The sequence below is a fragment of the Paraclostridium bifermentans genome, from assembly GCF_019916025.1.
Lineage (GTDB): Bacteria > Bacillota > Clostridia > Peptostreptococcales > Peptostreptococcaceae > Paraclostridium > Paraclostridium bifermentans.
Genome location: NZ_CP079737.1, coordinates 1,557,128 through 1,787,813 on the forward strand (window position 1 = coordinate 1,557,128; position 230,686 = coordinate 1,787,813).

Annotated in this window: 265 protein-coding genes, 3 riboswitches and 1 other annotated feature (1 of these 269 only partly in view); of the genes, 116 read left to right on the forward strand and 149 right to left on the reverse strand. The window is 27.3% G+C overall.

The window, feature by feature from the left end:
- The 7 genes from KXZ80_RS07330 to KXZ80_RS17745 form a co-directional block, all read left to right on the forward strand.
- A protein-coding gene (locus tag KXZ80_RS07330) for a pyridoxal-phosphate-dependent aminotransferase family protein (protein ID WP_021432827.1) crosses the window boundary here: on the forward strand, window positions 1–10 show its 3' end. Its footprint begins 1,133 nt before the window's first position; 10 of the gene's 1,143 nt are visible here — the last part of the coding sequence; the start codon falls outside the window, past its left edge; its stop codon occupies window positions 8–10.
- 13 nt (window positions 11–23) lie between these two features.
- A complete protein-coding gene (locus tag KXZ80_RS07335) occupies window positions 24–557 on the forward strand; it encodes an ECF transporter S component (RefSeq protein ID WP_021432828.1) in 534 nt (177 codons plus the stop codon).
- Window positions 558–693: 136 nt separating this feature from the next.
- The gene (locus KXZ80_RS07340) at window positions 694–1,449 is read left to right on the forward strand and encodes an alpha/beta hydrolase (protein ID WP_021432829.1); all 756 of its coding nucleotides are present in this window, start codon (window positions 694–696) and stop codon (window positions 1,447–1,449) included.
- Window positions 1,450–1,606: 157 nt separating this feature from the next.
- The gene (locus tag KXZ80_RS07345) at window positions 1,607–4,837 is read left to right on the forward strand and encodes an SNF2-related protein (RefSeq protein ID WP_021432830.1); all 3,231 of its coding nucleotides are present in this window, start codon (window positions 1,607–1,609) and stop codon (window positions 4,835–4,837) included.
- A 122-nt stretch (window positions 4,838–4,959) separates the two neighbouring features.
- The gene (gene cspD, locus KXZ80_RS07350; RefSeq protein WP_021430592.1) at window positions 4,960–5,160 is read left to right on the forward strand and encodes a cold-shock protein CspD; all 201 of its coding nucleotides are present in this window, start codon (window positions 4,960–4,962) and stop codon (window positions 5,158–5,160) included.
- A gap of 118 nt (window positions 5,161–5,278) precedes the next feature.
- Window positions 5,279–7,714: a DNA helicase RecQ gene (gene recQ / locus KXZ80_RS07355; protein WP_021432831.1), complete on the forward strand. Its 2,436-nt coding sequence runs from the start codon at window positions 5,279–5,281 to the stop codon at window positions 7,712–7,714.
- A gap of 136 nt (window positions 7,715–7,850) precedes the next feature.
- Window positions 7,851–7,982, forward strand: coding sequence for a hypothetical protein (locus KXZ80_RS17745; protein ID WP_021430567.1), 132 nt, complete (start codon window positions 7,851–7,853; stop codon window positions 7,980–7,982).
- 80 nt (window positions 7,983–8,062) lie between these two features.
- On the opposite strand, the gene KXZ80_RS07360 is transcribed toward KXZ80_RS17745, so the two are convergent.
- The gene (locus tag KXZ80_RS07360) at window positions 8,063–8,671 is read right to left on the reverse strand and encodes a YitT family protein (protein ID WP_021432832.1); all 609 of its coding nucleotides are present in this window, start codon (window positions 8,669–8,671) and stop codon (window positions 8,063–8,065) included.
- 348 nt (window positions 8,672–9,019) lie between these two features.
- Window positions 9,020–9,120: riboswitch (purine riboswitch) on the forward strand.
- A gap of 92 nt (window positions 9,121–9,212) precedes the next feature.
- Between KXZ80_RS07360 and add the strand changes: the two genes are divergently transcribed.
- From add to KXZ80_RS07410, 10 genes are all read left to right on the forward strand, one after another.
- Window positions 9,213–10,208, forward strand: a complete 996-nt coding sequence (gene add, locus KXZ80_RS07365) for an adenosine deaminase (protein ID WP_021432833.1) — start codon at window positions 9,213–9,215, stop codon at window positions 10,206–10,208.
- A 92-nt stretch (window positions 10,209–10,300) separates the two neighbouring features.
- Entirely contained in the window at window positions 10,301–11,167 is an 867-nt protein-coding gene (locus KXZ80_RS07370) for a YihY/virulence factor BrkB family protein (protein ID WP_021432834.1), read from the forward strand.
- Between the two features lie 2 nt (window positions 11,168–11,169).
- Window positions 11,170–11,811: a lactate utilization protein gene (locus tag KXZ80_RS07375; RefSeq protein ID WP_021432835.1), complete on the forward strand. Its 642-nt coding sequence runs from the start codon at window positions 11,170–11,172 to the stop codon at window positions 11,809–11,811.
- Window positions 11,812–12,057: 246 nt separating this feature from the next.
- Complete coding sequence (locus tag KXZ80_RS07380; protein ID WP_021432836.1) at window positions 12,058–13,248, forward strand: pentapeptide repeat-containing protein; 1,191 nt, start codon at window positions 12,058–12,060, stop codon at window positions 13,246–13,248.
- A gap of 93 nt (window positions 13,249–13,341) precedes the next feature.
- A riboswitch (Lysine riboswitch) is annotated at window positions 13,342–13,516 on the forward strand.
- Between the two features lie 132 nt (window positions 13,517–13,648).
- Window positions 13,649–15,388, forward strand: coding sequence for a Na+/H+ antiporter NhaC family protein (locus KXZ80_RS07385; RefSeq protein WP_021432837.1), 1,740 nt, complete (start codon window positions 13,649–13,651; stop codon window positions 15,386–15,388).
- Between the two features lie 149 nt (window positions 15,389–15,537).
- On the forward strand, window positions 15,538–15,738 hold the full coding sequence (locus tag KXZ80_RS07390; protein ID WP_021430992.1) for a hypothetical protein: 201 nt from the start codon (window positions 15,538–15,540) through the stop codon (window positions 15,736–15,738).
- A 66-nt stretch (window positions 15,739–15,804) separates the two neighbouring features.
- Window positions 15,805–16,509 (forward strand): ABC transporter ATP-binding protein, encoded by a 705-nt coding sequence (locus KXZ80_RS07395; protein ID WP_021432838.1) that lies wholly within the window; start codon window positions 15,805–15,807, stop codon window positions 16,507–16,509.
- A 2-nt stretch (window positions 16,510–16,511) separates the two neighbouring features.
- On the forward strand, window positions 16,512–19,733 hold the full coding sequence (locus tag KXZ80_RS07400; RefSeq protein WP_021432839.1) for an ABC transporter permease: 3,222 nt from the start codon (window positions 16,512–16,514) through the stop codon (window positions 19,731–19,733).
- Between the two features lie 18 nt (window positions 19,734–19,751).
- Window positions 19,752–20,447: a DNA/RNA nuclease SfsA gene (sfsA, locus tag KXZ80_RS07405; RefSeq protein ID WP_021432840.1), complete on the forward strand. Its 696-nt coding sequence runs from the start codon at window positions 19,752–19,754 to the stop codon at window positions 20,445–20,447.
- Window positions 20,448–20,587: 140 nt separating this feature from the next.
- Window positions 20,588–21,604, forward strand: a complete 1,017-nt coding sequence (locus KXZ80_RS07410) for a M42 family metallopeptidase (protein ID WP_021432841.1) — start codon at window positions 20,588–20,590, stop codon at window positions 21,602–21,604.
- 163 nt (window positions 21,605–21,767) lie between these two features.
- On the opposite strand, the gene KXZ80_RS07415 is transcribed toward KXZ80_RS07410, so the two are convergent.
- The 3 genes from KXZ80_RS07415 to KXZ80_RS07425 all read right to left on the reverse strand — a co-directional run bounded on the left by KXZ80_RS07415 (window position 21,768) and on the right by KXZ80_RS07425 (window position 23,845).
- The gene (locus tag KXZ80_RS07415) at window positions 21,768–22,895 is read right to left on the reverse strand and encodes a site-specific integrase (protein ID WP_021432842.1); all 1,128 of its coding nucleotides are present in this window, start codon (window positions 22,893–22,895) and stop codon (window positions 21,768–21,770) included.
- A gap of 14 nt (window positions 22,896–22,909) precedes the next feature.
- Window positions 22,910–23,326: an ImmA/IrrE family metallo-endopeptidase gene (locus KXZ80_RS07420; RefSeq protein ID WP_021432843.1), complete on the reverse strand. Its 417-nt coding sequence runs from the start codon at window positions 23,324–23,326 to the stop codon at window positions 22,910–22,912.
- 66 nt (window positions 23,327–23,392) lie between these two features.
- The gene (locus KXZ80_RS07425) at window positions 23,393–23,845 is read right to left on the reverse strand and encodes a helix-turn-helix domain-containing protein (RefSeq protein WP_021432844.1); all 453 of its coding nucleotides are present in this window, start codon (window positions 23,843–23,845) and stop codon (window positions 23,393–23,395) included.
- Window positions 23,846–24,030: 185 nt separating this feature from the next.
- On the opposite strand from KXZ80_RS07425, the gene KXZ80_RS07430 reads away from it, so the two are divergent.
- From KXZ80_RS07430 to KXZ80_RS07505, 18 genes are all read left to right on the forward strand, one after another.
- A complete protein-coding gene (locus tag KXZ80_RS07430; RefSeq protein WP_021432845.1) occupies window positions 24,031–24,228 on the forward strand; it encodes a helix-turn-helix transcriptional regulator in 198 nt (65 codons plus the stop codon).
- A 75-nt stretch (window positions 24,229–24,303) separates the two neighbouring features.
- Window positions 24,304–25,038 carry an ORF6C domain-containing protein gene (locus tag KXZ80_RS07435; protein WP_021432846.1) on the forward strand — a complete coding sequence of 245 codons (735 nt, stop codon included), beginning with the start codon at window positions 24,304–24,306 and terminating at the stop codon, window positions 25,036–25,038.
- A 13-nt stretch (window positions 25,039–25,051) separates the two neighbouring features.
- Window positions 25,052–25,240 carry a helix-turn-helix domain-containing protein gene (locus tag KXZ80_RS07440; RefSeq protein ID WP_021432847.1) on the forward strand — a complete coding sequence of 63 codons (189 nt, stop codon included), beginning with the start codon at window positions 25,052–25,054 and terminating at the stop codon, window positions 25,238–25,240.
- Window positions 25,241–25,255: 15 nt separating this feature from the next.
- Entirely contained in the window at window positions 25,256–25,381 is a 126-nt protein-coding gene (locus tag KXZ80_RS17750; RefSeq protein WP_021432848.1) for a hypothetical protein, read from the forward strand.
- A 10-nt stretch (window positions 25,382–25,391) separates the two neighbouring features.
- Complete coding sequence (locus tag KXZ80_RS07445; protein WP_021432849.1) at window positions 25,392–25,616, forward strand: hypothetical protein; 225 nt, start codon at window positions 25,392–25,394, stop codon at window positions 25,614–25,616.
- A 49-nt stretch (window positions 25,617–25,665) separates the two neighbouring features.
- Window positions 25,666–27,627, forward strand: coding sequence for an AAA family ATPase (locus tag KXZ80_RS07450; protein WP_021432850.1), 1,962 nt, complete (start codon window positions 25,666–25,668; stop codon window positions 27,625–27,627).
- Window position 27,628: 1 nt separating this feature from the next.
- Entirely contained in the window at window positions 27,629–27,898 is a 270-nt protein-coding gene (locus KXZ80_RS07455) for a hypothetical protein (protein WP_021432851.1), read from the forward strand.
- A gap of 26 nt (window positions 27,899–27,924) precedes the next feature.
- The gene (locus KXZ80_RS07460; RefSeq protein WP_021432852.1) at window positions 27,925–28,800 is read left to right on the forward strand and encodes a recombinase RecT; all 876 of its coding nucleotides are present in this window, start codon (window positions 27,925–27,927) and stop codon (window positions 28,798–28,800) included.
- Window positions 28,801–28,802: 2 nt separating this feature from the next.
- Entirely contained in the window at window positions 28,803–29,525 is a 723-nt protein-coding gene (locus tag KXZ80_RS07465) for an MBL fold metallo-hydrolase (RefSeq protein WP_021432853.1), read from the forward strand.
- 22 nt (window positions 29,526–29,547) lie between these two features.
- Complete coding sequence (locus KXZ80_RS07470; RefSeq protein WP_021432854.1) at window positions 29,548–30,420, forward strand: hypothetical protein; 873 nt, start codon at window positions 29,548–29,550, stop codon at window positions 30,418–30,420.
- A gap of 38 nt (window positions 30,421–30,458) precedes the next feature.
- Complete coding sequence (locus KXZ80_RS07475; RefSeq protein WP_021432855.1) at window positions 30,459–30,974, forward strand: dUTP diphosphatase; 516 nt, start codon at window positions 30,459–30,461, stop codon at window positions 30,972–30,974.
- A gap of 16 nt (window positions 30,975–30,990) precedes the next feature.
- Window positions 30,991–31,125, forward strand: a complete 135-nt coding sequence (locus KXZ80_RS17755) for a hypothetical protein (RefSeq protein ID WP_021429033.1) — start codon at window positions 30,991–30,993, stop codon at window positions 31,123–31,125.
- Window positions 31,126–31,128: 3 nt separating this feature from the next.
- Window positions 31,129–31,704 carry a sigma-70 family RNA polymerase sigma factor gene (locus KXZ80_RS07480; RefSeq protein WP_021432856.1) on the forward strand — a complete coding sequence of 192 codons (576 nt, stop codon included), beginning with the start codon at window positions 31,129–31,131 and terminating at the stop codon, window positions 31,702–31,704.
- Window positions 31,705–31,722: 18 nt separating this feature from the next.
- Complete coding sequence (locus KXZ80_RS07485; protein WP_021432857.1) at window positions 31,723–31,986, forward strand: hypothetical protein; 264 nt, start codon at window positions 31,723–31,725, stop codon at window positions 31,984–31,986.
- Window positions 31,987–32,007: 21 nt separating this feature from the next.
- Window positions 32,008–32,508, forward strand: coding sequence for a hypothetical protein (locus KXZ80_RS07490; RefSeq protein WP_021432858.1), 501 nt, complete (start codon window positions 32,008–32,010; stop codon window positions 32,506–32,508).
- 13 nt (window positions 32,509–32,521) lie between these two features.
- Window positions 32,522–32,674, forward strand: coding sequence for a hypothetical protein (locus KXZ80_RS07495; protein WP_021432859.1), 153 nt, complete (start codon window positions 32,522–32,524; stop codon window positions 32,672–32,674).
- Window positions 32,675–32,683: 9 nt separating this feature from the next.
- A complete protein-coding gene (locus KXZ80_RS07500; RefSeq protein ID WP_021432860.1) occupies window positions 32,684–33,148 on the forward strand; it encodes a YopX family protein in 465 nt (154 codons plus the stop codon).
- Window positions 33,149–33,224: 76 nt separating this feature from the next.
- Complete coding sequence (locus tag KXZ80_RS07505; protein WP_021432861.1) at window positions 33,225–34,088, forward strand: hypothetical protein; 864 nt, start codon at window positions 33,225–33,227, stop codon at window positions 34,086–34,088.
- A 119-nt stretch (window positions 34,089–34,207) separates the two neighbouring features.
- On the opposite strand, the gene KXZ80_RS07510 is transcribed toward KXZ80_RS07505, so the two are convergent.
- From KXZ80_RS07510 to KXZ80_RS07530, 5 genes are all read right to left on the reverse strand, one after another.
- Window positions 34,208–34,531 carry a hypothetical protein gene (locus KXZ80_RS07510; protein WP_021432862.1) on the reverse strand — a complete coding sequence of 108 codons (324 nt, stop codon included), beginning with the start codon at window positions 34,529–34,531 and terminating at the stop codon, window positions 34,208–34,210.
- Window positions 34,532–34,828: 297 nt separating this feature from the next.
- Window positions 34,829–35,284 carry a hypothetical protein gene (locus KXZ80_RS07515; protein WP_021432863.1) on the reverse strand — a complete coding sequence of 152 codons (456 nt, stop codon included), beginning with the start codon at window positions 35,282–35,284 and terminating at the stop codon, window positions 34,829–34,831.
- Between the two features lie 218 nt (window positions 35,285–35,502).
- Complete coding sequence (locus KXZ80_RS07520) at window positions 35,503–35,958, reverse strand: hypothetical protein (RefSeq protein ID WP_021432864.1); 456 nt, start codon at window positions 35,956–35,958, stop codon at window positions 35,503–35,505.
- A 65-nt stretch (window positions 35,959–36,023) separates the two neighbouring features.
- A complete protein-coding gene (locus KXZ80_RS07525; protein WP_021432865.1) occupies window positions 36,024–36,476 on the reverse strand; it encodes a hypothetical protein in 453 nt (150 codons plus the stop codon).
- Between the two features lie 92 nt (window positions 36,477–36,568).
- On the reverse strand, window positions 36,569–36,787 hold the full coding sequence (locus tag KXZ80_RS07530; RefSeq protein WP_021432866.1) for a hypothetical protein: 219 nt from the start codon (window positions 36,785–36,787) through the stop codon (window positions 36,569–36,571).
- 94 nt (window positions 36,788–36,881) lie between these two features.
- On the opposite strand from KXZ80_RS07530, the gene KXZ80_RS07535 reads away from it, so the two are divergent.
- From KXZ80_RS07535 to KXZ80_RS07710, 36 genes are all read left to right on the forward strand, one after another.
- Complete coding sequence (locus KXZ80_RS07535) at window positions 36,882–37,289, forward strand: RusA family crossover junction endodeoxyribonuclease (protein ID WP_021432867.1); 408 nt, start codon at window positions 36,882–36,884, stop codon at window positions 37,287–37,289.
- An 18-nt stretch (window positions 37,290–37,307) separates the two neighbouring features.
- Window positions 37,308–37,775, forward strand: coding sequence for a sigma factor (locus tag KXZ80_RS07540; protein ID WP_021432868.1), 468 nt, complete (start codon window positions 37,308–37,310; stop codon window positions 37,773–37,775).
- Between the two features lie 389 nt (window positions 37,776–38,164).
- Window positions 38,165–39,460, forward strand: a complete 1,296-nt coding sequence (locus KXZ80_RS07545) for a PIN domain-containing protein (protein ID WP_021432869.1) — start codon at window positions 38,165–38,167, stop codon at window positions 39,458–39,460.
- A 230-nt stretch (window positions 39,461–39,690) separates the two neighbouring features.
- Window positions 39,691–40,149 (forward strand): hypothetical protein, encoded by a 459-nt coding sequence (locus KXZ80_RS07550; RefSeq protein WP_021432870.1) that lies wholly within the window; start codon window positions 39,691–39,693, stop codon window positions 40,147–40,149.
- A 69-nt stretch (window positions 40,150–40,218) separates the two neighbouring features.
- Window positions 40,219–40,956, forward strand: coding sequence for a phage terminase small subunit (gene terS / locus KXZ80_RS07555; protein WP_021432871.1), 738 nt, complete (start codon window positions 40,219–40,221; stop codon window positions 40,954–40,956).
- On the forward strand, window positions 40,949–42,250 hold the full coding sequence (locus tag KXZ80_RS07560; RefSeq protein WP_021432872.1) for a PBSX family phage terminase large subunit: 1,302 nt from the start codon (window positions 40,949–40,951) through the stop codon (window positions 42,248–42,250). Before terS ends, KXZ80_RS07560 begins: the two co-directional genes overlap by 8 nt.
- A 191-nt stretch (window positions 42,251–42,441) precedes the next feature.
- A complete protein-coding gene (locus tag KXZ80_RS07565) occupies window positions 42,442–43,077 on the forward strand; it encodes an HNH endonuclease signature motif containing protein (RefSeq protein ID WP_021432873.1) in 636 nt (211 codons plus the stop codon).
- 125 nt (window positions 43,078–43,202) lie between these two features.
- Window positions 43,203–44,546, forward strand: coding sequence for a phage portal protein (locus KXZ80_RS07570; RefSeq protein WP_021432874.1), 1,344 nt, complete (start codon window positions 43,203–43,205; stop codon window positions 44,544–44,546).
- A complete protein-coding gene (locus KXZ80_RS07575) occupies window positions 44,539–45,561 on the forward strand; it encodes a minor capsid protein (RefSeq protein ID WP_021432875.1) in 1,023 nt (340 codons plus the stop codon). The genes KXZ80_RS07570 and KXZ80_RS07575 overlap by 8 nt, the downstream gene beginning before the upstream one ends.
- A 27-nt stretch (window positions 45,562–45,588) precedes the next feature.
- Window positions 45,589–45,975: a hypothetical protein gene (locus tag KXZ80_RS07580; RefSeq protein WP_021432876.1), complete on the forward strand. Its 387-nt coding sequence runs from the start codon at window positions 45,589–45,591 to the stop codon at window positions 45,973–45,975.
- A 198-nt stretch (window positions 45,976–46,173) separates the two neighbouring features.
- Window positions 46,174–46,800 (forward strand): phage scaffolding protein, encoded by a 627-nt coding sequence (locus tag KXZ80_RS07585; protein ID WP_021432877.1) that lies wholly within the window; start codon window positions 46,174–46,176, stop codon window positions 46,798–46,800.
- On the forward strand, window positions 46,800–47,111 hold the full coding sequence (locus tag KXZ80_RS07590; protein ID WP_021432878.1) for a hypothetical protein: 312 nt from the start codon (window positions 46,800–46,802) through the stop codon (window positions 47,109–47,111). Before KXZ80_RS07585 ends, KXZ80_RS07590 begins: the two co-directional genes overlap by 1 nt.
- Window positions 47,112–47,131: 20 nt before the next feature.
- Window positions 47,132–48,181: a major capsid protein gene (locus tag KXZ80_RS07595; protein WP_021432879.1), complete on the forward strand. Its 1,050-nt coding sequence runs from the start codon at window positions 47,132–47,134 to the stop codon at window positions 48,179–48,181.
- A gap of 7 nt (window positions 48,182–48,188) precedes the next feature.
- Window positions 48,189–48,344, forward strand: coding sequence for a Rho termination factor N-terminal domain-containing protein (locus KXZ80_RS07600; RefSeq protein WP_021432880.1), 156 nt, complete (start codon window positions 48,189–48,191; stop codon window positions 48,342–48,344).
- Between the two features lie 40 nt (window positions 48,345–48,384).
- A complete protein-coding gene (locus tag KXZ80_RS07605) occupies window positions 48,385–48,735 on the forward strand; it encodes a phage gp6-like head-tail connector family protein (RefSeq protein WP_021432881.1) in 351 nt (116 codons plus the stop codon).
- Window position 48,736: 1 nt separating this feature from the next.
- Window positions 48,737–49,084: a hypothetical protein gene (locus tag KXZ80_RS07610; protein ID WP_021432882.1), complete on the forward strand. Its 348-nt coding sequence runs from the start codon at window positions 48,737–48,739 to the stop codon at window positions 49,082–49,084.
- 1 nt (window position 49,085) lies between these two features.
- Complete coding sequence (locus tag KXZ80_RS07615; RefSeq protein WP_021432883.1) at window positions 49,086–49,508, forward strand: HK97 gp10 family phage protein; 423 nt, start codon at window positions 49,086–49,088, stop codon at window positions 49,506–49,508.
- An 8-nt stretch (window positions 49,509–49,516) separates the two neighbouring features.
- Window positions 49,517–49,966, forward strand: coding sequence for a phage tail terminator family protein (locus KXZ80_RS07620; RefSeq protein ID WP_021432884.1), 450 nt, complete (start codon window positions 49,517–49,519; stop codon window positions 49,964–49,966).
- 8 nt (window positions 49,967–49,974) lie between these two features.
- Window positions 49,975–51,036, forward strand: a complete 1,062-nt coding sequence (locus KXZ80_RS07625; RefSeq protein ID WP_021432885.1) for a phage tail sheath subtilisin-like domain-containing protein — start codon at window positions 49,975–49,977, stop codon at window positions 51,034–51,036.
- A 12-nt stretch (window positions 51,037–51,048) separates the two neighbouring features.
- Window positions 51,049–51,471, forward strand: a complete 423-nt coding sequence (locus KXZ80_RS07630; RefSeq protein ID WP_021432886.1) for a phage tail tube protein — start codon at window positions 51,049–51,051, stop codon at window positions 51,469–51,471.
- Window positions 51,472–51,538: 67 nt separating this feature from the next.
- Complete coding sequence (locus KXZ80_RS07635; protein ID WP_021432887.1) at window positions 51,539–51,790, forward strand: hypothetical protein; 252 nt, start codon at window positions 51,539–51,541, stop codon at window positions 51,788–51,790.
- A complete protein-coding gene (locus tag KXZ80_RS07640) occupies window positions 51,783–52,196 on the forward strand; it encodes a phage tail assembly chaperone (RefSeq protein ID WP_021432888.1) in 414 nt (137 codons plus the stop codon). Before KXZ80_RS07635 ends, KXZ80_RS07640 begins: the two co-directional genes overlap by 8 nt.
- 35 nt (window positions 52,197–52,231) lie before the next feature.
- Window positions 52,232–52,393, forward strand: coding sequence for a hypothetical protein (locus tag KXZ80_RS07645; RefSeq protein ID WP_156344338.1), 162 nt, complete (start codon window positions 52,232–52,234; stop codon window positions 52,391–52,393).
- Between the two features lie 34 nt (window positions 52,394–52,427).
- The gene (locus tag KXZ80_RS07650) at window positions 52,428–54,260 is read left to right on the forward strand and encodes a phage tail protein (protein ID WP_021432890.1); all 1,833 of its coding nucleotides are present in this window, start codon (window positions 52,428–52,430) and stop codon (window positions 54,258–54,260) included.
- Window position 54,261: 1 nt separating this feature from the next.
- The gene (locus tag KXZ80_RS07655) at window positions 54,262–54,882 is read left to right on the forward strand and encodes a LysM peptidoglycan-binding domain-containing protein (protein WP_021432891.1); all 621 of its coding nucleotides are present in this window, start codon (window positions 54,262–54,264) and stop codon (window positions 54,880–54,882) included.
- Between the two features lie 8 nt (window positions 54,883–54,890).
- Window positions 54,891–56,585 (forward strand): C40 family peptidase, encoded by a 1,695-nt coding sequence (locus KXZ80_RS07660; protein ID WP_021432892.1) that lies wholly within the window; start codon window positions 54,891–54,893, stop codon window positions 56,583–56,585.
- Between the two features lies 1 nt (window position 56,586).
- Complete coding sequence (locus KXZ80_RS07665; protein WP_021432893.1) at window positions 56,587–56,892, forward strand: DUF2577 family protein; 306 nt, start codon at window positions 56,587–56,589, stop codon at window positions 56,890–56,892.
- Window positions 56,889–57,317 (forward strand): DUF2634 domain-containing protein, encoded by a 429-nt coding sequence (locus KXZ80_RS07670; RefSeq protein WP_021432894.1) that lies wholly within the window; start codon window positions 56,889–56,891, stop codon window positions 57,315–57,317. The genes KXZ80_RS07665 and KXZ80_RS07670 overlap by 4 nt, the downstream gene beginning before the upstream one ends.
- A complete protein-coding gene (locus tag KXZ80_RS07675) occupies window positions 57,317–58,360 on the forward strand; it encodes a baseplate J/gp47 family protein (RefSeq protein ID WP_021432895.1) in 1,044 nt (347 codons plus the stop codon). The genes KXZ80_RS07670 and KXZ80_RS07675 overlap by 1 nt, the downstream gene beginning before the upstream one ends.
- Window positions 58,357–58,923: a putative phage tail protein gene (locus KXZ80_RS07680; RefSeq protein WP_021432896.1), complete on the forward strand. Its 567-nt coding sequence runs from the start codon at window positions 58,357–58,359 to the stop codon at window positions 58,921–58,923. The genes KXZ80_RS07675 and KXZ80_RS07680 overlap by 4 nt, the downstream gene beginning before the upstream one ends.
- Complete coding sequence (locus tag KXZ80_RS17660; protein ID WP_021432897.1) at window positions 58,907–59,200, forward strand: hypothetical protein; 294 nt, start codon at window positions 58,907–58,909, stop codon at window positions 59,198–59,200. Before KXZ80_RS07680 ends, KXZ80_RS17660 begins: the two co-directional genes overlap by 17 nt.
- Window positions 59,201–59,211: 11 nt before the next feature.
- Window positions 59,212–60,663, forward strand: coding sequence for a hypothetical protein (locus KXZ80_RS07690; protein ID WP_021432898.1), 1,452 nt, complete (start codon window positions 59,212–59,214; stop codon window positions 60,661–60,663).
- Window positions 60,664–60,674: 11 nt separating this feature from the next.
- Window positions 60,675–60,935, forward strand: a complete 261-nt coding sequence (locus KXZ80_RS07695) for a hypothetical protein (protein WP_021432899.1) — start codon at window positions 60,675–60,677, stop codon at window positions 60,933–60,935.
- Window positions 60,935–61,099, forward strand: a complete 165-nt coding sequence (locus KXZ80_RS07700; protein WP_021432900.1) for an XkdX family protein — start codon at window positions 60,935–60,937, stop codon at window positions 61,097–61,099. Before KXZ80_RS07695 ends, KXZ80_RS07700 begins: the two co-directional genes overlap by 1 nt.
- Window positions 61,100–61,171: 72 nt before the next feature.
- Window positions 61,172–61,600 (forward strand): phage holin family protein, encoded by a 429-nt coding sequence (locus KXZ80_RS07705; RefSeq protein WP_021432901.1) that lies wholly within the window; start codon window positions 61,172–61,174, stop codon window positions 61,598–61,600.
- Window positions 61,601–61,654: 54 nt separating this feature from the next.
- Window positions 61,655–62,446, forward strand: a complete 792-nt coding sequence (locus KXZ80_RS07710; protein WP_021432902.1) for an N-acetylmuramoyl-L-alanine amidase family protein — start codon at window positions 61,655–61,657, stop codon at window positions 62,444–62,446.
- Window positions 62,447–62,482: 36 nt separating this feature from the next.
- On the opposite strand, the gene KXZ80_RS07715 is transcribed toward KXZ80_RS07710, so the two are convergent.
- Window positions 62,483–63,694, reverse strand: a complete 1,212-nt coding sequence (locus tag KXZ80_RS07715; RefSeq protein ID WP_021432903.1) for a hypothetical protein — start codon at window positions 63,692–63,694, stop codon at window positions 62,483–62,485.
- A 294-nt stretch (window positions 63,695–63,988) separates the two neighbouring features.
- On the opposite strand from KXZ80_RS07715, the gene KXZ80_RS17760 reads away from it, so the two are divergent.
- Window positions 63,989–64,120, forward strand: a complete 132-nt coding sequence (locus tag KXZ80_RS17760) for a hypothetical protein (protein WP_264317396.1) — start codon at window positions 63,989–63,991, stop codon at window positions 64,118–64,120.
- Window positions 64,121–64,325: 205 nt separating this feature from the next.
- Window positions 64,326–65,924, forward strand: coding sequence for an S-layer homology domain-containing protein (locus KXZ80_RS07720; RefSeq protein ID WP_021432904.1), 1,599 nt, complete (start codon window positions 64,326–64,328; stop codon window positions 65,922–65,924).
- Between the two features lie 27 nt (window positions 65,925–65,951).
- Here the strand turns inward: KXZ80_RS07720 and KXZ80_RS17765 are convergent, their stop codons facing one another.
- Together KXZ80_RS17765 and KXZ80_RS07725 are read right to left on the reverse strand one after the other, a co-directional pair.
- On the reverse strand, window positions 65,952–66,083 hold the full coding sequence (locus tag KXZ80_RS17765) for a hypothetical protein (RefSeq protein WP_021432905.1): 132 nt from the start codon (window positions 66,081–66,083) through the stop codon (window positions 65,952–65,954).
- A 32-nt stretch (window positions 66,084–66,115) separates the two neighbouring features.
- Window positions 66,116–66,301: a hypothetical protein gene (locus tag KXZ80_RS07725; RefSeq protein ID WP_021432906.1), complete on the reverse strand. Its 186-nt coding sequence runs from the start codon at window positions 66,299–66,301 to the stop codon at window positions 66,116–66,118.
- Window positions 66,302–66,458: 157 nt separating this feature from the next.
- On the opposite strand from KXZ80_RS07725, the gene KXZ80_RS07730 reads away from it, so the two are divergent.
- The 6 genes from KXZ80_RS07730 (at window position 66,459) to KXZ80_RS07755 (ending at window position 71,588) form a co-directional block, all read left to right on the forward strand.
- Window positions 66,459–66,992: a hypothetical protein gene (locus KXZ80_RS07730; RefSeq protein WP_021432907.1), complete on the forward strand. Its 534-nt coding sequence runs from the start codon at window positions 66,459–66,461 to the stop codon at window positions 66,990–66,992.
- Window positions 66,993–67,266: 274 nt separating this feature from the next.
- On the forward strand, window positions 67,267–67,425 hold the full coding sequence (locus KXZ80_RS07735) for a hypothetical protein (protein ID WP_021432908.1): 159 nt from the start codon (window positions 67,267–67,269) through the stop codon (window positions 67,423–67,425).
- A gap of 250 nt (window positions 67,426–67,675) precedes the next feature.
- The gene (locus tag KXZ80_RS07740; protein ID WP_021432909.1) at window positions 67,676–68,122 is read left to right on the forward strand and encodes a hypothetical protein; all 447 of its coding nucleotides are present in this window, start codon (window positions 67,676–67,678) and stop codon (window positions 68,120–68,122) included.
- A 1-nt stretch (window position 68,123) separates the two neighbouring features.
- Window positions 68,124–68,474 (forward strand): hypothetical protein, encoded by a 351-nt coding sequence (locus tag KXZ80_RS07745; RefSeq protein WP_021432910.1) that lies wholly within the window; start codon window positions 68,124–68,126, stop codon window positions 68,472–68,474.
- An 11-nt stretch (window positions 68,475–68,485) separates the two neighbouring features.
- On the forward strand, window positions 68,486–69,151 hold the full coding sequence (locus tag KXZ80_RS07750) for a hypothetical protein (protein ID WP_021432911.1): 666 nt from the start codon (window positions 68,486–68,488) through the stop codon (window positions 69,149–69,151).
- A complete protein-coding gene (locus KXZ80_RS07755; RefSeq protein ID WP_147422475.1) occupies window positions 69,129–71,588 on the forward strand; it encodes a type IV secretory system conjugative DNA transfer family protein in 2,460 nt (819 codons plus the stop codon). The genes KXZ80_RS07750 and KXZ80_RS07755 overlap by 23 nt, the downstream gene beginning before the upstream one ends.
- 485 nt (window positions 71,589–72,073) lie before the next feature.
- Here KXZ80_RS07755 and KXZ80_RS07760 read toward each other — a convergent pair whose 3' ends face one another.
- Genes KXZ80_RS07760 through KXZ80_RS07770 form a run of 3 tightly spaced genes read right to left on the reverse strand, consistent with a single transcriptional unit; the run spans window position 72,074 to window position 73,318 of the window.
- Complete coding sequence (locus KXZ80_RS07760) at window positions 72,074–72,283, reverse strand: hypothetical protein (protein WP_021430997.1); 210 nt, start codon at window positions 72,281–72,283, stop codon at window positions 72,074–72,076.
- Between the two features lie 40 nt (window positions 72,284–72,323).
- Window positions 72,324–72,842: a permease gene (locus KXZ80_RS07765; protein WP_021432913.1), complete on the reverse strand. Its 519-nt coding sequence runs from the start codon at window positions 72,840–72,842 to the stop codon at window positions 72,324–72,326.
- Entirely contained in the window at window positions 72,839–73,318 is a 480-nt protein-coding gene (locus KXZ80_RS07770; RefSeq protein WP_021432914.1) for a permease, read from the reverse strand. Before KXZ80_RS07770 ends, KXZ80_RS07765 begins: the two co-directional genes overlap by 4 nt.
- A gap of 143 nt (window positions 73,319–73,461) precedes the next feature.
- On the opposite strand from KXZ80_RS07770, the gene KXZ80_RS07775 reads away from it, so the two are divergent.
- The 4 genes from KXZ80_RS07775 (at window position 73,462) to KXZ80_RS07790 (ending at window position 77,548) form a co-directional block, all read left to right on the forward strand.
- Window positions 73,462–74,853 carry a YfcC family protein gene (locus KXZ80_RS07775; RefSeq protein ID WP_021432915.1) on the forward strand — a complete coding sequence of 464 codons (1,392 nt, stop codon included), beginning with the start codon at window positions 73,462–73,464 and terminating at the stop codon, window positions 74,851–74,853.
- Between the two features lie 216 nt (window positions 74,854–75,069).
- Window positions 75,070–75,879, forward strand: coding sequence for a selenium-dependent molybdenum cofactor biosynthesis protein YqeB (gene yqeB, locus KXZ80_RS07780; RefSeq protein WP_021432916.1), 810 nt, complete (start codon window positions 75,070–75,072; stop codon window positions 75,877–75,879).
- On the forward strand, window positions 75,880–76,680 hold the full coding sequence (locus tag KXZ80_RS07785) for an XdhC family protein (RefSeq protein ID WP_021432917.1): 801 nt from the start codon (window positions 75,880–75,882) through the stop codon (window positions 76,678–76,680).
- A gap of 28 nt (window positions 76,681–76,708) precedes the next feature.
- Window positions 76,709–77,548, forward strand: a complete 840-nt coding sequence (locus KXZ80_RS07790; protein WP_021432918.1) for a radical SAM protein — start codon at window positions 76,709–76,711, stop codon at window positions 77,546–77,548.
- 16 nt (window positions 77,549–77,564) lie between these two features.
- Here the strand turns inward: KXZ80_RS07790 and KXZ80_RS07795 are convergent, their stop codons facing one another.
- Together KXZ80_RS07795 and KXZ80_RS07800 are read right to left on the reverse strand one after the other, a co-directional pair.
- Window positions 77,565–78,329, reverse strand: coding sequence for a lysophospholipid acyltransferase family protein (locus tag KXZ80_RS07795; RefSeq protein WP_038285210.1), 765 nt, complete (start codon window positions 78,327–78,329; stop codon window positions 77,565–77,567).
- 164 nt (window positions 78,330–78,493) lie between these two features.
- Window positions 78,494–79,819: an MFS transporter gene (locus KXZ80_RS07800; RefSeq protein WP_021432920.1), complete on the reverse strand. Its 1,326-nt coding sequence runs from the start codon at window positions 79,817–79,819 to the stop codon at window positions 78,494–78,496.
- Window positions 79,820–80,322: 503 nt separating this feature from the next.
- On the opposite strand from KXZ80_RS07800, the gene KXZ80_RS07805 reads away from it, so the two are divergent.
- From KXZ80_RS07805 to KXZ80_RS07815, 3 genes are all read left to right on the forward strand, one after another.
- Complete coding sequence (locus tag KXZ80_RS07805; RefSeq protein WP_021432921.1) at window positions 80,323–80,598, forward strand: hypothetical protein; 276 nt, start codon at window positions 80,323–80,325, stop codon at window positions 80,596–80,598.
- A 97-nt stretch (window positions 80,599–80,695) separates the two neighbouring features.
- Window positions 80,696–80,929: a hypothetical protein gene (locus KXZ80_RS07810; RefSeq protein WP_021432922.1), complete on the forward strand. Its 234-nt coding sequence runs from the start codon at window positions 80,696–80,698 to the stop codon at window positions 80,927–80,929.
- Window positions 80,930–81,090: 161 nt separating this feature from the next.
- Window positions 81,091–81,756 carry an N-acetylmuramoyl-L-alanine amidase gene (locus tag KXZ80_RS07815; protein ID WP_021432923.1) on the forward strand — a complete coding sequence of 222 codons (666 nt, stop codon included), beginning with the start codon at window positions 81,091–81,093 and terminating at the stop codon, window positions 81,754–81,756.
- A 50-nt stretch (window positions 81,757–81,806) separates the two neighbouring features.
- Here the strand turns inward: KXZ80_RS07815 and KXZ80_RS07820 are convergent, their stop codons facing one another.
- Window positions 81,807–81,959: a hypothetical protein gene (locus tag KXZ80_RS07820; protein WP_021432924.1), complete on the reverse strand. Its 153-nt coding sequence runs from the start codon at window positions 81,957–81,959 to the stop codon at window positions 81,807–81,809.
- Between the two features lie 174 nt (window positions 81,960–82,133).
- Here KXZ80_RS07820 and KXZ80_RS07825 point away from each other — a divergent pair, with 174 nt between their 5' ends.
- A complete protein-coding gene (locus KXZ80_RS07825; RefSeq protein ID WP_021432925.1) occupies window positions 82,134–84,026 on the forward strand; it encodes a tetratricopeptide repeat protein in 1,893 nt (630 codons plus the stop codon).
- Between the two features lie 91 nt (window positions 84,027–84,117).
- Here the strand turns inward: KXZ80_RS07825 and KXZ80_RS07830 are convergent, their stop codons facing one another.
- Window positions 84,118–84,747, reverse strand: coding sequence for a manganese efflux pump MntP (locus tag KXZ80_RS07830; protein WP_021432926.1), 630 nt, complete (start codon window positions 84,745–84,747; stop codon window positions 84,118–84,120).
- Between the two features lie 228 nt (window positions 84,748–84,975).
- A complete protein-coding gene (locus KXZ80_RS07835) occupies window positions 84,976–85,650 on the reverse strand; it encodes a Crp/Fnr family transcriptional regulator (RefSeq protein ID WP_021432927.1) in 675 nt (224 codons plus the stop codon).
- Between the two features lie 576 nt (window positions 85,651–86,226).
- Between KXZ80_RS07835 and KXZ80_RS07840 the strand changes: the two genes are divergently transcribed.
- The 4 genes from KXZ80_RS07840 to KXZ80_RS07855 all read left to right on the forward strand — a co-directional run bounded on the left by KXZ80_RS07840 (window position 86,227) and on the right by KXZ80_RS07855 (window position 89,514).
- The gene (locus tag KXZ80_RS07840) at window positions 86,227–87,609 is read left to right on the forward strand and encodes a MotA/TolQ/ExbB proton channel family protein (protein WP_021432928.1); all 1,383 of its coding nucleotides are present in this window, start codon (window positions 86,227–86,229) and stop codon (window positions 87,607–87,609) included.
- Window positions 87,599–88,222, forward strand: a complete 624-nt coding sequence (locus KXZ80_RS07845) for an OmpA family protein (protein WP_021430580.1) — start codon at window positions 87,599–87,601, stop codon at window positions 88,220–88,222. Before KXZ80_RS07840 ends, KXZ80_RS07845 begins: the two co-directional genes overlap by 11 nt.
- An 89-nt stretch (window positions 88,223–88,311) precedes the next feature.
- Window positions 88,312–88,959 carry a hypothetical protein gene (locus tag KXZ80_RS07850; protein WP_021432929.1) on the forward strand — a complete coding sequence of 216 codons (648 nt, stop codon included), beginning with the start codon at window positions 88,312–88,314 and terminating at the stop codon, window positions 88,957–88,959.
- Window positions 88,960–89,244: 285 nt separating this feature from the next.
- Window positions 89,245–89,514 carry a hypothetical protein gene (locus KXZ80_RS07855; RefSeq protein ID WP_021432930.1) on the forward strand — a complete coding sequence of 90 codons (270 nt, stop codon included), beginning with the start codon at window positions 89,245–89,247 and terminating at the stop codon, window positions 89,512–89,514.
- A gap of 51 nt (window positions 89,515–89,565) precedes the next feature.
- Here KXZ80_RS07855 and lexA read toward each other — a convergent pair whose 3' ends face one another.
- From lexA to KXZ80_RS07905, 10 genes are all read right to left on the reverse strand, one after another.
- The gene (gene lexA, locus KXZ80_RS07860; protein WP_021432931.1) at window positions 89,566–90,201 is read right to left on the reverse strand and encodes a transcriptional repressor LexA; all 636 of its coding nucleotides are present in this window, start codon (window positions 90,199–90,201) and stop codon (window positions 89,566–89,568) included.
- 96 nt (window positions 90,202–90,297) lie between these two features.
- Complete coding sequence (locus KXZ80_RS07865) at window positions 90,298–91,437, reverse strand: tyrosine-type recombinase/integrase (protein WP_021430584.1); 1,140 nt, start codon at window positions 91,435–91,437, stop codon at window positions 90,298–90,300.
- Between the two features lie 784 nt (window positions 91,438–92,221).
- Window positions 92,222–92,410, reverse strand: a complete 189-nt coding sequence (locus KXZ80_RS07870) for a small, acid-soluble spore protein, H family (RefSeq protein ID WP_021431228.1) — start codon at window positions 92,408–92,410, stop codon at window positions 92,222–92,224.
- Between the two features lie 99 nt (window positions 92,411–92,509).
- Window positions 92,510–92,770, reverse strand: a complete 261-nt coding sequence (locus KXZ80_RS07875) for a stage V sporulation protein S (protein ID WP_021432932.1) — start codon at window positions 92,768–92,770, stop codon at window positions 92,510–92,512.
- A gap of 199 nt (window positions 92,771–92,969) precedes the next feature.
- On the reverse strand, window positions 92,970–93,920 hold the full coding sequence (locus tag KXZ80_RS07880) for an acetyl-CoA carboxylase carboxyltransferase subunit alpha (protein ID WP_021432933.1): 951 nt from the start codon (window positions 93,918–93,920) through the stop codon (window positions 92,970–92,972).
- On the reverse strand, window positions 93,901–94,797 hold the full coding sequence (gene accD / locus KXZ80_RS07885) for an acetyl-CoA carboxylase, carboxyltransferase subunit beta (RefSeq protein ID WP_021432934.1): 897 nt from the start codon (window positions 94,795–94,797) through the stop codon (window positions 93,901–93,903). The genes KXZ80_RS07880 and accD overlap by 20 nt, the downstream gene beginning before the upstream one ends.
- An 18-nt stretch (window positions 94,798–94,815) precedes the next feature.
- Window positions 94,816–96,171 (reverse strand): acetyl-CoA carboxylase biotin carboxylase subunit, encoded by a 1,356-nt coding sequence (accC, locus tag KXZ80_RS07890; RefSeq protein WP_021432935.1) that lies wholly within the window; start codon window positions 96,169–96,171, stop codon window positions 94,816–94,818.
- A gap of 13 nt (window positions 96,172–96,184) precedes the next feature.
- Window positions 96,185–96,658, reverse strand: coding sequence for an acetyl-CoA carboxylase biotin carboxyl carrier protein (gene accB, locus KXZ80_RS07895; protein ID WP_021432936.1), 474 nt, complete (start codon window positions 96,656–96,658; stop codon window positions 96,185–96,187).
- A gap of 101 nt (window positions 96,659–96,759) precedes the next feature.
- The gene (locus tag KXZ80_RS07900) at window positions 96,760–97,329 is read right to left on the reverse strand and encodes a hypothetical protein (RefSeq protein WP_038285215.1); all 570 of its coding nucleotides are present in this window, start codon (window positions 97,327–97,329) and stop codon (window positions 96,760–96,762) included.
- A 79-nt stretch (window positions 97,330–97,408) separates the two neighbouring features.
- The gene (locus tag KXZ80_RS07905; protein ID WP_021432938.1) at window positions 97,409–97,612 is read right to left on the reverse strand and encodes a hypothetical protein; all 204 of its coding nucleotides are present in this window, start codon (window positions 97,610–97,612) and stop codon (window positions 97,409–97,411) included.
- A gap of 188 nt (window positions 97,613–97,800) precedes the next feature.
- On the opposite strand from KXZ80_RS07905, the gene KXZ80_RS07910 reads away from it, so the two are divergent.
- Window positions 97,801–98,064, forward strand: coding sequence for a hypothetical protein (locus KXZ80_RS07910; RefSeq protein WP_021431236.1), 264 nt, complete (start codon window positions 97,801–97,803; stop codon window positions 98,062–98,064).
- Between the two features lie 10 nt (window positions 98,065–98,074).
- On the opposite strand, the gene trmB is transcribed toward KXZ80_RS07910, so the two are convergent.
- The 3 genes from trmB to KXZ80_RS07925 all read right to left on the reverse strand — a co-directional run bounded on the left by trmB (window position 98,075) and on the right by KXZ80_RS07925 (window position 100,350).
- On the reverse strand, window positions 98,075–98,716 hold the full coding sequence (gene trmB, locus KXZ80_RS07915) for a tRNA (guanosine(46)-N7)-methyltransferase TrmB (RefSeq protein WP_021432940.1): 642 nt from the start codon (window positions 98,714–98,716) through the stop codon (window positions 98,075–98,077).
- Window positions 98,717–98,787: 71 nt separating this feature from the next.
- Window positions 98,788–98,916 carry a hypothetical protein gene (locus tag KXZ80_RS17770; protein ID WP_021431238.1) on the reverse strand — a complete coding sequence of 43 codons (129 nt, stop codon included), beginning with the start codon at window positions 98,914–98,916 and terminating at the stop codon, window positions 98,788–98,790.
- Window positions 98,917–99,255: 339 nt separating this feature from the next.
- Complete coding sequence (locus KXZ80_RS07925; RefSeq protein ID WP_021432942.1) at window positions 99,256–100,350, reverse strand: hypothetical protein; 1,095 nt, start codon at window positions 100,348–100,350, stop codon at window positions 99,256–99,258.
- Between the two features lie 164 nt (window positions 100,351–100,514).
- Between KXZ80_RS07925 and KXZ80_RS07930 the strand changes: the two genes are divergently transcribed.
- Window positions 100,515–100,820 (forward strand): DUF1540 domain-containing protein, encoded by a 306-nt coding sequence (locus tag KXZ80_RS07930; RefSeq protein WP_021431241.1) that lies wholly within the window; start codon window positions 100,515–100,517, stop codon window positions 100,818–100,820.
- A gap of 31 nt (window positions 100,821–100,851) precedes the next feature.
- On the opposite strand, the gene KXZ80_RS07935 is transcribed toward KXZ80_RS07930, so the two are convergent.
- Window positions 100,852–101,343 (reverse strand): hypothetical protein, encoded by a 492-nt coding sequence (locus tag KXZ80_RS07935; RefSeq protein WP_021432943.1) that lies wholly within the window; start codon window positions 101,341–101,343, stop codon window positions 100,852–100,854.
- A 280-nt stretch (window positions 101,344–101,623) separates the two neighbouring features.
- Here KXZ80_RS07935 and KXZ80_RS07940 point away from each other — a divergent pair, with 280 nt between their 5' ends.
- Window positions 101,624–102,739: a tyrosine-type recombinase/integrase gene (locus tag KXZ80_RS07940; RefSeq protein WP_021432944.1), complete on the forward strand. Its 1,116-nt coding sequence runs from the start codon at window positions 101,624–101,626 to the stop codon at window positions 102,737–102,739.
- A gap of 181 nt (window positions 102,740–102,920) precedes the next feature.
- Here KXZ80_RS07940 and KXZ80_RS07945 read toward each other — a convergent pair whose 3' ends face one another.
- Window positions 102,921–103,754 (reverse strand): alpha/beta fold hydrolase, encoded by an 834-nt coding sequence (locus tag KXZ80_RS07945; protein WP_021432945.1) that lies wholly within the window; start codon window positions 103,752–103,754, stop codon window positions 102,921–102,923.
- 53 nt (window positions 103,755–103,807) lie between these two features.
- Window positions 103,808–104,764: a magnesium transporter CorA family protein gene (locus KXZ80_RS07950; protein WP_021432946.1), complete on the reverse strand. Its 957-nt coding sequence runs from the start codon at window positions 104,762–104,764 to the stop codon at window positions 103,808–103,810.
- 392 nt (window positions 104,765–105,156) lie between these two features.
- On the opposite strand from KXZ80_RS07950, the gene KXZ80_RS07955 reads away from it, so the two are divergent.
- Window positions 105,157–106,383: an aminopeptidase gene (locus KXZ80_RS07955; protein WP_021432947.1), complete on the forward strand. Its 1,227-nt coding sequence runs from the start codon at window positions 105,157–105,159 to the stop codon at window positions 106,381–106,383.
- Window positions 106,384–106,428: 45 nt separating this feature from the next.
- On the opposite strand, the gene KXZ80_RS07960 is transcribed toward KXZ80_RS07955, so the two are convergent.
- Genes KXZ80_RS07960 through KXZ80_RS07985 form a run of 6 tightly spaced genes read right to left on the reverse strand, consistent with a single transcriptional unit; the run spans window position 106,429 to window position 110,787 of the window.
- The gene (locus tag KXZ80_RS07960) at window positions 106,429–107,268 is read right to left on the reverse strand and encodes a 4-hydroxy-3-methylbut-2-enyl diphosphate reductase (RefSeq protein ID WP_021432948.1); all 840 of its coding nucleotides are present in this window, start codon (window positions 107,266–107,268) and stop codon (window positions 106,429–106,431) included.
- 10 nt (window positions 107,269–107,278) lie between these two features.
- Window positions 107,279–107,878, reverse strand: a complete 600-nt coding sequence (locus KXZ80_RS07965) for a lysophospholipid acyltransferase family protein (RefSeq protein WP_021432949.1) — start codon at window positions 107,876–107,878, stop codon at window positions 107,279–107,281.
- Window positions 107,879–107,900: 22 nt separating this feature from the next.
- Window positions 107,901–108,548, reverse strand: a complete 648-nt coding sequence (cmk, locus tag KXZ80_RS07970; protein ID WP_021432950.1) for a (d)CMP kinase — start codon at window positions 108,546–108,548, stop codon at window positions 107,901–107,903.
- Between the two features lie 11 nt (window positions 108,549–108,559).
- On the reverse strand, window positions 108,560–108,925 hold the full coding sequence (aroH, locus tag KXZ80_RS07975) for a chorismate mutase (protein WP_021432951.1): 366 nt from the start codon (window positions 108,923–108,925) through the stop codon (window positions 108,560–108,562).
- A complete protein-coding gene (locus tag KXZ80_RS07980) occupies window positions 108,925–110,130 on the reverse strand; it encodes a BaiN/RdsA family NAD(P)/FAD-dependent oxidoreductase (RefSeq protein WP_021432952.1) in 1,206 nt (401 codons plus the stop codon). The genes aroH and KXZ80_RS07980 overlap by 1 nt, the downstream gene beginning before the upstream one ends.
- Before the next feature lie 12 nt (window positions 110,131–110,142).
- Entirely contained in the window at window positions 110,143–110,787 is a 645-nt protein-coding gene (locus KXZ80_RS07985; RefSeq protein ID WP_021432953.1) for a histidine phosphatase family protein, read from the reverse strand.
- 148 nt (window positions 110,788–110,935) lie between these two features.
- Between KXZ80_RS07985 and KXZ80_RS07990 the strand changes: the two genes are divergently transcribed.
- A complete protein-coding gene (locus KXZ80_RS07990) occupies window positions 110,936–112,162 on the forward strand; it encodes a VanW family protein (protein ID WP_021432954.1) in 1,227 nt (408 codons plus the stop codon).
- 18 nt (window positions 112,163–112,180) lie between these two features.
- On the opposite strand, the gene KXZ80_RS07995 is transcribed toward KXZ80_RS07990, so the two are convergent.
- Entirely contained in the window at window positions 112,181–113,077 is an 897-nt protein-coding gene (locus KXZ80_RS07995) for a glycoside hydrolase family 73 protein (RefSeq protein ID WP_021432955.1), read from the reverse strand.
- Window positions 113,078–113,222: 145 nt separating this feature from the next.
- Between KXZ80_RS07995 and KXZ80_RS08000 the strand changes: the two genes are divergently transcribed.
- Window positions 113,223–113,807, forward strand: a complete 585-nt coding sequence (locus KXZ80_RS08000) for a DUF2284 domain-containing protein (protein ID WP_021432956.1) — start codon at window positions 113,223–113,225, stop codon at window positions 113,805–113,807.
- A 67-nt stretch (window positions 113,808–113,874) separates the two neighbouring features.
- A complete protein-coding gene (locus tag KXZ80_RS08005; RefSeq protein ID WP_021432957.1) occupies window positions 113,875–114,156 on the forward strand; it encodes a hypothetical protein in 282 nt (93 codons plus the stop codon).
- Between the two features lie 47 nt (window positions 114,157–114,203).
- Here KXZ80_RS08005 and KXZ80_RS08010 read toward each other — a convergent pair whose 3' ends face one another.
- Both KXZ80_RS08010 and KXZ80_RS08015 read right to left on the reverse strand, forming a co-directional pair.
- Window positions 114,204–116,039: an FUSC family protein gene (locus tag KXZ80_RS08010; protein ID WP_021432958.1), complete on the reverse strand. Its 1,836-nt coding sequence runs from the start codon at window positions 116,037–116,039 to the stop codon at window positions 114,204–114,206.
- A 254-nt stretch (window positions 116,040–116,293) separates the two neighbouring features.
- On the reverse strand, window positions 116,294–117,463 hold the full coding sequence (locus KXZ80_RS08015; RefSeq protein WP_021432959.1) for an AI-2E family transporter: 1,170 nt from the start codon (window positions 117,461–117,463) through the stop codon (window positions 116,294–116,296).
- A gap of 183 nt (window positions 117,464–117,646) precedes the next feature.
- Between KXZ80_RS08015 and KXZ80_RS08020 the strand changes: the two genes are divergently transcribed.
- Both KXZ80_RS08020 and KXZ80_RS08025 read left to right on the forward strand, forming a co-directional pair.
- Window positions 117,647–117,823, forward strand: coding sequence for a hypothetical protein (locus KXZ80_RS08020; RefSeq protein WP_021432960.1), 177 nt, complete (start codon window positions 117,647–117,649; stop codon window positions 117,821–117,823).
- Window positions 117,824–118,129: 306 nt separating this feature from the next.
- Window positions 118,130–118,630 carry an HdeD family acid-resistance protein gene (locus tag KXZ80_RS08025; protein WP_021432961.1) on the forward strand — a complete coding sequence of 167 codons (501 nt, stop codon included), beginning with the start codon at window positions 118,130–118,132 and terminating at the stop codon, window positions 118,628–118,630.
- A 34-nt stretch (window positions 118,631–118,664) separates the two neighbouring features.
- Here the strand turns inward: KXZ80_RS08025 and KXZ80_RS08030 are convergent, their stop codons facing one another.
- The 19 genes from KXZ80_RS08030 to KXZ80_RS08120 all read right to left on the reverse strand — a co-directional run bounded on the left by KXZ80_RS08030 (window position 118,665) and on the right by KXZ80_RS08120 (window position 135,364).
- On the reverse strand, window positions 118,665–119,225 hold the full coding sequence (locus tag KXZ80_RS08030) for a hypothetical protein (RefSeq protein ID WP_021432962.1): 561 nt from the start codon (window positions 119,223–119,225) through the stop codon (window positions 118,665–118,667).
- A 151-nt stretch (window positions 119,226–119,376) separates the two neighbouring features.
- A complete protein-coding gene (mscL, locus tag KXZ80_RS08035) occupies window positions 119,377–119,799 on the reverse strand; it encodes a large-conductance mechanosensitive channel protein MscL (protein WP_021432963.1) in 423 nt (140 codons plus the stop codon).
- Window positions 119,800–119,945: 146 nt separating this feature from the next.
- Window positions 119,946–121,172 carry an aminopeptidase P family protein gene (locus tag KXZ80_RS08040; RefSeq protein WP_021432964.1) on the reverse strand — a complete coding sequence of 409 codons (1,227 nt, stop codon included), beginning with the start codon at window positions 121,170–121,172 and terminating at the stop codon, window positions 119,946–119,948.
- Between the two features lie 107 nt (window positions 121,173–121,279).
- On the reverse strand, window positions 121,280–123,298 hold the full coding sequence (locus KXZ80_RS08045; RefSeq protein ID WP_021432965.1) for an FtsX-like permease family protein: 2,019 nt from the start codon (window positions 123,296–123,298) through the stop codon (window positions 121,280–121,282).
- The gene (locus KXZ80_RS08050; RefSeq protein WP_021432966.1) at window positions 123,288–124,052 is read right to left on the reverse strand and encodes an ABC transporter ATP-binding protein; all 765 of its coding nucleotides are present in this window, start codon (window positions 124,050–124,052) and stop codon (window positions 123,288–123,290) included. The genes KXZ80_RS08045 and KXZ80_RS08050 overlap by 11 nt, the downstream gene beginning before the upstream one ends.
- A 110-nt stretch (window positions 124,053–124,162) precedes the next feature.
- Entirely contained in the window at window positions 124,163–125,404 is a 1,242-nt protein-coding gene (locus KXZ80_RS08055; RefSeq protein WP_038285219.1) for a sensor histidine kinase, read from the reverse strand.
- Complete coding sequence (locus tag KXZ80_RS08060) at window positions 125,394–126,071, reverse strand: response regulator transcription factor (protein WP_021432968.1); 678 nt, start codon at window positions 126,069–126,071, stop codon at window positions 125,394–125,396. The genes KXZ80_RS08055 and KXZ80_RS08060 overlap by 11 nt, the downstream gene beginning before the upstream one ends.
- 146 nt (window positions 126,072–126,217) lie before the next feature.
- Window positions 126,218–127,330, reverse strand: coding sequence for a DUF1648 domain-containing protein (locus tag KXZ80_RS08065; RefSeq protein ID WP_021432969.1), 1,113 nt, complete (start codon window positions 127,328–127,330; stop codon window positions 126,218–126,220).
- Complete coding sequence (locus tag KXZ80_RS08070; RefSeq protein ID WP_021432970.1) at window positions 127,330–127,713, reverse strand: GntR family transcriptional regulator; 384 nt, start codon at window positions 127,711–127,713, stop codon at window positions 127,330–127,332. Before KXZ80_RS08070 ends, KXZ80_RS08065 begins: the two co-directional genes overlap by 1 nt.
- A gap of 144 nt (window positions 127,714–127,857) precedes the next feature.
- Complete coding sequence (locus KXZ80_RS08075; RefSeq protein WP_021432971.1) at window positions 127,858–128,865, reverse strand: sensor histidine kinase; 1,008 nt, start codon at window positions 128,863–128,865, stop codon at window positions 127,858–127,860.
- Window positions 128,862–129,530 (reverse strand): response regulator transcription factor, encoded by a 669-nt coding sequence (locus KXZ80_RS08080; protein ID WP_021432972.1) that lies wholly within the window; start codon window positions 129,528–129,530, stop codon window positions 128,862–128,864. The genes KXZ80_RS08075 and KXZ80_RS08080 overlap by 4 nt, the downstream gene beginning before the upstream one ends.
- Before the next feature lie 276 nt (window positions 129,531–129,806).
- Complete coding sequence (locus KXZ80_RS08085) at window positions 129,807–129,968, reverse strand: hypothetical protein (RefSeq protein ID WP_021432973.1); 162 nt, start codon at window positions 129,966–129,968, stop codon at window positions 129,807–129,809.
- Window positions 129,969–130,060: 92 nt separating this feature from the next.
- Window positions 130,061–130,606, reverse strand: coding sequence for a GNAT family N-acetyltransferase (locus KXZ80_RS08090; protein ID WP_021432974.1), 546 nt, complete (start codon window positions 130,604–130,606; stop codon window positions 130,061–130,063).
- Between the two features lie 43 nt (window positions 130,607–130,649).
- On the reverse strand, window positions 130,650–131,429 hold the full coding sequence (locus tag KXZ80_RS08095; RefSeq protein WP_021432975.1) for a permease prefix domain 1-containing protein: 780 nt from the start codon (window positions 131,427–131,429) through the stop codon (window positions 130,650–130,652).
- Window positions 131,430–131,432: 3 nt separating this feature from the next.
- Window positions 131,433–131,762, reverse strand: coding sequence for a PadR family transcriptional regulator (locus KXZ80_RS08100; protein WP_021432976.1), 330 nt, complete (start codon window positions 131,760–131,762; stop codon window positions 131,433–131,435).
- 225 nt (window positions 131,763–131,987) lie between these two features.
- Entirely contained in the window at window positions 131,988–132,494 is a 507-nt protein-coding gene (locus KXZ80_RS08105) for a peptidase M50 (RefSeq protein ID WP_021432977.1), read from the reverse strand.
- A 74-nt stretch (window positions 132,495–132,568) separates the two neighbouring features.
- Entirely contained in the window at window positions 132,569–132,757 is a 189-nt protein-coding gene (locus KXZ80_RS08110) for a hypothetical protein (RefSeq protein WP_021432978.1), read from the reverse strand.
- 279 nt (window positions 132,758–133,036) lie between these two features.
- Entirely contained in the window at window positions 133,037–134,917 is a 1,881-nt protein-coding gene (locus tag KXZ80_RS08115; protein WP_021432979.1) for a heavy metal translocating P-type ATPase, read from the reverse strand.
- Window positions 134,918–135,088: 171 nt separating this feature from the next.
- Entirely contained in the window at window positions 135,089–135,364 is a 276-nt protein-coding gene (locus KXZ80_RS08120) for a metal-sensing transcriptional repressor (protein WP_021432980.1), read from the reverse strand.
- Between the two features lie 350 nt (window positions 135,365–135,714).
- Between KXZ80_RS08120 and KXZ80_RS08125 the strand changes: the two genes are divergently transcribed.
- Entirely contained in the window at window positions 135,715–136,041 is a 327-nt protein-coding gene (locus KXZ80_RS08125; RefSeq protein ID WP_021432981.1) for a hypothetical protein, read from the forward strand.
- Window positions 136,042–136,384: 343 nt separating this feature from the next.
- Here the strand turns inward: KXZ80_RS08125 and KXZ80_RS08130 are convergent, their stop codons facing one another.
- From KXZ80_RS08130 to KXZ80_RS08165, 8 genes are all read right to left on the reverse strand, one after another.
- Window positions 136,385–137,002: a hypothetical protein gene (locus tag KXZ80_RS08130; RefSeq protein ID WP_021432982.1), complete on the reverse strand. Its 618-nt coding sequence runs from the start codon at window positions 137,000–137,002 to the stop codon at window positions 136,385–136,387.
- A gap of 132 nt (window positions 137,003–137,134) precedes the next feature.
- A complete protein-coding gene (locus tag KXZ80_RS08135; RefSeq protein WP_021432983.1) occupies window positions 137,135–137,608 on the reverse strand; it encodes an ASCH domain-containing protein in 474 nt (157 codons plus the stop codon).
- Between the two features lie 222 nt (window positions 137,609–137,830).
- Window positions 137,831–138,094: a hypothetical protein gene (locus KXZ80_RS08140; protein ID WP_038285222.1), complete on the reverse strand. Its 264-nt coding sequence runs from the start codon at window positions 138,092–138,094 to the stop codon at window positions 137,831–137,833.
- 259 nt (window positions 138,095–138,353) lie between these two features.
- Window positions 138,354–139,367, reverse strand: a complete 1,014-nt coding sequence (locus KXZ80_RS08145) for a DUF4932 domain-containing protein (protein WP_021432985.1) — start codon at window positions 139,365–139,367, stop codon at window positions 138,354–138,356.
- A gap of 360 nt (window positions 139,368–139,727) precedes the next feature.
- Window positions 139,728–141,056 (reverse strand): S41 family peptidase, encoded by a 1,329-nt coding sequence (locus tag KXZ80_RS08150; protein ID WP_021432986.1) that lies wholly within the window; start codon window positions 141,054–141,056, stop codon window positions 139,728–139,730.
- A 48-nt stretch (window positions 141,057–141,104) separates the two neighbouring features.
- Window positions 141,105–141,815 carry a peptidase MA gene (locus tag KXZ80_RS08155; RefSeq protein WP_021432987.1) on the reverse strand — a complete coding sequence of 237 codons (711 nt, stop codon included), beginning with the start codon at window positions 141,813–141,815 and terminating at the stop codon, window positions 141,105–141,107.
- Between the two features lie 228 nt (window positions 141,816–142,043).
- Window positions 142,044–142,247: a hypothetical protein gene (locus KXZ80_RS08160; protein ID WP_147422476.1), complete on the reverse strand. Its 204-nt coding sequence runs from the start codon at window positions 142,245–142,247 to the stop codon at window positions 142,044–142,046.
- Between the two features lie 69 nt (window positions 142,248–142,316).
- Complete coding sequence (locus KXZ80_RS08165; RefSeq protein ID WP_021432989.1) at window positions 142,317–142,511, reverse strand: hypothetical protein; 195 nt, start codon at window positions 142,509–142,511, stop codon at window positions 142,317–142,319.
- Between the two features lie 203 nt (window positions 142,512–142,714).
- Here KXZ80_RS08165 and KXZ80_RS17775 point away from each other — a divergent pair, with 203 nt between their 5' ends.
- The 3 genes from KXZ80_RS17775 to KXZ80_RS08175 all read left to right on the forward strand — a co-directional run bounded on the left by KXZ80_RS17775 (window position 142,715) and on the right by KXZ80_RS08175 (window position 144,696).
- Window positions 142,715–142,840 (forward strand): hypothetical protein, encoded by a 126-nt coding sequence (locus KXZ80_RS17775; protein WP_021432990.1) that lies wholly within the window; start codon window positions 142,715–142,717, stop codon window positions 142,838–142,840.
- 291 nt (window positions 142,841–143,131) lie between these two features.
- A complete protein-coding gene (locus KXZ80_RS08170) occupies window positions 143,132–144,175 on the forward strand; it encodes an ornithine cyclodeaminase (protein WP_021432991.1) in 1,044 nt (347 codons plus the stop codon).
- Between the two features lie 206 nt (window positions 144,176–144,381).
- A complete protein-coding gene (locus KXZ80_RS08175) occupies window positions 144,382–144,696 on the forward strand; it encodes a sugar phosphate isomerase/epimerase family protein (RefSeq protein WP_332840961.1) in 315 nt (104 codons plus the stop codon).
- Window positions 144,697–144,741: 45 nt separating this feature from the next.
- Here KXZ80_RS08175 and KXZ80_RS08180 read toward each other — a convergent pair whose 3' ends face one another.
- The 11 genes from KXZ80_RS08180 to KXZ80_RS08230 all read right to left on the reverse strand — a co-directional run bounded on the left by KXZ80_RS08180 (window position 144,742) and on the right by KXZ80_RS08230 (window position 153,892).
- Window positions 144,742–145,218 (reverse strand): GNAT family N-acetyltransferase, encoded by a 477-nt coding sequence (locus tag KXZ80_RS08180; RefSeq protein WP_021432993.1) that lies wholly within the window; start codon window positions 145,216–145,218, stop codon window positions 144,742–144,744.
- Window positions 145,219–145,248: 30 nt separating this feature from the next.
- Window positions 145,249–146,019, reverse strand: coding sequence for a class I SAM-dependent methyltransferase (locus KXZ80_RS08185; RefSeq protein WP_021432994.1), 771 nt, complete (start codon window positions 146,017–146,019; stop codon window positions 145,249–145,251).
- Between the two features lie 37 nt (window positions 146,020–146,056).
- Window positions 146,057–146,284 carry a hypothetical protein gene (locus KXZ80_RS08190; RefSeq protein ID WP_021432995.1) on the reverse strand — a complete coding sequence of 76 codons (228 nt, stop codon included), beginning with the start codon at window positions 146,282–146,284 and terminating at the stop codon, window positions 146,057–146,059.
- A gap of 117 nt (window positions 146,285–146,401) precedes the next feature.
- Window positions 146,402–147,208, reverse strand: coding sequence for a nucleoside phosphorylase (locus KXZ80_RS08195; protein ID WP_021432996.1), 807 nt, complete (start codon window positions 147,206–147,208; stop codon window positions 146,402–146,404).
- A gap of 125 nt (window positions 147,209–147,333) precedes the next feature.
- On the reverse strand, window positions 147,334–147,903 hold the full coding sequence (locus KXZ80_RS08200; protein ID WP_021432997.1) for a GNAT family N-acetyltransferase: 570 nt from the start codon (window positions 147,901–147,903) through the stop codon (window positions 147,334–147,336).
- Between the two features lie 152 nt (window positions 147,904–148,055).
- Window positions 148,056–148,517 carry a 6,7-dimethyl-8-ribityllumazine synthase gene (ribH, locus tag KXZ80_RS08205; RefSeq protein ID WP_021432998.1) on the reverse strand — a complete coding sequence of 154 codons (462 nt, stop codon included), beginning with the start codon at window positions 148,515–148,517 and terminating at the stop codon, window positions 148,056–148,058.
- Window positions 148,518–148,555: 38 nt separating this feature from the next.
- On the reverse strand, window positions 148,556–149,752 hold the full coding sequence (locus KXZ80_RS08210) for a bifunctional 3,4-dihydroxy-2-butanone-4-phosphate synthase/GTP cyclohydrolase II (protein ID WP_021432999.1): 1,197 nt from the start codon (window positions 149,750–149,752) through the stop codon (window positions 148,556–148,558).
- Between the two features lie 21 nt (window positions 149,753–149,773).
- Window positions 149,774–150,427 carry a riboflavin synthase gene (locus KXZ80_RS08215; RefSeq protein WP_021433000.1) on the reverse strand — a complete coding sequence of 218 codons (654 nt, stop codon included), beginning with the start codon at window positions 150,425–150,427 and terminating at the stop codon, window positions 149,774–149,776.
- Window positions 150,428–151,525: a bifunctional diaminohydroxyphosphoribosylaminopyrimidine deaminase/5-amino-6-(5-phosphoribosylamino)uracil reductase RibD gene (gene ribD / locus KXZ80_RS08220; RefSeq protein WP_021433001.1), complete on the reverse strand. Its 1,098-nt coding sequence runs from the start codon at window positions 151,523–151,525 to the stop codon at window positions 150,428–150,430.
- A gap of 182 nt (window positions 151,526–151,707) precedes the next feature.
- Window positions 151,708–151,824, reverse strand: a riboswitch (FMN riboswitch).
- A gap of 58 nt (window positions 151,825–151,882) precedes the next feature.
- A complete protein-coding gene (locus KXZ80_RS08225; protein ID WP_021433002.1) occupies window positions 151,883–153,331 on the reverse strand; it encodes a glycosyltransferase family 2 protein in 1,449 nt (482 codons plus the stop codon).
- A gap of 135 nt (window positions 153,332–153,466) precedes the next feature.
- Window positions 153,467–153,892, reverse strand: a complete 426-nt coding sequence (locus KXZ80_RS08230; protein WP_021433003.1) for a hypothetical protein — start codon at window positions 153,890–153,892, stop codon at window positions 153,467–153,469.
- Window positions 153,893–154,055: 163 nt separating this feature from the next.
- Here KXZ80_RS08230 and glsA point away from each other — a divergent pair, with 163 nt between their 5' ends.
- A complete protein-coding gene (glsA, locus tag KXZ80_RS08235) occupies window positions 154,056–154,985 on the forward strand; it encodes a glutaminase A (RefSeq protein WP_021433004.1) in 930 nt (309 codons plus the stop codon).
- Window positions 154,986–155,035: 50 nt separating this feature from the next.
- On the opposite strand, the gene KXZ80_RS08240 is transcribed toward glsA, so the two are convergent.
- Window positions 155,036–155,185 carry a hypothetical protein gene (locus KXZ80_RS08240; protein WP_226883794.1) on the reverse strand — a complete coding sequence of 50 codons (150 nt, stop codon included), beginning with the start codon at window positions 155,183–155,185 and terminating at the stop codon, window positions 155,036–155,038.
- 298 nt (window positions 155,186–155,483) lie between these two features.
- Between KXZ80_RS08240 and KXZ80_RS08245 the strand changes: the two genes are divergently transcribed.
- The 3 genes from KXZ80_RS08245 (at window position 155,484) to KXZ80_RS08255 (ending at window position 157,098) form a co-directional block, all read left to right on the forward strand.
- Window positions 155,484–156,461 (forward strand): replication initiator protein A, encoded by a 978-nt coding sequence (locus KXZ80_RS08245; RefSeq protein ID WP_021433005.1) that lies wholly within the window; start codon window positions 155,484–155,486, stop codon window positions 156,459–156,461.
- Between the two features lie 22 nt (window positions 156,462–156,483).
- The gene (locus tag KXZ80_RS08250; RefSeq protein ID WP_021433006.1) at window positions 156,484–156,693 is read left to right on the forward strand and encodes a hypothetical protein; all 210 of its coding nucleotides are present in this window, start codon (window positions 156,484–156,486) and stop codon (window positions 156,691–156,693) included.
- A gap of 135 nt (window positions 156,694–156,828) precedes the next feature.
- Entirely contained in the window at window positions 156,829–157,098 is a 270-nt protein-coding gene (locus KXZ80_RS08255) for a hypothetical protein (protein ID WP_021433007.1), read from the forward strand.
- Between the two features lie 634 nt (window positions 157,099–157,732).
- Here KXZ80_RS08255 and KXZ80_RS08260 read toward each other — a convergent pair.
- From KXZ80_RS08260 to KXZ80_RS08280, 5 genes are all read right to left on the reverse strand, one after another.
- The gene (locus KXZ80_RS08260; protein WP_021433008.1) at window positions 157,733–160,174 is read right to left on the reverse strand and encodes a type IV secretory system conjugative DNA transfer family protein; all 2,442 of its coding nucleotides are present in this window, start codon (window positions 160,172–160,174) and stop codon (window positions 157,733–157,735) included.
- Window positions 160,171–160,806, reverse strand: coding sequence for a hypothetical protein (locus KXZ80_RS08265; RefSeq protein WP_021433009.1), 636 nt, complete (start codon window positions 160,804–160,806; stop codon window positions 160,171–160,173). Before KXZ80_RS08265 ends, KXZ80_RS08260 begins: the two co-directional genes overlap by 4 nt.
- 12 nt (window positions 160,807–160,818) lie before the next feature.
- Window positions 160,819–161,142 (reverse strand): hypothetical protein, encoded by a 324-nt coding sequence (locus KXZ80_RS08270; RefSeq protein ID WP_021433010.1) that lies wholly within the window; start codon window positions 161,140–161,142, stop codon window positions 160,819–160,821.
- 13 nt (window positions 161,143–161,155) lie between these two features.
- Window positions 161,156–161,554, reverse strand: a complete 399-nt coding sequence (locus tag KXZ80_RS08275) for a hypothetical protein (protein ID WP_021433011.1) — start codon at window positions 161,552–161,554, stop codon at window positions 161,156–161,158.
- Between the two features lie 135 nt (window positions 161,555–161,689).
- Complete coding sequence (locus KXZ80_RS08280) at window positions 161,690–161,863, reverse strand: hypothetical protein (RefSeq protein WP_021433012.1); 174 nt, start codon at window positions 161,861–161,863, stop codon at window positions 161,690–161,692.
- Window positions 161,864–162,016: 153 nt separating this feature from the next.
- Between KXZ80_RS08280 and KXZ80_RS08285 the strand changes: the two genes are divergently transcribed.
- Window positions 162,017–162,946, forward strand: coding sequence for a DUF2971 domain-containing protein (locus KXZ80_RS08285; RefSeq protein WP_021433013.1), 930 nt, complete (start codon window positions 162,017–162,019; stop codon window positions 162,944–162,946).
- Window positions 162,947–163,017: 71 nt separating this feature from the next.
- Here the strand turns inward: KXZ80_RS08285 and KXZ80_RS08290 are convergent, their stop codons facing one another.
- From KXZ80_RS08290 to KXZ80_RS08430, 29 genes are all read right to left on the reverse strand, one after another.
- A complete protein-coding gene (locus KXZ80_RS08290; RefSeq protein WP_021433014.1) occupies window positions 163,018–164,466 on the reverse strand; it encodes a hypothetical protein in 1,449 nt (482 codons plus the stop codon).
- Between the two features lie 61 nt (window positions 164,467–164,527).
- The gene (locus tag KXZ80_RS08295) at window positions 164,528–169,687 is read right to left on the reverse strand and encodes a phage tail tape measure protein (protein WP_021433015.1); all 5,160 of its coding nucleotides are present in this window, start codon (window positions 169,685–169,687) and stop codon (window positions 164,528–164,530) included.
- 84 nt (window positions 169,688–169,771) lie between these two features.
- On the reverse strand, window positions 169,772–169,930 hold the full coding sequence (locus KXZ80_RS08300) for a hypothetical protein (protein ID WP_156344340.1): 159 nt from the start codon (window positions 169,928–169,930) through the stop codon (window positions 169,772–169,774).
- A 41-nt stretch (window positions 169,931–169,971) separates the two neighbouring features.
- On the reverse strand, window positions 169,972–170,304 hold the full coding sequence (locus KXZ80_RS08305; protein ID WP_021433017.1) for a hypothetical protein: 333 nt from the start codon (window positions 170,302–170,304) through the stop codon (window positions 169,972–169,974).
- Complete coding sequence (locus tag KXZ80_RS08310; protein WP_021433018.1) at window positions 170,304–170,849, reverse strand: major tail protein; 546 nt, start codon at window positions 170,847–170,849, stop codon at window positions 170,304–170,306. Before KXZ80_RS08310 ends, KXZ80_RS08305 begins: the two co-directional genes overlap by 1 nt.
- A gap of 78 nt (window positions 170,850–170,927) precedes the next feature.
- Entirely contained in the window at window positions 170,928–171,521 is a 594-nt protein-coding gene (locus tag KXZ80_RS08315) for a major tail protein (RefSeq protein WP_021433019.1), read from the reverse strand.
- 76 nt (window positions 171,522–171,597) lie between these two features.
- Window positions 171,598–171,912, reverse strand: coding sequence for a hypothetical protein (locus KXZ80_RS08320; RefSeq protein ID WP_021433020.1), 315 nt, complete (start codon window positions 171,910–171,912; stop codon window positions 171,598–171,600).
- A gap of 8 nt (window positions 171,913–171,920) precedes the next feature.
- Window positions 171,921–172,301: an HK97-gp10 family putative phage morphogenesis protein gene (locus KXZ80_RS08325; RefSeq protein ID WP_021433021.1), complete on the reverse strand. Its 381-nt coding sequence runs from the start codon at window positions 172,299–172,301 to the stop codon at window positions 171,921–171,923.
- Between the two features lies 1 nt (window position 172,302).
- Window positions 172,303–172,611: a phage head closure protein gene (locus KXZ80_RS08330; protein WP_021433022.1), complete on the reverse strand. Its 309-nt coding sequence runs from the start codon at window positions 172,609–172,611 to the stop codon at window positions 172,303–172,305.
- Complete coding sequence (locus tag KXZ80_RS08335) at window positions 172,604–172,924, reverse strand: head-tail connector protein (RefSeq protein WP_021433023.1); 321 nt, start codon at window positions 172,922–172,924, stop codon at window positions 172,604–172,606. Before KXZ80_RS08335 ends, KXZ80_RS08330 begins: the two co-directional genes overlap by 8 nt.
- A 55-nt stretch (window positions 172,925–172,979) precedes the next feature.
- Window positions 172,980–174,095 carry a phage major capsid protein gene (locus tag KXZ80_RS08340; RefSeq protein WP_021433024.1) on the reverse strand — a complete coding sequence of 372 codons (1,116 nt, stop codon included), beginning with the start codon at window positions 174,093–174,095 and terminating at the stop codon, window positions 172,980–172,982.
- Window positions 174,096–174,142: 47 nt separating this feature from the next.
- Entirely contained in the window at window positions 174,143–174,847 is a 705-nt protein-coding gene (locus tag KXZ80_RS08345) for a head maturation protease, ClpP-related (protein ID WP_021433025.1), read from the reverse strand.
- Entirely contained in the window at window positions 174,828–176,087 is a 1,260-nt protein-coding gene (locus tag KXZ80_RS08350; RefSeq protein WP_021433026.1) for a phage portal protein, read from the reverse strand. Before KXZ80_RS08350 ends, KXZ80_RS08345 begins: the two co-directional genes overlap by 20 nt.
- 11 nt (window positions 176,088–176,098) lie before the next feature.
- Window positions 176,099–177,817, reverse strand: coding sequence for a terminase large subunit (locus tag KXZ80_RS08355; protein ID WP_038285230.1), 1,719 nt, complete (start codon window positions 177,815–177,817; stop codon window positions 176,099–176,101).
- The gene (locus KXZ80_RS08360; protein WP_021433028.1) at window positions 177,807–178,232 is read right to left on the reverse strand and encodes a hypothetical protein; all 426 of its coding nucleotides are present in this window, start codon (window positions 178,230–178,232) and stop codon (window positions 177,807–177,809) included. The genes KXZ80_RS08355 and KXZ80_RS08360 overlap by 11 nt, the downstream gene beginning before the upstream one ends.
- 114 nt (window positions 178,233–178,346) lie before the next feature.
- Complete coding sequence (locus tag KXZ80_RS08365; RefSeq protein ID WP_021433029.1) at window positions 178,347–178,781, reverse strand: HNH endonuclease signature motif containing protein; 435 nt, start codon at window positions 178,779–178,781, stop codon at window positions 178,347–178,349.
- Window positions 178,782–178,785: 4 nt separating this feature from the next.
- Complete coding sequence (locus KXZ80_RS08370; RefSeq protein WP_021433030.1) at window positions 178,786–178,959, reverse strand: hypothetical protein; 174 nt, start codon at window positions 178,957–178,959, stop codon at window positions 178,786–178,788.
- Window positions 178,960–179,676: a hypothetical protein gene (locus KXZ80_RS08375; protein ID WP_021433031.1), complete on the reverse strand. Its 717-nt coding sequence runs from the start codon at window positions 179,674–179,676 to the stop codon at window positions 178,960–178,962.
- 1 nt (window position 179,677) lies between these two features.
- Window positions 179,678–179,971, reverse strand: coding sequence for a hypothetical protein (locus KXZ80_RS08380; protein WP_021433032.1), 294 nt, complete (start codon window positions 179,969–179,971; stop codon window positions 179,678–179,680).
- A gap of 235 nt (window positions 179,972–180,206) precedes the next feature.
- Window positions 180,207–181,049: a phage antirepressor KilAC domain-containing protein gene (locus tag KXZ80_RS08385; protein WP_021433033.1), complete on the reverse strand. Its 843-nt coding sequence runs from the start codon at window positions 181,047–181,049 to the stop codon at window positions 180,207–180,209.
- 430 nt (window positions 181,050–181,479) lie between these two features.
- A complete protein-coding gene (locus tag KXZ80_RS08390) occupies window positions 181,480–181,872 on the reverse strand; it encodes a hypothetical protein (RefSeq protein WP_038285234.1) in 393 nt (130 codons plus the stop codon).
- Window positions 181,850–182,065, reverse strand: a complete 216-nt coding sequence (locus KXZ80_RS08395; protein WP_021433035.1) for a hypothetical protein — start codon at window positions 182,063–182,065, stop codon at window positions 181,850–181,852. The genes KXZ80_RS08390 and KXZ80_RS08395 overlap by 23 nt, the downstream gene beginning before the upstream one ends.
- Before the next feature lie 342 nt (window positions 182,066–182,407).
- Window positions 182,408–184,003, reverse strand: coding sequence for a DEAD/DEAH box helicase (locus KXZ80_RS08400; RefSeq protein WP_021433036.1), 1,596 nt, complete (start codon window positions 184,001–184,003; stop codon window positions 182,408–182,410).
- 33 nt (window positions 184,004–184,036) lie between these two features.
- Entirely contained in the window at window positions 184,037–184,213 is a 177-nt protein-coding gene (locus tag KXZ80_RS08405; protein WP_021433037.1) for a hypothetical protein, read from the reverse strand.
- A gap of 114 nt (window positions 184,214–184,327) precedes the next feature.
- Window positions 184,328–187,579, reverse strand: a complete 3,252-nt coding sequence (locus KXZ80_RS08410) for a hypothetical protein (RefSeq protein WP_021433038.1) — start codon at window positions 187,577–187,579, stop codon at window positions 184,328–184,330.
- Window positions 187,580–188,074: 495 nt separating this feature from the next.
- The gene (locus tag KXZ80_RS08415) at window positions 188,075–188,350 is read right to left on the reverse strand and encodes a hypothetical protein (protein WP_021433039.1); all 276 of its coding nucleotides are present in this window, start codon (window positions 188,348–188,350) and stop codon (window positions 188,075–188,077) included.
- A gap of 164 nt (window positions 188,351–188,514) precedes the next feature.
- Window positions 188,515–189,045: a hypothetical protein gene (locus KXZ80_RS08420; protein ID WP_021433040.1), complete on the reverse strand. Its 531-nt coding sequence runs from the start codon at window positions 189,043–189,045 to the stop codon at window positions 188,515–188,517.
- Between the two features lie 97 nt (window positions 189,046–189,142).
- On the reverse strand, window positions 189,143–189,319 hold the full coding sequence (locus KXZ80_RS08425; protein WP_021433041.1) for a hypothetical protein: 177 nt from the start codon (window positions 189,317–189,319) through the stop codon (window positions 189,143–189,145).
- 252 nt (window positions 189,320–189,571) lie between these two features.
- Window positions 189,572–189,847, reverse strand: a complete 276-nt coding sequence (locus KXZ80_RS08430) for a hypothetical protein (RefSeq protein WP_021433042.1) — start codon at window positions 189,845–189,847, stop codon at window positions 189,572–189,574.
- Between the two features lie 122 nt (window positions 189,848–189,969).
- On the opposite strand from KXZ80_RS08430, the gene KXZ80_RS08435 reads away from it, so the two are divergent.
- On the forward strand, window positions 189,970–191,070 hold the full coding sequence (locus KXZ80_RS08435) for a tyrosine-type recombinase/integrase (protein WP_021433043.1): 1,101 nt from the start codon (window positions 189,970–189,972) through the stop codon (window positions 191,068–191,070).
- A 60-nt stretch (window positions 191,071–191,130) separates the two neighbouring features.
- On the opposite strand, the gene KXZ80_RS08440 is transcribed toward KXZ80_RS08435, so the two are convergent.
- The 5 genes from KXZ80_RS08440 to KXZ80_RS08460 all read right to left on the reverse strand — a co-directional run bounded on the left by KXZ80_RS08440 (window position 191,131) and on the right by KXZ80_RS08460 (window position 196,967).
- Entirely contained in the window at window positions 191,131–192,654 is a 1,524-nt protein-coding gene (locus KXZ80_RS08440; protein WP_021433044.1) for a YfcC family protein, read from the reverse strand.
- A gap of 148 nt (window positions 192,655–192,802) precedes the next feature.
- Window positions 192,803–193,918 carry a hypothetical protein gene (locus KXZ80_RS08445; protein ID WP_021433045.1) on the reverse strand — a complete coding sequence of 372 codons (1,116 nt, stop codon included), beginning with the start codon at window positions 193,916–193,918 and terminating at the stop codon, window positions 192,803–192,805.
- A gap of 21 nt (window positions 193,919–193,939) precedes the next feature.
- Entirely contained in the window at window positions 193,940–194,281 is a 342-nt protein-coding gene (locus KXZ80_RS08450; RefSeq protein WP_021433046.1) for a hypothetical protein, read from the reverse strand.
- A gap of 240 nt (window positions 194,282–194,521) precedes the next feature.
- The gene (locus KXZ80_RS08455) at window positions 194,522–195,208 is read right to left on the reverse strand and encodes a sporulation protein (protein ID WP_021433048.1); all 687 of its coding nucleotides are present in this window, start codon (window positions 195,206–195,208) and stop codon (window positions 194,522–194,524) included.
- Between the two features lie 562 nt (window positions 195,209–195,770).
- The gene (locus KXZ80_RS08460; protein ID WP_021433049.1) at window positions 195,771–196,967 is read right to left on the reverse strand and encodes a S41 family peptidase; all 1,197 of its coding nucleotides are present in this window, start codon (window positions 196,965–196,967) and stop codon (window positions 195,771–195,773) included.
- Between the two features lie 508 nt (window positions 196,968–197,475).
- Here KXZ80_RS08460 and KXZ80_RS08465 point away from each other — a divergent pair.
- Together KXZ80_RS08465 and nhaA are read left to right on the forward strand one after the other, a co-directional pair.
- Window positions 197,476–197,793, forward strand: a complete 318-nt coding sequence (locus tag KXZ80_RS08465; RefSeq protein WP_021433050.1) for a hypothetical protein — start codon at window positions 197,476–197,478, stop codon at window positions 197,791–197,793.
- Window positions 197,794–198,186: 393 nt separating this feature from the next.
- Window positions 198,187–199,320, forward strand: coding sequence for a Na+/H+ antiporter NhaA (gene nhaA, locus KXZ80_RS08470; RefSeq protein ID WP_226883796.1), 1,134 nt, complete (start codon window positions 198,187–198,189; stop codon window positions 199,318–199,320).
- A 48-nt stretch (window positions 199,321–199,368) separates the two neighbouring features.
- On the opposite strand, the gene splB is transcribed toward nhaA, so the two are convergent.
- The 14 genes from splB to KXZ80_RS08540 all read right to left on the reverse strand — a co-directional run bounded on the left by splB (window position 199,369) and on the right by KXZ80_RS08540 (window position 213,548).
- Window positions 199,369–200,391 carry a spore photoproduct lyase gene (splB, locus tag KXZ80_RS08475; protein ID WP_021433052.1) on the reverse strand — a complete coding sequence of 341 codons (1,023 nt, stop codon included), beginning with the start codon at window positions 200,389–200,391 and terminating at the stop codon, window positions 199,369–199,371.
- Between the two features lie 182 nt (window positions 200,392–200,573).
- Complete coding sequence (locus tag KXZ80_RS08480) at window positions 200,574–200,816, reverse strand: small, acid-soluble spore protein, alpha/beta type (protein WP_021433053.1); 243 nt, start codon at window positions 200,814–200,816, stop codon at window positions 200,574–200,576.
- Window positions 200,817–200,957: 141 nt separating this feature from the next.
- A complete protein-coding gene (gene fsa / locus KXZ80_RS08485) occupies window positions 200,958–201,602 on the reverse strand; it encodes a fructose-6-phosphate aldolase (RefSeq protein WP_021433054.1) in 645 nt (214 codons plus the stop codon).
- A 21-nt stretch (window positions 201,603–201,623) separates the two neighbouring features.
- Entirely contained in the window at window positions 201,624–202,907 is a 1,284-nt protein-coding gene (locus KXZ80_RS08490) for a NupC/NupG family nucleoside CNT transporter (protein WP_021433055.1), read from the reverse strand.
- Between the two features lie 130 nt (window positions 202,908–203,037).
- The gene (locus KXZ80_RS08495; RefSeq protein ID WP_021433056.1) at window positions 203,038–203,859 is read right to left on the reverse strand and encodes a purine-nucleoside phosphorylase; all 822 of its coding nucleotides are present in this window, start codon (window positions 203,857–203,859) and stop codon (window positions 203,038–203,040) included.
- Between the two features lie 63 nt (window positions 203,860–203,922).
- A complete protein-coding gene (gene deoC / locus KXZ80_RS08500; protein WP_021433057.1) occupies window positions 203,923–204,588 on the reverse strand; it encodes a deoxyribose-phosphate aldolase in 666 nt (221 codons plus the stop codon).
- Between the two features lie 37 nt (window positions 204,589–204,625).
- On the reverse strand, window positions 204,626–205,930 hold the full coding sequence (locus KXZ80_RS08505; RefSeq protein WP_021433058.1) for a pyrimidine-nucleoside phosphorylase: 1,305 nt from the start codon (window positions 205,928–205,930) through the stop codon (window positions 204,626–204,628).
- A 12-nt stretch (window positions 205,931–205,942) separates the two neighbouring features.
- Entirely contained in the window at window positions 205,943–207,007 is a 1,065-nt protein-coding gene (locus KXZ80_RS08510) for a BMP family ABC transporter substrate-binding protein (RefSeq protein ID WP_021433059.1), read from the reverse strand.
- Between the two features lie 168 nt (window positions 207,008–207,175).
- A complete protein-coding gene (locus KXZ80_RS08515) occupies window positions 207,176–207,925 on the reverse strand; it encodes a response regulator transcription factor (RefSeq protein WP_021433060.1) in 750 nt (249 codons plus the stop codon).
- Window positions 207,926–207,934: 9 nt separating this feature from the next.
- A complete protein-coding gene (locus tag KXZ80_RS08520; protein ID WP_226883775.1) occupies window positions 207,935–209,653 on the reverse strand; it encodes a cache domain-containing sensor histidine kinase in 1,719 nt (572 codons plus the stop codon).
- 139 nt (window positions 209,654–209,792) lie between these two features.
- On the reverse strand, window positions 209,793–210,449 hold the full coding sequence (locus KXZ80_RS08525) for a 4Fe-4S binding protein (RefSeq protein WP_021433062.1): 657 nt from the start codon (window positions 210,447–210,449) through the stop codon (window positions 209,793–209,795).
- A 98-nt stretch (window positions 210,450–210,547) separates the two neighbouring features.
- Window positions 210,548–211,252 carry a C40 family peptidase gene (locus tag KXZ80_RS08530; protein ID WP_021433063.1) on the reverse strand — a complete coding sequence of 235 codons (705 nt, stop codon included), beginning with the start codon at window positions 211,250–211,252 and terminating at the stop codon, window positions 210,548–210,550.
- A 98-nt stretch (window positions 211,253–211,350) separates the two neighbouring features.
- Window positions 211,351–212,100: an alpha/beta hydrolase gene (locus KXZ80_RS08535; protein ID WP_021433064.1), complete on the reverse strand. Its 750-nt coding sequence runs from the start codon at window positions 212,098–212,100 to the stop codon at window positions 211,351–211,353.
- Window positions 212,101–212,231: 131 nt separating this feature from the next.
- On the reverse strand, window positions 212,232–213,548 hold the full coding sequence (locus KXZ80_RS08540; RefSeq protein WP_021433065.1) for a ClC family H(+)/Cl(-) exchange transporter: 1,317 nt from the start codon (window positions 213,546–213,548) through the stop codon (window positions 212,232–212,234).
- Between the two features lie 171 nt (window positions 213,549–213,719).
- Window positions 213,720–213,987, forward strand: a binding site (T-box leader).
- A 98-nt stretch (window positions 213,988–214,085) separates the two neighbouring features.
- Between KXZ80_RS08540 and KXZ80_RS08545 the strand changes: the two genes are divergently transcribed.
- The 3 genes from KXZ80_RS08545 to KXZ80_RS08555 are packed head-to-tail and all read left to right on the forward strand — an operon-like array spanning window position 214,086 to window position 216,156.
- Window positions 214,086–214,877, forward strand: coding sequence for an amino acid ABC transporter substrate-binding protein (locus tag KXZ80_RS08545; RefSeq protein WP_021433066.1), 792 nt, complete (start codon window positions 214,086–214,088; stop codon window positions 214,875–214,877).
- Between the two features lie 9 nt (window positions 214,878–214,886).
- Window positions 214,887–215,498 (forward strand): amino acid ABC transporter permease, encoded by a 612-nt coding sequence (locus KXZ80_RS08550; protein ID WP_021433067.1) that lies wholly within the window; start codon window positions 214,887–214,889, stop codon window positions 215,496–215,498.
- A 10-nt stretch (window positions 215,499–215,508) separates the two neighbouring features.
- Window positions 215,509–216,156 (forward strand): amino acid ABC transporter ATP-binding protein, encoded by a 648-nt coding sequence (locus tag KXZ80_RS08555; RefSeq protein ID WP_021433068.1) that lies wholly within the window; start codon window positions 215,509–215,511, stop codon window positions 216,154–216,156.
- Window positions 216,157–216,422: 266 nt separating this feature from the next.
- Here the strand turns inward: KXZ80_RS08555 and KXZ80_RS08560 are convergent, their stop codons facing one another.
- The 7 genes from KXZ80_RS08560 to KXZ80_RS08590 all read right to left on the reverse strand — a co-directional run bounded on the left by KXZ80_RS08560 (window position 216,423) and on the right by KXZ80_RS08590 (window position 222,922).
- Window positions 216,423–217,715 (reverse strand): sensor histidine kinase, encoded by a 1,293-nt coding sequence (locus KXZ80_RS08560; protein ID WP_038285238.1) that lies wholly within the window; start codon window positions 217,713–217,715, stop codon window positions 216,423–216,425.
- Window positions 217,716–217,934: 219 nt separating this feature from the next.
- On the reverse strand, window positions 217,935–219,131 hold the full coding sequence (locus tag KXZ80_RS08565) for a NupC/NupG family nucleoside CNT transporter (RefSeq protein ID WP_021433071.1): 1,197 nt from the start codon (window positions 219,129–219,131) through the stop codon (window positions 217,935–217,937).
- A 233-nt stretch (window positions 219,132–219,364) separates the two neighbouring features.
- A complete protein-coding gene (locus KXZ80_RS08570) occupies window positions 219,365–219,691 on the reverse strand; it encodes a hypothetical protein (RefSeq protein ID WP_021430476.1) in 327 nt (108 codons plus the stop codon).
- 137 nt (window positions 219,692–219,828) lie between these two features.
- Entirely contained in the window at window positions 219,829–220,521 is a 693-nt protein-coding gene (locus KXZ80_RS08575; RefSeq protein WP_226883777.1) for a YczE/YyaS/YitT family protein, read from the reverse strand.
- A 35-nt stretch (window positions 220,522–220,556) separates the two neighbouring features.
- The gene (gene ymfI / locus KXZ80_RS08580; RefSeq protein WP_021430478.1) at window positions 220,557–221,297 is read right to left on the reverse strand and encodes an elongation factor P 5-aminopentanone reductase; all 741 of its coding nucleotides are present in this window, start codon (window positions 221,295–221,297) and stop codon (window positions 220,557–220,559) included.
- A gap of 136 nt (window positions 221,298–221,433) precedes the next feature.
- Window positions 221,434–222,150, reverse strand: coding sequence for an SDR family NAD(P)-dependent oxidoreductase (locus KXZ80_RS08585; RefSeq protein WP_021433073.1), 717 nt, complete (start codon window positions 222,148–222,150; stop codon window positions 221,434–221,436).
- 52 nt (window positions 222,151–222,202) lie between these two features.
- On the reverse strand, window positions 222,203–222,922 hold the full coding sequence (locus tag KXZ80_RS08590) for an SDR family oxidoreductase (RefSeq protein WP_021433074.1): 720 nt from the start codon (window positions 222,920–222,922) through the stop codon (window positions 222,203–222,205).
- A 140-nt stretch (window positions 222,923–223,062) separates the two neighbouring features.
- Here KXZ80_RS08590 and KXZ80_RS08595 point away from each other — a divergent pair, with 140 nt between their 5' ends.
- Complete coding sequence (locus KXZ80_RS08595) at window positions 223,063–223,410, forward strand: winged helix-turn-helix transcriptional regulator (protein ID WP_021433075.1); 348 nt, start codon at window positions 223,063–223,065, stop codon at window positions 223,408–223,410.
- 24 nt (window positions 223,411–223,434) lie between these two features.
- Here KXZ80_RS08595 and KXZ80_RS08600 read toward each other — a convergent pair whose 3' ends face one another.
- The 5 genes from KXZ80_RS08600 to KXZ80_RS08620 form a co-directional block, all read right to left on the reverse strand.
- Window positions 223,435–224,412 carry an HD domain-containing protein gene (locus KXZ80_RS08600; RefSeq protein ID WP_021433076.1) on the reverse strand — a complete coding sequence of 326 codons (978 nt, stop codon included), beginning with the start codon at window positions 224,410–224,412 and terminating at the stop codon, window positions 223,435–223,437.
- Window positions 224,413–224,497: 85 nt separating this feature from the next.
- Window positions 224,498–228,067 (reverse strand): AAA family ATPase, encoded by a 3,570-nt coding sequence (locus KXZ80_RS08605; protein WP_021433077.1) that lies wholly within the window; start codon window positions 228,065–228,067, stop codon window positions 224,498–224,500.
- A 21-nt stretch (window positions 228,068–228,088) separates the two neighbouring features.
- Complete coding sequence (locus KXZ80_RS08610; RefSeq protein ID WP_021433078.1) at window positions 228,089–228,994, reverse strand: HD domain-containing protein; 906 nt, start codon at window positions 228,992–228,994, stop codon at window positions 228,089–228,091.
- Between the two features lie 177 nt (window positions 228,995–229,171).
- Window positions 229,172–230,077, reverse strand: a complete 906-nt coding sequence (locus tag KXZ80_RS08615; RefSeq protein ID WP_021433079.1) for a DUF4097 family beta strand repeat-containing protein — start codon at window positions 230,075–230,077, stop codon at window positions 229,172–229,174.
- A gap of 278 nt (window positions 230,078–230,355) precedes the next feature.
- Window positions 230,356–230,625: an ArsR/SmtB family transcription factor gene (locus KXZ80_RS08620; RefSeq protein ID WP_021430732.1), complete on the reverse strand. Its 270-nt coding sequence runs from the start codon at window positions 230,623–230,625 to the stop codon at window positions 230,356–230,358.
- Window positions 230,626–230,686 lie beyond the last annotated feature (61 nt).

Genomic DNA, 230,686 nt, shown 5'->3' on the forward strand with positions numbered 1-230,686 from the left:
CTATGAATAAAAGGAGAATTTAGATGCAATCTGTAACTACTAAAAATAAACAAAAATTTAAAACGAAAGATATAGTTGAAACATCTTTACTTATAGCTTTAGTATTTATAGCAACTAGGTTTATTAACATAAGGCTTCCTATAGCATCGAATGGAGGATTAGTACATTTAGGGAATACTATGCTATTTATATCAGCAATAGTGTTTGGAAATAAAAAAGGGGCATGTGCAGGAGCATTTGGAATGGCTTTATTTGACTTATTGTCAGAATGGGCTATATGGGCACCATTTACATTTATTATACGAGGAGTAATGGGATATATAATTGGGAGTATAGCATGGTCTAAAAACAAGCAAGGTAATAGCGTAATAACAAATATAATAGCAATAAGCGTTTCTGGAGTGTGGATGGTAATAGGATACTATATAACAGAATGCATATTGTATGGAAATTATATTCAGCCGATAGGGTCTATACCAGGAAATATAACTCAGATAGTTGTTGGAATGATAATTGGAATTCCTATATCTAAAGTTTTAAAACGATATATTAAATAGTAATAAAAAGATTATATCGAAATGATATAGTCTTTTTTAGTTATATTAAAATTGTAAGATATACCAATAAATGGTATAATTTTAATGAAGTAGGAAATCGATATTAAAGTTGTTGTTATAAGGGAGAAGTGGTACATTGGATTTAAAAAAATCGTATAAATTTAATGGGAATAATATAGGGTGTTTATTAATACATGGATTTACAAGTACACCAGCAGAAATGTATCCTTTAGCTAAAGTTTTAAACGATGAAGGTTATACAGTAAATTCTATTCTTTTAAGTGGTCATGGAACGACTCATGATGAATTACTAAAAGTATCTTATATAGATTGGTACAATGATGTTGAAAGTGCATATGAAGAATTATTATTTGAATGTGAAAAAGTGATTGTAATTGGACATTCTATGGGAGGACTTTTAGCACTTATTTTAGCATCTAATTATCATATTGATAAATTAATATTATTAGCATGTGCTATTAAGCCTAATAATAGATTAGTCAAATATACAGGGGTATTAAAATATTTTAAAAAATATACTGGTTGGGATACATCTAATTCAAAAAAAACTGATGATTGTGATAAATATAGATTGCATTATAATGTTTTTCCATTACATGCAGTTCATCAATTGCATCTTGCATCAAGAGCAGCGAGTAGTTGCTTAAGAAATATAGATTCAGATACATTAATTCTTCAAGATAAAAACGACTCTCAAGTTAAAAAAGAGGGTGCATATGCGTTATATAATGGGATACATAGTAACTATAAAAAATTATACTGGATTGATGATGCAACTCATAGTCTAACCTTAGGACCTAAAAAAGAAGAAGTTTTTAAGCGGATAATAGATTTTATAGAAATTAAAAATGATGAAATTTTTAACATATAAAAAAGAGTACTATACTAAAGTTACTTTTAGCATAGTATTCTTTTTTATTTTAATGAAATTAATTTGATAAAATTTAAATTAAAAATTTAATTTTATCAAATTATAATTTTAAATATGATATAATAAAAAGATGTTCAAAAAATGAGAGGTGAGAAAATTGCAACTTAAAGAATTAATAGACATGGTAAGAGAAAGTACACAAAAATCGATGTGGGCGAGGGGATATACTTATTATAAAAAAGGAATTGTAGATCAAGTGACACCTCAAACAAAAAATGGAGTTTTAACAATTGATGGAATAATAGGTGCAGATTTCTCAAATGAAATACATTATACGACACTTGAAATAGATTTGAAGAAAAAAGAAATTATAAGTGCAAGATGTAATTGTATAGACTTTGTAAATAATGAAAATGAAAATAAGAATTTTATATGCAAACATAATATAGCTGCTTTTCTTGTTTATATAGATATGTTACAAAGAAAAATAAAACAACAAAAAATAGATAGAAAGAAAAAGGAAGAAGAGCTAGATCCATCCACTCAAATTATAAAAATAGCAAATGAAAAACTATCACAAAATAGAAAAGTAAATTTGGAAATGACTTTAACAAAGCAAAACTCTAATATAGGTAATTACTACCAAGTGAGTTTTAAAATAGGAATAGATAAGATGTATGTATTAAAAAGCATTCCTGAATTTATATATTCTAGAAGAGAACGTATATCTATAAAATACGGTAAAGATTTTGAGTATAACCCTGTTTCTGATTATTTTTCTATAGAGGATGAGTCTATTATAAATTTTGTAGAAGCATATATAAATATAGATCAAACTTTATACAAAGATTCTAAAGTAGATATAAGCCTTATAGATGGAAAATACTTAAATATATTGGAAAGTGGATTAAAAAACTTTTTGAGAAATATAAGAAATAAAGAAATAATATTTAATTATGATGATAAAGTATATAAAACATATATAAAAAATAATGACATAGATATATCTTTTCATATAAATGAAGATGGGAATAAGCTTGTACTAAGCTCTAATAGTAAAGATATATCACTTTTAAATGCTAAAGGTGATGTCGTATTGTTAGAAAGTGAAATATATCTTATATCAGACAAGCAATGTTATAATTATGTTCCATTTCATAATTTATTTACTAAAAATGGTAGTATAACATTTAAGAAAGATGTTGCAGATAGCCTATTCAATGGAGTGCTTCCTGTATTAAAAAGAGCTTCTAAAAACATATCTTTTGATGAAAGCTTAGAAAGTCAAATACGTAATAATTTAGATGTTAAATTTTACTTCGATAAAATGAAAAATAATATTTCTTGTTTTATAGATTATGTATATACTGATGAAACTGAAAATAAGAAAAACGGATATGTTATTAGAAACTTTAAAAAAGAAAATGAAATAGAGGATACTGTATGTTCTTATGGATTTGAAAGATCTGGAGATAAATTATTGTGTAAGTTATCACCTGATGAATTATATGAATTTTTTAAAGAAAAGATTTTTGATTTAAATAATATTGGTGAAATTTATTATTCAGATAAATTGAAAAAAGTAAAAGTGTATAAAGGCAGTGATATAAAAGCTAACTTTAACTTAAATAAACAAAATTACTTAGAATTTACATTTAATATAGATGATATAGAAAAACATGAAATAGAAAATATACTAGAAGCATTAAGAAATAAACGAAAATATTATAAGTTAGGAAATGGAAGCTATATAAATCTTGAAGAAGATCAAATGGTTAAATTCCTTGAATTAGTGGATGATATAAAGGATAGGCACATTTCCATAGATAGTGATGAACAAATTGATGAAGATAGCAATGAGGTTTCATATAGCTTAGGAAGTGCAAGTTCCATATACTTAAAAAACCTAATAGATGAAAATGAAATTTCTTTTATCAGTGGAATGGATAAAATAGATGAGATATCAACCAGTTTTGAAACTATAAATAATATGGACGTTTTAGTACCTAAAGAGTTAAATGCAAGTCTTAGAGAATATCAGGTTCAAGGGTTTAAATGGTTTAAAACTTTAAGTCATTTAAAATTTGGAGGAATACTAGCAGATGAAATGGGATTAGGTAAAACTATACAGACTATAGCTTTTTTACTTTCACAAAAAAATAAAAAAAGCATTGTAGTTGCACCTACATCACTTATATATAACTGGAAGAATGAATTTGAAACTTTTGCACCAAATTTAAATATATTGGTTTTACATGGGAGCAAATCAGAGCGTAAGGAAATGTTGAAAAATATAGATGAAAATGATGTTATATTGACAACATATACTATTTTAAAGAATGATTTTAGTGAATTGGAAAATATAGAGTTTGATTACTGTATAATAGATGAAGCTCAGAATATAAAAAATCCATATTCTCAAAATTCTGAAGCTGTAAAACAAGTAAAAGCTTCTGTTAGATTTGCGCTTACAGGAACTCCGATTGAAAATAATTTATTAGAATTGTGGTCTATATTTGATTTTATTATGCCAGGATATTTATATTCTAAAAATAAATTCCAAGAGAAGTTTTTAAAAACTACTGATAATATAGTAGAACTTAAAAAGCAAATACAGCCATTTATGTTAAGAAGACTAAAGAAGGAAGTTTTATCTCAACTTCCTGATAAAATTGAAACTAATTTCTTTGTTGAGATGACAGAAGATCAAAAGAAAGTATATAAAACATATGTAGATGATATAAAAGAGAAAATGAAAGATGCAGATTTTAATAAAGATAAGATAACTATCTTATCATACCTAACAACACTAAGACAACTTTGCTTAGATCCATCTATAAAAATAGATAATTACAATGGTGAAAGTGGTAAAATTAATGTTTTAAATGAAATAGTTAGTGAGAATATTGAAAATAATCACAAAATATTAATTTTTTCTCAATTTACATCTGTATTAAAGAATATAGGAAAAGAACTTCAAAATGAAAATATAAATTATTTTTATTTAGATGGTCAAACTAATCCTAAACAACGTGTTGAATTAGTTGATGAATTTAATAAGAGTGAAGATGTAAGAGTATTTTTAATATCATTAAAAGCAGGAGGAACAGGATTGAATCTTACGTCTGCAGATGTAGTTATACATTTTGATCCTTGGTGGAATCCAGCTATAGAGAGTCAGGCAACAGATAGAGCTCATAGATACGGTCAAAAAAATGTTGTTGAAGTTATAAAACTTATTTCTAAAGGAAGTATTGAGGAAAACATAATAAAACTACAAGAAGATAAGAAGGAGCTTATACAAAAAATTATAAGTGAAGACTTAAAAAATGAGAGTTTTATAAAGATGTTATCTAAGGAAGAGCTAATTAATCTAATTACTAATTAAATGAATATTTTAAATATTTATTTGGTAAAACGCTTGTAATTGATAAATATATATGATATTATTAACACAAATAGTAAAGAAGTACTGAAAGATTGTGCTTTAATTTTTAGGAGGATTCCATAATGAAACAAGGAACAGTAAAATGGTTTAACAATGAAAAAGGATTTGGATTTATATCTGTAGAAGGTGGAGATGACGTATTCGTACATTTCTCAGCTATACAAAAAGATGGATTCAAATCATTAGAAGAAGGTCAAGCTGTTAACTTTGAAATAGTTGAAGGTGCTAGAGGACCTCAAGCTGCTAATGTTACTTTAGCATAATTTATATATAATATAGTATATAACACTCCTTAAGTATGCTTATGCATACTTAAGGAGTTTTCTTGTTTTAAGAAAAAAGTATATTTTACAACAATAAGTATTTTAAAGGAGAAGATAGATGAATATAAAGCCTTTAGATGTACTATCTAAATATTACGGATATCCAGAATTTAGAAAAGGTCAAGAAGATATAATAAACGAAATTATAAAAGGAAATGATATTCTAGCGATCATGCCAACTGGAGGAGGAAAATCTATATGCTATCAAATACCATCTCTTATTTTAAATGGTCTAACGATAGTTATATCTCCTCTTATATCTCTTATGAAAGACCAAGTAGATTCGTTAAAGACAATGGGAATAGATGCGACTTTTATAAATAGTTCTTTATCTACAATGGAACTTTCAAATATAATAAAAAATATAGATGATGATAAATATAAAATTATATATATAGCACCAGAGAGATTAGATTCATATGAATTTTCAAATTTAATAAAATCTAAAGAAGTAAGCCAAATAGCTATAGACGAAGCTCACTGCGTATCTCAATGGGGACATGATTTTAGAACTAGCTACAGAAAAATATCTCAATTCATAAATAACTTAGAAAAAAGGCCTATAATTACTGCATTTACAGCGACAGCGTCAGTGGAAGTAAGAAACGATATTATAAAATTATTAGAACTTAATAACCCTAAATTATTTATAACTGGTTTTGACAGAGAAAATTTAACTATAACTATAGAAAAAGCTTCAAATAAAAATAAGTATCTATTAGAGTATATTAATAATCATAAATCTGAAAGTGGAATTATATATGCGGCAACCAGAAAAGAAGTAGATAAGATATATGAAGGATTAAATAAAAGAGGGTACAATGTATCTAGGTATCATGCAGGACTTGGAGCTGAGGAAAGAAAATTAAATCAAGAAAGTTTTATAAAAGATGACGTAAGTGTTATGGTTGCTACCAATGCATTTGGAATGGGAATAGACAAACCTAATATACGATATGTGATACATTATAACATGCCACAGAGTATAGAGAATTACTATCAAGAAATCGGTAGAGCTGGTAGAGATGGTGAAAAAAGTGAATGTGTACTTTTATTTACGCCTGGAGATGTACATATACAAAAATATTTAATTGAAATTGGTACAGAAAACCCAAATAGAAAAAACATTCAATATAAGAAATTAAGAGATATGTCAGATTTAGTATATAGTAATGATTGTTATAGAAAAAGTATTATAAATTACTTTGGAGAAGATTTTAAAGAGGAATGTGGAAACTGTAGTAATTGTTTAGATAATGGAAGCTTAGTTGACAAAACTTTAGATGCTCAAAAGGTTATTTCATGTATAGCTAGAATGAAAAGAAGTTTTGGAATAACTATGATTATAGATGTGCTTAGAGGATCTAAAAACAAAAAAGTATTACAATTTGGATTTGATGAATTATCTACTTACGGAATAATGAAACATTACTCATCGAATGATTTAAAAACTTTTATAAATACACTTATATCTCATGGTTTTATAGATTCTATAGATGGAACTTACCCAACCATAAAATTAAATGAAAACTCAATGAAAACCCTAAAGGGAGATATTAAGGTAGAATTTAAAGAAAGCAAAGTATCTAAAAACTTAGAAATATCAAATGAACTATATGATACACTAAAGCAAATTAGATATAATATATCAAAAGAAGAAAATATAGCTCCTTATATGATATTTGGAGATGGAACTTTAAAAGTTATGTCTAGTAAATATCCTATAACAAAAGAAAGTATGCTAAAAATTCCAGGTGTCGGAAATATAAAATATGAGAAATATGGAGAAACATTTAAAAGTGCAATAATCAAATATGTTGAAGAAAATAATATAAAAATACAGGGTGACTTTATAAGCTCACAAGATGAAAAACTTAACTTTATAGATATTAAAACAGATAAAGAACTTTATGAAAAATTATATATAAAAAGAAGTGAACTTGCTAAAAATGAAGGTGTATTGCCAACTATGATAATATCTAAAAATTCATTAAAAGAAATTAGTGGAAGGTATCCATCAAATGAAGAGCAACTAAATGATATAAGTGGGTTTGGTCCTGTAAAAGTAAAAAAATATGGACATGTATTTTTAGACATCGTTAATAGGTACACAGAAGAAAATAATATATCTGAAATTTGGAAAGAAAAAAACAGATTGAAAGTTATAATAGATGGAGATAGTAGAACTAATGAAGAAATAGCATTAGATATGCTAAGAGAAAGTAAAGCATTGGAATACATATCCAATGAAATAGAGGTCTCTATTTCTACTATATTAGGTTATGTAACAGATATGATAAAGAATGGATCTGAAATAGATTTCAAGGTAAATTTAGAAAAATATTATACTGAAGAAGATGAAGAACATATATTAAGAATATGTGAAGAAGAAGGAATAGACAAGATTAGTCTTATAAAGAAAAAATTGCCTGACAATATAAAATATGAATCTATAAGAGCTGTAATATTAAAAAAATATTATAATCTTATGTAAAACAAAAAAGAAATGTTAAAAATTTAAATTTTAACATTTCTTTTTTATTTTTATTGTAAAAATACTTGACTTTGTATCGGAAATCATATACAGTATATTGTATACAATATGTAAAATATGAAAGGGGATTTTAATTATGTTAAAAAAATTATCAGAAGTATTCAATGGGTTTTCAAAGCAAATACTTGCTTTAGAGAGAATAAACAGTCAAAGATGTGTAGGTAAGGATTTAGATACTACAAAAACTATATTTGAAAATAAAAGATAATACTATGAAATAATCATAGTATTTTTTAATTTTAAAGGGATATAAGATTATATTAATATAATCTTATATCCCTTTTATAATTAAACTCTTACAATGTCTTTGTTTTTGTATGAGTATACAAAGTCTATAACCTTTCCACTTACGCTGACCGCAATTAAAGATACAGCTATTTGAGAAAATGATAAATATATTAATGATAAACCCAATATAAAAAAGTCACTTATCATATAAACTTTACCAATTTTTAAAGATGTAGTCTTAGAAATTACTAATGCTAAAGCATCGTCTCCACCAGCTGCACCTCCTGCTCTAACAACTAAACCAGATCCTAAACCAACAAAAACACCGGCAATTATACTTCCCAGTATTAAGTTATCAAATTTAGGTATAACTGGACCTATGCTTTCAAAAAAGCTGAATGATAAAGAGAAGCTAATCGTTGCTATTAACGAATACTTAATGAATTTTTTACCAAAAAACTTGTATCCTACTAATAGTAGAGCACAGTCTATGATAAGATTTGCTAATGAAAGTCTAATGTTAAATAAATTTTTTAACAGTAGTAAAAATCCTAACACTCCACCTTCCGTAATGTTGTTTTGAAAATTAAAATTATAAACTCCAAATGATAGTATAATAGAACCTATCAGTACTAGTAGAATTTGTTCTACAGATCGCCGCCTGGCCATAATATCCCTTCCTTTTTCTTGTATTTAATAACATTATATATAATAAATACAAATTTGTATACAGCAAAAAAGCAAACTAAATATTATACGAAAAAAAAAGCAAATTTGCAATGATTTTTGTGAAGTTTTTTTGGGTTTTTGAAAAATCTAAATGTAAATAAGTAATTTCAATAGGTTTAGCTACATATAAAAAACAAAAAATTTATATTAATTGTTATTAAGTTTAGTTTTCCTAATCTTTAGTTTATATTAATTTTTGTTTTATTTAGTAAAACTAAACTAACAATATCTATTTTTATATTTATTTGAAAAAATAATTGACATTATTAAACTTTATGATATAATCATTAACAATATAAAAATTCACTTTGTATAATCCCAATAATATGGTTTGGGAGTTTCTACCAGGTTCCGAAAAAATCCTGATTACAAAGAAAATGCTTAATGTATTTTCTTTGTAATCAGGATTTTTTTACATTTTTACAGATTTAATATATAAAATAAATAATAAAAACAAATATATATAAAGGGAGATAGATATATGAATTTTGAAAAATTACCAAAAATAGAATTACATTGTCATTTAGATGGGAGCGTAAGACCGAGCACTATAATAGAATTAGCTTGCATGAAGAATATAGATATACCTTCAAAAAATATCGTAGAAATAAAAAATATGATGGTTGCGCCTAAGGACTGTAAGTCATTAGATGAATATTTAAAAAGATTTGAATTGCCAGGACTTATAATGCAAGATGAAGATAGTTTAGAAAGAATTGCTTTTGAACTTATGGAGGATGCGTCAAAAGAAAACATAGTTTATATCGAAATAAGATTTGCACCATTACTTCATATAAATAAAGGCTTAAATACAAAACAAGTTATAGAAAGTGTTTTAAAAGGAATAAAAAAAGCTGAATCAATGTATGATATTAAAGGCAATTTAATATTATCATGTATGAGAACTATGAGTGTTGAAAGTAGTTATGATGTAATAGAAGCTGGAAAAGAATATTTAAACAATGGAGTTGTAGCCGTCGATTTATGCTCAAGTGAAAATGAACAATTTTGCGAAAAGTTTGAAGAGCCTATTGCTTTAGCTAGAAGCTATGGATATAGAGTGACTATACATGCTGGTGAGACTGGAATAGGAGAAAATGTATATGATGCCATCACACTTTTAAAAGCTGAAAGAATAGGTCATGGAGTGTTTATAAAAGATTGTGAAAAAGCTTATAATATTGTTAAAGAAAATAATGTTACTTTAGAAATGTGCCCTACAAGTAACTTACAAACTAAAGCTATAAAAAACATAGAAAATTATCCGTTAAATAATTTCCATAAAGATGGAATAAAAGTATCTTTAAATACTGACAATAGAACAGTTTCAGATATTGATTTAACTAATGAATATACCATAATATTTAATAACTTTGAAATGAGTGAAGATGACTATAAAACAATTTATTTAAATAGTGTTGAAGCTTCTTTTGCAGATGAAAATATAAAAAATAAATTAAGAAATTATATAAAATAATATATCAAAAAATAAAAGTATTGCTAAAAACTAGCAATACTTTTATTTTTTGATATATAATATAATGTGATATTATATTATAGGAGTGAAAGGTGGTTGATCTTATAAATAATATAAATAATATAAAAAGCAATGTCCAAAATAATGTTATTTATAAAAAAGTAAACATAAATGACGTTAATTCAAGAGCTGCAGCTATGTCTTATTACCTATTGCTTTCTATATTTCCTTTTTTGATATTTATGATAAACTTATTAAGTTATATACCGATAATTCATATTAATAAGTTTTTAAATTCATTTAATGATTTGATTCCCAATAGTGCATTTGCTATGATTGAATCTATAATAAACTCTGCAATAAGTGATAAAAGTATAAGCTTAACTGTATTCAGTTTTATCTTTACTTTATGGAGTTCATCTCGTGCAGTTAGAGTATTTATAAAGGGCATAAACAAATCATATAATTTAAAGGAAACTAGATCTTTTTTCAAACTAATACTTATATCATTTTATTTTACAGTAGAACTCATAGTATTAATAATTTCATCTATGGTATTTTTATTATATGGAGAAAAGGTTGGATATATAATATTTAAATTTTTAGGTCTTAGTAAACTGTTTATGCCAACATGGAATTTATTTAGATACTCTTTTGTAATAGCAATAACTATATGGATAGTTAGTTCTTTATTTAGGTATGGGCCTAATAAAAAGATAAATTTAATAGAGGCAATGCCAGGGGCTATTTTATCTATATTTGGATGGATATTAGTTTCAGTTGTATTTTCTTTTTATACAAATAACTTTTCAAATTATCAAGTTATATATGGAAGTATAGGGGGTATTATAGCTCTTCTTACTTGGTTTTATTTAAGTAGTTGGATTATGTTATTAGGATGTGAAATAAATGCTCTTATATACTATAGGGGTAAAAATTTTAATAGAAGGGATATATAAATATGGATAAAAATTTACAGTGGGTTTGTGAGAAACAAATTGAAAGAACTATTAAGGCGTTAGAAAGTAACAATATGAATGGATACCTAGTAAAATCTAAAGAAGATTTAATAAAAAAAATAGATGAGTTAGTAGAAGAGAACTCTTTAGTTGCATGTGGCGGTTCACAGACTTTATTCGAAACAGGAGTAATAGATTATTTAAGAAAAGGAAGATATGATTTTCTTGACAGATATAAAGAGGGCCTTAAGCCTAATGATATGAAAGACATATATAGAAAATCATTTTTTGCAGATGCATATTTTACAAGCACGAATGCTATAACAGAAAATGGAGAACTTTACAATGTTGATGGAAATGGAAATAGAGTAGCCGCAATGTTATATGGTCCAGACAAAGTTATTGTTATATGTGGGAAAAATAAAATTGTTAAAGATGTAGATGCTGCTATAGAAAGAAATGAACAGTTTTCTGCTCCTGCGAACGCTAAAAGATTAGATACTAAAACACCTTGCAAAGCTTCTGGTTATTGCATGGACTGTAAAAGTAGCGATAGAATATGCTGTGAATATACTTTGATAAAAAGACAAAGATCTCAAGGAAGAATACATGTTATTTTTATAGATGAGAATTTTGGATATTAATCATTAAATAAAACTAAATATTTAAACAAGAAGCCATATTAAAGCCTTTGAATCAGGATTGATATGGCTTTTTTGTGTTTAATTTTAACTGTAGGAATATTATGTAATCAAATAAGAGACAATAAGTAAATAATAGTCTTCTATGGAGGTATTTATATGATAATAAAAAACTTTTTATATGCTTATCAAATAAAAAATATTCAGGGTATACAACCTAATAAAGAATAAGGGCAAAATCATATTCTAATGGGATATATAAATTTTAAAGAAGAAGTTTATGTAACTAAAAATCAGTTACATAAAAGGAAGATAAACAATAAAAACTTATTTGATAGCATATTAAGGCATAAAATTTTACCTGAAACATATAATCCTTGCAAACAGTACAGTTTTAAAGTTTTTAATGAAGAAATGTTTGGCAAACAAGGAATTTTAGATGAAGATAAATTTTCTACAATAGAAAATAAAGATATTATATGTACAAAGTTTATTGGATGTACATTCAGAAACTTAAATTTTAAAGAATGTAGATTTGTGGGCTGTATATTTGAAAATTGCAAATTTGAAGATGGAGGAGTGAGTTTTGAAAATTGTAGTTTTTTTAAAGAAGAAAGCCAAAGTAAGCCATCTTTAAATAAGTATGACAATTTATCATGTCATTTTATAAACTGTGATATTTATTCGAAATTTTTAAATTGTATACTATCTTTTGCTATTTTTGAAAAATGTAAATTGAATACAAGTAATTTTGAACAAAGTGCAATGGACAATATTATAATTATAGATAGTTATTTGGATATGATAATTTTTGCTGATTGTGACTTATGTGGTGCCAAAACTATTTCAACATATATTAAAGATTTAGAGTTCAGAGATAAATTTCAAACTAAACTAGATGAAAAAAGCTTCTTTGATAAATTACCTGTTAAGTTTAAAACTAGGGACGAATATGAAGGTCTTTATATGACATATGAAACCTTAGCTGATAAATTTAAAGAGAACTCTTTAAATAATAACTTTGGAGAATATTATTATTTGTGTAAAAATACTCAAAGAAAAACTTTAAAAATAATACCTAAGATAGAATCATATTTATACTGGCTTACTTGTGGGTACGGTGAGAGACCTGAATTTGCAGTATATTCATCACTAGTTATTATGTTTATATTTGCAATTTTATATTTATTTTTAGGCGTAGAGATAGACGATAAAACTATTATATATAATATGAGCACTATAAAAAATTTATCTATATCTAAATTTTTAAAAGACCTAAATGAAACACTAAGTTTAAGTATAGGATCATTTGGAGGAGTAGGGACTATAAATTGCAAACCGACAGAAATTAGTTATATATTAACAAATCTAGAAGTACTAATCGGGGTTATAATGATGGGATTAGGAATAGGAACTTTAACTAGAAAAGTTGTTAGATAAGTTTTAAAAATAATGAAAATTTAGAAAATATTGAAAAAACAGTTGATTATTTACAATAATATATATATAATTTACTTAATATAAAAAGTGAATAAAAAAGGTAGAGGCGCGGTACTTATAAGTACTAGTAATGAGTTAAGCACATAGATTTACTAGGAAAGGAATTATCGCCGAAGTTTATAACTGATGCTTTAAGGTTATATGCTGGGGGTGTATAGAATATATACATCACTGTCACAAATTATATTTGTGTTGAGCTATCATTTAAGGAAGTTAATATTGTGCAGATTTTGCATAATATAAAAAGCCTTGAGTGTATACTCAAGGCTTTTTCTTATTTAAAGCCCTAAGTATTTATTACCCTTTGCATTCACTAAAGCTAAATTTAGGGAGGATTTTTATGAGAAACAAAAAATATTTTGTAGTTTTATTAACTTTAGTTTTAGTAGTTTTATTAACACCTATTTCATTTGCACAAGAAACGGATATAGCATTTCAAAACGCAAGTAAATTTAAATTTTTAACATTGATTCCACCACTAGTATCTATACTTTTAGCATTTATTACTAAAAATGTTGTAATATCCTTATTTATAGGTATATTATCTGGAAGCTTTTTACTTAGTTTAAATAGTACTAATTTTATTTTAGCTTTACCCCAAAGCTTCATAGATTTTATATATAGAGCGCTTAATTCACTTGCAGACCCATGGAATGCAGGTATAATACTCCAAGTTCTAGCTATTGGAGGGGTTATTCATTTAGTAGCAAAAATGGGAGGAGCTAAAGCAATAGCAATAAGCTTAGCGGACAAAGCTAAAAGTTCAAAAGGAACTCAAATTATAACATGGTTTTTGGGACTTTTAGTATTCTTTGATGATTATGCAAATTCATTGATAGTAGGGCCTATTATGAGACCAGTAAGCGACAAAATGAATATTTCTAGAGAAAGACTTGCTTTTATAATTGATGCAACAGCTGCACCTATTGCAGGACTTGCAATAATATCTACATGGATAGGATTAGAAGTTGGACTTATAAATGATGCTTTTTCAGGTATTGGGCTAAATAATGATGCTTTTGGGATATTCTTACAAACTATTCCCTATAGATTTTATAATATATTAATCTTAGCATTTGTAATTATAACTATTGTTTTAGCTAAGGATTTTGGTCCTATGAGAAAAGCTGAGATTAAAGCGAAACAATCTGATTTTAATAACTTAGATACAAAACATAACGATTCAATTCAATCAGAGTTAGAACCTAAAGTTGGAGTGAAACTGAGTATATGGAATGCAATTATTCCTATTGGAACTCTTATAGTTACATCATTAATATTTTTTTATTATAGTGGATACACATCAATAGTTAATGGGGATAATATTGAACTTCAAAATTTAATGTTTAAATCACCATGGTCATTTTTAGCTATAAAAGAAGCATTTAGCTCAGCAGATGCATCAGTAGTACTATTCCAATCAGCTATTATTTCAAGTATAGTCGCTATTTTAATGGCTGTTTCTAAAAAAATATTTAAAGTGTCTGAAGCTATAGAAATTTGGATAGATGGTATGAAAAGTTTGTTAATGACAGCTGTTATTTTAATTTTGGCATGGTCGTTAAGCTCAGTAATAAAAGATTTGGGGACAGCTAAATTTCTAGTTACATTACTGTCAGGATCTATGCCAGCATTTTTACTACCTAGCGTAATATTTATACTAGGCTCAATAATATCTTTTTCAACAGGGACAGCTTATGGAACTATGGGGATACTAATGCCACTTGCGATTCCTCTTGCACACTCTATAAATCCAGAAATATCATTTATAGTAATATCTACAAGTGCTGTGCTTACGGGTGCTATATTTGGTGATCATTGTTCACCTATATCAGACACAACTATCTTATCATCTATGGGAGCTGGATGTAATCATATAGACCATGTAAAAACGCAAATGCCATATGCTCTATTTGTAGCAAGCATAACTGTATTATTTGGATATATACCTGCAGGTCTAGGAATATCAATATATATAGTTATACCTATTTCGATATTAGCTATTTTTATAGGAGTACAACTATTTGGGAAAAAAGCAGATGAATATGAGGTTTGCGAAATAAAAGAAACTTTAATCTAAAAAATTAATCATATAATAAAAAACTATCTGAAAAGTTAAATTTGATGGATTCTATTTTATCTAATTTAAACTCAAAGGATAGTTTTTTGTTTGTATTGATAGGTATATACATCAATTAATATAATAAACTATACTAAGGGGGGAAGTGTATGAAGTTTACAGATATTTTAAAAGACGTTTTTTCAAGTGTAAGGAAAATGATAGCGATATGTCTAACTATTGTATTTTGCTACTTAAGTATAATAGGAAGTATAAAACCATCTGAATTTATGCCTATCTTTAGTATGGTTGTAGGATATTACTTTGGAAAATCTACAGCTTTAGAAATGCCAAATCAAAAGAAAGATTAGTTTAAATTAGATTTAGTTATCATCTCAAATAGTGTATAATGACTATAAGAAACAGGAGGAGATGATATGAAAAACTACATAAAATTTGAAAATGTAAAAAAGACCTATACTATGGGTGAAGTTGAAATAAATGCATTAGATGGTGTGAATTTTTCAATTGATAAAGGTGAACTCGTAATAATTGTAGGTGCTAGTGGAGCAGGAAAAAGCACCATACTAAACATACTAGGAGGTATGGATTCATCAACAGATGGAACTGTACTTGTTGATTCGAAAAATATAAGTAATTATAGTGAAAAAGAATTAACAAAATATAGAAGACACGATATAGGATTTGTATTCCAATTTTATAATTTAGTTCAAAACTTAACTGCAATAGAAAATGTAGAATTAGCTACTCAAATTTGCAAGAACCCTTTAAACCCCAAGCAAGTTATAGAATCAGTAGGACTTAATCATAGAAAAGACAATTTTCCATCGCAATTATCTGGAGGAGAACAGCAAAGAGTTGCTATAGCTAGAGCTCTTGCTAAAAATCCTAAATTACTTTTATGTGATGAGCCAACTGGTGCGCTAGATTACAATACAGGTAAATCAATTCTTAAAGTACTCCAAGATACGAATAAAACACTTGGTGTTACTGTTATAATAATTACACATAACATGGCAATAGCTCCTATGGGAGATAAAGTAATTACTGTAAGAAATGGTAAGGTGCACAAAGTAGAAAAAAATGAAGCTCCTATTCCTATAGAAAGGATAGAGTGGTAAATATGAGAAATCCTTTATTTAAAGACACTTTTAGGGAGATAAAAAAATCTAAAGGTAGATTTTTATCTGTTTTTGCAATAATAACTTTAGGGGTTTCTTTTTTTACGGGAATAAAAGTTGCATCTCCTGTAATGGAAGTTACGGCAGACAAGTATTATGACCAAAATAATTTAATGGACTTAACTGTAGTTTCAACTTTAGGATTAACGGATAAAGATATTAATTCAATTTCTAAGGTAGACGGAGTTTCTAAGGTATATCCTACATATTCAAAAGAAGTTTTAACTAGCATAGGTACAAATCAATTAGTTTTAAAAGTTCATGGATTGCCAGAAAAAAGTAATCGTGAATATATAAATAAAATAAACATAACTGAAGGTAGATATCCAAAATCAGATGGTGAATGCTTAATTGAAAACTCTCAGGATATACCGTTGGGAAGTACTATAAAAATTTATGGAGATAATAACGAAGATTTAAGTAGAACCTTAAAACACAATGAATATAAAGTTGTTGGTAAAGTAGAGACTCCATACTATATAGCAAGAGCAAAAGGGAGTAGTAATATAGGTAGTGGAACTTTAAATAGTTTTATGATGGTTTTAAATAATGAATTTAAACTAAACAACTACACAGAGAGTTATATAACTGTAGATGGAGTAAAAGATTTAAATTCTTATTCAAAAGAATATGAAAACAAAGTTCAAAACATAGAAGACAAATTAGTTGATCTTGGAAAAGATCGAGCTAATTTAAGATATAAAGAAATAATCAATGATGCTAATGAAAAATTATCTGAAGGCAAGTCAAAGTTACAAGAAGAAAAAACTAATGCTTATAATGAGCTTGACAAAGCTAAAACTAAAATTGAAAACTCCAGGTCTAAAATAAAAAATAGTGAACAGGACCTTGATAAAAAAGAAAACCAAGTTAAAAGTGAAATTTCTTCTGCACAGAAAGCAATAAGTTCAGCTTCTGAAAAATTAAGTTTAAGCGAAATTGAATTAAATAAACAAATAAATGCTTTTAATACAAGTAAAGACTCTGCTCAGCAAGAAATAAACAAATCTAAGGATAAATTAAAAGAACAAGAAGATGAAGTTAATAAATTAAAAGATTACATAGCTAGTATAGAACAAGTTTTATCTAATGAATACTTAGATGAAGAAAAGAGAAAAGAACTTGAATTTATTTTAGAAAAAAGCAAACAAAAACTTGAAGTATCTGAGATGGCTTTATCGCAGGCAAGAGAAGAGATAACAAAACAAGAACAAGTTTTTAACGATACTCAAAATAAATTGACATTAGCCAAAACGGATATAGAAAAAAACAAAGAATTAATAAATAGTCAAAACAATAATCTTGACACAAAGAAAAAAGAAGCTGAATCAGAATTTAAAAATGCTAGATATAAACTAGAACAAGGCAAAAAAGAACTTGAAAGCGGACAAGCTCAATATTTGAAAAATAAAAAAGAAGTAGAAGCTAAGTTGCAAAAAGCTCAGGATGAAATTGATAGAGAAGAGAAAAAAATTAAAGATATAAAAAATGGTAAGTGGTATATTTTAGATAGAAATACCAACTATGGGTTTGTTGATTACAAAAACTCTGCTAATAGTATAGAGTCTATTTCTAAAATATTCCCTGTGTTTTTCTTTTCATTAGCAGCTTTAATTTGTTTAACTACTATGACTAGAATGGTTGATGAACAAAGAATAAATATTGGAACTATGAAAGCTTTAGGATATGGTACTGGAGCTATAATGTTAAAATACATACTATATTCATTATTAGCGAGCGTTTTGGGAAGCCTCTTAGGTAATTTAATAGGACTTACTGTATTCCCTTCTGTCATATATAATGCGTATGCTAGCATGACATATACGCTTCCTAAAGTTACCCTAGTCTTTAGTGTAAAATTAATTATATTATCTACATTAATAGCAGTTTTAACAACTACATTAGCTTCAGTATATTCTTGCTATAAAGAGTTAAAAGAAGTTCCATCTATACTTATGAGACCTAAAGCTCCTAAGGAAGGAAAAAGAATATTACTTGAAAGAATAAGTTTCCTTTGGAATAGATTAAACTTTACACAAAAGGTAACATGTAGAAATATATTTAGGTACAAGAAAAGATTTTTTATGACTGTAATAGGAATAGCTGGATGCAGTGCTCTTTTATTAACTGGATTTGGTATAAAAGATTCTATATCATCAATAGTAGACAACCAGTATGGTCAGATAATAAAATACAATTTAACTTTAAACTATGGTAAAGATGTTTATAATAACTCTAAAAATAAAGAAGAAAAAATTATAGATAATGATGATCGAATAAATAATTATTTAAATATAAAAAATAAAAGTTATAAGGTTGTCAATAATTCGATAGAGAAAGATGCAAATATTATAGTTCCTGAAAATATTAATGAGATAAATAAATTTATAAACTTAAAAAATAGGGTAAGTAATGAAAAGTATACTTTAAATAATGATGGAATTTTAATAACTGAAAAATTAGCTAAATTATTAAAAGTTAAAGTTGGAGATTCAATAATTTTAAAAAATGAAGATAATAAAGAGTTTAAAGTAAATGTTTCTGGAGTAGTGGAAAACTATGTAGGTCATTATATATATATGAGTCCTAAATTGTATAAAAGCACCTTTAATGAGACTGTTAGTTTTAATGAAGTATTAGTTAACACAAAAAATGGTATTTCTCAAGAGAAATTAGGCAAAGATATGATGAATTTAGATAATATAAACTCAGCTACATTTAATACAAGTGCAAAAAGTTCTTTTTCTGATATGATAACTAATTTAAATAGTGTGGTTATACTTATAATAGTATCTGCAGGAGCTCTCGCATTTATTGTTTTGTATAATCTTACAAATGTTAATATAAGCGAGAGAATAAGGGAAATAGCAACTATAAAGGTCTTAGGATTTTATGATAATGAAGTATCTTCATATGTATTTAGAGAAAATATAATTTTAACTATAATAGGAACAATTCTAGGATTGATTTTAGGTGTATTTTTACATAGATTTATCATGACTACTGCTGAACTTGAATTCGTTATGTTTGGTAGGGAAATAAAATCTATAAGTTTTATATTATCTGGATTGCTTACATTTATATTTGCTACATTAGTAAATCTTTGTATGTACTTTAAACTAAAGAAAGTTAAAATGGTTGAATCTTTAAAATCTGTAGATTAATATATGAGGGATGATAACATGATTTATGATAATATTGTAAAAGCTACATTTATAAAACGACCAAATAGATTTATAGCACATTGTATTGTAGATGGAAAAGAAGAAATTGTTCATGTAAAAAATACCGGAAGATGTAAAGAACTTCTTATTGAAGGTTGTACTGTATATTTACAAGAACATGACAATCCAAATAGAAAAACTAAGTATTCACTTATAAGTGTTGTAAAAGGAAATAGATTAATAAATATGGATTCTCAAGTTCCAAATAAAATAGCTTATGAAGCTTTACTAAATAAAAAAATAGTTCTTCCTGGACTAGATGAGGAGATAATAACTATAAAGCCTGAAAAAACATATAAATCATCTAGATTTGACATCTATATAGAAACAAAATCAAAAAAAGCTTTTGTTGAGATTAAAGGAGTTACTCTAGAAGAGGATGGCGTGGTCTTATTTCCAGATGCGAAAACTGAGAGAGGCGTCAAGCATGTTGGAGAGCTTATAGAAGCATCTAAAGATGGTTATGTAAGTTATATATTATTTGTTGTACAAATGGATAATGTAAAGTATTTCACACCTAATATTAAAATGCATCAAGAGTTTGGAGATGTGTTAAAAAAAGCAAATTTAAATGGAGTTAATATAATTTCATACGATTGCAATGTAAGTGAAAATTCTATAAGTATAAACGAAAAGGTTAAAGTAATATTATAAAGTTTAAAAATAGTGTAATTTATTAAATTACACTATTTTTTTGTGGAATTTTAAATATTAGATTTATATTTGAGTAATATCTACTGAACTGTAAAAGTATAATATTATAATTATACTTTTTAAAATTAAAGGGGGAGCGTATGAGTACACAGTTAGATATGTTTAAAGAATTAACAGAAGCTAAAGGAATTCCAGGATTCGAAAAAGATGTTAGAAATTTAATGAAAGGATATATATCTGAATTTGTAGATGAAATAACTACAGACAATTTAGGAAGTTTAATTTGTAAAAAGGTTGGGAATGAAGATGGCCCTAAAGTCATGCTAGCAGGGCATATGGATGAAATAGGTTTTTTAGTAACAAATATAGATGATAATGGATTTATAACTTTTCAAACATTAGGCGGTTGGAGTGGAAAGGTTATGAATAGCCAAAAGGTTATAATAACAACATCGACTGGAAATGAATATACAGGAATAATAAACTCAATAAATATCAAAGATGTTAAAACTTCTATAGATAAAGAAAATATGTTTATAGATATAGGGGTTGAATCAAAAGATGAAGTTGAAAAGCTAGGAATAAAACAAGGAGATATGATAACTCCATATTTTAAGTTTGAACAAATGGCAAATACTAAGTATCTACTTGCTAAAGCTTGGGATGATAGAGTTGGATGTGCGCTATGTATAGATATATTAAAAAGTTTAAAAAATGAAGATCATAAAAACATAGTATACGCAGTAGGCACTGTTCAAGAAGAAGTTGGATGTAGAGGAGCTAAAACTAGCTCTAATATAATAAATCCTGATATTGGATTTTCACTAGATGTAAGTATTGCCAATGACACTGTAGGATGCGATACTAAGTTAGGAGATGGTAAGCTTGGAAGCGGACCTCAAATACATATATTTGATGGAGGTTTAGTAGGTCATGTAGGTCTTAAAAACTATTTAATTAATTTATCTGAAGAACTTAATATTCCATATCAGATAAATGCACTTCCATTTGGAGGAACTGATGCTAGCCAGATGCACTTGGCCCATAATGGAGCTCCTTGTATAAGTATTGGTATTCCTACAAGATATATCCATTCTCATGCTAGTATAATTCATAAGGATGATTATGATAATACAGTTAAAATGATTATTGCATAAGCATATTCATGAAGCTATATGCAATAACCATTACAAATACTAATGTTAACTTACTTTAAGCTTAAGTAGCATACTTTGTTTACATGACATAAAACTGACATTTTCAAAAGTAAAACTGACATATGAACATTGTTTAACTGACAATATATAATATAACTGACAATTATTTAAACATCAAATCAGATATATTTTCAGATGCTTTTTTATCCATTTCTTCTAAAACGTGAGAATATCTATTCATAGTTATCTTTATATCAGTATGCCCTAATCTATTACTTACCGTTTTCATATCTGTTCCAGCTAATAATAGCATTGTAGCATGAGTATGTCTCAAATCATGAAGTCTAATTCTTCTTATATTGTTTTTGTCTAAAAATCTATACCAGTTACTTATTAAAACTCTAGGCACTTGAGGTTTTAATACAGAATTAAGACAAATTAAATCTTCATATTCAAGTATGCCAGCTGCATTATACTTATCGTATTTTAACTTTGCATTTTTTAACTTGTCCATTAATTCACTTGGTGCAGATAGAGATCTTTCAGAACCTTCTGTTTTAGGACTTTTAAATGAAATAGGTTCTCCTGGAGTATATACTAAATTTTGTCTTACATGCACTATATTATTTTCAAAATCTACATCTCGCCATCTTAATGCAACAGCTTCTCCAGCTCGTAAGCCTAATGTTAGCATTAATAATATTGGCAATTCTATTTGTTCGCCTTCAATCCTACGTATTATAAGCTTAACCTCATCTCTATCGTAAACTTGAGCAACTTTTCTATTACTCTTAAGTGATTTACCTGGTGTTTTTACGAAGTGAGTTGGATTATCGTTAATTTCTTTTAATCTGTAAGCTTCGTTTAAGACTGCTTTCACAAAACTAAGCCTATGTCTAGCACTTGCTTGTGTGTGCTTTTTAAAAACTGTATTAGCATAATCTTGAAGTATAGCGGGAGTTATATCTTTTAACTTAATATCTTTAAAGAAAGGCGATATAGTAGTTTTTATCATACTATCTCTTACTGTTAAAGTATTATTAGAGAAACCTTTTAATTCATCAGCCATATACTCTTTGCATCTATCAACAAATGTTATATCTTTAGATACAACAAATTTATTATTATTTAGCGAATTTTTTAATTCTATAAGATGTTTTTCAGCATCTTTTTTTATAGTATATTTCCCTTGGCTTTTTTGCTTCGTCTTTCCAGTACTATCTACATACTCTATATAAACATTGTAGTTTTTATTACGTTTTCTTATAAATGCTGACTTGACCTCATTCATATAAAGCACCTCTTTTAGTTTAATTCTCCTGTTAAATCATTAAAGAATGATTCTAATAGATAATTTGTCATATCTGCAAATTTTATCTTTAAAAACTGATCGCTAAACAACATATAAGCTGCAAATAAATTAGCCTGTCTTTCTTTCTCTGAATTATCAATAGTTGGTTGCGTACTTCTAAAGTAATTAACATTGTCTCCTTTATGAAGTATGAAATGGCCTAACTCATGAGCTAAAACAATTTTTCTAGATAATTTACTGTAACCGTTATTTATAAAAACTAAATTTAAATTTCCACCCATAAAATAGGCTTTTCCATAATTGACATTTTTTATTTCCAAACCTAATTCATCGCATAATATTTCAGGATCATTGGTATTAAAATGATCAACTATTCGTTCTACTATATCGTAAATCTTTTTACTCTCCATAATTCTAAAAAAAATCCCCCTAATTATTCTTATATTTAACTTTGTTTCAAATTATTTGTATTTGTTTTATTTGTCTTTATTTTGTTTGTCTTTATCTTGTCTATACTTAAAACTTAAGTATTCTATATGTTGAAGCAAATCATTTGCAAATTCAACCAATTCCTCGTCAGTTAAATCTGGAACCCCATAATTCATTAAACTCGGTTGCTGTAATATAAATTCTAAAGCTTCTTGCGCAGTTTCAAATTTATTAACTTTTTTAATTTCATTGCAATCGGAATTTTTTATAGAACTACAATTTTCTGTTTCTGATTTATCATCAGTTTTACAAAGCAAGTAATCAATAGATACTCCGAAGAAAGTAGCAAATTGTTTCAATAAAGAAACCTCTGGCATTTGCTTATCATTTTCATAACGACTTATAGAACTTTTCTTTACATGAAACTTATCCCCTAATTGTTCTTGAGTCAGTCTTTTCAACAACCGTTCTTCTTTAAATCTTTTTCCAAAACTATCCATATGTTTTACACCTCCAATACGAATATTATATACGAAGTTGCGTTAAAATAAATAAAAGTTACTTAGAAAGAAACTTTTTTATCAAAAATCGTTGACAAGTTGTTTTTAATGTAATATTATTTAGATATAAAGTTGTTCTAAAGACAACTAACAAAGCATAAAATACTAAGTTAGAGGTGGTGCGAATGAAAAAAGAGCTTAGAATCCTAAGAGCTAAATATGATTTAACTCAAGAAGCTTTGGCCCAAAAGCTTGGAGTAGGTAAAGCTTCCTACTCTCGTAAAGAAAATGGTAAAAACCCATTTTCCGTAGATGAGGTAACAAAGCTAAAAAATATATTCAGTCTTACTGATGAAGAAGTAGTAAAAATTTTTTTAACTTAAAAGTTGTCTTTAAAGAAACTTTAGAAACTTACTAATAGTTTTCCCAAAAGCAACTTTAATATAGGAGGTATATGAATGGAAACACAAATAGTAGATAGGAGAGATGTAAAAATGAACCAAGTTGAGACTTTTACAAATGAATTATTCGGACAAGTTAGAGCATTAGAAATAGAAGGCAAACCTTATGCTGTAGCATCGGATATAGCAAAAGCATTAGGATATAAAAATGCTAACGATGCAATAATCAGACACTGCAAGGGTATCGTGAAACACGATATGGTAGATAGAAATGGATTCACTCAAATTATGAATGTAATACCAGAAGGAGATATTTATAGATTGATAATAAAATCTAAACTTTCATCTGCTGAAAAATTTGAGAAATGGGTAATGGAAGATGTTTTGCCATCTTTAAGAAGCAATGGATCATATTCTTTACAAGGGTTATCAAAAGAATTACAAGCTATATTCACAATAGATAAGAAAACAGTTGAAATGGATAATAGGTTATCAAAATTAGAAAATACAATGACTATTGACTATAGCCAACAAGAGGAACTTAGAATGACTGCAAATAGAACTGTAGTTGAATTGCTAGATGGTAAAAGCAGTGAAGCATATAAAAAACTTAAAAATAGAATATTCCAAGATTTATGGAGAAGCTACAAAAAACATTTTAGAGTTAATAGTTACAGAAATACAGCAGTGAAGGATTTTGAGGATGCAGTTGATTATATAGAAAATTGGAGTCCGGATGAAGTTATATTATTTGCAATAAACGGATTAAATAGACAAGCTTCATTTGCATAAGGGGGAATATAAAATGACTAAAAAAGTATTCACAGCTAAGGACATACAAGAGTTGCTAGGTATATGTGAGAGAACTGCATACAGTTTAATAAGACAAGCTGAAACAACAGGAAAAATGTTCAAAGTTATAAAGATTGGAAGGTTATACAAAATACCGTCTCAACCTTTTCTTGATTGGTTAGATCATTGGGATGGATTTTAAAGGGGGTGATATCAAATGGATATGAGTAAAACGTTTTTCGAACTAACTTTAGAAGATTGCATAAAGTTATATGAAAATAAGAACTGGATCTTTATATATGCAGATGGGAAATTTGCAGGAATGAGATTAGAGAGAAAGTAGGCCATAGACAATGGATAGCTTAGTTAGGATAAAAGAAATATTACAAACTCAAATAGAAGTAACTCAAGATATGTTTAATCAAGCAATAGAAAAAGATATACCAGCTAAAGAAGAAAACTATATGAGTTTCTATGCAGAAGGATTAAAAAATAAAATAGAAGCTTGGGAGCAAACATTAGAATTTGTAAATACAGAAATAAATATAAAAAAAGAGCCCTGCAAAGGCTCAAAATAAAAAATTTAATTAAAAAATCGTAAATATAGTATACCACAGGAGGATAAATATGAGTTCAATATTTTTAAGAAAGTTAAGTATAGAGAATTTTAAAGGGATAAGATCACTAGAAATAGATTTTTCAAAAGTAACTAATATCCAAGGAGAAAATGCATTAGGTAAAACAAGTATATTCGATGCTTTTAACTGGATTATGTTTGATAAGGATAGCAAGAATAGAACTACTTTTGATATAAAGCCACTGGATGAAAATAACACTGTAATAAGAGGATTAAATCCAACAGTAACAGCAGTTTTAGATATAGACGGAACAGAGATTAAGCTTACTAAGATATATAAAGAAAAGTGGACTAAGAAACGTGGAGAAGCTGAAAAAACATTTACTGGTAATGAAACTATATATGAAATAAACGATGTACCAGTTAAAAAGACAGAGTATCAAAATAAAATATCTGAAATAGCAGATGAAAAACAATTTAAGCTATTAACTAATCCATATTACTTTAGTGATTTACTTAATTGGAAAGATGCTAGACAACTTATATTAGAAGTTGCAGGGGATATAACAACAGACCAAGTTATAGATAGTAAAAATGAACTAGAGCCTTTAAGAGCAGAGTTAGCAAGCCAAGATATAGAAACGGTTATGAAAAGTAAAAAAGCTACTATAAAGAAGCTTGGAGATAGAAAGAAAGATATACCAGTAAGAATAAATGAGTGTGATAGAAGCATAGTTGATATAGATTTTAAGGCTATAAAAGTAGAAGTTGAAACTTTAAATACATCTTTAGAAAAGATAGAAGATGGACTTTTAGATAGCAGTAAAGCTAACGAGCAAATTTTAAAAGATAAAGAAACTATATTCTCTATGAAACAAAGAATACAAGAAATAAATCAACAAGCTATAAATAGAGGTGGAGCTAAGAAATTAGAGTTAATGGACCAGTTAAGAGTTGCTGAAAATGAAGTTAATGAATTTAGAATGAAACTTATAACTGTTGATAATGAAAAGAAATCTAAGGATTATCAAAAAGACACACTTGTCAACGAAATGAATAAATTAAGAGCTGAATTTGGTAATAAGAAAGAAGAAAACTTAGATACAAGCTCTATAGAAACTGAGTGCCCAACTTGTAAAAGAGCCTTTGAAACCAATGATATAGAAGCTAAGAGACAAGAACTATTAGAAAACTTTAATTTAAATAAATCTAAGGTCCTAAAAGATATACAAGCTAAAGGAATTGCAGCTAAAGAAAAAGTTGAAAAAATAACTTTAGAACTAGATGAATTAAGCAAACAATCAACTGAGTTACTTGGAATCATACAAGAAAAAAATATGAAAGTAGCACAGATAAAATCAGAAATAGAAAAGCTTAAAGTTGAAGCTGTTTACCTAGATACAGATAGTGAAACTTTAGAAAGAATCAATAAAGATATAGCAGAGTTAGAAGCTAAGATTTCAAACCCTAATGATACAAATGTTGAAGATCTTAGAGCTAAGAAAAGAGAAGTTATAAACCAAATAAATGAGTTAAATAAAACTCTAGCCAAGGAAGAATTAAACAAAGATTTAGAAGTTAGAAAACAAGAGTTATTAGACGAAGAAAAAGAGCTTGGAATTGAGATAGCTAAACAAGAAAAGATAGTTATGTTATGTGAGTTATTTATAAAAACAAGAGTTAATATGCTTGAGAGTAATATAAATAGCAAATTTAAAAATGTTAAGTTCAAGTTATTTAAAGAGCAGGTTAACGGTGGAATAGATGAAACTTGCGAAGCTTTAGTAAATGGAGTTCCATTCTCTAATGCAAATACTGCAGGTCAAATAAATGCAGGATTAGATATTATAGATACTTTAAGTAAACATTTTAATGTACAAGCTCCAATATTTATCGACAACAGAGAAAGCGTAAATAACCTTATAGAAATAGATAGTCAAATTATAAACCTTGTGGTTACTAAAGATAACCCATTAAAAATACAAAATTATTCAATAGAAGGAGTGATGTAATATGAATGAATTAGTAAGAGTTGATAATAAAGAAATATCAAAGTGTAGAGAAGCTCAAAAAGAATATGCATTAAAAAATGGAGCGCCATATTTCGCTCCTAGTGATGGAGTTTGTTGGAAGTGCAATAGAAATATATATCAAAATTATGAGATATGTGATTTTGATGGGATTTATATATACAAGCAAATATCAGATGGATATTCGTTGAATAGGGCTTCATCAGAACTTATAACAGGTTGCCCGCATTGTAGCAGAAGTTACTGCGATTAATTTAAAAAAACTAAGGAGGATTTAACATGTCAAATCAAATGCAAACACAAAACAATACAAAGGTAGCAGGTATAAAGCAACTTTTAGATAGGGATGTTTACAAGAAAAGAATAAATGAAATTATGGGTAAAAAAGCAGCACCATTTATGGCATCAATAGTTAATGTTTCAAATTTACCAAGTTTAAAAGACTCAGATCCAAACAGTATTATAAGTTCAGCTATAGTAGCAGCAACATTAGATTTACCTATAGACCAAAATCTAGGATTTGCATATATAGTTCCTTACAATACAAAAGAAGGTAAAAAAGCTCAATTCCAAATGGGATATAGAGGATATATACAGTTAGCTATGAGAACTGGACAGTACAAAACAATAAATGCAATAGAGATATATAAAGGCGAAATAAAGAGAGTAAACAGACTAACAGGCGAAATGGAATTTAATGATGATGAAGATTTAATAGATAGAGATACAATAGTTGGTTACATGGCTTATTTTAAACTACTTAACGGTTTTGAAAAAACATTATATATGACAAAAGAAGAAATGGAAAGACACGCTAAAAAGTATTCTCAAAGTTATAGTAGTCAGAAAAAATGGGTAGTTGATTCTAGTTTATGGAGTACTGACTTTGATGGAATGGCAATAAAAACAGTTATAAAAAGACTTTTAAGTAAGTACGGAATATTATCAGTGGAAATGCAAAATGCAATAACTAACGACCAAGCAGTTATGAATAATGAAGGTAATCCAGAGTATGTTGACAATGAAGTTAAAGAAGAAATAGCTCAAAATGCTAATAAGAAAACTATAGATATACCTCAAGAAAATGTAGTAGATACAACTTTTAAAGAAGTTGACAATGTAGAACAAAATACATTTGATGGACCTGGGTTTTAAACATGAAACTGAAAGTATTAGCGAGTGGAAGTAAAGGCAACTGCTACTTGCTACAACTAAAAGATGAAACTCTTATCCTGGAATGTGGAATAAGATTCAGAGAAATAGTAGAAGGATTAGACTTCGATTTAGAAAATGTAGTTGGTTGTTTAGTAACTCATGAACATAAGGATCACTCTAAAGCTATTAAATATTTAAATATGGATGGAATAGATGTATATGCAAGCAAAGGTACTTTTGAAAGTTTAGGAATAGAACATCATAGGGCCAAGGTTATAGAAAGTGAAAAGTTATTCAAAGTTGGAAACTTTACTATAATGCCTTTTGAAACTAAGCATGATGCAGAAGAACCACTTGGATTTTTAATAAATCATAAAGAAATAGGAAATCTACTTTTTATAACAGATAGTTATTACTGCGAATATAACTTTAACAACTTAAATCATATTTTAGTTGAATGTAATTATAGTAAAAATATACTAGATGAAAATATAGAGAATGGAGTTATTCCAGTATCTCTAAGAAATAGGATAGTTAAAAGTCACTTTGAACTAGAGAATGTAATTGAGTTTTTAAAATCAAATGATCTAAGCAAAGTAAAGAACCTACTATTAATACATTTAAGTTCATCTAATAGTGATTCAGACTATTTCATACAAGAGACAGCTAAGGCAACAGGACTAGCTATAGATGTGGCTAGAAAAGGACTAGAAATATATTTATAAGCAAAAGAAGAAGGTGAGATAAATGGCAAAATACAGAGCTGTACAAACCGAATTTTGGGAAGATCCTAGAGTTATAGAAGAAATGACACCAGAGGATAAATTGTTTTACCTATACTTATTAACTAATCCTAAAACAACACAAATAGGGATATATCAAATAACTAAAAAACAGATGGCATTTGAATTAGGATATTCATCGGAAAGTATAAATGCTCTCATGGATAGATTTGAAAATCATCACAGGATAATAAAGTATAACTTGGAAACTAGAGAAATATGCATATTAAACTGGGCCAAATACAACTTGGATAATCACAGTAAACCAGTACTTGATTGTATAGAATCTGAGTTGAAAAAAGTTAAGGATAAGAGTTTCATAATGTATATGTTATCAGGCATAACTAAAGAAAAAATAAGAAATTTATTCCTAGATGCTTATGAGTTATCCACAGGTGACACGACCCGTATAACGGACGGTGGGGAAAAAGAAAAACAAAAACAAAAAGAAAAACAAAAAGAAAAAGAAAAACAACAACAAGAAAAAGAAGAAGTAAAAAAAGTACTGACTGAGGTTGTAGATGAAATTAGTAAATACTTTCTATTAGAAGATGATGACGTAAAAAAAGTAGCTAATACATACTTAGCTACTGGCAAGGAAATAAACTATTTGATTGAAAAGCTTAAGTTAGTAAGTGAGACACCAGATGTTAAAAACGTTGTTGGTTACTTACTAAAAGCAATTCAAGAAGATTATAAACCTATTATTGGCAAAACTAATAATTTTATACCTAGTGTAAAGACTAGATTTCACAATATAAATCAGAGCTTTAAGAAGTATGCTCCGGAGCAATTAGAAAAGATATTACAGGAAAGTCAAAAAGGTAAATTTAATTAAGGAGGGTTAATCCCTCCTAGAAATAAGGGGATAAAGATATGAGTGAAGTTATAGATTTAAATTATATAAAAAAAGAGCAAGAGCGCTTTGCTAAGCATTTAGAAACTACAAAAGGTATAAAGTGTCAACAAGGTAATTTAAAAATATCAGAAGGGCAAATATTACATTTACAATCTGAGTTATTTGAGGTTTTGAATGAAACTAAAATACATAAAGAATATGACAATGATGTTGATAGAAATAAATTGTTAGAAGAGTTAAGTGATTGTTTAAGCTGCATAGGCAATATAGCTAATAGCATTGATATTGATTTAGTTATAAATACAGAAATAAGACAAGTATCGGACCTTATAAAGCAATTTAGAGAATTAATATATGATACTTCAAGACTAGATAAAGTACCTAAGATAGGAGTATCTAGAAGGAAGCTAAAAGAGATTATAGTTCCTAACTTTATAAATATGGTATATAGCTTAGGGTTTAACCTGGATGAACTTAAAGAAGCTTACTTTAGAAAAATGAAAAAGAATTATCTAAATCCTAAGTTTAAGTAAAAAAGGGTGGATTGAAATGTATAAAAAGAAATGTGAATATTGCGGAAAAGAATTCAACTCACAACAGCCTAATGCAAAATACTGCGGTAAGTATTGTGGAGGCAAAGCTAGAAATTTAAGAAAGATAATAAACAAGATGAAAAGGGGATAAGGTATGAAAACTAAAGAGGAGTTATTAGTGGAGGAAAATATTAAGTTAGTCCACTTTGCAATAAATAAAAAATACAAAAGAATAAATGAGAAAATTAAGTATTTAGGATTGTATGAAGATTTCTATCAAGAGGGATGCATTGGCCTGTTTAAAGCAGCAAAGGCATTCGATGAAAGTAAAGGATTTAAATTTACGACATTTGCTTTTTATTGGATAGATTTTCAGTTAAGACACTTTATAACTAGATATATTCCTAAACATTACAATGACAATTTAGTGTCTATAGATAAGAAAATAAACAAAGACGACAAGAGGGAAATAACTTTAAAAGATACTATTTATAGTTACGATGAATACAACGGATTATATAGTGATTTAAAGAAATTTGCTAAAACAACTAAGGTTAAAGATATAGATACAATAATTGATCTAAGCTTAGAAGGATTATCACAAAGAGAAATATCTATAGTAATAGGAATTAGTCAACCAGAAGTATCAAGAAGAATAAGAAGATTCAAATCTGAATTTGAAATATATTCATCACTTGGAGAATTGGTAAGAATAAATAAAGTAAGTTAAACGGAAGGGGATATATAAATGCAAATCAATAAAGAAGTCGAAAGAGCTAGTTGTAAACTTGTAGTTACATTAAATAACCTTATAGATTCATCATTTATAAGTACTCATAACAGAGTAGTAGAAAAGTTTGTAACTGATAACTACAACGTTATTATAAATGTACATGAAAAGAAGCGTAAGAAGAGATATGCAGACTTCAATACATTTGAAAGAGAAGAAGCATATCAAGAGGGTAAAGCGTATGGAGATTACCTTGTAAATAGATTTTATATTGAAAATTAAATTAATTAGGGGGAACTAAAGATGAAAATAAAATTACCGTTTGTTTTAAGAAAAACTCATGAAAGAGTAACTGGTGAATTAGTTAAAGATATTAAAGTTCAAGAATCTGCGAAAACTGCAGCTGATAAGAAAGTTAGAAATTTAAAGCTTAAGTTAGAAAGACATGATTACTTAGCGAGACTAAAAGAGAAAGAACAAGCAGAAGAGATTGAGGAGTTAAAATTGGAGCTAGAAAAAAGAGATAAGCAAATCAAAGAACTAAAATGGTGTATCCAGGAGAGAGATAAAGAACTGGATAATGTAAAAGCATTTAACATGGATCTGTATAAGAAAGTTGAAAGAGCTACTGAAATGCAAAGACAGGTTAAAGAGAAAATAGATATTGCATTTAATATAGATGTTATAGAAAAAGAAAGAACGGAGCATGGAGCTATAAGAACTATAACTGCTCATGATATTAAGAAGTTATTAAAGGGTGAAGATTTAGTTGAGATATACACTAAGTTAGCACTAATGGTGTAGGAGGAGATTAACAATGCAATACATCGTACTATCATATTTAAATTTATTTATAGCTACATTTAATTTTTTAGAAGAAGATATTAGCGTAGGACTGATAGGCGGATTTGGAGCTATAGTGTTTATGTTGATGGCTATTTATCAAAAGATAGAGCAAGATAGAAAATAGGAGGTTATTATGAAAGAAATTAAAATTAGGGCTTGGGATAAATTTAATAAAGTTATGGTTTATTCAGATAAAAATTATCCGCTGAGTGAATATAAAATAGAATTTGATTGGACTAATGAAAATAAGCTTTCACTGATGAAATTAATAGATGCTAGATACGTAGAGTTTAGAACTTTTGATGCAGATATTATGCAATCCACTGGATTAGAAGATAAAAACGGTAAAGAAATATATACAGGGGATATAATCAAAGTACTTAGAAAACATTGGAATAACTGCGGGAAAGAATACCTTGAAAAAATAACAGAAGAAATAGGAGAGGTTGTATTTTATAAAAATTGGGAGATATCATTAAAAACAAAAGAAAAAGAAGGGACTTTATATCAACCATTTTTATGGATGTTTGAAGATGAGGAAGATCATCAAATTGAGATAATAGGAAACATATATGAGAATAAAGACTTATTAAAATAAGCAGGAATACATATCATTATCAGTATATTTGTCTAAGTGTATTGATAATGATAACTAAATAATAATGAAGGATATTATGGAAAATATAAATAACTTTGGAATACGTAGAGGTTATACTGATATACGTTTTAGAAATAATGAAGAATGCAAAGGAATTCTTCATGAAGATTACAAACACTATTCGATTTTACATAGAGTATTAAATTTTATGAAAGATAGAGGATTTGAAATTGGAAGAGATCCAGAAATAGTAAAAAGGTATAAATCCATTAGCAAAGATTATTGGTATGGTAAGAAAGAAGATTTAGAGTTTAAAGCTCGTAGATATCCAGCGGGATTTGAAATAGAGTTTTTTCAAAATATAAACTTTGAAAATCGTAATGGTGGAGAATATGATTTCGATAAGTTTGAAAAGATGCCTTATTTAATTAAATTAATGTTTTTAAATGAAACAAAACATATAAGGGAATTCTTAATCAGCTTAGGAATTAAAGAAAAAACGGACGAAGATTATAAGTTAGCAGAAGATAATATAAAGAATCATTATGTTGAAAGTTGGCATCATGATCAAGAAGATATGAGATTTAAACTATCTGACTTAGATGGGCAAACTTGTGATGGCTATAGAAATAATATAGATAGAGATGGAGAAATAATATATAACGGCCAGATAAAGTATTTTAGAGATAGATGGAGTGGAAGACTTTGTAGAGGTAAAGTTTATAGAAATATAAATAATATGTGGTGGGTTATATTAAATAACACTGAATATACGAATGTTGCATCATTTGAATTATTCGATGTAAAACATGAAGATTTAAAAATAAGAAGGTTAAAAGAAGATAGAAAACCCAAATCCTTTTTAGATAAACAAGAGTTTATTAAGGGACTGACAAATAAAGAGCTAGAAAGAGAATTAAGGAAAAGGGGTTTGAAATAAATATCCTGGATCTTATGGTCCATGAAACTAAATTAAATATGAGGTGGAGTTTATGAGAAAAGAAAATGATAAAGATGCCCTATAAGAGCACCTTTGATCTAGTATACTAATCAGCAACCTTATTTAGCGGGATAAATATAAATAGAACCTCCGCCGACGATTACTATTCTAAACTCAGGTGTAATTTTAACTAAATTAAATTTTTCGGAGTCTGGTTGAAATCTAATAGACTGAACTAAAACCTGTTTTTCATCAAATATTTGAAGGTAAGCACCTTCAGTTTGAGAAACATTTTGGGCCATGTATTGATTGTCTTCTGAAAAATTTAAATCTGCAACTTTATATACACCCTCTTTAAATACGTTAAGAGCATGAGCAGTATTACTAGATACACTTAATAAAAAGCATGAAACTAGTAAAAGCGCAATTATTTTCTTTTTCATACTTAAACCACCTTTCTAGTATAGTTTAACTATTAAAAAGATAAATATTCGATAATAAAACTAGTAAAAATTGACGATAAACGTAAAAATTAAAGAACTTAGGAGTTTAATATGAAAGAAATATTAGTAGGATTTATAGGAATTGGATTACTACATATATGTTCTAAAAATGAAAAGCTATGATCATTAGCTTTTTATGGAACTAAAGCTATGCTGATATTAACAGCTGCATATTTGTTAGGATCAGTTATATTAGGAACTATATAAATTACTCTAAAACAATAAAAAAGCGAGATTTTACTTTCTCGCTTTAAACATTTGATTTCTTAAGTTAAGTGAAGTCTTGTAACCTGTTGAAAAAGCATCTATAGAACTGATTAAATCATTGGAATTTTTCGAATTAACATAGTCATCAGCTTTTATTACAGATAAGTTGTAAAAACTTAATATGCATTTCAAAGTTGCAGTAACATCACGTTGTTCTTTTGGAAGATTAGAAGCTTTTTTATTTAATTCAGATATTAAAGAGCCTAAAAATTTAATCTGTTTTTTTACTTCTCCTTGATTAAACTCTTCTGCAGAAATAGATTTTATTAATATATACATATTATTATCTAAATGATCTAGATTTTTAGTAATTTCATTACTATTTGAAGTTTGGGATGAAGTTTTAATAGCAGAAGAGGTATTTACACTACCTATAAAAATAAGGAGAGTTATAGAAAGTATAATGTTTAATTTCTTTAAGTACATGAACACACATCCTTTCTAAAATAGTATGTGCAAAAACTAATAAATTTTATAATAGCAAAGTTTAGCAAATGAGATAAATTTAAATAGGGAACAAACCATAAATATGTTTAGGAGATTAGATATGAAAGAAATATTAGTAAGATTTATAGGCATTGGATTACTGCATATTTATTAGGAGCAGTTATATTAAGGACTATATAATTTAAAAAGGCGGGATGTTATTTTCCCGCTCTGAAAACTATATTTCTTAGGTTAATTGAAGCTGTATATCCCATTGAAAAAGCATTTATAGAGCTAATTAAATCATCTGAATTTTTTGAGTCTATGTATTTATTAGCCTCTAATATAGATAATTTATAAAAACCTAATATGGCTTGTAAAGCTGAAGCTACATCATATTGCTCTTTTGGTAAATCAGAAGCTTTTTCAGTTAAATCATATATTAATGTTCTTACAAAACTAATTTGTTTTTTAGCAGCATTTACATCTAAGTTTTCTGAAGCTATAGATTTTATTAGTACATACATATTACTATCTAAAAAATCTAAATCTTTATCAATAGAGTTTATGAATGGATCAGATGGTGGAACATCAAGAGCGTAAATAGTATTTATACAACTTGACAAAATAAGTATTGATATAGAAAATATAACACTTAATTTCTTTAAATACATAGTGAACCTCCTTTTTAAGATTCATATTAGTAACTTAGTAACTATACAAAAACAAAAGCGAGAAATTAATTTCCCGCTTCACCTATAATTTCGCTTAAATTATTTGAAGAGCTAGAAGCTAGTGAAAATATATTAATAGCATCCATTAAATTGTCAGGATCTTTAGTTTCTAAATATGATTGTAATCTAATTAAAGATACTTTATAAAAGTTTAGTATAGACTCAACAGCTAATACTGCAGCATTGTCTTTTTGAGGAAGTTTTGAAGCTTTTATATTCAAATCCTCGATTAAAGTTTCTATAAATTTAATGCTTTTATTGATTTCGTTATCTTTATAATTTCCCATGATTATAGTTTTAATTAATAGGTACATACTGTCATCAATTATTTCTAAATCTTTAATATATTGATTATCAGATGTACTTGGAGGAACAAAACTAAGAGCATGAGTGGAATTAGCATTACTTGTAAAGATAATTAAAGTTAAAAGTATAATGATACTAAACTTTTTTAACAATATAATCACACATCCTTTCTTATATAGTATGTGTATATATAACGAAACTATATTGTAGAAAATATTAGCAAATAAATTAATAAAGCGTGATTTTATTTTTTCGCTCCACCTATAATTTTACTTAGTTTATTGGAAGAACCATAAGTTGAAGAAATTAAAGTAAATGAATCAGATAAATTATCGGGATCTTTAGTTTCTAAATATGGCTTTATTCTTATTAAAGCTATTTTGTAACAATTTAATATAGATTTAATAGATATAACAGCAATTAAAGCTATGAATAGAATAGAACTAAACTTCTTTAATAGCATAATCACACATCCTTTTTTAAGTAGTATGTGTAGAACTAAACAAATTATAGGTTTGGAAAATTTTAAAAAAATTTAATGATTTTAGGAGATTGATATGAAAGTTAATTTTACGATAGATGGTGAGCCAGTTGGAAAAGCTAGACCACGTATGAACACTAAAACTGGAAGAGCTTATACTCCAGAAAAAACAAGAATGTATGAAGATTACATTAAATTACTTTATGGTTGTGAGATTAAACATTACTTTGAGGGAAATGTAAAGCTTGTAGTAAATGCATATTACAGCATTGCTAAAAGCGATTCTAAGAAGGTTAAGGAAAAGAAGTTAAACAATATACTAAGACCATCTAAGAAACCAGATATAGATAATGTATATAAGATTATAGCGGATAGCTTAAATGATATTGCATATAAAGATGATACTCAGATCATAGAGGGGTCATTTGCAAAATATTATAGTGATAGACCTCGTGTTGAGGTTACAATAGAAGATTTAGCTTAATATAGAGGGGGAATTATTATGGATAAAAAAGAATTATTTAAAAAAGTTGAAGGAAAACTACACAATTATAAATATTTAGAAATGCAAATAAATAACATAGAGTTAGATATAAAGAAAGAGAAAATGGAATACAGAGGTTGTGGAGCTATAAGTTACGATGAAAGAACAGGAGTAACTTATAACATATCAAGAACAGTAGAAAATGAGGTTATAGCAAAAGAAAAAAGAATATCTAAGTTGATGCAAAATAAATTAGAAAAAGAGATAGAAAAACAGAAAATAGAAAATGCATTGAGCTGTTTAGATGCAAATGAAACTAACTTCTTTGAACTATTTTATAATAGTAAATCTAAAAACAATATGAAATATATAAGCATGAAGCTACATATGGACCGTAGTCATTGTTATACAGTAAGGGAAAGATTAGTATATAAAATTATGGGAATGTTATATCCAACATATGAAGATTTACCATTATTTAACTAAACCAACACTTTAACTACACTTTAACTACAAAGTGAAGATTTTTTAGGGGTTTAAAGGTGATATTATATTAATATAGACAACTTAGGACAACCTAAGTTAGCTACTCCCTAATAAACCCCTTTTTATATATAATGACCAGGGTAACCCCTTTGCCCTGGTAACGTGCAAGTAAGAGTATTTGTTGGTGCAACTCCAACAACTTGCTAAATTAGGACTACGAAAAGAGAAACTCTGTAGAGGTAGGGAGTATAAACTAAAAAATACGTATGCTCGTTTTTAACTAATGAAAAGCCTAGAAGCCAACTAGGCTTTTTTATTTTGTATAAAAGGTGATTATATGTAAAAATATGGTATACTTAAATATATTAACGATTTTTATGGAGGAAGAAATGAAGAATACTTTTTATGAACATCATGTAAAGAATATTAATAAATCTGAAATAATAGAAAATGGGACTATATTTTTGGATACAAATGCACTATTAAACTTATATAGGTTAAGTAATCAAAATAGAGAAAAATTATTTGAAATATTAGTAAATGTAAAAGATAGATTATATTTGTCTAATCAAGTGGGTAAAGAATTTTATAAAAACAGAAAAAAAGTTATGTATATGAAGTCTAATTTAAAGCCTGGATTAACAGGAGAATTATCTAATGATATAGATGGAATAATTAATAAATTTAAAAATTTAAATTTTACGAGTAAATATAAAGATGCATGTAATTTAGTAAAACATGAACAAAAGTTAAAAGATATAATTATAAATAATTTGATGGAAATGAAAAAGAGTGTAATTAAAAATATAGATGAATATGAAACTTCATCAAATTATGATATATTTCAAGATGAAGATGAAATACTTAGTAAAGTAGTTGAGTTATTTGAAGGAAAAGTAATTAAAAATATGAGTGAAGAAGAGTTAAATAAAATATATGAAGAAGGTAAGAAAAGATATTCTAAAAATATACCTCCAGGTTATGAAGATGCTAAAAATAAGCCTGAGCCGGAATGTTATGGAGATCTAGTTATATGGAAAGAACTAATAAATTTTGCTAAAGAAAAAAATACAGATATTTTATTTGTCTCAGATGATAGAAAAGAGGACTGGTGTGAATTAATATCAAAATTTGGGCAAGATAGTAATAGAAAAGGGAATAAAATTGATATTGGAACTAGAACTGATCTGATAAAAGAATTTAAAGAAAAAACAAGCAAATTATTCTATTCAATAACAACCGAAGAATTTATACGAGAAATTTCAAAGCTTTGTAAAATAGATAATACTAAAGAATTAGAGGAAGAATCTGAGGTTATAAGAGAAGAATTAGAGCTAGATAAAATAAATAATCAAGAAATAATATATAGTTGCAATATAAATAGTGACAAAATTGAATTGAGACAGTGTAATGATGAAGATAAAACAAAATTAGAAGAAAGTAATTATTACAAATGGTTTGGAAGTGAGAATCATAATCCATTTGAAATGCAAATGCAAATTGCAGAATCTATAGGAAAACGAAATGAGTTTATAGAAAAGCTTGAAAAACGAAATGAGTTTATAGAAAAGCTTGAAAAACAAAATGAGTTTATAGAAAAGCTTGAAAAACAAAATGAGTTTATGAAAAAGTTTGAAAAACAAAATGAGTTTATAAAAAATATAGAAAAGCATTTTAAAAAATAGAAATTAATAATTGATTTTGGTATGAAATCAAAGTAAAAAAGGAACTTATCTTATATAAGTTCCTTTTTTACTTTGATTGAATAGTCGGCAAAAGATGAAATAATTAATAGATTTATATAACTATTTTAAGAAATTTATTCTAAATTAATAAGAATACAAATTGATTAAACAGAAAAATAAAGAAAAAGTTCCCTCAAAGTGGTATTATATACTTTGAAGGAGATGATAAAATGAGAGTTAAAAAAGAGAATATGAATAGTGAAGAAAAAAAGATATGTGATACGATAAAAGGTATACTAGAGGAAAACATGTATAACTATTGCCAAGTTGATATAGATAAACACAAGAAACAAATAATAGAAGAAATTGAATTTTCAAAAGTAAATACTTATTATAGTAAAAATATAATGAGTAATCAACAATTTATAGTAGAAGGAGAATTAAGGACACAAACTTTGGATGAATTAGTAAACTATATAAAAGATAGATATATATATGAAGATGCATTGATGCAGCTAGTCAATGAAAGTAAACTTATTCCTATCCTATGTCAAAGACCTGGGTCTTGCTTCAGTAATGGGGCAGATATAGAGTTAGACTTTAAATATGGCAATGCAAGTAGTTCTTATATATATATCTATTTAGATTTATTAGTATTTACAGGATTTAGAGTTTCTAAAGCCAAATAAAATAAAAAAGCAATGGTTAGTGCCATTGCTTTTTTATTTTTTAAAACGACGAATAAGCGAGGTGGTGATATGGCTCGTGTAAGAAGCCCGAATAGAGATAGAGCATATGAGATATATAAAGAGCACAATGGAAATATTACAAATAGAGAAATTGCAAATACTTTAGATATATCTGAAAAAACTATATCTGGATGGAAAGCTAAAGACAAATGGGTTGAAAAGTTAAATGGAGTACTCCAAAAAGAAATACAGAGTACTCCGAAAGAAAAACGTACCAAAGGTGGTCAGATAGGAAATAAAAATGCCTCTGGACCTCCTGGTAATAAACATGCAGTTAAGACAGGTGAGTTTGAAAGTATATTCTTTGACACATTAGAAGAAGAGGAGCTTAATCTAATAAGTAATATAGAAATAGAAAAAAAGAAACTACTAGAGCAAGAGATCCAGCTTCTAACAGTTAGAGAAAGAAGAATGTTAAAAAGAATAGAACTTTTAAAAGAAAAGGAAATGACGTTAGTTTCAACTAAAAGTGGTGTTGAAAAAGGCATGGACACAGAACTTAATGAATATGAAGCTACTTTAGGACAAATACAAAGTATAGAAGATGCCTTAACTAGAGTTCAAGATAAAAAGCAAAAGGCTATAGATTCTCTACATAAGTTTGAAATAGATGAACATAAACTAGAGCTTACAGTTATGAAGCTTGAACTTGAAATAATGAAGCAAGGTGGACAAGAAGATGAGGTTGAAGATGATGGATTTATAGGTGCTTTAGAAGCTCAAGTAGGTGATGCTTGGGATGATTAAGGATAGAATAAATAAACTTAAAGAAAAAGTAGCTAAAATGAAATCGTGTAGAGGTGTTAACACTATAAAAAAAGCTACTATAAAATTCAGCCCATTTTCTAAGAAGCAAAAGAAAGTTTTAACATGGTGGCTTCCAAATAGTCCAGTAAGCAATAAAGATGGAATTATAGCAGATGGAGCTATTAGAAGTGGTAAGACAATATCTATGTCACTATCATATGTAGTTTGGGCCATGAGTAGCTTTAATGGTCAAAGTTTTGGTATGTGTGGTAAGACTATTGGATCATTTAGACGTAATGTTCTGTTTTGGTTAAAATTAATGCTTAAAGCTAGAAAATATAAAGTTGAAGATAAAAGAGCAGACAATCTTATGGTAGTTAGTAAAGGAGAAGTTACTAACTATTTTTATATTTTTGGAGGAAAAGATGAACGGTCACAGGACCTTATACAAGGTATAACATTAGCAGGATGTTTCTTTGATGAGGTTGCTTTAATGCCCGAGTCATTTGTTAACCAGGCTACAGGTCGTTGCTCTGTTGATGGTTCTAAGTTTTGGTTTAACTGTAACCCAGATGGACCTTATCATTGGTTTAAAACTAATTGGATAGATAAACAGGAAGAAAAGAATATACTTTATTTGCATTTCACAATGGATGATAATCTTTCATTATCAGAAAAAATTAAAAAGAGATATGCAGGTATGTATTCCGGTATATTCTATCAAAGATATATTTTAGGATTATGGGTAGTAGCAGAAGGTATTATATACTCTATGTTTGATAAAGAGAAGCATGTTGTTAAAGCTTCTGATTACAAATATAAAGAGTATTATGTATCGTGTGACTATGGTACTCAGAACCCTACATCTTTTGGATTATGGGGGAAAACTTTTGATAATAAGCATGTAATGATTAAAGAATATTATTACTCTGGAAGAGATACAGGAATTCAAAAAACAGATGTAGAGTATTCTAATGATCTTAAAGAATTTGTTAATGGATGCAAAATAAGGTTTGTAATAGTAGACCCTTCTGCAGCTTCTTTTATAGCTCAATTAAAGAAAGACAAGTTTAAAGTTAAACAAGCTAAAAATGCAGTATTAGATGGAATAAGACTAGTAGCTAGTTTATTAACTGAAACTAAAATACTATTTGATGAAAGCTGTAAAGATACTTTCAAAGAGTTTAGTTCTTACATTTGGGATGAGGAAGCTTGTAAAAAAGGTGATGATAAAGCTGTTAAAGATCATGACCACTCGATAAACATAACTGTCGAGTATAAATCGGAGTATTAAGCGGGAAGGCTGTAATGCTAATCCGAACCGAAGGCTAAATTTAAAAGTTTAGTCAGGGGCAGAGACTAGGTAATGAAACTCTTGTGAGAATATAATTTACCCACGAGACTCCGAAGTTTACGTTGATTCTAATGGATACGATAAGATATATTTGTTATAATATAAGTATACATATTTTAGGGGGTATGCTTATGAAAACAATAATATTGGATGGTATGAAATTTACTGCAACTGGTGGGAAAAAATATCATTATAATTCGGGAATAAGAAAACATCTGCACCAATATATATGGGAAAAGACTAATGGGCCTATACCAAAAGGACATGAAATACATCATATAGATTTAGATGCGAATAATAATGATATATCTAATTTGCAACTGTTAACAATTGCTGAACATAAAAAAATTCATAAAGAATTATCTTGGAATGAAGAACGTAGAGAATGGGCCAGAAATAACTTAATCGAAAATGCAAGACCCAAGGCTAGTGAATGGCATGGAAGCGATGAAGGCAAGGAATGGCATAGAAAGCACTACGAGAAATATAAAGATAAAATACAACAAAAACAAAAATATATATGTGAGTGTTGTGGGAATGAATTTGAAGCTATAAAAAAGCCTAACAATAGATTTTGCTCTAATAATTGCAAAAGTAAATGGCGAAGAAATTCAGGAATTGATAATGTTGAAAGAGAGTGTGAATATTGTAAAAATATATTTATAGTTAATAAATATAGTAAAGCTAAAACATGTTCTTTATCATGCGCAAACAAGAAAAAATGGGAAAAACGTAAACTAAAAGATAGTCCGAACTTACAGGAATAATAACTGTAAGAAGTAGAGGATAAAGAGCCTTTACGATAACAAATTGGGACCAAATTAGATATTACTGTAATACAATAGTTGCTAATAAGGTAGGTATGTCAGTATTTAAGTAAGGAGGTGAGCATATGAAACTAGAGAAAATAAAAAAAATAATAGCTAATGATAAAAATAGGGTAGAAAAAATATTATCTGAAAAGAAATACTATAAAGTTGAAAATGATATTCTTGATACTGGCGTAAGGCCAAAGGATGCAGGTAACGACCCGTTAAGAAATGCAGATAACAGGATAGCTCACAACTTTCATCAACTACTAGTAGACGAGAAAGCTTCTTACATGTTTACTTATCCTGTTATCTTTGATGTAGAAAATGATAAAGATATAAACGCTAAAGTAAATAAAACATTAGGTGATGATTTCAATAGAAAATCTAAAAACTTATGCATAGAAGCTTCTAATACAGGAAGTTCGTGGCTTCATTATTGGATAAGCAATTCTAGTGAATTAAAAAAAGAATTCAAGTATGAGTTAGTAAACACAGAAGAGATTATTCCTATATATGATAATGGATTAGAAAGAACTCTTGAGGCTGTTATTAGATACTATGCAGTATTGGAAGATGTTGAAGATAAGATAGAGAACCAGAAGTTTTACTATATAGAGTATTGGACAAAAGACACTATGGAAAGATGGAAGTTTAAAGACTCTTATGCAGGTGATGAAGTAATTGAAGAACCTAAAAGTATTAAGCATCCTTTTGGAAGTGTTCCGTTTATAGAGTTTGCTAATAACTTACTAAAAACAAGTGATCTATCTAAGTATAAAGCATTGATTGACTTATACGATAAAGTTAAAAGTGGATTTGCAAATGACTTAGAAGATATTCAGCAGATTATATATATCCTTGAAAATTACGGAGGAGAGAATTTAGGAGAATTCCTCGGAGATTTAAAAAGATATAAAGCTGTAAAAACTGAGAATGATGGTTCTGGTGGAGGCGGTGGAGTTAAGACTCTTCAAATAGAAATACCTGTTGAAGCTAGAAAAGTTATCTTAGAAATGTTAAAAAAACAGATATATGAAAGTGGTCAAGGACTTCAACAAGATGTAGAATCTGTAGGTAATGCATCGGGTGTTGCTCTTAAGTTTTTCTACAGAAAGTTAGAGTTAAAGTCTGGACTATTGGAAACCGAATTTAAATCTTCTTATAATAAATTAGTAAAAGCAATATTGAAATTCTTATCCATAGATGAAAATAAAAATATAAGTCAAACATGGACTAGAAATATGATAAGTAACGATTTAGAAAATGCTCAAATAGCTCAGATTAGTAAAGGTGTTATACCTGATGAATTAATTTGGAGGAATCACCCTTGGGCTGATAATCCAGAGGAAGTTGAAAAGATGTTTAAAAAGCAAAATAAGCGTATGATTGATGATTATTCAGATTTAGGAAACGATGATGAATAGTAAAGAGTATTGGCTTAAAAGAGAGCAACAAAAGCTAGATGAGCAAATGAAGGATGTTAAAAAGCTAGAAGGAAAACTTAATAGAGAATTTGCAAAAGCTTCTAAAGAAATAGAAAAGGAGATAAATACTTTATTTCAAAGATATGCAAAGGATAATAAATTAAGTTATGTAGAAGCAGAAAAGTACTTAACATCAAAAGAGTTTAGAGAATGGAAGTATGACTTAAAAGAATATATAAGCCTTATAGAGTCCACTGGTGATGAAAAGTTATTGATAGAACTTAATACATTAGCTATGAAATCAAGGATTAGTAGACTAGAAGAAATTAAGTATCAAATCGATAAACATATCAACAATACTTATTCAGAAGTTTATACAGGGACTACAGAACTTTTAAAGGCTAGTGTGAAAGATAGTTATTACAAAACTATATATGATGTTCAAAAATATGTAGGAGGAGCTTCTTTTGCTAAGGTTGATGAAAAGTTAATAAAAGAAATACTTAGTTATCCATGGAGTGGTAAAAATTACTCACAAAGGATATGGGGAACTAATAGAGATAGGTTAAAAGATATACTTGAAACTGAAATGACACAAATGATAACTAGAGGAGAGTCTTCAAGGACTGTAGCTAAAAGAGTAAGTGAGGTTATGGATGTTGGTTATGAAAGAGCTATCTCACTTATTAATACAGAGCATAGTTATGTTATGTCAGAATCTACGGCAATAGCCTTTAAAGAAAGTGGAGTTGAAAAGTATGAGTTTTTAGCTACTTTAGATACTAGAACATCTAAAACATGCCAAAGCTTAGATGGTAAAGTATTTAAGTTATCTGAACGTCAAGTGGGAGTTAATGCAAGTCCTATGCATACAAGGTGTAGAAGTACAGAAATACCCTACATTGAAGGTGATAGCTTAACTACGAGATTTGCTAGAAATAAAAATGGCAAAGGAATAGAAGTTCCTAGCAATATGAAATATGATGAATGGTATAAAAAATATGTGGAAGCTTAAGAGCTTCTTTTTTTATGAGGTGATACTATGGAAAAGTTAAGCACTATTCAAAAAAGAGAAAAATTAAATGATGTATATGCAATGGGTGGAAAAGGTCCTGGAGGTGCTAATCACAGATATGTAATTTGTAAGCATGGAGAAACTAACTGGACTTGTGGTAATAATTCTATCGGAGTATATGATGATATAAGATTTCAAAATGGTCCTAGATCAGATGAAGACTCAATACATGGAGTATGCGACCAAGATTTATTAGAAATTGTAAAACACAGACTGCAATGCTTCCAAAATGGTCCATTTGCTACTGAATATAATTCAAAAGCATTGGAACACTTAGAAGTAGCGCTAATGTATCTAAATAGAAGAGTTGAAGATAGAATAGAGCGTAATGTTCTTGGAACATACAATAAATAATTATTAACTGGATTAGATTTTATCTAATCTTTTTTTATGCTCATATACCAAGTGTATAAGGAGAATGTCGGACTTAGCAATGCTATAACCGACTTTTTTAATGTCTTTTTAGTTTTATTGATAGACGTAAAAGAACAATGAAACTACCTAAAAATTCGAGAGGTAAACTCGTAAAAAACGTAAATTTAGGAGGTAAAGATGAAAAGAAGTTTTTTAAAAGAATTAGGTCTTGAGAGTGAAGTTATAGATAAGATAATGACTGAGAATGGCAAAGACATAGAAAAATATAAAACTGAGTTAGAAGATTACGTTGAAGAAGTTAGAGACTTAAAAGCTGGTAAAGTAGATGTCTCAAAGGAGATAGAAAAAGCTATAAAGGAAAAAGAAGAAGAATACAAGGAACGCTTTGAGAAAGCTGAGAAGTATGATTCTGTATTTGAAGAGCTAGAAACTCTAAAGAAAGATAATGCTGCTAAGGAATATGCTAAAAAAGTAGAAAAATTCTTTGAAGAAAATAATATAGACTTTACAAGCTCTATTGCTAAAGAAGCTATACTTAATAAGTTTAAAGAAAAAGACTTTAAGTTAAATGAAGATAAGTTTGGAGAAGATGTATCTAAATTCATGAAAGAATTGCAAGAAAGTAATAAAGATGCTTTTAAAGAGTTAGAGAAAGAAAATTCTAATAAGAACCAAACATATAAATACACTCCAAAGGGAGCGAATACAAACCCAGGAGAGGTTGAAAGTTTAGGAGCAAGATTAGCTAAACAATCAATAGAATCAAATGGAAGTAACCATAATTATTTCGGAGGTGGCCAATAATGGGAAAAATAACAGTTACTCAATACACAAATAGTAAAGAAATATTAAAGTACGATCACTTCGTATCAGAAAAAGTTATATTAACTCAAGCTAATGCAACTACTTCGGGATCTAAGAAGATAGTAAAGGCAGGAACTATATTGCCTGCTAACGATGCTACAGCAAAAGGTGTTGTTCTTTATGATGTAGACGTTACGAATGGTGATGAAACGGGAGCATTAGTTATACATGGATTTATAGATAAATCTAAAATACCAACTCAACCGGAATCAGCAGCTATAACAGCTTTACCAATGATAAAATTTATATAATTTAAGGAGGATTAAGATATATGAGTATATACGATATAGTTAAAGCTAAGGAAATAGGAGTTTATTACAATGCTATGCAAAAGGATAGACCTCCATTTTTAGGAGAGATACTATTCCCTGTGAATAAAAAATTAGGATTAGATTTAAAATGGATAAAAGGTTCTAAAGGACTTCCTGTAGCATTAAAATCTAGTGCTTTTGATGCTAAGGCAGAAATAAGAGATAGAGTAGGATTTGCAGATGTAAATACTGAAATGCCTTTCTTTAAAGAGTCTATGTTAATAAAAGAATCAGATAGACAAGAATTAAATAAGTTAGAAGGCAATGCTGCTAATCAACCTTATGTTGATTTAATAACTAAGAATATCTTTGATGATGTTACAACTTTAGTTGATGGAGCAGAAGTACAACTTGAAAGAATGAGAATGCAGTTATTAAGTGAAGGTAAAATAGCTATAAAAGGAAAAGATTCTGGTGGAACTGAAAAAGCTTTAGATTATGACTATCAATTAGCTGATGGACAAAAGGTTTCTTCTGATTGGTCTCAAGCATCTGCAGATATAATAGGTGATATAGAAAAATGGATTAATGATGCAGAAATAAGAACGGGTTCAAAACCAACTAGAGCAATATGTACATCTGCCACATTTAATTATTTAATTAAAAACGAAGGTATAATAGCAGCTATAAAAGGAGTTAATGCAGGAGTAGCAATAACGAAAGCTAAAGTTAAAAAGTTTGTAGAAGAAGAACTAGACTTAGTTATAGAGATATACTCTAAGAAATTTAAATCAGAAGCAGGTGTTACAACTAGTTTCTTTAAAGATGATGTATTTACATTACTACCTGATGGAAACTTAGGTAACACTTGGTTAGGAACTACTCCAGAAGAGTCTGACTTAATGAGCGGAGCAACTGATGCAGAGGTTCAATTAGTTAAACAAGGTATAGCAATAACAACAACTAAAAAGACAGATCCTGTTAATGTTAATACAAAAGTATCTATGATAGGATTACCAAGTTTTGAAAGAGCTGATGAAATAGTAATAGCTACAGTTAAACCCAGCTAAGGCCCTTATGAAAACTGAGGGCACAGAAAGTATAGAAACTAAAGAAGAACCTATCAATTTAGAATCTATGACAGTGGAAAATTTAAAACAATTAGCTAAAGAGAAAGGGATAGAAGGTTATTCTTCTATGAAAAAGGCTGAATTAATAGAGAAGTTAGGTTAATCCTAGCTTCTTTTAGTTTAGCTAGAAAGCAGGTGATTTCATGCTTGAAAATATTAAAATGTTGCTTGGATTAGATGATGGCAAATACGATAAGTTGATTTTATATCAAATAGATAAAGTCACTAAGAAAGTATTATCTCATTGCAATATAAATCAATTAAATCCAGTGCTTGAAGGTCTTGTTGAAGAAAAGGTATATAATGCAATGAAGAATAAAACAAGTGGGAATAACGTAGCAACGGATAATAACAACAATATAAAGTCTGTAACTAGAGGAGACACTAGAATAGAATACAATGTTGGAGAAGCTAAAACAGAAGTATTAGAAGCTACTGACTTTGATACAAGTGATATTAAACTACTTAACCAGTTTAGAAAGTTGAGGAAATGATATGACAGAAGCTGAAATATTAGAAACAACTTACTTTGATTTATGCACTATAAAACGTAAAGTTAAAATTGAAAATGAAGAAACAGGAGTTACTTCTTCTGAACTAAAAATTATAGCTGAAAATATTAAGTGTGCATTAAGTAAAAAAGACGCTCCTATAATTTCAAGTGATGGTGTAGGCAAAATTGTATATAGCAATCAGTTATTTACTAATCCTAATATAGATATACAGGAAGGTGATATATTAGATGTAGTCAGTATGGGTAATACAACAACTTACTTAGCATCTAAGCCATTTCCATATCCTAGTCATAAAATTACACCTATAACTGAAAGAAAGAGGGTTTAAAATGAAAATAGAAGGATTGGAAGATTTAGAGAGAACTCTTGAAAACTCTAGTAAGAATTTTGAGCCGGAAGCTAAAAAAGCATTATCAAGAATAGGTAATACACTTTTAAGAAAAGTAAAGCTTAAAACTCCTGTAGCTGAGGATTATGGTGGAACTCTTAGACGAAGTTGGAAAATGAAATATGAAGAGAGGCTTGTTGTAAGTGTAATCAATGATTCTGAGTATGCTCCACATGTTGAATTTGGACATAGGACAAGGCTTGGCAAAGGTGGGAACTCTAAAAATCCTAAATATAAATATAAACCTAAATCAGATGGAATTAAATTTGTTGAAGGTAGATATATGTTAACTAGATCTATAGAAGAAGTTGAAAAGGAAATTGAAGAAGACTTAGAAATAATAATAGATAATTTATGGGAGTAATTACTAATATGATTGCATACAAAGATATTTTATATGCTACTACAAAGCTAATTAAAAGTAAGCATAAAGGTATTAGTGTTTTTGATAAAAATCAAGTTGGCATGCTTAATGATGAGGAAAATAATGAATGTTTTTATGTCAAAATTATGCCTGTTGGAAAAAAGACATTTACAAATACTTCGAACTTAAAAAGTTTAATTATCAGCATTAAGTACTTTAATGACGATGAATTAAAATGTTATGAGATAGCAGATAGTTTAGAAAGTCTATTTGATAGAAAACTAAAAGTAAAAGACAGGGTATTAGAAATATCTAGTGTAGAACCTAACATTTTAAACGATGAAGTAGGTGATATGCTAGATTTTTTAATTTACATAGACTTTGCAGAGGGTTCTATTAAAGAAACTGAGGATTATGAACTTATGAAAGAAATTAACATAGAAACTAAAAGAAAGTAGGTGTTTAAATGACAGGATTACCAAGTATAAACATCGAGTTTAAAAAAAGAGCTTCTACTCTTGTATCGAGAGGTAGTAAGGGCGTAGTTGCTTTAGTTTTAAGAGATGCAACTAATAACGGAGTAAAGTATATTACAGATGATTATGATATACCAACTACATTTTCAGATGATAATCAAAAATATATAAAATTATGTCTAGTAGGTAATGTATATAAGCCTAGAAAAATTGTTATAAGTACTATAAATGCCGATTCAGATATACAGACAGCACTTGATTTATTGGAATTAGAAGAATTTGATTATTTAGCAGTACCTTCTATACAAACAGATGAAAAGGTTAAAGTTAAAACATTTATAAATAAGATGAGAACTGATATAAAGTATAAAGCAAGATGTGTTATGAACGATGCTTCAGATGCTGAATATGTAGTTAATTTTAGCACTAACGATATAGTTATGGAAAAGTTCGGCAACTTAAGCAATGCAGAGTTTTGCTGTTTTGTAGCTGGATTTATAGCTGGAACACCGATGAGTCAATCAATAACTTACGCCGTACCAAATGGAGTAACGGGTATACCAGTACAAACTAAAATAGAAGCCGGTAATAAAGTTAAAGCAGGTGAGCTTCTTTTAATAAAAGAAGCTGGATCTATTAGATTTGCAAGAGGTATAAATTCACTTACAACTTTAACAGACACTAAGACTGAGGATTTTCAAAAGATAAAATTAATGGATATTATGGACTTAATGTTTAATGATATGAGGGGGTTAGCAATTAAAAACTATATAGGTAAAATGCCTAACTCGTATGATAATAAATGTAAATTAATAATTGGTTATAATTCTTATTTAGATGTTTTAGTAGGAGATGAATTAGTAGAAAATGATTATTTTGTTGGAATAAATATAGAAAAGCAAAAAAACTATCTAAAATCCATAGGAATTGATGTAGATGATATGACGGAACAAGAAATAAAAGAAGAAAATACAAAAGATAAAGTTTTCTTAAAGGTTAAATGCAATTTAATAGATAGTACAGAAGAAATAGATATGGATGTTGAAATATAAGGTGGTGGTTAAATGAAAACTAACGAAGCAATAAGTGGTACTTGGGGGAAGTTATCTCTTGATGATGAAGATATAACTTCTTTAAAAGCATTCCAAGCAAAAGATGAGTATCAAAAAGAAGAAGTCGTTAAGTGTGGTTCTATGGTAAAGGGTTATAAGATAACAGGAATTGACCGTAAAGGTTCAGCTACCTTCAATAAAGTTGATAGTAAGATGTGTATAAAAATACTTGATAAGGTTCAGAAAGGGATAACTCCTAGATTTACTATAATAGTTGCACTTGATGATCCCGATGCTCATGGATGTGAGAGAATGGCTTTTCATGATGTAGTATTTGATGATCTAACGCTATTTGACTTTGAAAGTGGAGCATTAGGAACTGTGGAGTGTCCTTTCACTTATGAATGGGTTACTCCACTTGATTTAATAGGATAAGTAAAAATAACTTACAGGCTAGGGTGAAACCTAGCTTTTTTAATTTAAATTTTAGGAGAGTTCATATATGGATGACAAGTTGAAAAAAGTAGACATTATCGCATCTATTGATAATTTAAGCGGAAATTCTGTTAATGAAAAATATGAGAATTTATATAAAGCTATAGGTAAATATTTTATAGCAAACGCAGATAGAATGTCTAAAGATATGTGCTTTAATAATCGATGTTTAAATATATCTATAGATATTGTTCCTGGTGAATTGATTACGATTGATAGAAAAACAAGTGAATTTTTAATGGAGGTAGATTATGAGTAATGCAATAGAACTATTATTAAATGCAAACAATGAAAGCTTCGAAAGACCTTCGAAAATAGTTGAAATACCTAGATTATCTAAGGTTTTAGGTAAAAAATTTGAACTTAAGTGTAAATCACTAACAATGGGAAAAACAAATGCTTTAAGAATGCAGTGTGCTAATCAAAAAACAGGAGAGGTCGATATTCCTAAGCTTCAAGTGAAAACTCTTATAGAAGGAGTATTTGAACCAGAAGGAGGAACTTTCTTCTTTAAAAATAAAGATTTACATAAAAAATTCCAAGTTCCTAATGCTGAGGAATTTATGAATAAGCTGCTATTAAGTGGTGAGGTAGACCATCTATTTGAAATTATAACTGATTTAGGAGAATTCAATGAGGATGCTACAGAAGAAATAAAAAACTAATAAGGACAAATGCAGAATATCAAACTATGTATCTTATGTTCAAGCATAAAGAAATGATGCCTTGGGACTTCAATAGGTTAACTAAAGAAGATAAATTATTGCTTAATATATTAATTAATACGGAACTTGATGAAAGATTAGAAGAGAAGTTGAAATTTGCTAAAGATAGCAAGGCTATACCGGTAATTAGTGTGTAATTCTGTATTTGTCTTTATTTGAGGAGATGGTTAAATGTCTAAAGAAAAGAAGTTAAAAGCCACCATAGAGCTAAAAGATAAATATACAAAACCTATCCAAAATGTAACTAAGAAAACTCAGTTTTTTATAAAAATAGCTAGCAAAGTTAAACCTGTAGTTATAAAAGCTGATGATAAAGCAAGTAAAACTATAGAAAAAGTAGTTGGTAAGATTAAAAAACTTAAGTCAATTAAAGCTCCTAGATTTGTTATAAAAGCTAAAGATAATGCTAGCAAAGTTATATCGAAAGTTAAAGGAAGTATAAGCAAGATTAAGAGCTTGAAAACCGTTCAGTTAGCAATAAAGGCTAAAGATAATGCAACTAATATGCTCTCCAAAATTCATGGGAAAGCTAAGGGAATTGCAAGAAATGTATACTCGATAACTATCAAAGCAAAAGACTTAGCTAGTGGTGTTATAGATAAGATAAAAGGTAAAGCCAAAGCACTAGGAATGGTTGCATTAGGAGGAGCTACAGCAGGAGCAACTGTTGGAGTAAAAGGATTAGCAGAGGAAGAAACTCAAAAAATAACTATAAATAGAGTTATAGAAAATAGTGGCAAAAGTAAAAAGCAAGCTAAAAAAGCTACTGATAATTACTACAAGTATTTAGCTGATTATGCTAATAAAACACCTTTTACAACTCAAGAAATAGCCGGATTCGGGACTAAGGGTATGATGATGGCTAAAGGTAATGTAAAGAGTGCTAAAAATTATACAGACATGATGGCAAATGTAAAAGCTTTTGTTGGTGATATGAGAACGTCCCAAGAAGTTGCAGAAGCTTTCTTTTCGGCTCAAAATGGGAATTTGGAATCTCTTAATAATATATTAGGAGAGAATTATTCTAGTTTCGATAAAGCTATAGAAGGTATAAAGAAAAAACAAGGCGGACTAGTTGATGAAATGTCTCAAACATCTGGAGGATTATGGTCCACAATTTTAGGTAAGGTTGCAAATGGAGCTAAAAATGTAGTTAAAGTATTTGGAGATTCCCTAAAAGGTGGAATGAGTAATTTCATAGGATTTATAGATTCCGCTTCTTCTAACATGATTAGCTTTGCTGAAAGAGTTGGGAGTTTAGATTTTTCAACTTTATTTAAAAGGTTTGACATATCTTACATGACTAACGCAATTCAACCAGTTGTAGATTTATTTAATCAATTTTTTACAGCTATTGAAACTAAATCACCTACAACAATGGGTATAATGCAAATTTTAGGAACTGTATGTAATACTGTATGGAGTGGGGTAGGAGCGGTTATAAATGCTGTTAAGCCTATAATCGAAAAAATATTTAATTTTATAGGAGAGCATGGATCAGAAATATCAAATATAGTTAATGGACTTGGAGTTATTTGGAATGCTGTATGGAGTGTTATAGGAGTATTGCTTGAAGCAGCTTGGGTTGTTGTTAAACCTATACTGTCTTTACTTTTAAAAACACTTGATAAACTTTCTACAGCTATTCAAAAGGTTGGAGATTGGTGGAAAAATATGTGCGATAAGATTAATAATAATCCTATTGTAGCTACTGTAAAAAAAGTGTTTACTGGTGATGATGGTAAAAAAAGTACTCCTAAGAAAGGTAAAAGAAGTGCTTTTGGTACTAGAGAAGTACGAGGTAATGAAATTCCTTTTAGGCTGCATGATGGAGAAAGAATTCTGACAAAGGGAGAGGCTAAGAGACTTGATAAAAATCAAGTTAATGGTGTAAATATAACTATTAAAGGATTAACAGTAAGAGAAGAAGCTGATATTGATAAAGTTGCAACTAAGTTAGTTAAAAAGCTTAACCAAAATAGAATTATAATGGGAGGTGTGTAAAATGGAGGTTTGGATAGGTACAGATAATGATAGAATTAAACTTCCTATCACACCTGCTGTTTTAGGAGTAGACAGAAGTTTAGATATAGATGCAGAAAGTGTGGTTAAATTAGGTGAGGTTGATACCTCTAATGGAATGAAGCTTAAGACTATAGATTTAGAAGGTTTTTTCCCTAAACAAGATTATAGTTTCGCTAGTAATAATATGGATCCATATGGGTATTCTGATAAGTTGCAAGGGTGGATGTATAATGAAACTGTTTTAAGAATTATAATAACTGAAACACCAACCAATATGTTGTGTAAAATAAAAGATTTTAACACTAGAGAGCAAGATGGAACTAGAGACCTATATTTCGAACTAAATTTAATAGAGCATAGACCTAAAAATATTCCTAGACTTGATAATAATGGAAATTCAAATAGACCAATTTCTACAAATACAAGTGATACTCAAAGGACACATAAAGTTGTAAAAGGAGATAGTCTATGGGATATATCACATAAGTATTATGGTAAGGGAAGTATATATAAGAAGATAAATGAAGCTAATAAGAATAAGTATCCTAGTTTAGCTAATAACAACATTATATATCCTAACTGGATATTAATAATTCCGTAGGTGACGATATGAACAAATTAAAAATAATTTGTAAAAAGATTAACGGAGAAATTTATGATGTTTCTAGTATATTAACTAAAGCTATTTGGAGTGGGAATATAAAAGCTTGTAGTAGAAAGTTAGAATTTAGTTGCTTTAATGATGTAGATATACCTCTTTCGACTTTGATAATGGCTTACGTTGATGATAAGGAAATATTTAGAGGGTTTGTGTATGAGAGAGAAAAAGATAGCAAAGGTATAGTTAATTATTTATGTTTCGATTATGCTGAAAAGCTTAACAAAATAAAAGTATCGTACAATTTAAAAGGTAGTAATGGTAAGGATATAGCAAATAAGATATTAAAAGATTATAACTTCGAAATAGGAAGTATTGCTGAAGCTTGTGTTCCAAATTCTAAGATATTTATAGGTGTTGAAATATATAATTGCATTATGAGTGCATATACAGAACAATCCAAGAACGACAATAAGATGTATATGATAACTTGTAGTGAAGGCAAAATATCAGTTGTTGAAAAAGGTATTGTAAGATTAAAGGTAGCTTTTGAGGAAGGTAAAAACATATTGGATTCTTCTTTTAAAGAAAGTGTATCTAATATGGTTAACAGAGTATTAATAGTAGACCAAACAGGTAATAAACAATCGGAAGTTAGAGATAGTGAAATGTTAAGAATACATGGACTTTTCCAAGATGTATATAAATCAGAAGAAGGAAAGGATTCTACTGTAGAAGCTAAAAAACTTCTTAAAGGTGTTGAACAAACATGCAGTATAAGTGGATTTGGTGATATTTCTTGCACAAGTGGATATGGAGTTCAAATAAAAGATAGTGCTACTAATTTAGTAGGACTATTTTTTATTGATGGAGATACTCATACCTGGGAAAAAGGTAACTATTGGATTGATTTAGATTTGAATTTTAAAAATATAATGCATGAGGTAGAAGCTGGAGAAGATGAGCAACAAGATGAAATTTCTACTAATGGTGGTACAACTGTAAGCGGAGGTCGTGAAGTTAAAGCAGAATTTACGGCTTATTATCCTGCAAACAATAGCATGGAGGGTGGATTCTATGATGCTATGGGTAATAGACTAGACCCTTCTAAACTTACTTGCGCTTGTCCTAAAGATGTAGCATTTAAAACAAAAATACAAGTTAAATCTACTGGTACAGATAGAGACAATCTAGTTTACACTTGCACTGACAGAGGTGGTGCTATAAAAGTGGTTAATGGAGTTTACCACATTGACTTATTAATGGCTAATAGAAAAGAAGCTAATTCTTTTGGTAGACGTAAAGGTACAGCCGTAATTGGATGCGAAGTAACTTCAATCGGTAATAACTATTCTTCTGTTGGAAGTAGAATAGTTGAAGTTGCTAAAACCAAGCTAGGTAAACCTTATGTATGGGGAGCAACTGGACCTAATCAATTTGATTGCTCTGGCCTTACTCAATTTTGTCATAAGAAAGTGGGTATATCTATACCTCGTACAAGTAGCCAACAAAGAGGTAGTGGTAAGAAAATAACAAAAGAAAATGTACAGCTTGGAGATATATTATGTTTTGATGGTCATGTTGGACTTTATGCAGGTGATGGTAAAATGATTCATGCACCTAATAAAGAAAAGCCTGTTAAATACGACCCATGTCTTAGTGGATATTGGGGAGGTAAATTATTGGGAATAAGGAGGTACTGGTAATATGCAAAATCCATACTTAGAAATGCTAGGAATAATAAAAGATGTACCTCCTAAGCAAAATTTTTTTCATTTAGGTAAGGTTAAAACTAAGCTTCCTAATTTAGTTATTAATTTAAACAATATGGATTTGGGAGTTGAAGATTTTAAAATAGCTAGTAGTTTACTAACTTTAAATAATGTAGACATAGATGTTACAAATGAAACTGTTACACACAATTTAAAAGATGAATTAAATGTAAATGATGAAGTATTGTTAATTGAGTTTAACAATACTTTTATTTTATTGAGCAAGGCGGTGACTATATGAGTGATTTATTTCCTTTTATAAGTCCTGCTTCTGTAGAAAATGTGGTTACTAAAAAGGAATTACCACTTTATAAAGAAATTGCTTGGGACTATGAAAATAATAAGCCAGTTATTGAAAATGGAGATTTTAAGATAGTAGAAGGAAACGAAGCTATAAAGATTTGGATATATAAAGCATTATTAACTCCTAGATATTTATATAAAATTTATTCGTGGGATTATGGTTGTGAATTAAGAGAGTTGATAGGTAAAGGATATTCAAAAGGACTTACAAAGGAAGAAGCTAAAAGGTATGTAAAAGAAGCTTTGTTAATAAATGAATATATTTTAGAAGTAGATGTAAAAGAAGTAATACTTAATTCAGATGTCTTGAAAGTAAATATGAATATCAAAACTATATACGGAGAAAGCGAGGTGATAATCTAATGTTTAGTAGCCAAACCTACGAAGTTATAAGACAAAGAATTTTAGATAAGTTTCCTAATTTATTAAATAAAAGAGAAGGAAGTTACTCAAGTAATTTGATTTCTCCTACATCTTTAGAACTTGCAAAAGCTTATATAAATATGGGTGATATTCTTAGTTTAGGATTTATAGAAACAAACTTTGATAGTTTCTTAGATAGAAGAGTTAATGAGCTCGGGGTATATAGGAAACAAGGTAAAAAAGCACATGGTCAGATTAAAGTTACAGGCGTAGAAGAAACTAAAATAGAAAATGGAACTATTGTATCATATAACAATTTAAGGTATTTAGTTTTAAATGATATAGTACTGCCTGATACTGACATCTTAGAGGTGGAAGCCTTAGAAGTTGGAGTTATTTACAATGTTATAAAAGGCACTAATTTTGAGTTAATAGAAACTAATAGCAATATAAAAAGTTTAATTGCTTTGAATGATTTCGTAGGTGGAATTGATGTAGAAACTGACGAAGAATTAAGAAAAAGATTCGTTAAAAGTATGGATAATCCTAGTACTAGTGGAAATAAAGCACATTACGAAGAATGGGCATTGGAGGTAAGTGGAGTTGAAAGGGCAATTGTGACACCGCTTTGGAATGGAAACGGTACTGTAAAAGTTTTAGCTATAGGAAATAATAATAAGCCTTTATCTTCTGAAATAGTAGAAGAAGTTAAGCTTCATATAATGGAGAATATGCCTATTGGGGTTAACTTAACCGTTGTAACTCCTACGGTCTTAGATATACATTTAGTGGCTTCTGTTAAGTTAATTAACGGTTATACTATAGAAGATGTTAAGAAAAGCTTAGAAGTTGAATTAAATCTTTATTTAAAAGATGTTACTAATCTGTTTGTATACAGTAAGGTATATGGATTGTTAGCAAATTTAGATAGTGTGGAAGATGTTATAAGTTTGAGTATAAATGGCACAACTTCTAATATCTCAATATCCAGTGATAAAATTCCAAATATAAATACTATAAATATAAGTGAGGTGGTAGCTTGAAGTTAATAGAGCAACTACCTTCTTTTTATGAAAATGATATAGATATGGTTATTCAAAATTCACTTAACTTAGAAACTGATACTTTGCACAAAGAGGTTGAAGATACTTTAAATCAATTTTTCGTCGAAACTTGCACTTGGGGTTTAGATTATTGGGAAAATATGTTAGGTATAGCTAAAAATAACCACGATATACAAACTCGAAGAGAAAATATTAAGGCTAAAATGAGAAGTAGAGGTACAACTACATTAAGTGTTATGAAAAATGTTTGCGAAGCCTATTCAAATGGAGAGGTAGAAATAATTGATAATTATGATGACTATAGCTTTATTATTAAATTCGTTGGTGCAAAAGGAATACCGGCAGCTCTTAATGAGTTAGACAAAACTATAGAAGAAATAAAGCCATGCCATCTAGCACATAGTTACGAGTTTACATACTTAACTTGGGATGAATTTGACAATTTCAACCATACGTTTGATGAGTGGGATAGCTTGAACCTAACTTGGGATCAATTTGAGGTTTATAGAAAGGAAGGTGTTAAGGATGCCAAGTGCAAATAAAACCCCTAACATAGGGCTTAATAATTGGAAAGGCAATGAATTTCCAAAACGACAAGATTTTGTCGATGATAATTTTAAAATCGATGAAGAAATACAAGGCTTGAAAACTAAAGTTGAAAATATAGATACTACCGCAGAAAAAACAACTATAAAAGATGTTAATAATTATTTTACAAGTGACAATGTAGAAGGCGCTTTGAATGAGTTAGCTACAGAATTAAACGGCCAAAAAGCTAGAGGTGTACAGATAGCAAATAGCTTACTAGCTAAGCTATAGGAGGTGATTGAATGTTAGCTAATAATGTAAGCCTTAAAGAGCTTATAGATACTTATGCATTAATAGATAATAAAGTAATTGATAGAGGTGGCGCACAAACTATAACTCCTTCTACTACAAATATAGTATTGCCAAAAGGAAATTATAAAGGCGATATAACAATTAAAGGTGATGCTAATTTAATTGCCAAAAATATAAAAGAAGGTACTTCTATATTCGGAGTAAATGGATCTTTAAGAGAGTTCCCTCCTGGATGGGATACCATGAAAAGTGGGGAAGTATTCGGAGGTAATATTAACAAAAATGATGCGGTTGTTTGGAAAAGGTACGGTAATTGGGATACTAAGTTAGATATGGTCAAGGACTTTAATTTACCTGAATTTACTGGCACTTTTATTCAGTCTTTAATGACAGAAGATGGTAAATATTTAGTAGCTATGTCCTCTTCTTCCCCTTATTTACATATGTACAAAAATGTAAATGATACTTTTATTAAGATGCCCAATCCTGATGTTGTACCAACTAGAGGTTCGCAATGTTCATTAGCATTTAGTAAAGATGGATCATTACTATTTTTGTGTACAAATGAAAAGAAAATGTATTGTTACAAAAATGAAAATGGCATACTAACATCTATGCCCGCACCCGTTGCTGAAAATAGTAGAGATAACCCATCCTTCTACTCTGTGACTATAAATTCAGATGCTACAGTAATTGGAGTACATTGTAGTTTGGCTAATGATTCAAGTTATAGTTATGTATCATATATATTCACTAGGGTAAAAGGTACATTTAATTACAAACAAGTCTTTAGGTTGGGAGATAACTCTTACGGTTATAAGCTTGTTTCTAATCCAAGCGGAACATGTATAACTGTATTACATGAAGGAAATTATATTCCATTTTTCTTTCTACAAAAAGATGGCACTTACAATTTTGGGACAGATATGAAAATTAAAGGTGTAACATCTATTGAGTGGATTGACGATAAAAATCTAGTCTTATTAAATGGCGATGGTACAGCTAAAAAATGTACTTTTGATCCATTGGGACAATTATCTAATATGGTTATAAAATCCACAATAACATGCCCTAGTGGCTATACTATAAACGGTGGCGCACTTTCAGTAGATGGTTTGCATTATGCTTTATCACTTAGAGAAGGAAGTGGTTACTCTACTTTTGCAATATATATGTACAAGATAAATGGAGATAGTTTTACAAAAATTAATGAAATCGCATGTGATTATCAAGTTTTAGCGGTTCGATTGCCTCAAGATTATTGCATAATAGAAAGCACCGTTAAACCATATTTATATAGAACTACATCTAAAGACATAGTAATACCTTTAGATCAATTATATAAAGATACTTTAATGACTAAAGAAATAGGTGTAGCTATGGATACAGGAGTTGTAGGGCAAAATATAAGAGTTAATACTTTTCCAAAATTAAAATTATAGGAGGATTAAATATGTTAAAAACATTTTATGTACAAACAGATGAAGTAAAAAGAATAACAGATGTAATTGAAATACCTTATGGAGATTATGTTCAAGTTGAGTTAAATACTCCTCTTCCTTTTCAGATAATGGGAGGAGCTTATCAGTTGATTAATGGACAGGCTATATATAAACCTGAATGGGATACTAATTATCTACAAGCTAAGATAACTAAACTTGAAAAAGACAATGCTGATTTAACTTTCGCTATGATGAATGGAGGTCTATTATAATGATGAATTGGTTAGGATTCGATAAAATAGAATATTTTTACAATACTAAAATGTCTAACGGTGAAAGACTTTGGTCAATTGAACAAGTAAAAGTTGCAGTTGTAAGGGAAAAGATATCACCCGAAGAATTTAAAAAGATAACAGGCGAGGACTATATAGCTTAGTTCTTTTTTTTATACTCAAAATGAAAGGATCTACAATAGTAGGTCCTTTTAAAACTTAGGAGGAATATATAGATGAAAGAGTTATATGCAGTATTAGCATCAAGTTTTAATTGGAAAATAGTTATATGGTTAGTTGCTTTTGATATGTTTGTTGGATTAATGAGGTGTATAAAAGAACGCAAGATAAATAGTACTTGTGGAATAGATGGCGTGATTAGGAAAGTATGTATGATAGGAAGTGTAGTATTTCTAGAAATGATAAGTACCTTTGTAAGATTAGACTTGAGTAAATTTGTACCTTCTGAAATATTATCTATTTTACCTATTAAAGCTATTGGAATAACTGAGTTTTTTGTTATAGGTTATGTATTGTATGAAATACTATCAATACTTAAGAATATAGTCAGAATAGGTAATCCAGTTAATAATAGACTTATAGCTCTAATAGAGAAGTTTTTAAAGATGTTTACTGGTGAGTTAGATTTAGAAAAGCAAAAGTAAGACTAGATTAATTTCTAGTCTTTTTTTATTAAAAAATTTAAGGAGGATGTAATTATGGCAATGTACAAAGTTTATTTAGATGCAGGACATGGTGGGAATGATAGTGGAGCAGTAGGCGTCAGAAATGTATTTGAAAAGAATATAGTTTTAGATATATGTAATAGGATTAAGAAGATATTAGAAAGTAGAAACGTAGAAGTTAGAATGTCTAGAAGCACAGATGTATTTAAAACTTTATCTCAAAGGACTTCTGATGCTAATAAATGGGGTGCTGATGCTTTAGTATCAATTCATTGTAATAGCTTTAAAGATTTAAACTCAAAAGGCTTAGAAACTTTTTGCCTTAAGTTTAAATATAGAAAGTTAGCAGATTGCATTCACGATGAATTAATAAACGACAAGCTATATACTGTAAACCGTGGAGTTAAAGAAGGTAACCTTCATATGGTAAGGGAAAGTAATATGGCTGCTTGTTTAATAGAATTAGGATTTATATCTAATGCAGAAGATTTAAATTTAATAGAATCTAAAAAAGACGAGTTTGCACTAGCTATAGCAGATGGAATATGTAACTACCTAGGCGTTAAATTTAATAGCAATCCACCTATACAAAAGGTAGAAGTTTATAACATAATTACGGGTGGATTTGGATCTAAAGAGAACGCTCAAAAACAACTAGATTACCTTCATGGTTTAACTGGTTGGTATTTAGAATTAGAGGAACAAAAGCCTGGAGATTGGAGAATAAGAACAGGTGGATTTACGGGAGAGGGTAGAGTAAAAAGAGAAATGGCAGCATTAACAGAACTTACTGGTTGGTGGTGTACTTACGAAAAAGAAAAGTAAAAAAAGGTAGCCTTTTAAAGCTACCTTTATCTTTATTTAAGAGTCTAACTTATTAATAACCTCTTTTAGACTTTTATTTTCTTCCCTTAATTCATCGATAAGCTTATTAGTTGTTTCTGAGTTGTACTTATCAGTTTTATTTCCTTCTATTATAGAATTATTAATCATATCATATTTTTTAAAATTCTCTGAAGATGTTTTATTAGAATCAAATATTTGGTAAATCCCTATAAATAATGATAATAGCAGTGATAATATAGATATAACCATAGCACCATTAGACTTCAAGTCAGATGATTTGATACTTTCCTTTGTTGCAGTTAATTGAGCTTGTGTTGCAGTTAATTGAGCCTGTGTTATATTTAATTGATCTTGAAGTATTGTATTTGAAAGTTTTAGCTGTTTATTGTTATTATCACTAATTGCTTTTTCTAATTCAATAAGTTTATTTAATTGGAAATCTATATCGTTGCCTATTTTATTTTGTTGTTCACTAATTCTTTCTATTAACTCGCATGAGAGTATAATTGAAGAATCTACTTCTGCTTTATGATCAACTTGCTTATTCAATATATCATTATAATTAAGATGTACATCATTTTTTGATGTTAAAGGTTCTAATTGAACCGGTTTTGCAGAAATATTTGGCTTTGATTTAAATATGTTTTCTATAGTTTTTCGTTGATTAAGCAAATCCAACATAGCGGGAGAAGTTTTCGGAATATTTAAACCGATTAATGCCTGGAATCTTTTTCGTTGTCTATCAGAATAAAGTGTAAATGCTTGTTTTAACTTTTCTAAAGAATCGGAAGGAAACTCAAAGTAAGGTTCTCTATTTTTTTTATCTTGTCCTTGTAATTCCTCTAAATTATCGAAATCATCATCAGTCAACTTCTGAGTATGTGGTTTGTAGAGTAGATAATCATTGTGGGCTAAGAATTCATCTGCAAATTCAATGATTTCCTGTTTACTTACTTCAAGATCAATATTATTAAATATAGATTTATCATCTTTATATGTATTAGAGTTTATAATTATTTCTTTATATTTATATAACAAAAATTTCATTAATTCTTTTGCAAAATAAACATTATCTAAATTCTCTATATCTTTATGATTCTTTAATAAAAGTTCATATCTCCAATAATTAAATATTGCAAATTCTAGAATTCCTTCTTTTTTAGTGTTTATTGCAAATTCTACTTTTTGTGTTTCACGTTGGATAAAGCTACTTATATCAGCACTCATGTCGTATCTCCTTTAAACGAAAATCAAATTATATATATAGAATAATACATAATTTGATTTTATACAATAAAACAAATGTTGCATATATAAAATAATATTATTAGTTAAATATCTTTAATTCATAGAAATTTTAAACATGAAAAACAATGACTGATAAATGAATTTAGTTTATAAATAAAAAAAGTAATTAATTTAGATAAATATAAATATATATTATATATAGGTTAAATGTGTATTATGTTTACGCTCCTATTCATATTTGTAAATTGCAATATGATAAAAGGAGAGTAACTTATGAAAACAATATTAGATAATATAAAGAAGTTTCTAGATTCACCACCTTATAGAGTGTGTGTTGAAATCTTAGAACACTGGCTTTTAATTTTAAATATATTGAACACAATTAAGGAATTACTTTTTAATTAATATTATTTTAGCTTAATAATTCTATCCTATGTATAGGAGATTAACTAAAAACCTTAATATAACCTATAAATATAAAAATCATATTGCTATAAAAATAAGACTATTAATCAATGGTCTTATTTTTATTTTTAAGCTACCAATTTATACAAATTTCGACAACACGATTAATGTATACTGATATTGATGCTAAAAAAGGGGGATTTTTATGAAGTTTAAACAAAGATTTTTATCAGTCGCATTATCCATTGGATTAATTGCAGGAAGTACATTTGTATCATTAGCCGATACAAATCAATTAGAAGTACATCATATTAATGTAGGGCAAGGAGAATCTATTTATATAGAATTTCCAGATGGAACAGATGCATTAATTGATGCAGGAAAAAGTAACTATGGTGATACTGTAGTAAACTACTTGAAATCGCAAGAAAATAACATGGATTTAGAATATCTTATAGCTACACATCCGGATGCAGATCATATAGGTGGAATGCAATCTGTATTTAAGGATTTAAATGTTAAGAATTTTATATATCCAAAGGATGCGCCACACGATTCAAAAACTTGGGAGAATATATTATCTCTTGCAAGTTCAGAGGGTTGTAATATTCAGGATGGTAAAACAGGAATAGCTTTTGATATAGGCGGAGCTAGTATGAAATTTATACAACCTGAAAAAGATTACTCAGATAATAATGAAGATAGCATAGTTACATATTTAGATTATAATAATACAGAGTTTTTATTTACTGGAGATATGGAATCTTCAACTGAAAAAGATATGGTTTCTCAAGGGATAGTTCCGAATGTTGATTTTATGAGTGTTCCTCATCATGGTTCTAAGACTTCAAGTACACCAACATTTTTATCAGTAGCAGATCCTGAATATGCAGTATGTTCTGTAGGAGAAAATAGCTATGGACATCCAGCTCCAGAAGTTATTCAAAGATATACAGATATAGGAGCTAAAGTATATAGAACTGATGTAGACGGAAATGTGGTTATAAAAACAGATGGTGTATCTAGTGAAATAAATGGTTCAAGAACAAATATAGGATTTAATGATATAAAAGGTCACTGGGGAGAAAGTCAAATAAATGCATTCATAAATAAAGGTTATATAAATGGTTACCCTGATGGAACTTTTAGACCAGACAATTCAATAACAAGAGCTGAATTCGTTAGAATATTTAACACTGTATTCGGTCTTACAAATGCTAGTGGAAAAGTGTTTAATGATACAGTAAATCATTGGGCTAAAACTGCTATAGATATAGCTGTTACTAACGGAGTGTGTAATGGTATGTCAGCTACAGAGTTTGCTCCGGATCAGCCTATAACAAGAGAGCAAGCTGCCAAGATGATTGCTAACTATAAAAGAATAACTGATGTTCATCACAATAGAGTAAAAGGATATAAAGATGGCGTAAATACATCTAATTGGGCTATAAATGAAGTGGAAGCAATTTTAGAAGCTGGATATATGAATGGATATTCTGAAGATAATACATTCAGACCTCAAAATAATATAACTAGAGCAGAAGCGGTGTCTACTTTAACAAGAGTTGAAGGTAATCCTAATCCTGTAATGCCAATACCTCCTACTCCGGAACCTCCTTCTAATCCAGACCCAGAACCAACACCACCTCCGGTAGTAGATAGAACTGTATATGCGAATGGAGGAAGTTCTTCATCTAATAAGTATCATAAATCTTCAAATTCTCATGGAATGAAAGGTGCTATATCTATGACTGAAAGCCAAGCTAGAAGTAAAGGATATGTACCATGTGGTTCATGTTTTTAATTAAATACAATAAAAAGTAGTAGGAGATTACCCTACTACTTTTTGATTTGAAGTTTTAACTTCTCTTCCGGTACATTTCTTTAATATTTCAACATCTTTAATCAAGCAAGTTTTAAAGAACTTGCAATTTTTATCTTTACAAATAGTTTGCTTATTCATAAGCTACAATACCTCCATGAAAACATTAGAATTTATTTAAATAAATCAAAAATACTAAAAGAAGTTTTATTGTAAACTTTATTATAAGCTTTCTTCTTAGCAGTTCCTACTGGATCAGTGTATTTTTTAGTACTACATTTTCTCTTAGCTTTAGTAACTGGACTTCTAGCTTTTAAAGACTTCTTTAGACTTGGTTTTTTTATTATACTTCTAGCCATTTTTAGCACCCCTTAATATATTTATATATACTATTATAATATAGAATATATAAATTGGTAATTATTTCTAATTATTCAATTCAAAATACAATATTTTACATTTTTCAACAATGTAATAGTATATAATACTTATGGATTACATTAAGGAGGGTTTTATATGGATAAAAGAAAGTTAAAAAAATGGGGAATAATATTGTGTGTATTATTTGTTTTAGGAGTTATAGGGACTATATCTCAATCAGATGAAAGTGAAGTAGAAACAAACACTACTGCAGCTGAGGAAAATACAGCTGAAAAATCAAAAAAACCTAGCATGACAACAGATGAATTAATGGAATACTTTGATACGTATGAGAAATTATATGTAAATCATTTAGAAGGAATATCTAAAGTAGCTGAAAAGAATGATAATTTAGAATTACAAAAAACACTAGCTAATACGAGAGATATATCTAATGCTGCTCATTCAAAGATATTTGATATAAAAAGTGGTTTCGATAGTTCTAGCAATGAATATAAAGCTTTAGACGAATTATCTGTAGCATTTAATTCTTTAGAGTCTGCTTGTAAAAACGGAATAAAATATATAGATAAAAATGAATATAAATACTACGAAAAATATGAAAATGATTTAAAACAATCAGATCTATTCCTACAAAGATATATGGAAGCTAAAAACAATATAAAGTAAATGGAAAAATAAGGCATGATTATATTTTTTAATATAGGTTATAATATAATTAAGCAATGCAGATGACCTAGCCACAGTTAAATTAGCTTGAGTAGGTTAATTCTAGATAAAACTGAAAGGCTTCTTTTATATATACGGCAATACATTGGACTCTGCAGAGGTGGGCTACGGCTCACCTTTTTTATTTTTTTGAAAAAATTTATAAGGACAGGCAATTCTTCATGAACTTTTACATATAAATTAACTATAGATAATGAAAAAGGAGTGAAACTTCATGAGCCAAACCAAAAAAGGGAATAGATTTCAAATTTCATTTAAAGAAAATATACAAGAAATAGAAATAATGAACTATATGTTAAAGAAAGCTGAGATAATGGGCATTTCAACTTATATAAAAATGCTTATACAAAAAGATATGGAAAGTAATAAATAAATTAAAAGGCTTCCATCTACCCGACCAAGAGAAGTGAAAGCCTAATACTAAAGGAATTATAAAAATATAATTCCCTAATAATTTCTATAAAAATTTATAAAATCCTTTTTTAAGGTAATAACTTAATTAATAATGCTCCACCTAACCAACCTAACATTTTTAAAAAGTGAACAGTGCATGCAGACATATCAACTACCTCCAAAGATAAAGATTATAAGAATATTTTAACCATTCAAAAGGGGGATTATCCATGAAATTAATAGTAAACGGGAATACAGTAAGTGAAATGATAACTGAAAAAGTTGTTAGAATTAGAGAATTTAAAAGAAGTGAAATAATAGAGTTTGACTTTAATACAGTAGACATCGTGACTTTAGATAAGATAATAGGTCACATTAAGACTAATAGAAAAATGTACACTAGATTAGTTATAATGATAGCTCTATCTATAAGTTCAACTACCTTAACTGCTTATGCAGGTGGTATAACCGATATAGCTTTAGAAGTTTATGAAATCGTTAAAGAAGCTTGTTTTGGAATTTGCCTATTAGGGGCAGCGGTTGAATTTATTAGATGTGTTGTAAGCGGAACGGTAGAACAGCTTGGAAAGGTAGCTGTAAAGTATATATCTTTTGCTCTTATGATTAAGTTTCTACCTAAAGCTGTAGATATGATATTCAGATTAGGAGGGAATTAAAATGTTATTTATAACTCCTAAGACTTTAGAAGATTCAAAGAATATTATTGAAGGTATAATGACAAAAGCTCCAGAAGGTAAGTTAGCAAGAACTCAAGAAGCTTTAGATAACTTTAATACAATGTGTGATGTAATAGGCGGTTTTTTCAAAGGTTGTAGTGAAGTTATTAAGTTTATAGGAATGTCTATTAAGGATCCGAGCTTCTTAATAGATAAGATACAACTCATTGCTCCAGATATAGTGTTAATTGTTTTAGCTATATTAATAGTTCTTAGATTCTTAGGATTTAAAGACACAACAAAATATATTGTTTTAGCATTTGTTATAGCAGCTATAATAGCTACTTTATAGGGGGTGCAATTATGAGATTAATTAATTTAGCTATAAAGCATTGTAAAAAGATAGTAAGTATAGCATTGATAATGCTTATATTAATAGTTACTGGTAAGTCTTTTGCTAACGAAGATTACAAGATAGATGATAGTCAACGTAATGAACTTATAAAACAATCTCAAGTTGTTAACTGGGAAAGCTTTGATAATAAACTAGATCTTAAAAGTAATTTTATAATTATAGATTATTACACAGGTTACTATATAGTTTGTTCTAGGATGGGCGGTGGTAAGCATGCCGATATAGAGCCTGTAAATCAAGAATCTAATGATAATATAAAGAAAATAATGGATAGTGGTCGAGGTGGCAAAAGAAGACCTGTAATAGTTATGCTTGAAAACGGAGAAAGTTACTTAGGTAGTTCTTTCATGGTAGGTCATGCAGGAGTAGATGATGAACCATATTTGAAGGTATTAAATAAAAGAAGTAATGGATATGGCAAAGGTGAAAACTACGATAAGGTAAAAGGTAATGGAATGGACGGACATATGTGTTTATTTGTTGAAGGATGCAAGAATCATTATGATGGTAAAGAAAATAAAGACCACAATAATAATTTAAAATTCTTAAAAGAAAGGAAAGAAATTTCAAATGGGGATATTAAAAGGGAAAATGAAATCAATAAAAATAACTGATTACTTTGAAATGACGAATATTAAAAAAGAGTTGTCTTATTATAAGATAATTCCACATCAAAATACTAGAAATTATAAATCAATAGAAATAGCTAATATAATAAATAAATGCTATAAGGATTTAAATAGTAGAATTACTAAACTTGAAGATGATTTTATATATGATTATGAAATGAAGTCTCAAACTAAAGTGGCTTATTATATTCATGTATCTAAAAATAAAGGTGTAGAATTCTTTTTAATAGTACCTACAGTATATGCAAGTATGTTTATAGAGAAAGTATCTTTAACTTGGAACAAAGTAGAAATGAAAAAAGTAAATGATATACCTAGATTTTCAGATGATTGCACTAAAATGAGCGTTCAATACACTAGAGAAGATGCTTTATCACTTGATATTATAGATAAGAAGTCATGTGATCTATTAGAAGCTCAATTAAATGTTATGAATATGATGCAAGACGACGACAGAATAGGGATATATTACAACTTTAATTATAAGAATAGCCAAAAACAAAAAGGATTTAGAACTAGATACAATGAAACTATGGAAAAAATAAAAGATGGTAAGAATGTAGATAAAATAAGAGACAGTAAATCAATAGGTAAACTTTTATTAAAGATCCTTATGTTATCCGGAGAAGAAATAATGGACGGAATATCTTCTTTACTAGGAGGAGAAAAGAAATCTAATACTGATGTAGCTATATTAAAAAAGAATTTAGGTATGTTGCAAAAGAAAGATCTATCTAAATACACTAAAGAAAAAGGTCAATTGGAAACTATCTCAACTCAAATACTTATTATGAGCGAATCCAAAAACAAAGAAAATGAAAAATTAAATATAAATTCATTAGCGCAATCGTTCAATAAACTTGATGGAGATAATAAGTTAAGACCTAAAGTTATAGGTATAAAGCGTAAGATAGATTTAGATAGGAGTAAGTTGCCTATACCGAGTAATGATATGAGTGTTGAAGAAGTATCGGGATTTATAACTCAACCAGGTAAAGAACTTATAAAGAAACATAATATAAAAGCTAACTCAATTAACGAAGAAAAAGTTCCTGCTGCATGTAAAGAAGGTTATATAAGAACAGGAACAGCATGTAAAAAAGAAGAAGCTTACTTAAATCCGAATCCGGACCAGGATACAGGTTTAACTATAACAGGTAAACAGGGTAGTGGGAAAACCGAAGAATTAAAAAATTACTCTCATGATTGTATAAATAATGTTTACGAATCTATGGAGCATGGAGATAGCATTGTTGTTTTAGATTTTATAGGAAACAATGATTTAGCATCAACTATAGAAAAGATAGTACCTCCTAATTTATTAGTTATGAAAGATTTATCTAAAGTTGAATGTATGGAATCTATAGCATATCCAGAAAAATTTTATACCGAAGATATGGATCTTATGGATAAGTTGGATATAATATCTGAAAAAACACAATTAATGGTTCAATTAATTAATAGTTATAGTCATGGCCAAGACTTAACAAGCCCTATGAGACGTTTCTTTGTTAGTGCTTGTAATGTAACTTATTCGGTTAATCAATATGCTAGCTTCTCAGATGTTATAAGCTGTTTGGAATTATATGAGACAAGAATGGATTTCATAAAAAGAGTTCCTGAGGAATTTAAACTATTTTGTAGTAGCCATATAAATAACTTACTTAAACTTAATGATAAGCATACAAAAGGGGATTTAAAAGGGGAAGATAATGGAGAGACTTGTGAAAGTAAAATAGATAGGATAATAGATAGAGTGAGTGTAATGAGAGAATCACCTAGATTAGAATGTATGTTAAGTAAGGATCCTAGTGATAATATTAATTTTGAAAAAGCTTTTAATGAAGGCAAAGTTATATTAATAAAAATGCGCCAAGATAAGTTTGGAACAACTCATATAAGAAACATGTTAACTATGTTCTTTACTACAAGGGTATGGGAAGCATGTGTAAATAGATATTCTAAATCAAATGGAGAAGAGCTTAGAAGAGTTCATTTTATAATTGATGAACCTCATCAGATACCTAAAGTTATGGAGTATTTAAGTCCTTTATTACCTCAAATGCGTAAGTTTAGATTAAAACCTGTATTTGCAACTCAATCATTGTTACAATTAGAAAATATAATGGATGATATGAAGAGCGCTGGATTTAGCTATATGCTATTAGCTGGAAGTGATAAAGTTAACTTTAAATTATTATCAGAAGAGTTAGCTCCTTATGAAGTAGAGGACCTGTTAAATTTAGAAAGATTCCATAGTTTGAATTTAGTTCCAGATGAAAAAGGAGTACTAAGACCATTTATAACTAAGCTTCCTCCAAAATTAAAAATAGAAACTCCTACCCTGCCAGACGTATATAAGAGAGAAATCAATACTAAATATAAGTCCGACATTTTAAAATGTAACGCTAAAGTTAGTTGACTAAAGTTTAAAAATATATAAAATATAAAAAAGGGATGAAAAAATTATTTGTACTTTTTTATTAAATTTGGAACATTTATTATATATATTTTCATATACTTTATAAAACGAAGTTTACTGAGGTTATAAAGTATATGAATATACATAAAAATATAAAAAATAGCTTGTTCAAATTATAAAAAGACTAGGAATACCCCTAGTCTTTTTATTGTGGATAGTTTTGTGGATAAATTGTTGATAAAATCTATAATTGCATAATTAATTACTTGTACTGACATTTCTTACTGACATTTGGAGGTGTAACGTTGTTTAAACTCAGTTATATCAATGTTTATAGATAGTATTATGATAATACAGTTAAACTTATATCTGAATTTATCAAGCGTTTAAACAATGATGAATATAAAAAAATATTAGATATATAATTTGAAATTCACAATTACTATTAAGTTTATATTACTCATAGTAATTGTGAATTTTTTTGCCTATTCAACCATATAGGTACACTGTATAGATGCTTTTTCAAAACCATAAACTTCAATAAGTTTTTGATGAAGTATAAATACATCTTTTCCAAATTCGCCAACTATTGCATCGCATGTCTTCCTGAACTCATCACAAGTTATAGACGATTCATTTATAGTTAGCATATACCCTAAGTCTTTTTGAATTACAACATAAACATTAGACGACATATCAAACTACCCCTTTTCATATAAAATTCAACTAAAATTTTTAACTTATATTTATTCGCTTTATCATAAGATAGTCAACTAAATATCCCATTATTATAACTCCTGGAATATCAATTATTAATCGAAGTATAGTAAATTTATATCCCAACGCTCCAATTTCAAATAATAATGTTGAAAACTTAGTAACACACCAAGCATTAAGAAAAATAATAATGTTAGAAAATTTAACTCCCTTTTTGATAAGTACAGCTGTAAATGGAAATGCAGCATACATGGGTCCAGCAGAAAAAAATGCTATTAAAAAAGAAATAAATATACCTTTAATACCAGAGCTATCACCCATATACTTTATAAAATATTTTTTAGGAACCCAAATATCTAAAAGACTTAACATAACCATTACCGGAGGAAGGATAGATAGCATTTGGATTAAACTGGAAGTTGTAATATTAAAAATTTTATATCCTATATTTATATTATATAAACATATCAAAATACAAATGAATGAACTTATAAAAAAATATTTATATCTTTTTATTACTGATATTAAAGTACTCATGCTAATACTCCTCCTATGAAAGCCGCAACTAAAAATGCAAATAAGAAAGCTATAAAATTCCTGTAGAATGCAGCTTTTTTGCCGATATATTTAGATTCTAGTGAGAATGTTAAGATTCCAACCATTGTAGATGTCGATATGAAAGCCGCTACTTGAGAGTAACCCGCTCCGCTTTTTAATAATATATCTCCAGTAGAGAAAGCTACAAATGTAGGCATCGTAGTTATAGAGCCTATAAAAGAGGCTATCGATACTCCCAAAACACTTGAATTTGGCCCTATAAACTTAGAAATAGAAACAGGATTAATAATAGCTAGAATTATAGCTATTATTATAACTATACAAAGAAATTGAGGCATAATATTTTCAAAGGATTTAGCTGCATTTATATAAGCATTCTTGGTTTTTTCCCTGTCTTTAAAAAAAGAAATAAATGTTATCAATATGCATAGACCATACATAATAAAAGATGTCACAAAAATCCCCCCTAGCATTAATTTATACTATGAAGAAAATAGGTTAATCGTAACCTGGTAATTAAAGTAATAAAATATATAAATTATAAAATTGGTAATAACTAATAGAGATAAGCTTTGTTTAAGGAGGAATTAGTTATTCTATGAATAAGCAAAAACGATTAGTCATCCCACATACATTTACAATAATATTTTTACTAATAGTTTTTATGGCTATTTTAACTTGGATTATACCCAGTGGACAATTTCAGCGCAAAGAAATCGACAATAGGTTGGTTGTAATTCCAAATACCTATGAATATGTTAAGGAAAATCCTCAAAGTATTGATGATATATTTAGGGCACCGATAGATGGATTTGTAGATGCTGCAGAAATTGTAGGTTTTGTTTTATTAGTTGGAGGATCATTTGGAATAGTTAATAAAACTGGAGCTATAGAAGCTGGAATTAATGCTGTTGTAAAAAAATTAAGGGGGAATGAAATTATAATAATCCCTATATCTATGATACTGTTTAGCTTAGGAGGTACAGTGTTTGGAATGGCTGAAGAAACATTGCCATTTTATATGATATTTGTGCCCTTAATGCTAACTATTGGATATGATTCACTTACCGCTGTGGCTACTGTATTTTTAGGAGCTATGACAGGTAATATAGCATCAACTATAAATCCTTTTTCGGTTGGGATAGCACAGGCATTAGCTCAAATAACTCCGGGGTCAGGAATAGCATTTAGGTTTTTGATATATATAATTCTTATAACAATTTCTATAATATTTGTCGTATTTTATGCTAGAAAAATAAAAAAATACCCAAACAAATCCATAGTGTATGATTTAGACTTAGAAACAAAAGAACATATTCAAATGGAGAGTGCTAATATAAAAGAGTTTACACCTAAAGAAATAGGAGTTCTAATTATATTTGCAGTGGGAATGACTATGATGATATTTGGAGTTTTAAAACTTGGATGGTATATATCCGAAATAGCTATGATCTTTATAGCTATTGGAATTTTATCGGGAATTATAGGAGGACTCAATCAAGAGACTATTGCTATTTCATTTATAGAGGGATCAAAAGATTTAATATCAGCAGCCCTTGCAATAGCATTAGCGCGTGGGATTGTTATAATTGCTCAAAATGGATTTATAATAGATACTATGTTGAATTCAGCGGCAGGATACCTACAGAATTTACCAAAAGTAGTTTTTGTTAATTTAACTTTATTCCTAGAGGCAGCATTGGCATTTTTAATTCCATCGTCATCTGGCCTAGCTTCTCTTACAATACCTGTTTTAGCACCACTGTCTGATTTAGTTGGAGTTTCGGTTCAATTGATAGTTACGGCTTATCAATTTGGTGTAGGACTTACAAATATGATAACTCCTACATCAGGCGTTTTAATGGGAGCATTAGCTCTTGCAAATATACCTTATTCTAAGTGGTTAAGATTTGTAATGCCATTAATTATAACACTGTTTATTTCATGTATGATATTTTTAACAATAGGACAAATTATAGGAATTAAATAAAATATACTTGCAAAGTATCAAGTTCATTTGTTATAATGTTAATACCGTTAAATAATAATAATAATTTGTTTTGAGGGGCTCTTATCTATTTTAAATAGATAAGGGCTTCTTCTATTTGCGTAGATTTTTTATTTGTATAATTATGTAAAATTATTATAATATAGGGGGGTATGTATTGTATAATAGTATTAACATATTAAAGGGGGTTAGGAAATAGTGGACGAGCTTATTATAGTTAGAGGTGCTGGAGATATAGCAACTGGAGTTATACATAAACTTAGTAGATGTGGATTTAATGTTTTAGCATTAGAAGTAAAAGATCCTTTGTCTATAAGAAGAAAAGTATGTTTTAGTGAAGCTATTTACGATGGTGAAGTGTGTATAGAGGGAGTTATTTGTAAATTTGTAAATAATGAAGATGACTTAAAAAAAGCTTTTTTATCAAAAAAAGTTTGTGTAACTATTGATCCTGAGGGTATCTTAATTAATAAATTAAAACCAAAAGTTGTAATAGATGCTATAATTGCAAAAAAAAATTTAGGTACAAATAAAGATATGGCTCCTATTACAATTGGATTAGGGCCTGGATTTGAAGCTGGATATGATGTTGACTTTGTAATAGAAACAATGAGAGGGCACGATTTAGGAAGAATAATCACTAAAGGTTATGCAACTGAAAATACAGGTATTCCAGGAAATATTAATGGCTTCAGTAAGGAAAGAGTAATTTATTCAACTGAAGATGGTATTATAAAAAACATTTGTGATATAGGAGATTTAGTTTATAAAAATCAAGTTATTGCTAAAATAGAAAATGGTAAAAACTCAGTTGATGTGTTAGCCACTATGGATGGCATTATAAGAGGTATTATAAGAAATAACAGTAAAATTAAAAAAAATCTTAAAATTGCCGATATAGACCCTAGAAAAAGTGAACTTAAAAATTGCGAAACTATATCTGATAAAGCTAGATGCATAGCTGGAGGAGTTTTAGAGGCTATCCTTATGAATTGGAGTGATATATAGATGAATGAATATATTTTGAAAAAAGTGTATGAAGATTTAGAATTAGGCAATAGAGTGTGTTTTGTAACGCTTACAGATGTCAAAGGTTCAAGCCCTGGTAAACAAGGCGCTGTCATGGCTGTATTTAAAGATGATTCTGTAATAGGAACTATAGGTGGCGGAATACTAGAAAATGTTGTTATAAATAAATGTAGGGAATGTATTAAAACAGGAGAAGATTTCAACTTTGATTATTCACTTACAGAAGAATCTCTAGAAACTACTATGAAATGTGGTGGATATGTAAAAGGCTATATAAAAGTATTTAAACCAAAGCCTAAGTTATTAATTATTGGAGGAGGTCATATAGGTCATTCTTTATACAACATATCAAAAGGGTTAGACTTCTATTCTACTATAGTAGATGATAGACAAGAATTTGCAAATGAAAATAGGTTTCCAGATGCTGATGAAATATACTCAGGAAATATAAGTGAAATTTTAAACAAAATTAATATTGATGACAATACATACATAGTAATTGCTACTCGAGGTTATGAAAAAGATATAGAAGCTTTGAGAGAGGTCATAAACTCTAAGGCAGCTTATATAGGTATGATTGGTAGCCGTAAGAAATGGAAAGCTTTAAAAAAAGAATTGTTAAGTGAAGGTATAGAGGAAAAGTTATTAGAATCTGTATATGCTCCTGTAGGTATTAATATATCTTCAAGTAGCGTTTTAGAAATAGCTTTTGGAATTATGGCAGAGGTGTTGTTAGTTAAAAATAATGGTGATCTTTCACATAGAAAAGATAAAAGGTAGTTTGGTTTTATAAAGAGGTGTTGTAATTATGATAGATAGATATAAAAGAGATATTCATAAACTTGTTATATCTTTAGGTAAAGAGTTTATTTTAAACATTGATAGTTTAAAATTTATAGTTAAAGAATTAGTTAATTTGGGAATAGATGATATTGAGTTTGATCTAAATGATAATATAGATCAAACTAGCTTATGTCACATAATTAATTATATTAATAGTGAATGTAATATTAACCATATAGGAATAGTCACAGATGGATCTGGAATATATAGTAAAATTAGTGAGCTTAAATCGTATGGACTTACAAATATAAGTGTTAGATTAGAATCTTTAAAGCAATATAAATATAAGCAGTTAAATCATAATATAAATATAAATGAAGTGTTAGAGCTTATTAATAACTGTATAAGCTTTAAACTGAATACAAAAATAATTTGTACTCTTATAAATGATTTTAACACTGATGAAGTGTTTGACTTTGTCTATTTAACAAAGTATTTACCTGTAGAGGTTTCTTTTTCTGAACTTATTCCTGATCCTAAATGTATGAATTTTTTTAACAAAGGATATATAAATGTTAAAGAAGTTTTAGAAAGTATAAAAGAGTTACATAAATTAAATTATGTAAACGGAAGGATGGATTATTATAAGTTAGATGATTCTAAAGGTGTAATAAGTAGAGACACTCATAATGATAAGTGTGATATATGCTTAAAGTGTAATGAAATATTTTTAGATGAAAATGGATATATAAAAACGTGTATAAACTCTAATGTAATTGTAGATACAAAACCTTATATAAATAAACCATTAATGTTTAAAGAAATAATAAAGCAATCTATATATGATAAACCTAAAAATGATTAAATATAAAAAGCTATATCTATTTAGATATAGCTTTTTTATATTTAAAATTAAAGTTTAAAATTGACTCTATCATATCTTCTCTAATGCTTTCTCCTAAGTCAATAGTCTTTATTTTAGGATTTTCTATATGGTCATAAACAGGATCTAAAAATTCAACTTCTACATTTGTAGATTTAATCTTACCTACTGGTTCATATCCATGATAAGTTTCTTTTGAGTTTTTTATAACAATAGGTACAATTGGGCATTTAGCTTTGTATGCTATTTTTAATGCTCCACTTTTAAATTCTGATATTATAGAATGGTCATCTTTTACCCATGTTAAATCACCTTCAGGAAAGATTGCCATACTTTGACCGTTAATTATATTATTAGAAGCTTCTATAATACTTTTTAAACCTTGTCTATTGTCGTGTCTATTTATATATACACATTTTATTATAGCTGCCCATTTAGAAACTATAGGTATGTTTTTCCATACTGGTTCATCAGCTATTACACAACCTACAGGTCTATTTACACTAGATATTAATATATAACTATCTAGCATACTGGAATGATTAACAACAAATAGTACAGGTTCTTTTGGAATTTTTTCCTCGCCAATTATACGAACATCTATATTAACTAATTTTAAAGAGTTTTTAGCTTGTTTTTGTAAAAAAGAAAATTTATTTTCCATTGTGAATTTATTAGGAAACTTTGAAAACTTCTTTAATTTAAAAATAGATAATAAGAAACCTATAATTTGAAAGGTTGCAAATTTAATGTAATTAAACAATTTGATATATCTCCTCTTCATGCATGTTAAAATATTTAATTTAGATTAATTCAATACTAGAAAGATTTTATCATAAAATGAAATTTAATTAAAGAGGAATATGAAATGATAGTTATTTGAATAAAAAAAGAACTATATTAATATAGTTCCTTTTTTTATGTATATTATGCAGTTTGATCTTCCTTGTTATCTTGTCCATGTCTGTTGTATTTTTTATTATACACTACTATTAGAAGTACAGATGCTAGGACATAAATAACAGCTGTTATGTAATAAGCTTTTGAATATCCACCTGGTATTTTAAATAAGAATAATTTTGTAAATTGACCTGCTATTATAGATGTAATACCTCCTGCTACAAATATAAGTGAGTTATATGCAGGTCTAGAGTTTTTTGAAACAAACTCCATTGGGAGAGAGTTCATTATAGGATTTGCACAGTTCATAAATCCTGATCTAAAGAATAAGCCAGCTCCAACTGCTACAACCATTCCAGAACCAAACACTGTACCATTTGCTATAACCAACATAAAAGGTATAGATAAAAGTGCTAATCCACCTAAAGCAATAACATTTCCTAGTTTTTTTACAACCCATGGTGATATTAATAAGAATAAAACCATTGCAAAGTATTGGTAAGATACAAGTTGAGAAGTTGTAGCTCTTGATATACCTAGTTCATTATTTAAGAATACTGAGAAGTAAGGGCAAATTAATGATGCTCCAAATCTTATCATAGCATAGTATACAAGCCATAGCACAACGTACTTATTTTTAAATATTGACCAATCAAAAGATTTTTTCTCTTTAGTAGTAGTTTCTTCGCAGTAATCTTCTTTTTTCTCTTTTATAAATAAAAGAGGTATAAGTGAAAGTGCTGCGATTACAACAAACATAAGTAATACGTCTCTTTGAGCTAATATAAATTCATGTAATTGATGAGAAGTCATTCCTTTAATGTTTTCAGTTATTGCACTTGCTTGAGAGTTAGAAATTTTTAATCTACTTGCAAATCTAGATACTGCAATAGTTCCTCCAAACCAAGTTGCCAATACCATACCTATAACATTTATATACAATGCTCTAGAAAAAACTTTAGTTCTTTCTTTCTCAGTAGTATAAGCTGTAAGATAAGGTGGTAATACAACATCAAATAATGCAACACCTACAAGTATTGCTAGTGTAGCAACAGGGTAAATAAAGCTTACATCCACAAATGATATAGCTATTAATGCAGCTATAGTCATTATAGGCCCTGTAATTATAAGCTTTTTGTATCCAAGCTTTGGTGCTAAAATTAAAATTGCGGCACATACGAAATTACTCATCCCCATAAAAGAGGAGAAAGAACTTGCTGTAGAGATATTAACTTGCTGTAAAAAAGTTACTAAGACGTCAAAAGCAACTCCACTCATAAGTCCCATAAAGGCATAGCTGACAATAAAGGCCCAGCTATTAAAGTTAAATCTTTTTAGTTCTTTTTGATCCATAAAATACCATCCCATTTCATATAAAATTTTTATTAGGAATAACTCTCTTAGGAAAACATTTCCTAGTCAAGATAATTGTATATTATATTGGGAAAATTTCAATATATTTGGAAATTTATGAAATATATTGTAAATTCTATAAATTCGCTAAAATAGTTAGATTTCATACTTAAAATTCAAAATTTACTAATTATCATTATGTGCGTATATAATAAATTTTTAAGCACTTATACAAATATGAATTTATGTTAAAAATATATTAAATATCTTTAAAACTTTAATAATTTTTTCAAAAAACTTTACTTTAAACTGAATTTAATTTTCAAAATTTTATCTACAACGTAAACATTTAGTTATATACTTTATTTTAATTTCTTTTATTAAAATAATCTCAATTTAAATAAAGTTAATATATTTCTTCGAATAATAGCATATTATTAAAGTAATTAGATATAATTCAATACTTAGGTGGTTAAAAATATGTATCAAGGGGGAATTATAAGGTGAGAAGTAAAGCTGTAAATTTAATTGATGATAGGCTTTTTAAAGTTAAAATACTATCTAGTGGTGGAGATAATATAAATTTAAAATTTCCTGTTGAGTTTGTGAAAAGAATGGTGAAAATAAATGGACTTAAATGGCTTAATTTAAAAACAGATGTCTTAGATACTGACAACTTAGCAAAAACGGTTATGCAAGCTTTAGATTATAATTTAACTGGTAATATAGTTAATATAAAAACTAAAAATAATGATTTAATAAAAATAAATATAGATTAAGTTTAAATTTCGATGAATTTAATATATAGGCTTGAATAAATATGATTTTTTTTATACTATATTAATAACTTTAAATTAATATCGAAAGGAACTTGTTATGAAAAGCTTTAAAATACGATTAACTAGAGAGACTTTTAGTTTTAGGTTTAAACAATATGAGGGCACATATTTTTTTGGAGAGTTAAATGAAGAAACTCAAATTGTTAAGTATAAGATAACAAAAGATGAAGAAGGATTAGATTTAAAAGAATTTGGAAACACACACATAAAAGAGGACTTATTATATATCCCTCAAGTGGACGCTTACATAGATTTAAATAGTATAAAATAAAAATCGCCACCGATATATGCGAATCGGTGGCGATTTTTATTTTATAGATGTTAGTAACAGTTTCTTTGAAATCATAATAAGATATATAAACGCCTAATGTAGAATTAAGTTTATTTAAGTAAATAGATAATATAAATTTACAAGAGGAGAATGATGAATATATGAAAAAAGTTTATATAGATTTAGGTCATGGTGGAAATGATAGTGGTGCTATAGGAGTTAATAACATACTTGAGAAAGATATAGTACTTAGTATAGGAAAAAAGCTTGAGCAAAAACTTAAAAACTGTGATTTAGATATTAAAATGTCTAGAAACAATGATACTTTCAAAACACTTGAGTATAGATCTAGTGAAGCGAATAAATGGGGAGCTGATTGTTTTGTGTCATTGCACTGCAATTCATTTAATAAATTAGCAAAAGGTATAGAAACATATTGTTATAAGCTGAAATATAGAAAGCTAGCAGATGATATACACGAAGAATTAGTAAAGTCTCATTTATACACAGAAAATAGAGGCGTAAAAGAAGGAAATTTTCATGTAGTTAGAGAAACAAAAATGGCTGCAGCTTTAATAGAGTTGGCATTTATAGACAATGTTGAAGATATAGATCTGTTGTTAAATAAACAAGATGAATTTGCAACAGCAATAGCTAAAGGTATATGCAAATTTTTAGGAATTGAGTTTAAGTATGATAATAGTTCAAATAAAGAACAATTATGGGCAGTATGTGTAGGTGCTTTCAAAGAAAGAGAAAACGCAGATAGAGTATTAAAAGAAGCTATAGATAAGGGATTTAAAGATGCTTATATAATTACTAGGTAATCTAAAAACTACCACTGTAAAAAATACAGTGGTAGTTTATGTATAAAATATTATATTAAAATAATAACTTTATATAATATTAGTAGACAAAGTCCTATTAAAGCAATTTTAAACACTATATTTCCAATAAGCTTTACACTTTTTATAGCTATTCCTGCAATAACTATAAAAACTAGCAATTTAAATAACATATCTAAATCCATACTTTTATCCTCCTATTCATATAAGAATTATATAAATTTTAACAGAATATAAGAATATATGCAATTTATATAAAATATAGAGATATAATATATAATATTAGAGATATATTGTATAATGATATATTATGGTAAAATATGTATAATATAATACAAAAGGTAGGTAGGGAATTATTTATGAATAAAATTAAATTTTCAATAAAAAAAATAAAAGATATCCCAACTGATCCTAAGATAATGTATGCTAAAGCTAGCCTTTACATTAAATTAGGGAAGATTGATGATGCTATAGAGCTATTAACTCAAGCTTCAATAAATCACTATGACAAGGCTCAATATACGCTAGCCAAGTTATATCAGTCTGAGGGTAATATAGAAGAATGTGAAAAATGGCTTAAACTAGCATTTAAAAGTGGAGTTGAAGAAGCTGCTTATGATTTGGGAAGTATCTATTATGGTTTAGAAGCATATGAATATGCTATATATTGGTATGAAAAGATAGCATTACTAGGGCATTTGAAAGCTCAAAATAACTTAGGGGTAATTTATTTTAAGTTAAGAGACTACGAAAATTCTATAAGGTGGTTAAAGGAAGCTAGTGAGGGTAAACTCTCTGATGCTCTTTTCAATCTAGGTATTTTATATAGATATGCAAATGATACTCAAAATGCAATAGATTGCTTTAAAAGAGGTTCTATTTTAGGAAACAATCATGCAAAATATAATTTAGCTATGATATATCAAGAAAATGGGGACTTTAAAGATGCTATTTCAAACTATAAACAATTGTCTAAATTGGGATACGAAAAAGCTTGCTATAATTTAGGCCTTTTATTTGAATCAGATCAAAATTATGAAGAAGCTAAAATTTATTACAAAAAAGCTGCTGAAAAAGGTAATGAAAAATGCAGTTTTAGGTTAGCTTACATATATGATGAGCAAGAAGACTTTGAAGAAGCTAAGTTTTACTATAAAATTGCTTATGATAAAAACAATATATTATCTAGCTATAAACTAGGCAATATATATAATAAAGAAAATGATTTAAACACAGCTAAAATGTATTATAAAGAAGCTTCTGACAACGACATAATACAAGCTACTAATAATTTAGCTGGTCTTTTATTTGAAGAGAAATTGTATGAAGAAGCTATTCCTCTGTATAAAAAATGTATAGATTATGGATTTAGAGAATCTGTAGAAAATCTAGGAGATCTTTATAAACAAATAAATGATACAGATTCTGCAATTGACTATTACAAACAGATAGAAGATTTAACATCTGTTCAAGTTAAACTTGGTAATATATATGAACAATTAAAAAACTTTGATTTAGCAATTAACTATTATCTAAAAGCAGCTGAAAATAATAACCTCGAAGCAATTTATAGATTAGGGATTATTTATGAAGAATTAGATGATTATGATAAAGCAATAAGTTTTTATGAAAAAGCTATTGAAAAAGATCACTTAAATTCTAGGATCCATTTAGGGAAAATTTTATTTGAAAAAGAAGAATATGAAGTTTCTAAAAAGCTATTTGAAGTTCCCTCAAATGAGGATAATGGTTACTCACAACATATGTTAGGTATAATATATAGCATTTATTATAAAGATTATGTAAGTGCTAAGTATTGGTATGAAAAAACAAGAGAAAAAGGGTGTATAGAATCTATATTTAATTTAGGTCAATTGAGTCTAAAATTAAATGAAGATAGTGAAGCTGAAAAATATTTTAAAGAAGGAAGCAAGTTAGGCAATAAGAAATGTGAATATATGCTAGCTAGCCTATATTATAAAAAGAGCTTTGAAGCTTATGAAAGTTTAGCAAAAGAAAATTATGATAATAGTGAAGAAGTGTTTAAAAAACTTCCAAAGTTAATTTTGAATTTTAATCAAATACTCATAGCGCCTTTTGAAACTATTAGTCCTAATGAAGAAGAAGATATGTATGTGCCTAAGTATTTATTATATACAGATGAAAAAATAGATAATCTATATGAAAATGAGTTAACTCATATGATTGTAGATGGACATTTGGAGTTTAATATAGAAAATATAACTAAATAATACAAAAAATGGATAAAAAAGCACATGCAAACAAATGTTCGATAAGCTAATTTTATCCATTTTTTTGTTAAAACACATATTTTTTTATAATTTACTTAAAAAAGTTAATAAAATTTGATAAAAATCCTGTATGCTCGTTGAATATGTTAATACCTATACATATTAATATAATACCACCTATAATTTCGGCATAATTTTTTAATATTGGACCTATTTGCTTTCCTATCAAAACACCTATAAAACACACTATAAAAGTTATTATAGCTATAGCGCTTACAACTGGTATTATAGATATATTTAAAAATGCAAAACTAACACCAACGGCAAGTGCATCTATACTAGTAGCAACAGACAATACTATTAAATCTTTTGTTTTTATATCATTATCGTTAAAGTTATTTTGAGTATTATCTTGAGCGATATCTAATGCAACTTCATCCTCATCTTCACCTTTAATAGATTCATATATCATTTTTATACCTAAGAATGATAGTAATATTAATGCGATCCAATGATCAAAAGCTTTTATGTATCCTTCGAAGCTAATTCCTAGTGCCCATCCAATTAGAGGCATTCCTCCTTGAAATAAACCAAAGAAAAAAGCTATTTTAAAAGCTAACTTTGTTGTTATATTTTTAATTGTCATTCCTTTAGTTATAGATACTGCAAATGCATCCATAGATAAAGCAATTGACGTTAATAAAATTGATATTAAACTCATAATTATTATTCCTCCTTAACTTTTTATAATATGCACAAAAAAAACGAGACTTATACACGAAAATAATCGTGTATGAGTCTCGCTATTTAAGATTAGACCAGACTTTATAGTCATTATGTTGATCTAACCACACTTTATGTGCTAGCTACTCCCTCAACAAGAGAATAGAAAGTTTATTCAATTCTTTTATAATTTTACATAATATGTAAGTATAAGTCAATTAAAACTTTATAACTGGCTTAGGTGAATCAATTTATCTCTATTAATTATAGTTATTTTACCTCTTTGAGATGTGATTATATCTTTGTTTTTAAAATCTGTAAGTAGCCTAGTTATTACTTCACGGCTAGTTCCTAACTCCTGAGCAATTTTTTCTTGTGTTAAATATAAATAATCACTATTATTAGTTCTTTTAGAAATATCTAATAGGTACTTAGAAACTCTTACATCCATTCGTTCAAAAGCTATTTCTTCCAATAAATTTATTACTTCTGTATATTTAGTAAATAAATTTGAAACCATATACTTTTGAAAATCTAGAGTATTATATATATACTTGTTAAAAATGTCAGTTGGAATAAAAATTATCTTTGTAGGTTCTATAACTTCTGCAAATGCCGGAAAAACTTCATTTGATAACATACAAGACATGGATAAGTAGCAAGTATCTCCGCTAGAAAGCTTATATAAAGTTACTTCTTTTCCTTTATCTGAAATTTTATAAACTCTTATAGATCCTTTTAAAATTAAAGAAAACCCCCTACACTGTTCTCCTCTAGCTATTATTTCAGAGTTTATATCGAAACTTTCAACCACTAATCTAGATTCAATAAGATTTTTAATTTGTTCATCTAATTTATTGATAAAACTGTATGTATCACATAGTTCTTTAAAAACTGTCATAAGATTCCCCCTAAATATAAGTTAAAATTATTTTTATATACTAAAATTATATATTAATATATATTAATATCAAAGTATTTAATTTCACTATATAAATATATACATAATTTATATTTTAAATTAAACATAAATGAAGAGTGCCTTATAAAAGACACTCTTCTATCTAAATTAGGTTTGGCAGAGCGAGTAATTCTGCATCTCTCACAATTACTTAAAACCTTTAAGTAGAGTATTGGACTCTTTCCAACTTCAAAACCTAACTGATAATAGTATTACCTTTAAAATTAATTTTTATACTAAAATAAGTAACATATTTATATGTATATTCATATTCTTTAATAAGATTAAATATTTAACTATTAAAAATACTCTCTACATTAAATATTAGCTTCTGAGTTATCTACATTAATACAGATAAAACCCATAAATTCATCAGAAGTAGCTTGAGTATAAAAATAGTATTTATATCTTAGAAGGTACCTTGAAGTTAAACTAAAGGTATCTTCTTATTTTTTGTCTATTTTAACTAGTATGTACATATATATTATTAAAACACATTCAATTAAGGAGGTTAGTATGGGAAGTATAATAAGTAATTTATTTACATCGATATTTACAAATCCTATAACATTAATATTTATAGGTATTACAATAATTCACTCAGTTATAAACGTTATAAAAAACAATAAAATCTATGATTTTGTGCAAGAGAAATTGAAGGAGTTAAATTTAAATCCAGAAGAAAGTGATATAGTATCTATTGCTAATACTAAGTACGAATCATATAAAAGTACATATCCATATGCAGAAATAAACATGAATACATTTGTAGAAGAAGTTATATCTGATTTTTCTAAAGATAGTAAAATAATAATAAACGAAATAAAGGCTGTTAAAAGCTCACCTTCATTATGTATATTGTTAGGAGTTTTAGGTACATTTGTAGGGCTTACAATAACTCTTGCAAGTATCGATAAAAGCGATATCGTAAATTCAATGACTCTAGCTATTGGGAGTATGCAGATTGCATTTGCTACAAGTATTGTAGGGATAATATGTTCAGTAACTATAAATGCATATATAAAACATAAAAATTGTGAGAGTATACTATTACAATTGATGCTTAAGTTAGAAAATATTATGACCGTTAAATCTAGCAATGACAAAGGAGAAGTTTTAGATTCAAAGTTAAATGAAATTAAGGTATGTATAAAGGATATTAGCAAAGCTATAAGCGCTATAGAAAGATTTGATAAAATTTCTAAAGATTTACATGACTTTAACGATGACTTTATATCTTCTATAGAGCAATTAGGCAATATGCTAAATGGATCAAATGATTCTATAAAGGCATTTGATCAAAGTATAAGAAAATTAGATAAACAATTTAGTATACTTAATTTAAAATTTGTTAAGTTATTTGATACATACGAAGCTCAAAGTGAAATTTACAATGAAATAGTAGAAAATGTAAAAGAGTCTTCAAAAGATATAAAAACAGTAAACCAAAGTCAACTTGCTATTAAAGATTATATAAGGGATGTAAATGCTGGATTTGCATTATATGAAAGAAATATACAAGATCTTATGGTGAAGTTAATTTCTCACGAAAATAATTTACTTATAAAACAAAATAGTATGAATGAAAACAATGTAAACTTAAAAGAGGATATACATAAATTAACATCTGTTATAGATGAACAGGCTAGATCAATCATTGACCACCTAGAACTTGTATTTAAGTATATCGATATATATAAAGAAGCTTTAGACATGTCAAATTCAATGTCACTAGAATCTATTGTTAAAAATAATGAAGGGTATGAAATTGTTAAAGAGTATAAGATAGATAACATAAATGAAGATTATGATAACCCCAACCAAACTTTCGATTTAGATGAATTAGACGAAATTGAATTATATGATGAAGAAGAAGAGGAATTAGAGTATGATAAATAAATATAGAAGAACTGTAAATAAAGAGGAAGAACATAGCAATTTTTGGCCCACATTTACAGATTTATTAGCAACTATTTTAATGGTTGTTATAATGCTTTTAATTAGCTCTGAAAGTATGGTTGGAGGAGTAGAACAAGGAATAGCAAGTAACGTTAATAACTCAGTAAAACAAACTTTAAAAGAAAATGGAATTCCAATAGAGATTGATAAGGAAAGTGGAGAAGTTACGTTTGGAGAAACTGCATTATTTGATACAGATAGCGATCAGTTAAAGCCAGAAGCTAAAGAAATTTTAAAAGTATTTGTTCCTAAGTACGCTGAAACTATATATAAGGATTATGGTGATTATATATCTAAAATTATAGTAGAAGGGCATACTGATGATGTTGGAACATATATATATAACTTAGACTTATCACAAAGAAGAGCTTTTAGTGTTGTAAACTTTATAGTTGGAGAAGAAATAGGTGATTATAAATATAAAGATAAACTAACAGGAGATATAATAGCTGTAGGTCGATCTAAAGCTGAACCTATAAAAAATAATGATGATAGTGTCAATAGAGATAAATCAAGAAGGGTAGAAATAAAATACGAAGTTAATGTAAATTAAAACTCCGAATATATGTTTGGAGTTTTTTTTGTATTTAATACCAATTGCGTGTTATAATTTATAGTGATTAGTTTGGAGGGATAAAAAAAATGACGGATAAACAAAAATTAGATAAGTTTTTAAAACTACAAAACAAAGGAATTTCAATTGATGAGATAGCAACTCAATTAGATTCAGATATAAAAGCTTTAAGACGTTTTTTAAATAAAAATGGATATAAATCAGTAAAAGGAAAATATGTAAAAAAAGATGATATTCCTGTAAATGATTCAAAGCAAGATGTAAAGCAATTAGAGTTAACAATGAATTCGACTAAATCATCTAAACCAGCAACTAAAGAATCTAAAACATCTACAAAAGCAAAAAAAAATAATACTTCTAGCACCACTTCTAAAAAAAGTTCAAAACCTAGCACTACAAAAAGCCAAAAGGTATACAAATCTAAACCAGCAAAGGTTAATGTGAGCGCTGAAGATTTAGATAAACTTTGCGAAGTTTATGACTGGTACTTATCAGTTAAAGATATAAAATCACTTAAGCCAAAGATAACGAAATCTAAAAAGGATATTTTGATAGAAGAATGTGATATGACTGATTTAAAAAGCACTAGAGTTCAAGTTGAAAAATCTACATGGGAAGAGTTTGAACGATTATGTAGCAATTCTGATCATACTAAACAAGAAATAATAACTCAAGCTATAAAGGAGTTTTTAAAACAATATAAGAACTTAATTTAATAAAAAATAAATGAGCTACAGTATTTGCAGCTCATTTATTTTTTATTTATTTATCACATAGTTTTTAATGTAAAAACTAAAGTAAACAAGAGCATAGGGATAAGTATTAGTATAGCTATTTTTTCAGAATTTTTTCTCATAAATCCCCTCCTAAAAAGTTTACTTATATACTATATATTATAATTATAGTATATTTATTCCAATATGTTAATTTAAAAATCAGAAAATTTAGTATATAATAAATGATATATAGAAATATTAATTTAATAAGAAAGAGGAAAAGGTATGTTTTTATTATTGGGAGTACTATTTTTAGTTTTAGGCATAAGTTTATTAATGTCTTGTAAAAATACAAAGAAAGAATATGATACAAAATTACAAAGTATAGAACAATCAAAAAGTGTAAAGAAAGATAAAAAAACTAATAATAAAATTAAAAACATAAAAGAGAAGTATGAAGATGAAATAAAAAAATCAAAGGGAAGTGGATATAGCTTTTTAGCAGCAGGAATCTCATGTGTGTTAGCAGAAATCATTTTGAAATATTTAAAATAATAAAATCTAAAATTACAAAAATAAAGAGATATGTCTATAAAACATATCTCTTTATTTTATTACTCTAAATACACCGCGTACATGTCCTAGTATACTAACTTCAGATGGGTCTAAAATTATAGGTTCCATAAATTCATTTTCAGGTTGTAATCTTATATGATTTTCTTCTTTAAAAAACCTCTTAACCGTTGCACTATCTTCTCGAACTAATGCAACTACTATTTGAGAGTTATAAGCTGTGTTAGATTTATCAACTATAACATAGTCTCCATCTAAAATACCTGCATTTATCATGCTTTCGCCTTTTACTTTTAATATGAAGTTATCTTTGCCTACAATAAAATTTGCAGGTAATGGTATGTATTCTTCTATGTTTTGTTCTGCAAAAATTGGTTCTCCAGCAGTTATTTGACCTATAACAGGTAAATGAAGAACCTCTTGATTAAGACCATTTACACCTTCACCTTTATTAGAGTCTAAAACTTCAATTGCTCTAGGTTTCGTTGCATCTCTTCTAATATATCCTAGTTTTTCTAATTTATTTAAATGAGAGTGTACAGTTGATGTAGATCTTAAATCAACAGCTGCACAAATTTCTCTAACTGAAGGTGGATACCCTTTTTGAGTTAATTGATCTTTTATAAACTCAAGTATCAGTATTTGCTTATTCGTTAAATCTAGATACATGTTATCATCTCATTTCTAATATTAATTTTTAGTTTTATACTATATATTTTAGCATATTGACCAATTTTATACAAACATTTGTTCTTATATTAAATTTTATTCATTAATATCATCTAAGTCATCTATCCATTCAAAGTTATTAACAATATCTCTTTTAACATTTTTCTTATGAGCTGCATATAATTGAGTCGTTGTAACATTATCATGATCTAGTAAGTTTTGTACATCGTATATAGAAAATCCATTTTGAATTAATGAAGTAGCCGCCGTAGCTCTTAACTTATGAGGACTATAACCTTTATCTCTAGAAGTATCCATAGAAATAGACGTATATTTTTTAACTAATTGTCTAATTGACTTTGGATCCATTCGTTTATTTTGCAGAGATAGAAATAATGCATCTTGCATATCTTCACTTAACATTTCACTTTTAGGTCTTTCATTTAAAATATAATCTCTAACAACTAGCTCACAAGTATTGTTTATAGGCATTAATACTTCTTTGCCTCTTTTTCTATAAATTTTAAACTCTCCTCGTGAGAAGTTAAATGATGAAATATTAAGCTCTCTAAGTTCATTTAATCTAAGTCCATATGTAACAAACAAAGCTAATATAGCTTTATCTCGAAGCTTAGTCTTTTTCCAATAAACTTTCTCTTTATCAGTAAGACCCAAACCTGTATCAACAGCATCTAACATTTTAGCAACTTCATCTATTTCTAGACGTTTAATAGCATCAGGTTGTGGTTTGGGAAGTTTGATTGGATTGAACCCATCTGTTATATTAGCTTCTAATTGATCATTTCTAAAAAGAAATTTAAATAGAGTAGACAAAGATGACTTTTTACGTGCTAAAGCTCTATTGTTATTTTCATATATATGAGTATTTTTATCAGTATACTTATAATATCTAGTACAATAATCTCCTAAGAATAGATTCACATCTCGTGCTTTTATTTGGTTAAACTCATTAAGCGTAATATCTTTTATCTCATTAGCAATTGTAATTTCTTTAGTTTCTATTAAATATGAACAAAAAAATTGAATATCTTCTAAATAAGCTAATCTAGTAGTAACCGATACAGATCCTTTTAAATAAATACAATAATCCTTCATAAACTTAGGAAGGTTGTTTTCAACCTGTATACATTTTTCGATAACTCTATTATCTCTAAGAACGATATTATCTGGCTTATCAGATTTATTATGTATTTTAATAGTTTTACTTTCTGCCATTTTAAAACCTCCAAATTTAAACTTTTAATATTTTTAATATAGCATAGTCTTTTTTTGACTTCAACTATTCCTTAAATAATACAACAAAAGTGAATTATATAAAAATACTGATTTAAATCGATTTTTAGGAGTAGAAGCTTAGTTATAATACAAATATCTAATATTAGAGTCGAAATGTTTTAAAATGCATTTAAATAGGCCGGTTTAAGATACGATTTGTCAAAGTAAGAATAGTATATATAAAACAATAATTATAAGTACAAAAATAAATTTATAAAAGAAAATATTATAAAATTTAAGCTTAGAATATTAAATATGAAAAATCAAAGTAAAATTTATTTTTTCATATTTAAATAAATTGATTTGAGAGTTATAAAATTAAAAAATAAAAACGTAAAAATAATTTTAAAATAAACTCAAAAATTAAACAAAAAGAGAAGTTGTAAAAGTTGAAAATAATATAAATGGTAAAAGTTACAAATATATGCTAAAAAAGCACTAAATAGATATATATTATTTATTTCCATACTAACTATACCCTAAATATACATTTAAAGGATAGTTATATATTAAGAAACAGACTACTCTTCATATATGTATATATAATTAATGCAATTTCACCTATATACATATATGATAATTTTATAATAACTATATATACATATAATATTAGTTGCTATGCACGTTTACATTATACAGGCCTAATTGTATATACAATCAAACTACAAATCCATAATAAAAAACGTCATTTTAAGTTTAAATTAGCTTAAAATGACGTTTTTTATTATTTTTCGTTTTCATGTAACGATTCTAAATCAACTTCAAATTTGGAATCATCATTTAGAGATTTTACATAAGCTGTACCAATGTTATTGTCAACACTAACTAGTTTTACTGGTTTATTGTAATAATAAAGTGTTATATTATTATTTTCATTATTATTGCATATCTCTGCTGCTCTTCTAAGTTGCATAATACACCTCCTTATATTTCTTAACTTATATTTTCCTAATATATATATCTTATTCAAAATAAAAGAGACTATTTTCATAGTCTCTAAGTTTCTAAAAATTTATCTTGGATTTACGACAAGCTTAATAGCTGTTCTTTCTTCTCCGTCTATATTGACATCAGTAAATGATGGAACACACACTAGATCTATACCACTTGGTGCAACAAAACCCCTTGCTACAGCAATAGCTTTAACAGCTTGATTTAAAGCTCCTGCTCCAATAGCTTGGATTTCAGCACTTCCATTTTCTCTTATAACTCCAGCTAGAGCACCTGCTACAGAATTTGGATTAGATTTTGATGAAACTTTTAATACATCCATTTCAACATCCCCCTCTTATGTTTCTTTGTAGAATATTATTAAATTGTATAGTATCCTATTTAACTACAAATTCTATAAAAAAAATAAAACTCCTTTATTTTAATATTAAAATTATATTGATATAAATAAGCTTCATAGATTATTTACATATTCTAAGTAGAGATACTTTCATAAAAGTAAAAAGCCTATTAAGGTTTACTTAATAGACTCCTATGTTTCTAAACTTTCCGTATCTATGATTTACTATTTCATCTTTAGAAAAATCTTTATAAAAGCTTAATCTGTTTATTATATAATCTTTAATATCGTTTGATACAGCTTCTAAGTCACTATGAGCTGTACCAGGTGGTTCTTCTATAATATGATCTATTATTCCTAAGTCTTTTAAATCTGAACTCGTAAGTTTCATTATTTCACTAGCATCTTTAGATTTAGACGCATCTTTAAATAAAATACTTGATAGCCCTTCAGGGGAAATAACTGAATAAACTGAGTTTTGAAGCATTGCTATCTCATTTGAGACACCTATTCCAAGTGCTCCTCCACTCCCCCCTTCTCCTATAACAATAGAGAGTATAGGTACTTTAAGTGAACTCATTTCAAGTAAATTTTTTGCAATAGCTTCCCCTTGACCACGTTCCTCAGCTTCTATTCCACAGAATGCTCCTGGAGTGTCTATAAAAGTAATTATTGGTCTATTAAACTTTTCGGCTTGTTTCATAAGTCTTAGAGCTTTTCTATATCCTTCTGGATGAGGCATTCCAAAATTTCTTTTTATTTGTTCATTTATATCTTTTCCCTTTTGATGACCAATTAACGTAACTTCAAAGTCGCCTATTTTTCCGATTCCTCCAATTATTGATGGATCATCTTTATAAAGTCTATCTCCATGTAGTTCTATGAATAAAGAACATATGTTCTTTATGTAATTTTCGGCATTTGGTCTCTTTATATCTCTACTTATAGAAACCTTATCCCATGCAGATAAATCTTTAGGACTAGTAGTTTCAATATTTTTAAGCTTCATTTCTAGTTTTTCTATTTCGCAACTTAAGTCTATATTGCTTTGATTTGATAGTTGTTTTAATTGTTTTATGCTTTCTTTTATTTTATTTATATCTTCTATCGAACTAGTGTTCTGTATGTGCAATTAAATCACCTTCTTTACAATAATCATAACCATGTAAGCTTAATAAGTTAAATAAAGTGTCTTTCATTTGATCTCTATTAACTATAAGGTCTACAAAACCATGTTCTAATAAAAACTCAGATGTTTGAAACCCTTTAGGTAAATCTTGCTTAATCGTTTGTTTTATAACCCTTGGACCAGCAAAAGCAATCAAAGCATTAGGTTCTGCTATAATTATATCCCCTAGAGTTGCAAAGCTAGCAGTAACTCCCCCTGTAGTAGGATTAGTAAGTATAGATATATATAAAAGTCCTGCATCTGATAACTTGGACAGTGCTTGAGATGTTTTTGCCATTTGCATAAGAGAAATCATACCTTCTTGCATTCTAGCTCCTCCAGATGCACAACAAATTAACACAGGGAGTTTATTATCAATAGCATATTCTATAGATTGAGTAATTTTTTCTCCAACTATTGCTCCCATACTTCCCATCATGAATTTAGGATTCATTACACATAAAACGACTTCTACACCATGTATAAGCCCTTTACCTGTTATAACAGCTTCTTTTTCGTTTGTAGCATTCTTATACTTTGATATCTTAGTTTCATAGTCAGGGAAGTTTAATATGTTTTTAAATTCTAAATCATAATCAAATTCTTCAAAACTATTTTCATCTAATAACAATTTAATTCTTTTTCTAGCAGAAAAATCATAGTGTTTATTACACTTTGGACATATATTTAAATTTTCTTCAATATCTTTTCTAAATACTTGGCTTTTACAAGTTTCACAATAAATCCAAAACTTATCATCTACACTATTTTCTTTAAAATTCTGATTCAAATGAACAACTGCATAGTTTTGACCTTTTCTATTTAAGAACTTCTTAATCATAATCAAAATCTCCTTAACTTAAGCGTTTAAGCTTTTTATAAAACTAGTTTCTATAAATTTAGTATGATGAGTATTATCAATAAACTCATTAGAATTTATAAGTTGTTTTTGAAAATCTATGTTAGTAGTAACTCCCTCTATGATTATCTCATCTAAAGCTCTATTCATTCTACGTATACATTCTTCTCTACTGTCAGCTATACAAATTAACTTCCCTAACATAGAATCATATATAGGTGGTACTGTATATCCAGGATATATAAATGTATCAAATCTTACTCCGAATCCTCCTGGTATATGAATAGACTCAATCTTTCCTGGACATGGTCTAAAATCATTATCAGAGTCTTCCGCATTTATTCTACACTCAATGGCATGCCCTTTAAATTTAATCTCATTTTGTTTAAATGGTATTTCTTTTCCACTAGCAATAAGCAGCTGTAAGTTTATAAGGTCTATACCTGTTATCATTTCTGTTACAGGATGTTCAACTTGTATTCTTGTGTTCATCTCAATAAAATAAAAATTCTTGTCTTTATCTACAATGAATTCTATAGTACCGGCTCCGATATAATCTACACCTTTAGTTATTTTTACAGCTGTATCATATATTTTTTTTCTTTGATTATCGTCTAGATAAAAACTTAAAGATTCTTCTACAAGCTTTTGGTTTCTTCTTTGCATAGAACAATCTCTATCTCCAAGATGTATTGCATTATTGAAACTATCCCCAAATACTTGAACTTCTATATGTCTTGGATTTTCAATATATTTTTCCATATATAAAGAACTGTCTCCAAATGAAGATAGCGCTTCTGCTTTTGCTATATCAAATAAAGAATCAAACTCACTTTCATTGTAAATTATTCTCATACCCTTACCTCCACCTCCACTAGAGGCTTTTATCATAACGGGGTATCCAATAGTTTTAGCTAATTTTTTAGCTTCTTCTCTATCTTCTAAAATTGATTTCGATCCAGGCACAACTGGAACGTCTAAATTAATCATAGTCTCACGTGCTTTTGATTTATTCCCCATTAGCTCTATTTGATTAGGTGTAGGCCCAACAAAGATTATATTGTTATCAATACATGCTTTAGCAAATTTAGCATTTTCTGATAAAAATCCAAATCCTGGGTGTATAGCATCACAATTCATTTTTTTTGCTAAGTATATTATATTATCTATGTTGTTGTAACTTTTACTTATATTATTAGGTCCTATGCATATAGACTCATCAGCTAAGTATCTGTGTAAACTTTCTTTATCTATTTCAGAGTATATAGCAACTGTTTCTATGTTTAGTTCCTTGCATGTACGAATTATTCTAACTGCTATATCGCCTCTATTTGCAATTAATAATCTTTTAATCATAAACTGCCTCCTATTAAATTGTTTTTATTTTAAATATAGCCTGATTATATTCTACTAAATCTTCGTTAGATACTAATATCTCAACTACTTCACCATTTACATCACTATTTATTTCATTCATAAGTTTCATAGCTTCAATTATACAAAGAGTATCTCCTTTTGAAACTTTATCTCCTACTTTTACAAAAGTACTTGATTCCGGACCTGATGCTTCATAATAAGTCCCCATTATAGGCGCTTTAATTACATGGATATTGTCATTACTAACTTCTAAATCAACAGAGGCCTCTTCTTTATTGGCTTCATCATATGCGCTACTCACTTCCGTTAGTTTAAGTTCCTCTTTTTTGTTTTCTACTGTTTTTGTATTTACGAGAATTTCACCTTTAGAGACTTCTAAAATAAAGTTCTCATCTTTTAAGTTTACATATGTCAAATTAGTTTTATCTATAGTCAATAATAATTCTTTTATCTCATTTACTTTCATAATTACCTCCTTGTATTATTACCTGGTACTAACATTATATCACAAAAAATGGTTTTGCAAAGTAAAAAGTGCTACTTTTATAAAAAGTAGCACTTTTATTTTTATTCAATTCTTTGTTCTATACTTTCTAACTCTTGAATAGTAAGACCTGTAATTTCACATATAAATTTTTTATCCGCTCCTTTTAATAGGAGTTCTACAGCCATATCTATTTTAGTTTTCATAAGATTTTTATTAGCTTCTTCATTTTTCACAATTGTTTTTTTATTTTCTATTACTTGAACTGCTTGAGAAACTTTTGTATTTAGTTCTTTTCTGTTACCTATGAAATTTGAATAATATTTAAATAAGATAAATATAGCTGGAATAATAAAAAATAATTTAGACCCTATAAATCCAATTAAAGTTGTTAGTATAACTATAGTCTTATTTATATCTGGTAAATTTTCATTTTTTGAGAAAGATTCAAAAATCCCTAAGAATGTTATGGCTATACATAAAGGAATCAATGTATAACTTGCCAAAAGCCCTCCTAAGCCTATTGAATCTATATTGCGAAGAATGTTGCCATAAACTGCCATGTCCCCGTTTAAATAAGCACACATGCAAGCTATCAGGCCTATAATTCCACCGAGTGATTGTGTATACCAATTGAAAAAAGATTTGTCCATAATCATTCCCCCGTAATTTAATAATATCCCTATATAAGATATTATTCACTTAATATTATTTGTATTAACTAAATTTTATTTACCTTAAGGTTTTTAAGGCATCTTCTAGAAACGTTGTATCGTTATTTCCTTTTTCCTTTTCTATATCTATAAGCTTCTTAGTTAAGTTTTGAGCATTACTTAAGTTATTATTATCTATAGATTCGAAAATTTGTTTTAAAATGAAGTAAGATTCCTCGTCAACAGTGTTAGAATTAAACTTGTTATAATAATATATACACATAATACTCTCCTTTTAATAATTTTTTTATATTTATATTATACTTATAATTTTGATATAAAATTCTAAGTTTTTAAAATTATTTTCATTATATTTAAAATCATCTTGTTAAAATTAATTCTTTTGTGTATACTTTTTGTATGTTTATTTATTAAATTATTATTTATAATCGAGGAAAAGGGAGTCTAACTATGTTAAATACTATTGAAATTATACTTAAAATTTTATTTTTCATTTTGTCTTTTGTATGGGCTGGAAAGATTATGATTTTAAGAAGTGATAAGCAAATAGTTATAAATCCATTACTTATTTCTATATCAGCGATTTTAGCTTTACTACCCGATGCAATATTTGGAATTAACCTTCAATTTGTTAATATAACATTATATTTCATATACGTAGTTATAATTTTATTCGGACTTTATTGTATGAAAAGAAAAAATGGAGTTTTTTAACTCCATTTTTTTATCGTTTAATACCTTCAACTCTATATATTTTCATGCCATAAGACATAAACTTATCTTCATATTCAGTTGTTACATTACCTTCAAATTCACTATTAGCTAAATCTAAAGTTATATTTTTAAGTTTTAGATCAGCTTCTGAAAACTCATTTAAACTAAATTCGAATAGTTTTTCATTATCTGTTTTAAAGTGAATTTCACCGTTTGCATTTAATATAGTTTTATAATTTTCTAAAAATCCTCTATATGTTAATCTTCTTTTGTTCCATCTTTTTTTAGGCCATGGATCACAAAAGTTTACATAAACTCTAGAAAGTTCATTTTCATTGAAATAAGTTAAGATGTTATTTACATCTCCCCATACAAACTTTATGTTAGTTAAGTTGTTTTCAACAGCCTTCTCAACTGCTTTTAATAAAACCTCTTCTTTTATTTCCATAGCTATATAATTGATCTCTGGGTTTTGTTTTGCTAAAGTTGTTATAAATTGACCTCTTCCTGTACCAAATTCAACGTGTATAGGGTTTGGATTTTCAAACTTTTCATTCCACTTTCCTTTGAAGTTTATATCTTCACCTTTTATAACATATTCTTCAAAACTTAATAATCTAATGTCGGCGCCTTTTTTCTTACGTCTTCTCATGATTTACTCCTATTTTATTTATTCAAAATTAAAGAGCATTGGAAGCCCAATACTCTTTAATTAGTTATTAATTAATTTCCGCAGCCAGAACATCCTCCGCCGCATCCACCGTCAGCTTGGTTTTCTGGTGCAACTCTAAATCCATAACCAGTATCTTCTATAACTATATCTCCATAGTTATTGTAATCTTCTGTACTCATTATAAAGTTTAAACCTTCTACTTCGTAGTTAAGGTCATCTCCGCTTTGCTCATCCAGAGCAAGTCCAAATGATGGACCGCCTCATCCTGCTCCTGCAAAATAAACTCTTATATTTTTAGGTCTATCTTGACTGTCAGCTAAAATATCTTTTAATGTTTTCACAGCTGTATCTGCAACTTTAACTTTCATTTTAATACATCCTTTCAATTTTATTACATAAATTTATATAAAAACAAATTTATATATATATTATACCCATATAGAGTATATAATCAAACTTTTTTCTTAAATTTTTAAAGTTTTTTGCAAAATTAAAAAGAGTAGTAAATTAATACTACTCTAATGATCAATGTACTCTATTGATGAATTTATAATGAAACTTCCCTTTTCTTCTATATTTAAAACAACTACACTAGGTGAAGTATACACATAGTCCGATAAAACAGGAAATAAAATTGTATACTTTCCTGTTTGGATGTTATTAAATAAATACTTACCATTAATATCAATAGAGGAATAAACTATATCACCATATTCATTAATAAGTGTAACGACTTTATCCCTAAAAGAAGAAGATTCACTTTGTTTTAAATTAACTAACTTCTCCTCAGGTTTTATATATCCAAATATCTTAGATAAAGTAAAATCTGGGTTAGAATTATTAACTTGAGATTCTTTAGATTTTAAGTAAATTGGTTGAATTAAAGTCCCACTTAAGATTCTTGGAAAACTAGTTGTGTCTTCTTTATAAAAATCAGCCTTTAATATACAATTAGATTTTATATTATTTATAACTATCTCTGATATAGAATATAACATAGAAGGTCTTTCATTTGTATGAATACTGTCGTACTTACCATTGACCTGTATATTATCTAAAAAAACAATAGAATTAATATCCCAAATTATATTAGAAGAAAAAAATAATGATTTTTCCATATCAATTTCAATTGGATCAAGTATTATACATTGATCAGTTGCTAAAATAGTCGTGTTTCTAAAACTAGGTCTATTGAACTCTGATAAGTTTGATATCCTGTTATTATCTAAATTTACAGTTCGTAATTCGGTATTGTTAATGTTTGGTATAGCTTTTATATTATTACTATCTAATCCTAATCTTTTGAGCTTCTTTAAGTTTTTTATAAAGCTAATATCTTCAATTTTATTTTCATTTAACTCTAATTCTTCTACTTTGTTAAGTTTTGATAAAGGAGAAGCGTCACAAATATTGTTTTTATTTAGGTTTATATATACAGCATTTATGGCAAACTCTATTCCTTTTATATCCTTAATATTATTACCTGATAAATCTATTTCTGTTAATCCTTTCATGAAATCTTTTGTTATATCTGAAATATGCACGTTAAATTGCCTTGATAAAGCTAATTTAAGGCTGTTGCTTATATATGGATGTTGATTATTCTTTTCCAATGTCTATCATTCCTTTATATAGTAGTCACAATATAATATATGGTTATTTAATGGTACATGACACTAAATATCTATCCTTAAAATAGTACTTATTTTATCAATTTTTTATTGCTTTTTTGTACATACTAATAATAAATACTTATTTTATAAGGAGTGATGTTATTATGTCAAAAATAAACTGTAGTGCTATTACATGTAGTTATAACATAAATGGCAATTGCCATAGTGGAGCAATTAAAGTTGATGGAGCTAAACCAAATAATTTAAAAGACGTGCACTGTACATCATTTATAAGTGTACATAAAAACTTAAAAAGTGATATTCAAAGTGAATGTGAGCATATTGTTTGTAATGCTATTGATTGCATCCATAATAAAAATTCGGAATGTAGTTGTTATAATATATTCGTATCAGGAAATGATGCTAAGAATTTTAAACAAACTAACTGTTGTAGTTTTATATCTAAATAAAAAATAGGCGAGTTAAATTCTCGCCTATTTTTTATTTAATTTGTCCTTTAGCCCATGCTAATGTTTGGTCTCCAGCAGCTTTACTAAAGTAATAATTTTCTAAGTACTCATTTCTATCCGAGATTGATTGTGTCTGTAAAAATAAAGTTAAAAATGATAAGGACATACTATAATAATTTAAAGTGTTTAAGAGTCCAAGTGAAAATGGATTTTTTTCCTCGTCTCCACTTTTTTCTTTATGATAGTCAGACAGAGATATCCTAAGTTCTCTTATTTGTGTTTTTATATATAGTGCTTCTTTTAAAAGATCTTTTGTGTCCTTTTTATTGATTACTGAATTAAGTGAGTTGGAAGCTAAAATTTCAACTTGGCTACCTATACTAGTTAATTCATTTAGATATTTTTCTTCTACTGAACTTGTATTGTTAGGTGCATTTGACACGGATATATTTGCATATGAATTGATATTACTAAACATAATCATTGTAATAAAAGCAACTATTGATACTAGTGTTTTTTTCATAATAAAACTCCTTACATAATCTTATTTTATATTACCTATCTTAAAATTAGTATTACTTTTAAACAAATCAATTATTCATTTTTCCTTATAGAATTATACATAAAAACAAATATAGACATAAAATATATAGTTTTATGTCAAAAAAATAAAACCTAGTTTTTCCAATGTATATATCGATTAAGTGCATTATTATGTCAGTCTCATGTCAGATATTTAAATGTTTTTTATTTTGTTTTTATGTTACAATATATACTATAATGTTTCTTATTGGAGGATAAAGATGAGCTTTGCATTTATAAGAAAAAGAAGTAAAAATTACATAGTATATTTAGAATATAAGGACCCCGAAAGCAATAAAAAAATTCAAAAAAATATGGGTTCATACGATAAAAAAAGAGATGCTTCCAAGAAGCTCGCAGAGATAAAAGATAGCATATATAATGAGGATTTGTTGCTTCCAAACGCTATGACTTTTGATATATTCTTAAAAGATTTTTTAGAAAAATATAAGATAAATTTATCGATAACAACCTATAATTGTTACACAAGAATATGCAATAAATACATAATTCCCATGCTAGGAAAATATAAAATCGAAGATCTTAGACCAATACATATACAAAATTACATAGACGACTTGGTTGGAATTTTAAGTCCACAGACAATAAAAATACATATAAATATATTAAAACTTGCTACAAAAAAAGCCTATAGATTAAAGTTAATAAGAGAAAATATTGTAGAATATGTAGAAGTTCCTAAGGTTAAAAAATTCAAAAATAATATATATAATAAGCAAGACATGCAAAAACTATTAGAAAAATGTACAGGAACTTCTTTAGAATTACCTATTTTTATAGCCAGCGGATTAGGCCTTAGAATATCAGAAATATTAGGTCTTACATGGAACAATCTAGATTTTAATAATAATTCTGTTACCGTAGAAAAGATAACTGTAAGAAATAATGGGAAAGTAATTTTAAAAGATCCTAAGACAGAAAGTTCTATAAGAACAATTTCTGCGCCAACAGAGCTTATGAATAAGTTGAAAAATTTCAAAAAAGAACAAATAGAATTGAAGCTTCAAGGTAAAATAAAAAACGAAAAAAATTTATTATTCTTTGATAAAAATGAAAATCCTATAGCTCAAGATGTGTTAAGTAAAAAATTTAGCAGATTTTTAAGTGAACATAATTTGGAACATATACGATTCCATGATTTACGTCACTCTCATGTTACACTTTTAATAAACTCAAAAGTTCCTATAAGAGTTATCTCTGAAAGAGTCGGACATTCAAATATAAATACAACCTTGAATATTTACTCTCATGTACTCAAAGAAATGGATAAAGAAGCTAGCGATAAAATATCAGAAGCTTTATTTAATTTAGGATAAAATAGCGAAAAAATAGACCTTTATATTTAGAATATAAGAGGTCTGTTTTTTATTTTTATATATTTATATTATATGAAAGCATTAACTGCTTAAAATCTAAATAAAAGCTTTTATCTGAATTAAAAGTTATAAAATTAAAATATAGTTTAAAATAATAATATTATGTAAACTAATATCTATTTTAAATAAATACAGATACAAAATCTTTTATAATATTTATTAATTTTGATGAATCCTCTATGTAAGGGGTATGTCTTCCATTTATAGTTTTGATTATGCTATTTTTAAATTTAAAACTTTCCTGATGATCTATTCCTACTGCATAGTCTTCACTTCCCGTTATTATTAAAGTCGGAATGTTTATGTTTTTAGTTAAATAGGTATAATCCAGAAAATAGTTTTTATTTTCAAATGCAAGCTCAGACATTTTCGTATTTAAAATTTCTTTATCTAAATTTTCTAGCTTCTCATAGTTACTTATGCTTTTAAATTGAAGACTATAATACATGTTATATCTAACTAAATTATAAACCACTTTTTTCCAAATACATATTAAGTTTTGTAAGTTTGTATCACAGTCAATTTGATCTACACCCAAAAGATTACACCCTTCTCTTATTTGGCTTTTTAAAGCTTCTTTAAAATCTAGGGTACAGTTTATTAATATTATACCTTCTAGATTTTCTCCATATTTACTTGCATATGAAGTTGCTATAATTCCACCAAATGAATGTGCAATTATTATAAGTTTTTGTATGTTAAGCTTCACTCTAACTTCTTCTATATCTTCAACTAATCTATCGATAGAATAATTTGAGTTATAGTCACCTTCAGATCTACCACAACCTCTTTGGTCTAAATACGTTATATTAAGCATGTCATTCATATGAATGCCACAAAACTGTTCAAAATCTTTACTCCAAGCACCAGGTCCTCCATGTACATATATACAGTCTAAGCCCTCTCCTTCTCTATTTACATAAAGATTTATATTATCATTAGTCTTTATATACATAATCTCCTCCAATTAATTAATTAATGTATTTACATTATAGCAAAATTCAAATGCTAAAGCATTTTTTTAGATTTAAATATCATTATCCCTAATGCCAAAATTAAGAACATAAACCCTATTGTACAATAGTATCCAAAACGCCATTGAAGAAAAGGCATGAAACTAAAGTTCATTCCATATATACCTGTTATTATAGTAAGTGGAGCTGAAATAGCTGTAAGTAATGTTAATTTAGTTATTAAACTATTAGTTTTTTCAGCTACTTGAGAAGAATATATATCCAACAACTTATCGGCCAATTCTCTAGTAGAAATAGCAAAATTGTACAACTTATCTATACCAAAGTCTATACTTTGTAAATTTTCAAGATTATGTTTTTTTATATCTGAATATGTTAAATATCGTATATTCTCTTTTAGTATTCTGTCTCCTATATAAAGTAATGGTCTAGTGTTTTTAACTACAGTTCTAGTTAAATTTCTAATATCACTGATTTCATGAAAATATTGATCTCTAACTCCTTGAAGCATTTTATCTTCTAACTCCAATATCATATCTTCTAATTTCTCTAAGCTTTCAAAGCTATTTACTATTATTTCTTTGAAAATTAAATAATTTATTTTAAATAGCGCTACAATTGGATTTTCATCTACTTTAAAGTTATCTTTCATCATTTTTAAAATGTATTTATATATGAAGGTATCTTTGTCACTTACCACAAGAATGTAATTATCAGCTAAATATATGTTTATTTCACTTATTATAGCTTTATTGTTTATAAGTTCAAATATATTTAAGCTTAAGAAATCATAATTATCAAATAAATCTAATCGTATACTATCGTCAAAATCTAAACAATCTTTAAAAGTTATTTCATCTATATCTAAAATAGACTTTATTTTATTTAGTTCGTAAGGTGTTGATAATATCAAGTAACATTCATTACTATCATAAAAATCATCTTTAAATTGATTTAAATGATTATGTGTATTTAAATTAAGTATATTCATTCACTTCACTCCAAACCTGTTATAAATATATTATGTATATAAATTAAATATTAATTCATTGCATAAATACTTTGTTTATTATCTATAATTTAGTAATGGTAGTTTTAGTGTTACAGAACATTTGTTCTATGATACCGAAACTAAAATCAGTCGATTTATTACAAATATAAGCTATTTAAAAATATGTATTAATGTAATTGATTGATATATATTGATTTTAGTTTTAAAATATATTTAAATTGATATTTATGCATTTTAAATAAATATATTTAAAAATAGTTTAATATAATAATATTATGTAAACTTAATTAAAAAAATAATAAAAATTTCAACTTAAACATGCTTTATTATTATATAATTTAATTAATAAATATGTGCTATTGGAGGCTACTATGGAATTCAAAATTAAATTAAAAAAATACGCTGAGTTAGCAGTAAAGGTTGGGGTAAATCTTCAAAAAGGACAAACGCTTCTTTTAAGAGCTCCTATATCTTGTACAGATTTTGCTAGAGAAATAGTAAATGCTGCTTATGATTTAGGTGCTAGAGATGTTGAAATTGAATGGAGCGATGAAGAAAGTTCTTTGATAAGATATATAAAAGCTCCAGAAGACATTTTTGATGAATTTCCTAAATGGAAAATAGAAAAATACAATTCATTATTAGACAAAGGAGTATGTATTATAAATATAGACTCTTCTAACCCTACTATATTTAAAGATGTAGATCCTATAAGAATGCAAAAAGCCAGTAAAGCATCTAGTGAAAGTATACCGTTATGGAGAGATGCTATTATATCAGATAAAATTAAGTGGACTATTGTATCTGCACCTAATAAAGAATGGGCATCTAAAGTATTCCCCGAGTTAGATGAAAATGAAGCTATAAACAAATTATGGGATTATATATTTAAGTGTACTAGAGTAGATACTGATAATCCTATATTAGCTTGGAAAAATCACAATTCTAAATTAGCTGAAAAAGTTATGTTTTTAAATAACTATAAATTTAAATCTTTACACTTTAAATCTTCTAAAACTGATTTACATATAGATTTGCCTGAAGGGCACATTTGGGCTGGAGGTTCAAGCGTAGATCCAAATGGTATAGAATTTACAGCAAATATACCAACAGAAGAAGTATATACTCTACCTCATAAATTCAAAGTTAATGGTGTTGTTTCTAATACAAAACCATTTATATACAATGGAACTATAATAGATAAATTCACATTAACATTTAAAGATGGTAAAGTTGTTGATTACAATGCAGAGGTAGGTTACGAGTCATTAAAATCATTATTAGAATTAGATAATGGATCTTGTTATTTAGGTGAAGTTGCACTAGTCGAAAATAACTCCCCTATATCTAACACTGGAATAGTTTATTACACTACTTTATATGATGAAAATGCATCTTGTCACTTAGCTTTAGGCTCTGCATATAAAACAAGTATAGAAAATGGTAGCGAGATATCAAAAGATAATATGGATAAATACGGTATAAATGATAGTATAACTCATGATGATTTTATGATAGGTTCTAGTGATATGAATATATTTGGTTTAACTAACGATGGTAAAGAAATACAAATATTTAAAAATGGAAATTGGGCATAAAATAATAAAAAGGGATATATAAATATATCCCTTTTTACAAACTTTTTATAAAGATTCAATATAACTTATAACTTCTTCAATTATCCAATCAGGAGTAGATGCTCCTGCTGTTAATCCCACTTTATTAAACCCTTTAAAATCTTCTGGATTCAATTCATTTACTGTTTCTATAGCTAATGTAGGAACATATTCCTGACATATTTGAACTAGTTTTTGAGTATTAGAACTATGTTTACCTCCAACTACTACCATCATGTCAACATCTGCTGATATTTCTTTAGCCGCCTCTTGTCTAACTTTAGTAGCAGAGCATATAGTATTATTGAATATTACATTATCAAGTTTATTAGATAAAGCTTCTAATATTTTATTATATAAATCAATATTAATTGTAGTTTGAGCAACTACACAATATTTTTTATTTTTATCTAAGTTTGTAGTTTCTAAGTCTTCTAAAGTTTTAATTATTATAGCTTCATTATTGCACCATCCGTTAATTCCTATAACTTCAGGATGTTTCGCATCTCCTATAACAATTATATCAAATCCTTGAGAATAATGTTTTTTAGCTACTTCATGAATTTTTTTTACAAAAGGGCAAGTTGTATCAATTACATTAAGACCTTTTTCTTTTGACTCTGTATACACAATCTCACCTACACCATGACTTCTAATAATCATACTCTTTGATGTAGGAACTTCGCTTACTTCATCAATAGTTTTTAATCCATTTTCTTCATACTTTAAAACTGCTTGTTTATTATGAATTAATGGACCAAGAGCATATATACCGTCTTCGCTTTTTTGAAGTTCATCCCAAGCCATCTTCATAGCTCTTTTGACTCCAAAGCAAAATCCAGCGTTTTTGGCTATTTTAACTTCCATATTGATCCCCCTATTTTGCATTCTTATAATAATTTTCTTTTATTACATCTAGTACATTTTGAGATAATCTTTGGTAATCGTCACTTGTTAACTTTTCTTTATAATAATCTTCAAATGAGATAGGTTTATCTATGTATATTGTAACTCTATTAAATAGTCTATAGTTAGTTATTATAGACATAGGTATTACTAAAGATTTTCCTTTTACAGCAAACATACCTATACCCGCCTTAGCTTCTAAAAAACCAACATCCTTACTTCTAGTACCTTCAGGAAACATTCCTATGCATCCATCATTTCTAAGGATTTTTAAAATACTTTTTACCGTAGATGCAGTTGGATTCTCTCTATCTACAGGTATAACATTTATTTTATTTAATATATATCCTAAAGGTTTTACTTTAAACAATTCTTTTTTAGCAACAGCTGTAATAGGTCTGTTTTTGTGCATACATGCAGCTAAAAATATCGGGTCTAAATTTGACTTATGATTTGCAGCAATTATTATAGAACCTTCTTTAGGTATATTTTCAATTCCTTCAACTCTAAATTTAAAAAACACGCGTGAGAATACATTTAAAACGCCTGTTACAAAGTTATAAAATTTCACATTAATCTCCCTTCAATTTGACTTACTTTATTTTTTCTATAACTGATTCAACTACTTTATCTATGCTTTTTCCTGTAGTATCAATTTCAATTGCATCGTTAGCTTTAACTAAAGGTGCGAATTCTCTATTAGAATCAATTTCGTCTCTTCTTATTACATCATTAATAACTTCTTCTAAAGTAGTATTATATCCTTTTTTTATAAGTTCTTTATATCTTCTTTCTCCTCTTTCTTTTGAAGAAGCCACTAAGAAAAACTTATAGTCAGCATTTGGGAAAACATATGATCCGATATCTCTTCCGTCTAAGATAACAGAGCTTTTATTACCAATGTCTCTTTGAACATCCACCATTAAATATCTAACATCTTTTATTTGTGCTACATTAGATACGTTATGGCTAACTTCAGGAGTTCTAATTTCCTCTTTTAAAATCTTTCCATCAAGATAAATATTATTATCTTTAAAATCTATATCACTTTTTTTTGCAATTTCAATTACTTCATTTTCATTGTTAATATCTATTCCACTTTGAAGCACTTTATATGTTATAGCTCTATACATTGCGCCTGTATCTATATAATTTATATTCATTTTATCAGCTACTATTTTGGCTATTGTACTTTTCCCTGCACCTGCTGGTCCATCTACTGCTATTACTAAATTTTTCATATTATTCACTCCTATTCAACTATGTCTGGTCTTAAACTTTTAGCATTATTTAGATATATATGTTTAATCTCAGACTTTGACTTTTCACTATTTATATTTACCATAACTCTAATACATTTTCTGAGACTACCTTGAATATACTTTTCTTCAAAATTAAGTAAAGGTGTATCACAAATATTTAATAAATCTCTTACAGCTACAGAGGGATATACCGCATCTAAATCACTAGTCATTGTAAAGACCATACTTATAATATCCGCTTCTAATATGTCATTTTCTTTTATTATGTTTTCTATTAGTACTTTTGTTTCATTTAATATTTCTTCTATGGAGTTTTGATTAACTGTTGTCGCTCCTCTAACTGCTAATACTTTCATTAATAATCACTTCCTGCTAAATATCCTGTTGAAAAAGCTATTTGAAGATTATATCCGCCAGTTTCGGCATCTACATCTATAACCTCTCCAGCAAAGAATAAATTTTTAATTATTTTAGATTCTAAATTAGATGAATTTATCTCCTTTACACTAACTCCGCCACTAGTTACCATAGCAGCTTTAATTGTTAACATCTCAGAAATAGTTAATTTCATACACTTTATATATTCAATAATTTTTAATTCATCTTCTTTTTTTAATTCATTAGGTTTTTTATCACTTAAATTAAGCAAAGTTAAAATTTCTTTTAAAAAGTTTTGTGGTAATATACTTTTTAAATTTGTTAGTATATTTTTATTTGGATTTTCTCTTATTATCTTTGATAATTCATCACTTGAAGTTTTTTGTAAAAAGTTTATTGTAATTTCAATAGGATTATTATCAAGTGCTTTATTTATATATGAAGAAAATTTTAGTACTGCAGGTCCTGATATCCCAAAATGTGTAAATATCATGTCACCTTGAGTTTCAATTTTTTTCTTTTTAATTTTAGTACTTATGCAAACATCTTTCATAGCTACACCTTGTAAATTTTTTACAAAACTCTCTTGTGTAACTAAAGGGATTAATGCTGGATATAGCGGTTTTATTTCATGTCCATATTTTTTTAAGATTTCAAACATAGATCCATCAGAACCTGTTGCTGGATAACTTTTACCACCAGTAGTTACAATTAATTTATCGCAACTAATTTTTTCTCCTTTATTAGTTATAACTCCTTTAGCTTCATCATTCTCGATAACTAAGTCACAAACAGTTGTGTTATACATTATTTCAACATTATTTTTTGAAAGGTTGCTTAATAGTACATTTATAACATCATCTGCCTTATCTGACTTAGTATATACTTTTTCATCATATTCAACCTTGTACTCTAAATTATTATCTTTAAAGTATTCTAATAGGTCGTAGTTTGAAAAGGTGTAAAGAGAACTATATAAGAATTTTTTATTATTAACTACCTTATCAAAAAAATCTTCTATATTTCTATTATTAGTTATGTTACATCTTCCGCCACCTGTAAGTTTAAGCTTTTTTCCTATTTCATTGTTTTTTTCTATTAAAATTACTTCATTTTGTTTTGAAGCTGATATTGCGGCCATTATGCCAGCTGGGCCACCTCCAACAACTATAACTTTTGCCATGTTTATATCTCCTTACTCAAGTGCTGAGTTGTTTATTTTTTCATTATTTTTGATATGAGTAGTGTCATTCATTTTTATTATAACTGGTCCATAATCTCTGTATTCAACTATATTTAAAGCAGTATTATCTTGCTTAATTCTATATATATTTTCCATACCTGAATTTAAGAAAGATAAAAGCATAACCCTAACAGTTACAGAGTGAGTTACAAGTAATATATGTTTATTATCATATTTCTTATTAAGTTCATTTATAAAATTATCTACTCTATCTTTTATTATATGTAAAGTTTCTCCTTCAGGAATTTCAACTAAATGTGGTTCATTTCTCCATGTATTATATATATCTGCATAATTCATCTTTATTTCATCTATTAATAAACCTTCCCATTTACCAAATCCCATTTCTCTAAGAGCTGGCGTTTCACAAACGCTTATTCCTAAACTGTCTCCAAGTATATTAGCAGTTTGAACAGCTCTACCTAAGTCGCTTGAAAATATATAGTCTATTTTATGTTTTTTAGATAAACTATCAGCAAGCTCAGTAGCTTGTTCTATTCCTTTCTCTGTTAAGTCTGAATTTCCATGTCCTTGTGTTTTGCCTAATATATTCCAATTAGTTTGTCCATGTCTTACTATATAAAAAGTATTTGCCATAAGTAGCCTCCTATATTTATATATCTTTATTTTTAACGTTCATCAAAATTTTATTATATCATAATTTGACAAATTAAAAAACTTAAACATACAAATATTCATTTAAGGACAATATATATATGAATAATAATAAAGGAGTTTTTAAAATATGAAATCCAAATATCAATATTTAATTATTATAATATTTATATCTTATTTATTGCTTGGAATAGGGATTAATAAATCAGAAATTGATACTTCATCTAAAATATATAAAAATATATATGTAGAAGATATTGATATTTCATACTTAACATTTAAGGAAGCGCTAAATTTGGTTGAATCTAAATATAAAGAAAAACCAATTAAATTGACCTATGAAGATAAGACTTACATTATAAATCCATCAGATATAAATTTAAAATTCAATAAAGATAAAGCAATTAAAGAAGCTTATTTTTTTACTAGAAATGAGGATATATTAGTAAACCTAAAAAGAAAATCAAATTTAAGATTTAAAGACAAATACAGTATAAAATTAATTGGTACGTATGATGAAGTTAAATTAAGCAAACTAATTAATGATATCTGCAAAGAAATAGATATAAAAGAAGTTAATGCTACTATAGCTATAAACGATGATGGTTCTTTTAAAAGGACTGAATCTAAGCATGGTAAGAAAGTTGATAAAGTTAAGTTAAAAGAATCCATATATAATATGATAATAAGCAAGAACATAAAAGATTTAAAAATTCCAGTAAATACTGTTGATCCTAAAGTAACAACAGAAAATGTTAATTCTATAAATACAGTACTAGGCCAATTCAGTACTACTTTTAACTATACGACTTCTAGAGGTAACAATATAAACGTTGCAGCAAGTAGTACCAGTGATAAATTGATAATGCCTCATAAAGAGTTTTCATATAATAATGCTACAGGAGCTAGAACATGGCATAACGGATACAAAACAGCTAAGGTTATAGTTGGTGGCAAATATGTAAATGGCGAAGGTGGTGGAGTATGCCAAGTATCTACTACAATATATAATGCTGCATTACTTTCAGGAATGAATATATCAGAAGTTCATAATCATACATTTGTATCAAAATATGCACCTGCAGGTCGAGATGCTGCAGTATCTTATGGCTATACAGATTTTAAATTTGAAAATCCGCTTATGCATCCTGTTTATATTAAAAATACAGTAAATAAAGGAGTTATTACATCTAAAATTTATGGATGTGATAAAGACAGAGAAAGACTTTACCTTATAACAAAAAGCAATTATGAAGAAGATAAAGTTAAGGTAGATACTTATAGAGTATATTTAGATGAAGAAGGAAATATAATTAGAGAAGAACTTATAAATAAAAACACATACAAAAAGAAATAAGAGAATAGAACATTCGTTCTATTCTCTTATTTCTTGAACATAACTATCGATTAATTGTAAGTTGTATTGTTGAATTATCTCTATTAATAAGTTTTTATATGTTAAATTCCCACTTTCATCTGAAACAGTACTATATCCAGCATTTTGAAGTTCTTCTGCTTGTTCTATATAAGTAGCTTTAGTAAGAACTTCTTTATATCGAGGGTTTTCACTTAAAAATTTAGCATGGTCTTGTATAGATTCTGATTTTGTTTTATAAACCCTAAATTTATCTGTGATTACTTGATCGTAAAATTCACTAGTCTCTATATTAACATATTTACCTTTCCATGAATTGTTTGCTTTTATTCCAAATAAATTATTATACTTAGAAGATAGTTCAGATTCACCCCAATTAGACTCAAGTATAGATTGAGCTATAGTAATAGATGGTAAAATCTTGTACTTATTATAATTATAGATAGAACTTTTTTTTACAGAGTCTATAAATGTCATATATTTTCCATCTGGATTTAATCTAGATGGCTTTAAACCAAAATATTTTAAATCATTTATATAATCATGAGTTCTATTAATTTCTTTAGAACTAAATTCAAGCTTCTTTAAAACATCATCTAAATTTAAAACTTTGTATTTTTCTCCATCTTTAATTATGAATAAATTAGCAACATTTTTTATTTCATCATTACTCACATCTTTAAACTTATTTTTATTTTGTACACCTATTATACTTGCTACATACTGCCAATTAACTTGAGCCTTTGAACTACTCACTTCGTCACTACATTTTATAAATTGATTGACATCTATTTCGTTTTTATTAATCTCTTTTAAATTAAATACCTTTACATACCAAACAAAAGATAAAACAACTACTAATGCAATCCCACTTAATATAAACAATTTTTTCCTCAAAAGACACCTCCAACTGCTATAAAATCACAAAACATACAAATAATTATACCACTTTTTGTATATTTTTACTGTAACAATGTTGTAAGATGTATGATGATATAATAATATTATAGTATTAGTAAAAAATATATATAGGAGTGTTACTATGATTGCACTAAATTTTAAAAAAGATGGAAATGATATAAAATTAAAAGCAAATATATGTAAAAACAAAACTTTAGAAAATTATATGGATTTTAACTATTTCACAGGCCTTTGTAAAGAGGGATGCCCTCACTATAATTTAAGTTATACATGTCCTCCAAACAGTCCAAAATTTACTGACTACACAAAAAATCACGAGTACTCTTTGGTTTTAGCAATGTATATGGATGTCGATGATAACAATTCAATAGAAACTGTACATCCATATCTAAGAAAAGTCTTGTCTGATTTACTTATACCATTAGAAGAAATATTTAATGGACTTTTATCAGATGGTGGTCGTTGTAGATATTGTGAAAGATGTACATATATAGATAATGTCCCTTGTAGATATCCTGATAAAATGCGTTTTAGCATGGAAGCTATGGGCATTGATTTAGATAAAGTTTGCAAGAATATTTTAAATCATTCAATTTTATGGAGTAAAACTGGTGAAACTAATTACTGCACAGTACTCGGATCTATAAATTTCAATGGGAATTTTAATGAAGATGACTTTAAACAAGCTATACTAAAACTTTTATAATCCTAATAAAATTAGTTTACTTTGGATAAACTTAATTGTGATGACAATATTAATTTGGAGGTAAACTATGGATAATATGAGTGAAATGAGAAATAAACTAGATAATGGTAATTATGATTTAACACTTGAAATAGGAGAAAATACTTACTTTAAAACATATGATGATGTTAATGAAAAATCAGCTGAAGATGTTGTAAGAAATTACTTAAGAAGCAATGCAGATGATGCACAGTTTAGTGATTTAGAAATAAAACATCACAGAAATAAACACACAGTAAGTGTTTGCGCAAAGTTAAATTATAATAATGATAAACACACAGATTATTCAAAAAGAAATAAATTAATGTAAAAAAAGAAATTAGTAAATCATCTGATTTACTAATTTCTTTTTTTAGCTTATGCATATGCTTTAATGACATCTGAATTTTCAATTATATAAAGTAGATTTTTACATATTACTTTATGATCTATATCATTTGTAGTTTCAATATCTTCTATTATTAAATCCTTAGCTTCTTCTAACTGAGCTAAATTATAGTATATAGGCATTTCATTATTTCTTTTGAATTTTAAATATATGCAATACATACTATTAATTAATAATCTCTTTTTATTTAAGACTTCATATTGATTTTTATGATTTACTAAATTATTCATAGATACTAACTTATCTTCTAGTAGATTAGATATCAATAGAAGATTTTTTACTTTATGAAGATTTCCATTACCATCAACCGATAGTTGAACTTCTGTTTCCATTTCTTTAATTACATTTCTATACATATCTATAAGTACTTCATATGCAGTGTTTGCATTATATGGCAATATTAACTTGTTTATAATTAACGCTATAATAATACCTAATGCAATAAACGCAATCCTATTTACAATAAATACATCAGGTGAAGTAAGCATGCTAACAGAACCTATAGCTGATATTGTAATACATATCATTTCATATTTATAATCTATTTCTTTTGCATAACCACTTATATATCCAGTGAAAATTATAATAATTGATCTTATAGTTGGATTTTTAAATATTGAAAACAGTATAAATACTGATATACACCCTAAAATAGTTCCAAATAGTCTTTTCTTCGTTTTAATTATTCCATCTTCAGTGTATGGTTGTATAACAGAAAATATAGTATATAATATCCATCGACCTTCCTTTAAATTGAAATAGTCCATTATAAATCCACCCAATGCAATTCCTATAGCAACTTTTGTAGCATAAGTAAACTTCATAGACTTAGTACTTATATGCTCTTTGTAAATATAAGATTTTTTGAAATTATATGGAATCTCTAAATTATCATAGATATTCTTTTCACTGCTATTACTTGTATACTCATTTAAATAAAAATATATATTTTCCATTGCATCGTAAAATTCATATAACTCTGTACTCATTGAATTTTTAAAATTTATTTCACTTTGATTTATATCTTTATTCAAATAAGACTTTAAATTATTTAATTCGTAGCTAATTATTGATAAATCTTCACTATTACACAAACTTGTATCTTGTCTATAATCATCTAGCATAGTATTTATTCTTTCAAAATTAAAAACTATATTAAAAACATTAGGTCCATTACCAGTCAAGAAGAAACCTTTTTTTCTATTATCATAAATAATAGTTTTTATTTTTCTCATTGAATTGTTTATTTTTAAATCCAAAGATTCACTATAGTCATTTTGATTTTTTAATTGTTCAGCTTTTTGGGCCATATAAATACCTAAATCCATTAATACTTTATCACTAGTTTTTTCTAATTTATTTTTATTAACTAATATTTGTGAAATCATTATGATTAAAGCCCCAGCAGCTAAAGATGTTAGTCTTAAAGGTAGTTGATCTAAGCTCACAGGCGCTCCAATCATAAATAAATATAACAATCCAAATGCTACGTCCAAATGACTTCTTAAATTATAGCTAAATAGGTATGCTACTATAAACATAGCTACTAAATTACACACAATTCCTAAGAACATATTTTGAACAGCTAAAAAAGAAAATATTCCTAAAAATAAATTGATTCCTACCAATTTAAATGTATTTTTAATTGGAGATATAGCTAAGTTTCGTTGTAGCAGCATTAGCAACATAGTTATAACTATAACCCCTATTAAAGAATTTTCTTTTCCAAATATAGAAATAAAAATATTTATGAATGCAAATATAAATATAAACAGTAATGTTTTAGGTAAAATCTGTTTTTTCATAAAACCTCCTTTTCGAATTATATTTTAATTTTTTACGATAATATTAATTTTATCAGATTTATTATTTTATTCAAATTAAGTAAAATTCGAAACCACACGTACTTTAAACTTAAATAGATAATTTTATTTAATTACCTATCAGACATTAAGTAATAAAGATTCTATAAAAAAACTATTCCCCAACAAACGTTTGAATGTAAATTATAAAAATAAAAAAACTACCTAAATTTAAATTTAGGTAGTTTTTTTATCTTTTACTTTTTAAGGTAGTCGTTTGTATTAACAGGTAGACCTTTTTTATCTAATTTTTCCTCTATTACTTCCTTAATAATTGAGTAAATTATTGCAAATAAAGGAACACCTATAATCATTCCCACTAAACCTAGGAACTTTCCTGCAACTAATAATGAAAATAAAATCCAAAATGCTGAAATACCTATAGAATCTCCTAATATTTTAGGTCCTATTATATTTCCATCTAATTGCTGAATAACTATAATTATTAATATAAACCATAATGCTTTTACTGGTGATACGAATAGAATTATTATGGTTGCAGGTATAGCTCCAAAGAAAGGCCCGAAAAATGGGATTATATTTGTTATACCTATAATTACTGATATAAGTAGTACATATGGCATTTTGAATATAGTAAGTACTACAAAAGTAAGCACTCCTATTATTGCAGAATCTATTATTTTTCCACTTAAGAATTTTCCAAATGTATCATTACTTCTATCAACTAACTGTAATATTCGTTTAGAATGTTTTTCATTAAACACTGCACATACTACTTTTCTTCCTAATGCACAAAACTTTTCTTTATCTATAAGCAAATAAATAGATATTATAACTCCAAGAACTATATTCCATATACTAGATGCTACTATTCCTAAAGCTTGTCCTACCACTGGTAGTAATCCCGCAGCAACGCTTATAAAATAGTTTATAAAATCAGTAAGTTTTGTAACTGCTATATCTAAATATTCCTTATCTATATTCAAATCTTTTGTATATTTAGTTAAAAGATCTGATAAATTAGTTAAATATGTAGGTATATCATTAACAAGTCCAAGCATGCTTTCTACTAATTGAGGTAATACAAATTGAACGAATAAAGCTAATAAGATAAATGCTACTATATAAGTAAGTAAAAGCCCTATAGCCCTCTTACTTTTAGGCTTTAATTTGTCTAATTTGTTTTTGCTAAGCATTCTTTCTTCAACAAATACTAATATGAAGTTTAATAGATAAGCTATAACAGCTCCTATTATAAATGGTTGAAGCGTAGATATAATACTGCTTATTTTACCCATAAACACACTTGTATCACTTGCAATGCGATAAAAAATAATACTACAGCAAATAACTATAAATGAATATACAGATATAGTCGTATATTTACTGTTCCAATTTACTTTCATTTTTACCTCCTAATATAATATATAAACTTATATCTTTAATATAAGCATTAAATGGTATTAAGTGTCAATAGATTAGAGTATAAATTCATATAAAATTCTATTTGCCCCCAAAATTTTATTTAGAATAAATTTAATATTTTAAGCTTAAAATAACTACATACTTAAAACAAAGGAGATTTAAAAATGTCTAAAAAAACTAAAACTGAATTTAATAATCAGTGGGCAAATTCTTTAAATGATTTAACAAGCAAGTCAGAATCTAAACAAAAAAATGAAAATAATAATCAATGGACTTCAACTTTGAAAAATTCTTCAGAAGCTTATTTAAAAGGCTCATCTTCTGCAAAAAATAAAAAATAATCATTTTTATTTTCGTTAATGACTATGTCTAATTAGATATAGTCATTTTTATATTTTTGTTATTAAGATTAAATTTTATGCATTTTAAATAAATAAATTTATATTATTCAATATTATTTATTTATTTTGGTAAAAATACCCAATAATAAATGATATTTATTTTAAAAATGAATATATATAATTTAACTTATTCATTTTAACTTTAAGTATATTCTTTTGAAAAATTTCAGAATTATTTAACTTTAAATTAGTATGTTTAGTTTAATATTTTTTTAGGGTATATGTATGTTCGAGGAGATGGTACATATGGAGAATAAAAGAAAATTAGAAACAACATTAATATTGGAAGGAATTCTATTTGGGATAATAGGTATATTATTTTTTATAAATCCAATAGAGTCTTTCTTTAGCTTTACAACTGTGGCAGGAATACTACTAATTATAGCAGGAATATTTACAATAATAAGAGCATTTAAAACTACTGAAAAAGCATATTATGTATTTAGTGGAATTATAAATATACTATTCGGGTTAATAGTATGGTTATCACCTATATCAACTACAGAAACTTTAATATTATTTTATGGAATCTGGGCAGTTGTAAGAGGTATATACTTACTAATAATATCAATAAAAAGAAGAAAAATCGGATTCAATTTAAATACTTTATATAATGTATTACTTGTAGTTCTTGGAATATTAATTCTTGTAAATCCTATAGTAACATTATTTGCAACTCCATATATAATAGGTATTTATTTTATAATATCTGCTATATGTGAAATATGCCTAGGATTTGAAGTTTAAAAAAAGGTGAACCTTTAAAGGTTCACCTTTTTTATTACTTATTATTTTCACTAGAATCTATAATATTTTCTATCATATCCAATTGTTGCTTAGATGCATTTATTTTTATTTTTAACTTATCAAGTTTAGCTTGCATTGATTTTTTTACTTTCTCATCATCAGTACTTTCCATTTCATTTAATCCTTTTTGATATATATTCTCTAATGTATCTATCTTTAATTTCATTTTATCATATACAACTTTAGGATTATTTTTAAATGCTAAAACCTTTTTTTCATTAGAAGATAGCATCTTGAAATAAACAAAGTAAATTAACATAGTAACGCTAATGTTAAATGTAACAAAGTTTCCACTTTGAGTAGTTAAACTTACTAACTCAATACATATAAAGTTGAACAGTAATAATCTACTTAAAGTTTTTTGATTTTCTAATGTTGATTGATCTGTAACCTCTTTATTTCTCATAAACTGATATGGAATTAATACTGTTATTATTGGAGTTAAATATAATATATTAGATTCAAATATAGAATAGATTACACTAAATATTAAAATAAACGATTTTGCCCTTCTTATTGAACTCCCTTGTCTCATTTTACACCACCTCTTTAACCTTTATAATTGTATAACTTTATAAATTGTTTTATACTAAAATAATATTAATATCATATCATATTTTATGCAAAAAATAAATTTAAATTTATAAAGAAAAAGGATAAAGTTAAACTTTACCCTTTTTTATAAATTAATTTTGATTTTGTAATAAATCTTTTATGTCTCTAAGTAATAAAACCTCTTCAGAAATTTTTTCAGCCTTTTCTTCTTCAATAGCAATTTCTTCCTTAAGAGTTGCATTTTTTAGTTTCATTAATCCCTTTATAAATATAAATATACAAAACGATATTATTATAAAGTTAACTGTTGTTTGTATGAAATTTCCCAAGTTTAAAGTAACAGCTGGGGATTTGCCAACAGCTTCTTTTAATATAATTTTATATTCAGAAAAGTTTATACCTCCAGTTAACATTCCAACTACAGGCATTATAATATCATTTACTGATGATGTAACTATCTTAGAAAATGCACCTCCGACAACAACCCCGACAGCAAGATCTATTACATTTCCTTTAACTGCAAATTCTCTAAATTCATTTAATATCTTTCTCATAAATTGTTCTCCTTTGATTATATAATTACCGATTACCAAAATTAAATACCCTGATATTTATTGTTTAAAACATAAAGTTAAGCATAAAAAAGACTTTAAAATGCACTTATATAATTTAATAAATACATAAAAAAGCCTTTTAAACTTTATCTCATTAAATTTTCTATATCTTCTATTTCAATAGGTATATCATTTGATAGATTTGTACACCCAAAATCAGTAATTAGTAAATCATCTTCTAGTCTTATGCCAATCCCCTCTTCTTCTATATAAAGTCCAGGCTCATTAGTTATCACAGACCCAACCTCAAGCTTCGAATCACTTATCCAAACATCATGTGTATCTAATCCTAATGAATGACCAATTGAATGGAAGTAATATTTTTCAATTTCTTCTTCTTTTGATATAAGACCTATATCTATACATCCATTTGATAAAGATTTTTTTGCAATATCATTTAAATCTCTTAACGTAATTCCCGGTTTGGCTGCTTTCTCAACCTCTTTCATGCAATTTAAAACAATTGAATAAATTTGCTTTTGGCGTTCTGTAAACTTCCCATTAATAGGTATTGTTCTAGAAATATCTGAACAATAATAATTGTATTCTGCTCCTAAATCAAATAAAATTAAATCTCCATCTGTGCAATCTTGATTATTATCTTCATAATGAAGAACAGTTGCATTTTTACCTGCAGCACAAATAGTATTAAATGCATGTGCAGAAGCTCCTAATCGTTTTATTTCAAAGTCAAAATATGACTCTACCTCATATTCTTTCATGCTAGGTTTTATATTTTTAGCCATAGAAATAATACCTTCTTTAGTTATAGATATGGCTTTTTTTATAGTCTTTATTTCATCTTCATTTTTTACCATTCTCAAACTAACAATTTGAGAATATATATTTTTAATTTTTATATATGGGTATTTAATTTTTATTAAATTTGCCATATCTTGAGCCTTTGTTGACGGAATGTCTATTGATTGTCTTTCTAAATCAAAATATATGTTTTTTATTCCTCTTCTATCAATGTAGGATGAAATAGTACTTTCAAATTCATCAATGTATTTTATATTTTTAACCTTGCTTATCTTTCTAGCTTCATCTTTATTTATAGATCGTCCTACCCACTTTGCCATAAGCTCATCTTCTCTTTGAACATATATATTTTCTATAACTTCTGTTTCTGTTTTTAATATAGTTAATATAACTTTTTTGTCATCTATTCCCGTTAAGTAATAAAAATTTCTATTTGGTGTAAATTTATATTGTTGATCGGCACTTCTAAAAGGAGCATCTCCTGCAAATAATATAAGTAAAGATTCTTCTTTCATTTTTTTTATAAGATTTTTACGATTTAAATCAAACATAAACTTCTCCCCCTTGAATTATTATAGTTACTTTAATTATAACAGCTTATGCCTGAATTTAATTTTAATATAATTATAAAAAGCTAACCTGATAATCAAGTTAGCTTTTATTTTGAATTTTTAACTATATTCTTATACCCTATATATGTAGTATAAAAATACGATATATATACAATTATTAAAATAATGGCAGTAGATATAGATGAGTATTTAATATTTGGCTTATCTAATAATGATATAAAGTCAGATACAACTTTTATCCCTACAATAGAATGTATAAAAGCAAGTGATATAGGAAGAGCAAAATATATGAGTGTCTGAATAAATATAGCTTTATTAATCATTTTTTCATTAACTCCTAAACGCATTAAAGATTTATATCTTTCTATGCTATCACTAGCTTCTGATAATTGTTGGACTGCTAAAATAGCCATACTAGAAATTAAAAATATAATACCTAAGTACATTCCTATAAATATTATAATTGTAATTATATTTCTTTGATTAGCATATATAGCCTGTTTAGTATTTCCATTTAAAAAACCTACCTTATCATAACTTAGCTTACCTTCTTTAAATGAGTCTAATAGGGATTCAAACTTTTTTTCTGATTTATTATAGTCTCCAGTAAATTCTACATTTAAATTAGAGCTCACAGGTTTTGCACTTTCAACTAAACTATCATTGACTATTAATGTTGATGTATTGTCTAGAAATTCAGATGATTTAAAGGTTTCTTCATATATTTCACCATTTTTTATATTATAATCTTTCCCATATAAATTAATTTTTTTAGTTTTTCTAAAGGCGTCTTTAAAAATATTTAAATACTCACTTCTATTAGAAGTTAATATAACTTCATTTGGATTTATATGGATAGCTTTTTTGCCTTCTAATTTTCTAATATTATTATAATCTGAAATTTTCATCAATTCTAATTTTGCAAAATTAAAATTTTCATTTATTGTATTTTTATTTTTCACATATTTTTTATCAATTAAATTTTTTAACTTTATTCCAGAGTCATATATAGTAAAATATATATATTTTTCAGTATCATCAAATTTAAAATTAAGTGCATTTAAGGAATCTTCGACTGTTTTTGTTTTTTCATCTTTATCTATAAATTTATATACACTTGCATCAAATGGAGTAGAATTCCTTAATGATTTTTCTAAAACATTCTTAAAACTAATACCTGTTGAAAGTATACCTATTGTTAAAAATATCATTAAGCTTATAATTGAAATAGATAAGAAATTCGTATTAATTTTACTATTTAATTGTTTAATTGTAAAAATATTCAACCCTTTAAAATATATTTTTTTATTTTTTGCTATTACTAATATAAATACTCCAGATAAACTATAAAAAAATAAAAATGTACCTAAAATTCCAAATCCTATAACCTTTAAAAACATATAATTTGTAAATCCCATTATACCTACTTTAAGAATCAGTTTATAACTTGTTAATAAAAGATATACACTTAATGAAAAAGTAAGTATGTATATTATAGGATTTCTAAATTTTAAATTTTCAACTTTTTTGCCAGCATTAATTAAATCTATTATCTTATATCTTGCAATGGATATAAAATTAAATACCATTACTATTGAAAATATTATTCCAAAGTAAACTATAGTTTTTTGAATAGATTTTGTAGAAATTATAAATTTGTATTTACTCATATCAACCTCAAATAATTGAGATGTAAAAGCAGATAGTCCTTGACTTAATACAAGTCCTATTAATAAACCCACTACTAAAGAAATTGAACCTACTATGGCTGTCTCTATTACTAATACTTGGGATATTTTAAAATTACCCATACCTAATGTTCTATATATACCCAATTCTTTTTTTCTTTTTTTTATTAAAAAATTGTTAGCATACAATATCAAACTCCCTAGGATAAATGATACAAAAACAGAAATAATTTCTATTGACTGAATTAACACGTCAATGTAACTTTGTGCAGATTTATTTAAATCATACATAGCATGTTGTGACTCTATAGAGTTAAAACTATAGAATATACTTACAGCAAGTGCTAGAGTTAAAAAGTATATTCTATACACTTTAAAGCTTTTTCTAACATTTTCTAAAGCAAGCTTAAAATACATTTTCATCCCCTCCAAGCAAGGTGATTACATCTATTATCCTGTTAAAAAATTCTTTTCTACTATCATTTCCACGAATTACTTCATTAAAAATTTCACCATCTTTTATAAACAAGATTCTATTTGCATAGCTTGCTGTAAAAGCATCATGGGTAACCATCAAAATAGTAGTGTTGAATTCTTGGTTTAATTTTTCAAATCTTTCAAGTAACAACCTAGCAGCTTTCGAATCTAAAGCACCTGTTGGCTCATCAGCTAAAACTAATGAGGGATTTGTGACAATAGCTCTAGCAGAGGCAACTCTTTGTTTTTGTCCACCCGATATTTGATATGGATACTTATCTAAAATATTATTTATTTCAAGGTATTTAGCAACTTCTCTAACTTTACTATCTATTTTAGATGTTTTTTCACCTTTAATAGTAAGTGCTAAAGCTATATTTTCGTATGCAGTTAATGTATCTAAAAGGTTAAAATCTTGAAATATAAATCCTAGCTCCGTCTGTCTAAATTTATCTAGATTTCTTGTTTTTAGCTTTGTAATATCTTGATCATTTATTATCACGCTTCCACTTGAGACATTGTCGATTGTAGATATGCAATTTAAAATCGTAGTTTTACCACTTCCGCTAGGTCCCATTATACCTATAAATTCACCTTCACTCACACTAAAACTTATATTATCAATTGCTTTATTTATAGCGTCTCTATTTCCATAATACTTTTCGATGTTTTTTACTTCTAATATATTTTTCATGTCTACCTCCTAACGAAACTCATATTCTTATTTTACACTTTTTTAAAAATAAAAGCCTTATAGTAAGCAAAAAATAAACTTACATTTTGGTAATACTTAGAATACAGTCTCTATTTTTTAGGAATGGAAAGACTAAAAGTACTTCCTTCTCCATATTTAGATATGGCAGATATTTTCCCATTTAAATTAGATACTAATACTTTAGCAATTGATAACCCTATCCCAGATCCATCTCGATTAGATTCTCTTTGAGAACTAGCCCTAAAAAATCGGTTGAAAATTTGTGATAGATCTTCATTTTTAATACCTATCCCAGTATCTAATACATCAATTATTATATTTGTATTTTCATCATATATAATAACTTTTATTATATCTTCATTATTTGTGTATTTTATAGCATTATCAATAAGTATTATTAATATTTGTCTTAACTTTTCCTTATCACTAAATATAATTTTGTCTTTTGATTTATATTCAAATTCCAGATTTTTGTGTTGTAATTCGCATATATCTTCATATTGTTCAGTTATATCATATACCATAGATTTTAAATCAACCTCAGATTTATTTATAGTTACGATAGCATCTTCTTTTGTAAGTTTTAGTAAATCAGAAACTAATTTATTAAGACGTCTTACTTCTTTCATAACAATTGTTAAATTTTTCATCTCATCTTCAACGCTATTGCTTGGCCTTTTTATTATACTTTCAATTTTAGAAAAAATTATGGTAAGTGGAGTTCTTAATTCATGAGAAGCATCCTGTACAAATAAAGCTTGTGTTTTCCAAGATTCCTCTATTGGTTCTAAAGATTTTTTAGTTAAAAATTTGCTTGCAATAAATATAACTGCACAAGCTATAACTGCCGAAATTATAAGTACATGTCTAAGCTTAGCTAAAAGTCCCTCTTCAATATCCACTAGTTTGATTATCTCAATAGTATATGGTCCACTTACTTTTTTAAATTCTCTGAAGCTTGACCCTTCATATTCATAAGAAATTATACCTTCCTTTAAGTTTTTACTTTTTTCATATGGTTTCATGTAGTTAGTAATATCGTATGGGTATGACTTAATGATTGTCCCATTTTCCCACACATATATTAAGCTTCCTTTTGACATCATATGAATATCATCCCTATTAGGAATTGGATTTCTTTCGCCATGTATTAAATCATTTTCAGTTTTTTGCATTTGCATTTGCAGGTCTTTATCAACTCCATTATAAGTTAAATCATAAAAAAACTTATATATAAACAAAGCAAATACTATAAAGACAATACCTACAACTATCATATTTATTGTAATTAATCTTTTTCTTGTATTTTTTAATATATTTTTATTCATCATCAAATATATATCCTATTCCTCTTTTAGTTTTTATATATTTATTATATCCTTTACACGCTAAATTTTTTCTAAGACCACTTATATGAACCTCTACTATTTCTAGCGGTATATCACACTCAATTCCCCAAATTCTATCATATATTTGTTCTTTTAATAAAACTTGACCTTTATTCATTAAAAAATATTCCAAAATATCATATTGTTTCTTGTATAGTTCTATTTCCTCTCCATCTATATATACTTTTCTAGAGTTTAAATTTATCTTTAAGCTTTTAAATTCTAATATATTTTCGCTAGATATTGCTCCTGTGGTTCTAAGAATTGCATAAACTCTAGCTATTAATTCCTCCATATAAAATGGTTTTGTTATATAGTCATTTGCCCCTATTGAAAATGCTCCAACTTTATCATCTAACTCTTCTTTTGCTGTTAGCATTATAACTGGAGTTTTAACTCCTTGATCTCTTAATGACTTTAATATTTCTATTCCGCTTAAATCAGGTAACATTATATCTAAAATTATAATATCATATATATTTCTCTCTATATTATACAAAGCTTCTTCACCGTTATTAAAAACTTCAACATTAAAATTGTTTTGATTTGATAACTCTTCTTTTATAGTATCTGCCAAAATAATATTATCTTCCACCAATAAAATTCTCATTAATTGTCCTCCTAAGTTTATATCAATATAGTAATTATATACGCTTTACCTTTAATTAAACTTAAAGTTTTTTGTTTAGTGTTAATTTATATAATATAAATAAAGATAAAAGGACTACATAAGCTTGTAGTCCTTTTATCTTTATTTTAAAATCCAATAATACTCACTATAATCAATAAAACTAAGAATACACAAAGCCACTGACTTTTTTTATTTGCCATATTAAATGTCCAACCAGCACCAATCCTTTTTTCAACCATAAATGATGGGTCTTCTTTGTTATAATATATAAATCCATAAATCCATTTTTCATCATCACTTTCTATGACATATGAATTTTTATTTTTAGACTTCAATGTAGATATCATTATCATAATATATATTAAATAAATTGTAGATATCATAGGTAAAAATATACTTATAAAAAATACTAGAGTTGGTACGTTAACTCCACTAACTAGAGACCATTGCATAGGGATTATCGTTAGTTGTATACTTAAAGTTAATATCCAAAATGCGTAACCCATTTTACTTAAGTATCTTAAAGCCTTTTTTCTAATCTCTTCTTTATTTTCGGTATCTATATAGCTTCTAGATCCTATAGTCTCAATAGTTAAATAACTAAACATTAAAACCATTGATATGTTTAAAATATTTAGCATAAAAACATTTTTAAATGTTTTCGGAGCAAATGTATCTGGTTTACCTTCTATTCCCCAATGAGTTGGGATAGTTTCCGGTAGACTATTATAATTTAATCCAACATAAATGAATGTTATTAAAGATATTAGTATACATATCCCAAATAAAATTTTAAATTTATTCTTAATTTTAGATTTTTCATTTATAAATTTAGTATCTATAGACATAGTTTTGACATTTGTATCTTTATCCCCATAACTATTAGATGTAGTAAGCAATTTACTTTTCAATTTAATTACATCTATATAGCTAGATCTTAAATAATAAAAATTTAGTATTAAATATAATATTAAAATAAATGTTGATGTCACGTCCCCATTAAAATTAAATAGTTGATGTCCTAGTAATGAAATAATTATCAATAAAACTAAAGTAATATTTAATTTCTTTTTATAACTTCTATCAATCCTCTGTTTATCATTTTCTTCAAGTTCTATGTTTTTTACGTATACTCCATAGAAATAGTTTTTGCCACTTAATGCCTGAACATAGAGCATTAACAAATGAACAATTACTATTATTGGAATCATCATCATAAAAGTTGCTAAATTTCCCATTATTTTTTCACCCCATATTTTTCAAAATAATTTTCACATAAGTCAATAAACTCGCTTTTGTCTATCCCTTTTAAATAACTTTCTGCTACTAAAAGTTCTATTTGATCTTTAATTTGATTGAAATTGTTAGTATCCTTATCTATAGGAAGATTATTAATTACTGCACCTTTTCTTCTATCAATACTTATATAGCCTTCATCCTTTAAAAGGTTATACGCCTTACTTACAGTGTGAAGGTTTATTCCAATTTCATCAGCTAAACTTCTAACAGACGGAAGAGATTCATAAATTTCTAACTCTCCATTTGCAATTGATTTTATAACTTCTTCTCGTATTTGTATATAAATAGGCTTATCACTATTAAAATCTAAGTTTAATATCATGTTCTCACATCCTCTCATATTTTTTAATGCATATTCTATCTGTTATATAAATAATATAACAGATAGAATATGCATGTGCAATATTTTTCTAAAAAAATAAACTAACAAAATAAGAATAACATCCTTACTTTATTAGTTCATTTTCTAAAGATATCTTTCACTTAGAGGGAATACTAATCTTACAGTCGTTCCTTCGTTAATCTTAGAATCCAATTCAATATTTAAACCTAATTTTTTGCACAATTTTTTGCATACATACAGTCCTATCCCTGTTGATTTAGAATATGTACGTCCATTTTCTCCTGTAAATCCTTTTTCAAAAACTCTGCAAATATCTCGTTCACAAATTCCTACCCCATTATCAACTATACTTAGAACAATATTATTCTTATTTACTACGCAGTCTAAGTTTATACTAGGGCTCTCAGCCCTTGAATATTTTATAGAGTTAACTAAAACTTGATTTATTATAAACTCAACCCATTTAGGATCACTATAAACTGTATGATCTATATTTCCTATATTTATAGCAATTTTTTTATTAATACAAGACCTAGCATTTTTTCTTATTACTTTTCTAATAGAATTTTCTAGGTTGAAAGATTTAACAATATAATCTTTATTTACATTATTACTTCTTGAATAATATAAAACTTGCTCAACATAATCTTCTATCTTTTGAAGTTCTTCTTTTATATAACTAGGAATAGTATCTGAATTATTTTCTATAAAGAGCATCGTAGAAGCTATAGGTGTTTTTATTTCATGCACCCAAGTTTCAATATACTCTTTATAATCGTTTTGCATGTTTTTATAATAATTCACATTATCTCTCATTGATTTATTAGTTTCTTTTAATATATCATAAATTAAATATTCATTTAGGTTTTTGGGTTTTTCTATAACTTCTGATAGTAAAAACTTTTTATCTAAATTATCACATATGCTAAGTACATTATCAAAATATTTTTTCTTTCTTCTAAAATCAATAATCATGTACGATAAAAATGGACCTACCCATATAACAATTAATAAGAAGATAAGTTGATAACTAACATTTGATGCTAATAACCCTATAGATAATATAAATATTATCATAAAGTTTATTATTAAAAAAATTAAATTATCTTTTATATAATCAACTAGTTTCATCTTAATATATATCCTAATCCTCTTCTAGTTTCTATATAGTCTTTTAAATCTAATTCTTCTAATTTTTTTCTTATTCTTGTCATATTTACAGATAGAGTATTATCATCTATATAAACATCTGAATTCCACATATAATTCATTAAATCGTCCCTTGATACTATTTTTTCTTTATTTTTCATAAGGTGAGCTAAGATTTTTATTTCATTTTTACTTAACTCAACACTTTGTCCAAAAGCAGTTATTGTTCCTTTAGATAAATCCAAACTTAAATCTTTATAAACCAGTACGTCTGAATTAACGTCTGTATAAGTTCTTTTAAGAACGGCACTTATTCTAGCTAGAAGTATTTGAGTATTGTATGGTTTAGTTATAAAATCATCTGCACCTAAGTTCATACTCATGAGCTCATCTATTTCACTATCCCTACTAGTTACTATTATTATAGGTATATTTAGTGTTTTTCTTACCTCTCTACATATATGGAATCCATCATATACAGGAAGGTTTATATCTAGTAATATAAGTTCTGGTCTTTCTTTTTCTATATCTTCTAATATATTTTCGAAATTTTCACAAGCAATTACATTATATCCATATCTTGTAAGTAATGATTTTAACTCTTCTCTTATAATTTGAGAGTCTTCTATTATCATTAGTTTATTCATTTATAGCCTCCTTAAAACTGTTCTTTCTTAATAGTTTATCATTTATAGAATTATTATTAAAGTATTACATTTTTTTATGTACATTACAAATAATTTAATTTTCTGAATATTCTTTTGTTTTTTATCATAATTATAAATATCTCAATTAAAAACTTTACTTCATTTTAACTTTATAAAGGCAAGAATATGCACAGTACAAAACTATGTATTCTTGCCTTCTTTTTTGTTACCCAAAATTTTCTATCATTTTAAATATCCGCGGAAGCTTTATTTTAATTATTTGATATTATCTATTTTTTTCTCAATTACATCAAGTCTTTTATTTATTAGTTTTATATTAGATACAAATTTTTTTATTAGTTTATAAATTAATACAGGAATTGCTACAATTAAAATTGTATTAAATATTTGAAAAAATAATTCATATGTAAAACTCATAATATATTACTCCCCCCTTTTAGAATACAAGTAAACTTCCTCATTGTAATGATTCCCTTGTAAATCATATTATAATACAGATTAAAAACTAATTACTTTTCAAAAATAGCAAATATATTTAAATCTTGTTGTTTATCTCTAAAATTAGCATATTTATTTAATAATCCTTCATGCTCAAACCCTAAGTTTAATAATAGCTTTTCAGAGGACTTATTTTCAGGATAAACAATAGCTTCTATTCTTTTTAAATTCATTAATTCAAATCCATATCTCAAAATCGAAGTAATCGCTTCAGTTGCATAGCCTTTATTCCAAAATGCTTCACCAAGTTCATAACCTATTTCTGATCTAAAATGATTTTTATTCCAACAATGAAAACCGCATGTTCCAATAATTTTATTTGTTTCTTTAAGTTCTATTCCCCATCTAATGGACTTTTGTTCATAAAACGCTTTATCAAATTTCAAAATAAGATCTTCTGCTTCAGATAAATTCTCCATTGGGTATTTTCCGTAATATTTAGTCACTCTTTCTGAAGATAGTATTTCAAATAAATCATTAATATCTTTAGTTTCTAACTTTCTAAGTATAAGTCTTTCAGTTTCTATTATTGGAAATTTGCAACTAATTTCATTCACCTATATTCCCCCCTCTAAGTATTTATTTTATAATTTACTATATTTATGTTAAAGAAATTTTAAACTTTAATACAAAGTAACTTATAAGCGTAACTACTCCAAGCATAACTGAAGTTTGGATTAATGTTTTTGATTCAAAGTAGAAAAAGTGTTCTGAGAAAATATCTGGATTTATTATATTTCCGCTCTTATCTAAAAAATCTTTTCCGTTATATCCTAAATATTGTGTGTACATAAGTTCCATACTACTGTCTATTTCTTTATTATATACAGTTTTCGCATTTACTCCAGATGAACTTAAACTAGTATTGCCATCTACCATATCTGCTACATGCAGTCTAAAGTATTTAATTTTATTGTACTTATCTTGATTAAGCAAACTTTCAAGCTCTAACTTATATTCATCTACTTTCGTCATATCATATTTTTCTGCTAATTTTCTTATTTCCTCATCGAATGATTTTCCCAAATTATTTCTATTTTTCTGTAAACCTTCATTATAACACCACATAAGTCCAGAAGTTAAACATGCGATTATACTTATAAAATATAGTATCTTTCTAACTCCTTTTATTATAGATTTGTGTGTAGCTAAAGACAAAGAAAGTTCTTTTATTATATTATGTAATTCCTGTTGCATTTCCGTACCACCATCAAATCTTTCAATTGCTTTTCTGCAAGCTTCTTCTTCATTTAACCCCTGTAACTTAAAGTCATTCACTGACTCTATAAGATGATCTCTCATTTCTTTCTTTAGCTCTAAAGTGCTTTTATTATTACCATTTTTATATAGGTTATCTAAATATTCATCTATTAATCTCATAAATTACTCTTCCTCTCCCAAAAATTGATTCATAACCTTTTTAATAAATTTCCACTCTGTTTTTTTAACTTTCAGAAACTCATAACCTTCATTCGTTAAATTATAATATTTTCTTTTCCCTCCCGAACTTTGCTCATTCCCCCAATAAGATTCAACTAGTTTTTTAGACTCCATTCTTTTAAGTGCAAGGTACATGGTTCCTTCTTTTAACTCAAATTCACTTTTTTCCCTTACTTGTTTTGCAATTTCATATCCATAACAGTTTTTTTCTTTCAGTATAGAAAGAACTATGGTATCGATATGTCCTTTTAATATTTCTTTATTCAATTCCATTAGACATCACCACCTTGCATTACATATTACTCTATATTATAGAGTACTTATAAATAATAATATTGCAAAGTACTCTATAATGCAAGGGTATATTATTCATAAATTAGGTTTATATATTAAAACTCTAATGTATGAAGATTAAGATTATTTTTAATAATAAAAAAAGCAGAAATATATCAAACTATATACTCCTACTTTTTTTAGTATTATATTAATTTTACCCCTTTATATATTAGTATTTTCTTTCTTAAACTGTTGTAATATTTTATACCCATCACTTGTATGTCCTACATAAGGATTATAGAAATACTTTATTGGCAAAATAGTTAATAAAAATTGAAATGCACTAAATATAAATAATGCATTAAATACTAGCATTAGAATAAATGGTAAGCTTACATTTACTAGACAAATATAAAGCAAAATTGAAACTATTAATGTTGTCAGAGGACCTCCTAAAATCATGCAAATTAACTTGATTTTATTATTTACTTGGCTCCAATTAACATAGCCATAAGACACATCGACTACACACCTGTATCCATTTAGATTAATTAACAATCTATTTAGTTTTATCTGCCTATTTAAATTAGAGTTTCCTATATTAACAGTTATATTTTCCTTTGAAAAAATCAAAGCTGGAATTGCATGCCCTAACTCATGAATTAAAGTTAGTATGGGCATAAATATAATATAAACTAATGGATATACTATAAAATCTATAAATCCCATAACATCCCCCATTCAACTTAATTGTAATTTGATTGTATAAGACAAATTATATATATATTTTCCTTTTATATTTATCAAGATTTCTTCTTTCTTTTGTATCCATTTATAAAAAATACTACTGATGCCATTAAAGAAACTATTCCCCAAAATATATTATTCTCAGGATTAAACAATGGTGTTGATGATGTGAAACACACTATAGCTGTTACAAACCAAACTAACGCTCCACAAAAAAAGTTTCTTCCACTTTTCAATATATCCATAATATCACCTCCTGAACTATATTTTTGTCATCTAATAATTTGATTTTATACTAATGTCTAATAAACTGATATTTTATTTGGTTCTTATATTTAAATTATATATACATCTTTAAACACCTTTTCTTTTGTTAGTTTAACTTGATTTAAATCATTATTTTTATTTATAGAGGCTTAAATGAAACCTTATATAAAATATATTTTATTAAACAAAAAGAGCATCATTCATCTATGCTCTTTTTGTTTAATAAAGTTTTATAATCTTATAAAATTAAAACTATACTATTGTATATATTTTCTATCATATAATAATGCGGCATTTAATACTACTAATACTGAGCCTACATTATGAACAAGAGCTCCAGTTACTGGATTAAGTAATCCCATTACCGATAAAATTATTGCAACAATGTTAATTACCATAGCTGCAATAATATTAAACTTAATTGTTTTTAGTGTAGCATTAGATAGTCGTTTAATATACCCTATTTTACTAATGTCATCTCCCATTATAGCAATATCAGCTGCTTCAATTGCAATATCACTGCCTATAGTTCCCATTGCAACTCCAACTGTAGCCGTCTTAAGTGCTGGAGCATCATTAACGCCATCACCAACCATACATATCAATTGACCTCTATTTTGAATATTAGCTATCTCTGATACTTTATCTTCTGGAAGTAATGATGATTTTATCTCCTTTATACCAACTTTATTTCCTATGTACTCAGCAGCCTTTTTATTATCTCCAGTCAATAGTATAGTGTCTGAAATTCCACTTTGTAAAAGTTTATCTATCATACTGTTTGCATTTTCTTTTATTGTATCCGAAAGCGCAATAATTCCTATAACAGATCCTTGTATTGCTGTAATGACAATAGCTTTTCCCTGTCCTCTTAATTCTGAAATTACACTATTAAGCTTCTCAGATATATTAACGCACTCTTCAGACATTAACTTTTCATTTCCACATAATACCCTTTTATCTTGAATTTTAGAAATTACTCCCTTTCCAACAACCATAGAAAATTCCTCTGTATCCAAAAGATCAATTTTTTTCTCTTTTGCAAATGAAACTATTGCTTTTCCAATAGGGTGCTCTGATCGAATTTCTGCTGATCCTACACTTTTTAACAACTCATTTACTGAAACATTTATAGGAATAACGTCTGAAACAGCTAGATTTCCATGAGTTAATGTACCTGTTTTATCAAATGCAACCACATTAATTTGACCCATGCGTTCAAGTGCTTCACCTGATTTTATTAAAACTCCAAATTTTGTTGCCTGACCAATCGCAGCTACAATAGATGTTGGAGTAGCAAGAGCTAGTGCACATGGACAAAATACTACAAGAACTGTAACAGCACGTGTAATATCTTTAGTTACAAAATATGTGATAATAGCTATAACACATGCCGTTGGTACAAACCAAGCTGAGAATTTATCTACGGTTCTTTGCATTGGAGCTTTATTATCCTCTGCCTGTTTTACTAATGATATCATCTTATTTAATGATGAATCTGAAAATGATTTACTAACTTTAATATCTATTGAACCAAAACAATTAATTGTTCCTGTATATACGTTGTCTCCCTTAATTTTATCAACAGGCAATGATTCTCCAGTCATAACAGACTGATCTATAGATGTTTGACCAAATTCAATTATTCCATCAGCTGGAATAGTCTCTCCTGGTAAAACTCTTATAATATCATCAACTTGTAATTCTTCTGGATCTACAATTTCTTCTTTTATAGTTCCATCTAGTTTGTAATTAATTCTTCTACCTTTAGTAGGGACAAGTTTTAAAAGTTGTGTAATACCTTTTTTAGTACGGTCTACTGTTCTATCTTCAAGCCATCCCCCTATAGCCATTATAAATGCAACCTCTCCTGCTGCAAAAATTTCTCCAATAGAGATGCATGCTATCATTGCAATTGTAATAAGCAGTGCAGAGCTAATATTAAAATTTTTAACAACCCTTTCAATTGCTACCCATGCAAGTGGAAGTCCAGATATTAATATAGACATCCATGCTGGATCAATAAAGAAATTAAAATTACCTAAAATTCCGATATGCTCTAATAAGCTTACTCCTAAAAATAATCCAGATATAATAATCATTGGAAAAGAATTAAGAAAATCATTAATTTTTTTCATACTCCACCTCATTTTTAATTATTTGTAAAATATATCAACTACTTGTTGCCATAAATTAATAAATCTATCACCTTAAATCATTTATTTTATACCCCTAGGGGTACAGGTATATAATAAGATTAAATTGTGTTAAAGTCAATAAAAAAAAGTAGTTTTATAAACTACTTTTAACTATCCCATCCTTGAAAAATGTTCTATTGCTTTTGCAAAATCTTTAATTGTTTTTTCAGTATCTCCATGTTCAATGCCATCCTTGACACAATGATTTATATGTCCTTCTAATACTACTTGTCCCACTTTATGTACCGCTTTTTTTACTGCATTGATTTGAATTAATACATCTTCACATGGTATATCTTTATCCACCATTTTGTCTATGGCATTTAATTGACCTATTATTTTTTTTATTCTTCTATGCAAATTTTCTGAATCCATACATTGGCGCATAGTATACCCTCCATTTGTTTTTATTCTATATTTTATGTAGAAGAATATCATTGCTATTTACTAATGTCAATAAAATATACAACAATTATTCTTCAATTTTAAATTTATTAATTCCAAAACTTATATTTAGTTATATTATATATCAATTTTCCATTTAATTATGTCTAAACTTATAATTTATTAATTTCTAAGCTTAAATAAATATTTTTAATTAATAATTCTACAGTTTATGTAAATTGTAATAAATAAATTAAGATAGAGCTATAATGAAAATAAGTATACGATTGATATATAATGAAATAAAGATGTTTTGATATTGTATAAATCTAATAAATAAAAGGGGGAAAACAATGGGGTTTATAATATGGGCACTATTGGGAATCTTATTTATTGTGGAAGGGATTTACTGTATTAAATCTAAAAAAGAAGTACCTTTTGGATTTTGGTCAAATGGAAAAAAACCTTCGATAGAAGTAAAAAATATAAAAGCGTACAACAAAGCCTTAGGAAAACTATGGTGTATATATGGTTTTTTCCTTATATTATTAGGAATACCCTTATTAGGAGAGCAAAACTCTCCCCTTATAATAATTACATTGATAGGATCTATTTTAGAAGTTATTATATTAATGTATGTCTATACAATAAAAATTGAAGGGAAATATAGAAAGAAATAAGAATGTATACCTCCAATTTTCAAGGCAGTTTTTATAAAAAAGTCGCTTCGCTCATGTCGCTCAAATTTCATGTAGTCAACGTCCACTCGGTAAACTCGTGTCCCGTTACTCAAACGACTCCGTCCATTGCTCAAAATGTCATTTTTTACTTTCACCAAAACATTTGTATCACTATGTTACATAAGTTACCCACAAAATTTAATTAAGTATAATTTAATTAAGCATAAAAAATTTTAATATAATGCGAACAAAAAGTAGGAGTATATCAATCAATCGATATATCCCTACTTTTTTGTTATTAAAATTGTTCATAATACAAACCTTATATTAAAACATATCCTGTTTAAATTAACTTACTTAGCTTATTAAGCCACCATTCTCTATCTGATCCCATATATCCATTAGGAGTAACTATCATGTAGTTTTCGTTAACTTCTAATACTTTAGGAACTCCTGTATATACTATTTCTATATACAGTTTGAATGGTTTAGCTTTTCGGTTTAACTTCTTCTCTAATTCCTCAACATACTCACAAAATATTTCTCCTCCTATATATTCATATAGTGATAATGCAGTTTTGCCTCCAGCCTGCATATTCCACCATTCAATGAAGTTAGGATATGCAATTTTACAACGCTCTCTTAACTCAACATATTCAAGTTCTTTGAAATTACTTATATCATAAATTTCTTCTATAAAATTATACATTGTATCTTTACCTATATTTACAGCTTGATTACTAACAATATCATTGAACCAATTACTCCATTGAGTTTTTAACTTGGAATGGTCACATTCCTTGCAATTGTTAATAACTCTATTAGCTGGCCAACGCACATTATCTTCATAAAAAACTTGATTATCTATTAAGTTATACATACAACCTGTAAACACAGCAAAATTTAATAGATCTTCATTAAAAGTTATAATTGACCATGATTCACTATTTTCTAAATACATACTATAAAATCTCCTATACATAAAATTAAGCCAAACTATATATTTACATTTTAATTAGTTATACATAGCCTTCATATAAAGACTATCAAAATTAATGATAGTACTTTTTAATCTTATCGTGTAATAATTTTTTTATTTATATACTACTTCAAATTCCTCAAATACAACTAACATAGCCTCTGTAAACTCCATATTTAATGCTTCTAGTTCTCTTTTAAAGAAATCTATGTGTACTTCTCTCCAGTATCTTAAAGATTTGTCTCCCTCTCCTTCTATATTTGCAAGTCTTTCATCTACATCTTTAAATGGTAATACAAAAATCTCTTTTGTTCTTATAACACATTTTGCAATACCATTCCAATCTGTAACAACGCTATATTCATCTTTTTTTGGTATTGGTTCATTGTCTACCTTATATAAATCATAAAGGGATGTAGTTCCTTTTTTTATCCCGTCTAATACTAAACCTGCTAGTTTATTAGCACTTTTTTCATTATCACAAAAATGCCATGAATCATAAACTTTATTACTACTCTTACTACACTCCCCTATAGAATTTAGATAGTTTTCCCACATATCTTTTACTGATTTTTCTTCATTCTTCATATTTTAACCCCTTATTATTTTTCTATTGATTTCTATATTCCATTAAATATATCATTAATAAATCTAGAATGTAAACTTTATTATTATATACAACTATTGTACACCTACCCAATGCTAGTACAACACTATATTTTAAGATATACTCGTATCTAAAAGTATATGTTTTTTCCAACACAAAAACAGAGTAATAATTTTATACTATTACCCTTTCTACATTAATATTTATCTTGTAACTATTTTATTTATAATATTATTAAATACATAAATTATATAATATATAACTACTATATTCATACCTAAACCAAATAGATCAAATCCTGTAGAATAAAAAATAGTATCTCCTATATTCATAGGACTATTGTATGTAGTGAAAAATTTAAAAGGATATCCATACTTAAAGGCAAATCCATCTGATGACGTGCCAGGCAACAAATAGGCAGTCAATAATGATATTACTATAGACCAATTCAAAATTTTTTTCTCCATATTTAATCACCTTCAATTTATTTATATTTATTATAAATAATATCTAGATTCTCTTTGTTACTAACCCATATTTCTTAAATAGATCCACATTCATAATAAACTCGTCTACATGTTAGTACCTACTTAAATTTTCTTATAGAATATTCCATTAAAATACATTTTATATACTTTATTTTTAAAATTTATCTGTATATAAATATAGATGTTTTATTAAACATCTATTAAATGCTTAATTAGCTATAATTTAATTAATAGCTTTTTAAATTTTTTCTGAAAATACAGCTATTAGATCTGGGTAAAAATCATCTAGAGTATTATAAATACCTCTATTATTTTCATAGTATTCTAGTTTTTTTATTATACTTTTTATGTACCTATACCCTAAATCATACTCATATTCAATCCTATTATTTACATATTCTTTTTTGTTATGTTTTTTTAACATGTATATAGCTATTGCCCGAATTATATGTTCATTAACACACTCTTCCCAATCACTATATCCTGCAAGTTTATCATCTTTATATTGTTTTAAGTATCTATATACATTATTGTAGCTATTTATTAATTTTATATATTTCTGGTTTAAAGGATTTATCACTGGATGACTAAGTTCATGAAAAATAGTATTACATAACTGATCTTTATCAAAATCATTACTTTCATCATTTATATCTAGTCCATAACAAGTATAAATAGAATACACATGTATTTTATCTTTTAATTTAAAATGTATACCAAAATTCCCTTTGCATAAATTACTGACAATAAAATTATAAATAATATTACTAACTCCAAAAAAATTATTTAATTCATCTACAAATGAATATCTATTGAGACAATTATTCATAAAAGAAATACTATTACAATAGTAGCTTTGGTTTTTATGAAAAAACTTATCAAATTCAGTATCTTTTCTAAAATCATTAAAAAGTTTTATGAATTTCTCTATATATGTTTCTCCACCACTCATACACACAGATTGTTCACTTAGCTCATACTTACTTTCTAAATAATTTGCTGAGTTTAGAGATAGATACAACTCCATAGGTCTCCCTAAGAAAAATCCCTTTTCGATCATTTTATCTAATTGAGCGTATATCTGATGATCTGCAAATTTTTTTAAGTACAAATCTATTTCTTCAGTATATGAATTTTTTTCGTCTACAATAGGTGCAAATCCAATGATATTTTTACAAATATTATTATATTTACTGCTATATAAAATAATATTCATCATTTCTACTTGTAAATTTACTTCTACATTTATCAATGTTTTATCCCCCCTTAATATATATCAGTATATATTTACATAAAATTGTATCAGAATAGATAATTTATTAGTTATCCTCTAAAACAGATATTTATCATTTATATTTAAATTATATAAGCATTGCTAAATCCCTTTTCTTTAGCTAATTTAACCTGATTTAAAGCATTATTTTTCTTCTTCAATATTAGATATAAAATTAACTTCAACTAAAGCCTCAGGAACCTTAATATGTTTTAAAACTAAAACCGCCTTACTTAATTTAATTCATCTATTCCTTATATTAAATAACTTTTTAATAAACAAAACACCTACTAAAAGTAGGTGCTCTTGGTTATTTAAATTTAATTATTCTTGTACCTTTTACTGTATGTTTTTTATATATTCATAACAATCATCAATTCCATTCTTATAGCTTTCAAAAGATTCCTTTATCTCAATATCAGGTATTACACCTCCATCCCCTTGTAGATTTGCATATTCCTTAAAATCATACTTTTCCATTGAATACGATATAACACCTTTATTATTAGGCGATTCTATATATCCTAAATTACCATATTGGATTACATTTCCACCTGTTTCGCTCCCTACAATAGTAGCATTTAAATTCTTTTTTAAATCTGCAATTGCAAATACGCCTGATGAGAAAGTTCCTCTGTTAGCAATAGTATATGTAGATATTTTATTTGTGCCTATAGCATCTTTTATTTTTAAGCTTAAATTAGTCATAAAACTACTATTACCACCAGTATTATTTCTGACATCAACAACTACTTTGTCTATATTATCTATATTGCCTTGTAAATTTTCTATAAGTTCATTTGAAAATTCATCAAACTTTGGAAGTGATGAATCATTCCCATAATCTAAACATGCATTATATTGTATATAGAAAATTTTATCTTCTTTTATAAATTTATACCAGTATGCATTTGATGAATTAATAGGAATATCTTCTTTTACTGGTTTTTTTCTATTGCTATCTATATCTTTTAGATCTAAACCTTTTAGATTCATAATCTCTGAATATTTAATAGCATCAATAGTTTTGTTTATTTTTAATTTATTATCATCTTCCAAGTTATATACAATTTTATCTTTATTTGATATTCCTAAATGATTTAAAATAGATTCTCTTCTAATATCATTAGACGCCTTATATTTTAACCATTCTCTGTTTTCAAAAGACATTGCAGTTGAAAGTTTATTTAATATATCATCTAGAGGTATATCATTTATTCCTATCAATTTCATTCCAAGTAAATCTTGATACTCTTTACTAGCATATATTATGCTTAATTCCTCTCCAAACCATTCAAACTTTACAGGATAACTCTTTTCATCCATAGATTGTTCTTTGGATATAGTCGGATTATAGTTAGTATGAGCATCTCCTATAGATGCAATTATTTCATTTAGCCTAAAATTTATAGAATCATCGTTTAACTTAGGAATATCTTTTTTAAGAGTATCAATTTTATTTTGATACTCTTCTCTTGTTGTTTTAAAAAACAAGTTAGGGTGCATATCTATTAACTTTTTAGTTAGGTAATCTATATCTTCTATCCACGCTTCATTTCTAGATATATTTTTTTTATTTTTATCATAATCTGAAATGTTTGAATTAGTACATCCACTTAATGTTAAGGTTAATATTAATAAGATTAAAGTCAACCTTGATATTTTCATTTTTAATCCCCCTATAAATTTTTTAACATATCATCTTGATTGTATAAATTACATTAACGTTTCTAACAAATCAAATAAATCTTTATCATTTTTCAATCCTTTAATATATTTTATAAATTCATCTTCAAATTCATCTACATCTATGCCAAATACCTTATAGAAATGAGCATTAAAATCACTTCCTAGAACCTTATAAAACTCTATATATTTGTCTATTCCATATATGGTTATAACATAATCTGTAAAAGCTCCTGCTATTGGATACGTTATATTCCATGGATTTTTATAAAACTCATCATTTGAAGCTAAGTTTGATATATTTATATACTTATCACTATATATAAAGTAAGATACCCAGTTTGAGTTACTAATCCCCCAATGATATTTATCGAAATACATTGCTAACCCTTCTCTTACAAATACTTGTTGTGGTGTTGCAATTGAATAAGATAAAATATGTGAATCCTCATGATAACCAATACATTTAACATCTTCATTAAAAACAGCAAATATATTATTAGGTTTTCTTGCAAAAGCATTACATGGATCATTATCTCCATATAAAGCCCCTACTTCTTCTGCCGAGTTACATAAGTAATAATTAATTTTAATATTAAAATCAATCTTCAATACTCTCGATATGTGATTAAAACAATCTTCTTGTTCTTCCACTATCTCATCTATCATGTTTTCAGCTATTGAATTTTTATGATAATGAAATATGTAATGCTGACTTTCTTTTATAATCCAATTATCCATTGGAAATCCCCCTATCTAGTTTTTAAGTAGTATTTAATATACTAAAGGCTATTTAAATCTAGTATTTCTTAATAGATGTCCACTAAATGAGATGTTTTAATGGATACTTATGTTTAAATTATATGCGCATCTATAAATACCCTTTCCTTTTCTAATTTAACTTTATTTAAAACATTATTTTATCTTTATAAGCTTCAATTCAAACCTTATATAAAATATCATTTATTTCTATTTTATCTCTTCTCTTCTTAATATAATGTATGATAATGGAATTAATATAACTGTAGATATTAAAACATACATAACAGTTTCATGTATAATGTTATTATTTAAATTGTATGCACTTATTGTTGACCAATAGTACATTAGATTTATTTTTAAAAAACTTTTTATTATAAATGATTGAGAGTCTAATTTATCCCATACCATCATATAAACCCATAGGTAAACTCAAAATAAAGAAGCTCATAATTGTACTTATAGCTCCTAAATTCTTAATAATCATGAAACTACTAAGCTAATCATTATAAAAATTTCTATAACTAAAAAGTTTAATGTAATTAATTTTAATAATACAAAAAACTCAGATAAAGTTGGACTCTTTATATTTTCATAAACACTAGATACAAATCCAACTCCAGTACCTACTATATATCTATTTCCAGAATATAAGAAGCTTGCATCACCTGCTAGCAAATATATTGTAAATATAGCTACTATTGATATAACCGAACCTAGTATATAATTAGACCACTTAAATTTTAGTTTCTCACTTTATATGTAAATACAATCTAAATAATGGATTAGAAAATAGTCATAATGCATATATTGTAATTTCAAACGGAGATATTGTTTCAAAGGTAAAAATGTAAATAAATGGACGTATTTTTAATAAGTCTATGGAAACTGGTCAGCCTTCTATGATTTTATTAAAAGATATGCTCCCTAAAAGCGAATATAAAGATGGGATAAATTTTGATTGTAGATATTTTGATGCAAATAATAATGAATTAAAGAATGAATAACTTTAACAAATATAAAAGCAACTGCATCATATAGCTAAGATACAGTTGCTTTTATATTTTATTTTTTCAAATCACATTTATTATTTTAAGTAAATAAATGAGTTTTTGTAATCATGATTATATAGTTGAGTTTGCCAAAAACAACCTATAATTAGAATACTTTTCAATAATGATTGAAATAAATCTAATGGATTGCTATAATCATTATTGAAAGCGTTTTCTCAATAATTGAAAATTTAGATCTTGAAAGGTCTGCATTACTAAATTAAAAATTATATGAGAGGTGTTAAAATGGAAACATTAAAAACAAGATATATAGATTTGCCTACTATGGCACAATATTTGAAAAAAGTTGGACCAGAAACTGTTATGAAACGTCTTGTTCCATATCTAGAAAGCGATTATAAACGTTGGAATGAGTTTCAAAAAATGCCAAGAACCGCACACCATAGTGATATCGGAGTACTTGAATTAATGCCTATAGGAGATTCAGAAACTTATTCATTTAAATACGTAAATGGACATCCTGAAAATCCTAAACACAATTATTTAACAGTAATGGGTATCGGTCTTTTAGCAGAAGTATCAACTGGATTCCCACTATTTTTAAGCGAATTGACATTAACAACAGCTATTCGTACAGCTGCTACTTCAGTAATGGCTGCAAAGTACTTAGCTAAACCCAATCCAAAGAAAATGGCACTAATAGGAAATGGTTGCCAAAGTGAATTCCAAGCCCTTGCTTTTCATCACATATTAGGTATAGAAGAAATTTATTGTTATGATGTAGATCCAAAAGCTACTAGTAAATTGATGGACAATCTAAAAGATGTAAATAACCTTAAGTTAATAAAATGTAATAGCACAAAAGAAGCATGCAAAGGTGTTGACATTATAACAACTGTTACTGCGGACAAAAGAAATGCTATAATTATTACCCCAGATATGGTTGAACCAGGTATGCATATAAATGGTGTTGGTGGAGATTGTCCTGGGAAAACTGAGCTAGATTCAGAAGTTCTTAATATGGGTGATGTCTATGTTGAATTTGAACCTCAAAGTCGTATAGAAGGAGAAATTCAGCATATGGATGAAAACTTTAAAGTAACTGAAATTTGGAATATAATTAAAACTGGAAAACCTATAGATAGAAAGCTTGATGAAATTACTATTTTTGACTCAGTAGGTTTTGCTTTAGAAGATTTTTCAATTTTACGATTAATGTATGATATTGATAAAGAAGAAAATATAGGAGTACCTCAAATTCTTGTACCAAAATTGGAAAATCCTAAAAATTTATATAGTTTGTTAGGAAATAAAGCTATTAACGTGTAATAATTGAAGTAAAAACATTCTGCTGAAAAGCAGAATGTTTTTTACTTTAATTTATAACATCTATTTTATATTCAGAAAATATTTCAAATACTTCATGGGAATCAGCTTGGATAGAAAGATCATCTGAAAAATGGATTTCATTTTTAGAAAGTAGGAATGATATTAATTTTTACATAGAAAACCAATTTGAACTAAATAGTTCTATCATATGTAAATTAGTTGATAAAGTAAATTTAAGTAACTTCAAGGTCTGTTTAGATATTGGTCATGTTAATGCCCATTTAGAAGAATCACTAATTAATTGGATAGAAAATTTAGGAAACAGAATTGGATACGTTCACTTGCATAATAATAATGGAAAAGTAGATGAGCATAATGGATTAGATAAAGGGAGTATTGAAATATCTAGAGTATTAGAAAATTTAGAAGAGCACTCACCAAATGCTATCTGGTGCCTTGAAACTTGTGAGTCAGATATGGAAAGCTCTTACTTAATTTTAGAAAAGTTTATAAATCTTTAAAATAAATGACCTTAGAATCAAAAGATTTTAAGGTCATTTTTATATTTATACTTTTACATATAAAAAGCTTTTAAGCTTTTCAATATATTCCTCTCTTACAAACTCTAACTTTTCTAATAGCTTTATACTAGGTTCATTGAGTGGATCAACTAGTGCTACAGTTTCATAATCTTGAAAGCTTTTATCAATATATAATAATACTTCTGACAGTATTTCAAATGCATATCCTTTTCTTTGATATTTAGGCGCTATTGTATATCCTAACGTTATTGTTTTATCTTTAATGCTAAAAAATATATCTCCAACAATTACATTAGAAGTTTTATTTACTATGGCGAAGTTACCAGTGTCTACTCCAAATATCTTATACTTCTCTTTATCTATTAAATATTCTATATAGATCTTTGAAGTGTCCTCCCAACGTTGATATTTACTACATTCTTTATTATTTCTATACTCATATAAAATATCTAAGTCATCAATAGTTAAATTTCTAATAGCTAATCTATCAGTAATTAACAAATAATTACCTCCTAAAATAAAAACTGTGTGTCACAGTTTTATTGCTTTAGTTGCAATAAATGTATCTATATGATTGTCTAATAGCCCCTTGCCTAATTTATCTTCATAAAAACCACTAATTATAAAACCGGCTTCTATTTGACCTCCGATTTGACTCTGTAGAGAATGACCGAATTCTAATGTGTCTTTTGTTTGTATTCTTTCTTCTAACTGATCCTTTGGAAGTTGCTCTACATCAGAGTAAGGTATGCTATTTCTGACAATTAATTTATTATTTTTTTCCCATTCGTACAAATCAAATATATATGCAATGGGATTTCCAAACCCTGCTATTAATACTCCACCTGGTTTTAAAACTCTATAACATTCACGCCATACCTTTTCGACATTATCAATAAAACAATTCGAAACTGCATGGAATATAAAGTCAAAAGTTTCGTTGTCAAATCTTGATAAATCTCTCATATCCCCTTGTTCAAGATTTATATTTAAGTTATCTCTATTTGCTACCATTTCATCTTTTGATAATTGCTCATTGCTATTATCAAAAACTGTTACATTGGCTCCAAGTGCCGAAAATATTGGGCCTTGCTGACCTCCTCCAGATGCAAGACATAATAATTGTATTCCTGATACATCTCCAATCCATTTTTTAGGAACAGGCTTTGTTGGTGTTAATAGTATTTTATATTCTCCTTTTTTAGCCATTTCAATATCGTTAGAACTTACCGGTATTGTCCATTTGTTCCCTATTTTAACTTCATTATCCCAAGCAATCTCATTATGTTTTCTTATATCCATATTTCTCCCCCTATTTTTGTTAATACAATTATATTCTCTAAACCATTAAATATATAAAAATAATTAGAATTAAAATACCTATAAGTGTTTGAACCTTCTTCTTGTTCTTATAATTCATAAATGTCATAACACTTAACAACGTTATAAATAATAAGTCTATGAGCATTATAGGTATTTCAATCAGCCCAAATAGTTTTAAAATTACTAATAGCATTGAAACTACCGAAATTATTGATACTAAGTTAGATAAAAATTCTTTTTTCATATGAATACCCCTTTAATGAAATTGACTTAAACGCTTTTTCTACCTATATATAAACAATGTTTACTATATCCTATCAAGTTGGTATTCTCACAAGTATCTAAGTGATATGTATATGTTTTATTCATTTAAATTGACACTTAAACTTGAAAGTTGTCTATTGTAGCCAATACACCACGCTAACTCCATAGCAAGTGTAGCAATTCTATCCTTTTGTAACGGATTGGCCTCATTTGATAGACTTCTTGCATCCCATTCTTCACAATCTAAATTATCTGCTGCGTAGAAAAAATGAAATATATCTTTTTCTCTAAATTGAGCAAGAGCTGCAACCGCTGAACATTCCATGTCTACACAAATACATCCTTGTGATTTTCTTAATTTAACCTTATCATATGTCTCTCTATATATGCCATCTGTTGTCCACACTTTCCCTATATGGTATTTTAAATTATAATGCTCTAGTATATTTTCAAATACATCTACATATTTTGGATTTACATCTATTTCATTTGAATGTGGTGCATAATGAAAACTAGTACCCTCATCTCTCATAGCTTTATTAGGTATGATTATGGAACAGTCATCTATAGATGAATCCAGTACACCGCAAGTACCGAAAACAATTAATTTTTCAGCACCCATTGCAAAAATATCTTCTATTACTGCAACACAACCTGGAGCCCCAACATAAGATGTAAATAAAGCAACTTCAAGACCCTTGTAATTTACTTTGTAAATAGGAATTTCCATATTTGCTATATAAGTTGAAGTAATTTTAACAGCATTAAGTTCATTTACCAATCTATCAAATGTAAATTTTGCAAAACATGATACTGCAATTTTAGGAAATTCATCAATTGGTTTAATAATATCAAAAGCATTAATTATAGCAGATTTATTTTTATCGAACTCTTTAAGTATCATATATCCCTCCTGAATTCTTATTTGTATAATATCAAACTTTTAAGTAATATTAATCTATTCTATCTTTTTACCTACATACTCTATTGTATGATGATAATGAAATCCTCCTAGTTTTAAAATATAATTTAATTAAGTTTATTTTCTAAAATCGATATTATATATGGTGATTTAAATTCATTAGCTAATATGTCCATGTATACTTCATCATATCTGTTGCAACCAATAATCTTAGCTTCTCTTAATCTTCCTGCTTCTTTAAAGCCAATTTTACTATAACATTTTATTGCTTGCTTATTAAATGAGTATACCTTAAGAAATATATTATTCAAATTTAGCAAATTAAATCCGAAATCTAATAATAAACTTAATGCTTCTTTTCCATATCCATTTCCCCAATTATCCTTATCTCCTATAAATATACCGACCTCACCAATTCTATTTATATAATCTAAGCTTGGGAACCCAACATTTCCAATAACTTCATTTGTTTCTTTAAGTATAATAGCAAAATTAAACTGTGCTTTTGACAATCTCTCTAATGCATTCTTTTCAGATTCTTCATTAATTAACATACTTGCAAATGTCATGCCTATCGCAACATCCATATCATTTACCCATTCTGCATATTTAACATAATCTTCTTTATCAATTGGAGATAAATATATTTTTTTACCAATTAGCTTTTTTAAATACATACGCATTCCCTCTTTTCAATTTGTGTTACTATAAAATATTAAACTAAATAAATATATATCCTTTCGAGTATATAATTTATATATAAAAATTATTTGTTAACGTAACAAAATAGCTAAACCGTAAATAATGGTTTAGCTATTTTTATATTTTATTAAATTAATTTTAGCAAATTAGCCATCTCAATAGCTGTAACTGCTGCATCATATCCCTTGTTTCCAGCTTTAGTACCAGCTCTTTCTATAGCTTGTTCTATTGTATCAGTAGTTAAAACTCCAAATATAACTGGTAACTCCTCACTCAGTGATACAGATGAAATTCCCTTAGAAGCTTCTGCACATACATAATCAAAATGAGGTGTTGATCCTTTTATAACAGCTCCCAAGCATATAACAGCATCATACTTTTTAGACTGTGCCATTTTTTTAGCAACTAATGGGATTTCAAAAGCCCCAGGAACCCAAGAAACTTCAATATTATCTTCGTCTACTCCATGCCTTTTTAATCCATCTAACGCCCCACCTAATAATTTAGATACTATAAACTCATTAAATCTCCCAACAACTATACCTATTTTAATATCTTTAGCCACTAAGTTACCTTCTATTATTCTCATATACATATCTCCTTTAGTTTAATTTATGTAATTTGCAATTATGCTAATAAATGCCCTAGTTTTTCTTTTTTTGTTTTTAAATAAAATTCATTAACATCATTATGATTCATTTGTATAGGTACTCTTTCTACTATATCTATCCCATGTTCATTTAAATCATTTATTTTTCTTGGATTATTTGTCATTAACCTAAGTTTTCTAGCTCCTAAATCTTTAAGTATTTGAGCACCTATAAAATACTCCCTCATATCTGCTTTAAACCCAAGTTTTAAATTTGCATCTACTGTGTCAAACCCCTCATCTTGTAGTGCATATACTCTTAGTTTATTTATTAGACCTATACCTCTACCTTCTTGTCTTAAATATAATAGTATCCCTTTACCTTCTTTTGCTATTGCTTTCATAGCTGCATCATATTGTTCTCCACAATCACAACGTTTAGAACCTAATACATCTCCTGTTAAACATTCAGAGTGAACTCTTGTTAATACTTCATCACCTGGTAAAATATCTCCCATTACTAAAGCTACATGATGCTCTCCATTTAACTTATTTATAAATCCATACATTTTGAAATCTCCATATTTTGTTGGCATATTTGTTTCAACAACTCTTTCTATATGGCATTCATTACTTTTTCTATATTCAACTAAGTCTTTTATAGTTATAATTTTAAGATTATGTATTTTACAAAATTCTATTAACTCATCAGTTCTAGCCATAGTTCCATCTTTACTCATAATTTCACATATTACTCCTCCTGGTTTTAACCCAGCTAACCTAGCTAAATCAACAGCTGCTTCTGTATGTCCATTTCTGACTAAAACTCCACCTTTTCTAGCTTTTAGAGGAAATATGTGTCCTGGTCTTCTAAAGTCATTTGGAGTAGATTCTTTTTCTAATACCTTTTGTATAGTTAAAGCTCTTTCGTAAGCTGATATACCAGTTGTTGTTTCTATATGATCTATACTTACAGTAAAAGCAGTTTCATGATTATCAGTGTTGTCTTTTACCATTTGAGGTATATTTAGTCTTTTTAAATATTTTTCAGTAAGTGGCATACAGATAAGCCCCTTCCCATAAGTTGCCATGAAGTTTATAGCTTCAGGAGTTACTTTTTCTGCCGCCATTAACAAATCTCCCTCATTTTCTCTATCTTCATCATCTATAACTACAACTATCTTACCATCCCTTATATCCTCTATTGCCTCTTCAATGTGATTAAATTTATACATTTTTTCTACCTCCAATTTATTTTAAATAAATCCATTTTCTTTGAGAAAAGTTTCATTTATATTATTAGATTGTTGTTTATCAGAATTACTAATTCCTAATAGTTTTTCAACATATTTGCCTATCATATCGCATTCTAGGTTTACACTATCTCCAATATTTTTACTTGATAATATAGTTTGTTGTAATGTATGTGGTATTATAGAAACCTTAAATACATCGTTATCTACATAGGCTATCGTTAGACTAATTCCATCAATAGTTATAGAACCTTTATATACAATATATCTAAGTATATCTACTGAAGTTTTTATTGTTATCCATATTGCAGTATCTTCCTTTTTTAAATCTTTTATATATCCTGTGCCATCTATATGACCACTAACTAAATGTCCTCCTAATCTAGTACTTAAACTCAATGCTCTTTCTAGATTTACCTTACTTCCTATTTTTAAAGTATTTAAATTGCTTTTTCTAATAGTTTCTGACATCACATCAGCTTCAAATGTTCCTTTGTTTATATTAGTTACAGTTAGACAAACTCCATTTGTACAAATGCTATCTCCTATTTCAGTTTTTTCTAAAACTTTATTACAATTAATAATAAGCTTAGATGACTTAACTCCATTTTTTATGTGATTTATAGTACCGATTTCCTCAACTATTCCCGTAAACAATTACTCGTCACTTCCTTTCAAGTATCCTTCAATTAAAATGTCTGAACCTACTTGTTTATGCTCTAATCTATGAAGTTTAAATGCTTCTTTTATATCATCTACTCCTTGTCCTCCAATAGGAGTTTTAGAGCTTTCTCCTCCTAGGATAATAGGGGCTACATATACTTGAATTTTATCAACTATATTTTCATTCATTGCTGAAAAATTCAAGCTCGATCCTCCTTCAATTAAAATGCTATCTATATTTAATTCTCCTAATTTATTTATCATTTCTTTTAAATCAACTAAGTTGTTTTTTAAATTAACAGTTAATATTTCAACACCTTTACCCTCTAGTAATTTCATTACATTTCTATTTGCATTTTTTGTAGTTACTACAATAGTTCTAATTGATTTTGAACTAGATACAATTTTTGAATCTATAGGTATTTTAAGTGTTGTGTCTACTATAATCCTTATTGGATTTTTACCGTTTTCTAATCTACAATCTAACATTGGATCATCTTTTATAACAGTATTTATTCCAACTAATATACTCATTACTTCACTTCTTAACTTATGTACGTATCTTCTTGACTCATCACAGCTTATCCATTTTGATTGACCTGTACTTGTTGCTATTTTCCCATCTAAACTCATGGCAACTTTCATAGCTACAAATGGTTTTTTATTTTTTATATATTTTAAAAAAACTTCATTTAATTTTTTATTTTCTTCATCTAAAACTCCAACTTTAACTTCAATACCTGAATCTCTAAGTTTTTTAACTCCTTTGCCTTGCACTAGCGGATTGGGATCTACAGACGCTATAACAACTTTATTTATTTTACTTTCTATAATTTTATCTACACAAGGAGGCGTTTTACCAAAATGAGAACAAGGTTCTAAATTTACATACATCGTTGATCCATTTAAGCTCTCTCTTGAATTTTCAATTGCATTTACCTCTGCGTGTTTTCCTCCATACTTTTCATGATACCCTGTACCTACAATTTTGTTATCTTTAACTATAACTGCTCCAACCATAGGATTAGGATTTACTTTTCCTATTCCTTTTCTTGCAAGGTTAATAGCTAAACCCATATAATATTCATCCATTATATTCTCCTTTCACATCTTGTGATTTATAAAAGAAAATAATAAAAGCCCTGAGTTTTAAACTCAGGGCTTTTTGTATCATAAAAATACACATATTAAATTAATTAAAAAAGCTCTGAAATATAGGATATTTCAGAGCTTAAAAATCAAAATAATAGTATATGCTTATATACATTACAATACATTATCTTCTTTCATCCAGACTTTACTGTCGGCTTCGGAGTTTCACCGAATCATGCCATTTACGGCTCGCGGGCTTTACCGCCGGTAGGGAATTTCACCCTGCCCTGAAGATTATTTAATTCTAATTAGATAATAATTCTTATATACTAGATTGTCAATATATAAATTTAAAATTTAATTAATTGCCTTATGGATATAGATATTACTATCTATTGCATTAATATTTTTTATTAACATATTTTTATAATCATTTATGAAGTTTTCACTATCATTTTTTATAATTCTTATCTCTTTATATTTAGTGCTATTTCCTATGTTTACAATGTTTACAGTAAATGTTTTTTCATTTGTATTTGATAGTAATTCTATTATTTTTTTCTGACTTAACGTTGAACAAATTTCTCCTCTATCAACTATAAAAATATATTTACTTTTGCATCTTTTTATTAATAGGTTTACATCTTCATCATTTAAGTAAATTATCTGAGCCCCTATGTTTTTTAATTCAACTAATTCTAAATATTTATTATTAGTTGCTATAACAAAGTTGGATACTATTTCATTGAAACTTTTTACTGTATTAATAATACTATTGTCATATTGGTCTATTATCATTAATGCAAATAATAAATTATCTGTATTATTATTTGCTGCTTGTTCTAGATTATTTTTCATTTCTTTTATATCATATATTTTTTCGAAATTATTATTTGGATATTCATAAGTATTTCCTACTGGGCAATTTATATACTTATTTAAACACTCTAGTGCTTTGCTTATTTTACCACATTCAATATATGCTAAGCACTCCATAAAATATAAATCTTTAAAATTTGGAATTGATAATCTAATTTCTTCTATAAATTTTATAGATTCATAAAATTGTTTTTCATTTGAATATGCCTTTACTATGTTCAGAATTAAATATGGGTAAAACACATAATTATATTTCAACTCCATAAGCTCTAAAGATTTTTTATAAGACTCTATCGCACTTTTAAAGTCTGTAATTCTTGCGTATTCATTCCCTAAAACATAAAAATAATAGGCATCTTTTTCTTCTTCTGTGTATGTATTTAAAATCCCCATATTTCTTTTATATTTAGACTCTATATTAACCTTATTTGGGTCATATCCGTAATGATAAATTTTAATATCTATATTTTCAATACACTTATCTTTATTATGTTTTTGAATGCAATTAGCTATTTGTTCATGTACTTTTCCCCTAAATCTATATTTTCTTTTATTTTTAAAAAATCTAAAAACTACATATTCTCCTACTTCAGTTCCGTTGATTATATTTGTTAGTCTAAAAAAATATCCCTCTGATAATTTTTTACTACTTAATAATGCTTTCAATTTCCCCAAATCTTCTTTTGAGATTTCTTCATCGGCATCTAAAAATAATATATAATCTTTGGTAGCATACTCTAATGATACATTTCTAGCTTCACTAAAGTCATTCTTCCATTTATGGTTTATTACCTTTGCATTGTAATTACTACATATGTTTAAAGTTTCATCATTTGATCCTGTATCAACAATTATAATTTCATCTGCTATTGACTCTATACTATCTAAACATCTCTTTATATTTTTTTCCTCATTTTTGACTATCATACAAACACTCAAACTCTTCAATCTATCCACTCCCAATTATAAATTTAATAAAAAGTTACTTTTATAAATATACAATTTACTTTATTGATTTTAAAAAAGAGGCTTACCATAATTAATATGATAAACCTCTGAAATTTATAAATCTTTCCCAGTAAAGTCTTTACTTGCACTTGTTAAAAAACCTATAGATGAAAATAATAAATTTTTAATTAATATTAGAGATGGATTATTTACATTAATATCTAATACATAAGCACATATGGTAACAATCATTGCCATTACAGCAAAAGTTCCTACCACTAATACCTTAGTCTTTAATAACTTAGGACTAGAAGTGCATGTTTTGGTTGATCGCTCTAGTATATATCCTGCAATAGAAGAAAATGCTGTTCGTATAGTAACTAAGTTTCCAGTAGCGTCTAGTTCCGTATCGAAAATCGATATACACACAACTAAAAATGAAATTAATCCTAGAATTATTAAATATTTACATACTATTCCTAGTTCGTTAAAAAATTCTTTTATTTCCTCTAAAATAATTTTTATTCCTCTTTTTATCATATTAATCACCATCATAACTATTTAAATATAGTTACTTATTATAATATGTCTTTAAAATAAGCATTGTTACTTAATTGGAATCAATATCCATTTTAGTTTTATTTTAATTTTTTTGGGTAATTAAATATTAGTTATAAATTTGATAAAAAAGGAAGCGATTTTAATGTTTGGTTTACTAGAAGGCCTAGTTGAGAAAAATAAGGAGTATATAAAAGATGGTGATGTTGCTAATTACATACCTGCCCTTTCTAAGGTAGATAAAAATCAACTAGGAATAGCTATTATAGATTTGACAAAAGATGGCTATAAAGATTATTTTGCTGGAGATTATACTACTAACTTTGCAATTGAAAGTACATCTAAAGTTATTACACTTATAATGGCTATGATGGATCATTCTCCAGAATATGTTTTTCAAAAAATTGGTACGGATCCCAGTGGTTTTCCATTTAACTCAATACTTAATATGAATATAAATAATAAAGATGTTCCGTCTAACCCTTTTATAAATGCTGGTGCAATAGTAGTTAATTCTTTAATTAAAGGGAAAGATAGTGAAGAAAAAACTGATAGAATTTTAAATTTTACTAGAAAGTTAGCTAATAATGATTTTATAGATGTAAACGAAGAAGTTTACTTATCTGAAAAAAGAACAGGTGATATAAACAGATCTTTAGGTTATTATCTTAAAGGTAAAAATATAATTTCAGGAGATGTTGAGGATATTTTGGACTCATACTTTAAACAATGTTCTATGTCTGTTTGTGCACTAGATTTAGCTAAAATAGGATCTGTTCTAGCTAATAAAGGTGTTTGTCCTTGGAATAACAAAAGATTAATACCTGAAGATATCTGTACAATCGTTAAATCAATAATGGTTACATGTGGTTTATACGATGAATCTGGTTCATTTGCCGTTCACATAGGTGTTCCTGCTAAGTCTGGTGTTGGAGGAGGTATTTTGGCAACAGTTCCTAATAGAATGGGTATTGGTATATTTGGACCATCTCTTGATTCAAAAGGAAATAGTATCGCTGGAATTAAATTACTACAAGAATTATCTAAAACTTTAGATTTAGATATATTTGAATAAAGAAAAAGCAACCTAATATTTGTTAGGTTGCTTTTTCTTTATTAATGACTTTATATAAATGACCCTATACAAAGCAATGCTATTGATAGTACCATTATTATTCCAACAAGCGGCATAACAAACTTCAACCATTTGTCATAAGTTACATTTACCATAGCAAGTGATGCTAATATTAAACCAGTTGGTGTTATTATACCAATTAAAAAATGGGGTTTTGCACGCTTCTATGTGTTGTAATTTCAATGGTTATATCTGAAAGTTTATTATCAATGGTGACAATATGGTGTCTATAAATTTATATTTAATTATTATCCTTCACCTAAATTTAAATTAGGTAAAAATAGAAGAAGCCCCTATCTACTGGCAATAGATAAGAGCCACCCCAAAAAACATCCATTTAATTTTCTTACTTAATAGTATAACAAATAAGTTAAATCATATTCAAGTATAAATTTTGGGTTGGCTTTAGGATTTCTTCTATGAAGAGGAGAACTTAAAATGACTATAAGAAAAAGATTTAATATAAACCAGGAATTAGAAAAATTATTTGTAGAAGTACCACAAGCTTTATTATATGAGCCTAAATACAAAGCTAACAAAGAACTTAATAGAAAAGCATTATCTAATACAGCTAAACTTCTATATGGTATTTTACTAGAAAGAACTAAACTATCTGTATACTCTGCAACAGTAAAAGGCGACACAACTTATATAGATGAAAATGGAGATATTTTTATTTTCTTTGATGATACAGCTATAGCAGAAATATTAAATGTATCTCCTAAAACAGGTAGAGGTTTTAAGAAGGAATTAATTGAGTTTGATTTACTTGAAGAAATAAGAATAGGTCAAGGATGTGCAAATAGACTTTACTTAAATATAGTTGAAGTTGATGCAGAAAACCTTAGATTATATAGAAATGACTTTATGCAAACTGTAGCTGATAAAAAAGAAACTGAAAAATTAAGAATTGATAAGTATAGAAAAGAAAAGGCTGAAAACGTTGGAGATACTTTGAACGGTAATTTTGACCGTACAAGAACAGTAAAATCTACCGTACTAGTACAGTCAAAATTACCGTCTAGTAATAAAGAATTAAGTAATACTGATTTTAGTAATACTGAATTTAAAAAATCAGTTGTTGTTATAAATGGCATTGAAAAAGAAATCACTAAATCTTATGAGATACAACTAGATGAAAATATAATTCGAGAAGAAAAAATAGATAAGCTAAATAAAATACATCCTATGAATGCATACACTAAAGCGCTTATGGATAAGTTTATTGAATTTGGTATATTAGTTTCTGAATCTCAAATTAAAATGCTAAATAATTGTGTTTATGATGTAGCTTTAAAGTCTATCGATTATACTATAGCTAAGGATGGTAAAACATTCTCTTATTTCTATGAAGTTTATAAAGCTAAAGAAAAGGAAGATATAGCTTCAATCTGCAATTTTAATATGGAATGGTAAATTCAACTAAGGGGGTATTATTATGAAATATGGAGTAAGAAAACCAAGTTTAAAGAAATCTATCAGTGCAAGAACTACAGGTAGAGCTAAAAGGGCTGTTAAAAAAGCTGTTATACCTGGATATGGTACAAAAGGAAGAGGTTGGGTAACTAACCCTAAAAAAGCAGCTTACAATAAAGTTTATAAAAAAACCACATTCTCGATTTTTGATATATTTAAATTGTTTAAGTAATTGAAAATACTATAAATCACAATTCTCTACAGTGGAGAAACGTTGAAATTTCAGGGGTTATATGAAATGTTCATATATTTACTTTTTGATTTTGTTCGTGTTATACTCTTAAAAATAACTTTAGGAGGTATTAGTATGGATGAATCAACATTATTAGGATTATTAAGTGAAATAAATATGAAATTGGATTTATTACCTGAAATTGATAAAAAGGTAGATACTATCCAAAATAGTAAAAATGAAGATTTAACTGAAATAAAGAATTTGCATTTTAAATTCAATAACATAGAAAATAGGATTATAAAAAATGATAACCCAGAACAAATATTAAAAAGTTTAGACGAAATAAAGTTAGGCATAGGTGCTCTTCAAGTTAAATTAAGACAAAGTTTAGATCAGAATTAATAAAATTATAGAAAACCTTGGGATTTCAACATTCCCCCACCGTGGGGGAAACTATATGAGTGAGTCTCCGCTATATGATTTTATACGAGTTCCAAAAGCAGAAATATATTCAAATAAAATAGTAATTTCAAAGGGGTATCCAAAATGAGAACACCTTAAAATAGGGCTCTATAAACAATTCTTATAGTGCTTATTAAGCACATCATGTAATTATAAATATGTGAACTAACTAATAGTTATAACTCATGAGAAGCTGATGCAAGGATTGTTTGCATGAGGTCAAATTAGTGTAAAAAAGCTGAAACGTACAATATTCCATGCAGGTCAAAATAGAGAAATGTTTCTTCAAAAGAGCAATCTAACTATTAGTTATAATGCTAATATGACAACAAACCAATGCTTTTAAACTGAAGATGAAAGGTGACAAACATTATTTGTAACCCTTGTCGACCAAGTTGTCGAAAATCTAAAACGTACAATATACGTATCCAGTCAAAATAGTACGAGCTGATTTACCTTTTATACTGTAAGTTCATATACTTCTGTACGTCACTAAACTTCCTTTACAGAAGTATATGAAACTGTACAAGATAAATGTTCCACTTTTAATGAAAATGTACAAATAAATTTTAAGCTAACAAATTCTAGAAGGAAAATCTATAACTTTAGAATTACACTCACTATAATTTTTTTCATTATTTGTACTAATTGCATTATCATAATTTATATTTAACTTAGGAGGTAGTTTAGTTATAAATGGTCTTAATACTCCATTTTCATCAGGAATTAAGTTTAAACTATGGAATCTTTCAAGATTTAATAAGTCTTCCATCTCATAAGGATTAAGTTCTTCTGATAGTAGTTTAAAGTTAACCTTATCGCTTCCTGCTAATAACATATAACTAAATCCTGCTCCCTTTAGGTCATCTAGTATGTGTTCTAGTTGCAAAAGACTCTGAGTTGCAAATACAGGCTTTAATCTGTACTTTCTCATTTGTGTTAGAAGTGGTTTAAGATAATTAGTTACTATTGGAACTTGGTGTGGTTCATCTATCATTAAATGTACTCTCTTCAACTCTTCTCCATTTGATTTAGAGTACCTATTAACGCATGCTTCCCAAATTCTAGTAACAAAGTATAAAGTTAGCATATTCTTCATATGTTGAGATCCAAATTTATCTTGTCTCATTTTAATAACTATTACTTTACCTTCATTAAAGCATTCTTCAAAATTAATATTATCAGCTACATTCTTTTGTAACATATATTCAAGTCTTGGAGATTCAGCCATGACACTTACTCTATCAAGTATACGGTCTATTTTACTTTCACAGGTTTCACCATTGTCTTCTCCTTTTAAGTCTCCTTTGGTATGTTTATCATTTAATTTAAGTAAGTTTCTAACATGCTTATCACAAAATGATTTAAACTCATCAGGTATATTTGCTATTAAACTCATTCTAGTATCATAGAACTCTAAACAGTCTATTATTTCTCTAAAGCTAGCATGTTGGTTTACGGCATATGTTATATTAGCAGCACTAACAAAAAATCTTCTCATAGCACTTGTTAGATCTTGAGCAAAATTAAAGCTATTAATTAATTGAGTTATTAATTGGCTCTTTTCAGATATTACATCTAGTTTATCCATTAAGTCCATATCATCAGTATAATATTTCTCATTGTAAGCTATGCTTTCCATGCATTCCATTTTAGATAAGTCTTTTAATACTAATTTATCTTTAGGTACAATTTGCTGTATAGTGTTAGCTAAATCATTGTTTCCTATATAATCTAGAATAACAAGACTATCACCATGTTTAATACAATCATTAGAATAATTCTTTAACCCTTCAGTTTTCCCACTCCCCTGTTTTCCTGTTATGGTTAAACCTGTATCTTGATCGGGATTAGGATTAAGATATGATTTATGAGACTTCCCTTTTTTACTAGATATACCTGTAGATATATACCCCTTCTTACATATATTAGGTACAGATTCCTCATTTATAGAATTTGATTCTATATTGTGTTTAGTTATTAATTCCTTACCCGGTTGGACTACTATACTTCCAACTTCTTCTGCAGACATAAGATTTGATGATACTTGACTTGGTAGGCTACATTTATTTAAATCTACTTTAAGCTTATTTGATAACTTCTTAGCTCTTAATGTATTATCTCCATCTAACTCATTGAATGACTGAGCTAAAGATTGTATATTAGTCTTTTCAATATTTTTATCTTTAGATTCACTCATAAGTAATATTTGTGTTGATATTATATCTAGTTGGCCTTTAGTCTTTGTATCTTTAGATAAATCTTTCTTTTGTAATACTCCTAATGTTCTATTTAGTGCAGCCATATCATCAGATTTTCTTTTCTCTCCTAATAACTCAGATACTCCAGATAATATATCTTCTCCACCTCTAATTAATATCCTTAATACGGATTTTAAAATGGAATCTCTATTTAATCTTATTTTATCTAGACTTTTTCCCTCTTTTACTTTATCCATTGCCTTATTATAGTTAGTTTGAAATCCTAGTTTTTTGTATGGGCTTGTATAGTTGAAATTATAATAGATACCTAATTTATCTCCCGAACTCATAATATCTACTACATTAAGTTGTTTAGCTAGTATTTCATTAGATTTTTTATCTGCTATATTTAATGACAAAGCATCTTCTTTAGTAAACTCCATGCTTATTTTACTACAATTATCTTTTAATGTAGGTATGTCTAAAACTCTCTTCACCTCTACTTTATCCCAACAACTAGATAGCTGATCTAATACTAGTGAGTTGTATATGCTTGGAACTATTAAATAAAACTCTATACCTTCATCCTTGGATATATAAATGTAGTAAGCTATTTTTGTAGGTACTTCTATAAACCACGTCTTTTCTTGCTTATAGATTCTCTTAGATATACCCTTATAGCATTTATTTATAACCTTGGATATTTCAGTAGATTTATAATTTCTAGTATTTTGATGAGGTATTATTTTATAATAACTTAATTGTTGCTTAGTACTTAGTAATTGAAAATAGTCTGTTATTTTTATAGATTTCATATACGTTTAGCCTCCTTATGTTTATCTTCTAAGAAATTCAAATTCTTTTCATGACTTTCATTTTTCTGGCCATTCCAGTGGTTTCTACATCCTTCAACGAATAAACACATATGTCCATCCATACCATTTCCTTTTACTTTATCGTAGTTCTCACCTTTCCCATATCCGTTAGATCTTCTATTTAATTCTTTTAAATAAGGTTCTTTGTCTATACCTGCATGACCTACCATAAAGCTACTTCCCAAATACGAACTACCGTCCTCTAATAAAATTATTACAGGTCTTCTTTTACCGCCTCTTCCACTATCCATTATCTTCTTTATATTCTCATTAGACTCCTCATCTATAGGTTCTACATCTGCATGCTTACCTCCCCCCATACGACTACACACAAGATAGTACCCCGTATAATAATCTATCATTAAAAACTTTTCATCTATACTTAGTTCTTTATCAAATTGATTCCAATCTATCATCTGTGATTGTTTTATAAGTTCCGTTCTTTGAATATCTCCTACTCTATATTCTGTATTATTTGCAAATGTATTTGATGGAATAATTAAAATTAGTGTTATTAATAATATAGATACTATCTTTTTACAATGTTTTATAGCTAGTTGTATTAGTTTCATATAAACGTCCTCCTATAAAATACCTATTACAAATGAAATAACTAATATAATAGCAATCCATTTTCCAGTACTTTCAAAGCCTAAAAACCTCATTATTATTAAAATAGAAAGTATTATTAAAACTGTATCCGGAGCTATTTCTTTTAAAAAGTTTATCAAAAAGTCTGAATCCGTTATACATTTTTTTATAAAACTAAGTAGGTTAAATAATCCATCAATAATTGCATTAATTCCGTCAAATGCAGTTTTCGCGCTATCCCATACAGACTGTTCTTTAGATTTATTTGCTATATTATTTATAAATTCTTGAGCATCTTTCAAGTTATCAATAAACATGCTTGTATCCCCCTTATGGCAATATTTTAGAAACAATAGTAGGTAAAAATCTTATAATTAACCCTAGAGCTATATATTTCATTGAAATTCTACCCAATTGATCTATAGTACCACCTGATACAGCTTTGATTATTTCTAATGGCCATCCTATAAGCATTATTGCTTTACATGCCATTTTTATATATCCAAAGAACTCCATAGTTAAAGGATTGTATCCATTTGCAAATATAACTGCTCCATTTAAATTGAAAAATAACACTACTAAATAAACTAATCTAGCATACATTTTCTTATTTCTCTTAATATGTCCTACCACTTTGTCTAGTAATTTTATATTTACATCTTCTTCCTTAGTAAAAACAAATTCATCTATTATTTCTGACATTGCGCTACCATTTACTAAGATTTTCATAATAATTCCTCCAAATTTTAATTTAAAAAAGGTATTTGACATTTTATGGAGAACTATATATATGAATTATATTTTTATAGTTCACCAAACACATTGGACTCTATGGATGGCACTCCTGGAGTCCTTTAATTTTACTTAAAACTTCCATTCTCCTTTTTGTTTCATTTCTTCCATTACGAGTTGTTTAATAAATGCACTTTGCCCTATCATTGTAGAATTATCTTTGATGTAATTATAAATACTCAACTCCTCTGGTGTCTTCTTAAATGATATAGGTATTCTTACCTCTTCGCTTCTCTGTTTTGACATGTTCAATATCACCCCTTATTGATTGATTTTGTTTGTTTCTAATACACTATATGTTTAATCGCACAAAAGTTGCTTTTTATAAATAGAAATTTTTTAAAATAGTATTTTATGATATTATATCTTTATATAAATATTTTACAGGGGGAAACTTTTATGCAAAACATGTGGAAAAAAGATTATTGGAATTTACTATATAATTCATATGATGAAATAGCTATTAAGAAGTCAAGAAATTTGAGACATTGTAAATTTCCTGAAAAACTATATAGATATAGAGATGTAAATGATTATAGTAAAGAAGAGCTGGAATCTAGTAGGGTTTGGTTAAGTCATCCAAACGACTTTAATGATCCTTATGACTCATTCTTTAGTTTAAATACCTTTGAGCATGTATCGAGAAACTTGCTTAAATCCAAAACTATTTTTAATAAAAACTACGGAAAAATAATATCAGATTTAAATATTGATTTAGATACATATTTCGATGAGATTATTACAAAAGATAATCCTTTAGAATTTCTTTTTTATGACTTATCTGAAAAAGCACAGATCAATAGTGGTTCTGAAGTATATAAAATCTTAAAAGAAACAATTAATGAGCTTAATCAGGAAAAAATCAACTATTATAGAAGTCATTGGTGTGTAGCTTGTTTTAGTGAAGTAAATGACTCAATACTTATGTGGAGTCATTATTCAAATAACCATGAGGGATTTTGCATAGAGTATGATTTTAAAAATGTTGACACGCCTATTTACATGGATTTAATACGACCAGTTATATATGATGATAAGATAGTTGAATCTTATATCAATAAAAAACCATCTCTTATAATTGGAGCTTTAACTAAAAAAAGTAAATGCTGGAGTTATGAAAATGAATGGAGACTAGTTATAGAACACGATATTGTAAAAAATAACAGAAAATATATAGTGCCTAAGGCTAAATCAATCTATCTTGGGTGTAAAATTTCCGCCAAAAACAAAGATTTACTTATCTCTATTGCTAAAGATAGAAATATTTCAGTGTATCAAATGAAGATGTGCAGTGATGAATTCAAATTAATTTCTAATAAAATTTTATAAAATTTTATTAGCTTTAATGTAAACTATACTATTGAAAAAATTAGGCTATAAATACTCAAATCAATGAATATCTATAGCCTCTCTATTTTAAAACACGATATATTATCTTTACAACTCGTTCTCTTCTCAGTTATTAAGTTGTATCCAATGCTTTCTAAATATTTATTTAACTGTTTAGTTTTAGTATAGTTAAATCCTTTTATATTATTAACAAACTCTCTTAATTGATTTACTGTTACAATTTCATGTTCATTTTCTTTTCTAGCTAATAATCCAAGTGTCATTACATATCTATCTATATAAAATTTTACTTTATTATCTTCATATAAATCAAAATGTTCTATGTAAAACTTATCTTCAACTTTATTATTGTACTCATTTAAAAGTGAATACAGTAGTTTTAAAAAATTAGTATTTAAGTACTTATAATTAACTTGATTTGTATTCTTGAATTGAATTATAGGTCTATAAATATCTACGTCTAAATTATATACAATATTTGATAGGGTTTTATTATCGTCTAACTCTTTAGCTATTAATTTAAGTTGATCACTCCTTTTGTCACTTAAAACTATCAGTTCAAAAAGTTTAATAAATTCAACGTCTCTTACATTATAGCTACTATCATTTAAGTATAACATTCTATCTGTTTTAGCATATTTATCTAATGAGTTTATCATACCATCTTTGGCTTGTTTTCTATTTGAATTTCCAAATGCTCCTAGATAATTTCCATCTTCATCAAATTTACTTAATGTATCTCTTTGTTTTTTCATAAATATAGAATTTGATTTGTTAGCTAAATATCCTAATAAATTGTTAGAATCATCGACCTCTCCATCTATAGTGTAATAATCCTTTTCTCCTATTTTATCAATTAAAGTTTTACCATTATCATCTTCTTTATAGGCATTCATTTCAAAACTTATATTATCTTTGTCTATTTTTCTAGTCTTTTTTTTCTTCTCTTGTTCATCCCAATAATACTCTAAATAGTATCCTTGATTGTCATGCTTATATAATTGTTTCCTTAATAAATTTTTAATAATAGTGTAAATCATAGCACACATTGTATTTATTTTTTCTTCATCTTTTAGTACTTCTTTAAAATCTTTCACCGAATTTACTGTAATTCCTCTTTTCTCTAAAGTACTATTAAATTTACCATTTACTAAATCATTTAAAGCTATATAACCTAAAACTCTTGCTTCTTGTAAGTATTCTTCTTTACTTTCATCATCCAATATTGATCCTTTATGTAATTCTTTTACTATCTTTTCTACAGTTCTAAAAAATAGATCAAGATAACTTTCTTTTTCAAATTTTTGGTGTCTGATATAGTTACCATACACCATTTCGTATTTTTTCTTTTTAGCGTTGTAAGCATACTTTTGTTCCATATTTTCATATGCCATTCTTATAATTTCATCTATTATTCCATTTTCTATAACTCTGCCATCTTCTTTCAAATCTCTAAATCTATCTAACTTCAATATCTCCTCTAATTTTATTAACCCCATTTTACATACCCCTTTTCATTTTAATTTCGCATAAAAAAAGAGGTATAATTAATATACCTCTCTATCTTCCATTCATTTTTCCTACAATTTCAGAAGTTACTTTTTTTACTATTCTAGTTTCATATTTCTTTAAATCTTCTACAGTACTCTTATCTGCGTTACCTTCTACTACAACGAGCGGTGAATTAAAGTTAAAGTCATAACTAGTAGAATTATTATTTGTGTTAGAAATATTTGATGTGGAACTTGGATTATATCTAGCACTTGAATAATCTACATTAGGCATTGAAAAACCTCTCATTTGACTTATACCTAACCCATTTAAAATACTATCTAATTCTTTGTATGTATCTAAGGCTTGTTCTAAGTTTCCAACTAACTCACTTTCAATGATACCACCTAACGCTCCAAATAAATCTCCACTTTCTTCTGCAAAATTAATTAAAGCATCTTCTAAAGAAGACACATTACCCTCAATATCAGTAAATACCCCAGAGCCTAATGCTTGTGCTACTAACTCCGCAAACTTAGAGTCACTAAATTTATCTTCTAAGTCCTTAATAGCACTTTCAGCATTTTCAGTTAATTTATCCGATTCCTTATCAAAAAAATCATTTACATCTTTATCTATTTTGCCTTGTACTAAATCTTCTAATTTTTCTTGCTCATCTTTGATTTGATTAAGTAAATCTTCTAGTCTTTTTTTATTACCTAATGAATTATCTCCGCTTATACTATCATATTCCGCTTGTAGTTTTTGTACTTTATCTAACTGTTTCTGATACTCATCTTCATAATCTGCCTTGGCTCTCGCATCATTATACGCTTCCTTTTCCTTATTTATGGCGTCTACTCTTTCGTCTAACTCTTCTTTGATTAATTTTTTACGCTCTTCTACTTGTTTCTTATATGCATCAGTTATCTTATCTTCAACTTCTTTTACTAAATATAACTTTTCCTTTTGTATATCCTTAATCTTGTTCTCTAAGTCAAGCCAGTCTTTCCATGCATCTGGTATCTCATCTCTGGTCAATTTAATGTATTCATCAAGGTATTTTTTAACCTTCTCATATTGATCTGTATTAGCATATTTATTTAAAACTTCATCATAATTTGTTATTAAGGAAGACTCATCAAACTGAACCCCATACTGTTCTAGATGAACTTTTTTTGCATAATGTAAATTTAAATACTCCTTATACTGCCCTTCTAGAAGTTTCTTTTCTTCTTTCATTAAATCTATTTTTTTATTATAATAATCAAGCTTATCCTTGCCATAAACATGTTCATTCTTCTTGTCCAATAAATCCATTTTATCTTCAACTCTATCTAAAGAATGACTTATTTCTTCAAGAGAATGTATGAATTGGCTAAGTGATGTTTTATGATTCAACTCTTCTATTGAATCCTGAGTCTTTTTAATCGCCTCTTCAACTTGCCACCATTCTTGTGATAGTTTAGGAATTTCACTATTAGTAAGTTTCACATACTCTTCTAATGATTTCTTGATTTCTTCTAAATTGCCATAGCTAGCAAAACTATTTAAATGATCATAGTTTGCAATCTTACCAAACTCATCAAACACAAATCCTTGAGTTCCTAAATAATCCTTTAATTGAGATTGTACGGCTCTGTGTGCATTAGCTAAGTTATGTAACTCAATTTGTTGTCTCTTAAGAAACTCAATTTGTTGTTGTAGAACTCCTACTTTATTAGTTCCATGTAAATTATCTAACTTCTTATCAAGTATGTCTAACTCTTTGTTTATATAACCTAACTCATTAGAATATTTATCTATAGAAACTTCTTCATCAAAGTATTTAAGTTGAGTTTGTAATTCCTTAACTGAGTCTATATTTTCATTTATAGAGTTATGCAACTTCCACCATTCGGATTGTGCTTTTGGTATCTTATCTAAAGTAATATCTGTATACTCTTCAAGATACTTCTTCATTCTTTCTAAGTCTTTTATTCTAGTCTCATTCTTATCTCCAGATACAGAGTTTAATGATTTTAACTCTTTTTCTATATTATATATGGCATCCTTATATCCTGAAATACTTCCATCGGAATCAAATCCATATCCTTGTTGTGATAGATAATATCTTAATTCATTTTGTTGAACTCTTAAATTTTCAGCTATATTATGTTGTAAATCTTGTTGTTGTTTATATAATGCATTCTGTTGTTGTAAGTATCCTATCTTATCTTGACCTAATGCATCATCTGCTTTTTTATCTAATATATCTAATTGATTGTTTATAGCTTTAAGTTGATTCTCTAAGTCTGACAATAAGTTTACATTATTTTCAACCCCAGATAACACCATAGATGGATTTAGTGCTTGTAGTTGAGGTGTATTCTGTGATATAGCTTCAAAATTTATTGATCTAAATCTAACTTCGCTTGGAGGTTCTATATTATTCATATACGGATTAAATGTTTCTCTAGCAACAGTTCTTAACTTATCTCTACTATCTATTTCAGTCTTTTTAGGTATAGACATAAAACTTACTGGTCTAAATTTAGGTTTGCTTTTTGGTCTAGCCCCATTTGAATGAGATGTAGGGCTACCTTGAGTTGAATACTTAGTTACTACATTAAAAGTAGTCGTAAATGATTTAGCGTAACTACTCACAAATGAACTAATTTTATTTGCTAACCCTGTTACGTTTTTGGCTGCTTGAGCTGTTACAGTATTAAACTTAGTTATTTTAGTTTTATTAGTATTTTTAGCATCATAACTTGAAATATTTTTCTTGAGTCCTGTCACGTTTTTACTCGCTTGAGCTGTTTCTGCTTTAAATGTAGCTGTTGAAACTTTACCATTTACTGAATCTACTTCTTTTTTCACATTTTGAGCTTTAGCTTCACTATCTCCTGTATCTACGCTTACTTTTGTAGAAGATTCTTTGGGTATATTTTCGATATCTTTTTTAGTCTGAGTTATCTTATCTGCATTAGCTATATTTGTTTCAATTTTAACTCTTTCCTCTTCAGGTAAAGAATCTAATATTTGTTGAAGTTGTTCAGGAGCCATTATTCCACTATTGGAAATGTCTGTTAATAACGCTACTCTCTTTTCAACTGGTATGTTGTTTAATATATCTTGTACTGTATTAGCACCTTCTAATGCTTTATAATTATCTGCTTTGATAACCGTTTGAATCTCAGGAGGTAATTGCTCATAAAGATTATAAACATTTAATGCTTTCGCCTTAGATTCATCATCGTTAGCTCTTAACACAGTTTTAACTTCTTTAGGAATATCTGAGTATGCTTTTGTTAACTCTACAACTTTTTGCTTAGAAGGCTCTGTATCAATATCTAAAAATGCATCATCATAGGCCTTATCTCTTTCTTTTCTTAATTTATCTATTTCTTGTTCTCTATCGCCTATTCTTTGAGATACTTCTTCATGTTTTCTATCTACTTCATCTAGATCTTTTTTTATTGAATTTGCTTTTTCTTTATTTCCAAACTTTTCAGCAACTTTTAAATTCCAATTTAGAATCGAAGAGTAAAATTCTAAAACCTTACCTTGAGCTCCATCAAAAGCATTTCCTATTTGATTGCCTAATATTTGAAATCCTGTTCCTATTGCAGTAGGTGCATAACTAGCCCCATTAACCATTTCTTGAAAAAACTTAGTCACTTCGGTAAGTGCTGGTATTACACCTCTACCTATTTCCTGTTTTAGCTCTGTCCATGAAGTTGTTAAATCTTGTTGCATTGCAGAGTAAGAGTCTTCATAAGCATTTTTTGCCTCTTGCATAGCTCCAGATGTATCATTTACAGAACCTTGCATATTAGCCCACGCTTCCACTACACCTTCAGATCCATACTCAACTGTTCCTTTGAATATTTCTTGTAGTAATCTTGCTCTTTCTGTTTCATCCCCGACATTCATTATAGCTTTCATTACTTGCTTCATTGCATCGGCAGAACTAATAGAACCATCATCTATTTTTTTCTTTAACTCATCTATGTCTATTCCTAAATCTTTAAATGCATCTTTGCTCGTTGTACTTCCATCTGTTAAAGACAGAAAGAATTCTTTTACCATATCCGCGGCCTGATCAGTGTTCATTCCTGTCGCATTTACAGCCTCATCAATTAAAGCAAACGCCTCTTGCCCACTTAACCCTAATGTAGATAAAATAGGAGTATATTCAACTAATGTATCTAACCAATCTTTAGACATGTTAAGTCCAGTTTGTTCTCCAGCTATGATCATATCTAGTGCTTGCTCATGACTCATTCCCCAATCATTTACAGCTGAAGTCATAAATCTAGTTACATCTGCAGACTCATATCCATATTTATTTAATAAGTCCATAGATTGAGCTAGGTTTTCTGTTTCCTCTACAGTTAAGTTAAACCTTTGTTCTAAATATTTTACCGATTCACTAACTCCTTCAATAGAATATCCTCCATCAGTAATATCTTTCATAGTATTTAGTAAATCTTTTGCACTATCTTCTGTTAATCCTAGACTTATTCTTAAATCAGTTAATGCGTTATCATAAGATATAGCTCCATCATAAACTTGTTTAGCAAATATAGCAGCTATAGCTATTGCAGCACTTTTTGCCCCTAATTCTAATAGACTCAAGTCAATACCTGCATCACTAGCTATATCTTTAAATCTTGATAATGCTTCTGCTCCTCCGTCCATAGATGTCATTGAGGTTTCTAAATCCCCTATAGATGTTTTTAATTTACCTAATTCATTGGTAGTCTTATCTATATCTGTACTATATTGTTGTAGCTTATTTGAATTTTTCTGAACTAATTCAACTTGACTGCCTAATGCTTTCTTTAAATCACTAACTGATTTTTCCTGTTTTTTATATGCCTCACTAGATTTGTCACCTTTGTTGGCCATATCTGTTAATGCTTTTTCTGACTTCTTTAACTCTTGTGATAATTCATCATACTTTTGTCTCTGTTTTTCTGTCTTTTTATATAAATCATCATATTGCTTTGTTTGCATTTGTAATTTTTTCTCTGTTGCATCAAATGCCCTATTACCTTTTTGCATAGCTTGAGTCATAGCCTCTAATTTATCTTCTGCTTGATCTATAGACTTACTAGCATTATCAAAATCATTAGTTAAATTTCTAGTATGTTTTTTTAAATTTGATAATTCTTTTGAAAATGATTGTCCATCCAATTCCAAGCCGAAGGTTAACTTTTCTATTTCTCCACTTCTACTCATTCTATCTATCACCACTCTTTTCTTAATTTAACGTAAAAAAATAGGGTATAAATCACATATTTTAATGACTTATACCCTTCTTTTTTATCCACATGAAGTACCGCTTACAACTTCTCTCTTTTTATCTTGTTTATCTAATCCATTGAATTTGATGTGCGCATCTCTCATTTTGAAGAAATATTTAGGAGTTTTACTCCAGAAATCATCAAACCTTTTTAAGACTGTATACCAGAAATATTCCATTTCTACCATATCCCAATCCTGAACCTTTTTATAAGGGTTAACTATTCCATCTCTTTTTTTTTATCTTCATCTATAGGCAAACTAGCTTTTATTAACTCCGCCACTTGTCCCATTATTACACTTTTTTCTTTTAGTTTCATATCTTCTAAAATATCTTCTGTCGTAAGTTGAGGATGACATCTTTTTATTGATTCTATTATTAAGCTATTTATAACCTTATAGTTTTCTTTTTTTATAGAATCAAACATCTCAACAACAGTCATATTTTCTTTAACTTTTTGAACATCAAATTGAGCCGCTGCAATAGCTCCCATGTCAAGTCTAGCTCTATATGTCTTACCATTTAATTTAATTTCTATAATATCATTTATCATTAATTATTCCCTCCTGGTACTTGTATTTGCTTAAAGAAATTATTTACTTTATTTTGATTTCCGACCTTATTATCTAATACAAAGTAAGTCCATTTTCTCTTAAAGTCATATAACACATCAAAACTTAGTGTAAGTGTTTGTTCTTCGAAATCCCCAGTTTTAGTTAACCCTGTTATATTACTATTTTCAAAAATACAGTTATATAAAACTGTATATAACTCTCCTCCATCAGCCCTTTTTCTAGCAAATAATAAAGATACATTCGGAGGAGTTGGGTTACTTCCTACTGCCAACTCTCCATTTTCATACTTATATCCCAACAAATCTGCCTGTTCTTCTAGTGTTAAGCCTAATAAAGTTAATTTTCCTTTTCCTCTAATTGGGGCATTAAATCTTATAGCATCATGTCCACATTTCTTTTTATACTCATATTCTTGACTTAAAATTACCTCTATATCTAAAGCTCCTTTTATATGCTTAATAATACTGTCCTTTTTACAATAGTGTATTTTATTCAATCCATATAATATCTTATCTTTGTACACAATATCACCACCTTTTCATTTAGATTTACATTGGAGGTACAGTTTTAGAGGTCTGTACCAAAACTCTTTAAAGTAAAATTATTTTGCTATAACTGATACTGTTGGCTTAGGGAATTGAACCTCTGTAAACCATTTTCCAACCATTGTTGAGTCAGCTTTTGCATCAGTAGTATCTACTGTATAGAAGAAATATCCTTCTCCACTTCCTAACTCTGGTAAACAAGAGAAATCTATTTCAAAAGTTTGTTCTTCCATTTCACCTTCAGTAGTAACTGCATTTATACCAGGTATAGAGAATTGAACATTATATATAACGTTTAATAATTTACCTTTATCTGCTTTATCTTGTTTAAATAATAAAGCTAGTCTTGGAGCATTCATAGATTGGCTTACCGCAAAACCTCCAGACATATTTTCTGTTCCTGCTAATAAAGCTTTTTCAGTAGTTGTTAACCCTAAAACTGTTAATTTACCTTTACCATCTTTTATCCTTTTATCTGAATAAACTGTTATATTGTCTGCATGTATAGCTTTTTCAGTTGATTCAAACGATGCCTCAACAGCCTTAGCACCTAATATTTTAACTGGCACTCCAAAACTTCCATCTTCATTAACTGTCGCTATGTGTATTTCATCCATACCAAACACTATTTTTTCATTATAATTTGCCATAATTTTTTACCTCTTTTATTTTGTAGACTCGACCATCTACTACCATTTAATTTTTCACATAAAAAAAGAACGTCAATTAATCGTTCCATTCCTTAAAAACAAAATCCATCGTCTTTCCTAAATGATTTTCTCCAATTCTATCTCTAGATCCATCATATTTAAAACCATTAGATTTCATTGTATTCTTAATTTGTTTATATCTATTTTCATTAATATACCAATAATTCATAGTGATATAATACACAGTAGCTTGACTTACATTATCTGCTATCTCAGTATCTTTTTCTTGATAGATACTATATATCACATATTCGTTGATTGGTTCACTACACTCTTGATAATAAGCGTTAATTCCAATAGATTTCATTATTTTAAATATCTTACCTTCCAAATTACCACCTACTTAAGTAAGTCATTAACTATACTTTCCTTTATTTCATCACTAGCTTCTTTAATGCCTTCATTCCATGCAGATTTCATCCACTTCTTACCGACCATATTCTCAGTTCCGTATTCTTGATAATATCCGTACCTTATTGTGTCTTTATCACCGTTTTCAATACCTATGTTAATCTTAGCTTTCAACCCGTTACCTTTAATATTAGTCTTATCTAAACTTGAAACTAACTCCCCACTATCTATTGGAGCTTTCTCAATTTGAGCCTTCAGTAAAACATCTGCACCTTTACTTAATGCATTCTTAGCTACATCTTTTTGTATACTCTTTTCCATATCATCTAATTTATCTATTAAAGCACTAAAGTCATATTTTAACCCCATCCTAACTCACCTTCTCTACCGTTAATTCTATATGCAAACCATCCTCAAACTCATGAACATGCTTGATATTGAATATATCATTTTTATATAACACAAAGTAATCTGAATTGATATCTCTTTTTCTAATGATAAATTTAAGAGTTAAACTTGTAAAGTTTGAATTATTAGAGATAAATTCTTTAGTTGATACAGTTTTCTTTTTTGCCCTAACTCTATACTTATCTATATAAGTTTTCTGCTCACGACCAGCATCTAATATTACTTTCAACTCTTGTATAACTATTTTTTCGTTCAACTCTCTACTATTCATTTTCATCACCATAACAATACTTTAATTGAGTTATAATAGTTCTTAATGAATAACCAAAGTCTTCTGACTTACCATTTTCATTATAAAAAGATACAACAAGTTTCATAGCTAATACAAATAACTCATTATAGTAATTAAAATAACACCCTGCGTTTTTGAGATATATTTCTGCTGATAAAATTAAACTCCACAATTCATCTATTAATTCTGTATCATCAACGTCTACTCTTACAAATACTCGTATTTCATCAAAAACCATATCAGCATACTCTTTATGTAATTTTCCTAATTCAAGTAAACCTACATTTTTCAATATTCATCACCTACTTTAAAAAGGACTAGAAATTAATCTAGCCCCTAAATACTGATTACTTATTTGATGTAGCTACAACAGGTGCTGGCATTTCAACATTTACTACAGCTTTAGTGTCAACTGGTTTTACATCAAATCTTTCTATAACTCTCATCATAGTAGCATTTTTAGTAAATCCTGCTTCCTTAGATACTGCCATTTCATATACACCTCTATCAAAGAATGATATAAATTCAGCTATATCTCCAACATAGAAATTTAACTTTCCTTCTATAGATGCTAAATGTTGATTAGATAGTACAACTATCCTCTTACCTTTATATTCTTTTGATCCAGGATGAGCTAAAGAGTCACTTAATAATGGTCTTCCATTAGCATCCTTTAAAGAATCCAGATAATCATATCCATCTTGATTAGTTATTATTATTGCATTTGCAGCTATAGCAGGATCTAATACTACATTTAAAGCTTTTTGTAAAGCAAGTTCATTGCCAGTTATCTTCTTAACCTTAGATAGTTCTGCTAATATCTTTTTATTTTCAGTTCTTACAGCTTTCTTAGCAAATCTCTTACCTACAAATGAAGTTAAGTTAGCTTTTTCATCTTGTAATAAAGTATTTGATATTGGTATTATATCTCCGTAGTCACCTAATTCATATTTAACTTGTCCGAATTTTATAGTTGATTGATTTATTTCAGTCATTTCATCAAATGCTATTAACTCATCATTTGCTTCAACTTCAAGTGGCATAGATCCTGACATAGTTCCAACAGGTATTACATTACAAAAATCTTTTAAAGGTATTAATTGTCTCTTTAACTCTTCTATTTGTGTTTTTTGTTCAACTGGAACTAAATATCCGCCATCTTCACCTATTCCTTCAACTAATGCTGCTTGTGATTCAGTTAATGGCTTTCCTAATACCGCTTTATTAAATGCTAATACTTCATCATCTTTACTAGCTCTCTTATCGTTTATTTCCACCATATCTTTTACGCCTTCCACATCTTCTTCAAATAAATCTTTCATTAAATTAAATTTATTTTGTAATTCTTGTATTTCGTTTTTCATAGCCTTCGCTTCTTCTAGCTTATTTGAGTTAACTAATTCTCTAGCCTCAGCCTTTTTATTATTTATCATTTCTAACATTTCTCTTAATTCTTTATTCATAAATTTTCACCGTTTCCTTTTCTTTAAATTTGAGCATAAAAAAAGAACTAGATAAAATCTAATTCAATTAATAACTTCTCTTTTTCATCTTCATTTTTATTTTCAATTTGTTTTAATTCTTTCGGGATTTTAGTAAATTTATTTAAATAATCACTCTTATAACTAGCAACTATATTAACTTTATCTGATACTTCTACATCAAAATATTTAGATGCTTCTTCCCCTGTAAGCCAAGTTTCTTTATTTACCATTTCTTTTATAGTTTCTATATCAATACCTTCTTTTATTTTAGATTGATATACATTTAATATACCTTCTTCTATTTTGTCTAATACATCTGCTTGTTCTCTTAAATCATTAGCATTTCCAAACGTACCAAGCCAGGGTTTATGTATCATTAACTGAGCATTTGAAGGTATTATTATTTTATCTCCAGCCATAGCTATAACACTTGCTATAGACGCCGCTAAACCATCTACATATACAGTTTTATATCCTTTATGACGTTTTAACATATTATATATGGCTTGTCCAGCAAATACACTACCCCCAGGACTATTTATATATATATTGAGACTCTTATCTTTAACTTCATCTAAGAAAGATTTAATTTGTTCTGGATATTGATCTGTATCATCCCATGAATCCCAAAAAGTACTAACTATATCACCATAGAAATATAAATCTGCACTTGTTTCAGTTTGATTCTTAACTTTTAATAAATCACTTAAATTATCCTTCCTGTTTTTCATCTCTCACACCTCCTCCCTTATACTGTTTGCCCAACATTGAAATTGGCATATAATTTCCATTACACATTAAAGTATCTCCATTTTCCTCAAGTGGATAATTAAGTAATAAACGTGCTTCATTAGGTGTTAATATACCATTATTTACATATCTAGATAATACTTGCGATTGAGTATCTGAATCTGCTCTTAACACTGCACCTTCATTAAATTTAAAATGATATCCTTGATTTATTTGTTGAGTAGACAGCAATTTATATGTAACTTCTTCCTCATATTGCTTCAATACATACTGAAGTGTATTTATTAAAAAGTTTAATTGTTGCATTTCACTATTTGAATAACTGGATTTATCATAATTATTTAAGAAATTTGGAGAAATCCCAAATGCTGCAGCTATTTGAAGTGCATTGTACTTCTTTAAATCAAAGAATTGAGCATCAGTTAATTTAACATCTAGTGTAGATAATTTCATTCCTAAAGGTATAGGTATTATTTTGCCTGCGTTTTCAGCACCACTTGCAAAAGATTCTAAACCTTTTATTAACCTAGCTTTAGCCTTCTCATCTAAATCTCCTGTGTATTGTAGTACTGATTTCGCTGTCAATCCATTCTTATAAAGATTATTCATAAACTTTTGAGATTCTAATCCGCCTTCGACACTAGATTTAAGTATATCTTTGACTGCTGTACCTGTTATGCCATCAAAAGAATGACTTGTTTTGAAATGCAATACATTATCTACATTCATAACGTACTCTTTACCAGTTTTAGAATCATTGTATATATACCATATTTTATTTTTCATACCAAAATATCCAGCATTATCGACCATGACTCTAACTTTATCAGATTGCATTATCCATAAATCTTGTAGTTTAGCTCCTGTATATCTACACCATACATAAGCATTTCCAAAGTGATTCCTGTTCATTTCAACTGTAGTCCAAAAAGTAGTTGCACTCATATATGGATTAGGTCTTAATCTTAATAAATTATATATATTATCATCTTTAGCTTTAACTACACCTTTATCTGTTTCTTGATACATTTTTAATGGTAGTTTTCCAAGTGTCTCAGATAAAACTTTAAGACAAGTAAAATATGTAATCTCAGATTTAACATCCGCTTCAATATTTTCAGATATTCCTAATATTCTCAATATCTCTTTTTCTTCTGCACTCATTTCATTTTTTATTTCTTTTTTGAACATCATATCTTTAAACTTTTCTACTATTCTCAACCTCTCACCTCCTACATGCCCATCATTGTTAAGTAGTCCTCTAGCATTTGATTTTGGTCTACTAATAATTCATTCTTGAATGCTAGTTTATAAGCATCTATAATTGCATCTATTGGATCTATTCTTTCCTTACTTTTATCTTTATCTATCTTTATTTCTCCATTAGAATTACTAACAGTTTTTGCATTTATAAATGACCATATTAATAATTCATTATCTTTATTAAATAAAACATTCCCGGACTTAATTTCTAATCTTAAATCTTCAGTTGGATCATTCAATTTGTTATATGATTGATATATTTCAACAGTATCATGACCTAATTCATTTAAATCGTATAAGAACATATCTGCATTTCTTTGATCATATCCTATCTGCTCTACCTTCAAATCATACTCATCTATAATATTTTTTAAATATGAAATTATGAAATTGTAGTCATTTTTTATACCACCATTTGTATGGGTAATAGTAAGTAATCCTTGTTGTTTCCACATATCATATGGTGCTTTGTCTGTCTTAATATGTTCTTCTAATCTCTTAGATGGCATAAATGAATGTGAATGCATAAAATACTTCTTTTCATTATTTTCATTAAACACAAAAATAAGTGCTAAAGATGTTAAATCTCCACCACTTGATAAATCTAATCCTATATTACATTTTTGGCCTCTAAAATCTTCCAATGTCTTATCTGATAGACATTTCTTTAAATCTTCTCTTTCAATATATTGATTTTCACTAAATTGCGTCCATATATTTAATGCTTTAACCATAAAGTCCTTTAAGTCATGCCCGCCTATATTTTTAGCTTTTTCACCAACTGATTCTAAGTTTTCTAAATCATCTGGATCACTACATACTAAAGGATTTGATTTAATCCAATTCTTACTGTCCCAAATATCATCGTCTTTATCCATTTGTGCTATATAAATGAATTGTGTATCATTCGTATATAATCCATGTAATACATCACAACAGTAACTATATAATTCGTAACAATAACAATTCAAATTAAATCCTGCCGTAGTTATTGCAGATATCAAACACTTCTTTAGTTTTCTAGTTCCACCTTCAAGTTGTTTATACATTTGATTGTCTTTATGTGCATGTAATTCATCGACTATCCCTACATATGGTCTAAATCCATCTATACTTTTAGTATCTTTCCCTAATGCCTTAATTGTAGAATTAGTTATTTTACATTCAATTGTACCTTCATATTCTTTTATCTTAAATAATTTAGATAAGTCATCATCTGCATTTATGAATTTTATCATTTCTTTAAGTACTATTCTAGCTTGATCCATCTTAGTTGCAGTACAATATATTTGACCATATTTATAATCATCAAAGTTTCCGTAATAAGTTCCTATAATTCCATTTAGGAATGATTTCCCATTTTGTCTTCCTAATTGTATATAACTATGTCTAAATCTCCTATTATCACCTTTTTTAGTTACCCATCCATTTAATGATCCTAATATAAATACTTGAAATCCATGTAATTTAACATTAAGTTGTTCACTACCTTCTGCAATAATAAGAGATTCGGCATAATCTAGTATTTCATTTGCCATATCAATATTAAAATAATATTTATAATCATCATCTTTTGATTTTTCTAAATCATCTAAATGTCGTTTGCAAGCTAACTTTACATATAAACCAGTTACTATTTTATCATTTAAAACATCTATTGCATATTGTGTCACCCTATCATTTTGCAAATTTTATAAACCTATTTTCTGCCTTAGATTCTTTTTCTTCTGGTTCTAGTAAATCGTGTAAAATACACAATAAATTTGTAAATGATTTAATAGTATCTCTATGTTCTTTGACTATAGGATTAATCTTTATATTTCCGGTTGTATTTTTATAGTAAGTACCTTCTTTTTCAATAGCTTGTCTATATTCATCAATCAATGTTATTAAATCTAAACAATTATTAAATATCAATTCTTGCTCTTTGTTTTTCAATTTGCCTTTATAGTGCTTTCTAAACTGAGCAATTGATATATTCTTAGACTTGAATTCTATTTTGTTTTTATTTTCGATTATGGTTTCATCTTTTCTTGCTTTTCTATAACCCTTCATATATTCCTTATAATATTCATTACTATAAGAATCTAACGATTGCGTCATTTTATCACCACACTTTTTTATTAAGTTATTTAAATTGTTTAAAAACGTTAAGATTTTTATTTTTTAAATCAAGTTTTTTCTAGAGAAAACACCACTCAAGGCTTTCTAGTTCTCCTATAAAACTTTATTATAGCCCCCTACCAACTCTCTTAACTTATTTTGTAATTCACTTTTATTTTTAGTTTTATATTCACTATGAATTTTTGCATGACAAGAACGACATAGACAAATTAAATTATCTATATCTAATGCTTTATCTTTATTCTCTTTTAATTCTTCAATATGATGAATTGCATTGTAATAACTCAACTTATTCTTACTTAAGCAATGCAAGCATAATCCTTGATCTCTTAACTTTACTACTGATACAATAGCTTTCCATTCTGAACTATTATAAAAGGATTGAGTTTCTTTATCTCTATTATTTCTATTGTAATTCTTACTACGATCTTTTTTCATTTTATCAGCTATTACCTGACATCTATCACAATATCTATTGCCATAGTCAATAATTCTTCCGCACTTAGCACATAACTTCTTTAATGCCATTGCTCTAGGCCTCTATATATTTATTTAAATCTATATTCTTTATAAAGTTATCTAACTCTTGATTAAGATGTGTTGTTAAGTCTTGCTTCAATCTATCTCCATTTACCTTTAGTCTCACTATCTCATCAGTAGGTTTACTTAATGTTCCTAATTGATTTTGATCAGGTATATTTAACATTTATAACACAACCTTTCCATTATCTAAATACTTATTAAACTCTTTCTTTAATAAATCTTCTACAAATATATCTGAATAAAACATTTCTTCTTTACCTTTATTTATTAAATAACCTTCATATCTACCAGGAAGTTTTTTATCAAATTCTTTAATTGTCTCTATTAAATCATCAACACACATATTTTTTGCATTGACTAATCGGCTAAGTATATATTCAGATTTACTCATACGTTTAACTTTCACTATAGGTCTATTTACTAAGTTTAATTCTATATTCAACTTTGAAATATTAGTTTCTTCTATAGGCATTTTACTTTTTCTTACTATACTATCTATATCACTAAATTGCTCATATATAGTTTTATTTAACTTTCTAGTATCTGTGTAATATACAATATCATTTTCATTCGGTTTAACTTTGAAATTCATCCTTAGTCTATCATCATCACAGTATTCTTCAAAGCACACATTCAATAATGCTAAGACTTTATCTTTTCCAGCTATATATATTTTTTCTACATTCTCAAATACTACATCTTCTATAGCTTTATGTATATATAAATTCAAACCACCTTGCTTAACTTTATCTTCTTCAATTATGTACATAAAAAAAGACTCAAGAACTTTATCCGAATATACCTTTCTACCATCTTTATGTAAAAAAACGCATTTTTCTATATCTTCCATCCTTATTTTTTTCGTTTCAAACTTATCCATCTTATATTAACTCCTTCATTATCTTATTTTCATCTTCATTTATAAAACCAAGTACGCTTAATGTACTATAATTTTTCTTCACAAACTCTTTTAAATAATTATTCTTTACATCTGCACATATTAAATCTTCTAATAATTCTTTATTGTTTAAGTCCGTGTCTTTATCAATATTAAAATAGTTACTTATCATCTCGTTTGACTCTAACATTAAAATATAAGATATCCCTCGATTTTCTTCACCGTTAAATTGCACACTAAAGCTAGTTATACTTTCTTTTATTTTTTGTAAATTCATATTTTACCCCTTCCACTTTTTATTTTGATTGGTAATAGATTTTGAAAGAACCCATTAAACTTTTGAAAAATAATTTTGACAATATATGAATAGTACATATACATATGATATAATCCCATCTAATTTAAATTTTTTATGTACTAAAAAGAGCCTACAAATCCTCATTCATAAGCTCTATTAATCTATAAATTGTAAATTAAAGGAGGAATCTATTTTATGCCTCAAAATGTCTTTACTACGCTGTCTTGTTTAGTTTATTGTCTTTAAATAGTTTTATAAGCCATTGTTGTCCTTTCCCTGTTATAACTGTCTTGAATCCTATTTTTTCATTTTTTATATACTCTATAACTTTAAAGTACCCTTGTTTTACATACCTTTGATATGGCTGATTGTGATTTACTCCCGTCATTAAAACATCTTCATTTCTAAGTAGTTCAAATAATTTATTTCTACCTATTATAATACCTTCATTGCTTAATATCTTAGAAAATGCATTAAAGTCTACTGTATCATTACTTCTCTGAACTGTTTCTGCAAATTCTACTTTATCTTTATCTTTTTCTATTTTTTGTAATAGAGGTCTAGTTTCTAATGCTACAAGTTGTTTATGCGCTTCTATAGAACCTATTCCGCCAACCATTAACTTATATGCAAGTTCTTTCTTTAAATCTTCATCAGAGTTTATAATTTCCCTCATAGCAAAATATTGTTTTCTAATTTGCTTTCTTATTTCTTTTGCTTTGTTAGTCCTCATTAGCATAACTAAAGTCATATAACCTTGCTCGCTTAATAAATATATATTTTTACTATTTGCTATGCTTTGTTTACTAAAGTCTAATTCTAAAAGTGAACCGTTGGTATCGGTTGAGTTTTTTAAATCTATAATATCTACACCTTCTTCGAATTCATCAATGTTGCTATTTATTAAATCATTAACATCATTAACTCTAACATCATGTATTTCTGCTATTGTTTTTGATAGCATAACCTTTTGATTACTTCCAAATCCACCTTCTATTACTGGTACTTCAATTCCTAAAATTTCTGTTGTTCCTGTAACTTTTAAATCTCTTTTCATATTATTTATACCTCACATTTTAAAGTCTCTTGGACTATTATTTTGAATTGGTACTAGATTTTTTGGATAGAAACCTAGCAAAACTATATAAAGGGAGATTAAAAATGAGTAAAAAGTATGTTTTCTACATCATTTAAAAACAACATAATAAATCGAAATAGATGATACCGCTACCACCTTATTTCTAGACTTTTAGTCCGTCTGAGAGTCATCAACTCACTATATAAATAAAAGGGAGGTTTAGAATATGAAAAATAAAAATAAGATGTTATGTTGTTTTTAAATCATATAGAAAAATTGGAGGACTAGAATTAATATAGGTATCAATTCTAGCCAATGTCAAAATTTTGCTAAAAAACTATACAAAGAAAATATAGTCTTCTCGTTCACCTTTTTCATGTGCGTAGCTGCGGTAGCAAAAGCAAGCACACTATATTAATTCATTCATTAAATTATTGCATTTTAATATACTTAAATATTTATTAAATTCACCACTTGTCTTAAATTTAACTCCTAGCTTATTAGCTACTTCTTGTTGTCTATAACTCAATCTATACCTTTTCCAATCAGCATCCTTATAAAAACTCTTAACTCCATTTTTCTTACAATAATCTTCTATATCATTTAATAGATTATCTAAATCTTCATTACTAAACTCTAAAATTAACTCATTACTTTTTTTATTAACCTTAAATACTTTATAATTATTAAACTTTATTAAATATAAATCATGATCTATATCGAAGCTTAATATATATACTTGTTTTCCTTTAACTTCTCCAGCCTCAAACCAATCTAAATTAGAAGTCAATAAATTCATCATCTTCATCCTCCAATTCAAATTCAAGTCCATCTTCTTTCATTTTAGATATTATAAAAGCCTCTACTCTAATATCTTTTTCTTCCTCTGCCAAATAATAGTCTTCTATTAAATCGTCTACAGCATTTTCTATTTCAGTTACTTCATCTCTAAAATTGCTTATATATTCTTGTGCTAATATTAAATCTATTTTCATAATTTCTAACCTTCTTTCAATTAAATTTTTACATAAAAAAAGAACCCTATTATGAGTTCCTTAGTTGCTTCACGAAAACAAGTTTCGCTTGCAATTCTCAGACTTTAAAAATCAAAAGTCTTCGAAAATATATTTTTCTTCTTTAAATTCTAAACTATGATAAAGGGACTTTTTTATGGGAAAAATCAATGCATCTATATTATATAGGTACATTAAAAAATCCTTTTAAAAAGCCCCTTTTAAACTTACTCTACTATTTTCCACCCCTTAACACTTTTATTATTTATTGACCAAAAATGTGACCTAACTTACATATAGACTTAACTCACAAAAATAGTCATACTATATATTTCTTAATACTCTCCAATAATAATCCCTTACACCATTTATAGTTTCTCTCTTACTTCCAACAATATAATCATAGTTTTCACTAATAAGTAATTCGTTGATTTTTTTCATTCCTTTATCTCTTTTATTCCCACCATCTAGTTTGTTGAATTTTACCATTAGGTTATTATCTTTATTTATTATATTTAACATGGTATTTTTTAATATATCTTTACTGAATCTTGCATCATCATTACATGCAGTTTCTAAGAATTCCCCTAATTCAATTTTTACTTTTTTGTCAACAACATGTTCTATTAAATTTTCTTTATTAAATTCATTCTCAAGTCCAATCCATTTTAATTGTTGTTTAATATAGGCAAACTCATCATTTTTTAATTTTCCATCTATATTTTTAACAAATTCATAATCATTATCTAATCTTACTCTCCCTAATATATTAATATCTACAGCACCATTAATTTTTATAAATATACTAGATGGTAACTTATCCGACCTATCATATATTCTATTAAACTCAGTTCTCTCTTTTTCAAATAATTTTATCATTTCTATTCTAGGTTCATATATTTTGGTTATTAAAGGATTAAAGTTAGATCTATTAAATAAAGGAATAAATAAGTTAAGTCGTGGTGCATTTTCTATATCAACTCTTAACCTTCCTAACATCTGTATGAAGCTTACATTGTCATAAGTCATTATGACCATATTCTTTAACTTATCATCATCAATATTTATACCATTATCCATAACTTTAGTGGTAATTAACACTTTACTAACAAAATTACTATCAGATATTATATTTCTTAAATTTTCAGATTTCTTTATATTTGTTTCTCTTGTTATAAATTCACATGAACATATATCTTTTAATTGGTTTTCTAATTTTTCACCATCGTCTTTACTTTTAACAAATATTAGCCACTTTTCATCTGTTTTATCATTTTTTATAAGTTTAGCTATATCATTTAAATTTCTAAAGTATTTAGTATTTACATAACTGTAATCTACACCTGTATTATATTTTTTTCCAATTAAATTGCTATTTGTATCCTCTGCCCCAGCTTGAATAGTTGGATAAATTTCATCCATTGTTGCTGATATAAATATCTTAATTGCATCATGTTTTTTTCTTACTAACTCAAAAAATACTAAATCGCATTTATTATTAAATCCAGCATCAGTCATAAAGAAATGAGCCTCGTCACATATTATATAATCATACATACTTAAATCAAGTTTTTCTTTACCATAATTAGAATCATGTATAATATTACCTAGTTGCTGATAACTCATTATAGTAACATCTCCTATAACATTTAGATTATCTAGGTCTGATAGATCTGTTGGTAGCGGCTTGTTATAATATTTACATAAGTCTTTCTTTAACTGTCTTTTTAAATTAACCCTGTTAGCTACTATAAGCATTTTCTCATAAGCCATATGTGGTATTAATACATTCTTAATAAAAAACGTCTTACCTGTACCTGTTTGGGCATTTATAGTTATGATATCTCCACGTTTCCATTCTTTATAATCATTTCCTATCTCATCACTTACCCATTTTAAATTTAATTTTTTTCCACTCATAACATATACCCCTTCATAATAAAATTTTATAAATTACTTATTTCTTGTACACCACTTTGAAAATACTTCTTGAGATTCCTGTCTATTGAATATCATATAAATATTTCCAGTTCTTTCATTTACACCTGGTTTAATCGGAACTAATCCATTCTCTATGTAAAACTTGCTTTGTTCCCAGTTATATATATAAATTAACGCTTTCTTTTCCATATATCCCGTACCTCCTAAAATTTGTTCGTTCACCCTTTTCATATGCCAGAGTTGACGTAGGCAACTGGGCATACAATAAGAATAATAAAGGGCTAAGAAATTAATCCTAACCCTCTATACTCTTACATACATTTCAATATAAGTTTTTTTAAATTTAACTGAATCTAATTCATAAATTCCATCATAAGGAACGACTGTATTTTCATAAATTTTACCCAATGAAATTCTAGTTTTATCTTCATTTTCATACTTGAATGCTTCTCCGTTTTCAACAACTATATGCGTTAATCCATCTATAACATCTTCATTTAACTCCATACCCCTTATATTAGTTTTTACTATAACATTAACCTTTCTAGCCACTGCTGCATTGATTAATTGATCTTTACCCAATGTTAACTCTTTTAGTTCAATATCTGTCTTCTTATAGCTCTTAAACAAGAATCTATTATCTCCATTAGTACATTCAACATATATACTACCTTCTTTATTATTCTTCTCTAGTAAGTAAGCATCTAGTTCATCAAATAAAAACTTCATTATAAAAGTTGATGTTATATTAACTTTATTATTAAATTTGACTACTTTATTTCCTTTAACATCTCCTGTAGCTCTTAATATTTCTTCCTTTGTATATTTACCTTTGATTTCGTTCTCATATCTTTTTTGTATATCTAACTCTATCTTAGCAACTTTAGGTTTTCTTTTAAAAATACATCTATTAAATTCATCATCTGTACTCTCTCTGAATTCTTTATTAACCTTATACTTAATATTATTTTTCTTAGTTTCTCTTAATTCCTCTAGTGTTATAGACTCATCTAGTTTTGCTCTTTTCTTATGCCAATCATTGCTTAACTCAGTTAATTTATCTTTTAATTCATCTGAAACTTCTACATCTATTTTTCTTAATATTTTTATTAAATGGTCATCATCATACTTTTGTTCAAATAACTCTCTAGTTTTGTATCCATATTGGTCATTTATTCTTCTTGCAAAGTTATTTAATAATGTATTAGAATCTTGAGTCTTTCTATATTCAACAGTTTTATCTAACTTCTTATATTTTGCGTGATATATAAATCGAGGCTTTAATTCGCCTTTATTTTTAATATATTTATCTATAAATTTTAATTCTTCATCTATTTTTAATCCAGTCTTTGGACTATCAATAGCTTTCATTTGAGCATAAAGAAGGAAGTATAAATTCACTTTTTCCTTTTGAAAATTATGTAATACATTCTGTCTATGATCTTCTGTATCATAAGGTTCTTTTTTACATTTAGATATTCCTACCTTATAATCCCTTTCAATGAAGTTATTTATATCCGCCTTATCTATTCCATCCATGTCTTTATATTTATTATATAAATTTTCTCTTATATCAAATTCAGACATTAGTGCTTTTTCATATCTCCATTCTGGAAGTTGTCTGTGCATACGGTTACTACATATTGATCCTACGTTGCTCAATTCCCCTATTTTATTTCCACGACCTTCTACTATTGCTTTATATAAGTTTTCATTAGTGTATATTTCCTTATTAGAACCACCGTCAAATTGATTTCTAAAGTGCCATATAATACCGTCTATTACATCTTCTATTACTGAGTTGTATATTGTATTATTATCAATACATAAAGTAATATCTAGGTCTTCGTCCATCCCGCTCTGACGCATCATTATATCATCGAATGCATAGAAGATTAAATCATTACTTAAATGACCAAAGTATTTATCTAACAATCTATTCGGTACCAATTCAGTTTTTATATTTTCTCCAGGACTGTTTAAAGGACATCTGGCTAATACACGCTTACCTATTTCACCTGGTACATAGTTAGTATGCTTTTTTAATCCATTTTCGTATATTTGTCCTATTAAACGTCCTTCTTTATCATATTTAGGCTTTATAAGTGAATCCATATACGATATTGGATCTTTCATAGCTGTTTTATAGTTACTATTATCCAGATATATACTAGCTCCTGCTAACATATGAACTTTCTTATTAATAAGGTTATCTACTACACCTTTAATCATTTTAGTTTCATTGAATTTTTCATCATGTTGCAAAAGTCTATGAGCTTTTGTACTAGCAGATAATTCAGTTTGATTTTCTCTTGCTATATCACCCATTAATATTCTTCTTGTAGCTAAATCTCCTTCAATAGCTTTCTTGTATATATCTTCACTTTCTTTAGCTATTTCATTTAATTCATCAGCAGTTAAAGCTAAATTACCTATTACTTGATAGTTACTTTCACATACATTATCAGCTTTTTCTTTTGAATATTTTATTATGTAGAAACTCTCAAATAACTCTTTATATCTCTCATCTTTATTTGTAAAGTCATTTATTGATTTTTCATATTCCTCATAACTATCAAACCATTTACACCACTTAGTTTGAGATTCATTCATTATTAAATCTACCTCAAATAAATTATGCTTTTCACCCCATCTATCAGCTATCCATAATTCTTTTAAGTCGTGTACTTCTCTTAAGTATTTCTTCCAGTCAAATTTAACTAATAGACCTTTACTTTGCAATCCTATCTCTCTTATACCTACCCAACTCAAATTGTAATCTATATTTGCTTTATGTTTATCATTTAATTGTTTCTTTATTTTATTTATCAACTCTGGACTTATAAATCCACTTCCATCCATTGCAACGTGTTCAACAGGCTCTGGACATTGTTCTAATACTGAATTCTTATCTCCAGTTTCATATGCAGCTTTGACTTTATCTAGATCTAATATTTCTGTATTATAGCCTTTTTCATTTTTAACTATTTTACTAGGAAATTTTAAGTAATTATTTACAAACTTATAAGTCATTTCAGGTAAAATTATTCTTTTTATTCCTGGTAAATTGACTCTTTCTCCAGATGATAGCGCCAAAGATATTCTAGCTATTATATCTTTATTTATGCATAATTCAGTACCCTTTTTCTTTTCTATATTTCCTAACGAAATTACATCTTCAAATACATCTTTAAATTTTTTGTAAGTATCTTCTATAAAAAATGCTTCTGATTCAGTTTTAAATTCCATATCTGCTTTTTTCATTAATCCCGCACTTGTACATAGATAAACATAATGATTGTTATCAAAATCTATACCGTTTTCCAATACATCTAAAGCAGCATCGTCGTTTTGAGGTATGTGTACTTTTATAATTTCTTCTATATGCTTCTCTAATCTGTAATCTTGTTTGTTTAATTCATTACTCATGTAGATTTCAAATATATCTAACATGAAGTTACGCCCTAATGTAATAGTTCCCTCAACATTTACATCCGTTTTCAATTCAAACTTCCTATCTTTTTGATATACTTCCCTAATTTTTATTTGTTCCAATATTCTTACCTCCAAATTATTATATATATTTAATGGCCGTTGTGTTTTACGACACCCCTTTAACTTTATAGGTTGTAACTGTGCTATATCGTATCGTTTTTCCCCACCACTAATTTACTTCCTTCACTATATATAGGTTATAATCAAAGAATTTCACAACTTATTTTGCCCATTCACTCTATATACCTTGTAAGTGTTATATATCGTGGTTATTTTTGCAAACCTATTTTCTTCTGCAGTCCTTACATAATTATAATAGGAAATAAAATCTCACTTTTTATCATCTATAACTGTAATATATTGTTGTTGTTTTAGAACCTTAATTACATTCCTATTTAAAATTCGATACCCCTTCACTCTTTATTGCCCTTATATGAAGATTTTACAAGTATCTTACTTGCATTCCCCCTTGCCTACAATCTTTATAGTTGAGATTCACTCATATAAGTTTGCACACCGTGTGCCAACGTTGTAATTTCAGCATTTTTTATAATTTTATGCTATTTTAGATTTATATTCATTTATTACTAAATTTGGTATCCATTCTAAATCTTTGTCATCATAATTATAAAATCTAGGTTCATATTGTAGTAATATTTCTACTGAGTTATCTAATACAAATCTAGCTACCGTATAGTAAATATTTTCATCACTAAATTCTGTTATTTCTGTATGATTATCCAACTGTATTCTATCTAATAAATTATAGAAAACATTTGCATCTTCTACATTTTTTAATTTACTTTTCATTTCTTTTAATAAGTTATTCATGTTTTTATTCCCCCGTTTTTATTGACTCTATCATTCCAAAGGGATATAATCTATATTGCGAGTATAGGTGCTATATCCTTTTGGAGTAGTGCCTTTTTTCTTTTATTTGCTAACCAAATGATTTATCGTATTATCTTAAAGTTCATTAGCGATGTCTCGGTGTATTAGCTATGATCTCCGTTTCCATTAGCGTCACCTGCTCCTACGGCTAAAATTACTGCTCCTGCCACGCATCCTGCGGCAAACAAACCTACGCCAGTTAAAAACTTTATAAACTTATTACCTCTTTCTTCTTTCTTTTCATTTGACTCATCTATTTTGGCATATGTTTTATCTTTTTGTTTACCATAGCTTTCATCTAATTGTTCTTTTTCTTTTATGTAAGCATCCATATCTTCAAAACCTTTATGTTTCTCTTTTAGTGCCTTCAAATCTTCCTGATAATTCGCATCTATTGTATCTAAGTTTTCAACTAGATTGTCCTGCATATCATACTCACTCTTAAATGCTTTCTTATCCTGATCATAAAACTTACCCCTAGAATTTAGTATAGAATCTGTTACCTCTTTAAAGATTTCTGCATCATCTTTACTCATCTTAAAATCTTCAAAACCCATTTTTCCCTTAGAGTTATTAGGTATAGAATCTACTACTTCCGCTTCTACACTATCATTTGTTTTCTTATCTTGTTTCATTTTATCCTCCCATCTATTAGCTCCCAAAGATTATTAATGTACCTTGTATTTTAAATTTTTTGACGTGTAGCCCTACCATTTCGAGTAGGTACTAATTTTACTTTTTCTTAATAGTGATTGTTTTTTCTATTTTGTCATATGTAACTTCTACAGCTCTGTCTTCTTGAGTCAATCCCATATCTTTAATAAATGAAATTGGTATCGTTAATTTTGTTGATATACTTCCTGATCCTGACTTGTTAAAGCTAATGTTTAAGTCTCTTGATTCTTTCATTTCCTCACCTCTTAATTACATTATATAACGTTACGTCATTTAAATCAATATATTTTATCTAACTTTTATAACATAAATATCGACATATTTTTACACGCAAAAAAGATAGTCAATTTAACTATCCCTTTATATTTCTTATAGATTTTAACTTGAATGATTTATAGTTATTCTTTGAAAATAATAGAAAATCATATACATTCTATGTAAATAAAAGAGTTTATAACATCCAATTATATACCTTTATATCTATATTTAAAGTTCTATTACTATTATTATATTGCCCCTCTCATCAACTATTTTTTCTTTTATATCATATTCATTATAAACTCCTATTTGATCATTGACATTATGATAAGTATAGTTAGCATATTTTGTAGCATTCATATATTTTGTAACCTCTAAGTTATAATCCGCATCATTTGGATTTGCTATAGGATTCAAACCAAAGCCATTATATAAGAAAATAGTGCCTCCTGTACATTTTACTAAATCTTTAGCGTATCCTTCTAAAATTTTATTTTTACTCATTCTTCTCAATACCTCCATTTATTTTTATAATATTAATTCTACATAAAAATCTAAAATCCTCTAAATTTTACTTGTTGTATAAAAATATATTGATATGATATATTAACTTCTGAGGTGATAAAATGAAAGGAAGTGTTAGAAAGAGAGACTCAGGAAAATGGGAATACTATTTTGACATGGGCATTATTGATGGTAAGCGTAAGAAGAAAACTAAAGGCGGTTTTAAAACTAAATCCGAAGCGACAAAAGCATTGAGAGAAGCTATATCTTTATACGAGCAAGGGTTAGTTACTGACAATAAAGTGCCTTATTATAGTGACTATTTAGATTATTTCTATGATAATTGTATAATGCTTAACACTAAATATAGCACTCAATACTTATATAAAAAAATTATAGACATACACATAAAAGAAGACTTAGGTTTTTACAAGTTAAATAAATTAAACTCTTCTATATTACAAAATTATTTGAACAAAAAATATAATGAAGGTTATAGTAAAAACTATCTTATTTCTATTAAGAATCTTTTAAATATGTCTTTACGACACGCATGCAAAGTTAATAAGTATATACCCTATAATCCAGTTTCAGATGTTTCAGTTAATTTTAAGTTCCATAATAAACATATGGAAATAATATCTATTGATGATTTTAAATGTATAATTAATGACATTAGACATAAAGACTATTATTATATTCCTCTATCAATAGGATTTTATACTGGTATGAGGTGCGGTGAAATACTAGCTTTAAAATGGGATAATGTTGATTTAGAAAATGGAATAATACACGTAAAGTACACATTAACAACTAAGCCATCAGGAGAATATTTTTTAACTGACCCAAAAACTAAAAACTCAATTAGAAGTATCTATATAGGTGAAACTTTATGCAATATATTAAAAAACTATAAAGATAGACAATTATCAGAATATGGTTCTAAAGAGTTTGTATGCTGTAGTATAAAGGGTAATGTTATGACTAGAAAGAATATGGGATATTTGAATAAATATATCAAAAACAATTTAAATATTAAATTTAACTTTCATATGCTTAGACACCTGCACGCCACCTTACTTTTAGAAAGTGGTGCAAATATAAAATCCATTTCAGAGAGATTAGGGCATTCTAGCACCCAAATAACACTAGATACCTATACTCATAATACGTTAAAGCTAGAAAAAGAAACTGTTGATTTATTTGAAAGATATACAGTATAATTAAATAAAAAAATAGCCACCATAAAATTATGGTGACTAAATGGTGACAGGCTAATGACTTTATATAAATGACCCTATACAAAGCAATGCTATTGATAGTACCATTATTATTCCAACAAGCGGCATAACAAACTTCAACCATTTGTCATAAGTTACATTTACCATAGCAAGTGATGCTAATATTAAACCAGTTGGTGTTATTATACCAATTAAACCTTGACCAAACATATAAGCTGTTACTATTATATCTCTGTTAACACCTACTACATCAGCTAAAGGTGCCATTATAGGCATTGATAAAACCGCAAGTCCTGAAGATGAATTTATAAAGAATCCTAATACTATATAAACTAAATACATTACTCCAGAGAATGCTATTCCACCCATACTTGATACGACAGTACTTAATGAATATAATATAGTATCACTTATAAGTCCTCCGTCCATTATAATTGTAACTCCTCTAGCAAGTGCTACAATAAGTGCTACTCCTAATAAATCAGCTGCTCCTTGTACGAAGTTTGATACAAATTCACTTTCTTTTTGTTTTGATAATGGAACCATTATAAATGTTACTGCAAAGAATAGTGCTGTCATTTCCATGAACCACCATCCTAATTCTTTAACTCCATAAATCATTACTATGAAAGATAAACCAAATATTAATAACATTAATTTTTTTCTAAATGTAAATTCTACTTCAACATCTCCACTTTCACTAGCTAAAAACCTTTTCTCTATTTCCTCTTTTTGAGCATAGATTAAAGATTTTGTAGGATCTTTTTTTACTTTTTCCCCATATTTGATTATGTATATTAAAGTAACTACAAGAGCTATAACTAATGCTAAAATTCTAAGAGGCATACCTTGTGTAAAACTTACACCTGCTATATTAGAAGCTATTATAGTTGAGAATGGATTTACTGTAGCTGCCATTGTCCCTATACATGACCCTAAGAAAATTGTAGCGATGGCAACTATAGCATCATATCCAGCAGCTATGAATATAGGTACTACTATAGGATAAAAGGCTATTGTTTCTTCTGCCAATCCAAATGTAGTCCCTCCTAGAGCAACAAGAGATGCTATAATTACAATCATCCATTTTTCTTTTCCTTTTAATGCTTTAGATAGTGCATTTATCCCTGCTGTAAATGCTCCTGTACTATTTATAACTCCAACTAATCCCCCTATAACTAATACGAAAGCTATTATATCAATAGAATCATATAATCCTTGTATCGGAGCTTTTAAAAATGTTGTTATAGCCCCAAATATTGTTGTTTTTTCTTTAGCTAATTTTTCATATGTATTTGGTATTGCAACTGGCTTTGAGATAGCCCCACTAGTAAACTGTTTTAAGTTTACATTTACTCCTAATTTATTTAGTGTTTCCTGAGTTCCAGCATATTGATTAGACTCTCCATTTGGAAGCTCTACAATAAATTTTGAGCTATTAGTGTCATAGCTAAGTTTTGCATATTTTCCTGATGGTATTATGTAAGTTAACCCCATAACTACAAGCATTACAATTAGAATTACAGTATACGCTGTAGGAAATGAAAACTTTTTCTTGTTCTTCATAAAATTACCTCCTTTTTTTCTTGTTAATAAGATAATATCACTACTTTGATAATTTTTAAATAACCTAATTTTATTTCTGAATTTTTTAAATATTTTCCTAGTAATTGGAAATATAAAAATAGCCACTTTATAGTGAAAGTGGCTATTTTTATATTTCCAATTTTTCAGTAAGTCTGTAATTGTTATTATTTAATGATCTTTCTAAGCTTCCTGAATATTCAAAAACAGTTTCGAAATTTGAATTTTTATCTAAATATTTAGTTCTTATGTTATTTGATTTTATAACATCTTCTATTTTTCCATAATTTATATCTGAATTTGTTGTTGAGTTTATAATCCTTATAGCTCCAACTAAAAAATCTTTACTTAATTGTAAGCTTTTAGGATCTCCATTATTGCTAGGAATTTTAAGCTCATACATATTAGTAATTGTTTTCGAATTTAAACTAGATATATCTGTAGTCAATATTATAGATTGAGCTAAATTATTATCATTTTTTATTCCAAAACTATTTATATTATTTTTTTCTGAAGTTTTTTCACTTATCATTGTCTTTAAATTATTAGCTTTTGCAAAATCTTCAGTGTATTTTTTAAGACTTTCCTTTAAGGTTGTTCTTTCCTTTTTGTAATCTTCATATGTTATTTTTCTATTTTTTGAAACTGATTCTATTCTTTTATACACTTTTTCAAGTTTAAAGTGTATTTCTTTTTTTGTAAAATCAAAGTCTACATTATCAAATGATTTAAGTGTTTTATTTAGATTTTCATTATTTATTTCACTATTATTTAACACATCCATACATTTTGATAAACTTATATTATTTATGTTTTTTGTAGCTGTTAATAAATCATATAGTGCCTGTACTGATGCATCATTTTTAGCTACATTCCCATCTTCATCCTTAAATATATTTCCTTCAATTTGAATTGTATAATTTTTTTTATCAGCTACAGTGTTTATCATTATATACTCTTGTTCTATTTTGTCTGATACTTCTCGTGTTGCTAAATTTAAAATTATAGTTTGATTGTCTGGAGTTAACTGAGGTTTAAATTCTGACAACTCTGAGTTTATTTTTTTCATTAAATCTTGAGCTTGTTCATAAGTTAAGCCCTTAATTTCTTCATTGTTTATTTTATTTAACTGAGAACTAGCACCATCTATACTTTTTTTAAGATTTTCGTTTTTTGTTGCAGAACAACCAACTACTGCCATTGACAGTAGTGCTGTTAACCCTAAAATAATTATTTTTCTTTTCAACTTTTTATCCCGCCTCCAAATTTATACTGAGTATAACCATAGTTTATCCACCCATTTTATACTAGTATCATTATTTTTTAAATTCTTGCATAGTAACAAAATAACTTGTTCATCTCGATCAAACAACTCGTAAATTATTTCATTAGGTTTATGTTTATCATGTATTTTATCAACGTACTCTACTCTTTCTCTAAAAAGTTTTGGCAATGTGTAATGTATATTTAATAGTTGTTCTGCTAAAACAACTATATCTTCTCTTTCTAAGCCCTTTACCAATATATGTTCTGGTATGTACTGCTTATATATATTGAATACTTTATCCATTATTAAATCTTTAAACTTTAAAAAAACATTTTCACTCAAAATTAGCTCTCCCCTTTATATGAATATCTATTTCTCTCTGACATCGTCATTTAATTATATACACATTTTTTCTCTTTTTCAATCAATATAATTCATTTTGTCCTGCTAATATATATGTTTGTCCTGAATTAAAAAAAGAAAAAATACCAGTAATAAATATCTGGTATTGTATTGTGTATTTCAATATTAAATTTATATTTTTTGACATGGAAGTTTTTCTTCCTATACTATATGTTTATGCTAAATTTTAAATTTAATAACAGAATATATTTTATTAGTTAAATAATTTAAATCATTTATATATTTATATTCAAATGTAACTTTTATATTTTGATTTAAATATACTTCTATACACTCATTTTTTTGCTTAAAAAAAATTTCAATATCGTCTTCATTTTGATTCAAATTTTCTTTCAATCTTCTGAATTTAAAGCACTGAATAAATGGTAAATTATCATATTTATTTTCTGTATATTTATTTTCTACTTCTATTAAAGAAAACCCTAAATTTTCTATAATATCAATTGTATTTTCTATGTATTTTGGAGGTAATATATCTATATAATATTTTTCTTCTAATTTATTTTTACCGTTTTCTTTTAAACATGTCTTTATCCATATATGACTTTTGTGTATGGACACTGGAACTTTTCTATTTACCTTAAATTTAAATGGAACTTTTACTAATCCACCCTCAATTATACTTTTATCTAAATCTATTTCTACCTTTTGCAAAACTACTTTTTTTCCGCCTATATTTTTATATTTATCTTTAATATAATTAGTTTTTATATATATTTTTATATTATGTAATTTTTTATTTAAATCCAAACCACTTAAAACACAAACTCCTTCTATATCTTTATCTGGATATATTTCTCTTGAGTTTATAAATGTTTTTAATTTAATTTCATTTGAACTACTCATGTACTCCCCCTATTTAAAAATACTCTTTACTATATTATTAATTATATTTTCCTCTAAAATATGCTTATTTAAGCAAAATAAAAGGATATATATAGAACTTTAAAGTCCAACATATAATCCCTTATTTTGTTTCGGTATAATAAATTTATTTAACAAATAATAATTTTTAACTGTATAATATATCCCGCCTAAAACTTATATTATTTACATAAAAAAGCTAGCTATAGGTGCAACAGCAGTAACAACAAATGCTATTATTATTAAAAATATAGCAACTCTTTTCATTCCTAAGTTTTTTGATTTTTTTTCTTGTTTTATCATTTTAACCTATCCTTTCAGTTATAACGTTAATTTGTACATTTTATTATACAACTTACAAATATATTAATCAAAAAAATTTTGTATTTAAATCAGTTCAATTTTAATTCAAACATTATAATTTATTAAAAATAATTTATATTTACTCTACCTTTAATATAGTAATTATTCTATACTATTTTAAAAAAACCTTTATATTTATAGTGTCAAAATTAATATTTTTAAATTTCATAAAACGCATATTCTAATTTATATGTTCTAATTCTAAAACTTTATTTATGCATTTGTCATCTTTTAAATTTTTAGTTCTTTCACAGTTATTTATTTCAAAATCAGGTATAGTTTTCACTTCCTCATCACATATTCCATCTTTATTTAAATACATTCCACTAGCCATTCTAACTATCAAGCCACTATTTTTTAATTCAAACAAAGCAGGATCTAATCCACCCCCATCGCCTCCAGTGGTGCCTCCTATCAAAGTTGCAAATTTAGATTCTTTACAAAACATAGCAAAGAATTCTGATGATGAATATACCTTTTTATCCGTAAGTAAATATATATTACCTTTAAAATTTAAATTTTTACTAGCTTTTATTGTGTAAGACGTATTTTCAAATCCATCGAATTTATTAAAAACTTCTTGTGGCGAATTTTTTCTTATACTATGAGGTAATTTATCAATAGGATTTAATTTTATTTTTCTTTCATCCGTATAATTTTTTATTAATTCACTTTTATTTCTATAAGCTCTGTAACCACTTATTTTAATATCATCATTTATAAGCTTAGAAACAATTCCTTGCCAATAACTATCGCTCCCACCTTTATTTCCTCTTATATCTATAATTAAAGCCTTGTAATTGGATATTGTTTTTATATAATCTCCAATCATATTTAAATCATTTTTCATAGAACCATGTTGTGGTGCCATAGATGGTAAATACATATATCCAACACTACTATTTACCGCATCTTGTAAAACTAATTCTTTTTTTAAAAAAGCACCATCACAAATTTTAACTTCTGGTTTTATATTATCGTATCTTTCTATAACTTTTTTATCATTAAGAAAATCATACCAATTATTTTTCGAATATGCTTTTTTAAACATTTCATATCTTTTTTTATTATTTATTACCTCGGTATGCTTATTTCCTAATTCTGATAATATATCCGACATCTCAGCTACAAATTCATCATCATTTTTAGTATTTTTAATTCTCTTTATATATGTATTCTTGTTAGATATCCAGTCTTTTCCACTTAATCTGGTATTTACATCTAAATATGGATATCCTTCTTTTATTGTATTATACATATACTTAAAATCACTTACTTTCTCAGTTGTAGATAATTGATCCGATTTACTATATACCTTATTTCCAAAGATAACTATAGATCCAAAAACAACTATTAAAAATAATAATTTTTTTTTCATTTAATTCACTTCCTTATTGCACTAATAACCTTAAACATTGTAACATCCCTTTTCAACAAAATCTAGGTTGCTAACTAATCATTTAAAAAGTTATTTAAATTATGTTAAAATTTATATTTTTTAATATAATCATTAGTATGCTCTATTTTTCAATAAAATTATGTACATATTTAGTTAAAAAAAATACTACCATAAAATTATGGTAGCACTTAATAAAAGAGTAGTTATATAATATTTTTTCAGATTTTATTTACCCTATTAATTAATGTAATTTTCAAAATCAATAGATATTATATTATATTATAATTAGAAAAATTATGCAATATTTATATGAATTTTTTTATTTATTTATTAAAATTTAACATATATTTTGTTTAACCCTTAACATATAAGTATTATAATTTATATAGTAGGATATTTTTAATCAATTTCATATATACTTCATGTTTAAATATTAAACTAATAATAACCATTTACTAAGTCTAACTTTTAACAGGAGGATCCTAAAATGAAAATTAACTTTTTGCCAAGAACTAAATTGGGACAATATAGCGTAATAATTATGGCTTTAACTCTAATATTTTTTATAGTTGGTTCTTTAATGTCTTGGGATTTTTCTTATTACGGATTTAAGTTTATAGCAAAAAATCAAATTCATATAGCTGTATTATTTATTATATTCATCCTGGGAGTCCTAGCTTGTGCTTTAGGTTTTATAGCTATAGATAAAAAAAGAGATAAATCAATTTTAGTACTTATCTCTATAATATTAGGAATAAATAATATTGTTGGATTCTTTAGTTTTATTGCACATATATTTATATAATAATAAAAGTATAGGCTATATAAAAAGTTTATAGCCTATACTTTTATTATTTTAGTTTAAATTTTATTAATAAATTCATATAAAAATTTTTTCCGAATAAAATTATCATAAGCTTTTTAGTATATAATTCGCACCACTTCGAACTATATATATGTTAACAATTATTAAGTAAACTTCATATGTTAGTTTTTTCAATATCTTTACGAAAACGTTTTTATTTATTTTTTTATTCTAAACTTCATGTTGTTGACAACATATCTACGTAAGAGTAGTATACCTTAATGTAAAGTTAATTTTATATGTTTTTAAAACTATTAGGGGGGATAATTAATTTTATGAAATCTAATATAAAAAATATAGTATCTTCTGAGGTGTTTACCAGGAAGCTTACTTATATGCGCAACTATAATTTCTATAACCTTAGCAAACAGTCCATTTTCATCTGTTTATCATCATCTATTGGGAGAATTTAAATTTTTAGGACACTTTAATATACATATGTTAGTAAATGATTTTTTAATGGCTATATTCTTTTTATTAGTAGGACTCGAAATAAAACATGAGTTACTATATGGAAATTTATCTAGCTTCAAAAAGGCTTCTTTTCCTATATTTTCAGCATTGGGTGGAGTTATTGTTCCAGCCATTATATTTATGGTATTTAATAAAGGTACTCAATTTGAAGCTGGTGTTGGAATTCCAATTTCAACTGATATAGCTTTTGCTGTAGGTATTTTTATGATACTAAAAAACAAATTAAATCCAGCTTTAAAAATATTCTTACTTTCTTTGGCTGTTGTAGATGATTTAATTTCTATATTTGTAATTGGATTTTTGTATTCTTCTAATATAAATTTCAAATTTTTATATTTAGCATTGTTTTTTACTGGTATTCTAATGTACATGAACATAAGACTTAGAATCAATAAAATTTATCCATATTTGATAATTGGATTTTTTATATGGGGACTTATATATTTAAGTGGTGTTCACGCTACTATAAGTGGTGTTTTAATTGCAATATCAATTCCATCTACTAAGCTTAGAAATGAAAAAAAACCTATTTCATATAAGTTAGAACATAAATTAAGTCCATTGTGCAATTTGTTTATACTACCACTATTCGCTTTAGCAAATACTGCAATAACCCTAAATTTAAATATAGATATTTCTAGTAGTGATACTTTAATCAAAGGAATTATAGCTGGACTATCAATAGGAAAACCGTTAGGTATAATGACATTTGCATTTATAGCAACAATGCTTGGTCTTACAGAAAAGCCTAAGGGCTCAACTTGGTTATCAATCTTCTCTGTATCAATACTTGCGGGGGTAGGCTTTACAATGTCTATATTCATCTCAGAAATAGCTTTTGCTAATAACCCTGAGTTTATAAGTATTGCTAAAATTTCTATATTGTTAGCATCCTTAATTTCAATAATTTCAACTTATATAATAGCTACTTTTGCTAGCAAAAACACTTCGTTTAACAAAAACTATACATTTAAACATAAAAAGACTGCTTAAAATAAAAGGCTTGAAACAATAATTTGTTTCAAGCCTTTTATTTTTTCACTATATAATATACTTAATTTCGCTTTTAGGAAATTCATTTAGTATGTTCTCTTTAAAAAATTCTTTCATATCTAATAGCTGTTCTTTTGTGTATACGTATTTGCCATATCCAAATTGCCCATATTTAAACGTTCTGTGATCATCAACCATTGGAAGAGTAGTTTCTGGAAAAATTTCTATTATTCTATTTTTTGCTTTAGTCGTATATCGATGAGAAATAACTTCAAAAGTAAGTGTTTCATGATAATTTTCAGGTAATGTATCTTTTATATGTTTTATTAATTTTTTATAGTCATCTTTCCAGTTTTCGTATAAAAAAACTGGCGCAATTATAAATCCTATTTTATACCCAGCTTTAGCTGCTTTTGCAGCAGCTTCAATTCTTTTATTAGAAGATGCCGTATAATGCTCATAAGAATCTATTATTTTAGGCGTGTTTATACTAAATCTTATTTCTGTATGATTATTATGATTTATATTTAAAAGACTGTCTATATCGCTATATTTAGTTACAAATCTAAACCTTCCTTTATCTTCTTTCCCAAAAAATTCTATTACAAGCTTTAGTGAATTTGTATAAGGTTCTAATGGAATTGGGTCTGACGTTGCAGCTCCCTCGAATATAGTTATCTCTGGCTCTCTTTCATCAATATACTTTTTAGTTTGATTTAATACATCATCCATGTTTACAAAAACTTTTACAAATGGTTTATCTCCTAATTGTGTATTTAAATAACAATATTCACACCTACCCATACATCCACTTACAATTGGCAATTGATAGTGTGCTGAAGGTTTACATGTTTGAAACTTTAAGCTGCTTCTTTTTCCAACAACTAAAGTTTCTTTTCCTGATCTGTATTGTTCAAATAAATTTCCTCCTGGAATGTTGCTCTTTACCCTATTTGATGTTAATTGTATAATTTCTACATTTTTATTGTCTTTCACCATGTCATAAATTTTTTTTCCAATGTATGTATCTATTGAGCCTTTTTCAAATATAACTCTTCTAGGATTAAACATTTTTTCACCTCTCAAAATTAATTATTTCTTATAGCTTCTCCAATTTTGCTTAAAGTAAAAGATTCCATGTTAATAATTCATAAATAATTAATAATAAAGTATATAAAAATATTTAGTAAACGTAATTTTATTAAGTACAAAAAATGCAATAGTTTTAACCTATTGCATTTTTATTAATTAACTTATTTTTCTTTGTTCATTTTCATAAGAATTTCTTCACCTTTAGAAACTAATGATTTAGTCATAGCTCCTCCAACTTGTTCTCCAGCAAGAACATTTTTAGATATTCCTTCTATAGTATTTTGAGGTGCATTACTTTCAACTTTACCACTTAGCATATTATAGTTATATCCAAGTTCATTAGCTATTTCCATTTTAAACATATTTAAAGCTTGTTTTGCATTGCTGTTTATTGTTTTACTCATTAACATACACCCTTTCATTTGTTTTACTTATACAATAGGATGCACTTAATTTTAAATATAATTCAATGGATTATATTCAAAATTAAATCTAAAAAAGACTCCTATATAGGAGCCTTTTAATATTGCAAACAAAATTTCATATTATTTTCCTTGTTTTTCATAGTCACTTAAAAACTTAGCTATTCCTATGTCTGTTAAAGGATGTTTAGCCATTTGTTCTAAAACTTTAAATGGTATAGTCGCTATATCAGATCCTGCCATAGCACACTCTGATACATGTATTGGATTTCTTATACTTGCAGAAATTATTTCTGTTTGCATATTATGGACTTCAAATATGTTTGCTATTTCACTTATAAGTTCTACTCCTATAGCACCTATATCATCTAATCTTCCTACAAATGGACTTACATAAGTTGCCCCTGCTTTAGCTGCAAGTAATGCTTGTTGTGATGAGAATATTAATGTAACATTTGTTTTTATTCCTTTTTCAGTTAATATCTTAACTGCCTTTAATCCTTCTATACACATAGGTATTTTAATAACTATATTTTTATGTAATTTAACTAATTCCATAGCTTCTTCGACCATTTTATCACACTCTAAACTTATTACTTCTGCACTTATAGGTCCATCCACTATACTACATATTTCATTTATAACTTCTTGAAGATCTCTACCTTCTTTAGCTATAAGAGATGGATTTGTTGTTACACCATCTATTATACCCCAAGTGTTGGCTTCCTTTATCTCATCTATATTAGCTGTATCTATAAATATTTTCATTTTAATATCTCCTTTTCATTTTTATAAAGCTACGATTGCTCCAACTATTAATGCACTTAAAACACTTACACAGAATCCACCTATCATACCTCTAAATGCTAATTCTGCTAGTTGTCCTCTTTTTTCAGGACAAAATACTGATATACCTGATATACAAATTCCCATACTAGATATATTTGCAAAACCTGTTAAAGATATCGCCATCATTAATCCTGTTCTATAATCAAGAGTATTTAGCATTTGTCCTAGTTCTCCAAAAGCAACAAATTCATTTAAAGCTAATTTACTTCCTAATAATTGTCCTGCTGTTAATATGCTTTCTTTTGGTATTCCCATGAAAAATCCTATAGGTGCAAATACATAAGATAATATACCTTCTAATGATAACCCTACTATTGAAAGTCCCCCATTAACTAGTGCAACTAAAGCTATTATAGCTATTAATGATGCTCCTATTCCAAGTGCCATATGCATTCCATCAGTAGCACCTTGAGATATTGCTTCCATTATATTACTATTATTTCCTTTGTTATCTATAGTTACCTCATCACTATTTATTGTAGTTGTAGCACACTCTACAACAGCAATAGTGTCTGTTCCATTTTCATTCTCTATTGTTTCACTACTTACTTTTTCAACTTCATATACTTTTTCTGGAAGTATTATTTTAGATATTATTATACTTCCTAAAGGAACTAAAGCTCCTCCTATTAATAAGTATTGCATTGGAATTCCAAGCCCTGCATATCCACCAAGAACAGTAGCTGACATACTACCCATTCCTGATATTAGAACTAGCATTATTTCACTTTCAGTCATCCCAGATAAATATTTACTTACAAGTATAGGTGACTCTGTTTGTCCTAAAAACATATTTGCAACTGCAACGAAACTTTCTACCTTACTTGTTCCTAGTACTTTTTCTATTGCTCCTCCTATAAGCTTAACAACAAAACCTATAAGACCTATATAATAAAGTGCTGCTACAAGCGCAGATATAAATATTATATTACCTAAAACTTGAATACCAAATATCATTCCTGTTGGTGCACCTGCATCTGCTAAAGGTCCAAATACAAATCCAAGACCTTGTGCTCCATAACTTAATACTTTTGTTACAACGTCTGATATTTTTTCTATACCTATTCTTCCTAAAGGAAACTTTAATAATAGAAATGCTAAAACTACTTGAATTCCTAAAGCTTTTAATATCATCTTTTTATTGATATCTTTTTTATTTGGAGATACTAAATATAATCCTCCTAATAAAAGAGCTATCCCTATTATATTTAACACTATTGCCATTTTAATCGCCCTCGTTTTTCTATATGATAAGTTTTTTGATTGGTGTGATTTTTAATCAGATATTATTGATATTTTTAAATACCAACAATATCTGATTAACTTTATATGTTAGTTTTTAATTTGACGTTAATTATATTTCATGAACTATACTTTTTACTAAACTTAAGAATTGTTCTTTTACTCTTTGCGTAGTTTCTATTACCTCTTCATGATTTAAAGGTTGGTCAAGTATTCCTGCTGCCATGTTAGTTATACAAGATACTCCTATAACATTTAATTTACTGTGAGATGCAACTATTACTTCTGGTACTGTTGACATTCCAACTGCATCTGCTCCTAATATTTGAGCCATTCTTACTTCAGCAGGTGTTTCATATGTTGGTCCAGTGAAGAACGCATATACACCTTCTTTTATATCAATATTTAATTTTTTTGCACATTCTCTAGCTAATTCAACATATTTTGGAGTATATGCAGTTGACATATCCGGGAATCTTACGCCTAGTCTATCATCATTTTTGCCTATTAAAGGATTGTTTCCTCCCAGGTTTAAATGATCTTTTATTATCATTAAATCTCCAGGATTAAAATCTTTATTGGCTCCTCCTGCAGCGTTTGTTACAAATACAGTTTCAACTCCAAGAGCTTTCATAACTCTTACAGGGAATGTTGTTTCTTGCATTTTATATCCTTCATAAAAATGGAATCTACCTTGCATAGCTACAACATCTTTTCCTTCTAATTTACCTATTACAAGTTGCCCTTTATGTCCTTCAACTGTTGAAACAGGAAAGTTTGGTATTTCATCATAGCTAATTATTACAGGATTTTCTATTTCATCTCCTAAAACACCTAACCCTGATCCTAGTATAAGTCCTATAGTTGGATTTGAATTTATTTTAGATTTTATATAATTTGCACTTTCTGTTATTTTTTCATATAAGTTGTTCATTATATATACCTCACTTTTCTATTTATGTTTGTTTTTTAAAACGTTTTCTTATTATGTAAATTTTTAATATCCTGTTACTTCTTCATTATTTATTATTTTTATTATAGAACTTGTTCCAAGTCTTTTAGCTCCATTGTCTATAAATCTTTGGGCAGTTTCTAAATCTTTTATTCCTCCCGCAGCTTTGATTAATACATCATTACCTACATTTTCTCTAAATAAAACTATATCTTCTAATGTAGCTCCTCCTGTACTAAATCCTGTTGAAGTTTTTATAAAATCAGCTTTAGCTTCAGTTACGCACTTACACATTTGTATTTTTTCCGCTTCACTTAAAAGGCATGTTTCGATTATTACCTTTAATACTTTATCTTTACAAGCTTCTTTTATAGATTTTATTTCATTTGTAATTTCTTCAAATTTTTTATCTTTTAACATACCTAAGTTGATTACCATATCAACTTCATCTGCTCCATTATTTATAGCATCCTTTGTTTCAAAAACCTTTACAGCTGTAGTATTGTATCCATTTGGGAATCCAATTACTGTGCAAACTTTCATATTATCTCCAACAAACTCTTTTGCTTGCTTTACAAATGATGGAGGAATGCACACAGATGCCACATCATATTTCATTGCATCTTCACAAATTATTTTAATATCCTCCCAAGTAGCTGTCTGCTTTAATAAAGTGTGATCTACAGTACTTAAAATCATTTTTTTATCCATGTTTACTCTCCTTATGTCTACTTTTTATTGAATTTAATTATTCTATTATTTCATGTATTATAAAGCTTTTTACTGGTTTTTCATTTCTTATATCATAAGCCTCTTGTAATTGTTCTTCCGCTTTTTCAAACTTATCTTCATCACTTGAGTATAAAGTTGCTAAAACGTCTCCTACTTTTACAGAGTCCCCCATTTTCTTTTCAAGTATTATTCCTGCTCCGTAGTCTAATTCATCATCTTTAGTGTGTCTTCCTGCACCTGTAAGTAATGATGCTATTCCTACTTTTTCTGCATTCAAATCATATACATATCCTTCTTTAGTTGCCTTTACTTGATGTACTAATGGTGATATTTCAAATAATTCAGGATTTTCTATAACTTTTTGATCTCCGCCTTGAAGAGTTGCTAGTTCTTTTAATTTGTTAAGAGCTGAACCATCTTTTAATACGTTTTCAAGTTTTTCTCTTCCTTTTTTAACGTCTGGTTCTATATCTCCTATTTTTAGCATTTGAGCCCCTAATTGTAAGCATAATTCTCTTAAATCTTCAGGTCCTTCGCCTTTTAAAACTTCTATAACTTCTTTTAGTTCAAGTGCATTTCCTATTGCATATCCTAAAGGTTCTCCATTTAATGTTATAGCTGCTGATGTTTTTCTACCTAAACTATTTCCTATGTTTACCATAGCTGTAGCAAGTTCTTTTGCATCTTCTGCAGTTTTCATAAATGCTCCCTCACCGTACTTAACATCTAATAGTATAGCATCAGATCCTGAAGCAATTTTTTTACTCATTATACTTGCAGCTATTAAAGGTATACTGTCAACAGTTGCAGTTACATCTCTTAGCGCATATATTTTTTTATCTGCTGGAACTAAGTTTTGAGTTTGTCCAGCTATAACTAAACCTGCATTTTTAACCATATCTTTAAATTTATCTTCATCAACTGATATGTTAAATCCAGGTATAGATTCTAATTTATCTAATGTTCCACCTGTATGTCCAAGTCCTCTACCTGATAGTTTTGCAACCTTACCTCCAGCTGCACATACCATAGGAACTAAAATTAAAGATGTTTTATCTCCAACTCCCCCAGTACTATGCTTGTCTAATTTAATTCCCTCTATCATACTTAAATCTACTACATCCCCTGAGTTAACCATAGCCATAGTAAGGTTTGCTGTTTCTTCTTTAGTGAATCCATTTAAATATATTGCCATCAATAATGCTGATGCTTGATAATCTGGTATTTCACCATTAGTATATTTTTCTATGAAAAACTCTATTTCTTCTTTAGATAATTCCTTTTTATCTCTTTTTTTAGATATGATATCGTATACTCTCATTTTAATATCCCCTTATCTATTAGTTTTATAGTTGTTTAACTTAATCCAGGAATTCAATTGTTCAGAGCTCTTAGGTATTATTATGTTTTTATTTATTATGTCATTTTTAATTAATTCTACATTTTTAATAGTATTTTTTTTAATTTCAACGCTTGATCCTTCTCTTGTATAATCAATTACATTTTCTCCAAGGCCAATCGTGTGTACGCCTGAACTCCATGAATTATTTTTAATATTTTTTACTTCTTGGTATATAATGTCATTTGCATATCTTGTAGCAGTTGCTACTATATGTTCAGGAGCAAAAGAATTTTGATTTCCGTCTACTCCAAATGCATACTTATTAACTTGCTTTGCTGCTAAAAAAACTCCTATTCCAGATTGTCCTGCTAATTGTTGAATATAAACAGCTCCTTTATTATACATAGAAAGTGCAATTTCTTTCGCTTTTGCAGGGTCTGAAAAATCTCCTACTACAGCTTTCATAACATTTACATCAGGATTTACATATTTAACTCCAGCTTCAAATCCAATGGCACCTTCATTTAAATACTCTAAATCTTTTCCTAGTATAATTCCAACTGACTTATTTTCACAATCAGCTAGTTCAAGTCCCGCAATAACTCCATTTAAAAATGTTTGTTGTTCCCATTTTGTACTTATAGAACTAACGTTCGGTAGTTCTAATTTAGAATCAATTATAGTAAATTTTTGATTTGGAAACTCTTTCGAAACCTTTTCAACAGCACTTTCTTGCTCTCCTCCAACAGAAATAATTAAATCGTAGTCTTTTAGCCTAGCATACTCTCTAGCAAATTTTTCATAATCATTCTTGCTTTTTGATTGAGTATAATCAAACTCTACCCCTAATTCTTCTTGAGCTCTTAATATTCCATCATAGCATAAATCATTAAAAGCCTTATCTCCTAAACCAGCTTCATTAAAGATAATTGCTATCTTTGTGTTTTCATTACTTTTAACCTCTGATTTAGTTTCTTTGCTTTCTTGTTTATAAGCAATTATCATAATTAATAGTAAACCAGTTAATATAACAAGTTTTTTATAGTTTAATTTCATTTATTAATTATTCCCTTCTGCTTTAATAATATTATATTAAATAAAACGTTTTCACTCTATAAACCCTATTGATATAAAGTTTTAATTTTTTGATATGTTTGTATATCTATGTCTAAATATATTGACATTTTTTGCACTATATTGACATAGATATACATTATTCTTTAACTATCTATCATCCTCAGGTGATATTCCTTTGAATTTTTTATAACTCCTTGAAAAATAACTTGCATTTGTATATCCAACTTCTATTGCAATTTGAGAAATTTTCATATCAGTATTCTTTATTAGACTTTCCGCTTTTTTCATTCTATAGTTAGTTAAGTAAGAACTAAAGTTTTCTCCAACTTCTTCCTTAAATAACCTTGAAAAATATTCATGTGATAAGAATACATAGTTAGATATATCTTGAAGAGATATGTGCTGTTTATAGTTTTTATGTATATAATCAATTGATTTTTTTATAGTTTTTGAATATCCATCCTTACTTTCACTTAAGGTACTCTCTTTTTGTAATCTACTTACCCTGTTCTTTTCTAATTCTTTCACAGACTCATTTACTTTATCTAAAATTTCTTTTAATTCTTTTGGCCTAATATCTGATTTTACTAAGTATTCATACACTCCACAACTTATAGCTTCTTTTGCATAAGAGAATTCAGCATAATTTGTGAGTAATATAACATAAATATCTGGAAAAACTTCTTTTATTTTTTTTGTAAGTTCTATTCCTCCCATTATTGGCATTTTTATGTCACTTATAATTACTTTAGGTTTTAGGTTTAATGCTAATTCATATGCTTCTTTTCCATTTGATGCGCTTGCTAGAACATTAAATTCATTGGAAATATTTGAAATAGTATATGCTATCCAATCTCTTATAGGTGCTTCATCTTCTACTACTATTATATCTAACATATTTACCTCCTAATTTGGCAGTATAAAAGTAATTTTAGTTCCTTTACCTTCTAAACTATCTATCTTTAATCCATAATCTTGTCCATAATTTAATTGTATTCTTTCATGTACATTTATAACTCCAACACTATTTATGCTAGCTTCTTTATTTAAAACGTGATCTAATTTATCCTTAGACATACCTATTCCATTGTCTTCTATAATTATTCGTATACTATCTTTTAGACTATAACCTTTTATATTTATATACCCTTTATTATTTTCCTTTTCCATACTGTATAATATTGCATTTTCTACGATAGGCTGAAGTATAAATGATGGTATTTTATAATCTTTTATATTTTCATCAAATTCATATTCTACGTCAAAACAATTAGGGTATCTCATCTTTTGTAGCTCTACATAATTTTTTATATTTTCTAACTCCTCTTCCAATGTAATCATTTCACTCGCTCTAGGTAAAATACTTCTAAGTAGTTTTGTAAACCTATAAAGCATTTCTTCAGCTACTTCTGTTTTATTCATTGAAACTAAAAATCTTATACCACTTAATGTATTGTATAAAAAATGCGGATTTATTTGAGCCTGTAAAAAGCTTAGTTCAGCTACCCTTTTTTGCTTTTCATATTTCTTAATATCTTCTATTGATTCATTTAATCGTTTTACCATGCTGTTAAAAGAGCTTTGAAGTTGACCTATCTCATCATCTCTATCAACCTCTACTTCTACCTCTAAGTTACCTTTCATAACATATTTCATCTTATCCTTTATCTTTAAAATAGGATTTGTTATCCAAACTGATATTTTATATGTAATTATTAGTGCCGGAATGCTTATTAATGCGATTATATAAAGTGTCCTTTGAGCAATTTTATTAGATACTTGCGACATTATATTCGAAGGTATAACTTGAATGATTTTCCATCCATAGGAGTCTATATTAGATTTAATTTCGATATTACTTGAGTTCATATTATGGGAATTTTTATTAGATTTATATTTTGTTCCTATTAATCGTTTATCTTTACTTGAAATTATATTGTCTGTAGAATCCACTATATAAACTGAGGTTCCTTTTTCCAGAAGATCTGAATATCTATCATATAGCATTGTTTCGCTTATATCTATAATTAAAACGCCTAAAGTTTCATTAGTTATAAAATCTTTTATAACTCTACCCATTTTTAATATATTCTTATATGGTCCAATCCCATTTTCATCTCTATATGTATTTATAAGAACTGTATTTCCATTTGCTTTTACTATTTTTTCATACCATTCTTGGTTTTTAATATTTTCTAAATTATACTTATTTTTAGAGTATGTTCCATAGCTCAAACCGTTTTCTCCAACTATGTATAACTCTGGCTTCATATTAAACTTTCCATATTTAAAAATTTGGTCCATTAATAAGCCTTCCACATAATCGTAATTTTCTTTGTTTACTGTATCATCTTGATGCTTATCTTTTGGATTAGATAATATGTCTATTAGCTTGTTATCTGCGACAATATTATTTCCTATACTTTCTACATTTGAAAGCAATATTGAAATATTATTAGATATCTCATCTAATACTTGCAATCTCATTACTTGTATTTCTTCTTGGACAATCTTATTACTATCATTTATAACCCAGGCACTAATAATTCCTGTTATAAATACAATCAAAACAAATATCAATAGAAATAGCTTAAATGTAATGCTATTTGTTTTTATTATAATCACTCCTTTTCTCTTAGATTTCCAACTAATAATTTTATCTTATGTGACTCTTTAAATCAATATTTTTATATTTAAAACCAAGTATACAAAAATAAGCATAACAAAATTGTGTATCAATTTTATATGCTTATTTTTATATGTTTTATTTATCTTTTCTGTCAACTTCTAACTTAATAGAATCTTTAGGACATTTATAAACACACTTTTTACAGAATATACAATCAGAATCTTCTACTAACCCTTCTTTATATTCCTTTGGTGAAATTCCCATTGGACACGCTTTTGTACATAAACCACAACTTACACAGCTATTATTAACTTCTAAGTTTAATTTTCTACCTTTTACTTTTGCTACAACTGCTGATAAAGTTCCCATTGGGCAAAAACTACACCATGTTCTCTGATTGTAAAAAAGATCTAAAATAATTCCTATTATAGATGTTATTACTATTATTTTATAAAATACAAACCCTATTCCATATAGGTTTCCCCAATTTTTATATAATCCCATTGAGAAATTAAATATTATAAATAATACCATAAACGCCCTAAATAATTTGCTTTTTAAAATTTTAGGCACTTTCTTTTTAGGCGAAAACCTAGATAGTACGTTTTCATAAAAATTACCTCTTGGACAATAATTTCCACACCAATAACGTCCTTTTCCTGAAAATGCAACTGCAATTGGTGCCACCATACATATTATAGCTATAATAGCAAATCTCATATCAAATAATGATAATATTAAAAAAGTTAAAAATATTAAGTATCCATACTTTTTATAAAGTTCTTTAACCATATTTCTCCTCCTAGTTAAATTTAATTTATCTTATGAATACATAATATAATTATTTGATATTTTTTTCTGTGACTTTGTAACATTTCTTATTTTTTACACTAAGGTCTTCTTGCTCCTTTATAATGTGTTTCATAGTAACCTGTTAATTTTGACTTTTTAATTCCAGCCTTTTCATTTGCAGCATGTACAAATTCATTGTTTCCAACATACATACCTACATGACTTACTCTACCTTTTCCCATAGTATCAAAGAATACTAAATCTCCTACTTGTAAGTCTTTTTTATCTACAGCTTTTCCAAATTTACTTTGTTCATATGAAGTTCTTGGTATGTCTTTTCCTAATGCATTTTTATAAACATATTGAACTAATCCTGAACAATCAAAAGAATTTGGTCCAGTAGCTCCCCACACATATCTATTACCTACTTTGCTTTCTATTAACTCAACCGCTTTATCCATATTATTAGATGTAGATATATTTGTATTATTTTTTTCTACCGGTTTAACGGTATTCACTAATGAACTTTCTACATTAGTTTTATTTGAATTTTGGTTGTAATTGCTAATCTTACTGCTATTTATATTGCTTTGCAGTGTTTGCAATGAATCCAAACTATGTTCATCTTGATTATTATTGCAATGACAACTGCACTTGCAATTGTTTGTTGGAATATTTTCTATTGCATTTTCTAAAATTAAATTAAATAAATCAAGCTTATTATTAAACTCATTTTTATTATTTGTATTTGCTTGATTTACTGCATTTAAAAGCTTAATTGTGACTAATTGGCTTACATCCATTCTAAATCTCCTTGTTCTATATTTTTTTAAAATAACAAAAAATAACCATACATATTTAATACGGTTATTTTTTAATTTTATTTAGTTTTAATTTGTATTTACTTTATGGCTTCTAAAAACTTAATAATATCGCTAGATGTAATATTTATTTGATCTTTATTGCTTATTAAAGATTTTCCATCACCTTTTTGTTCTCCATAATCTCCAAATCCAGCATGATTTCCTCCTGGAATTTCAATAAATTGAGAGTTTGCAGGCATTACTTTTTTTGCATTTTTTACTTTATTTAAATCTGCAACTTTATCATTACTTCCCCATAAAGATAGTACATTTATACCACTCTTTGTAAAATTCTTATTATCTTTAGGATATGATGCTAGTAGCACTAAACCCTTTATTTTATTATCTTTTAACGCATAATCAGAAGCCATAACCCCACCTAATGAGTGACCTCCTATAACCCATGAATTTATATCTGGGTACTCATCTAATATATTCTTAGCTTTATTAGGTGATAAAATTGCTAAATTAAATTTCATTTTACTTAATATAACAGGATATCCTTTAGACGCTATCTCTTTAGCCATAGGAGAATACGCACTATTTTCTACTTTAGCTCCTGGGTAAAAAACAAATCCAACTTTCTTTTTATTTGATTTAGGATTAAAGAAAATATCGCCATTTTTTCCAGTTTCAACATTCACGTTAGAATCTGACTTTAATGATTTTATAGCATATGGTTGTGATTTATAGTAAGAACCTGTGTAAACAAAAAATATACCTGCAATTATAGTTAAAATCACAACTATACTAATACTAATCTTATACTTCAAAGGTTTCTTCTTCATTATGTTACTCCTTTTTTTATTTTCATTTTAATCCTATAATATATTCTTAGTTTTGTCTATATGATAGTTGTTTATATCAAATCTTTTAAAATAAATAAAAAGTACTAATAGAATATTTCTATTAGTACTTTTTATTTATTTTGAATTTTTATTTTATTTTCAAGTAAAGAATCATAAATAGGAGGACAATTTAATAAATTTGCAACTACATAAGCTACTCCACAAACAACTATACTAGGACCTAATTGAGTAAATGCTCCACTCATTTCAAATACTAGTATAAGTCCTGTAATTGGAGCTCTTACAACTGAAGCAAACATTCCTGCCATTGATAGCATTATTATATTATTTATTAAATTAGCATCCATTCCTACTAGGAATATACTTGTTTTTGCAAATATAATTCCAACTAAACTACCTAATGCTAATATAGGAAACAATATTCCCCCAGGTGTATTTGGAGCAAAGCTTATAAGTGAAAATATGTACTTAGCAGCTAATATAATTACAGCTATTCTTATAGTTAATCCATGAGAAAATAAGTTGTTTATAAGGTTGTCTCCACCACCTAGTACTTGTGGCATACACATGCCAAATAAAATTGCTGCCATAAATGAAATTATCATTTTATATCTTGTTTTCCAATTTATATTAGAAAAAATATCTATAGTTTTAAGCAATCCTTTATTATATATAACTCCACAAAATCCAATCACTATCCCTAATCCAACTAAAAGTATATAGTATTTAGGAGGTATATCTATAAGCTTATCTACCTTTAAAGTATGTTTTTCTCCAAAAAATATCCAAGTAACTAAATCTGAACTTACACATGCTGCTATAGATGTTGCAAATAGCATTGGCGAAAAACTTTTATGTACTTCTTCTAAAACAAACATGACTCCTGCAAATGGAGCATTAAAAGCTGCTGCAAGTCCTGCCCCTGCTCCACTTGAATATAAATACATTCTCTCTAATTTGTCTAATTTCAATTTTGATGATATACCATGTGCAAAGCTTGCAGCTAATTGAATTGATGGCCCTTCAATTCCCAATGATAAACCAGCTCCCATAGCTAAAACTCCATTTATAAATTTACTTATTAAAATTTTAAAAGAGTTTATGATGTTCAATTTTCCTTTTAAACAGCCTTCAATTTGTGGAATACCACTACCTGATATCATAGGTTCCTTCTCTACTGAATATCCAACTATATAACCAATAATAACAAACACTAGTATTCCTAAAATTGTATAAATAAAATGTTTTGACATAAGATCATATGCATATAAGCTTACCTTTTGTGCATAACTTGTACAAATTCTATACATAGATACCAAAAGTCCCCCAATACCACCTATCAATGCACTTTCAATTATCACTTTTATTTTAAATATTTTTGAATTATCTTCAAATTTATTTAAAATATTAGTTTTAACATTTTTCATTTTATCACCTCGTAATAATATTACCCCTAATTTAAGAATATCTAACTACAAAGCTCAATTTGAACTTTATTGTTAAGCATATATTTGAATAAAAGTTAATTTAAAAATAAAAAATATATTGACATATAAAAAAAATAGCTTTATTATTTAAATCAATAACAAAATCTAATTTTAAATGCTATGAAAAGAAATAGTAAAAGTAATTATCTTTAACAGAGAGCTACCGTTTGGTGAGAGGTGCAATTGATTTTACTTTGAACACATCTTTGAGCTGAACACCGAAAGGATATTCTCTTAGTAGGCTGATTCCGGATTCCCTGCACCCGTTATAGTGCTAGAGTATAAGCAAATATTGTTTGCCGTACTCAAAGAGGTTAGTATCGCGAGATATTAATAAAATAGAGGTGGAACCACGTGAGATTTAACTCCCGTCCTCTAGCATTAGCTAGAGGATGGGAGTTTTTTAGTTTATTTCATTATGCGCGCAAAGAAATATACTCAAATATAATTTTAAATTTACTATTAAGGAGATATTACATGAAAAATTTAATTAGAGTTTCAAGTTTGTTTTTATTAGTCTTTTTAGCCATTTTATCATTAACTGGATGTTATAAATCTAGTGAAAACATAAAAAAGCATAATGAAGATACAGTTATTGTAGGTTATGATAATACATTTGTACCTATGGGTTTTTTAAACAATAAAGGAATTCCCTCTGGTTTTGACATAGATTTAGCAAAAGAAGTTTTTTCTAGACTAAATATGAATGTTAAATTTCAAAATATAGATTGGTCAATGAAAGATGTAGAATTAAATTCAGGAAATATTGATATTTTATGGAATGGTTATACATTAACTGATGAAAGACGTGAGAAGGTTGATTATTCTAATCCTTATTTAAATAATAATCAAGTTATTGTTACAATGAAAAACTCATCTATTAAGAACATAGACGATTTAGAAAATAAAATAGTTGCAACTCAGCAAGGAAGTTCAGGACTTGATATTCTTGAGAAAGATGCTAAATTAGTAAATACCTTTAACAACAAGGCCCCTATACTTTACGATACTTTTGACAATGCTTTTAGAGATTTAGAATCTAATAGAATTGATGCAGTGGTAGTAGATGAAGTTTTAGCTAAATATTATATATCTAAATCTAAAAATAATAATTTTAAAATTTTAGATGATGTTTTAGGTAAAGAAGTTTTCGTAGTTGGTTTTAAAAAAGGCAATATAAAGCTTCGTGATAAAGTAAACAATGCTTTAGATGAAGTAAAACAAGATAAAACATTCGATAAAATTTATAATAAATGGTTTAACCAATAGGAGGTTCTTATGTTAGAAGGTTTAAAATTGGTTTTAATAATATTTTTATTTACGCTTATAATTTCAATACCCCTAGGAGTACTAATTTCATTTTGCAGACTATCTAGTTTAAAATATCTAAAATTTTTAGCTACAACTTACTTGTTAGTTTTTCGAGGAACTCCACTACTACTACAATTAATTTTTATATTTTATGGGTTACCTCTTATAGGCATTGTATTTGATAGATTTACAGTTGCATTGCTTGCTTTTTCATTAAACTACAGTGCATATTTTGCAGAAATTTTTAGAGGGGGAATTCAGTCAGTAGATACAGGTCAGTATGAAGCTTGTCTAATGTTAGGACTTGATAAAAAGCTCACTTTTATAAAAATAATTCTTCCTCAGGTTTTTAAAACTATTTTATCTCCAATATCAAACGAAGTTATCACCTTAATAAAAGATACTTCTCTTGTATATATTTTAGGGTTGAATGATATTTTAAGAATAGCTCAAATAAATTCAAATAGAACTTTAAGTTTAATTCCACTGATAGAGGTTGGAGCTTTGTACTTGATATTAATATTTATTTTAAGTAACATATTCAAAACTTTAGAACAAAAACTTTCATATTATAATTAGGAGACATAAAATGATAATAGTAAATAATTTAAATAAATCCTTTGGTAGTACTACGATTTTGCAAAATACATCTTTAAGCATAGATCCAGGCGAAATATGTGTTTTACTTGGAAAATCTGGTAGCGGTAAAACTACTTTACTTAGATGTATATGTGGACTTGAAAGCTTTGATAGTGGGAAAATAATTATAAATGGGAATATTGTTAATAGTTATAAAGATATATTGAATTTAAAAGGCGAGATTGGTATGGTATTTCAAAATTTTAACTTATTTCCTCATATGTCTGTTTGTGAAAATATAACTTTATCTCCAGTAAATATTTTAAAACAAAATAAATTTGATGCAGTTGAAAATGCACTGTCTTTATTAAAGAAATTAAAATTAGAAGATAAGTATAATGCTTACCCTTTTGAACTTTCCGGGGGGCAAAAACAAAGAGTTGCTATAGCTCGTGCATTAGCTTTAAATCCTAAAGTATTGTGTTTAGATGAACCTACATCTGCCTTAGACTCATATAATATAGACATTTTAAAAGAAATACTTTTCATCTTAAAAGAAAACAAAACATCTATATTAATAGTTACTCACGATAAAAATTTTGCAAAATCAGTTGGAGATAAAATTATTACTATGGAAAATGGATGTATACAAATTTAATTTTTACAATTAAAAGGATATTATGATTTTTAGTCTAATATATCTAATATAATAGTTAATTAGATTTAATAGTATAAGTTAAATTTAAATGTAGGGGGCTATTTCATGGTAGTTTTTACTTTGTTTTTATTTTTATTTTTTTTATTTTATATGTATTGTTTAAAAAACGAAAAACTAATACTTCAATACGAAGCATATGATTCTAATTATTAATTTTAAAAAAATAAAAGACTATATAATAGATTTTCTATTATATAGTCTTTTATTTAGTTGGTATTAGTTATATGTTTTGCAAATGGTACTTTAATGTTAAATTCAGTTTCCATATTGTCACTTTCTACATCTATCGAGCATTTATAACCTTCTAATAACTTTTTAATTGAATATAGTCCATATCCTCTATTTTCACCTTTAGATGAATATGCCATTTCAAATATTTTTTTAGTATCTTTTATTTTTGAACCATTATTCTTTATGCATATATTATAATAACTTTCTTCTTCGTAAATATCTACATGAACGTATTTGTAATCTTTTTCAGAAAATTTCAGCTCATCAATTGCATTATCTATTATATTTAAGAGTATAGAACTTATTTCTGAATCTGTTAATTCTATATTTTCTAGTATACTATCAATACACGCAGTCAAATCTATATTATATTTAGATGCTCTTAATTTTTTCGTATTTAATATAGCATCTATGCAGTGATTGCCCGTAACAAAATCGACAGATACATTACTATCATAATCTGCCATGCTTAAAATATATCTTCTTGCATCTTCAATTTTACCACTTGTAACTTGCATAAGAATTATTTGCAAATGATTCATATAATCATGTCTTTGAATTCTCAGTGCATCTACACTATCTTCCATTTGTTTTAAGTTTTTTTCTATTAAACTTTTTTCTAGTTCATTTAGAGCTTTTCTTTTATCATAATTTATTACCATAAAAATTAAGACAATCAGTATTAATATTAATGATAGCACTACAAAAATCCTTGCTATAATTTCTGCATCGTAGTGCATTCCACTAACACTGTATAAAAGTAAAATTAAAATTCCAATTATAGCCATTATTAATATGCTTACATATAAAAGTACTTGTTGAGCGTACTTATTTTTTTCTGATATGCTTTTTAAATCCATAGTTTTCTTAAAATATTTATACTTTATTAGCTTCATAAAAATAGCCATAAATAAAATAGCCATATAACATGCTAGAATTCTTAATAGTGGATTATTCAATATAAAATCAAGGTTTACTCCCATAACATTTATAAGAGTAATTGTTATTACTTCTGATGTCATTCTTATTCCTAATACTATAGCAGTTATAATGAATGATTGGGCTATATTAAAATTGCTAAAAACCTTTACAATTATGGCTGAAGCAATAAATAGTAAAACATTGCTGACTCCTAAAGGAACATTATTTTTCAAAAAATACATTACCAATATATACATAAATGACATATATACTATATCTTTCCATTTAATATCTTTAATTGCTATTCCAATAGAACAAAACATAACTAAAGCTTCTGGGATACCCATTAAAATTATATTTAAAATGCTTATATTAATCACCCCTTACACAAGCCTCTATTTATCATCATTTTTTTACATTTATCTACATTTTCATATTAACATATCTATAATATTTTTACTACAATTTAAATATAAGTTTATAACTTTATTTCCTATGTTTTTCTTGTAACTTAACTATTTTTCAAAAAATAAAAAAAGATTTGAGTTAACTCAAATCTTTTTTTATTAGAATAATAATATTAAACCAACTATCATAGCTGATAAAGTACTAACTAAGAAACCACCTATCATACCTCTAAATGCTATGTTAGATATCTCTGTTCTTCTTTCAGGACAAAATACTGATATTCCTGATATACAAATACCTATACTTGATATATTTGCGAAACCTGCTAAAGATATTGATATAACTAGAGCAGTTCTAGGATCAAGTGTATTGATTATTTGTCCTAAGTCCCCAAATGCTATGAATTCATTTAATACCATTTTACTTCCTAGTAATTGTCCAGCTGTTAATACATGTGAAGGATCAAGTCCCATTAATAATGCAAGTGGAGCAAATACATATGATAATATTTGTTGTAAAGATAATCCTACTATCCCTAAACCACCATTAACTAAAGCAACTAATCCTGTTATAGCTATTAATGCTGCTCCTATACCAAATGCCATTTGCATACCATTAGTAGCACCTTCTGATATAGCTGACATTATGTTTGTATGTGCACCTTTTCTATCCATTTCTACCTTTTCAACAACTTCTTCATGTTGAGTTTCAGGTATTAATAGCTTAGAAACTATTATACTACTTATTGGAACTAACGCTCCTGCTATAAGTAAGTTTTCCATAGGTATTCCCATTCCTACATATCCCATTAAAACAGTAGCTGACATACTTCCCATACCAGATACTAAAACTAGCATAAGTTCACTTGTAGTCATTAAATGTAAGTATTTACTTACAAGTATTGGAGATTCTGTTTGACCTAAGAACATATTAGCAACTGCAACAAAACTTTCTACCGCACTTGTTCCTAATACCTTTTGTATTGCACCACCAATTACTTTAACTATAAAGTTTATAATTCCTAAGTAATAAAGAGCTCCAACTAATGCTCCTATAAATACTATATTTCCAAGAACTGATATTGCAAATATGAATCCACTTTTTCCATCAGCTAATGGTCCAAATACGAAAGTTAAACCTTCCATTCCATAACCTAATACGCTAGTTACAAAGTCAGAAACTACTTGTACAACAGTTCTACCTATAGGGAATTTTACTAGGAAAAAGGCAAGTACAAATTGTATTAGTAAAGCCTTTCCTATCAATTTCTTGTTTACCGACGATTTGTCAGAAGATGCTAGGTAAAGTCCAGCTAATAACACTATGATTCCTAAAATGTTTAAAATTATTGACATAGCTTTCTCCTTTTTCTTTAGTTTTCTCAATAATATATTATACACTATTTTCGACATTTTTCTACCACTTTTTGATTATTTTTACAATTTAATTTATTTATGTGGTTTAATTAGTCATTTATACTACTTATTCTCTGCATTTTTGAGGTTTTTATTTATACTTTATGTAAAAATGGGATATCATAAATATCCCATTTTAGCTTTTAAGCTTCCAGCTTATTTTAACTATATTCTCAATGTTTTTTTTGATCTATTGCTAATCTATTTGCTGCAAATAAATTTATATTAGAAAAAGCATCAACGCTAACATTTGGCTTGTATATAATTATATCTCTACAAGCTATATATTTATGATGGTGTATAACACTTACATTAGAAATTAATCGGCTTATATTATTATCTAGTAAATAATCTACTATTCTACCTAAATTCATTTCAGATGTATTTTTAACGTAAAAATTTTTAGTATTTGTATCAAAAATCAATATATTTGGAGTGTTATTTATATCATTACATACTTGAAAACTTTTTTCATCTTTTATTGGTATACATATTTTCAATGTAATTCCTCCTTATTTTTAATTCTTTGCTATAATATATGAAGTTTTTTTATCAAAGGTGTTATTTTTTCTACAAATTACTTAATTTTCACGCGCCAAAATACAAATAAAAAAAGAAAGCATAGCTTTCTTTTTAATTAATGTGAATTTTCATCTGCATTTGTCTGATTTATACATTCTTTGTAAGAGTCATTAAAGAGTCTATACTTTATACACTTAATATCATCCAGTATATATCTATGTTTTATACTATTTGTGTCAAACTTACAAATTTTAAATGAATATTCTATAAATAATCCAAATACTAAGGTAGTTATTACTGTGCCTATCCCAACACTTCCCCCTAGTATAAATCCAAATATAAGAGCAAACATTTCTATACATGTTTTGATTGTTTTAACTGGTCTTTTTGTTTTTTTATGAAGAGCTACCATTAACCCATCTCTTGGTCCACTTCCATAACCAGCTCCTATATAAATTACACAACCAATTCCTATAATAAACATCCCTATAAATAACATTATAAACCCAATAACTATATTTGTTGATGTAGGGATTATATTATTTATCATAAAAAAGTCCATAAATATTCCAATTAAAAGCATATTTAAAATTGTTCCGATACCTAAATTTTCACCTAAAAACATATCTACTATAACAACTATTATTCCAAGTAGCATACTCGCCTGCCCCATAGTAATTCCTAAATTTTTTGATAATCCATGATGAAATGCATCCCAAGGTGATAATCCTAAATTGGCCTGTATAGTTAAAACTATTCCAATTGAACAAACAAATAAACCTATAACTAACCGTATAAAGTTTTTCATTCCATGCTTCATTATATTCGCTCCTCTATTTTGATTTAAACTATAACAAAACCTCCATTAGGACTTATAATTTGTCCTGTTAAAAAATCTGAATTGCTACTTGCTAAAAATAATGCACACTGTGCTATATCATTAGGTGTCCCAAGCCTCATTAAAGGAGTTTCTTCTTTTAGCATTTCAAGAGTATCATCTGATATATTGTCTAACATATCTGTTTTTATAACTCCTGGAGCGATACAATTCACTTGAATATTTGAAGGGCCTAACTCTTTTGCTAGCGCCTTAGTCATTCCAATTATAGCAGCTTTACTAGTAGAGTAATGAACCTCATAAGATCCGCCAACCATTCCCCATATAGACGATATATTTATTATCTTTCCACTCATTTGAGGTATCATATATTGCAAAGCTTTTTGAGTTGTGAAAAATACACTATTTAGGTTTGTATTTATTACCTCACTCCATTCTTCATAGCTTATGTCTGTAAATAAATTTGTTCTACTAATGCCTGCATTATTAACTAAAACGTCTATACTTTCAAATCTTCCAATGCAATAGTTTACCATGAAATTTACTTCTTCTTTTTTTGAAACATCTGCTTTATATGTATCTACTGACAGCCCTCTACTTTTTAAATCATTATATAGTTCTAAAGCTTCTTTCTCTGAATTATTATAATTTATTAAAACATTATAATCATTTTCAGCAAACAAAGTAGCTATAGCTTTGCCTATTCCTCTAGATGCCCCTGTAACTAATGCTGTTTTTTTATTCATCAACCTCTCCCTTTCACATAAAATTTCAATATTCAATCCCTATTATATATGAATACCTATTATAATAAAAGAAATATAGTATAAGTATTAAAAAAACATACTAAAGCCAAAGTAAAAATTTGGCTTTAGTATGTTTTTAGTCATATATCATTTTTTTAGTCATGCCACCATCAACAATTATATTACATCCATTTATAAAATCATTTTCATCATATGTTAAAAATAGACAGGTATTTACTATATCCTTTGGTTTACCTACTCTTCCTGATGGATGAATTTTATGATCACTTTCACTTAATCCTTCATAATCTTGAGTCTCTATCCATCCAGGACTTATTGCATTAACTGTTATTGGAGTATTCGATAATGATATAGCCATTGTATTAGTTAAAGATATAAGTCCACCTTTAGATGCTCCATAACTTTCCCATCCAGCTTCATTTTGATTAAATCTAGTAGATGCTATATTTACTATTCTTCCATAACTTTCATCTTGATTAGCTTTTATAAATTCTTGAGAACATATAAAACTTCCTCTTAAATTTACATCCATCACTTCATCAAATTCACTTAAAATTATATCATATATAGATTTATTAAACTTACTTATAGCTCCATTATTTATTAATATATGAGTAGTTTTATATTTTTTTACGACATCTTCGAATATATCTCTAATTATTTTTTCATCCTTTAAATCTGCTTTATAAAAAATTATATTCTTATTTTCAAAGTTATATTCTTCAATATCTATCGCTATAACTAATGCATTTAACTTTGCATACTCTGTAGCAATAGCTCTTCCTATACCATTACTTGCCCCTGTAACTACTACAACTTTATTAGTATACATTATATTATACTCCCTCCCCACTTTTAACAGTTTACATAATTTAATTATTTTATTAATCTTCTTGTTTAGTCTTTGCTATAACAATTTCTCTTATACATACATCTTGAGGCTGATTGTAAGCAAACTCTACGCAACTTGCTATTTTTTCTGGATCAAGACCTGCTTCTATAGTTTTTTTCCATTCATTATAATTATCTTTTATATTCATATCTGTTGTATGTGATAAAAGAGGAGTTTCTACAACACCTGGAGCTATAGTTATAACCCTTACATTTGAGCTTGCAACTTCTTTTCTCATATTTTCTGTTATTGCATGTACTGCAAATTTTGTACCACAATAAACTGAATGATTATCAAATGTCTTTCTTCCCGCTATAGAACTTATATTAATTATTGTACCTTCATTTCTAGAAACCATATCATTTAATACAATATTAGTTCCTGTAAGTATACCCTTTATATTTACATCTATCATATTGCTCCACTCTTCATAACTTTGTGTATTAGGTTCTCCAAGTAACATTATACCAGCGCAGTTTACTAGACAATCAACCTTTCCAAACTTTCCTTCAGCTTCTTTTATTGCTTCTTTCATTTTTTCTATATTTGTTACATCCACTGATTTACATAAAGAATTAGGTAAATTTAATTCTTCCATTTTGTCAAGTCTTCTAGATAATAATAATACCGGGTGACCATTATTAGATAATTTTTTTGCTATTTCTCTTCCTATTCCTGAACTTGCTCCTGTTATTGCAACTAATTTTTTCATACATAACCTCCATATACCTGTTTTTATTATGGAATAATTATATATTCTTTGATAATATATTATAAGTACGCACATAATTGTTATATAGTGAAGTATAAGTAACTATTGTGTGATTTCAAGAGATTCATTGGAGGAAATTTATGAAAAAATCTACATTAACATGCGAAATAGAAATAACACTAAATGCTATTGGAGGTAAATGGAAACCTTTAATACTTTATTATTTAATAGAAGAAGGAACTAAGAGATTTGGTGAAATCCAATCATTTATTTGCAATGTATCTCATAAAACCTTAACTAATCAACTAAGAGAATTAGAGTCTGATGGATTGATATCTAGAACAGTTTATCCAGAGGTTCCTCCTAGAGTTGAATATAGTATAACAGATAAAGGTATGAGTTTATACCCAATACTTGAGGCAATGTGCGAATGGGGAGAAAAAAACTTAACTGATAAATATGAACTTATAAACCCTCAGTGTAAATAATTATAAAGGTGTATTAATACACCTTTATAATATTTCTATGTATACACCCTTGTCCATTTTTAATTTTGCATTTGTATTTATAAGTTCTACACAATTGTCTAACTCTGATAACGAATATAATTTACCACATATACTAACTCCAGGATCTATAAGTCTTGTTTTCCCTTTTATAAATATATCGTATTTATCTTCATTTATCCTAAGTTTTACGTTTTTGTTTAATGATTTCATTAGACTTTTTATTTTATTATTTTTAGATCTGTTGAGTATGTCTATTACTTCATTATCTGTTTTTAATATATCTTTTAAATTCAACTCATTCTCATCAATTGCAATTTTTATTGCTTTAGATAACTTATCATAAGAATATCCATTTATAGGATTCATAAAGAAATCTATAACCTCTGTATAGTATAGATCTAAAAACCACCTAGCTGACTCTATATCCTTTGTAACAATTTCTCCATTTAATACTTGTATGTTTTTTAAAAACTCATTTATTTCATTTTTATTAGTAAACCCGTATTTATACATATCCCTTAAAGTATAATCAACTCTATCCGCACATAATTTAGGTGCTTTTTTTTCTAGTATCGTCCATTTCTCTTCATTTTCTAATATTTCTTTAAAGTCATATCCATACTTATTTAATATATATGGAATTTTAGAATTTATTACAACTTCATCAAATATAAGTTCATGATAATCTTCATCACTATTATTAAATACAAAATCTATTACATGTGAAAATGCAGTATGTGATATATCGTGAAGCAATCCCGCTATTTGCTCTTTTAAACTCCCTCCCAACATCCTAATTAATAGCATAACACCAATTGAATGTTCAAATCTATTTACATTTAATTCTTCTTTAATTAAATATGTAGCCCCTACCTGATGTATATGCTTTAATCTTTGTACTGCATCACAATTTATAAGCTCTATTAAAACATCCTCTAATTCAAACTCTCCATATATGTAATCTACTATCTTATTTTCCATATAACCCTCCTTTATAATGTCTTATAGCTTTTTATATTATATCATACAAAATAAAAATGCTAGGTTTTACCCTAGCATTTTTATTTTATATACTACTTATAAGTTTGTATTTTAGTATCTTAAATTCATCTTCATCTATTATATTTAAATCCAATAAATTTTTTAATTTTAATAGTTCATCTATTTGAGATACTTCTGAGTATTTTTTAATTTCTTTATCTCTACTAGGAATTATATCTAATTCAATTGAATTTATTTTATTTTCTTCCTCAATATGTTTTTGATTTAAATTTTTATCAATAAATTCTTTTTTTCCTTTTAATATATCTGCTTTTTCTATAGTATTTATATCCTTTGGATTTACTTTATTATCATATACTCTACAACTTTGAATTCTCACAAGAGTATCTATATAACTTTTTACCATAAAAGCATTTTTTAAAAGTATATTTTTATTATTATACAATTCATTCATTGCATTTTTCAGCGTTTCATAACTTTCTTCATTTAAAATAAATCCTTTATTGTCCAAAGTATCTAAACATATTTCATAAAGTTCTTCTTCATTATATCCATTAAAATCTAAGTATAAAGGAAATCTGTAATTAAGTGATTGATTTTCTAATAATATTTTATCAATTCCAACTTTATTACCTGATATAACTAGTATTATTTTACTTTTATTTTTATCTATAAACTTGATAAGCATAGATACTATTTCATTGTAATTATATTCATTAATAAGTAAATCAAACTTATCTATTAAAACTACTTTACCTATAGACTTATTTAATATATCTTCTAGATCCATACCACTGTTTATACTAGATACTATCTCATCTTTATCTATTTCGACTATACTTTTAGCTTTTATAAGTCCTTTGCTAAAATACATTTCAGATAAAATACTTAAAACTCTTTTTTTGCCTGTACCTGTATCTCCAGTAAAGATAATATTTTTATATTTATTTATTCTACTTCTCTTTCCTATCTTTTCTCTTTTTTCTTCTATCTTCATTAGTTTATACTGACTTCTTAAAAATTCTTTAGCTTTACAATTACCTTTTAAGTTATCTAATTTTTCTTCTAAATCAAAAGTATTCTCATAATCTGACATGTTTATCTTTTCTATATCTTTAACCGTTATTAAATTCATTTCATAAACACTTATGTCTTCTTCAGCTATTCTAATACTTTGATTTCTAATCAAACTTTCAACATAATTTCTTACCATTCTACCATTTCCTGACTGTGAATCGGCCTCTTCATATATAGCCTCAAAACTTGTTTTTAAAGCTGTATATGCATTTTTAGACAACTTAAATCCTTTATTTTCAATTAATTTTATAGCCATTTCTAGCAACTCATTTGGATTATAATCCTTAAAAACTGTCCATATAGGAAATCTTGACTTAAGACCTATATTAACATCAAAAAAGTCTTCCATTTCTTCTTCATATCCAGCAAGTATAACAACTACGTCTTTTCCGTAGTCTTCAATTAATTTAAGTAATGTTTCTATAGCCTCTCTTCCTAGTGAATCATTAGCTAATGTATAAGCTTCATCTATAAAAAGCACTCCACCTATAGCTTCTTTAAACTTCTCTTCTGTCTTTTTAGATGTTTGTCCTGGCAGTTCAGATACAAAGCTAGATCTATCTGTCTCAACTAGTTGTCCTACTTTTAAAAGTCCCATACTATTTAGCATCTCTGCCACTAATCTAGCAATACTAGTTTTTCCTGTACCAGGATTTCCTGCAAACACCATATTTAAATTTTGTTCAATTTTTGTACTTACTCCTGCTGATTTTCGCTTTTCTTGAGCTACAATTAGTTTATATTGACTTCTTAATAAATTTTTAACTTCTGTTAATCCAACTATTGAACTTAGTTTTTCTTCAAGATCAAATTTAGTCTTTGCTTTAAAGTTAAAGTTATCTCTCTCTAGTAAATCTATTTGTTTAGATTTATCTGTTAAATATTTTTTAGAAGCATCCAATATAGCATTTTCAACTATATTTCTAACAAATCTTGCGTTTCCTAAGTCATTTTTACCATTTATTTGATTCTTTGCAAATAAATCTATTAAATCATGTTTTACATTTTTTGCAATTCTATATCCCTTTGATTTTGCAATATTTAATGCAATTTCATACATCTGTGTAGGAGTATAGTCTTCAAAATGAATAATGTTTGGGAATCTTGATTTAAGACCTGAGTTAAATGTTAAAAATTCGTCCATATCTTTTTCATATCCAGCTAAAATAACAACTAAATCATCTCTATTGTCTTCTACTCCCTTAAGTAAAGCATCTACGATTTCTTTTCCTACTTTATCATCATCACTTTCACATAATGAGTATGCTTCATCTATAAATAAAACGCCTCCTATAGCAGAATTAATTATATCTATAGTTCTTTTTGATGTATCAGCTACATTTTCTGTAACAAAGTCAGCTTTACTAACTTCTCTGTATACTCCTTTTGATAAAATTCCTAGAGAATTTAAATATTCAAATGTTATTCTTGCAGCGTTAGTTTTACCAGTACCTGCATTTCCTGCAAAAATCATATTTAAAGATATATTAGATGTCTTAAGTCCTAAACGTTCTCTTATTTTTTGAACTTTATAATTGTTTTTAACATTATTTAAAAATATTTTTAAATCTTCTATCCCTATTATAGAATTTAATTTATACTCAGCTTCTTCTACTGTAGGCATTGAATATTCATTTAAGTTCAATTCTTCATCATTTATTTTGCAATATATATCATTATCTTTAACATATATAAGCGCATCAGTTATAGTTTTTAATCTCTCTTCTCTTATTAAATTCGTTAATGGCTTACATAGTTTATAAGAAACATATTCACTTATTCCAAAATTGGAGTCTTTTTGATATGTTTCTTGAAGGAATCTACATATTCCAAAATATTCATCACCCTTATCATCTTCATTTATATCTAGAGTTATTTTAATATTAAATTCTTTTTCTACATTTCTAATAGTTTTTAATACTTCTCTTTTTACTACTTTATTTCGTTCATTTCTATTTAATGGTTTTGTATGTAGAGTTTTGTCTATATTCAATTTAAATTGTTCATTAAAATATTTATCTATTTCAAATTCTTCATTGTTGCTAATATACACTAAAAATTTATTATGACAAACAATTTTATCTATAGTACCTGTTTCCTCATTATCTGCTTTAACTAAAAACTTATTTTTTATAATATAATCATCATTTAGATTTAGACATGTATTTGGATATAAGCTTGATAATACTTTTAAAATTTCTCCACTTGCTTTTTCTATATTTTTAAACATTACACAAGCTGAATCTGAACTTAATTTTTCATACAAATCTGTTAAAAAAGCATTATACCCTAAATTAAAATTATATGATCCTAAATCAATTTCATCTACTTGTGGATTATCTAATAAGTCGGTACCTTTTAAATTTTCAAATATTCGTCTTATACTAGTTTTTTTAGCAGTTTCCTTTTCTCCAACTAAAACTAAAATACCTTTTTCATTGTTTGAGAACTTATAGTTAAAGTAGTTGCATAAATCTTTAATAAATTCATTTTGTCCTATAAGTTCTTTTTCTAGGCTTTTTTGTATCTCTGTAAACTTTTCATTTATATTTATCATTTTTATCCCCTTTCTAAGAGTTTATAGATATAATCGAGTTTCTAATCTTCTATCATAGTCAGACCAACCATCACTTTTGTTTTTATCCTTGATCTGATTAATCTTATTCATAGTTGCATCTATTCCATCTGCAAAGTTTATAATAAACGACTCTTCCATATTACATTCTCTAGGAGATCCATATTCAAGTTTTCCATGATGTTGTATTATACAACCTTTAACTCTCCTTATAAAATCTTCACTAAATTCATGGTTTATTTCATTTATAGCTTTGTCTATCATTTGGACACCTATTGCTATGTGTCCTTCTAGCTCACCTTGCAAAGTGTATTTAAATGGGCCTCTATACTCTAATTCATAAAGTTTGCCGATATCATGAAGTTTCGCTCCTAATATCGTTACCTCTTTATTCTTGCAATTATATCTATCACAAAGTATCTTGGATAAATACATAACACCAAGAGTATGCTCTGCTAAACCTCCTATATAGTTATGATGCATTGATACCCCACCTATACCCTTTTTAAACTTATCCAAAAATTCTTCATCTTTAAAGAAATAATCATTTAATATCTTAGCTTCTTCAGATTTTATATATTCATCACTTATATCTTCTATTTCTTTTAAAATATCTTGTATCGGTCTTTTTACTTTTGGTAAATAGTCATCTAGTTCATATCCAGCTTCTATTATTCTCACACTTTTGACTTCATCCATAGTAGGTTCTTTTTTACTTTCTATCTCTATAACTTGACCTGGCTTTAGCTTAAACTTATTCGATATTCTAGCTTTGATTTCTTCACTTCTATCTGTAAGTATATAAGTTGTCATATTGCTATCTTTATGTATTTTTTTCATTACCATTAAAGATGTTTTAAAGTTTTTATTCATATCTATATCTTTTAAAAACTCCTTTTTATGAGTCATGTTATCCTCCTTTTAAATCATATGTATTCTAAGTTATTTAAAGTTATTATTTACAAAATATATAAAGTATATTAATTCGTCTACATTTTATAATTTATCCAATATTTCCAGTAAGTATAATTTAATTAGCATAAAAAAAGTACTTAAATCTATTTATTGATTTAAGTACTTTTTTATCTATTTTAATTTTAAATTTATATTTCCAGAGTTACATTTTAAATTCATATTAAATTCGGACTTATTGTCTTTTGTAAACTTTCTACTTTTAACTTCATCATTTATAATTATATTCCCACTATCAGTCTTCAAATTATAGTTATATTCAGATTCATTTTTATCTATATCAAGCTCAATATTTCCTAAATTATTAGAAACATTAATATTGCCTAAAATTTTACCTTTAAATTTAGTATGTCCCAAATTATTACTCAGTTCTAAATTTTCCTTTATACTACTGTTTAATATATTTATGTTTCCCATATTGCTCTTAAATTTGGAATCTAGGCTATCTAATTCATTTACATTTATGCTCCCTGTTGCAGTTATAATGCTTAATTTGTCTACCTTGCATTTATCTATGTTTATATTTCCTGTATCACAACTTAAATCCATATTATCTGCATTGAGTTCATTTAAGTGTATGTTAGATATATTTGACGATGCGCTTAAATTATTTAATTTTGATCCTTTAGGTATATATATCCTGATACTACTATCTTTATTCTTTTTATAGTATTCTAAGTTGTATGTATCACTTTTAATTTTTTCTTCTTTTATACTCAAAGTTTCATTTTCTACTTTATATTTTATATTTATATAATCCTTTTTATATTTTAAATCTAATTTATACTGATTTGATGGTATGATTTCAATACTATTTAAATCTGTTTCTATATTTATATTTTTAAACTCTTCTATTTGCTTACTATCAACTAAATATTCTTCACTAGTAGAATTATCACTATCGATAATTTTTTTATTTTCTATAAATACATTTTTGTTAAAAGCATACCCCATTCCAGTAAATATAAATCCAACTCCAATAGCAAGTACACATACCTTAACTATAGTTTTTATTTTCATATTTACAACTCCTTTGTTAATTTGTATCCAAAATATTTAATAAAATATATTTTAAATTTTAATTAATATTAATTTTAGAATTTTATTTTATCCAATTTATACTTTAATATATCCTAAAATATATTTAATAAAATTTAATCATTCTTTTTAACATACCTATTACTTTATATATTCCATTAATATTATTTTATTACAGTTAAACAAAATAATTGTAAATGCCTGAGTAAAGTTTAATAATATAAAAATATAACTGTCTCAATTTTGAGGCAGTTATATTTTTACTTTAAAATTTCTTCTATTATATTTTCGTTTAACACATTCTTTAAAGTTTCTTTATTTATATCATAATAATTCCATTTTCCTTGAGAAATTTTGACTATAAGATTATTATCAAGTAACAATTTTAAATGATATGACAGTTTTGACTGAGAAAGTTCAAACTCATCTACTAACTTACACACACAAGTGCTACCTTTTTTATTTAAAGTTCTAAGTATCTCTAACCTTTTTTTATCAGCTAGAGCTTTAAATATCTCTTCATAACTCATATACTATATTCCTCCAAATAGTTTTTCTTTATATATATTATAACACTTATTTACTAAAACT

Coding starts and splice junctions, on each gene's coding strand:
- KXZ80_RS07335 (WP_021432828.1), top strand. CDS start 24: ATGCAATCTGTAACTACTAAAAATAAACAAAAATTTAAAACGAAAGAT.
- cspD (WP_021430592.1), top strand. CDS start 4,960: ATGAAACAAGGAACAGTAAAATGGTTTAACAATGAAAAAGGATTTGGA.
- recQ (WP_021432831.1), top strand. CDS start 5,279: ATGAATATAAAGCCTTTAGATGTACTATCTAAATATTACGGATATCCA.
- KXZ80_RS17745 (WP_021430567.1), top strand. CDS start 7,851: ATGTTAAAAAAATTATCAGAAGTATTCAATGGGTTTTCAAAGCAAATA.
- KXZ80_RS07360 (WP_021432832.1), bottom strand. CDS start 8,671: ATGGCCAGGCGGCGATCTGTAGAACAAATTCTACTAGTACTGATAGGT.
- add (WP_021432833.1), top strand. CDS start 9,213: ATGAATTTTGAAAAATTACCAAAAATAGAATTACATTGTCATTTAGAT.
- KXZ80_RS07375 (WP_021432835.1), top strand. CDS start 11,170: ATGGATAAAAATTTACAGTGGGTTTGTGAGAAACAAATTGAAAGAACT.
- KXZ80_RS07380 (WP_021432836.1), top strand. CDS start 12,058: ATGGGATATATAAATTTTAAAGAAGAAGTTTATGTAACTAAAAATCAG.
- KXZ80_RS07385 (WP_021432837.1), top strand. CDS start 13,649: ATGAGAAACAAAAAATATTTTGTAGTTTTATTAACTTTAGTTTTAGTA.
- KXZ80_RS07390 (WP_021430992.1), top strand. CDS start 15,538: ATGAAGTTTACAGATATTTTAAAAGACGTTTTTTCAAGTGTAAGGAAA.
- KXZ80_RS07395 (WP_021432838.1), top strand. CDS start 15,805: ATGAAAAACTACATAAAATTTGAAAATGTAAAAAAGACCTATACTATG.
- KXZ80_RS07400 (WP_021432839.1), top strand. CDS start 16,512: ATGAGAAATCCTTTATTTAAAGACACTTTTAGGGAGATAAAAAAATCT.
- sfsA (WP_021432840.1), top strand. CDS start 19,752: ATGATTTATGATAATATTGTAAAAGCTACATTTATAAAACGACCAAAT.
- KXZ80_RS07410 (WP_021432841.1), top strand. CDS start 20,588: ATGAGTACACAGTTAGATATGTTTAAAGAATTAACAGAAGCTAAAGGA.
- KXZ80_RS07415 (WP_021432842.1), bottom strand. CDS start 22,895: ATGAATGAGGTCAAGTCAGCATTTATAAGAAAACGTAATAAAAACTAC.
- KXZ80_RS07420 (WP_021432843.1), bottom strand. CDS start 23,326: ATGGAGAGTAAAAAGATTTACGATATAGTAGAACGAATAGTTGATCAT.
- KXZ80_RS07425 (WP_021432844.1), bottom strand. CDS start 23,845: ATGGATAGTTTTGGAAAAAGATTTAAAGAAGAACGGTTGTTGAAAAGA.
- KXZ80_RS07430 (WP_021432845.1), top strand. CDS start 24,031: ATGAAAAAAGAGCTTAGAATCCTAAGAGCTAAATATGATTTAACTCAA.
- KXZ80_RS07435 (WP_021432846.1), top strand. CDS start 24,304: ATGGAAACACAAATAGTAGATAGGAGAGATGTAAAAATGAACCAAGTT.
- KXZ80_RS07440 (WP_021432847.1), top strand. CDS start 25,052: ATGACTAAAAAAGTATTCACAGCTAAGGACATACAAGAGTTGCTAGGT.
- KXZ80_RS17750 (WP_021432848.1), top strand. CDS start 25,256: ATGGATATGAGTAAAACGTTTTTCGAACTAACTTTAGAAGATTGCATA.
- KXZ80_RS07445 (WP_021432849.1), top strand. CDS start 25,392: ATGGATAGCTTAGTTAGGATAAAAGAAATATTACAAACTCAAATAGAA.
- KXZ80_RS07450 (WP_021432850.1), top strand. CDS start 25,666: ATGAGTTCAATATTTTTAAGAAAGTTAAGTATAGAGAATTTTAAAGGG.
- KXZ80_RS07455 (WP_021432851.1), top strand. CDS start 27,629: ATGAATGAATTAGTAAGAGTTGATAATAAAGAAATATCAAAGTGTAGA.
- KXZ80_RS07460 (WP_021432852.1), top strand. CDS start 27,925: ATGTCAAATCAAATGCAAACACAAAACAATACAAAGGTAGCAGGTATA.
- KXZ80_RS07465 (WP_021432853.1), top strand. CDS start 28,803: ATGAAACTGAAAGTATTAGCGAGTGGAAGTAAAGGCAACTGCTACTTG.
- KXZ80_RS07470 (WP_021432854.1), top strand. CDS start 29,548: ATGGCAAAATACAGAGCTGTACAAACCGAATTTTGGGAAGATCCTAGA.
- KXZ80_RS07475 (WP_021432855.1), top strand. CDS start 30,459: ATGAGTGAAGTTATAGATTTAAATTATATAAAAAAAGAGCAAGAGCGC.
- KXZ80_RS17755 (WP_021429033.1), top strand. CDS start 30,991: ATGTATAAAAAGAAATGTGAATATTGCGGAAAAGAATTCAACTCACAA.
- KXZ80_RS07480 (WP_021432856.1), top strand. CDS start 31,129: ATGAAAACTAAAGAGGAGTTATTAGTGGAGGAAAATATTAAGTTAGTC.
- KXZ80_RS07485 (WP_021432857.1), top strand. CDS start 31,723: ATGCAAATCAATAAAGAAGTCGAAAGAGCTAGTTGTAAACTTGTAGTT.
- KXZ80_RS07490 (WP_021432858.1), top strand. CDS start 32,008: ATGAAAATAAAATTACCGTTTGTTTTAAGAAAAACTCATGAAAGAGTA.
- KXZ80_RS07495 (WP_021432859.1), top strand. CDS start 32,522: ATGCAATACATCGTACTATCATATTTAAATTTATTTATAGCTACATTT.
- KXZ80_RS07500 (WP_021432860.1), top strand. CDS start 32,684: ATGAAAGAAATTAAAATTAGGGCTTGGGATAAATTTAATAAAGTTATG.
- KXZ80_RS07505 (WP_021432861.1), top strand. CDS start 33,225: ATGGAAAATATAAATAACTTTGGAATACGTAGAGGTTATACTGATATA.
- KXZ80_RS07510 (WP_021432862.1), bottom strand. CDS start 34,531: ATGAAAAAGAAAATAATTGCGCTTTTACTAGTTTCATGCTTTTTATTA.
- KXZ80_RS07515 (WP_021432863.1), bottom strand. CDS start 35,284: ATGTACTTAAAGAAATTAAACATTATACTTTCTATAACTCTCCTTATT.
- KXZ80_RS07520 (WP_021432864.1), bottom strand. CDS start 35,958: ATGTATTTAAAGAAATTAAGTGTTATATTTTCTATATCAATACTTATT.
- KXZ80_RS07530 (WP_021432866.1), bottom strand. CDS start 36,787: ATGCTATTAAAGAAGTTTAGTTCTATTCTATTCATAGCTTTAATTGCT.
- KXZ80_RS07535 (WP_021432867.1), top strand. CDS start 36,882: ATGAAAGTTAATTTTACGATAGATGGTGAGCCAGTTGGAAAAGCTAGA.
- KXZ80_RS07540 (WP_021432868.1), top strand. CDS start 37,308: ATGGATAAAAAAGAATTATTTAAAAAAGTTGAAGGAAAACTACACAAT.
- KXZ80_RS07545 (WP_021432869.1), top strand. CDS start 38,165: ATGAAGAATACTTTTTATGAACATCATGTAAAGAATATTAATAAATCT.
- KXZ80_RS07550 (WP_021432870.1), top strand. CDS start 39,691: ATGAGAGTTAAAAAAGAGAATATGAATAGTGAAGAAAAAAAGATATGT.
- terS (WP_021432871.1), top strand. CDS start 40,219: ATGGCTCGTGTAAGAAGCCCGAATAGAGATAGAGCATATGAGATATAT.
- KXZ80_RS07560 (WP_021432872.1), top strand. CDS start 40,949: ATGATTAAGGATAGAATAAATAAACTTAAAGAAAAAGTAGCTAAAATG.
- KXZ80_RS07565 (WP_021432873.1), top strand. CDS start 42,442: ATGAAAACAATAATATTGGATGGTATGAAATTTACTGCAACTGGTGGG.
- KXZ80_RS07570 (WP_021432874.1), top strand. CDS start 43,203: ATGAAACTAGAGAAAATAAAAAAAATAATAGCTAATGATAAAAATAGG.
- KXZ80_RS07575 (WP_021432875.1), top strand. CDS start 44,539: ATGAATAGTAAAGAGTATTGGCTTAAAAGAGAGCAACAAAAGCTAGAT.
- KXZ80_RS07580 (WP_021432876.1), top strand. CDS start 45,589: ATGGAAAAGTTAAGCACTATTCAAAAAAGAGAAAAATTAAATGATGTA.
- KXZ80_RS07585 (WP_021432877.1), top strand. CDS start 46,174: ATGAAAAGAAGTTTTTTAAAAGAATTAGGTCTTGAGAGTGAAGTTATA.
- KXZ80_RS07590 (WP_021432878.1), top strand. CDS start 46,800: ATGGGAAAAATAACAGTTACTCAATACACAAATAGTAAAGAAATATTA.
- KXZ80_RS07595 (WP_021432879.1), top strand. CDS start 47,132: ATGAGTATATACGATATAGTTAAAGCTAAGGAAATAGGAGTTTATTAC.
- KXZ80_RS07600 (WP_021432880.1), top strand. CDS start 48,189: ATGAAAACTGAGGGCACAGAAAGTATAGAAACTAAAGAAGAACCTATC.
- KXZ80_RS07605 (WP_021432881.1), top strand. CDS start 48,385: ATGCTTGAAAATATTAAAATGTTGCTTGGATTAGATGATGGCAAATAC.
- KXZ80_RS07610 (WP_021432882.1), top strand. CDS start 48,737: ATGACAGAAGCTGAAATATTAGAAACAACTTACTTTGATTTATGCACT.
- KXZ80_RS07615 (WP_021432883.1), top strand. CDS start 49,086: ATGAAAATAGAAGGATTGGAAGATTTAGAGAGAACTCTTGAAAACTCT.
- KXZ80_RS07620 (WP_021432884.1), top strand. CDS start 49,517: ATGATTGCATACAAAGATATTTTATATGCTACTACAAAGCTAATTAAA.
- KXZ80_RS07625 (WP_021432885.1), top strand. CDS start 49,975: ATGACAGGATTACCAAGTATAAACATCGAGTTTAAAAAAAGAGCTTCT.
- KXZ80_RS07630 (WP_021432886.1), top strand. CDS start 51,049: ATGAAAACTAACGAAGCAATAAGTGGTACTTGGGGGAAGTTATCTCTT.
- KXZ80_RS07635 (WP_021432887.1), top strand. CDS start 51,539: ATGGATGACAAGTTGAAAAAAGTAGACATTATCGCATCTATTGATAAT.
- KXZ80_RS07640 (WP_021432888.1), top strand. CDS start 51,783: ATGAGTAATGCAATAGAACTATTATTAAATGCAAACAATGAAAGCTTC.
- KXZ80_RS07645 (WP_156344338.1), top strand. CDS start 52,232: ATGTTCAAGCATAAAGAAATGATGCCTTGGGACTTCAATAGGTTAACT.
- KXZ80_RS07650 (WP_021432890.1), top strand. CDS start 52,428: ATGTCTAAAGAAAAGAAGTTAAAAGCCACCATAGAGCTAAAAGATAAA.
- KXZ80_RS07655 (WP_021432891.1), top strand. CDS start 54,262: ATGGAGGTTTGGATAGGTACAGATAATGATAGAATTAAACTTCCTATC.
- KXZ80_RS07660 (WP_021432892.1), top strand. CDS start 54,891: ATGAACAAATTAAAAATAATTTGTAAAAAGATTAACGGAGAAATTTAT.
- KXZ80_RS07665 (WP_021432893.1), top strand. CDS start 56,587: ATGCAAAATCCATACTTAGAAATGCTAGGAATAATAAAAGATGTACCT.
- KXZ80_RS07670 (WP_021432894.1), top strand. CDS start 56,889: ATGAGTGATTTATTTCCTTTTATAAGTCCTGCTTCTGTAGAAAATGTG.
- KXZ80_RS07675 (WP_021432895.1), top strand. CDS start 57,317: ATGTTTAGTAGCCAAACCTACGAAGTTATAAGACAAAGAATTTTAGAT.
- KXZ80_RS17660 (WP_021432897.1), top strand. CDS start 58,907: ATGCCAAGTGCAAATAAAACCCCTAACATAGGGCTTAATAATTGGAAA.
- KXZ80_RS07690 (WP_021432898.1), top strand. CDS start 59,212: ATGTTAGCTAATAATGTAAGCCTTAAAGAGCTTATAGATACTTATGCA.
- KXZ80_RS07695 (WP_021432899.1), top strand. CDS start 60,675: ATGTTAAAAACATTTTATGTACAAACAGATGAAGTAAAAAGAATAACA.
- KXZ80_RS07700 (WP_021432900.1), top strand. CDS start 60,935: ATGATGAATTGGTTAGGATTCGATAAAATAGAATATTTTTACAATACT.
- KXZ80_RS07705 (WP_021432901.1), top strand. CDS start 61,172: ATGAAAGAGTTATATGCAGTATTAGCATCAAGTTTTAATTGGAAAATA.
- KXZ80_RS07710 (WP_021432902.1), top strand. CDS start 61,655: ATGGCAATGTACAAAGTTTATTTAGATGCAGGACATGGTGGGAATGAT.
- KXZ80_RS07715 (WP_021432903.1), bottom strand. CDS start 63,694: ATGAGTGCTGATATAAGTAGCTTTATCCAACGTGAAACACAAAAAGTA.
- KXZ80_RS17760 (WP_264317396.1), top strand. CDS start 63,989: ATGAAAACAATATTAGATAATATAAAGAAGTTTCTAGATTCACCACCT.
- KXZ80_RS07720 (WP_021432904.1), top strand. CDS start 64,326: ATGAAGTTTAAACAAAGATTTTTATCAGTCGCATTATCCATTGGATTA.
- KXZ80_RS17765 (WP_021432905.1), bottom strand. CDS start 66,083: ATGAATAAGCAAACTATTTGTAAAGATAAAAATTGCAAGTTCTTTAAA.
- KXZ80_RS07725 (WP_021432906.1), bottom strand. CDS start 66,301: ATGGCTAGAAGTATAATAAAAAAACCAAGTCTAAAGAAGTCTTTAAAA.
- KXZ80_RS07730 (WP_021432907.1), top strand. CDS start 66,459: ATGGATAAAAGAAAGTTAAAAAAATGGGGAATAATATTGTGTGTATTA.
- KXZ80_RS07735 (WP_021432908.1), top strand. CDS start 67,267: ATGAGCCAAACCAAAAAAGGGAATAGATTTCAAATTTCATTTAAAGAA.
- KXZ80_RS07740 (WP_021432909.1), top strand. CDS start 67,676: ATGAAATTAATAGTAAACGGGAATACAGTAAGTGAAATGATAACTGAA.
- KXZ80_RS07745 (WP_021432910.1), top strand. CDS start 68,124: ATGTTATTTATAACTCCTAAGACTTTAGAAGATTCAAAGAATATTATT.
- KXZ80_RS07750 (WP_021432911.1), top strand. CDS start 68,486: ATGAGATTAATTAATTTAGCTATAAAGCATTGTAAAAAGATAGTAAGT.
- KXZ80_RS07755 (WP_147422475.1), top strand. CDS start 69,129: ATGAAATCAATAAAAATAACTGATTACTTTGAAATGACGAATATTAAA.
- KXZ80_RS07760 (WP_021430997.1), bottom strand. CDS start 72,283: ATGTCGTCTAATGTTTATGTTGTAATTCAAAAAGACTTAGGGTATATG.
- KXZ80_RS07765 (WP_021432913.1), bottom strand. CDS start 72,842: ATGAGTACTTTAATATCAGTAATAAAAAGATATAAATATTTTTTTATA.
- KXZ80_RS07775 (WP_021432915.1), top strand. CDS start 73,462: ATGAATAAGCAAAAACGATTAGTCATCCCACATACATTTACAATAATA.
- KXZ80_RS07785 (WP_021432917.1), top strand. CDS start 75,880: ATGAATGAATATATTTTGAAAAAAGTGTATGAAGATTTAGAATTAGGC.
- KXZ80_RS07790 (WP_021432918.1), top strand. CDS start 76,709: ATGATAGATAGATATAAAAGAGATATTCATAAACTTGTTATATCTTTA.
- KXZ80_RS07800 (WP_021432920.1), bottom strand. CDS start 79,819: ATGGATCAAAAAGAACTAAAAAGATTTAACTTTAATAGCTGGGCCTTT.
- KXZ80_RS07810 (WP_021432922.1), top strand. CDS start 80,696: ATGAAAAGCTTTAAAATACGATTAACTAGAGAGACTTTTAGTTTTAGG.
- KXZ80_RS07815 (WP_021432923.1), top strand. CDS start 81,091: ATGAAAAAAGTTTATATAGATTTAGGTCATGGTGGAAATGATAGTGGT.
- KXZ80_RS07820 (WP_021432924.1), bottom strand. CDS start 81,959: ATGGATTTAGATATGTTATTTAAATTGCTAGTTTTTATAGTTATTGCA.
- KXZ80_RS07825 (WP_021432925.1), top strand. CDS start 82,134: ATGAATAAAATTAAATTTTCAATAAAAAAAATAAAAGATATCCCAACT.
- KXZ80_RS07830 (WP_021432926.1), bottom strand. CDS start 84,747: ATGAGTTTAATATCAATTTTATTAACGTCAATTGCTTTATCTATGGAT.
- KXZ80_RS07835 (WP_021432927.1), bottom strand. CDS start 85,650: ATGACAGTTTTTAAAGAACTATGTGATACATACAGTTTTATCAATAAA.
- KXZ80_RS07840 (WP_021432928.1), top strand. CDS start 86,227: ATGGGAAGTATAATAAGTAATTTATTTACATCGATATTTACAAATCCT.
- KXZ80_RS07845 (WP_021430580.1), top strand. CDS start 87,599: ATGATAAATAAATATAGAAGAACTGTAAATAAAGAGGAAGAACATAGC.
- KXZ80_RS07850 (WP_021432929.1), top strand. CDS start 88,312: ATGACGGATAAACAAAAATTAGATAAGTTTTTAAAACTACAAAACAAA.
- KXZ80_RS07855 (WP_021432930.1), top strand. CDS start 89,245: ATGTTTTTATTATTGGGAGTACTATTTTTAGTTTTAGGCATAAGTTTA.
- lexA (WP_021432931.1), bottom strand. CDS start 90,201: ATGTATCTAGATTTAACGAATAAGCAAATACTGATACTTGAGTTTATA.
- KXZ80_RS07865 (WP_021430584.1), bottom strand. CDS start 91,437: ATGGCAGAAAGTAAAACTATTAAAATACATAATAAATCTGATAAGCCA.
- KXZ80_RS07870 (WP_021431228.1), bottom strand. CDS start 92,410: ATGCAACTTAGAAGAGCAGCAGAGATATGCAATAATAATGAAAATAAT.
- KXZ80_RS07875 (WP_021432932.1), bottom strand. CDS start 92,770: ATGGATGTATTAAAAGTTTCATCAAAATCTAATCCAAATTCTGTAGCA.
- accD (WP_021432934.1), bottom strand. CDS start 94,797: ATGATTAAGAAGTTCTTAAATAGAAAAGGTCAAAACTATGCAGTTGTT.
- accC (WP_021432935.1), bottom strand. CDS start 96,171: ATGATTAAAAGATTATTAATTGCAAATAGAGGCGATATAGCAGTTAGA.
- accB (WP_021432936.1), bottom strand. CDS start 96,658: ATGAAAGTAAATGAGATAAAAGAATTATTATTGACTATAGATAAAACT.
- KXZ80_RS07900 (WP_038285215.1), bottom strand. CDS start 97,329: ATGGACAAATCTTTTTTCAATTGGTATACACAATCACTCGGTGGAATT.
- KXZ80_RS07905 (WP_021432938.1), bottom strand. CDS start 97,612: ATGTGTATATATTATTATAACAAGTTTAATTCTAACACTGTTGACGAG.
- KXZ80_RS07910 (WP_021431236.1), top strand. CDS start 97,801: ATGTTAAATACTATTGAAATTATACTTAAAATTTTATTTTTCATTTTG.
- trmB (WP_021432940.1), bottom strand. CDS start 98,716: ATGAGAAGACGTAAGAAAAAAGGCGCCGACATTAGATTATTAAGTTTT.
- KXZ80_RS17770 (WP_021431238.1), bottom strand. CDS start 98,916: ATGAGTACAGAAGATTACAATAACTATGGAGATATAGTTATAGAAGAT.
- KXZ80_RS07930 (WP_021431241.1), top strand. CDS start 100,515: ATGTCAAAAATAAACTGTAGTGCTATTACATGTAGTTATAACATAAAT.
- KXZ80_RS07935 (WP_021432943.1), bottom strand. CDS start 101,343: ATGAAAAAAACACTAGTATCAATAGTTGCTTTTATTACAATGATTATG.
- KXZ80_RS07940 (WP_021432944.1), top strand. CDS start 101,624: ATGAGCTTTGCATTTATAAGAAAAAGAAGTAAAAATTACATAGTATAT.
- KXZ80_RS07945 (WP_021432945.1), bottom strand. CDS start 103,754: ATGTATATAAAGACTAATGATAATATAAATCTTTATGTAAATAGAGAA.
- KXZ80_RS07950 (WP_021432946.1), bottom strand. CDS start 104,764: ATGAATATACTTAATTTAAATACACATAATCATTTAAATCAATTTAAA.
- KXZ80_RS07955 (WP_021432947.1), top strand. CDS start 105,157: ATGGAATTCAAAATTAAATTAAAAAAATACGCTGAGTTAGCAGTAAAG.
- KXZ80_RS07960 (WP_021432948.1), bottom strand. CDS start 107,268: ATGGAAGTTAAAATAGCCAAAAACGCTGGATTTTGCTTTGGAGTCAAA.
- cmk (WP_021432950.1), bottom strand. CDS start 108,548: ATGAAAAATTTAGTAATAGCAGTAGATGGACCAGCAGGTGCAGGGAAA.
- aroH (WP_021432951.1), bottom strand. CDS start 108,925: ATGAAAGTATTAGCAGTTAGAGGAGCGACAACAGTTAATCAAAACTCC.
- KXZ80_RS07980 (WP_021432952.1), bottom strand. CDS start 110,130: ATGGCAAAAGTTATAGTTGTTGGAGGTGGCCCAGCTGGCATAATGGCC.
- KXZ80_RS07985 (WP_021432953.1), bottom strand. CDS start 110,787: ATGGCAAATACTTTTTATATAGTAAGACATGGACAAACTAATTGGAAT.
- KXZ80_RS07990 (WP_021432954.1), top strand. CDS start 110,936: ATGAAATCCAAATATCAATATTTAATTATTATAATATTTATATCTTAT.
- KXZ80_RS08000 (WP_021432956.1), top strand. CDS start 113,223: ATGATTGCACTAAATTTTAAAAAAGATGGAAATGATATAAAATTAAAA.
- KXZ80_RS08005 (WP_021432957.1), top strand. CDS start 113,875: ATGGATAATATGAGTGAAATGAGAAATAAACTAGATAATGGTAATTAT.
- KXZ80_RS08010 (WP_021432958.1), bottom strand. CDS start 116,039: ATGAAAAAACAGATTTTACCTAAAACATTACTGTTTATATTTATATTT.
- KXZ80_RS08015 (WP_021432959.1), bottom strand. CDS start 117,463: ATGAAAGTAAATTGGAACAGTAAATATACGACTATATCTGTATATTCA.
- KXZ80_RS08020 (WP_021432960.1), top strand. CDS start 117,647: ATGTCTAAAAAAACTAAAACTGAATTTAATAATCAGTGGGCAAATTCT.
- KXZ80_RS08025 (WP_021432961.1), top strand. CDS start 118,130: ATGGAGAATAAAAGAAAATTAGAAACAACATTAATATTGGAAGGAATT.
- KXZ80_RS08030 (WP_021432962.1), bottom strand. CDS start 119,225: ATGAGACAAGGGAGTTCAATAAGAAGGGCAAAATCGTTTATTTTAATA.
- mscL (WP_021432963.1), bottom strand. CDS start 119,799: ATGAGAAAGATATTAAATGAATTTAGAGAATTTGCAGTTAAAGGAAAT.
- KXZ80_RS08040 (WP_021432964.1), bottom strand. CDS start 121,172: ATGTTTGATTTAAATCGTAAAAATCTTATAAAAAAAATGAAAGAAGAA.
- KXZ80_RS08045 (WP_021432965.1), bottom strand. CDS start 123,298: ATGTATTTTAAGCTTGCTTTAGAAAATGTTAGAAAAAGCTTTAAAGTG.
- KXZ80_RS08050 (WP_021432966.1), bottom strand. CDS start 124,052: ATGAAAAATATATTAGAAGTAAAAAACATCGAAAAGTATTATGGAAAT.
- KXZ80_RS08055 (WP_038285219.1), bottom strand. CDS start 125,404: ATGATGAATAAAAATATATTAAAAAATACAAGAAAAAGATTAATTACA.
- KXZ80_RS08060 (WP_021432968.1), bottom strand. CDS start 126,071: ATGAGAATTTTATTGGTGGAAGATAATATTATTTTGGCAGATACTATA.
- KXZ80_RS08065 (WP_021432969.1), bottom strand. CDS start 127,330: ATGGGAAATTTAGCAACTTTTATGATGATGATTCCAATAATAGTAATT.
- KXZ80_RS08070 (WP_021432970.1), bottom strand. CDS start 127,713: ATGATATTAAACTTAGATTTTAATAGTGATAAGCCTATTTATATACAA.
- KXZ80_RS08075 (WP_021432971.1), bottom strand. CDS start 128,865: ATGAAACTAGTTGATTATATAAAAGATAATTTAATTTTTTTAATAATA.
- KXZ80_RS08080 (WP_021432972.1), bottom strand. CDS start 129,530: ATGAATAAACTAATGATAATAGAAGACTCTCAAATTATAAGAGAAGAG.
- KXZ80_RS08085 (WP_021432973.1), bottom strand. CDS start 129,968: ATGAGTTTTACATATGAATTATTTTTTCAAATATTTAATACAATTTTA.
- KXZ80_RS08095 (WP_021432975.1), bottom strand. CDS start 131,429: ATGAGATTAATAGATGAATATTTAGATAACCTATATAAAAATGGTAAT.
- KXZ80_RS08100 (WP_021432976.1), bottom strand. CDS start 131,762: ATGGAATTGAATAAAGAAATATTAAAAGGACATATCGATACCATAGTT.
- KXZ80_RS08105 (WP_021432977.1), bottom strand. CDS start 132,494: ATGGGATTTATAGATTTTATAGTATATCCATTAGTTTATATTATATTT.
- KXZ80_RS08110 (WP_021432978.1), bottom strand. CDS start 132,757: ATGGATATATTGAAAAGTGGAAGAAACTTTTTTTGTGGAGCGTTAGTT.
- KXZ80_RS08115 (WP_021432979.1), bottom strand. CDS start 134,917: ATGAAAAAAATTAATGATTTTCTTAATTCTTTTCCAATGATTATTATA.
- KXZ80_RS08120 (WP_021432980.1), bottom strand. CDS start 135,364: ATGCGCCAATGTATGGATTCAGAAAATTTGCATAGAAGAATAAAAAAA.
- KXZ80_RS08125 (WP_021432981.1), top strand. CDS start 135,715: ATGGGGTTTATAATATGGGCACTATTGGGAATCTTATTTATTGTGGAA.
- KXZ80_RS08130 (WP_021432982.1), bottom strand. CDS start 137,002: ATGTATTTAGAAAATAGTGAATCATGGTCAATTATAACTTTTAATGAA.
- KXZ80_RS08135 (WP_021432983.1), bottom strand. CDS start 137,608: ATGAAGAATGAAGAAAAATCAGTAAAAGATATGTGGGAAAACTATCTA.
- KXZ80_RS08140 (WP_038285222.1), bottom strand. CDS start 138,094: ATGGAGAAAAAAATTTTGAATTGGTCTATAGTAATATCATTATTGACT.
- KXZ80_RS08150 (WP_021432986.1), bottom strand. CDS start 141,056: ATGAAAATATCAAGGTTGACTTTAATCTTATTAATATTAACCTTAACA.
- KXZ80_RS08155 (WP_021432987.1), bottom strand. CDS start 141,815: ATGGATAATTGGATTATAAAAGAAAGTCAGCATTACATATTTCATTAT.
- KXZ80_RS08160 (WP_147422476.1), bottom strand. CDS start 142,247: ATGATGGTATGGGATAAATTAGACTCTCAATCATTTATAATAAAAAGT.
- KXZ80_RS17775 (WP_021432990.1), top strand. CDS start 142,715: ATGGAAACTGGTCAGCCTTCTATGATTTTATTAAAAGATATGCTCCCT.
- KXZ80_RS08170 (WP_021432991.1), top strand. CDS start 143,132: ATGGAAACATTAAAAACAAGATATATAGATTTGCCTACTATGGCACAA.
- KXZ80_RS08185 (WP_021432994.1), bottom strand. CDS start 146,019: ATGGATATAAGAAAACATAATGAGATTGCTTGGGATAATGAAGTTAAA.
- KXZ80_RS08190 (WP_021432995.1), bottom strand. CDS start 146,284: ATGAAAAAAGAATTTTTATCTAACTTAGTATCAATAATTTCGGTAGTT.
- KXZ80_RS08195 (WP_021432996.1), bottom strand. CDS start 147,208: ATGATACTTAAAGAGTTCGATAAAAATAAATCTGCTATAATTAATGCT.
- KXZ80_RS08200 (WP_021432997.1), bottom strand. CDS start 147,903: ATGTATTTAAAAAAGCTAATTGGTAAAAAAATATATTTATCTCCAATT.
- ribH (WP_021432998.1), bottom strand. CDS start 148,517: ATGAGAATAATAGAAGGTAACTTAGTGGCTAAAGATATTAAAATAGGT.
- KXZ80_RS08210 (WP_021432999.1), bottom strand. CDS start 149,752: ATGTATAAATTTAATCACATTGAAGAGGCAATAGAGGATATAAGGGAT.
- ribD (WP_021433001.1), bottom strand. CDS start 151,525: ATGGATGAATATTATATGGGTTTAGCTATTAACCTTGCAAGAAAAGGA.
- KXZ80_RS08225 (WP_021433002.1), bottom strand. CDS start 153,331: ATGATAGTCAAAAATGAGGAAAAAAATATAAAGAGATGTTTAGATAGT.
- KXZ80_RS08230 (WP_021433003.1), bottom strand. CDS start 153,892: ATGATAAAAAGAGGAATAAAAATTATTTTAGAGGAAATAAAAGAATTT.
- glsA (WP_021433004.1), top strand. CDS start 154,056: ATGTTTGGTTTACTAGAAGGCCTAGTTGAGAAAAATAAGGAGTATATA.
- KXZ80_RS08245 (WP_021433005.1), top strand. CDS start 155,484: ATGACTATAAGAAAAAGATTTAATATAAACCAGGAATTAGAAAAATTA.
- KXZ80_RS08250 (WP_021433006.1), top strand. CDS start 156,484: ATGAAATATGGAGTAAGAAAACCAAGTTTAAAGAAATCTATCAGTGCA.
- KXZ80_RS08255 (WP_021433007.1), top strand. CDS start 156,829: ATGGATGAATCAACATTATTAGGATTATTAAGTGAAATAAATATGAAA.
- KXZ80_RS08260 (WP_021433008.1), bottom strand. CDS start 160,174: ATGAAATCTATAAAAATAACAGACTATTTTCAATTACTAAGTACTAAG.
- KXZ80_RS08265 (WP_021433009.1), bottom strand. CDS start 160,806: ATGAAACTAATACAACTAGCTATAAAACATTGTAAAAAGATAGTATCT.
- KXZ80_RS08270 (WP_021433010.1), bottom strand. CDS start 161,142: ATGTTTATTGATAACTTGAAAGATGCTCAAGAATTTATAAATAATATA.
- KXZ80_RS08275 (WP_021433011.1), bottom strand. CDS start 161,554: ATGAAAATCTTAGTAAATGGTAGCGCAATGTCAGAAATAATAGATGAA.
- KXZ80_RS08280 (WP_021433012.1), bottom strand. CDS start 161,863: ATGTCAAAACAGAGAAGCGAAGAGGTAAGAATACCTATATCATTTAAG.
- KXZ80_RS08285 (WP_021433013.1), top strand. CDS start 162,017: ATGCAAAACATGTGGAAAAAAGATTATTGGAATTTACTATATAATTCA.
- KXZ80_RS08290 (WP_021433014.1), bottom strand. CDS start 164,466: ATGGGGTTAATAAAATTAGAGGAGATATTGAAGTTAGATAGATTTAGA.
- KXZ80_RS08295 (WP_021433015.1), bottom strand. CDS start 169,687: ATGAGTAGAAGTGGAGAAATAGAAAAGTTAACCTTCGGCTTGGAATTG.
- KXZ80_RS08300 (WP_156344340.1), bottom strand. CDS start 169,930: ATGGAATATTTCTGGTATACAGTCTTAAAAAGGTTTGATGATTTCTGG.
- KXZ80_RS08305 (WP_021433017.1), bottom strand. CDS start 170,304: ATGATAAATGATATTATAGAAATTAAATTAAATGGTAAGACATATAGA.
- KXZ80_RS08315 (WP_021433019.1), bottom strand. CDS start 171,521: ATGGCAAATTATAATGAAAAAATAGTGTTTGGTATGGATGAAATACAC.
- KXZ80_RS08325 (WP_021433021.1), bottom strand. CDS start 172,301: ATGGGGTTAAAATATGACTTTAGTGCTTTAATAGATAAATTAGATGAT.
- KXZ80_RS08330 (WP_021433022.1), bottom strand. CDS start 172,611: ATGAATAGTAGAGAGTTGAACGAAAAAATAGTTATACAAGAGTTGAAA.
- KXZ80_RS08340 (WP_021433024.1), bottom strand. CDS start 174,095: ATGAATAAAGAATTAAGAGAAATGTTAGAAATGATAAATAATAAAAAG.
- KXZ80_RS08345 (WP_021433025.1), bottom strand. CDS start 174,847: ATGAAAAACAGGAAGGATAATTTAAGTGATTTATTAAAAGTTAAGAAT.
- KXZ80_RS08360 (WP_021433028.1), bottom strand. CDS start 178,232: ATGACGCAATCGTTAGATTCTTATAGTAATGAATATTATAAGGAATAT.
- KXZ80_RS08365 (WP_021433029.1), bottom strand. CDS start 178,781: ATGGCATTAAAGAAGTTATGTGCTAAGTGCGGAAGAATTATTGACTAT.
- KXZ80_RS08370 (WP_021433030.1), bottom strand. CDS start 178,959: ATGTTAAATATACCTGATCAAAATCAATTAGGAACATTAAGTAAACCT.
- KXZ80_RS08375 (WP_021433031.1), bottom strand. CDS start 179,676: ATGGATAAGTTTGAAACGAAAAAAATAAGGATGGAAGATATAGAAAAA.
- KXZ80_RS08380 (WP_021433032.1), bottom strand. CDS start 179,971: ATGAATTTACAAAAAATAAAAGAAAGTATAACTAGCTTTAGTGTGCAA.
- KXZ80_RS08385 (WP_021433033.1), bottom strand. CDS start 181,049: ATGAAAAGAGATTTAAAAGTTACAGGAACAACAGAAATTTTAGGAATT.
- KXZ80_RS08390 (WP_038285234.1), bottom strand. CDS start 181,872: ATGATGAATTTATTGACTTCTAATTTAGATTGGTTTGAGGCTGGAGAA.
- KXZ80_RS08395 (WP_021433035.1), bottom strand. CDS start 182,065: ATGAAAATAGATTTAATATTAGCACAAGAATATATAAGCAATTTTAGA.
- KXZ80_RS08400 (WP_021433036.1), bottom strand. CDS start 184,003: ATGAGTGGAAAAAAATTAAATTTAAAATGGGTAAGTGATGAGATAGGA.
- KXZ80_RS08405 (WP_021433037.1), bottom strand. CDS start 184,213: ATGGAAAAGAAAGCGTTAATTTATATATATAACTGGGAACAAAGCAAG.
- KXZ80_RS08415 (WP_021433039.1), bottom strand. CDS start 188,350: ATGAATAACTTATTAAAAGAAATGAAAAGTAAATTAAAAAATGTAGAA.
- KXZ80_RS08420 (WP_021433040.1), bottom strand. CDS start 189,045: ATGAAACAAGATAAGAAAACAAATGATAGTGTAGAAGCGGAAGTAGTA.
- KXZ80_RS08425 (WP_021433041.1), bottom strand. CDS start 189,319: ATGAAAGAATCAAGAGACTTAAACATTAGCTTTAACAAGTCAGGATCA.
- KXZ80_RS08430 (WP_021433042.1), bottom strand. CDS start 189,847: ATGAGTAAAAATAAAATTTTAGAAGGATACGCTAAAGATTTAGTAAAA.
- KXZ80_RS08435 (WP_021433043.1), top strand. CDS start 189,970: ATGAAAGGAAGTGTTAGAAAGAGAGACTCAGGAAAATGGGAATACTAT.
- KXZ80_RS08440 (WP_021433044.1), bottom strand. CDS start 192,654: ATGAAGAACAAGAAAAAGTTTTCATTTCCTACAGCGTATACTGTAATT.
- KXZ80_RS08455 (WP_021433048.1), bottom strand. CDS start 195,208: ATGAGTAGTTCAAATGAAATTAAATTAAAAACATTTATAAACTCAAGA.
- KXZ80_RS08460 (WP_021433049.1), bottom strand. CDS start 196,967: ATGAAAAAAAAATTATTATTTTTAATAGTTGTTTTTGGATCTATAGTT.
- KXZ80_RS08465 (WP_021433050.1), top strand. CDS start 197,476: ATGAAAATTAACTTTTTGCCAAGAACTAAATTGGGACAATATAGCGTA.
- splB (WP_021433052.1), bottom strand. CDS start 200,391: ATGTTTAATCCTAGAAGAGTTATATTTGAAAAAGGCTCAATAGATACA.
- KXZ80_RS08480 (WP_021433053.1), bottom strand. CDS start 200,816: ATGAGTAAAACAATAAACAGCAATGCAAAACAAGCTTTAAATATGTTT.
- fsa (WP_021433054.1), bottom strand. CDS start 201,602: ATGAAAATATTTATAGATACAGCTAATATAGATGAGATAAAGGAAGCC.
- KXZ80_RS08490 (WP_021433055.1), bottom strand. CDS start 202,907: ATGGCAATAGTGTTAAATATAATAGGGATAGCTCTTTTATTAGGAGGA.
- KXZ80_RS08495 (WP_021433056.1), bottom strand. CDS start 203,859: ATGAACAACTTATATGAAAAAATAACAGAAAGTGCAAATTATATAAAA.
- deoC (WP_021433057.1), bottom strand. CDS start 204,588: ATGGATAAAAAAATGATTTTAAGTACTGTAGATCACACTTTATTAAAG.
- KXZ80_RS08505 (WP_021433058.1), bottom strand. CDS start 205,930: ATGAGAGTATACGATATCATATCTAAAAAAAGAGATAAAAAGGAATTA.
- KXZ80_RS08510 (WP_021433059.1), bottom strand. CDS start 207,007: ATGAAATTAAACTATAAAAAACTTGTTATATTAACTGGTTTACTATTA.
- KXZ80_RS08515 (WP_021433060.1), bottom strand. CDS start 207,925: ATGTTAGATATAATAGTAGTAGAAGATGAAGCACCTATAAGAGATTGG.
- KXZ80_RS08525 (WP_021433062.1), bottom strand. CDS start 210,449: ATGGTTAAAGAACTTTATAAAAAGTATGGATACTTAATATTTTTAACT.
- KXZ80_RS08530 (WP_021433063.1), bottom strand. CDS start 211,252: ATGGATGTAAGCCAATTAGTCACAATTAAGCTTTTAAATGCAGTAAAT.
- KXZ80_RS08535 (WP_021433064.1), bottom strand. CDS start 212,100: ATGAAGAAGAAACCTTTGAAGTATAAGATTAGTATTAGTATAGTTGTG.
- KXZ80_RS08540 (WP_021433065.1), bottom strand. CDS start 213,548: ATGAAAAATGTTAAAACTAATATTTTAAATAAATTTGAAGATAATTCA.
- KXZ80_RS08545 (WP_021433066.1), top strand. CDS start 214,086: ATGAAAAATTTAATTAGAGTTTCAAGTTTGTTTTTATTAGTCTTTTTA.
- KXZ80_RS08550 (WP_021433067.1), top strand. CDS start 214,887: ATGTTAGAAGGTTTAAAATTGGTTTTAATAATATTTTTATTTACGCTT.
- KXZ80_RS08555 (WP_021433068.1), top strand. CDS start 215,509: ATGATAATAGTAAATAATTTAAATAAATCCTTTGGTAGTACTACGATT.
- KXZ80_RS08560 (WP_038285238.1), bottom strand. CDS start 217,715: ATGGGTATCCCAGAAGCTTTAGTTATGTTTTGTTCTATTGGAATAGCA.
- KXZ80_RS08565 (WP_021433071.1), bottom strand. CDS start 219,131: ATGTCAATAATTTTAAACATTTTAGGAATCATAGTGTTATTAGCTGGA.
- KXZ80_RS08575 (WP_226883777.1), bottom strand. CDS start 220,521: ATGAAAAACTTTATACGGTTAGTTATAGGTTTATTTGTTTGTTCAATT.
- ymfI (WP_021430478.1), bottom strand. CDS start 221,297: ATGAATAAAAAAACAGCATTAGTTACAGGGGCATCTAGAGGAATAGGC.
- KXZ80_RS08585 (WP_021433073.1), bottom strand. CDS start 222,150: ATGTATACTAATAAAGTTGTAGTAGTTACAGGGGCAAGTAATGGTATA.
- KXZ80_RS08590 (WP_021433074.1), bottom strand. CDS start 222,922: ATGAAAAAATTAGTTGCAATAACAGGAGCAAGTTCAGGAATAGGAAGA.
- KXZ80_RS08595 (WP_021433075.1), top strand. CDS start 223,063: ATGAAAAAATCTACATTAACATGCGAAATAGAAATAACACTAAATGCT.
- KXZ80_RS08600 (WP_021433076.1), bottom strand. CDS start 224,412: ATGGAAAATAAGATAGTAGATTACATATATGGAGAGTTTGAATTAGAG.
- KXZ80_RS08605 (WP_021433077.1), bottom strand. CDS start 228,067: ATGATAAATATAAATGAAAAGTTTACAGAGATACAAAAAAGCCTAGAA.
- KXZ80_RS08610 (WP_021433078.1), bottom strand. CDS start 228,994: ATGACTCATAAAAAGGAGTTTTTAAAAGATATAGATATGAATAAAAAC.
- KXZ80_RS08615 (WP_021433079.1), bottom strand. CDS start 230,077: ATGAAAATAAAAACTATAGTTAAGGTATGTGTACTTGCTATTGGAGTT.
- KXZ80_RS08620 (WP_021430732.1), bottom strand. CDS start 230,625: ATGAGTTATGAAGAGATATTTAAAGCTCTAGCTGATAAAAAAAGGTTA.